The sequence below is a fragment of the Schaalia sp. HMT-172 genome (assembly GCF_030644365.1).
Taxonomy (GTDB): Bacteria; Actinomycetota; Actinomycetes; order Actinomycetales; family Actinomycetaceae; genus Pauljensenia.
On the sequence record NZ_CP130058.1, the window covers coordinates 519,043 to 749,728 of the forward strand.

The 230,686-nt window shown below is 66.1% G+C and carries 184 protein-coding genes, 1 tRNA gene, 3 rRNA genes, 2 pseudogenes and 1 riboswitch (2 of these 191 running past the window's edge); of the genes and pseudogenes, 110 read left to right on the forward strand and 80 right to left on the reverse strand.

Annotation, left to right across the window (positions count from 1 at the left end; all coding sequences use genetic code 11):
* From QU663_RS02135 to QU663_RS02165, 7 genes are all read left to right on the forward strand, one after another.
* Positions 1-883 carry the 3' portion of a dihydrolipoamide acetyltransferase family protein gene (locus QU663_RS02135; RefSeq protein ID WP_296491945.1) on the forward strand. It extends 455 nt beyond the left edge of the window, so 883 of the gene's 1,338 nt are visible here — the last part of the coding sequence; its start codon lies beyond the left edge, outside the window; the stop codon is at positions 881-883.
* Between the two features lie 16 nt (positions 884-899).
* Positions 900-2,267 (forward strand): dihydrolipoyl dehydrogenase, encoded by a 1,368-nt coding sequence (gene lpdA / locus QU663_RS02140; protein ID WP_021611631.1) that lies wholly within the window; start codon positions 900-902, stop codon positions 2,265-2,267.
* A 31-nt stretch (positions 2,268-2,298) separates the two neighbouring features.
* Positions 2,299-4,752 carry a thiamine pyrophosphate-dependent enzyme gene (locus QU663_RS02145; RefSeq protein ID WP_021611630.1) on the forward strand — a complete coding sequence of 818 codons (2,454 nt, stop codon included), beginning with the start codon at positions 2,299-2,301 and terminating at the stop codon, positions 4,750-4,752.
* Positions 4,753-4,920: 168 nt separating this feature from the next.
* Positions 4,921-6,228 carry a PHP domain-containing protein gene (locus tag QU663_RS02150; RefSeq protein WP_021611629.1) on the forward strand — a complete coding sequence of 436 codons (1,308 nt, stop codon included), beginning with the start codon at positions 4,921-4,923 and terminating at the stop codon, positions 6,226-6,228.
* A 27-nt stretch (positions 6,229-6,255) separates the two neighbouring features.
* Positions 6,256-7,278, forward strand: coding sequence for an SDR family NAD(P)-dependent oxidoreductase (locus tag QU663_RS02155; RefSeq protein ID WP_021611628.1), 1,023 nt, complete (start codon positions 6,256-6,258; stop codon positions 7,276-7,278).
* A 106-nt stretch (positions 7,279-7,384) separates the two neighbouring features.
* Complete coding sequence (locus QU663_RS02160; RefSeq protein WP_021611627.1) at positions 7,385-8,983, forward strand: alcohol dehydrogenase catalytic domain-containing protein; 1,599 nt, start codon at positions 7,385-7,387, stop codon at positions 8,981-8,983.
* Between the two features lie 305 nt (positions 8,984-9,288).
* The gene (locus QU663_RS02165; RefSeq protein ID WP_264469528.1) at positions 9,289-10,050 is read left to right on the forward strand and encodes a hypothetical protein; all 762 of its coding nucleotides are present in this window, start codon (positions 9,289-9,291) and stop codon (positions 10,048-10,050) included.
* An 85-nt stretch (positions 10,051-10,135) separates the two neighbouring features.
* Here QU663_RS02165 and QU663_RS02170 read toward each other — a convergent pair whose 3' ends face one another.
* Positions 10,136-11,617 carry a sodium:alanine symporter family protein gene (locus tag QU663_RS02170; RefSeq protein ID WP_021611625.1) on the reverse strand — a complete coding sequence of 494 codons (1,482 nt, stop codon included), beginning with the start codon at positions 11,615-11,617 and terminating at the stop codon, positions 10,136-10,138.
* A gap of 567 nt (positions 11,618-12,184) precedes the next feature.
* On the opposite strand from QU663_RS02170, the gene QU663_RS02175 reads away from it, so the two are divergent.
* The 4 genes from QU663_RS02175 (at position 12,185) to QU663_RS02190 (ending at position 18,616) form a co-directional block, all read left to right on the forward strand.
* A 16S ribosomal RNA gene (locus tag QU663_RS02175) occupies positions 12,185-13,727 on the forward strand.
* Between the two features lie 336 nt (positions 13,728-14,063).
* Positions 14,064-17,187 (forward strand): 23S ribosomal RNA (locus QU663_RS02180).
* A gap of 123 nt (positions 17,188-17,310) precedes the next feature.
* Positions 17,311-17,427: ribosomal RNA gene (gene rrf, locus QU663_RS02185) — 5S ribosomal RNA — on the forward strand.
* The 16S, 23S and 5S rRNA genes sit together here, the layout of an rRNA operon.
* A gap of 664 nt (positions 17,428-18,091) precedes the next feature.
* The gene (locus QU663_RS02190) at positions 18,092-18,616 is read left to right on the forward strand and encodes an NADPH-dependent FMN reductase (RefSeq protein WP_021611913.1); all 525 of its coding nucleotides are present in this window, start codon (positions 18,092-18,094) and stop codon (positions 18,614-18,616) included.
* A 183-nt stretch (positions 18,617-18,799) separates the two neighbouring features.
* On the opposite strand, the gene QU663_RS02195 is transcribed toward QU663_RS02190, so the two are convergent.
* Positions 18,800-20,605: a dolichyl-phosphate-mannose--protein mannosyltransferase gene (locus tag QU663_RS02195; RefSeq protein ID WP_021611912.1), complete on the reverse strand. Its 1,806-nt coding sequence runs from the start codon at positions 20,603-20,605 to the stop codon at positions 18,800-18,802.
* 154 nt (positions 20,606-20,759) lie between these two features.
* Between QU663_RS02195 and QU663_RS02200 the strand changes: the two genes are divergently transcribed.
* The 6 genes from QU663_RS02200 (at position 20,760) to QU663_RS02225 (ending at position 27,786) form a co-directional block, all read left to right on the forward strand.
* Positions 20,760-21,896: a metal ABC transporter substrate-binding protein gene (locus QU663_RS02200; RefSeq protein WP_021611911.1), complete on the forward strand. Its 1,137-nt coding sequence runs from the start codon at positions 20,760-20,762 to the stop codon at positions 21,894-21,896.
* Complete coding sequence (locus QU663_RS02205; RefSeq protein ID WP_021611910.1) at positions 21,896-22,612, forward strand: metal ABC transporter ATP-binding protein; 717 nt, start codon at positions 21,896-21,898, stop codon at positions 22,610-22,612. Before QU663_RS02200 ends, QU663_RS02205 begins: the two co-directional genes overlap by 1 nt.
* Positions 22,609-23,577 (forward strand): metal ABC transporter permease, encoded by a 969-nt coding sequence (locus tag QU663_RS02210; protein WP_296492235.1) that lies wholly within the window; start codon positions 22,609-22,611, stop codon positions 23,575-23,577. Before QU663_RS02205 ends, QU663_RS02210 begins: the two co-directional genes overlap by 4 nt.
* Positions 23,574-24,437, forward strand: a complete 864-nt coding sequence (locus QU663_RS02215) for a metal ABC transporter permease (protein WP_021611253.1) — start codon at positions 23,574-23,576, stop codon at positions 24,435-24,437. Before QU663_RS02210 ends, QU663_RS02215 begins: the two co-directional genes overlap by 4 nt.
* 329 nt (positions 24,438-24,766) lie before the next feature.
* Complete coding sequence (locus QU663_RS02220; RefSeq protein ID WP_021611252.1) at positions 24,767-25,402, forward strand: DNA-binding response regulator; 636 nt, start codon at positions 24,767-24,769, stop codon at positions 25,400-25,402.
* Positions 25,402-27,786, forward strand: coding sequence for a sensor histidine kinase (locus QU663_RS02225; RefSeq protein ID WP_021611251.1), 2,385 nt, complete (start codon positions 25,402-25,404; stop codon positions 27,784-27,786). The genes QU663_RS02220 and QU663_RS02225 overlap by 1 nt, the downstream gene beginning before the upstream one ends.
* A gap of 75 nt (positions 27,787-27,861) precedes the next feature.
* Here QU663_RS02225 and QU663_RS02230 read toward each other — a convergent pair whose 3' ends face one another.
* The 16 genes from QU663_RS02230 to QU663_RS02305 all read right to left on the reverse strand — a co-directional run bounded on the left by QU663_RS02230 (position 27,862) and on the right by QU663_RS02305 (position 54,687).
* Positions 27,862-28,719: a hypothetical protein gene (locus QU663_RS02230; RefSeq protein ID WP_021611250.1), complete on the reverse strand. Its 858-nt coding sequence runs from the start codon at positions 28,717-28,719 to the stop codon at positions 27,862-27,864.
* Positions 28,704-29,231: a hypothetical protein gene (locus tag QU663_RS02235; RefSeq protein ID WP_021611249.1), complete on the reverse strand. Its 528-nt coding sequence runs from the start codon at positions 29,229-29,231 to the stop codon at positions 28,704-28,706. The genes QU663_RS02230 and QU663_RS02235 overlap by 16 nt, the downstream gene beginning before the upstream one ends.
* Positions 29,232-29,386: 155 nt before the next feature.
* Entirely contained in the window at positions 29,387-30,127 is a 741-nt protein-coding gene (locus tag QU663_RS02240) for a hypothetical protein (RefSeq protein ID WP_021611248.1), read from the reverse strand.
* Between the two features lie 27 nt (positions 30,128-30,154).
* Positions 30,155-31,921, reverse strand: coding sequence for a hypothetical protein (locus tag QU663_RS02245; protein ID WP_021611247.1), 1,767 nt, complete (start codon positions 31,919-31,921; stop codon positions 30,155-30,157).
* Positions 31,921-32,208 carry a hypothetical protein gene (locus QU663_RS02250; RefSeq protein WP_051267742.1) on the reverse strand — a complete coding sequence of 96 codons (288 nt, stop codon included), beginning with the start codon at positions 32,206-32,208 and terminating at the stop codon, positions 31,921-31,923. Before QU663_RS02250 ends, QU663_RS02245 begins: the two co-directional genes overlap by 1 nt.
* Before the next feature lie 66 nt (positions 32,209-32,274).
* Positions 32,275-32,571 carry a WXG100 family type VII secretion target gene (locus QU663_RS02255; RefSeq protein ID WP_009055458.1) on the reverse strand — a complete coding sequence of 99 codons (297 nt, stop codon included), beginning with the start codon at positions 32,569-32,571 and terminating at the stop codon, positions 32,275-32,277.
* Between the two features lie 158 nt (positions 32,572-32,729).
* Positions 32,730-37,187, reverse strand: coding sequence for an FtsK/SpoIIIE domain-containing protein (locus tag QU663_RS02260; RefSeq protein ID WP_021611245.1), 4,458 nt, complete (start codon positions 37,185-37,187; stop codon positions 32,730-32,732).
* A complete protein-coding gene (locus QU663_RS02265; protein WP_021611244.1) occupies positions 37,184-37,954 on the reverse strand; it encodes an FHA domain-containing protein in 771 nt (256 codons plus the stop codon). Before QU663_RS02265 ends, QU663_RS02260 begins: the two co-directional genes overlap by 4 nt.
* The gene (locus tag QU663_RS02270) at positions 37,951-39,519 is read right to left on the reverse strand and encodes a serine/threonine-protein kinase (RefSeq protein WP_304990655.1); all 1,569 of its coding nucleotides are present in this window, start codon (positions 39,517-39,519) and stop codon (positions 37,951-37,953) included. The genes QU663_RS02265 and QU663_RS02270 overlap by 4 nt, the downstream gene beginning before the upstream one ends.
* Positions 39,519-41,651, reverse strand: a complete 2,133-nt coding sequence (locus tag QU663_RS02275) for an FHA domain-containing protein (RefSeq protein ID WP_021612116.1) — start codon at positions 41,649-41,651, stop codon at positions 39,519-39,521. The genes QU663_RS02270 and QU663_RS02275 overlap by 1 nt, the downstream gene beginning before the upstream one ends.
* A complete protein-coding gene (locus tag QU663_RS02280; RefSeq protein ID WP_021612117.1) occupies positions 41,644-42,552 on the reverse strand; it encodes a PP2C family serine/threonine-protein phosphatase in 909 nt (302 codons plus the stop codon). Before QU663_RS02280 ends, QU663_RS02275 begins: the two co-directional genes overlap by 8 nt.
* A complete protein-coding gene (locus QU663_RS02285; protein ID WP_021612118.1) occupies positions 42,545-43,849 on the reverse strand; it encodes an FHA domain-containing protein in 1,305 nt (434 codons plus the stop codon). Before QU663_RS02285 ends, QU663_RS02280 begins: the two co-directional genes overlap by 8 nt.
* The gene (locus tag QU663_RS02290; protein ID WP_021612119.1) at positions 43,842-46,280 is read right to left on the reverse strand and encodes a transglutaminase domain-containing protein; all 2,439 of its coding nucleotides are present in this window, start codon (positions 46,278-46,280) and stop codon (positions 43,842-43,844) included. The genes QU663_RS02285 and QU663_RS02290 overlap by 8 nt, the downstream gene beginning before the upstream one ends.
* Positions 46,277-47,590, reverse strand: coding sequence for a DUF58 domain-containing protein (locus QU663_RS02295; RefSeq protein WP_021612120.1), 1,314 nt, complete (start codon positions 47,588-47,590; stop codon positions 46,277-46,279). The genes QU663_RS02290 and QU663_RS02295 overlap by 4 nt, the downstream gene beginning before the upstream one ends.
* A 5-nt stretch (positions 47,591-47,595) precedes the next feature.
* Complete coding sequence (locus tag QU663_RS02300; protein WP_021612121.1) at positions 47,596-48,561, reverse strand: MoxR family ATPase; 966 nt, start codon at positions 48,559-48,561, stop codon at positions 47,596-47,598.
* A 57-nt stretch (positions 48,562-48,618) separates the two neighbouring features.
* Positions 48,619-54,687: an Ig-like domain-containing protein gene (locus QU663_RS02305; protein ID WP_021612122.1), complete on the reverse strand. Its 6,069-nt coding sequence runs from the start codon at positions 54,685-54,687 to the stop codon at positions 48,619-48,621.
* A 160-nt stretch (positions 54,688-54,847) separates the two neighbouring features.
* Here QU663_RS02305 and rsmI point away from each other — a divergent pair, with 160 nt between their 5' ends.
* Entirely contained in the window at positions 54,848-55,759 is a 912-nt protein-coding gene (gene rsmI / locus QU663_RS02310; protein WP_304990656.1) for a 16S rRNA (cytidine(1402)-2'-O)-methyltransferase, read from the forward strand.
* A gap of 15 nt (positions 55,760-55,774) precedes the next feature.
* Here the strand turns inward: rsmI and QU663_RS02315 are convergent, their stop codons facing one another.
* Positions 55,775-56,332 carry an isochorismatase family protein gene (locus QU663_RS02315; RefSeq protein ID WP_021612124.1) on the reverse strand — a complete coding sequence of 186 codons (558 nt, stop codon included), beginning with the start codon at positions 56,330-56,332 and terminating at the stop codon, positions 55,775-55,777.
* A gap of 131 nt (positions 56,333-56,463) precedes the next feature.
* Between QU663_RS02315 and metG the strand changes: the two genes are divergently transcribed.
* The 3 genes from metG (at position 56,464) to QU663_RS02330 (ending at position 62,127) form a co-directional block, all read left to right on the forward strand.
* Positions 56,464-58,305 carry a methionine--tRNA ligase gene (metG, locus tag QU663_RS02320; RefSeq protein WP_021612125.1) on the forward strand — a complete coding sequence of 614 codons (1,842 nt, stop codon included), beginning with the start codon at positions 56,464-56,466 and terminating at the stop codon, positions 58,303-58,305.
* Positions 58,306-58,427: 122 nt separating this feature from the next.
* Positions 58,428-59,894 carry a glycoside hydrolase family 32 protein gene (locus tag QU663_RS02325; protein ID WP_021612126.1) on the forward strand — a complete coding sequence of 489 codons (1,467 nt, stop codon included), beginning with the start codon at positions 58,428-58,430 and terminating at the stop codon, positions 59,892-59,894.
* 211 nt (positions 59,895-60,105) lie between these two features.
* Positions 60,106-62,127: a sucrose-specific PTS transporter subunit IIBC gene (locus QU663_RS02330; RefSeq protein ID WP_021612128.1), complete on the forward strand. Its 2,022-nt coding sequence runs from the start codon at positions 60,106-60,108 to the stop codon at positions 62,125-62,127.
* Positions 62,128-62,652: 525 nt separating this feature from the next.
* Here the strand turns inward: QU663_RS02330 and QU663_RS02335 are convergent.
* Positions 62,653-63,672: a LacI family DNA-binding transcriptional regulator gene (locus tag QU663_RS02335; RefSeq protein ID WP_021612132.1), complete on the reverse strand. Its 1,020-nt coding sequence runs from the start codon at positions 63,670-63,672 to the stop codon at positions 62,653-62,655.
* Between the two features lie 280 nt (positions 63,673-63,952).
* Between QU663_RS02335 and QU663_RS02340 the strand changes: the two genes are divergently transcribed.
* Both QU663_RS02340 and ptsP read left to right on the forward strand, forming a co-directional pair.
* Positions 63,953-64,219: an HPr family phosphocarrier protein gene (locus QU663_RS02340; RefSeq protein ID WP_003793915.1), complete on the forward strand. Its 267-nt coding sequence runs from the start codon at positions 63,953-63,955 to the stop codon at positions 64,217-64,219.
* 4 nt (positions 64,220-64,223) lie between these two features.
* Positions 64,224-65,906, forward strand: coding sequence for a phosphoenolpyruvate--protein phosphotransferase (gene ptsP / locus QU663_RS02345; protein WP_021612134.1), 1,683 nt, complete (start codon positions 64,224-64,226; stop codon positions 65,904-65,906).
* Between the two features lie 99 nt (positions 65,907-66,005).
* Here the strand turns inward: ptsP and QU663_RS02350 are convergent, their stop codons facing one another.
* Positions 66,006-66,641, reverse strand: coding sequence for a hypothetical protein (locus tag QU663_RS02350; protein ID WP_296492314.1), 636 nt, complete (start codon positions 66,639-66,641; stop codon positions 66,006-66,008).
* A 15-nt stretch (positions 66,642-66,656) separates the two neighbouring features.
* Positions 66,657-68,354, reverse strand: coding sequence for a PspC domain-containing protein (locus QU663_RS02355; protein ID WP_034481499.1), 1,698 nt, complete (start codon positions 68,352-68,354; stop codon positions 66,657-66,659).
* 258 nt (positions 68,355-68,612) lie between these two features.
* On the opposite strand from QU663_RS02355, the gene QU663_RS02360 reads away from it, so the two are divergent.
* The 11 genes from QU663_RS02360 (at position 68,613) to QU663_RS02410 (ending at position 84,767) form a co-directional block, all read left to right on the forward strand.
* A complete protein-coding gene (locus QU663_RS02360) occupies positions 68,613-69,803 on the forward strand; it encodes an ATP-binding protein (protein WP_021612046.1) in 1,191 nt (396 codons plus the stop codon).
* Positions 69,800-70,450 (forward strand): response regulator transcription factor, encoded by a 651-nt coding sequence (locus QU663_RS02365; RefSeq protein WP_009055913.1) that lies wholly within the window; start codon positions 69,800-69,802, stop codon positions 70,448-70,450. The genes QU663_RS02360 and QU663_RS02365 overlap by 4 nt, the downstream gene beginning before the upstream one ends.
* Before the next feature lie 131 nt (positions 70,451-70,581).
* Positions 70,582-72,072: a DUF1846 domain-containing protein gene (locus QU663_RS02370; protein ID WP_021612048.1), complete on the forward strand. Its 1,491-nt coding sequence runs from the start codon at positions 70,582-70,584 to the stop codon at positions 72,070-72,072.
* Positions 72,073-72,237: 165 nt separating this feature from the next.
* Positions 72,238-75,081: a UvrD-helicase domain-containing protein gene (locus QU663_RS02375; protein ID WP_304990657.1), complete on the forward strand. Its 2,844-nt coding sequence runs from the start codon at positions 72,238-72,240 to the stop codon at positions 75,079-75,081.
* Between the two features lie 465 nt (positions 75,082-75,546).
* On the forward strand, positions 75,547-76,734 hold the full coding sequence (gene sucC, locus QU663_RS02380) for an ADP-forming succinate--CoA ligase subunit beta (protein ID WP_021611368.1): 1,188 nt from the start codon (positions 75,547-75,549) through the stop codon (positions 76,732-76,734).
* Positions 76,735-76,761: 27 nt separating this feature from the next.
* A complete protein-coding gene (gene sucD, locus QU663_RS02385) occupies positions 76,762-77,682 on the forward strand; it encodes a succinate--CoA ligase subunit alpha (RefSeq protein ID WP_021611367.1) in 921 nt (306 codons plus the stop codon).
* A gap of 238 nt (positions 77,683-77,920) precedes the next feature.
* On the forward strand, positions 77,921-79,255 hold the full coding sequence (locus QU663_RS02390) for a DUF6350 family protein (RefSeq protein WP_232210916.1): 1,335 nt from the start codon (positions 77,921-77,923) through the stop codon (positions 79,253-79,255).
* A 75-nt stretch (positions 79,256-79,330) separates the two neighbouring features.
* Positions 79,331-79,415: riboswitch (ZMP/ZTP riboswitch) on the forward strand.
* A 24-nt stretch (positions 79,416-79,439) separates the two neighbouring features.
* Entirely contained in the window at positions 79,440-81,281 is a 1,842-nt protein-coding gene (purH, locus tag QU663_RS02395) for a bifunctional phosphoribosylaminoimidazolecarboxamide formyltransferase/IMP cyclohydrolase (RefSeq protein WP_021611365.1), read from the forward strand.
* Positions 81,282-81,429: 148 nt separating this feature from the next.
* Positions 81,430-82,014 carry a biotin transporter BioY gene (locus QU663_RS02400; protein ID WP_021611364.1) on the forward strand — a complete coding sequence of 195 codons (585 nt, stop codon included), beginning with the start codon at positions 81,430-81,432 and terminating at the stop codon, positions 82,012-82,014.
* A gap of 152 nt (positions 82,015-82,166) precedes the next feature.
* A complete protein-coding gene (guaA, locus tag QU663_RS02405) occupies positions 82,167-83,723 on the forward strand; it encodes a glutamine-hydrolyzing GMP synthase (RefSeq protein ID WP_156912129.1) in 1,557 nt (518 codons plus the stop codon).
* 264 nt (positions 83,724-83,987) lie between these two features.
* On the forward strand, positions 83,988-84,767 hold the full coding sequence (locus tag QU663_RS02410; protein WP_304990658.1) for an alpha/beta fold hydrolase: 780 nt from the start codon (positions 83,988-83,990) through the stop codon (positions 84,765-84,767).
* A gap of 348 nt (positions 84,768-85,115) precedes the next feature.
* On the opposite strand, the gene QU663_RS02415 is transcribed toward QU663_RS02410, so the two are convergent.
* Entirely contained in the window at positions 85,116-85,385 is a 270-nt protein-coding gene (locus tag QU663_RS02415) for a type II toxin-antitoxin system RelB/DinJ family antitoxin (RefSeq protein ID WP_034480740.1), read from the reverse strand.
* Between the two features lie 149 nt (positions 85,386-85,534).
* Here QU663_RS02415 and QU663_RS02420 point away from each other — a divergent pair, with 149 nt between their 5' ends.
* Positions 85,535-85,747, forward strand: a complete 213-nt coding sequence (locus QU663_RS02420) for a type II toxin-antitoxin system Phd/YefM family antitoxin (protein WP_003793591.1) — start codon at positions 85,535-85,537, stop codon at positions 85,745-85,747.
* A gap of 208 nt (positions 85,748-85,955) precedes the next feature.
* Here QU663_RS02420 and QU663_RS02425 read toward each other — a convergent pair.
* The 4 genes and pseudogenes from QU663_RS02425 to QU663_RS02440 all read right to left on the reverse strand — a co-directional run bounded on the left by QU663_RS02425 (position 85,956) and on the right by QU663_RS02440 (position 90,413).
* A pseudogene (locus tag QU663_RS02425) lies at positions 85,956-87,268 on the reverse strand (ISL3 family transposase).
* A 173-nt stretch (positions 87,269-87,441) separates the two neighbouring features.
* The gene (locus QU663_RS02430; RefSeq protein WP_021611355.1) at positions 87,442-89,163 is read right to left on the reverse strand and encodes a DUF262 domain-containing protein; all 1,722 of its coding nucleotides are present in this window, start codon (positions 89,161-89,163) and stop codon (positions 87,442-87,444) included.
* Positions 89,164-89,280: 117 nt separating this feature from the next.
* Positions 89,281-90,066 carry an IS3 family transposase gene (locus QU663_RS02435; RefSeq protein ID WP_304990659.1) on the reverse strand — a complete coding sequence of 262 codons (786 nt, stop codon included), beginning with the start codon at positions 90,064-90,066 and terminating at the stop codon, positions 89,281-89,283.
* Positions 89,961-90,413, reverse strand: coding sequence for a transposase (locus tag QU663_RS02440; protein WP_021611353.1), 453 nt, complete (start codon positions 90,411-90,413; stop codon positions 89,961-89,963). The genes QU663_RS02435 and QU663_RS02440 overlap by 106 nt, the downstream gene beginning before the upstream one ends.
* Before the next feature lie 321 nt (positions 90,414-90,734).
* Here QU663_RS02440 and QU663_RS02445 point away from each other — a divergent pair, with 321 nt between their 5' ends.
* Positions 90,735-91,604 carry a DUF2262 domain-containing protein gene (locus tag QU663_RS02445; protein WP_021611352.1) on the forward strand — a complete coding sequence of 290 codons (870 nt, stop codon included), beginning with the start codon at positions 90,735-90,737 and terminating at the stop codon, positions 91,602-91,604.
* 220 nt (positions 91,605-91,824) lie between these two features.
* Here the strand turns inward: QU663_RS02445 and QU663_RS02450 are convergent, their stop codons facing one another.
* The 3 genes from QU663_RS02450 to QU663_RS02460 are packed head-to-tail and all read right to left on the reverse strand — an operon-like array spanning position 91,825 to position 93,783.
* Positions 91,825-92,793, reverse strand: a complete 969-nt coding sequence (locus QU663_RS02450) for an IS3 family transposase (protein WP_304990699.1) — start codon at positions 92,791-92,793, stop codon at positions 91,825-91,827.
* A complete protein-coding gene (locus tag QU663_RS02455; protein ID WP_304990649.1) occupies positions 92,691-93,002 on the reverse strand; it encodes a transposase in 312 nt (103 codons plus the stop codon). The genes QU663_RS02450 and QU663_RS02455 overlap by 103 nt, the downstream gene beginning before the upstream one ends.
* 37 nt (positions 93,003-93,039) lie before the next feature.
* The gene (locus tag QU663_RS02460) at positions 93,040-93,783 is read right to left on the reverse strand and encodes a hypothetical protein (protein WP_304990660.1); all 744 of its coding nucleotides are present in this window, start codon (positions 93,781-93,783) and stop codon (positions 93,040-93,042) included.
* Between the two features lie 543 nt (positions 93,784-94,326).
* Between QU663_RS02460 and QU663_RS02465 the strand changes: the two genes are divergently transcribed.
* The 3 genes from QU663_RS02465 (at position 94,327) to QU663_RS02475 (ending at position 96,281) form a co-directional block, all read left to right on the forward strand.
* On the forward strand, positions 94,327-94,602 hold the full coding sequence (locus QU663_RS02465; RefSeq protein WP_021611473.1) for a DUF2262 domain-containing protein: 276 nt from the start codon (positions 94,327-94,329) through the stop codon (positions 94,600-94,602).
* A gap of 231 nt (positions 94,603-94,833) precedes the next feature.
* The gene (locus QU663_RS02470; RefSeq protein ID WP_034480867.1) at positions 94,834-95,433 is read left to right on the forward strand and encodes a type IV toxin-antitoxin system AbiEi family antitoxin domain-containing protein; all 600 of its coding nucleotides are present in this window, start codon (positions 94,834-94,836) and stop codon (positions 95,431-95,433) included.
* Positions 95,434-95,435: 2 nt separating this feature from the next.
* Positions 95,436-96,281, forward strand: coding sequence for a nucleotidyl transferase AbiEii/AbiGii toxin family protein (locus QU663_RS02475; RefSeq protein ID WP_051267756.1), 846 nt, complete (start codon positions 95,436-95,438; stop codon positions 96,279-96,281).
* A 472-nt stretch (positions 96,282-96,753) separates the two neighbouring features.
* On the opposite strand, the gene QU663_RS02480 is transcribed toward QU663_RS02475, so the two are convergent.
* Positions 96,754-97,602 carry an aldo/keto reductase gene (locus QU663_RS02480; RefSeq protein ID WP_021611469.1) on the reverse strand — a complete coding sequence of 283 codons (849 nt, stop codon included), beginning with the start codon at positions 97,600-97,602 and terminating at the stop codon, positions 96,754-96,756.
* A gap of 261 nt (positions 97,603-97,863) precedes the next feature.
* Here QU663_RS02480 and QU663_RS02485 point away from each other — a divergent pair, with 261 nt between their 5' ends.
* The 5 genes from QU663_RS02485 (at position 97,864) to QU663_RS02505 (ending at position 101,258) form a co-directional block, all read left to right on the forward strand.
* Positions 97,864-98,454, forward strand: coding sequence for a TetR/AcrR family transcriptional regulator (locus QU663_RS02485; RefSeq protein ID WP_034480865.1), 591 nt, complete (start codon positions 97,864-97,866; stop codon positions 98,452-98,454).
* On the forward strand, positions 98,451-98,906 hold the full coding sequence (locus tag QU663_RS02490; protein WP_021611467.1) for a hypothetical protein: 456 nt from the start codon (positions 98,451-98,453) through the stop codon (positions 98,904-98,906). Before QU663_RS02485 ends, QU663_RS02490 begins: the two co-directional genes overlap by 4 nt.
* Before the next feature lie 158 nt (positions 98,907-99,064).
* Complete coding sequence (locus QU663_RS02495; RefSeq protein ID WP_021611465.1) at positions 99,065-99,514, forward strand: DUF3290 domain-containing protein; 450 nt, start codon at positions 99,065-99,067, stop codon at positions 99,512-99,514.
* A 1-nt stretch (position 99,515) separates the two neighbouring features.
* A complete protein-coding gene (locus QU663_RS02500; protein ID WP_021611464.1) occupies positions 99,516-100,175 on the forward strand; it encodes a DUF421 domain-containing protein in 660 nt (219 codons plus the stop codon).
* A 117-nt stretch (positions 100,176-100,292) separates the two neighbouring features.
* Positions 100,293-101,258, forward strand: coding sequence for a Fic family protein (locus QU663_RS02505; RefSeq protein ID WP_021611463.1), 966 nt, complete (start codon positions 100,293-100,295; stop codon positions 101,256-101,258).
* Here QU663_RS02505 and QU663_RS02510 read toward each other — a convergent pair.
* The 4 genes from QU663_RS02510 to QU663_RS02525 form a co-directional block, all read right to left on the reverse strand.
* Positions 101,255-101,776, reverse strand: coding sequence for a pyridoxamine 5'-phosphate oxidase family protein (locus tag QU663_RS02510; protein WP_021611462.1), 522 nt, complete (start codon positions 101,774-101,776; stop codon positions 101,255-101,257). The genes QU663_RS02505 and QU663_RS02510 overlap by 4 nt on opposite strands.
* A 171-nt stretch (positions 101,777-101,947) precedes the next feature.
* On the reverse strand, positions 101,948-102,214 hold the full coding sequence (locus tag QU663_RS02515) for a type II toxin-antitoxin system RelE/ParE family toxin (protein ID WP_021611461.1): 267 nt from the start codon (positions 102,212-102,214) through the stop codon (positions 101,948-101,950).
* Positions 102,215-102,430: a type II toxin-antitoxin system RelB family antitoxin gene (gene relB / locus QU663_RS02520; protein WP_021611460.1), complete on the reverse strand. Its 216-nt coding sequence runs from the start codon at positions 102,428-102,430 to the stop codon at positions 102,215-102,217.
* 37 nt (positions 102,431-102,467) lie between these two features.
* Positions 102,468-102,695, reverse strand: coding sequence for a hypothetical protein (locus QU663_RS02525; protein ID WP_021611459.1), 228 nt, complete (start codon positions 102,693-102,695; stop codon positions 102,468-102,470).
* Positions 102,696-102,906: 211 nt separating this feature from the next.
* Here QU663_RS02525 and QU663_RS02530 point away from each other — a divergent pair, with 211 nt between their 5' ends.
* A complete protein-coding gene (locus tag QU663_RS02530) occupies positions 102,907-104,040 on the forward strand; it encodes a glycosyltransferase (protein ID WP_021611458.1) in 1,134 nt (377 codons plus the stop codon).
* A 2-nt stretch (positions 104,041-104,042) separates the two neighbouring features.
* Here QU663_RS02530 and QU663_RS02535 read toward each other — a convergent pair whose 3' ends face one another.
* Genes QU663_RS02535 through QU663_RS02545 form a run of 3 tightly spaced genes read right to left on the reverse strand, consistent with a single transcriptional unit; the run spans position 104,043 to position 106,453 of the window.
* Positions 104,043-104,759, reverse strand: a complete 717-nt coding sequence (locus QU663_RS02535; protein WP_021611457.1) for a TetR/AcrR family transcriptional regulator — start codon at positions 104,757-104,759, stop codon at positions 104,043-104,045.
* 22 nt (positions 104,760-104,781) lie between these two features.
* Positions 104,782-105,543 (reverse strand): ABC transporter permease, encoded by a 762-nt coding sequence (locus tag QU663_RS02540; protein ID WP_021611456.1) that lies wholly within the window; start codon positions 105,541-105,543, stop codon positions 104,782-104,784.
* Positions 105,530-106,453: an ABC transporter ATP-binding protein gene (locus QU663_RS02545; RefSeq protein ID WP_021611455.1), complete on the reverse strand. Its 924-nt coding sequence runs from the start codon at positions 106,451-106,453 to the stop codon at positions 105,530-105,532. The genes QU663_RS02540 and QU663_RS02545 overlap by 14 nt, the downstream gene beginning before the upstream one ends.
* A 194-nt stretch (positions 106,454-106,647) precedes the next feature.
* On the opposite strand from QU663_RS02545, the gene hemQ reads away from it, so the two are divergent.
* Positions 106,648-108,882, forward strand: a complete 2,235-nt coding sequence (hemQ, locus tag QU663_RS02550; protein ID WP_034480860.1) for a hydrogen peroxide-dependent heme synthase — start codon at positions 106,648-106,650, stop codon at positions 108,880-108,882.
* 97 nt (positions 108,883-108,979) lie between these two features.
* On the opposite strand, the gene QU663_RS02555 is transcribed toward hemQ, so the two are convergent.
* Entirely contained in the window at positions 108,980-109,960 is a 981-nt protein-coding gene (locus QU663_RS02555) for an esterase family protein (RefSeq protein WP_084437397.1), read from the reverse strand.
* A gap of 467 nt (positions 109,961-110,427) precedes the next feature.
* Between QU663_RS02555 and QU663_RS02560 the strand changes: the two genes are divergently transcribed.
* Together QU663_RS02560 and arfB are read left to right on the forward strand one after the other, a co-directional pair.
* Positions 110,428-111,027: a uracil-DNA glycosylase family protein gene (locus QU663_RS02560; RefSeq protein WP_009055324.1), complete on the forward strand. Its 600-nt coding sequence runs from the start codon at positions 110,428-110,430 to the stop codon at positions 111,025-111,027.
* A 126-nt stretch (positions 111,028-111,153) separates the two neighbouring features.
* The gene (gene arfB, locus QU663_RS02565) at positions 111,154-111,594 is read left to right on the forward strand and encodes an alternative ribosome rescue aminoacyl-tRNA hydrolase ArfB (RefSeq protein ID WP_021611452.1); all 441 of its coding nucleotides are present in this window, start codon (positions 111,154-111,156) and stop codon (positions 111,592-111,594) included.
* Between the two features lie 25 nt (positions 111,595-111,619).
* Here the strand turns inward: arfB and QU663_RS02570 are convergent, their stop codons facing one another.
* On the reverse strand, positions 111,620-112,441 hold the full coding sequence (locus tag QU663_RS02570; RefSeq protein ID WP_021611451.1) for a class I SAM-dependent methyltransferase: 822 nt from the start codon (positions 112,439-112,441) through the stop codon (positions 111,620-111,622).
* Between the two features lie 83 nt (positions 112,442-112,524).
* Here QU663_RS02570 and QU663_RS02575 point away from each other — a divergent pair, with 83 nt between their 5' ends.
* Together QU663_RS02575 and QU663_RS02580 are read left to right on the forward strand one after the other, a co-directional pair.
* Positions 112,525-113,274, forward strand: a complete 750-nt coding sequence (locus QU663_RS02575; RefSeq protein ID WP_051267754.1) for a Fic family protein — start codon at positions 112,525-112,527, stop codon at positions 113,272-113,274.
* 88 nt (positions 113,275-113,362) lie between these two features.
* The gene (locus tag QU663_RS02580) at positions 113,363-114,085 is read left to right on the forward strand and encodes a nitroreductase (protein ID WP_021611449.1); all 723 of its coding nucleotides are present in this window, start codon (positions 113,363-113,365) and stop codon (positions 114,083-114,085) included.
* Between the two features lie 19 nt (positions 114,086-114,104).
* On the opposite strand, the gene QU663_RS02585 is transcribed toward QU663_RS02580, so the two are convergent.
* Entirely contained in the window at positions 114,105-114,368 is a 264-nt protein-coding gene (locus QU663_RS02585; RefSeq protein ID WP_021611448.1) for a type II toxin-antitoxin system Phd/YefM family antitoxin, read from the reverse strand.
* A 152-nt stretch (positions 114,369-114,520) separates the two neighbouring features.
* Here QU663_RS02585 and QU663_RS02590 point away from each other — a divergent pair, with 152 nt between their 5' ends.
* Positions 114,521-114,751 carry a hypothetical protein gene (locus QU663_RS02590; protein WP_021611447.1) on the forward strand — a complete coding sequence of 77 codons (231 nt, stop codon included), beginning with the start codon at positions 114,521-114,523 and terminating at the stop codon, positions 114,749-114,751.
* Between the two features lie 200 nt (positions 114,752-114,951).
* Entirely contained in the window at positions 114,952-116,235 is a 1,284-nt protein-coding gene (locus tag QU663_RS02595) for a hypothetical protein (RefSeq protein WP_304990661.1), read from the forward strand.
* 81 nt (positions 116,236-116,316) lie between these two features.
* Here QU663_RS02595 and QU663_RS02600 read toward each other — a convergent pair whose 3' ends face one another.
* Together QU663_RS02600 and QU663_RS02605 are read right to left on the reverse strand one after the other, a co-directional pair.
* Positions 116,317-116,916, reverse strand: coding sequence for a methylated-DNA--[protein]-cysteine S-methyltransferase (locus tag QU663_RS02600; protein WP_021611445.1), 600 nt, complete (start codon positions 116,914-116,916; stop codon positions 116,317-116,319).
* A complete protein-coding gene (locus tag QU663_RS02605) occupies positions 116,885-117,478 on the reverse strand; it encodes a protoglobin domain-containing protein (protein ID WP_021611444.1) in 594 nt (197 codons plus the stop codon). The genes QU663_RS02600 and QU663_RS02605 overlap by 32 nt, the downstream gene beginning before the upstream one ends.
* 214 nt (positions 117,479-117,692) lie before the next feature.
* Between QU663_RS02605 and QU663_RS02610 the strand changes: the two genes are divergently transcribed.
* Positions 117,693-119,696, forward strand: a complete 2,004-nt coding sequence (locus tag QU663_RS02610; protein WP_021611442.1) for a sodium:proton antiporter — start codon at positions 117,693-117,695, stop codon at positions 119,694-119,696.
* A gap of 121 nt (positions 119,697-119,817) precedes the next feature.
* Here the strand turns inward: QU663_RS02610 and QU663_RS02615 are convergent, their stop codons facing one another.
* Entirely contained in the window at positions 119,818-120,390 is a 573-nt protein-coding gene (locus tag QU663_RS02615) for a GNAT family N-acetyltransferase (protein WP_021611441.1), read from the reverse strand.
* Positions 120,391-120,606: 216 nt separating this feature from the next.
* On the opposite strand from QU663_RS02615, the gene QU663_RS02620 reads away from it, so the two are divergent.
* The 12 genes from QU663_RS02620 (at position 120,607) to QU663_RS02675 (ending at position 137,601) form a co-directional block, all read left to right on the forward strand.
* Positions 120,607-124,008 (forward strand): ATP-binding cassette domain-containing protein, encoded by a 3,402-nt coding sequence (locus QU663_RS02620; protein WP_021611440.1) that lies wholly within the window; start codon positions 120,607-120,609, stop codon positions 124,006-124,008.
* Positions 124,009-124,122: 114 nt separating this feature from the next.
* Positions 124,123-124,707 (forward strand): DJ-1 family glyoxalase III, encoded by a 585-nt coding sequence (locus QU663_RS02625; protein ID WP_021611439.1) that lies wholly within the window; start codon positions 124,123-124,125, stop codon positions 124,705-124,707.
* Between the two features lie 37 nt (positions 124,708-124,744).
* Positions 124,745-125,659 (forward strand): TatD family hydrolase, encoded by a 915-nt coding sequence (locus QU663_RS02630; RefSeq protein WP_021611438.1) that lies wholly within the window; start codon positions 124,745-124,747, stop codon positions 125,657-125,659.
* 236 nt (positions 125,660-125,895) lie between these two features.
* Positions 125,896-127,065: a resuscitation-promoting factor gene (locus QU663_RS02635; RefSeq protein WP_021611436.1), complete on the forward strand. Its 1,170-nt coding sequence runs from the start codon at positions 125,896-125,898 to the stop codon at positions 127,063-127,065.
* 97 nt (positions 127,066-127,162) lie between these two features.
* Positions 127,163-128,602 (forward strand): ubiquitin-like domain-containing protein, encoded by a 1,440-nt coding sequence (locus QU663_RS02640; protein WP_021611435.1) that lies wholly within the window; start codon positions 127,163-127,165, stop codon positions 128,600-128,602.
* A gap of 976 nt (positions 128,603-129,578) precedes the next feature.
* Positions 129,579-130,565, forward strand: a complete 987-nt coding sequence (rsmA, locus tag QU663_RS02645) for a 16S rRNA (adenine(1518)-N(6)/adenine(1519)-N(6))-dimethyltransferase RsmA (RefSeq protein ID WP_021611434.1) — start codon at positions 129,579-129,581, stop codon at positions 130,563-130,565.
* Between the two features lie 35 nt (positions 130,566-130,600).
* Positions 130,601-131,578, forward strand: a complete 978-nt coding sequence (locus QU663_RS02650; protein WP_304990662.1) for a 4-(cytidine 5'-diphospho)-2-C-methyl-D-erythritol kinase — start codon at positions 130,601-130,603, stop codon at positions 131,576-131,578.
* Positions 131,578-133,512, forward strand: a complete 1,935-nt coding sequence (locus tag QU663_RS02655; protein ID WP_021611968.1) for an ABC-F family ATP-binding cassette domain-containing protein — start codon at positions 131,578-131,580, stop codon at positions 133,510-133,512. Before QU663_RS02650 ends, QU663_RS02655 begins: the two co-directional genes overlap by 1 nt.
* Positions 133,513-133,819: 307 nt before the next feature.
* Positions 133,820-135,817 carry a glycosyl hydrolase family 28-related protein gene (locus tag QU663_RS02660; protein WP_021611966.1) on the forward strand — a complete coding sequence of 666 codons (1,998 nt, stop codon included), beginning with the start codon at positions 133,820-133,822 and terminating at the stop codon, positions 135,815-135,817.
* 279 nt (positions 135,818-136,096) lie between these two features.
* A complete protein-coding gene (locus QU663_RS02665) occupies positions 136,097-136,489 on the forward strand; it encodes a hypothetical protein (protein WP_021611965.1) in 393 nt (130 codons plus the stop codon).
* A gap of 20 nt (positions 136,490-136,509) precedes the next feature.
* The gene (locus QU663_RS02670) at positions 136,510-137,004 is read left to right on the forward strand and encodes a hypothetical protein (protein ID WP_232210934.1); all 495 of its coding nucleotides are present in this window, start codon (positions 136,510-136,512) and stop codon (positions 137,002-137,004) included.
* A 321-nt stretch (positions 137,005-137,325) separates the two neighbouring features.
* Complete coding sequence (locus QU663_RS02675; RefSeq protein ID WP_021611963.1) at positions 137,326-137,601, forward strand: DUF1540 domain-containing protein; 276 nt, start codon at positions 137,326-137,328, stop codon at positions 137,599-137,601.
* A 71-nt stretch (positions 137,602-137,672) separates the two neighbouring features.
* Here the strand turns inward: QU663_RS02675 and QU663_RS02680 are convergent, their stop codons facing one another.
* Entirely contained in the window at positions 137,673-138,305 is a 633-nt protein-coding gene (locus QU663_RS02680; protein ID WP_021611962.1) for a TetR/AcrR family transcriptional regulator, read from the reverse strand.
* 114 nt (positions 138,306-138,419) lie between these two features.
* Here QU663_RS02680 and QU663_RS02685 point away from each other — a divergent pair.
* The 6 genes from QU663_RS02685 to QU663_RS02710 all read left to right on the forward strand — a co-directional run bounded on the left by QU663_RS02685 (position 138,420) and on the right by QU663_RS02710 (position 143,881).
* Positions 138,420-138,490, forward strand: a tRNA-Gln gene (locus QU663_RS02685).
* 42 nt (positions 138,491-138,532) lie between these two features.
* The gene (locus QU663_RS02690; protein WP_021611961.1) at positions 138,533-139,582 is read left to right on the forward strand and encodes a bifunctional N-acetylglucosamine-1-phosphate uridyltransferase/glucosamine-1-phosphate acetyltransferase; all 1,050 of its coding nucleotides are present in this window, start codon (positions 138,533-138,535) and stop codon (positions 139,580-139,582) included.
* 24 nt (positions 139,583-139,606) lie between these two features.
* Positions 139,607-140,578, forward strand: a complete 972-nt coding sequence (locus QU663_RS02695; protein WP_021611960.1) for a ribose-phosphate diphosphokinase — start codon at positions 139,607-139,609, stop codon at positions 140,576-140,578.
* A gap of 167 nt (positions 140,579-140,745) precedes the next feature.
* Complete coding sequence (locus QU663_RS02700; RefSeq protein ID WP_021611958.1) at positions 140,746-141,342, forward strand: 50S ribosomal protein L25/general stress protein Ctc; 597 nt, start codon at positions 140,746-140,748, stop codon at positions 141,340-141,342.
* A gap of 78 nt (positions 141,343-141,420) precedes the next feature.
* Complete coding sequence (locus tag QU663_RS02705) at positions 141,421-142,530, forward strand: mannose-1-phosphate guanylyltransferase (protein ID WP_021611957.1); 1,110 nt, start codon at positions 141,421-141,423, stop codon at positions 142,528-142,530.
* 160 nt (positions 142,531-142,690) lie between these two features.
* Positions 142,691-143,881, forward strand: a complete 1,191-nt coding sequence (locus QU663_RS02710) for a BMP family ABC transporter substrate-binding protein (protein WP_021611956.1) — start codon at positions 142,691-142,693, stop codon at positions 143,879-143,881.
* A gap of 81 nt (positions 143,882-143,962) precedes the next feature.
* On the opposite strand, the gene QU663_RS02715 is transcribed toward QU663_RS02710, so the two are convergent.
* Entirely contained in the window at positions 143,963-144,739 is a 777-nt protein-coding gene (locus QU663_RS02715; protein WP_021611955.1) for a hypothetical protein, read from the reverse strand.
* A gap of 138 nt (positions 144,740-144,877) precedes the next feature.
* Here QU663_RS02715 and dapE point away from each other — a divergent pair, with 138 nt between their 5' ends.
* From dapE to QU663_RS02730, 3 genes are all read left to right on the forward strand, one after another.
* Positions 144,878-146,026: a succinyl-diaminopimelate desuccinylase gene (gene dapE, locus QU663_RS02720; protein WP_021611954.1), complete on the forward strand. Its 1,149-nt coding sequence runs from the start codon at positions 144,878-144,880 to the stop codon at positions 146,024-146,026.
* Between the two features lie 57 nt (positions 146,027-146,083).
* Entirely contained in the window at positions 146,084-146,809 is a 726-nt protein-coding gene (locus tag QU663_RS02725; protein WP_021611953.1) for a TIGR00730 family Rossman fold protein, read from the forward strand.
* 193 nt (positions 146,810-147,002) lie between these two features.
* Positions 147,003-147,167 (forward strand): DUF3117 domain-containing protein, encoded by a 165-nt coding sequence (locus QU663_RS02730; protein WP_009057618.1) that lies wholly within the window; start codon positions 147,003-147,005, stop codon positions 147,165-147,167.
* 112 nt (positions 147,168-147,279) lie between these two features.
* Here the strand turns inward: QU663_RS02730 and QU663_RS02735 are convergent, their stop codons facing one another.
* The 4 genes from QU663_RS02735 to QU663_RS02750 all read right to left on the reverse strand — a co-directional run bounded on the left by QU663_RS02735 (position 147,280) and on the right by QU663_RS02750 (position 151,171).
* A complete protein-coding gene (locus tag QU663_RS02735; protein WP_034481402.1) occupies positions 147,280-147,909 on the reverse strand; it encodes an O-methyltransferase in 630 nt (209 codons plus the stop codon).
* Between the two features lie 248 nt (positions 147,910-148,157).
* Entirely contained in the window at positions 148,158-149,288 is a 1,131-nt protein-coding gene (locus QU663_RS02740; RefSeq protein ID WP_034481399.1) for an Mrp/NBP35 family ATP-binding protein, read from the reverse strand.
* 10 nt (positions 149,289-149,298) lie between these two features.
* Complete coding sequence (locus QU663_RS02745; protein ID WP_021611949.1) at positions 149,299-149,874, reverse strand: DUF1003 domain-containing protein; 576 nt, start codon at positions 149,872-149,874, stop codon at positions 149,299-149,301.
* Positions 149,867-151,171 (reverse strand): magnesium transporter MgtE N-terminal domain-containing protein, encoded by a 1,305-nt coding sequence (locus QU663_RS02750; RefSeq protein WP_034481396.1) that lies wholly within the window; start codon positions 151,169-151,171, stop codon positions 149,867-149,869. Before QU663_RS02750 ends, QU663_RS02745 begins: the two co-directional genes overlap by 8 nt.
* Positions 151,172-151,274: 103 nt before the next feature.
* Here QU663_RS02750 and QU663_RS02755 point away from each other — a divergent pair, with 103 nt between their 5' ends.
* Positions 151,275-151,976 (forward strand): general stress protein, encoded by a 702-nt coding sequence (locus QU663_RS02755; RefSeq protein ID WP_021611947.1) that lies wholly within the window; start codon positions 151,275-151,277, stop codon positions 151,974-151,976.
* A gap of 38 nt (positions 151,977-152,014) precedes the next feature.
* Here QU663_RS02755 and QU663_RS02760 read toward each other — a convergent pair whose 3' ends face one another.
* From QU663_RS02760 to QU663_RS02770, 3 genes are all read right to left on the reverse strand, one after another.
* A complete protein-coding gene (locus tag QU663_RS02760; RefSeq protein WP_021611946.1) occupies positions 152,015-153,523 on the reverse strand; it encodes an aminopeptidase P family protein in 1,509 nt (502 codons plus the stop codon).
* A gap of 125 nt (positions 153,524-153,648) precedes the next feature.
* Positions 153,649-154,647: an asparaginase gene (locus tag QU663_RS02765; RefSeq protein WP_034481394.1), complete on the reverse strand. Its 999-nt coding sequence runs from the start codon at positions 154,645-154,647 to the stop codon at positions 153,649-153,651.
* Positions 154,648-154,660: 13 nt separating this feature from the next.
* Entirely contained in the window at positions 154,661-156,121 is a 1,461-nt protein-coding gene (locus tag QU663_RS02770; protein ID WP_021611944.1) for an amino acid permease, read from the reverse strand.
* 240 nt (positions 156,122-156,361) lie between these two features.
* Here QU663_RS02770 and QU663_RS02775 point away from each other — a divergent pair, with 240 nt between their 5' ends.
* The 3 genes from QU663_RS02775 to QU663_RS02785 all read left to right on the forward strand — a co-directional run bounded on the left by QU663_RS02775 (position 156,362) and on the right by QU663_RS02785 (position 158,643).
* Entirely contained in the window at positions 156,362-157,210 is an 849-nt protein-coding gene (locus QU663_RS02775; protein ID WP_021611942.1) for a PHP domain-containing protein, read from the forward strand.
* Positions 157,207-157,836 carry a MarC family protein gene (locus tag QU663_RS02780; RefSeq protein ID WP_021611941.1) on the forward strand — a complete coding sequence of 210 codons (630 nt, stop codon included), beginning with the start codon at positions 157,207-157,209 and terminating at the stop codon, positions 157,834-157,836. The genes QU663_RS02775 and QU663_RS02780 overlap by 4 nt, the downstream gene beginning before the upstream one ends.
* 201 nt (positions 157,837-158,037) lie before the next feature.
* Complete coding sequence (locus tag QU663_RS02785) at positions 158,038-158,643, forward strand: LPXTG cell wall anchor domain-containing protein (protein WP_021611939.1); 606 nt, start codon at positions 158,038-158,040, stop codon at positions 158,641-158,643.
* A gap of 321 nt (positions 158,644-158,964) precedes the next feature.
* Here the strand turns inward: QU663_RS02785 and QU663_RS02790 are convergent, their stop codons facing one another.
* On the reverse strand, positions 158,965-160,461 hold the full coding sequence (locus QU663_RS02790) for a hypothetical protein (protein ID WP_021611938.1): 1,497 nt from the start codon (positions 160,459-160,461) through the stop codon (positions 158,965-158,967).
* A 388-nt stretch (positions 160,462-160,849) separates the two neighbouring features.
* On the opposite strand from QU663_RS02790, the gene QU663_RS02795 reads away from it, so the two are divergent.
* The 6 genes from QU663_RS02795 (at position 160,850) to QU663_RS02820 (ending at position 168,609) form a co-directional block, all read left to right on the forward strand.
* On the forward strand, positions 160,850-163,216 hold the full coding sequence (locus QU663_RS02795) for a glycogen/starch/alpha-glucan phosphorylase (RefSeq protein ID WP_021611936.1): 2,367 nt from the start codon (positions 160,850-160,852) through the stop codon (positions 163,214-163,216).
* A gap of 170 nt (positions 163,217-163,386) precedes the next feature.
* Complete coding sequence (locus QU663_RS02800; protein ID WP_009058020.1) at positions 163,387-163,749, forward strand: GntR family transcriptional regulator; 363 nt, start codon at positions 163,387-163,389, stop codon at positions 163,747-163,749.
* Positions 163,750-163,768: 19 nt separating this feature from the next.
* Positions 163,769-164,497 carry an ABC transporter ATP-binding protein gene (locus tag QU663_RS02805; RefSeq protein ID WP_021611935.1) on the forward strand — a complete coding sequence of 243 codons (729 nt, stop codon included), beginning with the start codon at positions 163,769-163,771 and terminating at the stop codon, positions 164,495-164,497.
* On the forward strand, positions 164,497-165,309 hold the full coding sequence (locus QU663_RS02810; protein WP_021611934.1) for a hypothetical protein: 813 nt from the start codon (positions 164,497-164,499) through the stop codon (positions 165,307-165,309). The genes QU663_RS02805 and QU663_RS02810 overlap by 1 nt, the downstream gene beginning before the upstream one ends.
* Positions 165,310-165,395: 86 nt before the next feature.
* Complete coding sequence (locus tag QU663_RS02815) at positions 165,396-166,400, forward strand: helix-turn-helix domain-containing protein (RefSeq protein ID WP_021611933.1); 1,005 nt, start codon at positions 165,396-165,398, stop codon at positions 166,398-166,400.
* 559 nt (positions 166,401-166,959) lie between these two features.
* Positions 166,960-168,609 carry an NAD-dependent malic enzyme gene (locus QU663_RS02820; RefSeq protein ID WP_021611932.1) on the forward strand — a complete coding sequence of 550 codons (1,650 nt, stop codon included), beginning with the start codon at positions 166,960-166,962 and terminating at the stop codon, positions 168,607-168,609.
* Between the two features lie 992 nt (positions 168,610-169,601).
* On the opposite strand, the gene QU663_RS02825 is transcribed toward QU663_RS02820, so the two are convergent.
* Positions 169,602-171,419, reverse strand: coding sequence for a DEAD/DEAH box helicase (locus QU663_RS02825; RefSeq protein WP_021611930.1), 1,818 nt, complete (start codon positions 171,417-171,419; stop codon positions 169,602-169,604).
* Positions 171,420-171,692: 273 nt separating this feature from the next.
* Here QU663_RS02825 and QU663_RS02830 point away from each other — a divergent pair, with 273 nt between their 5' ends.
* Positions 171,693-172,322, forward strand: coding sequence for a ferritin-like fold-containing protein (locus tag QU663_RS02830; protein WP_034481388.1), 630 nt, complete (start codon positions 171,693-171,695; stop codon positions 172,320-172,322).
* An 84-nt stretch (positions 172,323-172,406) separates the two neighbouring features.
* Here QU663_RS02830 and QU663_RS02835 read toward each other — a convergent pair whose 3' ends face one another.
* Positions 172,407-172,634, reverse strand: a complete 228-nt coding sequence (locus QU663_RS02835; RefSeq protein ID WP_009058027.1) for a DUF3107 domain-containing protein — start codon at positions 172,632-172,634, stop codon at positions 172,407-172,409.
* A 78-nt stretch (positions 172,635-172,712) separates the two neighbouring features.
* On the opposite strand from QU663_RS02835, the gene QU663_RS02840 reads away from it, so the two are divergent.
* A complete protein-coding gene (locus tag QU663_RS02840) occupies positions 172,713-175,895 on the forward strand; it encodes a UrvD/REP family ATP-dependent DNA helicase (RefSeq protein WP_034481385.1) in 3,183 nt (1,060 codons plus the stop codon).
* Positions 175,896-175,914: 19 nt separating this feature from the next.
* Positions 175,915-179,343: an ATP-dependent DNA helicase gene (locus QU663_RS02845; protein ID WP_034481415.1), complete on the forward strand. Its 3,429-nt coding sequence runs from the start codon at positions 175,915-175,917 to the stop codon at positions 179,341-179,343.
* A 127-nt stretch (positions 179,344-179,470) separates the two neighbouring features.
* On the opposite strand, the gene QU663_RS02850 is transcribed toward QU663_RS02845, so the two are convergent.
* The 4 genes from QU663_RS02850 to QU663_RS02865 all read right to left on the reverse strand — a co-directional run bounded on the left by QU663_RS02850 (position 179,471) and on the right by QU663_RS02865 (position 182,185).
* The gene (locus QU663_RS02850) at positions 179,471-179,767 is read right to left on the reverse strand and encodes a hypothetical protein (protein WP_304990663.1); all 297 of its coding nucleotides are present in this window, start codon (positions 179,765-179,767) and stop codon (positions 179,471-179,473) included.
* Positions 179,764-180,150: a hypothetical protein gene (locus QU663_RS02855; RefSeq protein WP_034481382.1), complete on the reverse strand. Its 387-nt coding sequence runs from the start codon at positions 180,148-180,150 to the stop codon at positions 179,764-179,766. The genes QU663_RS02850 and QU663_RS02855 overlap by 4 nt, the downstream gene beginning before the upstream one ends.
* 95 nt (positions 180,151-180,245) lie before the next feature.
* Positions 180,246-181,616 (reverse strand): hypothetical protein, encoded by a 1,371-nt coding sequence (locus tag QU663_RS02860; protein ID WP_021611923.1) that lies wholly within the window; start codon positions 181,614-181,616, stop codon positions 180,246-180,248.
* A 182-nt stretch (positions 181,617-181,798) separates the two neighbouring features.
* Positions 181,799-182,185: a hypothetical protein gene (locus QU663_RS02865; RefSeq protein ID WP_156912136.1), complete on the reverse strand. Its 387-nt coding sequence runs from the start codon at positions 182,183-182,185 to the stop codon at positions 181,799-181,801.
* Between the two features lie 525 nt (positions 182,186-182,710).
* Here QU663_RS02865 and QU663_RS02870 point away from each other — a divergent pair.
* From QU663_RS02870 to QU663_RS02885, 4 genes are all read left to right on the forward strand, one after another.
* Positions 182,711-183,961, forward strand: coding sequence for an ABC transporter substrate-binding protein (locus QU663_RS02870; RefSeq protein WP_021611921.1), 1,251 nt, complete (start codon positions 182,711-182,713; stop codon positions 183,959-183,961).
* Between the two features lie 148 nt (positions 183,962-184,109).
* Positions 184,110-185,090 (forward strand): carbohydrate ABC transporter permease, encoded by a 981-nt coding sequence (locus QU663_RS02875; protein ID WP_021611920.1) that lies wholly within the window; start codon positions 184,110-184,112, stop codon positions 185,088-185,090.
* Positions 185,083-185,907 carry a carbohydrate ABC transporter permease gene (locus QU663_RS02880; protein ID WP_021611919.1) on the forward strand — a complete coding sequence of 275 codons (825 nt, stop codon included), beginning with the start codon at positions 185,083-185,085 and terminating at the stop codon, positions 185,905-185,907. The genes QU663_RS02875 and QU663_RS02880 overlap by 8 nt, the downstream gene beginning before the upstream one ends.
* Positions 185,907-187,304 carry an alpha-L-fucosidase gene (locus QU663_RS02885; RefSeq protein WP_021611918.1) on the forward strand — a complete coding sequence of 466 codons (1,398 nt, stop codon included), beginning with the start codon at positions 185,907-185,909 and terminating at the stop codon, positions 187,302-187,304. The genes QU663_RS02880 and QU663_RS02885 overlap by 1 nt, the downstream gene beginning before the upstream one ends.
* A gap of 304 nt (positions 187,305-187,608) precedes the next feature.
* On the opposite strand, the gene QU663_RS02890 is transcribed toward QU663_RS02885, so the two are convergent.
* The 8 genes from QU663_RS02890 to QU663_RS02925 all read right to left on the reverse strand — a co-directional run bounded on the left by QU663_RS02890 (position 187,609) and on the right by QU663_RS02925 (position 194,016).
* Positions 187,609-188,556, reverse strand: coding sequence for a hypothetical protein (locus QU663_RS02890; protein ID WP_304990664.1), 948 nt, complete (start codon positions 188,554-188,556; stop codon positions 187,609-187,611).
* A 56-nt stretch (positions 188,557-188,612) separates the two neighbouring features.
* Positions 188,613-189,041, reverse strand: coding sequence for a hypothetical protein (locus QU663_RS02895; RefSeq protein ID WP_304990665.1), 429 nt, complete (start codon positions 189,039-189,041; stop codon positions 188,613-188,615).
* 248 nt (positions 189,042-189,289) lie between these two features.
* Positions 189,290-189,736, reverse strand: coding sequence for a hypothetical protein (locus QU663_RS02900; protein WP_021612209.1), 447 nt, complete (start codon positions 189,734-189,736; stop codon positions 189,290-189,292).
* Between the two features lie 82 nt (positions 189,737-189,818).
* Positions 189,819-190,745, reverse strand: coding sequence for a DUF4268 domain-containing protein (locus tag QU663_RS02905; protein ID WP_021612208.1), 927 nt, complete (start codon positions 190,743-190,745; stop codon positions 189,819-189,821).
* 95 nt (positions 190,746-190,840) lie between these two features.
* Positions 190,841-191,137 carry a hypothetical protein gene (locus tag QU663_RS02910; protein WP_021612207.1) on the reverse strand — a complete coding sequence of 99 codons (297 nt, stop codon included), beginning with the start codon at positions 191,135-191,137 and terminating at the stop codon, positions 190,841-190,843.
* Positions 191,134-191,523, reverse strand: coding sequence for a hypothetical protein (locus tag QU663_RS02915; RefSeq protein ID WP_021612206.1), 390 nt, complete (start codon positions 191,521-191,523; stop codon positions 191,134-191,136). The genes QU663_RS02910 and QU663_RS02915 overlap by 4 nt, the downstream gene beginning before the upstream one ends.
* A gap of 84 nt (positions 191,524-191,607) precedes the next feature.
* A complete protein-coding gene (locus tag QU663_RS02920) occupies positions 191,608-192,975 on the reverse strand; it encodes a calpain family cysteine protease (RefSeq protein WP_021612205.1) in 1,368 nt (455 codons plus the stop codon).
* 273 nt (positions 192,976-193,248) lie between these two features.
* Positions 193,249-194,016 carry a GntR family transcriptional regulator gene (locus QU663_RS02925; protein WP_296494980.1) on the reverse strand — a complete coding sequence of 256 codons (768 nt, stop codon included), beginning with the start codon at positions 194,014-194,016 and terminating at the stop codon, positions 193,249-193,251.
* 191 nt (positions 194,017-194,207) lie between these two features.
* Between QU663_RS02925 and QU663_RS02930 the strand changes: the two are divergent.
* Together QU663_RS02930 and QU663_RS02935 are read left to right on the forward strand one after the other, a co-directional pair.
* A pseudogene (locus tag QU663_RS02930) lies at positions 194,208-194,330 on the forward strand (5-dehydro-2-deoxygluconokinase); the annotation flags it as partial.
* Between the two features lie 67 nt (positions 194,331-194,397).
* Positions 194,398-194,568: a transposase gene (locus QU663_RS02935; protein WP_084437431.1), complete on the forward strand. Its 171-nt coding sequence runs from the start codon at positions 194,398-194,400 to the stop codon at positions 194,566-194,568.
* A gap of 237 nt (positions 194,569-194,805) precedes the next feature.
* On the opposite strand, the gene QU663_RS02940 is transcribed toward QU663_RS02935, so the two are convergent.
* The 8 genes from QU663_RS02940 to QU663_RS02975 form a co-directional block, all read right to left on the reverse strand.
* Positions 194,806-196,005 (reverse strand): glycosyltransferase family 4 protein, encoded by a 1,200-nt coding sequence (locus QU663_RS02940; protein ID WP_021612201.1) that lies wholly within the window; start codon positions 196,003-196,005, stop codon positions 194,806-194,808.
* Positions 195,998-197,350: a lipopolysaccharide biosynthesis protein gene (locus QU663_RS02945; protein WP_021612200.1), complete on the reverse strand. Its 1,353-nt coding sequence runs from the start codon at positions 197,348-197,350 to the stop codon at positions 195,998-196,000. Before QU663_RS02945 ends, QU663_RS02940 begins: the two co-directional genes overlap by 8 nt.
* Positions 197,347-198,246, reverse strand: a complete 900-nt coding sequence (locus tag QU663_RS02950; protein ID WP_021612199.1) for a phosphorylcholine transferase LicD — start codon at positions 198,244-198,246, stop codon at positions 197,347-197,349. The genes QU663_RS02945 and QU663_RS02950 overlap by 4 nt, the downstream gene beginning before the upstream one ends.
* Positions 198,247-198,277: 31 nt before the next feature.
* Positions 198,278-199,135, reverse strand: a complete 858-nt coding sequence (locus QU663_RS02955; protein WP_021612198.1) for a phosphorylcholine transferase LicD — start codon at positions 199,133-199,135, stop codon at positions 198,278-198,280.
* Positions 199,136-199,191: 56 nt separating this feature from the next.
* A complete protein-coding gene (locus tag QU663_RS02960) occupies positions 199,192-200,166 on the reverse strand; it encodes a DMT family transporter (RefSeq protein WP_021612197.1) in 975 nt (324 codons plus the stop codon).
* Complete coding sequence (locus QU663_RS02965; RefSeq protein WP_021612196.1) at positions 200,163-201,998, reverse strand: phosphotransferase; 1,836 nt, start codon at positions 201,996-201,998, stop codon at positions 200,163-200,165. Before QU663_RS02965 ends, QU663_RS02960 begins: the two co-directional genes overlap by 4 nt.
* A gap of 92 nt (positions 201,999-202,090) precedes the next feature.
* Positions 202,091-203,725 carry a DUF2142 domain-containing protein gene (locus QU663_RS02970; protein WP_232210940.1) on the reverse strand — a complete coding sequence of 545 codons (1,635 nt, stop codon included), beginning with the start codon at positions 203,723-203,725 and terminating at the stop codon, positions 202,091-202,093.
* A gap of 15 nt (positions 203,726-203,740) precedes the next feature.
* Positions 203,741-204,904 (reverse strand): glycosyltransferase family 1 protein, encoded by a 1,164-nt coding sequence (locus QU663_RS02975; protein WP_021612194.1) that lies wholly within the window; start codon positions 204,902-204,904, stop codon positions 203,741-203,743.
* A gap of 99 nt (positions 204,905-205,003) precedes the next feature.
* Here QU663_RS02975 and QU663_RS02980 point away from each other — a divergent pair, with 99 nt between their 5' ends.
* The 12 genes from QU663_RS02980 to QU663_RS03035 all read left to right on the forward strand — a co-directional run bounded on the left by QU663_RS02980 (position 205,004) and on the right by QU663_RS03035 (position 219,449).
* Positions 205,004-206,113, forward strand: coding sequence for a glycosyltransferase family 1 protein (locus QU663_RS02980; RefSeq protein WP_296494956.1), 1,110 nt, complete (start codon positions 205,004-205,006; stop codon positions 206,111-206,113).
* Positions 206,110-207,096 (forward strand): glycosyltransferase family 2 protein, encoded by a 987-nt coding sequence (locus QU663_RS02985; RefSeq protein WP_296494954.1) that lies wholly within the window; start codon positions 206,110-206,112, stop codon positions 207,094-207,096. The genes QU663_RS02980 and QU663_RS02985 overlap by 4 nt, the downstream gene beginning before the upstream one ends.
* A gap of 99 nt (positions 207,097-207,195) precedes the next feature.
* The gene (locus QU663_RS02990) at positions 207,196-208,047 is read left to right on the forward strand and encodes an NAD(P)-dependent oxidoreductase (protein WP_021610695.1); all 852 of its coding nucleotides are present in this window, start codon (positions 207,196-207,198) and stop codon (positions 208,045-208,047) included.
* 4 nt (positions 208,048-208,051) lie between these two features.
* Positions 208,052-209,914 carry a rhamnan synthesis F family protein gene (locus tag QU663_RS02995; RefSeq protein WP_034480075.1) on the forward strand — a complete coding sequence of 621 codons (1,863 nt, stop codon included), beginning with the start codon at positions 208,052-208,054 and terminating at the stop codon, positions 209,912-209,914.
* Entirely contained in the window at positions 209,911-211,182 is a 1,272-nt protein-coding gene (locus tag QU663_RS03000) for an acyltransferase (RefSeq protein WP_021610697.1), read from the forward strand. Before QU663_RS02995 ends, QU663_RS03000 begins: the two co-directional genes overlap by 4 nt.
* Entirely contained in the window at positions 211,179-212,483 is a 1,305-nt protein-coding gene (locus tag QU663_RS03005) for a hypothetical protein (RefSeq protein ID WP_304990666.1), read from the forward strand. The genes QU663_RS03000 and QU663_RS03005 overlap by 4 nt, the downstream gene beginning before the upstream one ends.
* A gap of 40 nt (positions 212,484-212,523) precedes the next feature.
* Entirely contained in the window at positions 212,524-213,366 is an 843-nt protein-coding gene (locus tag QU663_RS03010) for an ABC transporter permease (RefSeq protein ID WP_084437404.1), read from the forward strand.
* Complete coding sequence (locus QU663_RS03015) at positions 213,366-214,658, forward strand: ABC transporter ATP-binding protein (RefSeq protein ID WP_021611526.1); 1,293 nt, start codon at positions 213,366-213,368, stop codon at positions 214,656-214,658. Before QU663_RS03010 ends, QU663_RS03015 begins: the two co-directional genes overlap by 1 nt.
* A gap of 196 nt (positions 214,659-214,854) precedes the next feature.
* Positions 214,855-215,316, forward strand: a complete 462-nt coding sequence (locus QU663_RS03020) for a hypothetical protein (protein WP_304990667.1) — start codon at positions 214,855-214,857, stop codon at positions 215,314-215,316.
* A gap of 53 nt (positions 215,317-215,369) precedes the next feature.
* The gene (locus tag QU663_RS03025; protein WP_304990668.1) at positions 215,370-216,323 is read left to right on the forward strand and encodes a hypothetical protein; all 954 of its coding nucleotides are present in this window, start codon (positions 215,370-215,372) and stop codon (positions 216,321-216,323) included.
* Between the two features lie 89 nt (positions 216,324-216,412).
* The gene (locus QU663_RS03030; RefSeq protein WP_304990669.1) at positions 216,413-217,366 is read left to right on the forward strand and encodes a hypothetical protein; all 954 of its coding nucleotides are present in this window, start codon (positions 216,413-216,415) and stop codon (positions 217,364-217,366) included.
* Positions 217,367-217,718: 352 nt separating this feature from the next.
* Positions 217,719-219,449: an NlpC/P60 family protein gene (locus QU663_RS03035; protein WP_304990670.1), complete on the forward strand. Its 1,731-nt coding sequence runs from the start codon at positions 217,719-217,721 to the stop codon at positions 219,447-219,449.
* 85 nt (positions 219,450-219,534) lie between these two features.
* Here QU663_RS03035 and QU663_RS03040 read toward each other — a convergent pair whose 3' ends face one another.
* From QU663_RS03040 to QU663_RS03050, 3 genes are all read right to left on the reverse strand, one after another.
* Entirely contained in the window at positions 219,535-220,581 is a 1,047-nt protein-coding gene (locus QU663_RS03040) for a glycosyltransferase family A protein (RefSeq protein WP_021611345.1), read from the reverse strand.
* On the reverse strand, positions 220,578-222,191 hold the full coding sequence (locus tag QU663_RS03045; protein WP_021611344.1) for a DUF2142 domain-containing protein: 1,614 nt from the start codon (positions 222,189-222,191) through the stop codon (positions 220,578-220,580). Before QU663_RS03045 ends, QU663_RS03040 begins: the two co-directional genes overlap by 4 nt.
* A gap of 83 nt (positions 222,192-222,274) precedes the next feature.
* A complete protein-coding gene (locus tag QU663_RS03050; protein ID WP_034480727.1) occupies positions 222,275-222,868 on the reverse strand; it encodes a hypothetical protein in 594 nt (197 codons plus the stop codon).
* Positions 222,869-223,073: 205 nt separating this feature from the next.
* On the opposite strand from QU663_RS03050, the gene rfbB reads away from it, so the two are divergent.
* Both rfbB and QU663_RS03060 read left to right on the forward strand, forming a co-directional pair.
* The gene (rfbB, locus tag QU663_RS03055) at positions 223,074-224,081 is read left to right on the forward strand and encodes a dTDP-glucose 4,6-dehydratase (RefSeq protein WP_009057343.1); all 1,008 of its coding nucleotides are present in this window, start codon (positions 223,074-223,076) and stop codon (positions 224,079-224,081) included.
* A 58-nt stretch (positions 224,082-224,139) separates the two neighbouring features.
* On the forward strand, positions 224,140-225,060 hold the full coding sequence (locus QU663_RS03060; protein WP_021611341.1) for a glycosyltransferase: 921 nt from the start codon (positions 224,140-224,142) through the stop codon (positions 225,058-225,060).
* A 3-nt stretch (positions 225,061-225,063) separates the two neighbouring features.
* Here the strand turns inward: QU663_RS03060 and QU663_RS03065 are convergent, their stop codons facing one another.
* A complete protein-coding gene (locus QU663_RS03065) occupies positions 225,064-225,675 on the reverse strand; it encodes a hypothetical protein (RefSeq protein WP_034480730.1) in 612 nt (203 codons plus the stop codon).
* A gap of 311 nt (positions 225,676-225,986) precedes the next feature.
* On the opposite strand from QU663_RS03065, the gene QU663_RS03070 reads away from it, so the two are divergent.
* The 3 genes in view from QU663_RS03070 to QU663_RS03080 are tightly spaced (each overlapping or abutting the next) and all read left to right on the forward strand, a layout consistent with a single transcriptional unit that may run on beyond the window.
* Positions 225,987-226,283: a WhiB family transcriptional regulator gene (locus QU663_RS03070; protein WP_009057337.1), complete on the forward strand. Its 297-nt coding sequence runs from the start codon at positions 225,987-225,989 to the stop codon at positions 226,281-226,283.
* Positions 226,280-229,435, forward strand: a complete 3,156-nt coding sequence (locus QU663_RS03075) for a glycosyltransferase family 2 protein (RefSeq protein WP_304990671.1) — start codon at positions 226,280-226,282, stop codon at positions 229,433-229,435. The genes QU663_RS03070 and QU663_RS03075 overlap by 4 nt, the downstream gene beginning before the upstream one ends.
* Positions 229,432-230,686 carry the 5' portion of a DUF5719 family protein gene (locus tag QU663_RS03080; protein ID WP_021611588.1) on the forward strand. 281 nt of this gene lie beyond the right edge of the window, so only the first 1,255 of its 1,536 coding nucleotides appear in the window; the start codon lies at positions 229,432-229,434; the stop codon falls past the right edge of the window. The genes QU663_RS03075 and QU663_RS03080 overlap by 4 nt, the downstream gene beginning before the upstream one ends.

The following is a 230,686-nucleotide window of genomic DNA, read 5'->3' on the forward strand; positions in this document are numbered from 1 at the left end:
CGAGCGCGACGTCGCCGCCGCGATCGCCGCCGGCCCCGTCCTGACCTCCGCCGCGCGCGCCGCCGGCGTGAGCGCCACCGAGGGCACCGGCATCGGCGGACGCGTGAGCGTCGCCGACGCGGGCCGCGCCGCCGAGGCCGCTCCCGCCGCCGCCGTCGCAGCCCCCGCGGGTGCCGACTACCCGGGTGCCTCGACCTCCACCCCGCTCAAGGGCGTGCGCAAGGTCGTCGCCAAGCGCATGATGGAGTCCCTGACCTCCACCGCGCAGCTGACCCTCAACACGACCGCGAACGCCGCGGGCATCCTCGCGCTGCGCAAGAAGGTCAAGAACGCGGACGGCTCCCTGGGTCTGAACAAGATCACGCTCAACGACCTGGTCTGCTTCGCCGTCTCGCGCACCCTGCCCAAGTACCCCGTGTTCAACGCCCACCTTGAGGACGGCGTCTTGACCGAGTTCGAGCAGGTCCACCTCGGCTTCGCGTGCGACACCCCGCGCGGCCTCCTGGTCCCCGTCATCCGCTCCGCGCAGGCCCTGGGCCTCAAGGCCTTCTCCGACGAGGCCAAGCGCCTGGCCGGCGGCGCCATCGACGGCACCATCGCCCCCGACTTCCTGAGCGGCGGCACCTTCACGGTCTCCAACATCGGCTCCTTCGGCATCGAGACCTTCACCCCCGTCATCAACCTGCCCCAGACGGCCATCCTCGGCGTCGGCGCGATCACCCCGCGCCCGACCGTGGCAGCCGACGGCACGATCGGCGTGGAGCAGCGCCTCAACCTGTCGCTGACGATCGACCACCAGGTCATCGACGGCGCGGACGGCGCCCGCTTCCTGCGCGACCTGGTCGCCGCCATCGAGAACATCGACGTGACCGTCCTGGCCTGAGGAAAGAGGAACACTCATGAGTGACACGCATTTTGACGTCATCGTCCTCGGTGCGGGCCCCGGCGGCTACCTGGCCGCTGAGCGCCTCGGACACGCGGGCAAGAAGGTTGCCCTCGTCGAGGAGCAGTACCTGGGCGGCACCTGCCTGAACGTGGGCTGCATCCCCACCAAGACCCTGCTCAACGGCGCGAAGAACTACCTGCACGCCAAGGAAGCCAGCCAGTTCGGCGTGGACGCCAGCGGCGTCGCCGTCAACTGGACGCAGATGCAGGCCTGGAAGGACCAGGTTGTCAAGGGTCTGGTCGCCGGCGTCGCAGCCACCGAGCGCAAGGCGGGCGTCACCGTCATCAACGGCCGAGGCCACCTCGACGCCCCCGGTCGCGTGACCGTCGAGGGCACGACCTACACCTCGGACCACGTCATCATCGCCACGGGCTCCGTGCCGGCCATGCCCCCGCTGCCCGGTACCCAGGACAACCCGGCGCTGGTCGATTCCACGGGCATCCTGTCCCTGCCCGAGGTCCCCGCCCGCCTCGCCATCATCGGCGGCGGCGTCATCGGCGTCGAGTTTGCCTCCCTGTACTCCACCCTCGGCTCCCAGGTGACCGTCATCGAGATGGCCCCCGAGATCCTGCCGTTCATGGACGACGACCTGGCCGCCAAGGCCCGCGCCGCCATGAAGGATGTGACCTTCGAGCTGGGCTGCCGCGTCGAGTCCCTCGACGGGGGCACCGTCCATTACTCCAAGGGCGCGGAGAAGCTCAGCGTCGAGGCCGACGTGGTCCTCATGGCAGTGGGCCGCCGTCCCGCGACGGAGGGCTGGGGCGCCAAGGAAGCCGGCCTCGAGATCAACCGCGGCATCGTCGTCGACGACACGATGCGCACCAACCTGCCCAACGTGTGGGCCATCGGCGACGTCACCGGACGCTCGCTCCTGGCGCACGCCGCCTACCGCATGGCGGAGATCGCCTCGGCGAACATCCTCGACCCCACCGCCAAGAAACGCGGCGAGGTCATGCGCTGGCACACCGTCCCGTGGGCCGTCTTCTCGATCCCCGAGGCCGCCGGCGTGGGCCTGACCGAGTCCGCCGCCAAGCGCGAGGGTCGCGACGTCCTCGTCGCCAAGGTCCCCGCCCTCATGTCGGGCCGCTTCATCGCCGAGAACGGCTTCAAGGCCCCCGGCGAGGCGAAGATTCTCGTCGATCCCGCGACCCACCAGGTGCTCGGCATTCACGTCCTGGGCGCCTACGCGGCGGAAATGATCTGGGGCGCGCAGGCCGTCCTCGAGATGGAACTGACCGTCGAGGACCTGCGCCAGGTCGTCTTCCCTCACCCCACCGTGTCCGAGGTTATCCGCGAAGCCGCGTGGGCCGTCAAGCTCTAACGAACCCCCTACGTCAAGGAAGAGTAGAACAATGACTCAGTCTCTTATCATCGACCCCAACGAGGTGCGTCGCCCCGGGCACGTGAAGTTCCCCGACGTGCCCGTCAACCAGTACACCTTCGACCGTGAGACCGAACTCGCCCGCTACGGCGAAAAGGGCATGGTCCAGATGCTCCACGACATGATCGTCGTGCGCACCTTCGAGTCGATGCTCGACTCCATCAAGAAGACCGGCCAGTGGGAAGGCGTCGAGTACAACCACCGCGGCCCCGCCCACCTGGGCATCGGCCAGGAGAGCGCCTACGTCGGTCAGAGCTTTGTGCTCAAACCCGAGGACTTCATCTTCGGCTCCCACCGCTCCCACGGCGAGATCCTCGCCAAGTGCTACTCGGCCATGCACCAGATGGACGAGGGCCAGCTCGAGGGCATCATGAAGGGCTTCCTCGGCGGCGAGACCCTCTCCTACGCTGAAAAGATCGACTACAAGGACACGAAGGACCTCACCGAGAACTTCATCCTCTTCGGCGCCCTCGCCGAGATCTTTGCCCGCAAGTCCGGCTTCAACCGCGGCCTGGGCGGCTCGATGCACACCTTCTTCCTGCCCTTTGGCTCCTACCCGAACAACGCGATCGTCGGCGGCTCCGCCCCGATCGCCAACGGCGCGGCCCTGTTCAAGCGCATCAACCGCAAGCCCGGCATCGTCATCTCCAACGTCGGTGACGCCGCCCTGGCCTGTGGCCCCGTGTGGGAGGCCATGAACTTCGCGGCCATGGACCAGTTCCGCTCGCTGTGGCGCGAGGAGGACGGCGGCAACCCGCCGATCCTGTTCAACTTCTTCAACAACTTCTACGGCATGGGCGGCCAGACCTTCGGCGAGACCATGGGATATGAGATCCTCGCCCGTGTGGGCGCGGCCCTCAACCCCGAGGCCATGCACGCCGAGCGCGTCGACGGCCTCAACCCGCTGGCCGTCGCGGATGCGACCACCCGCAAGAAGAAGATCCTCGAGGAGGGCCGCGGCCCCGTCCTCATGGACACCATCACCTACCGCTTCTCCGGCCACTCCCCGTCGGACGCTTCCTCGTACCGCACGAAGGAAGAGGTCGAGCTGTGGGAGCAGGTCGACTGCATCAAGGAATACTCGAACCTGCTGATCTCCAACGGCCTGACCACGCAGGACGAGATCGACGGCTACGCGGCCTCGCTGACCGACAAGCTGGTCAAGGTCCTCAAGCTGGCCATCGACGACGAGGCCACCCCGCGCGTCGCGGACGGCTACATCGACACCGTCATGTTCTCCAACGAGAAGGTCGAGGCCTTCGACGACGCGACCCCCGAGATCGACCTCGAGGACAACCCGCGCGTCAAGGCCCTGGCCAAGAAGGTGCGCTCCTCCGTCGATGAGAACGGCAAGCCCGTCTCCAAGATGCGCATGTACCAGTTCCGTGACGGCCTCTTCGAGGCGATGCTGCACCGCTTCAAGACCGACCCGACGATGGCCGCATGGGGCGAGGAAAACCGCGACTGGGGCGGCGCCTTCGCCGTCTACCGCGGCCTGACCGAGGCCCTGCCCTACCGTCGCCTCTTCAACTCGCCCATCGCCGAGGCCTCGATCGTGGGCGCCGGCGTCGGCTACGCGATGGCCGGTGGCCGCGCGGTCGTCGAGCTCATGTACTGCGACTTCCTGGGCCGCTCCGGTGACGAGGTCTTCAACCAGATGGCCAAGTGGCAGTCGATGAGCGCCGGTCTGCTCAAGATGCCCCTCGTCCTGCGCGTGTCGGTGGGCGCCAAGTACGGCGCGCAGCACTCCCAGGACTGGAGCGCGCTCGTCGCCCACATCCCGGGTCTCAAGGTCTACTTCCCGACGACCCCGACCGACGCCAAGGGCATGCTCAACCTCGCCCTGGCCGGAACCGACCCCGTCGTCTTCCTCGAGAGCCAGAAGCTCTACGACAAGGGCGAGGACTTCGAGCCCGGCGGCGTGCCCGAGGGCTACTACGAGACCGAAGAGGGCGAGCCGGCGATCCGCCGCGAGGGCACCGACATCACGATCGCTGCCTACGGCGCGACCGTGTACAAGGCCCTGGAAGCCGCGGACGTCCTGGCCGAGAAGTACGGCCTGAGCGCCGAGGTCATCGACCTGCGCTTCGTCGCCCCGCTGAACTACGACAAGCTCATCGCGTCCGTGAAGAAGACCGGTCGCCTCGTCCTCACCTCGGACGCGGTCGAGCGCGGATCCTTCCTCAACACGGTTGCCGCCAACGTGCAGACCCTCGCCTTCGACGCCCTCGACGCGCCGATCGCGGTCGTCGGCTCGCGCAACGGCATCACGCCCGGACCCGAGCTTGAGTCGTACTTCTTCCCGCAGGTCTCCTGGATCCTCGACTCGATCCACGAGCGCATCCTGCCGCTGCCCGGCCACGTGCCCACCACGAAGCACGCGACCGAGGCCGAGATCGCTCGCCTGAACCGCGAGGGTCTGTAAAGCACTGGGGGCGGGCCGCTCCTCCCCCCCTTTCCGGCCCGCCCCCGTCCGAGGCTCGCATTCCCTGATGCGAGCCGCGCGAGGCCGGGGCAAACCTCCTCCTCACCTGTGCCCCGGCCTCGCGCCCCCTTCCCCCGTGCCCACCCCAACGAAGAGATGGCAAAACCCATGGACATCACCAACGACCCGGCTGCAACCCCGGCCCAGCGCATCGAGGCGCTGCGCGCGCTAGCCGCCGACGAGCACTTCCCGACCTGGGTGCCCGAGTCGAACAACCACATCCACACCTGCTTCTCCTTCAGCCCCTATACGCCCACGCACGCCGCCCTGCTGGCGCGCCGGGCCGGCCTGCGCGTCGTCGGCTCGGTCGACCACGACTCGATCGGCGCCGCCGCTGAGATGAGCGAGGCGACCCGCATCCTGGGCATGGGTTCCGTCACCGGCTTCGAGATCCGCGCCCGCTTCGGCGAGGGCACGCCTCTGGCGCAGCGCAAGCTCAACAACCCCGACTCCGTGGGCGTGGCCTACATGACCGTCCAGGGCGTGCCCGCCCCGGCACGCGAGACGGTCGCGAAGTGGCTTGCCCCGAGGCGCGCCGCCCGCCTGGAGCGCACCCTCGCGATGGCCGAGCGCGCCAACGCGATCCTCACCGACCTCGGCCTGGAGCCCTTCGATCCTCAGGCCGATATGGTCGACATCTCCCAGTACGCCAACGGCGGCGGGATCACCGAGCGGCACCTGCTGGCCGCCATGGCCTCGGCCCTGATCCGCGGTTTCGGCCGTGGTCCCGCCCTGGTCCAGGGCCTGGACTCGATGGGCGTCGAGATTCCCGCCTCCCTCGCGCACGTCCTGTCCGACGCCGACAACCCGCACCTCATGTACGACCTGCTGGGCGTCCTCAAAGCCAACTACCTGGATCGCATCTACATCCAGCCCACCGACGAGCTGCCGAGCGCCGCCGAGGTCGTCGCCTTCGCCGACTCGGTCGGCGCGATCGCCACCTACGCCTACCTGGGCGACGTGTCCGCCTCGCCGACCGGTGACAAGAAGGCCGAAAAGTTCGAGGACGACTTCCTCGACGAGCTCTTCGAGTACATGGAGTCCATCGGCCTGCGCGCCGTGACCTACATGCCCCCGCGCAACACCCCCGAGCAGCTGGCGCGCATCCACGCGCTCGCGGCCGCCCACGGCATGCTCGAGATCTCGGGTGTCGATATCAACCAGCCCCGCCAGCGCTTCACGTGCGAGGAGCTGCGCCGCCCCGAATTCGCGGACCTCAACGAGGCCACGTGGGCCCTCGTCGCGCACGAGGCCCTGTCTTCCCTGGACCCCGACCTGCACCTGCTGGGCCGCACCGGCCGCCTGAGCCCCGAGGCGCTCGCCCAGCGCATCGCGCAGTATGCGCCCCTGGGGCGCGCGATCGCGGACGGCGAGGACGCCGCCGACGTCGCCGCCCGAGCAACATCCATCAACTGACGAACGCGCAGAGAAAAGAGAACCATCATGAGTAACGCTCCCGAGGTACGCGGGCTTTTCCTCAAGGCCCTGGGTCGCCCGGTCATCGTGGCGCCCTCCACCGCCGAGCCCACCGTCACCTTCGACGGCCCCCTCACCGAGGTGTGCCCCTGCTCCCTGAAGGAGACGGAGCTTCCCGTCGTCGTGCGGGCGGGGGAGGAGACCTACGAGGTGCGCCCCACGCGCACCGGCGAGCGCACCATCAACGGCCGCGTCGCCCTGGTCACGGGCGGCGCGCAGGGATTCGGCGCGGAGATCGCCCGAGGCCTCGTCGAGGCCGGCTGCTTCGTGTACGTCGCCGACCTCAACGGTGAGGGCGCCGCAGCCAAGGCCGCCGAGCTCGGCGGCGAAGGCGTCGCCCACCCGATCACCGTCAACGTCGCCGACGAGGACTCCGTGGCCGCGATGGCCGCCGAGATCGAGCGCGTCACCGGCGGCCTCGACCTGGTCGTCTCCAACGCGGGCATCGTGCGCGCCGGCTCCGTCCTCGAGCAGGACGCCTCGGCATTCCGCCTGTCCACGGACATCAACTACGTGGCTTTCTTCCTGGTCACTAAGCACCTGGGACAGCTCCTGGCCCGCCAGCACTCCACCGCCCCCGAGTGGCTCACCGACATCATCCAGATCAACTCCAAGTCCGGCCTGGTTGGCTCGAACAAGAACGCCGCATACGCGGGCTCGAAGTTCGGCGGCATCGGCCTGGTCCAGTCCTTCGCCCTCGAGATGGTCGCCCACGGCGTCAAGGTCAACGCGATCTGCCCCGGCAACTTCTACGACGGCCCCCTCTGGTCCGACCCGGACCGCGGCCTCTTCGTCCAGTACCTGAACTCCGGGAAGGTTCCCGGCGCCAAGACCGTCGCCGACGTCAAGGAGTTCTACGAGGCCAAGGTGCCCATGCGGCGCGGCGCCCAGGGCATCGACGTCCTGCGCGCGATCTTCTACATCGTCGAGCAAGAGTACGAAACCGGTCAGGCCGTGCCCGTCACGGGTGGCCAGGTCATGCTCTCCTGACACCGTCTCGAGGCCGGGGCCCCAGGGTGGTCACGGTCCCCTCCGCGGGTGCCCCGGCCTCGTCCCTCCCGTTCCCATCGTCGTTTTCCCAGTGAAGGAGTCAGTCATGACCCAGGTTCCCTCCACCCAGTACGCCATCCAAATCGTCGGCAAGGAGGAGTTCGTCGTTAACCCGGCGAAGCCCGTTGACCCCGTTGGCCCCACGCAGATCCTGCTCGAGGTCGAAGCCTGCGGCATCTGCTTCTCCGATACGAAGCTGCTCCACCAGTTCGACAGCCACCCGCGCAAGTCCGACGTGGTGGCGGGCATCGACCTGGACGCCCTCAAGGACATTCCGTCCTACCACCCCAACCAGGAGGCGGTGACTCCCGGCCACGAGCCCGTCGTGCGCGTCGTGCAGGTCGGCGAGAAGGTTACGCACTTCAAGGTTGGTGACCGTCTGCTGGTCCAGGCGGACTGGAAGCACCTGCGCACCGCGAAGTCCAACGGTGCCTTCGGCTACAACTTCGACGGTGCGCTCGAGGAATACGTCGTCGTCGACGAGCGCTGCGTCGTGTCCCCGGATGGCGAAGAGTACCTGATCCACGTGTCTGAGGGCCCCTCGGCCGCAGCCGTCGGCCTCATCGAGCCGTGGGCGACCGTCGAAGGCTCCTACGCGTGGGCCGAGCGTAATCACGTCGCCGACGGCGGGCGCCTGCTGGTCGTCGGCGAGGGCGACATCGATGCGCTGACCGCCGAGCACAAGCCCGCCGAGGTCGTGCGCGTTGCCGCCGACCAGGTCGAGGGCGTCGACGGAGAGTTCGACGACGTCGTGTTCTTCGGCTCGGACGCCAACGCGATCGAGAAGGCCGCGCTCCTGATCGGCACCCGCGGCACTATGTGCGTCGTCCTGGGTGGCGGATCGATCGAGCGCAAGGTGTCCCTGGACATCGGCCGCGTCCACTACGACTTCATTCGCTTCTGCGGCACGACCGGATCGGATCCGCGGCAGGGATACGCCTGGATTCCCGCTAACGGCGATCTGCGCGAGAACGACCGTTGCGTCTTCGTCGGCGCCGCCGGCCCGATGGGCGTCATGCACACGATGCGCGCCGTCACCTCGGGTGTCCCCGGCATCTCCGTGGTCGGCACCGACCTGTCGGATGAACGCCTGGCGAACCTCGCGGCCGTCGTCGGCCCGACCGCGCAGAAGAACGGCGTGCCGCTGGACATCATCAACACCGCCTCGACGCCCCTCGAGCACGGCTACACCTACGCGACGTGCCTCGTGCCCGTCCCCGCGCTGGTCTCCCAGGCCGTCGACCTGCTGGCCCAGGGCGGCATCCTCAACGCGTTCGCGGGCATCCCGGCCGGCACGTTCGGTGACTTCGACCTGCAGGGCATCATCGAACGCCAGATCTTCATGCTGGGAACCTCCGGCTCTGACGTGTCCGACATGCGCACGGTTCTGCGCAAGATCGAGGACGGCGTCATCGACACCACGATCTCGCTGTGGGCGGTCACCGGCATGGCGGGCTTCGGCGACGCCATCAACTCGGTCATCAACCGCACGTCGGGCGGTAAGATCATGGTCTTCCCGTCGCTGCACGACCTGGGCCTCACGCCGCTGAGCGAACTGGCCGAGAAGTTCCCGCAGGTCGCGGCCGCCATGAAGGACGGCCTGTGGACCAAGGAGTCCGAGGAAGCGCTGCTCGCCACGGAGTAAGCGCACGCTCGTGCGATAGGGCCCCGGCCTCGTTCGTGTTCCTGGGACGAGGTCGGGGCCCCCTTGTGCCGCGTGTGCCCTGTGCGCCGCTTGGGAGGGGCCGTCGGCGGATGCGTTGTCTGTGTCGGCGTTGGTGGCGCCCGATGGAGGGGAAGACTCTTGCGAAAAGGGCCCGCGCCTGCCAGGTTTCTGTCATCATGGGTGTCATAAGCGTTGCGAGGCGGAACGAGGAGGTTACCGTGAGATTCGACGATAGTGTGACAAGCGAGCGCTACGTGGCGCTGCAGGCGTGGCTGTACGGGCAGATGTCCCCGCGCGCGCCTCACGCGACGCGGTGTTTCGCAGAGGATTCGCTGTGCCTCTACGACGCGTTTCTGTCAGTGCTTGTCGGCACGGGGTTGGGGTTCGCCCAGTTCGACGATAATCGCGCCCATCACGGGCTCTACGCCTTCGACTTTTTCGTGGGAGACATCAAGGTGCCGTCGCTCGGCAAGGGCGTTGATGGGCAGAGGGCGACCGGCATGGCGGGGGAGTATGCGACGGACGCCACCGGCCGTGCGATGTGCCATGCCCTCGTCGACACGTGGCTCGGGGAAACGGGCAGGCGCATCCCGTTCGTGGCCTCCGTGATCGCCTCCGTGGACACCCTCGAGCTCGTCGCCGATGTGAGCGTCGACGAGTGCGTCTTCGAGTGTGACCTGCCGCCCGGATACGCGCGCTCCACCGCGAACTGCCCGTGGGAGGACGGGAGCCTGCCGATCGGCGCGCTCGATTCGTCTCTGGTGATCCCCGGTCCACTCATCTACGTGGAGGCGGGCGTGCGATATGAGGGACAGGTTATGTCCTGCTTGGGCTTCGACGAGGTCGTGGCCTCGTGGGTGCAGATGGGGCTCTCTGTGGAGTCCTCCACGGCCTCCGGCACCGGAGCGACTGCCGTTCTGCGCGCCCCGCACGGGGGCCCTGAGATGCTCGGGTGGGCTGCCGACGCAGTGGCTCGCGCCCTGTCCGCGTGCGGGTACACCGGGGTAGTGCAGATCCGAGCGCGCTTCGCTCACGCGCCGGCGTAGTATCCGATCGCCACGCCGTCGCGCATAACGAAGCCCCGGCCTCGTCGATGCGAGGCCGGGGCAAGGCGTGTGGAGCAGTGCTCGCTTAGACGGCCGCCTTCTCGGCAGCGTCCTTGGTGGAGGCCGGAGCCTTATCCTGCCAGTAATCCAGTTCGGAGGGGTCCAAGCCAATCGAGGAGGCCCTGAACTTCGGGTCGAGGCCCGCCTTACGCTGCGCCGTGTAGTCGTCAGCGCAGTCGACGGCGATCTTGCCGAGGAACACGATGACGGGCAGGTTGATGAGCGCCATGAGGCCCATCAGGATGTCGCCCAGGTTCCACGCGACCTCAAACTTCAGGAGCGCGCCGCAGAACACCAGGGCAGCGGCCGCGAGGCGGAAAACGGTGAGCATCCAGTGCTTGATCTCGATCTTGCCCAGCAGGAAGCGGAAGTTGACCTCGGCGTAGTAGAAGTTGCCGACCAGCGTGGTGAACGCGAAGAGGAACAGTGCAACCGAGATGAAGACCTGCGCGACCGGCTGACCCAGAACGGTGGCCATCGCGTCCTTGACGAGGGGAGCACCCGTCACGCCGTTGTCAGAGCCGACGCCCGAGGACAGGACGACGAACGCGGTGAAGGTACAGATGATCATCGTGTCGATAAAGACGGAGAGCATCTGGACGAGGCCCTGCTTGGCGGGGTGCGACACGGAGGCGGAGGCCGCAGCGTTAGGAGCCGAACCGACACCGGCCTCGTTCGAGTAGAGGCCACGCTTGATGCCGTACATCATGGCCGATCCCGCGAAACCGCCGAAGATAGCGTCGAAGTCGAAGGCGCCGTGGAAAATCGCGGAGAACATCGCGGGAATGTTCTGGTAGTTGACGGCGATGACGACCGCGCCCACACCCAGGTAGATAATCGCCATGATCGGGACCATGTAGCCCGTCACGTCGGTGAGGCGGCGAGTGCCGCCCAGAATCGACGCGGCCATGAGGACCGCGAGGATCGCGCCGACAAACCACGGCGTCCAGGCATTCGCCCAGCTGTAGTGCATGAAGGTGTCAGCCACGTTGTAGGAGGCCAGCAAGTTGAAGCCACCCATGTAGGTCAGAATTAAGACGATTGCGAAGAGGTAGGCAAGCCAGCTCGCCTTCAAAGCAGTCTGGATGTAGTAGGCCGGGCCACCGTAGGAGTGGTGGGGGCCCCGCTTCTTGTAGATCTGCGCGAGCGTCGACTCGATGAAGGCCGAGGCGCCGCCGAGCGTGGCAATGACCCACATCCAGAAAACAGAGCCGGCACCGCCGAGAGTCACGGCGGTGGCGACGCCCGCAATGTTACCGACGCCGACGCGCGAGGCCGTGGAAACCATCAGCGCGCGGAAGGAGGACACGCCGCCTTCCTTCTTCGGGGGCTCCATGACGACGCGGAGCGCTTCGATAAACATGCGCAGCGGAAGCGCGCGAGTGAAGAGGAAGAAGAAGAGGCCAACCGCGATCAGAAGCGCGACGAGCAGGTACGTATACATGAAGCCTGAAATCGTATCCAGGGTCCCGGCGAGATCAAAGTCCGGGGGCAGGAGTCCATTCATCGTTGTTCCTAGTGTTGACGGAAGCGGCGAGACCGCTCGGATAACGGGAGTATAGCCGCAAGGTCAACGGTTGGTAAAGTTTTGGGCAAAAAATGTGATGGTTCGGGTACGGGTGTAGGTTGCGGGCTGATAGGGGCCAAAATCTTCGCGGCGTAGGGCACATTCTGTTTGATATTCTGTGTGCTGCAACATGAAATCGGGCGATTTTGGGCCGTTTGTAGCGCACGAACGTGAAGAAAGTGGCGGAATTCTGCGGAAAGGCTCGGAGAGGGACGTGTGGGTGTCATGATTTGACGGTCCGCTTGGAAGTGCGTATTGTTTTCCTTGTTGCGCCGAACGGCAGCGAACAAAGCGAAGAGCTGAGATCGCGGAAACATGGCGCAGAACGCCTTTCGAAAACATGCGAGTTTTCGTGTGTGCTTGATCGTGTGGGTGTTGTTTGTGAACTCGATAGTGTGTTTGTTTGTTTTGTTTATGCCTGTTTTTTGTTTTTGAGTGTTTTTGGTTGGGATTGCTGGCCGGGCTTTGTGTTTGGTTGGTTTTTCTGGGCTTTAACGTTTTTGTTTTTGTTCGGAGAGTTTGATCCTGGCTCAGGACGAACGCTGGCGGCGTGCTTAACACATGCAAGTCGAACGCTGAAGACCTGGCTTTTGTTGGGTTGGATGAGTGGCGAACGGGTGAGTAACACGTGAGTAACCTGCCCCCTTCTTTGGGATAACGCCCGGAAACGGGTGCTAATACTGGATATTCACTGGCCTTCGCATGGGGGTTGGTGGAAAGGTTTTTTCTGGTGGGGGATGGGCTCGCGGCCTATCAGCTTGTTGGTGGGGTGATGGCCTACCAAGGCTTTGACGGGTAGCCGGCCTGAGAGGGTGACCGGTCACATTGGGACTGAGATACGGCCCAGACTCCTACGGGAGGCAGCAGTGGGGAATATTGCACAATGGGCGAAAGCCTGATGCAGCGACGCCGCGTGAGGGATGGAGGCCTTCGGGTTGTAAACCTCTTTCGCTCATGGTCAAGCCGCAACTTGGGTTGTGGTGAGGGTAGTGGGTAAAGAAGCGCCGGCTAACTACGTGCCAGCAGCCGCGGTAATACGTAGGGCGCGAGCGTTGTCCGGAATTATTGGGCGTAAAGGGCTTGTAGGCGGTTGGTCGCGTCTGCCGTGAAATCCTCTGGCTTAACTGGGGGCGTGCGGTGGGTACGGGCTGACTTGAGTGCGGTAGGGGAGACTGGAACTCCTGGTGTAGCGGTGGAATGCGCAGATATCAGGAAGAACACCGGTGGCGAAGGCGGGTCTCTGGGCCGTTACTGACGCTGAGGAGCGAAAGCGTGGGGAGCGAACAGGATTAGATACCCTGGTAGTCCACGCTGTAAACGTTGGGCACTAGGTGTGGGGGCCACCCGTGGTTTCTGCGCCGTAGCTAACGCTTTAAGTGCCCCGCCTGGGGAGTACGGCCGCAAGGCTAAAACTCAAAGGAATTGACGGGGGCCCGCACAAGCGGCGGAGCATGCGGATTAATTCGATGCAACGCGAAGAACCTTACCAAGGCTTGACATGCACGGCGGCACTGCAGAGATGTGGTGGCATTTAGTTGGTCGTGTGCAGGTGGTGCATGGTTGTCGTCAGCTCGTGTCGTGAGATGTTGGGTTAAGTCCCGCAACGAGCGCAACCCTTGCCCTATGTTGCCAGCACGTGATGGTGGGGACTCGTGGGGGACTGCCGGGGTTAACTCGGAGGAAGGTGGGGATGACGTCAAATCATCATGCCCCTTATGTCTTGGGCTTCACGCATGCTACAATGGTTGGTACAGAGGGTTGCGAAATCGTGAGGTGGAGCGAATCCCTTAAAGCCAGTCTCAGTTCGGATTGGGGTCTGCAACTCGACCCCATGAAGGTGGAGTCGCTAGTAATCGCAGATCAGCAACGCTGCGGTGAATACGTTCTCGGGCCTTGTACACACCGCCCGTCACGTCACGAAAGTTGGTAACACCCGAAGCCCATGGCCTAACCACGTTGGTGGGGGGAGTGGTCGAAGGTGGGATTGGCGATTGGGACGAAGTCGTAACAAGGTAGCCGTACCGGAAGGTGCGGCTGGATCACCTCCTTTCTAGGGAGCCCAGTTTTGTGGGGAACAGTTAGTGTGTCTGCCCGTTGTGGTGGGTGTTCTGGTTGTTTTCTTGTGCCTGCATGTGTTTACTGCCCCGGTAGTGGGGTGGTGGGTGTGGGTGCGTTTTTGGGTTGGGCATAAGCGTTTGATAGCAGATGAGCACACTGTCGGGTTCACGTTCAACACCGTGTGAGCGTCTACTGCCCTGGTGGGTGGTGGTTGCCTGCGCAGCCGGCCGGTGGCCTGTGTGTTGTTGGTGTGGGTTGTGTGTGGTGGGTTGTTTGTGATTTGTATAGTGGTTGCGAGCATATTTGTTCTGTACTGTTTTTTGTGTTTTGTTTAGTTTTGTTGGGCATTCGGTGGATGCCTTGGCATCAAGAGCTGATGAAGGACGTTGCGGCCTGCGATATGCCTCGGGGAGCTGGCGAGCGAGCGTTATTATCCGAGGGTGTCCGAATGGGGGAACCTAACCTGGGTTGTGCTGGGTTACCATCATCTGAACGTGTATAGGGTGGTGGGGGGAACGCGGGGAAGTGAAACATCTCAGTACCCGTAGGAGAAGATATTCCGTGAGTAGTGGCGAGCGAAAGCGGAGGAGGCTAAACCAGATGCGTGTGATAGGCGGCGGCCGTTGCGTGTTTGGTGTTGTGGGGCCATGTTGGATCCTTCTGCCGGGGGGTCGCACCGCGTGTTGTTGGGAGTTGAACAGTCTGGGATGGCTGACCGTAGAGCGTGATAGTCGTGTAGGTGGACCGGTGGTGTGTGGTGTGGATGTGGTGCCCGAGTAGTGCGGGACTCGTGAAATCTCGTGTGAATCTGCCAAGACCACTTGGTAAGCCTAAATACTACTTGATGACCGATAGTGCATAGTACCGTGAGGGAATGGTGAAAAGTACCCCGGGAGGGGAGTGAAATAGTACCTGAAACCGTGTGCCTGTAAGCCGTCAGAGCCTTGTGGGGTGATGGCGTGCCTTTTGAAGAATGAGCCTGCGAGTTAGTGATACGTGGCGTGCTTAACCCGTGTGGGGTATGCGTAGCGAAAGCGAGTCTGAAAGATGGCGTTTGTCGCGTGTTCTAGACCCGAAGCGGGGTGATCTACCCATGGTCAGGTTGAAGCAGAGGTAAGACTGTGTGGAGGACCGAACCCACCAGGGTTGAAAACCTGGGGGATGAACTGTGGGTAGGGGTGAAAGGCCAATCAAACTCCGTGATAGCTGGTTCTCCCCGAAATGCATTTAGGTGCAGCGTTGCGTGGTCCCTGGTGGAGGTAGAGCTACTGGATGGCCGATGGGCCCTGTGGGTTACTGACGTCAGCCAAACTCCGAATGCCATTAGGTGTAGCGTGGCAGTGAGACTGCGGGGGATAAGCTTCGTAGTCGAGAGGGAAACAGCCCAGATCATCAGCTAAGGCCCCTAAGCGTGCGCTAAGTGGGAAAGGATGTGGAGTCGCGGTGACAACCAGGAGGTTGGCTTAGAAGCAGCCATCCTTGAAAGAGTGCGTAATAGCTCACTGGTCAAGTGGTTCTGCGCCGACAATGTAGCGGGGCTCAAGCGTACCGCCGAAGCTGTGGCAGCAACACGCGTGCTGGCGCCAGGAACTGGATTGTTGGTGTGTTGTTGGGTAGGGGAGCGTCCTGCATGAGGTGAAGCCTGGAGGTGACTTCTGGTGGATTGTGTGGGAGTGAGAATGCAGGCATGAGTAACGAATCTGCGGTGAGAATCCGCAGCGCCGATTGACTAAGGGTTCCAGGGCTAGGTTTATCCGCCCTGGGTTAGTCGGGTCCTAAGGCGAGGCCGACAGGCGTAGTCGATGGACAACCAGTTGATATTCTGGTACCGCGTTGTGACCGTCCATGCTGAAGTCATTGTGCTAACCAATTTGCTCACACCACCACGTAACCTTCGGGTTTGTTGGTGTGTGTGGGTCTTGGGGTCCCGGTGATTGTAGGCAAGCGTGTTAACAGGGGTGACGCAGACAGGTAGCTGCAGTGCGCCGATGGTTGTGCGTATTTAAGGTTGTGGCCCGTCCCTCAGGTAAATCCGGGGGGCATGAAGGGTGAGAACTGATGAGGGTGACACGATAGTGTTGTCTTGTGGTGATCCTATGCTGCCGAGAAAAGCCTCGACGTGAGGGCATGACGCGCCCGTACCCTAAACCGACTCAGGTGGTCAGGTAGAGTATACCGAGGCGTTCGAGTGAATCGTGGTTAAGGAACTCGGCAAAATTCCTCCGTAACTTCGGGATAAGGAGGACCCCGTGACTTCCCCGCGCCAAGCGCGTGGGTGGGGTTGTGGGGTCGCAGAGAATAGGGAGAAGCGACTGTTTATCAAAAACACAGGTGCGTGCGAAGCCGTAAGGCGATGTATACGCACTGACGCCTGCCCGGTGCTGGAAGGTTAAGAGGAACTGTTAACACCCCCCGGGGTGTGAAGCGGTGAATTTAAGCCCCAGTAAACGGCGGTGGTAACTATAACCATCCTAAGGTAGCGAAATTCCTTGTCGGGTAAGTTCCGACCTGCACGAATGGCGTAACGACTTCTCCGCTGTCTCGACCGCGAACTCGGTGAAATTGCAGTACGAGTAAAGATGCTCGTTTCGCGCAGAAGGACGGAAAGACCCCGGGACCTTTACTATAGCTTGGTATTGGTGTTCGCTTGGACTTGTGTAGGATAGGTGGGAGACTGTGAAGGCGCCGCGCCAGCGGTGGTGGAGTCGTCGTTGAAATACCATTCTGGTTCAAGCGGTCACCTCAACCTTGGCCCGTGATCCGGGTTGGGGACAGTGCCTGGTGGGTAGTTTAACTGGGGCGGTTGCCTCCTAAAATGTAACGGAGGCGCTCAAAGGTTCCCTCAGCCTGGTTGGTAATCAGGTGGCGAGTGCAAGTGTACAAGGGAGCTTGACTGTGAGACCGACGGGTCGAGCAGGTGCGAAAGCAGGAACTAGTGATCCGGCCATGGCACGTGGGTGCGTGGTCGCTCAACGGATAAAAGGTACCCCGGGGATAACAGGCTGATCTTGCCCAAGAGTCCATATCGACGGCATGGTTTGGCACCTCGATGTCGGCTCGTCGCATCCTGGGGCTGGAGTTGGTCCCAAGGGTTGGGCTGTTCGCCCATTAAAGCGGTACGCGAGCTGGGTTCAGAACGTCGTGAGACAGTTCGGTCCCTATCCTCTGTGCGCGTAGGAAATTTGAGAAGGGCCGTCCCTAGTACGAGAGGACCGGGATGGACGAACCTCTGGTGTGCCAGTTGTACCGCCAGGTGCATGGCTGGTTGGCTACGTTCGGAAGGGATAACCGCTGAAAGCATCTAAGCGGGAAGCCTGCTTCAAGATGAGGTTTCCGCGCCCCCCCTGTGGGGTGAGAGGCCCCCGCTAGACTAGCGGGTTGATAGGCCAGAGGTGGAAGCACCGCGAGGTGCTCGTGAGCCGACTGGTACTAATGGGCCAACACTAAACAACACCCACACAACGTGCGGGTAACAAGAACAACGGACAACAACACTGCCGCAACCACTATACAAATCACGATCAACCCACCCCCCCAAACACACAGCCGGGGGGACAGTGTTGAACAAATAATCTTGTGGTGGTCATAGCACCGGGGAAACGCCCAGCAACATTCCGAACCTGGAAGCTAAGCCCGGCAGCGCCAATGGTACTGCAACCGACAGGTTGTGGGAGAGTAGGACACCGCCACAACACACTTTAGGCAAGCGGCCAGGAACCCAACGGTTCCTGGCCGCTTTGCTTTGCCGCACTGGAAAGCTGCTGTTGTCAATCGACTTGCATGCGAAACTGCTCCGAGCGAGCGCACCCGCGCGCATGTGGGCCCGCTCAATTGCAGGGTTATAGGACACTACGTGTTGCTGGAGGGCGGAGGTCTGCCCCGCTCGCCTTTCGCCCCGCGAGCTTTGGTCGGCGCATCGGCTCGAAGCTCGGCCAGGCCCTGCCACCACACCTGGGACTAACCCCAGCAACACGAAATGTCCTATAACCCAAATGTCCTATAACCCTCATCCTCTAGCACCTATACTCAGTAATTTCGCATGCAATTCCTCTGCGACTCCTTCAAACATTGAATTTGCATCGTTGGAATTGCAACGTTTTCCCGCGGGCTCGAAAAATTACCGTCTTAAATTATATGCGAAATTTGTCTGGGCCAGGCCTGCCATCGCCCGCCGTCGTCGCGACCGGGCCCTGCCACCACACCTGGGACTAACCCCAGCAACGCGAAATGTCCCATAACCCGCCCTTTCAACAATTTGTGGGACCTGTGTCCTATTTGATAGCGGCCGGGGTTGTCCTGCAATGATGCAGGCTGTAAAGTACTTGATGTTTCAACAAACTTGCGAAAGGAAAATCCATGGCTTCCGTTGCCGTCGTTCTCGGTTCTATCCGCCCCGGTCGTGCGGGCGAGCAGGTCGTCCGTTGGATCGAGGAGCAGTCGCTCCAGGTCGAGGGCGTCACCCCCATCTTCATCGATCTTCGCGACTACGACCTTCCTCTCTTCGCCGAAGAGATGCCCCCGTCGATGCAGGCCCCGACCCTGCCCGAGGCCGTGCGCCTGCGCGCGAACATCGAGGCCCTCGATGCCGTCGTCTTCGTGACCCCCGAGTACAACCACTCGATCTCCGGTGTCCTGAAGAACGCCATCGACTACCTGCCCCCGGCTACGCTGAAGGACAAGGCGACGGCTCTGGTCGGCTACTCCTACTACGGCGGCGTCACCCCGCGCGCACACCTGCGCGAGATTCTCTCCACCTTCGGCGCCGACGTTTGCGATCAGGAGATCGGCATCAACCTCGGTTCTGACTTCGTCGACGGTGCCTTCACGCCGTCGGAGGAGCTGAGCGCCCAGCTCCGCGAGCTTCTCGCCTCCCTGGCCTGAGAACGGACATCCCGCGAAGCTGAGAGCCATCTGTGGAGTTTCTCGGGCTTCGTTGGGACTGTGAGGATAGGCGGGTGGCCCGGCAGTAACTGCCGTGTCACCCGCCCTTTGTGGTGGTTGTGTCGCTTGGTGGTGATTGTGTCGCTTGCTTGGTGGCCGTGCTGCTTGCTTGGTGATGCGCCGCTAGATCCACGTGGGGAGCCACATGTGGGCTCGCCAGAAGTCGTAGTCGACGACGTCCGCGCGCCACAGGGGGAGGAACCACAGGGCGCACGCGAGGATCGTGAGGGTCAGGCCGACCGCCATGACGCGCCCCGTGATCTCGGTTCTGCGCGGCATGGGGACGACGGTCGGTTGGCCGTCCGGGGCGACGGCGCCGGCGAGTAGGCCGATCATCCACGCGACGGCGAGGGCCACGAAGGGCGCGAAGGCCACCGTGTAGAAGGTGAAGATCGTCCGGTGCGCGTAGCCCAGCCATGGCACGTAGAGGGCGAGGTAGCCCGTCAGGATGACGCCCGCGCGCCAGTTGCGGTAGTAGAACGTCCCCCACACGACGAGCATGAGTGCGCCGATGCCGATCCACCACAGGATCGGGTTGCCCAGGGCGACGACGTTTGTCGCGCAGTTGCCGGAGGGGCATCCGGTGACGGCCTCCCCGTTGGCCCAGTGGAAGGAGGTCGGTCGGATCTGTGCGAGCCACGTGTAGGGGTTCGACTGGTAGGTGTGCGGCGTCTCGAGGCCGTTGTGGAACTTCCACATCTCTCGGTGGTAGAGCCACAGGTCGACCAGAGCACCCCCGAAGCCGGAGATGCCGGAGCGGCCGTGCCCGTATGCGCGTGGGTGTATGAACCATCCGAACCAGGAGGCGATGTACGTCAGGATCGCGGGGGGCACCATGAGGATGAAGGCCCACCACACGTCGGCCAGGAGGGCGCCGCGAACGGGGGAGGGGTGTCCCGCCGCCCAGCGGGCGGTGATCTCGCGGATGACGACGAACAGGCCGAGGAGGGCGAGGACGTAGATGCCGGACCATTTCACCGAGCCCGCGAGGCCGCACAGGACGCCGGCTGCGAGCAGCCAGGGGCGGTTGCCCGCGTTGGGTCCGACGGCGAAGCCGCGGCGGTCGCGCAGGAGGAGGAAGGTGCCCAGGTCTCGCCATCCCGAGCGCGGCGCGGTGACTCGGTCCCATTCGCGCAGTGTGCGCATCAGGCGCGGACGGGCGGACTGCTGGTCCTTGACGACGCAGAGGAAGGCGGCGAGCGCGAACATCGTGAGGAAGCCGTCGAGGATGGACGTGCGGCTCATGACGATGGCTTGGCCGTCGGTGGCCAGGAAGAGCCCCGCGATGAGCGTGAGCGCAGGGTTGCGGAAGAGGTTGTACGCGAGGCGGCACAGGAGTAGCACGGTGATGACGCCGCAGATCGCGGTGGTGATGCGCCAGCCGACGGGGTCGGCCTGTCCGAAGATCTTCATGCCCAGGGCGATGATCCACTTCCCGGTGGGCGGGTGGACGGCGTAGGAGGCCGTCGCTGAAAGCCTCGACGTGTCGCCGGCGGCGAAGGTGGGGTCGTAGTTCTGCGGCCACGTCCCCTCGTAGCCGAGGGTGAGGAGGGACCACGCGTCCTTGACGTAGTACGTCTCGTCGAAGATGAGCGTGCGGACGTTGTCCAGGCCGGTCAGGCGGATGACGGCGGCGATCAGAGTGGCGATCGCTGTTGCGACCCAGCCGGCGGCGGGGGTACTCAGGAGGGTGTCCCATTGGCGGGGTTTACTCGGGGACGAGGCCGGGGTGGCCGAGGCGGGTTCCGTGGCCGCGGGTGGCGGGTCCTGGGCATCTCGTGACGGGGGCGTTGTCGCGTCGCAGTCGGCGGGCGCCGAAGCGCTGGCGGGCGCCGAGGTGTCGACGTGTTCCTCGGAGGAGACCGTGTCGTCGTGCGTCTGCGTCTGGGCGCCTCGAGGGGTGTTGTGGTTCGTGTTCGTCGTGTCCATCACCTAGTGAGTGTAGCGGGCGGCGTCGCGTGGGCAAATAGCGGCTGCACATCTGGCGAGGTGCGATGGGAAGATGTGCGCGCCGATGGAGTTGAGAAGCGTTCTCGAATGACCCTATAATTTTCGGGTACCCGAAAAGTTTGTAGGAGCGAAGATGAACCCACCAACACGCCTCGCAAGCCTCGCCGTCCTCGGCCTCGCCCTCGCGCCGCTGGCGGCGTGCGCCCCCGCCTCCTCGGCCCACGGCCTGACGATCGTCGCCACGACCACGCAGATCTGCGACTACGTCACGCAGATCGCGGCGGCCTCCAGCGACATCTCCCTCGACAAGACCGACGCCTCCGGCACACAGACCCACGTCGGGGCCGCCCCCGAGGGCGCCGCGCTCACCATGAGCCTGACGTGCCTCCTCGCCCCCAACGCCTCGGCCCACGAGCATGAGATGACCCCCTCCCAGACCGCCGCCCTGGCCGACGCCGACGTCATGGCCGTCTCCGGCGTCGACCTCGAGCACTTCCTCGACGACGCGGTCGCCTCCTCCGGATTCCACGGGCGCATGGTCGTCACCTCCGGCGTCCTGACGGCATCGGACGTCGACAACCCCGGCGCGCCCGACCCGCAGACCCCCTACATGATCGACCGAGGAGACCAACGAATCGAGGTGGCGCCCTGGCCCTTCCCGCCCGAGACCGCCGGCGAGGAACCCGAGTTCCGTTTCGACCCGCACGTGTGGACCTCGCCGGCGCGCGCCCGCATCCAGGTCGCCAACCTGGGGGCCGGACTGGCCGCCGCTGCGCCCGATGCCGCCTCCTCGATCAACGAGGCCACGGCCTCGTACCTGGAGGACCTCGACGCCCTCGACGCCTGGGCGAGGGAGGCGATCACCACCGTCCCCGAGGCCCAGCGCGTCCTGTTCACCTCCCACGACGCGTTCGGCTACTTCTCGGCCGACTACGGGATCCGCTTCATCGGCGCCGCCCTGTCCGACTTCAACGACCAGCAGGACGCGACCGCGGACCACATCGCCTCGGCCGTGCAGGCCGTGAAGGACTCCGGAGCGGTCGCCATCTTCGCCGAAAACTCCAACAACTCCAAGTCCATCGAGGCGATCGCGCGAGGCGCGGGCGTCACCCCCATCGTCGGGGACGACGCCCTCTACGGCGACTCGCTCGGCCCGGACGGCTCAGAGGGGGCGACCTACGTCGGTTCGATTATCCACAACACGCGCGCGGTGACCCAGGCCTGGGGCGGCACCGTCCCGGCCCTGCCCGAGCGACTGGCGGCCCGCTGATGGCGACTCTCGTGTCCTTCCGGGACGCGACGCTGGGGTACGGGGGCACCCCGGCGCTGTCCGGCCTGACTCTCGACGTCGTCGGGGGAGGGGCCCTCGCCCTCGTCGGCCCCAACGGCGGCGGAAAGACCACGCTCATGCGTGCCGTCGTCGGCGGCTGCCAGGTCCTGTCGGGGCGCGTGTCCGTCACCGCGTCGCGCATCGGCCTGGTCCCGCAGAGCGCCGACCTCGACCTCACCTTCCCCGTCAGCGCCGCCGAGGTGGTCACCATGGGCCTGATCGGCGAGGCCGGCTGGGGCAAGCGCATCACCGCGGACATGCGGCGCCGGGTGAGCGCCGCCCTCGAGCGCGTCAACCTCGCCGACCGGGCGAGCCGTCGCTTCGGCACGCTCAGCGGCGGCCAGCGCCAGCGCGTCCTCGTCGCGCGCGCACTCGTCGCCCGCCCCGAGCTGGTCATGATGGACGAACCCTTCAACGGCCTGGACGCCCCCAGCCGCGACATCATCACGCGCCTCATCGCCTCTCTCACCGAGGACGGGGTGGGCGTCGTCGTCTCCACACACGACCTCTCCCTCGCGCGCGACGTGTGCTCGCGCGCGTGCGTGCTCGCCTCGCGCCTCGTCGCCCTCGGGCCCACGAACGAAGCCCTGGCCCCCGAAATCCTCGCGCGCGCCTACGGGTCGAGCGCGGATGAAGCGATCGCGTCCCTGTCATGATCGCCCCCTACCTGCTGCGCCCGATCATCGTCCTGGGCCTGCTCGCGCTCGCGTCGGGCCCGGCCTCGACGCTCGTTAACCTGCGCCGGGCCGAGTTCAGCGCGGAAACCATGGTGCACGGCGTCTTCCCCGGCATCGTCGTGGGCATGGCCGTCGGCGGGCGGGGTGCCATCATTCCCGGCGGTGCCGTGTGCGCGGCCCTCATTGCGGCCGCCCTGACGGCCGCGTCGCGGCGCCCGCGCTCCAGTGAGGCGACGACCGCGGTCCTGCTCACCGCCTTCTTTTCCCTCGGCATCGTCATCTCGCTGCGCATCGGCGACATGTCCGGACAGCTCGAATCCCTCATGTTCGGCCGACTCCTGGACATCACGCCCTCCCGAATGTGGACGAGCGGAGCGGTTCTCGTGGCGGCCTTCCTGCTCCTGCTGGCGACCTGGCGCGCCCAGGTCGCCGTCGCCTTCGACCGAGAGTCCGCCGCCGTGTCGGGGATTCCCCTCACCTGGATCGACGTCGCCTTCAACGCGGCCCTCGGCGCAATCGTCGTCGCCGCCTCGACGGCCGTGGGCGTGCTCCTCGTCGTCGGCTACCTCGTCGTGCCCGGGGCCTGCGGGCGCCTCCTCGCCGCCGGGACGCGCTCGATGGCGGTGTGGGCGGGTGCCTGCGCGCTCGCGGGCGGCTGGCTCGGATTCGGGGCCGCCTTGGCGCGCACCTCCCGTCCCCTGTCCCCGCAGGCGTGCGTCGCCCTCGGCGTGCTCGCGTGCTTCGCGCTCGCGTGCGCGGCGCGGGCCCTGCGCGAGCGGAGCGCGGGGCACGACGAGGCCTCGGGCGGCCCTCGGGGCGCCGTGGACCCGCGTGAAACAGGGCGTGAAACAGGTGCTGTCGTGGGACCAGATCTGAACTCCGCGCGTGAAACAGCGCGTGAAACGCGGGCGTCGGAGCTGCTGACGGCGGGGGAGGCATCGTGATCCTCAGCCTCCTCATGATTCCCGCCCTCCACGTCGCGCTCATCGGCGGGCTGTGCGGGCTCGTCGGCGCCTTCGCCTACCTGGACCGGCGCATCTTTTTCGCCGAATCCGTCACCCACGGGACCTTCCCCGGCGCGGTCCTCGGCGTCGTCGTCGCCTCCGGCCTCGGCCTCGGACACTCGGGCATGTCTGCGGCGCTCTACGTCGGTGCCTTCCTGGGGACTCTCCCTCTGGTCGCCCTCATGCGTCGCCTCGCCTCCATCCCCGGGATCTCCAGCCAGGGGGCCGCGGGCATCGTCCTCACCGCCGGCTTTGCCGCCGGCTACTTCCTGGCGACCTGGTTCAAACCCCTTCCCCTCGCGGTCAGCTCGTTCCTCACCGGATCCGTCATGACCGTCTCGCCCGCGGACGTCGCGTGGGCGGGCGCCGTCCTGCTCCTCGCCGTCGGTGTCGTCGCCGCGGGGCACCGACAGCTCCTGGCCCATTGCTTCGACCCCGCCGACCCCGCGGCGGCGCGCGGCGCCTCGCGCGACGAACGCATCATCCTTGGCCTCATCCTCGCCGCCGTCACCGTCGCGATCCCAGCCGTCGGCACGATTCTGTCGATCGCCCTCATCGCCGCCCCCGCCGCCGCGCTCGCGCCCCTCGTGCGAAGCTCGCGCGCCTTCCTCATCGGATGCCCGCTGCTCGGCGCGGCCCTAGGAATCGCCGGCCTTGCGATCGCGGTCCCCGCACGCCTGAGCGCCGGCGGCACCATCGCGCTGGTGAGCGCGGGCGCAGTCCTCGCCTCGCGCGTGCCCGGCTGGATCCGCTCGCGAGGCCTCGGCACCGCACGCGGGGCAGGGGCGGGGAACCGCTGAAGAAACCCGGGCCTTGGGCCGCCACGAAACGGACACCCGACGGCGCTGTCCGCGCGAAGGCAGCCCGGGCCTCGTCCCTGAGCGCGGAGTATGACAACAGTCAGTCATCGCCCCTCCAAAAACCCGAACAATCACTATTCTCGCGCGCACAGTGCGTGTCGATGTGTCCTCCACTCACCATGCCGCTCACAAGAAGATCCGCGCGGTTATCGCGACTTGAAAAGCCACCTGACCAGCGGTGTTGGAAAAAGCCTTCCTGGGCAATTAGACTGAGAAAAAATACGTCTAAGCCCGGTCAATGAGACCCAGAAGCGCGGGGAGGTACGAAGATGAAAAACAGTGCACAGATCGTCGTCATTGACGACCACCGCGTCGTCGGCCTCGGCGTGACAGCCGCGTTCGAGAACCGGGGCGTCGACGCCTCAATCAGCTGGGCCCCGACCGCTCGCGAAGCGCGGTGGAAGCGCGGGCAGGTCGCCGTCCTCGACCTGCGCCTCGCCGACGGCTCCGCCCCCGACACGAACATCGCCTACATCAACGGATACGGGGTCCCCGTCGTCGTCTACACCTCCGGCGACGACCCGTACCTGGTGCGCCGAGCGATCGCCGGGGGAGCACTGTCCATCATCCGCAAGTCCGCTCCCCCCGAAGACCTCGTCGAAGCCGTCCTCGCCGCCGCAGACGGCGCCACCTTCCCCACCCCCGACTGGGCCGCCGCGCTCGACGCCGACGAAGATTTCCTCGCCGATCACCTGTCTGACCTCGAGGCGCGAATCCTCACCCACTATGCCTCCGGCGAGAGTTCTGCTTGCGTCGCGCGCACCCTGAACGTCTCCAAAAACACCGTCAACACCTACATCGCCCGAATCCGCGACAAATACAGGGAAGCGGGACGCCACGCCGAATCCCGCGTCGACCTTTTCCGACGCGCAGCTGAAGACGGCCTCGTCAGTTACTTCGAGTGATGCACCCGCGCACGCTCGGCCCCTACGCGCTGCAGATGCAGCGCCTGATAGTCCTCATCGCGGTTCTGGCGGCTGTATCCATATCGATCGTCAGCGGTCCCCAGCTGATCCCGACGTGGAGCTCACCGACTGACGTCGCCCAATGGCTGGTCTATTCGCCGAACCTGATCGTGCCGACGTGCGCTGGGATGTGCGCGCTCGCGGCGACCATCACGACGGTGAGGAGACGCCGGCACACGCCGACCCCCGCCGATGCCGGGTGGTTCGTGCTGATACGCCTCTACCTGGTGTGTTACCTGGCCCTCATGATCGCGTGCGTGGCGATGCCCGCAGTCCAGCTCGCTTCGCCGATCCCGCCGGTCTACTACCAGGCGGTCGTCTCCGACACCAGCCCCATCCTGGCTCTGAACCTGCCGGCCGCGATCTGTTGCATCGCCGTCCTGCGTGGCCGTCACACGGCCGTCTACCTCAGTGGCATCGCGCTCCTGCAGGTCATGGCCCTCATACCGGCCAACCCCACCGACACGGTGTTCGAGACGGCGGTCGGCCCCCTCTACTTCCTACTTGTCGCTGTGACTCACGCGGGAATGCTTGAGTGGACGTTGACGACCGTTCGAGGCCTCGACCAGTCGCGTCGCAGCGCCCGTGACGCCGAGCGGGCCCTGTCCGTCGAGCGTGCCCGGGGCCGCGCGCGGGCACGCAGCAATGGACTCATCCACGACTACGTGCTCTCCGCGCTGATTCTCGCGTTCAAACCGGGGATCGCCCGCTCCGATGCGCGCGCGGGTGCCGATGCCGCTCTGCGCGCGCTGGTTCCCGATCCTCCTTCCAGCGCCACCATGGATGCCGAGCAGCTGTGCGGTGTGTTCGACGCGCTCGTCGCACCCGGGCAGCCGCATTGGAGCGTGACGTTGGACCTTCCCTCTGACCAGTGGCGGATTCCTTGCGACGTGGGACGGGCTCTGAGCGCGGCGACCCACGAAGCGCTCAACAACGTCCGCGTGCACGCCGGTTCCGATGCCTCGAATCCGAGCAAGCCCGCCCAGTGCCGTGTTGAGGTCGTCGGACGCCGGGACTGTGTGCGCGTCACGATTACCGATACGGGGTGTGGTTTCGACGTGTCGCGTGGTACCGAGGGACGCCACGGAGTGTCGCAGTCCATCGTCGAGCGGATGCGCGCGATCGGGGGGTCGGCCACCCTGGCCTCCCGTCCCGGCGATGGGACGCGGGTGACGCTCGAGTGGAGCGCCCCGCGCCGCCACGTGACGAGCCGTCAGGTGGTCCGCTCGGCTATCGCCTGGAGGCCGCGCGTGGGGCAGGGCGATAAGGACCCGTCGCGCACGCAGTGGGACACGAAGGTCCGTGGCGCGGCGGAATCGCACGGTGCTCGCCTGCTCGTTCTCGCCGGCGTTGTCTTTCACACGTACATGGTGGCGATCGAATTCAGTCACGGAGCCTACACGCACACGGTTCCCGTCGTCCTGGCGCTGGCCCTCATGGCGGTATCGGGTGGCGCGCTCGTGGCGCCGTGGCCGGGCCGCGTGGTGCCGACGCCGGTGGCGTGGGGGAGCGCCGCGACGGTTGGCGTCACGAACTTGGCGGTGCTCGTCATGATCAGGAACATGTCGGGATGGCCGGGTTGGTCGTCGTGGAGTGCGGGCGCCTCGATGCTCCTGCTTGCTCTCCTGCTCATCCGCCAGTGCACGCTCGAGGCGGTCGTCGGATTCGCCGGGCTCGAAGCTGCCATCGTCGCGTGGGTCGTGATCCAAGGGCGGCCACCCTTCCTGATCGTTTCCTTCTCGATCGGTCACGTCCTCACGTTCATCTTCTGGTTTGCCCTCGTGCGTTGGTCGGGTATCGCGACATCCGCGATCAAGCGGTCCCTGAAAGCCGAAAGCCGGGCGCGCTTGGACAAAGAGCTGCATGTCAGCGCGAATAGGGCCATGGCGGTCAAGCTCGCCGACGTGTCCGTGCGCGTGCGAGGAACGCTGGAGGCGATCAGGGATCAGGAGCTGACGCCGGAGCTCTCCATGAAGGCGCTCCTGTTGGAGGCTGAACTGCGCGATGAGATCCGCGCGCCTTACTTCACGGGGACCGAGGTCGTGGCGGCTGCGAGGCGCGCGCGGAGCCGTGGCGTCGAGGTTGTGCTGTTCGACGACCGCGGTGATGCTTCCCGCGGTGGGAGTACGGAATACGAGGAGCGTTTGCGCACGCGCATCGTCGAGCGTGCCGTCGCTGCCCTCGACGAGGCCGGGGCTGGGCGTGTGGTTGTGCGCGCCTGTCCTGCGGGCAGGCCGTGGGCGGCGACGATCCTCACCGATGCGGGGCTGGCTGTCGTGGAGGCCAAGGAGGGCGCCGTCGAGGTGGGCCAGGCGGGCGACTAGCGTCCGGTGCCTGGGGCGCTGTGGGGGCCGCCCATCTGGGCGGCCCCCACAGTCGTCGGGCCTCGCGCGTTGGCCCTACTCGTTGGTGATATGGCGATCGAGCCAGGCCCGAAGATCCGGGTACAGGGACGGGTTCTTCGACAGGGGCACCCACAGGTCCGGCCTCATGCGGGCGATCTCCGCCTGAACGTCCCACGGGGTTGCTGGGTCGATGGCGTCGGTAATCGTGAACCTGCTGGCGGGGGAGGGCGTCGCTCGCGTCATGTCCGGGTCGTTATCCGGCGCGGCGGCCCCGTCGGCTCCTGACGGGGGGTGCGACTCCTGTGAAGGAGGCTGCGGGGCCGGGGGTTCCGTTGCCTGTTGCGGGTCGGGTGCAGCATCGGGCTCGGGGGCGACGAGTGGGCCGATTGAGATCGGCTGGTTCACCGGTGCGGCGTCAGTGGACGGTGGCAGCGGGCCGATCGAGACAGGGCGGTTGGCCTCTTCTGCGGCGCCCTGCTGCGGCGCGGGCGGTTGCGTCCCAGCCGGCGCGGAAGGGGGCATGGACGCCTGGGGTGCCCCGGCCTCGTTCATGCGAGCCTGCGTCCCGCCCATCGGTGGGTTCTGCGCCATCATGGGCGCGGTCGGCATCCCCGGCGGCTGTTGCGTGGCGGCGAAGGCCTGCTCGACCCACGCCCGGTATGCCTGCGCCTCCTGTTCGTTGGTGGCCGGCACGGTCCTCCACGGCTCGGGGTCGACGGCGGCGAGCGGATCGGGCAGCAAAGCGGGACCGAAGTACGGGTACAGGTACGCTAGGCCGGCTCCCACGAGTATGAGGAGCAGGGGGAGTATTTTCGTCGCGTCGTTGTCTGTGGTGAAGAACCAGAGGGCGCCGATGGCAATCAGGCCGGCGCCGGCGAGAATCGGAATGTTGTGTTTTACTGACGCTTCCATTGTGTCTTACTTTCTTCGCTCGTTATGACGCAGTAGGGATCGCGCAACCGTAGCGCTCTGATGACTCGTCGCTCCAAATTGGCCAGGCTCTTTGCTTCGGGTACCAGACCGTTGAGTTGTCTCGCTTGGGGGACGCTCCACGACAGTGACCCGTCGTCTTCGAGAGACAGCATGGCGATCCAGTTGGGGGAGCCGTACTTCCATTTCAGGGTGAAGAAGATCGTGCTCTGGTCGTCGCTTCGCACCTTGAATATGGTGGCCCCCAACCAGTTGAGCGACTCTGTGCCTTCCGGAACGTCGATCGCCGCCCACGCGGCGTCGAGGAGTTCTGTCGCCGACGCCGACCGTGGCGTCACGCGGTGTGAGCGCGCCACGGCGCCTTCGCCCTCACGGTGGCTTTTCCGGAAGATGAGCTGACGGGCCTTCGCCTCGGCTTCCTGTCGCAGCCGGAGCCACCCGTAATAGAGGAAGCCGAGCGCGACGAGAATGAGGAGTGCTATCGCAAGTTCCATGAATTGTTCTCCTATGAATCAAACAATGGTACGAAAGAGTGGTGAGGAGTCAACAAAGACCGGACTCTGTTTCCTCACAACGTGCGGGGCTGCGCGTCGCTCTTGTCCGCGCCCGCCGACGACTAGCGTCACAGCGGTCCCCGGCCTCGCGGCTCTCAACTGGAGGGTTCCTCCACGGTCGCGTTCTCGGACTCGGTCACGGTCTCTGCGTCGTCCTGGTCGGTCGAATCCGTGACGAAACGAGACGCCGCGATGAACAGGTCGAAGAGTTCGAGCATGAGGTGCTTGATCATGGCCATCTGCGTCACGAAAGAGACGATTACGATCTGCTTCGTGTCGGGCACGTGCGCCCAATAATCGACGCGCATCCGCTCGAATTGAAGCTTCTCCGCCTCGGCGCGCAAGGCCGCCTCCTCCGGCGTCTCGTCCTCGGGGGCCTCGACGTGGAACGAATCATCCTTCTCGATGAGCACGCGGCGCAGTGCCCGGAAGTTCGCGCCCTCAACTTCCACGAACTCGTCGTCGGCGTCCTCGAAGCCCATTCGGAGGATGCCAAACACCTCCTCGCTCTCGGTGCCAATCGCGGGGCTCATGCGCAGCCCCGGCGGCTGATAGACCGTGATGTTCACAGGGAAAGGTGCATCCTTTTCCAGCTCCTTGCCGAAATACATAGCGACGGCGCCGCCTTCCATGGCCTCGGCGCACGCATCGACCACCTGATCGTGCATCTGGCGACGCAGCACGGCCGCGTCGTCCGCCGGGCCGACAATGCCCTGGACCATGCGCTCGACGTCCTGTTCCGAGGCCCCCTCATCCGTGATCGCCACGGGGTACCAGGTGCCCGGAAGCGTGAAGATCAGGCGAGGTTCATCGCGGGTGTTGTTATCGCTTGTCATCGTTGATTCTGCTTTCTCGCATGGAGGTCAGATGCCGGTTGGGACGGTGCGTGGGTTCACGAGCGGAGGGCCACCGAGGTAGATGGGCACTTCCTGATCCTGGTTTTGAGCCTTCTGAGCACCATACAAGTGCCCATATCTTTCGTCATACCTCTCTTTCATGATGTCGAGTCCGTGTCCCATGGAAGAAAATGGGTGTCTTAACCAGTCAATGGGTTTACCCTGTACCTCTCTCTGTTTTCCATAAGCAGACGGAAGGGGGAGACTCCTTTGTGTGTTCGTGAGAATATCGGTGGTGAAGTGATAGTTTTCAACGCGCGCTCGAGCATCGACCTCAGATGTGAAATATCCGTTTTGTTTTGCTACTTTCATGGCTTCGTTTATGCTTGAGTGGCTTAATCCTGCTGCGTCGAAAGTCGTTGCCTTCGTCCCCGTTGCGATCGAACCCGCTGCTGCCAGTTCGCCGCCCAAGGAGTGCCCTGTAAGGGAGAAGTTCCCGTCGGCAATTCCCTGGCTCATCAGACGTTCCTTGACACTTGTCGCTGCGGTGATAGCTTGACGAACTTGTGGTGAGATACCTGCTGCTCCTTCAATGTCATTTGCTACGTCGCCTGTTAGATCGCCGAAATTGGTTCCCTCGTAGGACAGGACGTAGCGCCCGTTGTCGTCACGGAAGAGCGTCGCGTGGAAGCCGGTTCTCTTGTCTTCGAGGATCGCCGGATCGATGCCCAGCTTCCGCAGCTCCGCGGGTCCCACCTCGTGCCAGCCGGGAGGCTCCTTCCAGTCTCCGCGGGGGTGGGGCCTGCCTGCGAGGTCCATCTTGTCCCGGATGAGGCCCTCCTTGCCCGGGCGCGTGTTGATGGTGTCCGTCGTCTCGCCGTTATCGCCATATCGGACTTTCGATTGGCCGTGTTTGCGTTCTTCTTCGTCAAGTTGCTTGTTGTACTGATCCAGCGCCTCTCGTTGTCGTGAAGCTGAAATGAGCTTTACGCATATGTGGAACACGGCAGCAGCAGCGGCGATCTTGAGAAATAGGATGAATAGAGGCCAGAAAAAAATGATCGCGAGGACTGCGCTTAGGAGTACTGCGGTAACTGCGAGAACTAGGGTGACAAAATTGACAACTGCCTGAATGATTGTCTTGAGTTTCTCTATCAGTTTCTTGAGGGCATTGTTTACCCAGTTGCTAATGTCCGCAAGGGCCTTGCCGACGTTTTTGATGAACTGAGAAATCTTGTCGATCAGGTTGTCATTGGTGCTGGATATCGCCGTGTCGATCTTGGAGATGGTTGCGTTTGCAACAGCATCCACGATCATTTGTTCTTTTTTGATATCCGACGCAGCCCCGGTCATAGCACCGGCAGCACGCTTTTCGTTGGCGCACGCCTGTTTATAGGCGTTTTGCGCGTTTGTGACGTTGGTAGAGGGGGCGTGCGAATCTTTCAGTGCCTCAAGCTGACGCTTGGTCTTTTTCACGGATTCCTGGGCGGCGCTGTGCTGTCGCTTGGCGGTCTCTCCTCGGGCCGCCGCTGCGTCGGCTCGCTTGTGGCAGTCGGCGAGCACCGTCTGGTACTCGCGCAGCGCCAGGCCCGTATTCAGGTAGCGACCGTGCGCTGCCTCCAAGTTTTTCTTGGCGTTCTTCACCTGCCCGTACGTTGCTGCGACAGCGAGCGAATTTGAGGTCGTCACAAACTTGCTGAGGCCATCGATCGCGGACTGGATGCTGTTCGCGGAGGTGATCAGCCCCTCGACCTTCGTTTTCAGGGCGGTGGGTTCTCCCGGCAGAGTACTCATTACTTCTTTCTCCTCAGCGCGTTCTCGAGGTCTCTGTCCAGATCCTCGAAGGTTTCGGCGATGGCGTCGAAGGTCTTCGCCAGTGCCTCCAGGTGCTCGCGGAAACGCCCCCGGGTGGTGTCCCAGTTATTGCCGAACTCCCTGACCTTTCCCGCGAGTTTGTCGTGGCCGACAACAGAGGCAACGTCCAAGGCGTCGATCCTCGCATCGTCCAACAGCGATGCCGTCGCGCGCAGGGACTTCGACCGGTTACGCAACTCGGTCGTGTCGAGTGACAGGTTCACCATGGCGTTTCCTTTCTGCATCATCTCCTGGGGCGCGGGCGCTCGCCCGCGCCCCAGGAGATGATGACCTTACTTGCCGATGGACTGCGCCAGCTGTTCGTCGGTCTGCTGAAGTGCCTGAGCGGCCTTGTTCAGGTAGTCGGCCATGCCGTCGATTCCCTGGATCGTGCGGGTCGCGCCCTGGGTGAACTCCTGGTAGGCGGTGTCGAAGGCGCCCGAGGCGCGCGACGTCGTAAAGCCGTTCTGAACCAGCTGCTGGACCAGCGAGCGCAGCTCGTTGAGCTTGGTCTGCAGATCGTTCTGACCGTTGCGCAGACGAGTCGCCGCGGACTGCATCTGGTCGTAGGTGACATTCAGGTTTGCCATTGTGTTCCTCCGTTGAGAATGGGATACCCGGGGTGGGTATCGAGGTCTGGTGTGTTCGGGCCGACGGTTCCCACGTCGGATAGGGTGATTAGCCCGTAACCTCAAACTATCATTCGGTCTTGTCATGGGCGATGGGGACTAGTCCCCATCGGGTCTTGTCATACTCGGGGCACCTGCACTTTCCACTGCTTACCGGACTGGACAAAGTACCCGCGGCCCGGCACGGCCTCGCGCCCAGAGACGCCAGGCACGGCGACGCCGACAGCGTTCTCGCCCTCACCGGGCGAGGGACACAGGACGATCCCGGTTCGCCCGCTGCGCACGCCCGATGCCAGGGAGCCGCCGAACGACCAACCCGACACGTCGGCCTCGGCAACGACCAGATGACCGTTGGCCTTCGACGAGGCGATGGCGTCCTGTAGCTGCTGATCGCACGCGGAGAAGGAGAACTCTCCGATGCCCTCGACGAAGAGGACGACTCCCGGCGTGTTGTCCGGCGCCTCCTCCTCGAACAGGTGGGCGTGCTTGATCAGCATGGACGCGATCTTGTCCGCCCCCTGCGCCGTCTCCGCCCACAGCGGTTCCCTCGCCACCAGGGAGCGGCGTGCGCTCGCGTGCAGCATGACCGCGTTCGGGAATGCGCGGTGGACGCTGCGGGCCAGCCACCGGACCATGTTGGTCCTGCCCGACTGGGCGGGGCCGGTGATGGCGACAGTGCCCGCAGGGCGCAGCGGCATCGGAGCGAGCGAACCAGCCTCGACACCGATGACCGGGCGTCCATCGACAGTGAGGTCGACCTCGCGCGCCGGTATATCGAGCGGCAGGGAACGGATCGGTGCCGGCCGCGTGCGTTGACGCATGTACCTGGTCCCGGCGAGCGACTCGATTTCCCTGGCCTGAGCGAAGTCTGTGACGTTCGTGCCCAGGATCGGCAGCTGCAAGAGGTTCGGGTTACCCACCTGCATCGCGCGACCGGGCGCGCTCGACGCGCTCAGGACATCGCGTGGAAGATTGAAATAGAGGTAGGCGTCCTCGTCGGTCAGTCGCAGGACCACTTTTCGTTGGAAAGACGCGGTGATCGAGTTCGGAATGGCCTGCGGTCGATCGGCCGACACCGCGAAGTGAACGCCGACTTCGCGCCCATCCGACAGGACCTGCTGGAAGCGGCTCCAGATCGCCGCGTAGCGTCCAGTGAGCTGGTACGTCTCGGCGAACGCTGCGATCCCGTCGATGAGCACCAGGTATCGGGGTTCGTCCTTGTGCCCCGACAGCTCGCGGTAGGAGGTCAAGTGGTTGGCGTTGATCGCCTTGTAGGAGACTGAGCGCTCCTCGACGATGTCGCCGAGCATGGTGATGAGCTTCGCGATTCGCTCGTCGTCGTCGCCGACGATGACGTCGCCGACGTTGGGGAGCTTCTTGAGCATGTCGAGGCCGCCGCCAGCGAAGTCGAGGGCGTAGACGTTGACGGGACCGGAGCGAGGCGTGATGCTTGCTGCGATCGCGAGTGAGCGCAGCGCTGTCGTCTTTCCGGAACCCGACGCCCCGTAGTAGGCGATATGTCCGTCCTGATCGGGGCGGAAATACTCGACTTCCTGCGTCTGTTCCTCGGGATCGTCCAAGACTCCGAGGACGATCTTATCGTCGGAGCGTTGGGGCAAATGCGCGAGGTTGTAGGTCTGCGCGAGTTCGGGCAGCCACGGTTTGCGAGGCGGGCGAATCTGCGCTTTCTCGGCGGCCGCACGAATCGTGCCAACGACGCGGGAAATGTCAGTGGGGACATCGTCGCGAGGCTTGGGGGGTTCGGGCGTCTTCCACGGTTGAGGCATGCCGAAGCCCAGTGCTTCGATGTCAACCTGCGTGGTCTTGAGACCCTCGGTCGTGCGGGCGCCGGGGTAGGCCGACTGGAACACCGAAATCCTGCCGGGTCCCGTTTTCGCAGCGGCACGGCCGGGCGTGTTCTGCGGGAAGTGGGCGGCCATGTGGTCGCCGAGCACGTCCTGGGAATCATCGATGTCAGCCATACGCAGGGCGACGCGCAGGTTCGTGTTCGCACGGAGGTTGTCCTTGATGACACCAGCGGGGCGCTGCGTCGCAAGGATAAGGTGGAGGCCGAGGGACCGTCCCCGCTGCGCAACGTCCACGACGCCGTCGATGAACTCCGGGACCTCGTTCACGAGCGCCGCGAACTCGTCGACAACGATGACGAGCGAGGGGGGACAGTCGGGATCCCCGGACTTCTCCAGGGTGACGAGGTCCTTCGCCCGTTTCTCGCTCAGCAGTCGCTCGCGGTAGCGCAGCTCTGCGCGCAGTGAGGTCAGGGCGCGGCGCACCAGGTAGGGCGACAGGTCGGTGACCAAGCCGACGGTGTGCGGCAACTCCGTGCACTGCTCGAAGGCGGAACCACCCTTGTAATCGACGAACAGGAAAGTCAGCCTGTCAGGCGAGACCGATTGAGCCATGCCGAGGACCCACGCCTGCAAAAACTCGGATTTGCCGGCGCCAGTGGTGCCGCCGACCAGCGCGTGCGGGCCGTGCACGCGCAGGTCCAGCTGCATGGGTTCGCTCGCGCCCTGGCCAACGAGGGCGGCCAGAGGAACGGCGGGGATCTTCTTGTGTGGGCGCCCGGAAGCGCGGTCGATGATCGAGTGCGAGGCCCTCCAACGCTCGATGAGCGCATTGGGATCGTCCGCCAGTTCCTGGCCCGTCAGGTCCACGTAGGAGATCGAGCCGGGCAGGTCCGAGTCGTCGTCGACGGGGACGCCCGCGTCAAAGAGAGGCGAGAGCGACCTGCCTAGGCAAGCCAACTCCTCGTCGGACACGCGGTCCACGGACACGTCCTGGAGCGCGCGCGAGGCCCGGACATCGCCGATGGACGCCTGAGCGCCATTGAAGGCGATGAACGAGCGGCACGCCGCTGGCAGCTCGGCGAACGTCGGGGCCATCCACACGACATAGATTCCCCTGTCGGGGCCGAGCTCAGCAATGCGGTTCAGACGCGCTCGGTCCACCAGCACGTCGTCGACGAAGACGACCACTGCGGGAATGGGATTCGGATACTCCTTGGTTGAATCCTCGCCCGATGCCTCCTCCTTCGGTGCGGAAGAAACGTCGGGGCCTCGGTCGCAGACCTCGCTGGGATCCCCTTGGCTGCGTGCTTCGAGGAGTCCCTCAAGCTGCGAGAGCACAACCTTGCCCGAGGTGGAGTCGGAGGCCAGGTGGATGCCGGAGCCGAAGGGGGAGTGCGGGGAGGAGGAATGGGGAAGCCACTTCATCCACTCCCAGCCATCCACCCGTTCAGCGGAGGTCAGGCACGTGACGATGACTTCTGCGGGGGAGTACTGCGCCGCCAACTGCGCCGCAATCGCGCCGCGCGCCTGCCTGAGAATGTCAGCCGGGCCGCACAGGCCCAAGCCGCCGGAGGCCCGAAGATCCGCAACGAGAGGAACGTGTGCGACCCGGGAATACTCGTCAGCGAGCGCACGCACCCTGGCGATGGCCTCCGGAAGCCCAGAGCGCTGATCCGCCCCTTCGATGGTGACCCTCGCGACGTCCGTGCCCTGACCGAGCCGAAACCTGAGGAACTCCGGGTGTTCCGGCCGCCGCATCCACAATGAACCGTCGCGACGCAGGGCCCCCGCAATGACCTGGTCGATCGGAGGATACTGCGCGTGGCGTGATTCCATGTCCTCGCGTCGGCTCTCCTCCAGGTCCTGGTGCGTGATGCGCAGGGCATCCTCGAAGTGTTCCATGGCCTCGGCGAACTCGGTTTTCGCCTGCCTGCGCTGATCCCACCACGAGCCGAGCATGATGACCGGGCTGAGGACGACGAACAACAGGCTCGTCAGCTGTCGGGTCATGAGGAACATGCTCACGCCCATAATCAGCGGCGCGATGAGGCCGATGATCGGGAAACGCGAGGGCTTGGGACGCGTGGGCGCCTCGGGGAGCTTGACGGTCCGAGCGCTCGTGTGAGGGATGACCTGGGGCGACCTGATGAAACCAATGTCAGTCGATTCCCCCGTCGACTCGGGCATCTTCGTCTGAACCAGCTGGATTTGCGTGTCCCCGAGGAGAATCACGTCTCCGGGGGTCACCGTGGCATGCTGGACGCGATGGTTGCCGACGAGAACGCCGTTGGCGGAATTAAGGTCATGAATCTCGATACAGGAGCCAACGGTAATACGCGCGTGAGTCTTTGACACTCGCCGATCGTTGAGCATCACCGTACAGGAGGGCGCGCGGCCCACGGTGGTGCCGCCGAAGTACAAGGGCACGCACATGCCCCTGTCATTTCCATCCAAGACGCGCAGCTCGCCGGCGACGCCGCCCGCTGTGATCGCGTCCTTCGTCGACACGATGTCGACGAGAGACCCCGATTGAAGTCCCGTCTCGGTGACGAAAGCAGACGAGGGGAGAACCGAAGCGATGCGCCCGTCCGTAGGATCCAGAACACGAAGGGTCAGAGAATCCGGAGAAGCGAGTGTTCCCGCGCTCTTAGACGGACCCGAGGATGCGAGGGCAGCCGCGACATCGCCGACAGTCGCAGTTGAGTCGGTGGTGACCAGCAGGTCGTTGTCACTGTGTCCGCGCCCGCGCAGCGTCAGTTTGATTTTCATCTCCGGTCCTTCCCGGTGGGCGCTTGGCAGGCGCGGTTACGTTGTTTCTCTTCGTCGAGAAGCTGCAGGTCGGCGCTGGAGACCAGCCGCGCGGCGACCGCGTATTCGACCAGTCGGACGCGCCGGTGCGTCGCCAAGGACCCGGGCCGGCCGCGCATGCCGGGAACACCCATCCGATCGAGCTTGTCGGCGACGTTGTCGAGTTTTCGGTTGAAACGGGTGATCGACCACCCCAGCCGGGCCGCCGCCTCGACGTTACGAGGAATGTCGGTGGGACCCGACCCAGCCTGCGTCAGCCAGGGTTCGCACAGCGCCAGAATCAGCAGATATTGTGACGGCGTGAAACGTGCTTCCCCGACGGTGACTTCGCCGGAGTCAACGGCCGGGGCGCTGTAGCTGCGGAACGTCGTCCCCTTCACGGTGACGGAGAACTCATAGGTTGTGGGACCGGCCGCGAACACGACGACGACCGAGTCGAACACAAGCGGGATACGAGCCCCGGGACCGACCCGCGCCTGCATAGACCCGGACTCGTCGGCGACGGTGACCGCGATGCGCGACCCGACGTTATCCAGCCACCACATGCCGTCGTGACAGCTGATGCGCACGAGGCGCCGATGCAGGAACGGATTGTCGTCGATACACAGGTCGGCTTCGCGTCCGATCAGGAATTCCTGATCCGCGCGGATCGGGTAGATCTCGCCGCAGTAGTCGACAACCGCCGACTCCTCCACGATCGCCTCGTGCTCGTTGCCCGCGGTGCTCATGGCGTCTCCACGCATTCGATGGCCTCGTTCGAGGAGCGCCCGTCCGAGTTGCGCACAGCGACGGACAGACACGTGCGCCCAGGCACGGCGGGCACGGTGACCGAGGTTTCTTTCGTCTGGCGTACCGCGTGCTCTTCCTTGGGGTCCTCGACGTGGTACAGGTACGTGGTTCCCGCCCCCGCCGAGTCCCACGTGAAGGTCACGCCATCGGGGGTGAGCGTCCCCGACAGGCCGGTGACCGACGCGTTCGCGTTGGCCGACGGAAGCCCGTCAAGCGGAGGAGCGTCGGCCGCGGACTGGGTGGGAGCCTTCGTGGTTCCCTCACCGCGCAGCACCGTCCACACGCCGAAGGCGATGCCTCCGAGGAGCAGAACCACGAGCAAGAACCCCGCCACGACCGCGCCGAAGCCCTTGGATGAGCGTTCCTCGTCCTCGGCCCCTGACGCGTCCCCCGACGCGGGCGCGGAAGCACTCGCGGGCGCGTGCACAGAGGCGTGCGCAGCGGCGGGTGCGTGCGCAGCGACGGGCGCGGGTGCGCTCGCGGGCGCCGGGGCGGGGTCCACCTTCGTCAAGACGGTGACGGTTCGGTCGTCCTCGTCCGCGATGGACGAGGCCGGGGTCGGGACATGCGAGGAGAAAACGGCGATCGGCGCGGCGCTGGTTTCATCCCCCTCGTCGTCCTCGTAGGCGGTGGTGGGGGCCTCCACGCCCATGGCCTCGAAGGGAGTGGGGGTCAGGCGCAGCGAGGACTGGACGTGCTGCAGGGCGAGGGCAAATTCGCGTGCCGACTGGTAGCGCCGCTTGTGGTCTTTCGACATGGCGATCGCGAGGATACGCTCAAGTTCCGCGGGCACATCGCTTCGACCGATGGCGGGAACAGGGGAGCGCAGCACCCGGTTGAGCACGGAGAGTTCGCGGTTGTCTCCTCCGGGAACCTCGAAGGGCGAGTGGCCCGTCAGGATGCCGTGCACGGTGGCAGCCAGGGAGTAGACGTCGATCGTGGGCCCGAAGGGGCCTGTCCCGTCCTGCTGTTCGGGAGGCGCCCACGCGACGGAGAACCCGCCGGCTGTTTCCTCGTCCGTTCCTGTCTGCGCGGCGATGCCGAAGTCAGTGAGGACGGGGTGCCCGAACTGTGTGAACAGGATATTCATGGGCTTCACGTCGCGGTGAATGATCCCGCGCTGGTGAAGTGTCTCGACCGCTCCGGCGATGCGCACGCCGATGTCGAGCGCTTGCGACACGGGGATCCGGTGCTCTTTGGAGCGCTGGCCCAAGTGTGGGGGAGGACAGTATTCCATGACCAGGTAGTGGCGGCCGTCGTCCGTGATTCCCGCCGTGTAAAAGGACACGATGGACGGGTGGTTGGAGACGCGGGCCATCAGGTTGACTTCCGCGTCGAAGGCGGCCGAGGCCTGGGCATTGGAGTCCGGTCGCAGGACCTTGACCGCCACGTCACGCTGGGGCATCAGCTGGCGGAACAGGTAGACGTCGGCGAAGCCGCCCGAACCGAGGTGCCGGACGAACGTCGCGTTGGGAATCGCTGGGGGGTCAAGTGGCCGTCGCATTACTCCTCCATCCGGAACGAGATCTCTTCACCCAGTTCGACGACGTCTCCCGGTTTGAGCACCGTGGGAACGTTCTCGTCCAGGCGCACGGGGGCCTGCCCGGGGCGCGTCAGGTACGTTCCGTTATTGGAACCCAGGTCGTGCAGGCGTACGTCCCAGTCGTCGATCCGTAGCTCGCAGTGGCTGCGTGAGATCTGCTTGCGGGGGCTTGGGACGATGACCAGGCGCGCGGGTTGCCGACCGGCCCCTGCGCTCGATCGCGGGCGACGCCCGATGATGATGTCCTGCTCCAGTGCCACTTCTTCCCCCGTTGACAAGACGATCCTGCCCAGGCTGGGGCGCGGGACGGTGACGGAGCTGCTACTCAGCGGAGACGAGCAGATCCGACACGACGAGGCATGGGTCGCGTTCGGGTGCCCCTTCTCGCACAAGACGGCCAGGACCTGCGGACCGACCGCGGCGGGGGAGGCCTGTGCGGATGACGAGACCTGCACGGACGCGGACTGCGATGACTCGTCGGGTTCAGAGTTGACGTGGCGGGCATAGTCGCGTAGCTCGCGGGCGCGCTGAGGGAGCGTCGTCATCCCATCGTGGTCGCCGTCGGCTGTGGCCTCCATGAAGCGGCGGTAGGTCGCGCTCGGCTTCGCAGTGGGGGTCGAGTGCGCGTCCGAGGAGACCCCGGGGACGGAGTCGATGAAGAAGCCGCCGGGTGGCACGTCGAGCGGGGGTTCAGGTTGCGCGGGCGTGGCCGGGAGCGGAACGCTCGAGATGGGCAGGGACGGGGAGAGGGCGGGGGTGGGTTCCTGGTGAGCCTCCTGCGCGTTACCGGTGAACGGGCCGTGGGGTGGGGGAACGGGAACGGGGTCGTCGTCGATGACATCGGAGTTTCGAACGTGGCGAACGGCCGCGTCTTCGACGGTTCCCGCACGGGTCACGTCGTCGTAGAGGTACTCGTAGGGGGAGACGCGATCCTCGCTGCCCTGCTCCCCGGGCGCGTACCCCGGCTCCGCGTCGATGGCGGGGGATAATGCCTGTTCCTCTTCGGGTTCGGGGTCCGGTTGCGCGTCACCGGAGGAGACGCGGTCGTCACCCGGCGAGGATTCCTCCGCTTCCTCCTCGCGATCGTACCAGGGGATTTGCGTTTCCTCCCCCGTGCTCTCGGCCTGGGCCAACGCTTCGGCTGCGGGAGCCTCGCAGTCGTGGAGGGGCGCCGACGGGTGCGCGTCGGGTTCGTCAGATTCGTCGTCCGCGAGGGGGGCGGGCACCTCAGAGTCAAGGGGCTCCTCCTCGAAGAAGGGGGCCGCAGCCGCCGCGAAGAAGGCCGCGGCGGGGGAATCGTCATCCTCGGCAAAGAAGGAAGCATCGTCGGCGTCACCCGTCGGTTCGTCAGACCCGGACGAGGCCTCCGCGAGCCAGGAGAGATCGGCGGAGGAACCCTCGCCGTCGGCAGGCGCGTCGCCCGAATCGGCGGGGGCGGGATCAGGAGTCAACGACACCTCGGGGGTCGCTTGCGCGCCCGCAGAGGGAACGGGTGCACCGAGAGCGGGGGAGACCTCGTCCGGAGTGACGACGGCGCTCGCGGAGGACACAGGCTCGGAGGACAGAGTCTCGGAAGAAGCGGGGGTGGCCTCGTCCCAGCCCACGGACTTGACGGGAGAATCGGCGGGCGTGCCGCACGCTACCTCGCCGACCGTGCCCGACGCGAGCGTGGACACGGGCAGAACCGCGCTGAGCGCCTGCCACGGCGTTTCTTCTGGCCCGAGGTCGTCCACCGGCGTGGCAACCCGCCACCCCGAGTGCGTCCGGAAACGATACTCGGACCACGTGATGACGTTGCCTCCGGCCACGGACGTCGGCCCCTCGGGTCCATCGACGACGACCTCGAACGCGCCGCGCACCGCGATGTGCGCGCCACCGGCCTCGTCGATGATTGCGACAAAACTGGGCAGCGACGCCAGGTTGGCGGCGAACGCGGACGTCAGTTCCTGTAACAGGACAGGCAGGTCTGCGCCGTCCACCATGAGTTCCCAGAATCGCTGGGCGAGCGCCTCATGACCCGGCTCCAGAACGAAAATCCCGCGCTCGGTCACAGCGGCAGGGTAGCCGCCGGGCGTCCACGTGCGTCTACGCATGGCATTCCTCCACTCCGTGTGCGTGCGGTCCCTCCTGCGCCGACACCGACGGCAGGCCAGCGTGAGTCGGGCCACTGAGGGTCGCATCGTTATCGACCGTCTCATCGCCGCTGCTCGGCTGCCCCCACTCGGGCGAGGCCTCCACAACATCCACGATGATGACGGTGACGTTGTCTTTTCCTCCGGCGCCCAGCGCCTGAGCGATGAGCTCGTCGGTCGCCTGCTCGCGATCCGTCACGTGTCGCACGATCATCTCGATGAGCGCGTCCGTCACCTCCCCCGACAGCCCGTCGGAGCAGATGACCCACCGGTCGCCGCAGTGGACGGGAACCATGAAAATGTCCGCGGCGACATCGCCGGACATTCCTGCCCCCAACGCGCGTGTGATGACGTTGCGCCGGGGAAGCGCCCGGGCCTCGACGTCGGTGACGCACCCCGCGTCAAGGAGTTCTTGCACCTCGGAGTGGTCCACGGAGATCTGCTCGAAGCTGCCCTCGGAGAGCAAATAGGTACGGGAATCACCGATGTTGAACACGGCCGCGCAGGGCTTGCCGCGATACTCCTGGAAGGCAACACCCGTCAGCGTCGACCCCGGGGCCCGGTGTCCGGCGCCCAGCGCACAAACCGAGGCCGCGGCGCGAGAAACCGCCTCCGACAGCAGGGCTGGCGTCGCGAACGCGCCGAGTTCCAACGAGCCGCACACCGCATCGACCACGGCCCTCGACGCGATGTCGCCCGCGTCGTTGCCGCCCATCCCATCCGCAACGAAGTAGGCGGGGAAGGCCGCACCCCACGAGTCTTCGTTGCGGACGCGCCGACGCCCCACGTCCGTGCGGGCCGCGTGCGCAATGACGAGCCGTGCGCCCGCCGGGCCGACCGCCTCGGCGATTGCGCTATCCATCGATGACCACGCTCCGCTGCCCGTAGCGGACGGTGTCTCCGGCGCGCGCGTGGACGGGAACGCCGGGCAGGACCGGCGTTTCCTCACCGTCGGCACGAACGACGACCGTTCCCCCGGTCGAGTGCAGGTCCTCGACGAGAACACCCTCACGCGTCGCCGTCAGCACGACGTGAGTCTTCGATACCGTCCGATCCGGGTCATCGACGGGAATGGGAGAGGCGGTGGGGTGCGAGGCCGGGGCGACCGGGTTGCGCCCGAGCACGATTGAGCCTCCGAATGGATAGTTCACGCCCGTATCAAAGGTGACCCGAGCCGTGTCGTAGCGCACCCCGAGCTGCGTGCGGTCGTCAGCGTCGTCCTGGGGTAGGGAAGAATCAGGCGCCTGCGCGCTCGTCGAATAGGTGGACGAGGACGGCGAGAAGGACAGCGGCTGCTCGGTCGCCGCGGGTTCGCTGGCAGCCGCATCGGAGTCCGATTTCGACCACGGGGTCGAGCCAATGTAGTCCGAGGATGGCGCCGTGGCCGCCGACGCGGATGCCTGCGCGGAGACCTGCGTGGGTGGCGTCGGCACCGGGTCAGAGGCGGCGCTTGCCCACGGCACGTGCGTCGCTTCTGGCTCCGGGGTGGGAGGCGCGGGCGGCGCGGACAGCAGCGTGGACATCGGCGCGGACGGCGGTGCGGAAGGCACGGACGGTACAGGAGGGAGGGAGGCAGCGGCCGAGGCCGTCGCGTTCCACGGCTGGACCACCGGCTGCGCCGGCGCCTGCGGCTGCGGGGTGACGGGCGTCTTGTATGGGTCGCGTCCGGCCTTCGTGTTAATCGAGACGATACCCAGCGTGCGGTCGAACCACGTCCGGTTTATCTCGTCCATGCTGGCGAAGCAGATGATGATGGAACCGACACCGAAGGTCAGCGTACCGATGACGCTTTGCAGGAGGAGCTTTCCCACGCCCGCCCACCCTGCGGGGGCACCCGTGTCAACGCGCACCCAGCGCACGCCGGTCAGGCTCATGAGAGGAGTCGCCCCTGTTCGCACGAGCCTGATGACCACAAAGCCAAGCCATGCGAAAGCCATCACGCCAGTAACAATGTTCAGTGTGTTGAACGCATCCCGTGACATCCTGTAGATGACCAGCAAGTAGAAGGGGGCGAAGGTCAGCAATACATCGAGCGTGCCGTAGATGATGATGGCGAGAATACGCCACGCCAGTCGGCGCCCGAGGCTGACCGCGACGGTTCCCGCCAGGTGCGGAGGAACCTGAACGGGATACTTGCCCGGAACGATCATTTCATACATTGTCCGTACCTTTCAGGGGTGTGGCCTCGTCGGTGGCCGCCGGTGTCGTCTTCTTCTGGCGCCGCTGGGCGATCAGCTCCGTGAGGCGTTCGAGGCGCACGCGCAGGGGAACCCTGCGCATCCACAGCGACCTCACCGACAGATGCGCCCAGTAGCGCCGATACCAGGGCGTCTTCCCCGAAATCGCGGCCACGACCTCGTCCCTGATCTCCCAGGAACGCTCCGCCGCGCGCCCCCGGGCGCCCGCGTCGGAAAACACGACCGCGTCCATCGAACGGGCCATGAACACCAGGGCGGTGCACTGCTCGTCCCACCGGTGAAAGCCGGTATCCGCTGGGATGTCGGCGCGGCGGTCGATCAGCCTCGCGTCGATCGCGCGCGCCTGCGTGAGCCGGGTCGCCCGAATCGGGACGCGCAGGCCCGTGTCCGTCGCGTAGTCGACCACGTCGTCCCACGCGCCCGCGCTGCGTTCCTCGTCAGTGCCGACCGTGCGCCTGCGTCGCCGACGCAGCGCCTTAAACAGGAGCAGACCCCAGATCGGGGAGAGCACCAGGACGCCCACGGCGCCCCAGCCCAGGATCGCGAGGAGAACGCGGATCCACGCGGGCCAGCCGTCTTCGTCATCGTCCGAATCGTCGAAGGTGTCCGGAGGCAGTTCCGCGGGGTCCTGCGGCGGGTCTGGCGGCTGGAGTACCTGCGGCTTCGGGTCGGGCTTCGGCTTGGGGACCTCCGTCTGGGGGACGTGGTCGCGCGGGGGCGTCGGGTCGAAGGGCACCCAGCCCACGCCCTCGAAGGGGACCTCGACCCACAGGTGCGTGTCCTTACCCGTCAGCGTCAACTGTCCCGAGGCCGGGGTCTCCGGGTGGAAACCCATGACGATCCGGGCGGGGATCTGTCGCGAGCGCAACATGAGGAGCATCGCGACCGCATACTGGTCGTCATCGCCGATGAGCTGATCGGCGCTCAGGAAATCCTCGATGCGCGACGTGCGGTGGCCCGGCAAAGACAGCTGATCGGAGCCGTCGGAGTAGAAGCCCTGATCGTGGAGCGTGCGCTGGATGGCGCGGACCTGGGCGATGCCGGGCGCGGCGTCCCCGATCATCTCGTTGGCCGCGTCGGACACGTCGGAGGGAACACCTTCATCGGAGGGAGGCGCCATTGATGAAAAGGCGCGGCCTTCAAGTTCCTCGTCGCTCCACTGATGGGTCACGATGCCGCTGACACGGTAGGTGTCCCCCTGCGCGAGGCGCACCGTGGACAGCGCCGTCTCTAAGTGGTCGTGGAAGTAGAGCGCGTCCGCGAGCTGCCCCGCGCGATCGGAGGTGTACTCCAGCGACCGGACGCCGTCGACCGTGGGCACCCAGTTCCCCGAATAGCCTTCGACGCGCACGGTCACGTTCGAGGCCTCGGCGCCGGCGGGCAGCGGCGTCTCGTAGAACGAGGGGCCAACGTGGCGGAAACCCGACCCGTTAGCGTTCGCGGCGATCTGGATGACGGTCCCGTCGTAGTAGTCCAGGGTCGCCAGACGGAGCCTGCCGCCCTCGGGCAGCCCGTCCACCGTCAGCAGATCGGTGTCCTTATCGGTCGTGTTGAGGAAGCGGAACTGGGTGGCAGGGGAGTGATACTCCTGGAGGTTGAGCGGCGGCTCGACGTAGTCACGTGCGACCACTCGGTGCGAATCCGTGACGACGATGCGCGTGAGGGGAACGGCGATCGCGAGGGCCAGGATGATCAGCGTGACCGCGCCGATGCCTCGGCGGGCCGTGGGCGTGACCGTAGAATCGTTGAACTCGACGATCCCGCGGCTGCCTTCGCGGCGGGCGCGACTGGTGACGTACGCGGACCAGGCGATGCCCACGACCACGCTGAACAGGCCGATCGGCAGGGCGAGGGGAGCTAGCTGAGAACTCCAGATGATGCCCAGGAGCGCCAGGATCCCGACGGGAGCCAGCGCCCACAGCGGTCGCTTGGTGCGCAACACGATGGTGAGCGCGACGAATGCGGTGACCAGGGCGCTCAGGAACGGCATGATCGCGGGGCCCACGAAGATGCCTGCGGGCGGCTGGACCGTCAGCAGATCCTTCCACGAGGTGATCAGGCCGACGACGAGCATCTGGATGGTTCGCCGCGTGGGCACCACGTGGAAGATCGTCGTCGTCGGGAGGGCCAGCGCCCCGCCGGTCAGCAGATAGGCGGCGGCGAGCGCCAGCGTCGACCCGATGGCGCGCACGCGCGCCGCGGCCGTGAGTGCGGCGACCAGGAGGCCCACGACCAGGCCCCCCAGGGCCGCGACGTAGCCTGCGTGTCCGCCGAAGACCGGCCCGTGAATGAGGGCCGCCGCGACGAGCATCGACACGACTGCGAGGGCGTCGACGCAGCGGCGCAGGGCCGGCGAGGTCGCGCGGGACGTGGGGGAGGGGTGGGACGTCATCCGAGGGCCTTCCACATTCCGATGGCGAAGTCATCCAGGGTCGGGGCGACGACGACCGGCGTGTTGCCGAGGGTGCGCAGCTCGAAGTCCGAGTCGGTGTCGATGCGCACGCCGGTGATCACCATGTCGAGGGGAAGCCGCGTGAGCGCCGCATGCAGGTCGGCCAGGTGCGTGCGCGATCCCGAGATGACGACGGCGGTCGAGGCCTGGGAGGCCTCGGTCCCGGCGCGCTGAGTGAGCGCGCTGATGCGTTCAGCGCCTAGGACGCGCTCCACGCCGGACAGGGAATCCATCGCGTGCATCGGGGTGGGGGTTTTCAGGTGGCCCGCCTGGGTGTGGACCGACACTTCTTTCGCGTCGACCAGGGCCGCGCGCGCCATGGAGGCAGCGGCGGAGACACCGATCTCGAATTCGTCGTCGCTGGCCCACGCGTCGGTGTCGAGGTCGAGGACGATCAGCAGGTGGGAGCGGCGCGTTTCCTCAAATTGGCGGACCATGAGCTTGCCGATGCGTGCCGTGGAGCGCCAGTGGATGGCGCGCCGGTCGTCGCCGGGCACGTACTCGCGCAGGGCGTGGAAGGACACGTCCGCGGAGGACAGGTCCTGCGTGGTCGCGCCCTCGATATCGCGGATGAAACCGACCGTTGAGGCGTTCATGGCGACCGTGCGCGGGTGAATGTAGAGCTCGGTGGCATCCGACCACGTCTGGACGCGGCGGACCAGGCCCAGGCTGTCGCCGCGGATCGTGGAGGCTGGGCCGACGGCCACAATGCCGCGCCTTGTCGTCGCGATCGCGAAGACCTCCTCGTGGCTCTCACCGCGGCCCAGGGGAGGGCACAGGAACGAGTTGGCGCCCGCGCCGACGCACAGCTCGACCTTGGTGGCGCGCAGGCGACGGGACGTGGGGTTGGTGACCGTCAGGGCGCCGAGCGCTCTTTCCCCGACCGTCACACGCGTGTTGGCCAGTCGCAGCGCGACGGTGTGTCCGGCCCGTCCCAGCGACCACAGGAGGGACAGGGCCACCAGGGACAGGCACGTGAAACCGAAGACGGCCGCCTCCACCCACGAGGCCAGGGAGCCCGCCAGGGCGGCGCCCGCGCCCACGAGCGTTGTCCCCCAGCCGAGCGGGGTCACGGAGGACCCGAGCCGCATGAGCGCGCCCACGCCTCGGACGCGGCGCAGCGCGTCGATGACGTGCCGCCAGGAGGATGCGACCGCCGCCGAGGCACGCGCGAGTCCGACGCGTGCGCGAGTGACGGCGTCGAGGCGCTCGCGCAGGTGGCGCTTGTCGGCGACGGAACGCGGTGCCACAGTCCTCAGCCCTTCATGACCGGGGCGGCGATCGCTCCCAGTGCCCGCTCGATGACGCCCTCGCGCGTGGCCCCGCCGAACTCGGCGTCGGGGTCCAGGACCAGCCTGTGCGCCCACACGCGCGAGGCCAGGGCCTGCACGTCGTCGGGGATCACGAAGTTACGGCCCTGGGCGATCGCCCACACGCGGGCCGCGCGCATCATCGCGATCGCGCCTCGCGTGGACACGCCGATGCGGACCTCGGAGTCGGCGCGGCTCGCCTCGCACAGGTCTTGGACGTAAGCGGCGATCGAGCGGTCGACGTAGTTGTTGGCCGCCAGGTCCGCCATGTCGGCGACAGCCTTCGTGGAGATCACGGGGTCCAGGGCGCGCGTGCGGTCGGGGGCGGCCGAGCCGAGGATGACGTCGATGCCGGCTTCACGGCCTGGGTAGCCGATCGACGTCTTCATGAGGAAGCGGTCCAGCTGAGCCTCGGGCAGGCGGTAGGTGCCGGCCTGCTCGACAGGGTTCTGCGTGGCGATGACCATGAAGGGGCGTCCCGTCTCGCGGCGCACGCCGTCGACCGTGACCTGGGCTTCCTCCATGACCTCCAGCAGAGCCGACTGGGTCTTGGGCGAGGCGCGGTTGATCTCGTCGGCCAGGACGATCGAGGCGAAGATGGGGCCCTTGTGGAAGTCCCACGAGCCCGTCCGCTGATCGTAAATGGTCACGCCCGTGATGTCGGAGGGCAGCAGGTCGGGCGTGAACTGGATGCGCGAATGCGTCCCGTGCACGGTGGCGGCGATGGCGCGCGCCAGCGCCGTCTTGCCGGTTCCCGGGGCGTCCTCCAAGAGCAGGTGACCCTCGGCGAACATGCAGGTCAGCGCCAGTCGGATGACGTCTTCCTTGCCCAGGAGGGCCTTGCCGACGTTGTTCGTGATCCTCGTGAAAGAGTCCGCGAACCAGTGAGCATTGTCTTCGGTGACTTCCATTGTTGTCCTTAGTTGTGCTGTGTGAAAGGGTCTTGTTTGTTGTGGTTGCGCGTGCTACTACTGAGTGCAGGTGAACCAGCCGTTGAAATCTTTGTCATTGTTTCCGACCAGGTAGTAAACATATTGTCCGTTCAGGGTCCACCCGCGGATACCATCCGTCCCGGGGACCCCCCTCCAGTTTCCGTTGCCGTCAACCTGCAGGGTCACCGAGGCATTTTTGTTGTCGTAGGTTCCGGAGCACCTGACAGTGGCGTTTGGAGGCCACCCGGACAGGTCCACCCCCACCTTGTCGAAAGGACCGCTTCCACATGAGCCGGACACGCATTTGCCCGAGCCGCCCCTGAATCCGCTGGCGCTGCGGGCGTAGCTGGGGGCCGTGGCGCTGGCGCACTGTGGACTGGACTCGCGTGTTCCCTTTTCGCTCGAGGTCTGGACGGCCTTGATGCACAGCTGCGCGCTGCCGCCTTCGCCGGGGTTGAACTCGCGGTGTCCGTCGCGTGTCAGCTCAATGGTCGTATTCTCAGCTCCCGTGAGGACCAGGCTTGCGCTCCTGCCGCCGTTGTCTGCATTGCTCCAGGAACAATTGACCCACCCGGGTCCGCCGGGCTGACACGATACGGATGGTGTCGCGGGGGGACCGAAGGAACTCACGGTGCCGCCGGTGGCCACCGCTTCGGATGTTTTATCGGTGCCGGCCTTGCGGACGGTCACCTTGACTTGGAGCGTTGCGTCGACACCATCCGTGAGCGCCGGGCTGGTGACGGTGTGAACGCCATCCCTGGACAGGGAGTCCCAGTGGCCCCCGTTGTCGGTCGTCCACTGGTAGTCGACGACGTCGTTCTTGCTCCATCCGTTGCCCGGCTGGAACTGGACGTTGAACGCGATCTCCTTCGAGTTACCCGTGGCCTTCAGTGACGTGATCGTGGGGGCGTTGACTTGGTCGACGGCCCACACGGTGGTCGTCGCCGCGGGCGAGGTGTGTGCGTCGGGATCCTTTGTGTCGTTGACGGCGGTGACGCTGATGGAGACCTGCTGTTCGTGGTAACCGACCTTGACGGACGCGGAGGTGGACGGAGCATCGACCTCAACCGGGTCGGCGCCGGTCGCGCTCACCGTGTAGCGCTCGATGTTACGACCGTTCGTATTGGACGGTTCGTTCCACCTGACCTGCGCGGTGCCATTCGAGAAGGTGGCGCTGACTCCCGACGGGGCTCCCGGCGCGCCGTAGGGCGTCACGCCCTGGGAGAAGGACGACCACTCGGACGTGTAGTTCCTATTGCGAGCCCTGATCCGAACCCTGTACTCGTGGCCATTCGACAGGCCGGAGATCGTCAGGGACGTCTTGTTTGCGCCGGCCGGTGGTACTACTACATCGGCCGGCGAGAGCTCCACGTCGTAGCCCTCCAGGTCGGAACCGGTGTTGACCGGAGCTGCCCACGACACGGTGATGGACCCGTCGCCGGGCTTCACGGTGGGCGCGCCGGGGGTTTCGGGCTTGGCGTCGATGAGGACGCTCGTCTTGTTGGAGGGATCGGATTCCCCGACCTCGTTCGTCGCGGTGACCGAGAAGGTGTGCTCGGTGCCGTTCGTGCGTCCGTCAAAGAGGCACTGGGTGACCGCGCCGCAGGACTTGGAGTCGCCCTGCGTGTGGTCGGTGACGGTGAAGGAGGTGATGGGGGATCCGCCCGTCGCCCCCGCGCTCCACGACACCAGGGCCGTGCCCGCGCTGTTAGATACCGCGCTCGCCCCCGTGGGCGCGCCGGGCTTGTCCAGGACGGTCGCCTGAATCGTTCCCTGGACCTCGCGCTCGACGTCCTTGGTCGCGTCCTGCACGCGGTAGGTCACGGTGAAGGAGCCGTTGAAGCCGGCGTCGGCCTGGATGGTCATGGTCGACCCCGAGGCCGTGGCGCTGCCGCCTGCGGAGGTGGCAGGATCGCCCATGATGGTGAGGGGCCCCTGGTCGGCCAGCGGGTTGGTCGCGTACTCGGAGATGTCGACGGTCTTGGATTCCCCGGCGTTGAGGGTGATCTGGCCTGGGCTGGTCTGCACGAGCGGCTTGGAGGACGCGATGACGTTGACGGGCACGCTCGCGCTCGCCGAGGCGCCCTGCTGGTCGGTGACCTCGATGGTCAGCTGCCCGGCCTGGCCCTTGGGTGCCTCGGCGTCGGCGGACACCGACAGGGTGGAGCCGGAGGCGGAGGCGCTGACTCCCTCCACCTGCTTGTCCGTGATCGTGTAGGTCATGCCCGCCGGGTCGTCGCCGTCGGGGTCGCTGACCCACTGGTCCATCGCGATCTGGGAGGCGTCCTCGCCGGCGGCGACGTCGACGCGGGTCGGCACGATGCGCGGCGGGCGATTGTGGGCGGATTCGACCAGGACGGGCAGGGCCAGCGTGGACACGATGCCCGTCGCGTCGGAGGCGTCAGAGCCGTCCGTGACCTCCACGATGATGGAGGTCGGGCCCGAGAAGTCCTCCAGCGCAGTGTAGGTGAGCGTGCGTGTGTCCTTGACCAGTGTGGAGCCGTCCCAGCCGAGGCCGGCGCTGGCCTTGGTGTCGCCGGTCAGCTGAACGGAGCGCCCGGACCTGGTCAGAATGTAGTCGTTGAGCGCGATCTCCTTGGTGACGCCGGCCGTGACCTTGATCGGCAGGGCGCGGGTGTCCAGCGTTGGGCGGGTGATCTCGGTTCCGGGCGCGCGCACAATAGCCGACGCGGACAGTCCGTCGTGGTCGGTCACCGTATAAATGACGGTCTGCGGCTTCGGGGACAGGGGAATCGTGAGGGTCTCACCGGAGGTGCCGATGCCCGAATCCGGGCTGGAGAGCGTATCGTCCTGGATATCGCCGTCGGGGTCCTCATCGTTTCTCAGCACGTCGACCGAGACGGACCCGGAGGCCGCCTGCACGTCGGCCAGGGACACCTCGTCGTCGCGGGCGATGGGAGCAAGGAGCGGTGCGGTGGGGGTGACCACGACGGAGCACACGCCCTCGGCGCGGCCGCCAGCCCCGTCCTCGATGGCGTAGGAGATCACGTGCGTGCCCTCCTGCTGGGGCGCCGTAAAGACGATACGTCCGGCGCGTTCCGTCACGTCGATGCCCGCGGGCGCGGACACGGACCCCTGCGCGAGGGTCAGGGGATCGCCGTCGGGGTCAATGTCGTTGGCCAGAACGGCGACCGACACCTTGGTGCCCGGACGCACCCTCACGGAGTCCGGCATCGCGACGGGCGCCTGGTTGAGGGAGGGGCGAGGCGCGACGCCGACGCGGATCCCGCCGATGGCCTGCTTCCCCAGCGCGTCCTCGACGACGTAGGTGAAGGAATCCGTTCCCTGGACGTCGTTGCCGGGCGTGTACTCGAAGTTCGACCCCACCTGGGTGACGGTCCCGAGGCGCGCCGACGAGGCCATGCCGACGAGCGTCACGGAGTCGCCCTCGGCGTCGATGCCCTCCAACGGAATGGGGATCGTGACCTTGTGCCCGGCGACGGTGCGGGCGACAACGTCCTTCGGGCGAGGCGCGGTGTTCGTGTCCTCGTCCATGGCGACGACGGTCAGGTTGACGACGGCCGAGGCGACGTTACCGGCCGTGTCGGAGACCGTGTAGACGATGCGCCCCGAACCGGGCCGGGAGCCGCCGCGCACGCGCACGACGTTATTCGAGACGAAGACGCTGCCCAGGTCGGCGGGGATCTCGTGCTGGAGTTCGCTGGAGACCGTGAGCTTGAGCCCCGCGGGGGAGCGGTCGTTATCCAGGACCGACACGGAGGCCACGTCCCCGACGCGCACGACCAGGGAATCGTCGTTCAGTTCGGGCGGCGCGGATTCGGTGTTGGCGGGGGCGGGCAGGATCGTCACCGTCGCCGAGGCCGTGGCAACCCCGTTGGACACCGTGTAGGTGAACGATGCGGGGTTTGAGAGGCCGGAGGGTGCGGTCACGCGCACCATCTGGCGGTTGACGAGTGCGACCGCCAGGGGAGAACCCGTGGGCACGTCTAGTTGCTGGACGGTGAGGACGCCGCCGGTGGGGTCCGAGTCGTTGGCCAGCAGGTCCACGAGCACTTGACCGCCGTCTGGCAGGACCCCGAGGTCGTCCTCGGTGCTGGGCGGCAGGTCGGAACCGGTGGGGGCGACGTCCACGCGGATGATGCCGGTCGCTGTCGTGGGCCCATCCGTGATCGTGTACGACAGGTAGTAGGTGCCGGCGGTGTTGCCGTCCACCGTGATTGTTCCCGCCGTCGAATCCATCACGGCGGTGATGCCGGCGGGCACGTCGTCCACGGAGACGAGCCTGAGCGTGTCAGAGTTGGGGTCGGTGTCGTTAGCCATCGGCGAGATCGACGCGGATGCGCCTTCACGCACGACGAGGTGGTCGGCGTTTGCAACCGGCGGCTCATTGGCGCTTTCCTTGACGGTGACGTTAATCGAGCCGTCGCCCGCGTCGCGCCCGTCGGACACGCTGATCGCGACCGCGTCCTTGCCGGGCGCGTGCCCGGCATCGATGATTTCAACGTTGCCGTTTTCGTGGGAGTTCACCGTCATCCCCGTGGGGGCGGTCGCGCCAGCCAGGAAGAAGGGGTCTCCGTCGGGGTCCACCCAGTTCGTCAGCCCGTTGACGGTGCTCCGACCGCCCTGACCCAGGGAGACGGAGGGCACGATCTTCTGCACGGGCGCCTCGTTGACGTCGTCGCCGTGGACGGTCAGCGTCACGTGGGCCTGCGCGGTTCCACCCCGCCCATCCGAGACCTCGTAATCGAAGGTCGACGTGCCCGACGCGTCCTTGTTGACGGCGATCTGCAGGGCCGCACCCTCTCGGGCGACACTGACCTGGCCGAGGGAGGGCTGCGTGAGCGCTGAGGCCGTCATGAAGTCGCCGTCGGCGTCGGAATCGTTCATGAGGACAGGAAGGATCACGGTCTTTCCTGCGCGCACCCCGAAGTCGTCGTCCACGGCCTCGGGCGGCGTGTTGTCCTGGTTACGGTCGGGTGCGACCGTGTTGTCGATGTCGTCGACGGACTGGTCATCGGTTTCTTTCTCAGACTCGAGTTTCGATTCCAGCTGATCCCAGTTGTCGACCAGGATCATGTCGGAGTCGGGCAACCACAGGCCGTCCTTCTCGATGTCGTTGAGGACGATGACGTCACGATTGGTGCGGAAAATAGCCTTTTCGGCACTCGCGAGGGAGTCGACGACCATCTCCCGGTCATCCGCGTCGGAGGGGCAATCCCTCACGAACGCGCCGGTTGCCGACCAGGCCGCGTACGCGCACTTGTTGTGCGCGACCGGGCGGGTGGGGTTGCCACCGGGGGCGGGCGCCGGCACGGTCGTAGGGCTCCCGCCGCCGATGGGAACCCTGATGAGGGCGTCGGGGGAGGAGAGTAGGACCTCGTTCGTCTTCGGCCCGGTGTCCTGGAGGACGACGCGCTCACCGTCAATGCGCTGCGTCTTGCCGCCCGGCAGGTAGAGCGTGGACGTGTCCTGGTCCCAGACGACCACCTCGGTTCCGACGGCCGCGATCTGCAGGTAGTCGGTGGCGCCGATGCCCGTCAGGGGTGTGGTCTTGGTGTCCGTCAGCGCGCGGCGCTTCAGCAACGACGTCACGCGCCCAGCCTCGGCGGACACCGCGTGGACGTTGCCCTCCGAGTCCACGGTCGTGATCGCGCCGGGTACGTCAGAAATACTGGCGTCCGCATCGTCCGCGTTGATGGGCGCGGGGTGGTCTGCCTGCTGCACCCACACCTTGCCGTTGGGCGCGTCCGTGACCGCGATTGTGCCGCCGCGCACGTCCGTGGTCATTCCCCGGTAGTCCACTGCCGACGTCAAGGTGGCCGTTGTGACGTCAATGGGAGACAGCGTGTTGGCCGCCTGATCGGAGAGCTGGACCTGCTCGCCGTTCTGGAAGACGTCGAAGGCTGAGGATGCCGCGTGCAGCCCCGCGTCCATGAGGCGTGCCGGGACGTTCACGTGTGCGACGATGCCTCGCTTCGCGTTGGTGACCCACACGCCGCCGTCGTTGAGGTCGACCTTGGTTTCTTCGACGCCGGGTGCGATGAACGCCAGGACGAGTGAAAAGACGCCGAGGGCTGCGACCGCGCCGGTGAGGACCGATCGCCGGGGGTTCCGAATACGCATGCTGGGTCTCCAAGAGCAACACGTTAATGGGTATCCATTTCATGCTACGTCAGCCAGACAAAGCCCCTCGCCATCCTCGTGTACAACTTCTAGTACAGTCCTGCGCCCCCCATCGAACCCGCGTCGTGCGCTCCTCTCGCGGGGGTGAGACGATACCGGCATGGACGCCGCAACCGACCTGAACCGACCCGCTGAGAGTGCCCAGGCCTCGTCCCCGAATCCGCAGCGCGGAAGCGAACCCTACCGTCAGCCGGGAGGGTCGATCCTGCTGGCCGCCACCCCCATCGGGGACGTGCGCGACGCCTCCCCGCGCGTCGTCGAAGCCTTGCAAGGGGCAGACATCGTTGCCGCCGAGGACACGCGACGCGCCCTCGCTCTGGCCTCGCGCCTGGGCATCACGCTGGGTGGGCGCCTGGTTGCCCTGCACGACCACAACGAGGCCGCCAAAGCCGCCGGCATCGTCGAGGCCGCCCAGGGCGGGGCGCGCGTCGTCTTCGTCTCCGACGCGGGCATGCCCACCGTCTCCGACCCGGGCTTCCGTCTGGCGCGCGCCGCCATCGACGCCGACGTCCCCCTATCCGTCCTGCCCGGGCCCTCCGCCCCCCTCGTCGCGCTCGCCCTGTCCGGCCTGCCCTCCGACCGCTTCGCTTTCGAGGGGTTCCTGCCGCGCAAGGACGGGGAGGCCACGCGCTACCTGCAGGACCTGGCCACCGACCCGCACACGCTCATCTTCTTCGAGTCGCCCAGGCGCGCCGCCGCCACACTCGCGCGCATGACCGAGGTCTTCGGGGCGCAGCGCCCCGCCGCGCTGTGCCGCGAGCTCACCAAGGACTACGAAGAGGTGCGCCGCGGCACGCTGGGAGAGCTCGCGGAGGACGCGGGCGACGTGCTCGGCGAGGTGACGATCGTCGTCGCCGGGTACGAGCACAGCGCGCGCGCCGAAGACCACGTCGGCGCGGTCCTGGCGCTCGCGGCGGAAGGAATGCGCCTCAAAGACGCCGCAGCCGAGGTGGCCGCGGCGACGGGCGCGCGCAAGAACGACCTCTACAAGGCCGCGCTTGCCGCGAAGTAACGAGGCCGGGGAGCCTCAGACGATCTCGACGTGCTCCGACGTCATCCACTCGCGGGCCTGCGCGCCCAGCTCCTCGGTGACGGGGGCGGTCAGCTCACGCAGGACGCGCGTCGGGAACCCGGCGTGAACGGCATCCACGGCCGTGCACGCGACGCAGTGCGACTCGGCCAACCCCACGACGTCCACCTCGGTGATGCCAGCGTCGCGCAGCGCCTCCTCCAGCGTCTTGCCATCCTCGGTCGTTCCCTCGAAGCCCGAGTAGGCGGCCTTGTACTGGCCCTTCTTGACCGTCACGTCCGCGTTGACGTTCGCGAGCGCCGGGTGCAGCTCGGCCTCTGCCGTGCCCGCCACGCCGTGCGGCGGCCACGTGTCCACGAAATCCGGCGTCTCGGAGAAGTGAGCGCCCGGATCGATATGCCAATCCTGCGTGGTGACGATCAGCTGGTACTCGTCGCGGTGCGCGTCCACGTAGGCGGCCACGGCCTCGGCGACGGCGTTACCGCCCGTCACCGGGAGGGCACCCCCTTCGCAGAACGTGGGCTGAACGTCGACGATAATGAGTGCGCGGGGCATGGGACCTCCCTGATACATCAGTAATTTCCCTAAGGGTATCACCCGGCTCACAGTCGGCGATCGCCTGTTTCGATTCCTCGACATGCGGCCGGTTCCCCGTTCGGGACAGCTACGCAGTATTGTTAGGGGCTATGAGTCGCATTCTGTCCGCCGTCGCATGGCCCTACGCCAACGGCCCCCGTCATATTGGCCACGTTGCGGGATTCGGTGTCCCCTCCGACGTCTTCTCCCGGTACATGCGAATGGCCGGCCACGACGTCCTCATGGTCTCCGGCACCGACGAGCATGGAACCCCGATCCTGGTGGCCGCCGACGGCGCGGGCATGAGCGCCCGCGAACTCGCAGACCGCAACAACCGACTGATCGTCGAGGACCTCGTGGCGCTCGGCCTGTCCTACGACCTCTTCACCCGCACGACCGCCGGCAACCACTACCGCGTCGTCCAGGACATGTTCGCCACCGTGCGCGACAACGGCTACATGATCGAGCAGGTCACGCGCGCCGCCATCTCTCCGTCCACCGGCCGCACCCTGCCCGACCGCTACATCGAAGGCACCTGTCCGATCTGTGGCGCCGAGGGCGCGCGCGGCGACCAGTGCGACAACTGCGGCAACCAGATGGACCCGACCGAGCTCATCAACCCGCACTCGCGCATCAACGGCGAGACCCCCAACTTCGTGGAGTCCGTCCACTACTTCCTGGACCTGCCCGCCCTGGCCGACGCCCTGTCAGCCTGGCTCGACGAGCGCGAACAGTCGGGCACGTGGCGCCCCAACGTCATCAAGTTCTCCAAGAACTTCCTGGAGGACATCCGCCCCCGCGCGATGACGCGTGACATCGACTGGGGTATCCCGGTGCCCGGCTGGGAGGACCAGCCCACCAAGCGCCTGTACGTGTGGTTCGACGCCGTCATCGGCTACCTGAGCGCCTCCATCGAGTGGGCGCGCCGCACCGGCGACCCCGAGGCGTGGCGCCAGTGGTGGAACGACCCCGAGGCCCTGTCTTACTACTTCATGGGCAAGGACAACATCGTCTTCCACTCCCAGATCTGGCCCGCCGAAATGCTTGGCTACAACGGCCAGGGCTCCAAGGGCGGCACCCCCGGTGACCTCGGCGTCCTCAACCTGCCCACCGAGGTCGTCTCCTCCGAGTTCCTCACGATGGAGGGCAAGAAGTTCTCCTCCTCGCACGGCATCGTCATCTACGTGCGCGACTTCCTCTCGCGCTACCAGGCCGACGCCCTGCGCTACTTCATCAGCGCGGCCGGCCCCGAGACCTCGGACTCCGACTTCACGTGGGCCGAGTTCGTGCGTCGCACCAACGGCGAGCTCGTCGCCGGCTGGGGCAACCTGGTCAACCGCACGGCCTCCATGATCGCCAAGAAGTTCGGCGAGATCCCCACCCCCGGTGAGCTGCAGGACATCGACCGCGCCCTCCTGGACGCCGTCGAGGCCGGTTTTGCCACCGTCGGCAACCTCATCCGCCACCACCGCCAGAAGGCGGCGCTGTCCGAGGCCATGCGCCTGGTGGGCGAGGCCAACAAGTACGTGACCGACACCGAGCCCTTCAAGCTCAAGGCCCCCGAGCAGCGTGAGCGCCTCGCCACTGTCCTGTGGTCCCTCGCCCAGGCCGTCGCGGACCTCAACCTCATGCTCTCCCCGTTCCTGCCCCACGCGGCCAACGACATCGACCGCGTCATGGGCGGCGAGGGCGCGATCGCGCCCATGCCCCATATCGAGGAGGTCGAAGAGCTCGACCCGCAGGTCCTGCCCGCCGACTTCGAGGGGCGCGCCGGTTACCCGATCATCACCGGCGACTACACGCACGTTCCCACCTGGGAGCGCCACCCGATCACGCCCGGCACCCCGATCGCCAAGCCCACGCCGGTCTTCGTCAAGCTTGACGAAGCGATCGTCGAGGAGGAGCTTGCCCGCTACGCGGACGTTCACCCCGACGACGTCACGGGGGCCTAAGCAGGGTTTTTCCTTGCAACGCCGCCCCTTGTGGCCGAGGGTGAGCGAGCGTGAATGCGCGCGGGCGGGACGCAAGCGTCCCGCCCGCGCGTTTGTCTCCTCCGGGGTGTTACCGTGAGGTCATGGCCGAAGATTTTCTCGCGTCCGCCCTCGCTGCCGAGGCCTCGTCGCGCGCCCCTCACGATCCCGACTACCCGCTCTTCCACGTCGCGCCCCCGGTGGGCCGGCTGAACGACCCGAACGGCCTCATTGAGGTCGACGGGACGTACCACGCCTTCTTCCAGTACACGCCCGAGCATCCGCGCAAGCTCGTCTACTGGGGCCACGCCACCTCGCGTGACCTGACCCGCTGGGACTATCACGCCCCCGCGATCCTGCCCGATGCCCGCCAGGACCGTAACGGCGCCTACTCGGGCACCGCCATCGAGGTCGGCGATCACGTCGAGCTGTGGTACACCGGTAACTACAAGGACGCCGAGACGGGGGAGCGCGAGGCCACCCAGTGCGTCGTCACGACGACCGACATGGTCACCTTCGACAAGCAGGTGCCCCCGGTCATCGGCCGCCAGCCGGACGGCTACACCGCGCACTTCCGCGACCCTCAGGTGTGGCGCGACGCGGACGGCTCCTACCGGATGCTGCTGGGCGTCCAGCGCGAGAACCTCACGGGCGCGGCCCTGCTCTACCGCTCGTCCGACCTGCGCGCGTGGGAGTGCGAGGGTGAGATGACCTTCCCCGACGCCGGCGGCGCCTTCGACGCCTTCGGCTACATGTGGGAGTGCCCCAACCTGGTGCGCCTGACGGACGAGCAGACCGGCCGAGCTCACGACGTGTTGATTTTCTGCCCGCAGGGTATCTCGCCGAAGCGCGAAGGCTTCGAAAACGTCTTCCCGTGCGTCGCCGTCGTCGGTGAGCTCGTCGGAACCGAGCTGCGGGGCGCCGACGGCTCCTTCGAGGAGCTCGACCGCGGCACCGAGTTCTACGCGCCCCAGATCATGGCGCGCTCCGCCTCCACGCCGCCGGCGTTGCCGACCCTCCTCTTCGGGTGGGCAGGCAACGCGAGCGAGGACGACCAGCCCTCCATCGAGACCGGCGGCTGGGTACACTGCTTCACCGCCCCGCGCGCCCTGAGCCTGCGCGGCGGCCGCGTCATCGCCCGCCCCTACCTGCCGGGCCTGCCACTGGCACCCGCCACGCTCGAGGGCGCTCCCGGGGACGAGGCCGGGGCCCGCGTGGTCGAGCTCGTCGGCTCGCGCTCGTGGCGGCTGTCCTTCGACGCCTCCTACGAGGGGGCCCTGTCCGTGCGCATCGGCGAGGAGTCGGGCCTGTCGGTCACTCTTGAAGATGGACGCCTCACCGTCGACCTGAGCGGCACTCGCTACCCCCACGGCGGCCGCCGCGTCGTCACCCTGGACGCGGGGGAGGCGCGCCGCGTGGAGATCCTGCACGACCGCTCGATCACCGAGATCTACCTGGGCGACGGCTCGCGCGTCTTCACGACCCGCACCTTCCTGCGCGGCGAGGGCGCCGGAGTGGCGCTCTCGGGTGCCGCCTCCGTGACGAACGTGAGCGCCGCGCGCGCCGACTGAGCGACCCGAGGACGAGGCCGTGGCTGCTTGAGTGGCCACGGCCTCGTCCCATGTGGGCGGTTTCTCATGTCGCTGGCGTGAGATTTTCCCTCATCACCTTGCCATAGTGAGGTCTGTCATCCTAATATGTCAATCGATTGCTACACACCGCCCAGCGCGCTGCGGACAATGACGTACTGCGTGGGTTTTTTAGAAAGGAATGTGGTCAGCGATGGATCACGCCAAGGTGGCAGGGGAGGTCGTCGAAGCAGTCGGCGGAGCCTCCAACATCAGCGCAGCGGCTCACTGCGCAACCCGTCTCCGTCTGGTGATCGCGGACGAGTCCAAGATCAACCAGCAAGCCCTCGACGACAACGAAGACCTGAAGGGGACGTTCGCCGCCGGCGGCATGTTCCAGATCATCGTCGGCCCCGGCGACGTCGACCAGGTCTACGACTACATGGTTGCAAACCACGGCGTGCGCGAGGTCTCCAAGGACGAGGCCAAGGAAGAGGCCGAGGCCGGCGGCAATATCTTCTCCCGCTTCGTGAAGATGATCGCGGACATCTTCGTCCCGGTCCTCCCGGCCCTGATCGCCGGCGGTCTTCTCATGGCCCTCCACTCGGTGCTCACGGCCAAGGGCCTCTTCGGCGCGGAGTCCGTTATTAAGATGTTCCCGGTGATGACCGACTACGACGCGCTCATCAACCTGGTGTCCTCCGCGGCCTTCGCCTCCTTGCCCGTGCTCGTCGGCTTCTCCGCCGCCAAGCGCTTCGGCGGCAACACCTATCTGGGCGCCGCGATGGGCGCCGCCATGGTGTCGCCCTCGCTGCTGTCCGCCTACTCCATGACGGACGCGGCGGCCGCCGCCAAGTTCTGGGCGTACACCGACCAGTCCTCCGTGTGGAATCTCTTTGGCCTCGAGGTCACCAAGGTCGGCTACCAGGCGATGGTCATCCCCACCCTGGTCGTCACCTGGATCATGTGCCTCATCGAGAAGAGCCTCCACAAGGTTCTCAAGGGCACCGCGGACTTCCTGCTCACCCCGCTCATCACGCTGCTGATCACCGGCTTCCTGGCCTTCGTCGTCGTCGGCCCCGTGACCCGCGAGCTCTCCAACTACCTGACCTACGGCATCAACTGGGCGTACACGACCCTCGGCGTCTTCGGCGGCCTCATCTTCGGCTTCTTCTACAGCGCCATCGTGGTGACCGGCCTGCACCAGTCGTTCCCGGCCATCGAGATCCCGCTGCTGCCCTCCAACGGCGGCGTCGGCGACTTCATCTTCCCGATCGCCTCCATGGCGAACGTCGCGCAGGGCGCGGCCGCCCTGGCCGTCTTCTTCAAGACCCGCGACGCCAAGCTCAAGGGCCTGGCCGGTGCCGGTGGCGTGTCCGCCGTCTTCGGCATCACGGAGCCCGCGATCTTCGGCGTCAACCTGCGCCTGCGCTGGCCCTTCTACTGCGCCATGGTGGCGGCGGCCATCGGCTCTGGGGGTGTCGCCCTGCTGGACGTGCGCGGTCAGGCCCTGGGTGCCGCGGGCTTCGTCGGCTTCGTGTCGATCGTCCCCAAGTCGATCCCCGCCTACCTGGCCCTCGAGGTCCTCGTCTTCGTCCTGTCCTTCGGCTTCACCTTCGCCTACGCCATGACGCGCGGCAAGGCCGACATGCAGGGCCGCGCGCCCGCGAAGAAGGAGGCCGTCGTGGCCGCCGCTGTCGCGGCTCCCGCTGGTGGTGCGGCTCCTGCCGCCGCGCCCGCCGCGGTTCCGTCCTTCTCTGACGAGGCCAAGGCTGATCTCTCCATCACCTCGCCCCTCGCGGGCACCGTGGTTCCGCTGGAGCAGGTCAAGGACGAGTCCTTCGCCAAGGGCATGCTCGGCCCCGGCATCGGTATCGAGCCCGCCGACGGCCTGGTCGTCGCTCCCTTCGATGGCACCGTGACCGTCGCCTTCCCGACAGGCCACGCCTACGGCCTGAAGTCCGCTTCCGGCGTCCAGGTCCTCATCCACGTCGGCATGGACACCGTCAAGCTGGACGGCAAGGGCTTCACGCCCCGCGTCGCCAAGGGTGACGTCGTGCGCCGCGGCGACGTGCTCGCCGAAGTCGACCTCGACGTGATCCGCGCCGCCGGCTACGAGACCATCACGCCCGTCGTCGTGACGAACAAGAAGAAGTTCGGCGCTGTCACGCCGCTCGCGAGCGGGCAGATTCAGCGCGGCGACCAGCTGCTCGAGGTGGCTCCTAAGGAGGCCTGAGCCGGGAGTCAGTCCCGACGTACCGGGTGGGTGGCACCAGCAGCGGTGCCACCCACCGTTTTTCTGCTCTCGTCTGGGTGTGGCCACAGCGAGTGGTTTCCCAACAATGTCGCATGCAATTTCCCTGTAAACCTTTCATGCATTGAAATATGGGTGTTGCAATTCCAACGTTTGCGGGCCTGTCGAAAAGTTCGGGTAGCCGAATTGCATGCGAAATGTGGGGGAAGCGGCCGACGGTGACGATCGGAGGGGACAGGTGACCTGCTCACACATCAGGCCGAACGCGCAGACAGGTGACCTGCTCACACATCAGGGCCGAACATGTCGAGAGGTGGCGAACATGCGGATAGGTTCTGCATACGCGGATAGGTTATGGCGATGCGGATAGCTAATTTGCCTATCCGTATGCGAATAACCTATCCATATGTCGATAACCTATCCGCGTGCGCGGCCGCGGGCCTCGAGGGGCACGACGATCACCGGGGACAGAAGTGAGTGCCGAAAGCCTCACAGCACGTGAGGCGCTCAGGCGCTGATCGACCGCCCCCGGATCAGCGTTCCCGGGAACTCGATCGTGGGGGCGGGTGCCCCGGCCTCGTCGATGGGGCGACTGGCCGCGCCCTCCATCTGTTCTAGGAGGATGTCGACGGCGGCGCGGGCGATGTGCTCGATCGGCTGGCGGATCGTCGCCAGGTGCGGCAGGGCGCGGCGCATGGCCTCGGTGCCGTCGAAACCGATGACGGACAGGTCGCCGGGCACCGACAGATCCCGGTTGCGCGCCCACTCCAGGACCTCCGCGGCGGCCAGGTCGTCCGTGGCGAAGATGCCGTCGATGGGGGCGTCGGTGCGCGCCTGGTCGAGGCTGCCCTGCACCATCGCGAAGCGCTGCGGGGTCGGCGTGTCGAAGGGGACGGTGATGACGCGCGCCTCCAGGCCGGCCCGCTCGACCTCGGCGCGAAAGCCGGCCTCGCGCAGGTTGCGTGGACCCAAGCGGGACGTCAGGAGCAGCGGGTGGCGGCACCCCGCCTCGAGGAGCGCGCGCGTAGCCATCGCGCCCGCTTCCCGGTTCGCGCAGCGCACGTTCGGGATCGACGGGCTCAGCTCGCGGTCGATGGTGACCAGGGGCATGCGGATCGTGTCGTATTCGTTCAGGCCCTCGTTGTGCGCGCCGGAGATGATGCCGTCCACGCGGTTGCCGACGAGCAGGGACAGGTATTCGCGCTCGCGGGCGGCCCGTCCCATCGAGTTGCAGATCAGGATGCGGTAGCCGGCGTCGGCCAGGGCGTTTTCGACCTCGACGGCGAGTTCTCCGAAGAAGGGGAGGGACACGGCGGGAACGATCAATCCAACGGTCTGGGTGCTCTTGCCGTGGAGGGCGCGCGCCAGCGAGTTGGGGCGGTATCCCAGGGCTTCGATGGCGTCTGCCACGGAGCGCTTGGTTTTTTCTGACAGGTAGCCGCGGTTGTTGAGGACGCGCGAGACGGTCGTCGGACTGACGCCAGCGAGCTGAGCGACGTCGGCCAGCGTAGGTTCGCGGGAGCTCATGCTCGCTTTCCTTTCGTTGGTACTTCTCCAGTCTAGTCGGTGAGGGCGCGCGTGGCCGCCCATCGGTGCGACGAGGCCGGGGCGGGCTCGATCGGGCAGGGCCGGTCAGCGTCGTGGTGGGGGCGCCTCTCGCATAGTTTTTCGCCATTTATGAGGGTGATGCATCCCATCTAGCCGCGTTGTGGGATGGAGTTTTCAAATGAGTGCACTACGTCATAGTATGAGCGGTACGGGTCCACGTGTCTAACGATGGACATACCCGCATTCGAAAGGAACGACTATGATTTCCCGCACCGTTGCAATTGGTTCCTCCGTTGGCCTCCATGCGCGTCCCGCTTCCGTCCTCGCCGAGGCCGTTGATGACTCCGGCGTCGAGGTGACCATCGCGTTTGATGGCGAGGAGGCCGACGCCGCGTCGCTCCTCGAGATCATGACCCTGGGCGCCAAGCACGGCGACGTCGTCACGCTGTCCACCGAGGATGATTCCGCGGGTGCGGTGCTCGACTCGCTCGTCGAGCTGCTCTCGCGCGACCTCGACCAGGAGTGAGCTAATGGCGACGCATGACGTCCTGCACGGGATTGGCGTCTCCGCTGGCACCGCTGCTGCGCCCGCCGCTATCGTTCAGCCTGCACCCGGCGTTGACACGTCGGAGCCGGGCAGCGTCGATGCTGCCGCCGACGGCGCGCGTGTCCGCGAGGCGCTCGCAGCTGTCGCCTCGCGCCTGAGCGAGCGCGCGGCGAAGGCGCCGGAAGAGACGAAGGCAATCCTGAAGGCCACCGCTCAGCTCGCGGGCGACCGTGGCCTGGCTAAGGCCGTCGACAAGAAGCTGAAGAAGGGCCTCGGTATCACCCAGGCTGTCCACGACGCGGTCGAGGACTACGCGCAGATGTTGCGCAGCCTGGGCGGCTACATGGCGGAGCGTGCGACCGACCTGTACGACGTGCGCGACCGCGCGATCTGTGAGCTGCGCGGACTGCCCGAGCCGGGCGTCCCCGCGTTCGACGGCACGGTCATCCTGGTGGCGCGCGACCTGGCTCCCGCCGAGACCGCGACCCTGAACCCGGAGACCGTCCTCGGTATCATCACCGAGGTCGGCGGCCCCACCTCGCACACGGCGATCCTGGCCGCCCAGCTGGGCATTCCCGCGATCGTCAAGGCCGGGGGAATCATGGACGTCGAGGAGGGCACCGTCCTGGCCCTCGACGGCGGCGTCGGCGAGGTCATCGTCGCTCCCACCGAGGACGAGATCGCCTTGCTGAAGGAGCGCTCGCTGCGCCGGGCGCAGGCGCTGGCCGGCTCGACCGGCAAGGGCGCGACCTTCGACGGCTACCCCGTCAAGCTCCTGGCCAACATCGGTACGGTCGACGACGCGCTTAAGGCTTCCAAGGTGGACCTGGAGGGGTCGGGCCTGTTCCGCACCGAGTTCCTGTTCCTGGAACGCGCGGACGCTCCCTCGCTGGAGGAGCAGACGGACACCTACACGAAGGTCCTGCAGGCCTTCGGTGACCGTCGCGTTGTCGTGCGCACCTTGGATGCTGGCGCGGACAAGCCGCTGAGCTTCGCGGATCTGGGTGCCGAGGAGAACCCCGCCCTGGGCGTGCGCGGTCTGCGCCTGTGCCAGAGGCGTGAGGATCTCATCGACACGCAGCTGCAGGCCCTCGCGGCCGCCTACAAGGCGACCGGCGCGGAACTGTGGGTGATGGCCCCCATGGTCGCCACCCCCAGCGAAGCCACGTGGTTCGCGGATAAGGCGCGAGGGTACGGCCTGCCCAAGGTCGGCATCATGATCGAGGTGCCCGCGGCCGCCCTGCGCGCCGAGCAGCTCCTGTCGATCGTGGACTTCGCGTCCATCGGCACGAACGACCTGACGCAGTACACGATGGCGGCGGACCGCCTGGACGGCAACCTGGCGCCGCTGCTCAACCCGTGGCAGCCGGCCGTCCTGGAGATGATTCGTCACGCCTGCAACGGCGGTCGCGCGACCGGCAAGCCGATCGGCGTGTGTGGCGAGGCCGGCGGCGACCCGCTGCTGGCCCTGGTCCTCACCGGCCTGGGTGTCGCCTCCCTGTCGATGGCGCCCTCGAAGGTCAACGCGGTTCGTGCGGCCCTGCGCATGCACGACCTGGCGACCTGCCAGCAGATGGCCGCCTTCGCGGTGGATGCTCCCAACGCCAAGGAAGGCCGCGAGAACGTGCTGAAGCTGGTGGCTCCGGCCATGCTGGATCTGCTCTGATCTGAGGCTTCTCGCTGCCAGACACGGGGTGGGCCCGGGAACCGATGGTTCCCGGGCCCACCCCGTTCGCGACGCCGCGTCGCGGCGGGTTCGACGCGCCTAGTCCGTGCGGATCGCATCCGCGGCGCTCGACGCCTGCGCCGCAGTGTCCGTCCGCTTCTTCGACCGTCCCGAGAAGAGCGCCGTGATGATCAGGATGACGCCGATCGCGGCAACGGCGCTGATGCCGAGCACCGGCAGGTTGAAGGTCGAGATGTAGGCCTCGGCAATCAGGAATGCCCCGACCATGCACACCAGGACCGCCCAGACAAACGCGCCGACGCGCACGCCCCTGCTGGGCGCCTCGGGCAGGTCGCGGATGTTGACGGGCCACGCGGGAGCGCTCCACGTCTGGGCTCCTGAAGCCTGAGCCCCGGGCGCGTGAGCGCCCGACGTGCCCGCGGCCCCAGCCGCGCCACCCGAGGCGGCCTGAGCGCCCAGGCCAGCCCCGGCCTCGTCGGAGGCGGGAACGGACTCGCCCGTGGAAGCCGGATCGAAGGCCGTGCGCGCGCCCGCCCCGGTGGAACCGCCCGCCGGGGCCGGCTCGGAGGGCATCTGCGTGGTCGGGGCGTCGCGGAAGACCGCGAGGGGATCCGACGTGGGCATCTCAACCGTCGCGTCGGGGATCGTGGGCAGCGGCGTCGTTGCGTCGAATTCGGGCAGCTGCGTGGTCTGGTCGTCGTTCGAGGTGGTCATTGTCGTGATCCTTCCTCAGTTACCCGACTGGGAGCCGGTGGGGGTGGGGGACGGGGTGGGGCTGGGCGTCGTGCTCGGCGTCACGCTGGGCGTCGGCGCCGGCGTGGAACCCCACGTGCCGGACGAATCCGGGGTCTGCAGGATCGTCAGGTTCTCCAACTCCGCGTCTTGCGTGATGAGCACCGTGATGCCGCCGAGAGAGGACTTGCCCCACGAGGGGGAGGTCGCCGTCTTGTCGGAGCAGTCCCTCAGCGGAGCGGCCCAGCCGTCGTTGTCCATGTTCGTGGCCAGGGAATCGATGCTTGACTGGCACACGATCTGGACGGGCTGCCCCTCGGCGACCTTGATCGTCAGGTTCTGCCAGGCCTGCCAGCTCACGGTGATCGACTTGGTGGTGCCCGCGGGGGCGCCGCTCAGGTCGAGCGTGACGGTGCCCAGGGGGCTCGAGCCCTGCACGGAGCTGACGGTCCAATCCACCGTCTTGTCGCTGGCCGGATTCTGGATCGTGGAGCCGATCGTGGTGATCGCGCCCTGCGTGGCCTCCGTGCCGATGGCGGCGGTGGGCAGCGCGACGATGATTCCGAGAATGGACAGAGTCGTGAGCCAGCCGGCGCTGCGGTCGCGCAGGGCCGCGATCGCGAGGGAGAGGCCGACGATGATCAGGCACACGCCGCCTCCGATGACGATGATGCGCGCGATCGTCTGGGACTGTGTTGCGGCCGTGATGAAGGGGATGGCGGGTCCCTTGTCAACCATGTAGATGCCGGCGAAGACGGCGGCAGCGACGAGGACCAGGAGGCCCGTGATAGCCAGGTTCGCGCGCGCGGACACCGTGCGGGGCCGGTGGGTCGGCGCGGGACGCGGGGTCCACTGAAGAGGCTTGGGCGGGCCCGAGGGGGGCCTCCAGCCCGGGTGGGGCTGGGAGGGATGAGCGGCGGCCGGGCGCGGCCCGGCCTGCGCGCCGGGGGCCCTGGAGGCGCTGGGGGAGTCTGCCGGGACTCCGTAGAAGGGGTATCCGGCGGGGTGCTCGGGGTTCGTTTGCCCCGGTGACGCGGGACCCGCGTCGCTAGCGGACGGGGTGGTTCCCCCAAAAGGGGCGGTGTCCCCCGCCGGCGAGGCGCCCTGCTGGCCGCCATACTGCGGGGTCCCGTACTGCTGGCCGCCGTACTGCGGGGTCCCGTACTGCGGGGTCCCGTACTGCTGGCCGGAGGCCCCCGGGCCGCGCCGCTTGTTCGACGAGCTGGCGGTGGCCACGACGAGATACACGAGGCCGATGAGGCCGCCGATGATGGCGAGCGCGAAGAAGGAGCCAAATCCGATGCCTGCGCCCCCGAAGATGAGGCCCGCGGAGGGGATGAGGGACGACAGGGAGAACAGGCCGAGGACAATGCCGCCGACAACGGCGATATCGAAGCGTCCCTCGAGGGCCTCCTCCAGGTGAATGCGGCCGTCCTGGGCCTCGGGCAGCAGGAGCCAACCGAGCGCGTAGGCGAGGGGCACGAAGGGGATGAAGAACGCGGCGAGGACGGTCAGTACTCGCACGAGGGACATGTCCCACCCGGTGCGGGCGGCCACGCCCGAGCAGACGCCGCCGATGACGCGAGGCTGCGCGCGGTACCATCCCGAGCCGCGCATGGACTCAAAGAACCTGTTGCGGGGCGGGCGCTGCTGGTAGTCGCCGCTGGGGTCCGACGGACCGTGAGACCAACTCATGGTGCACTTCCTCTCGATGGGATCCACGATGCGTGGATCGATACCACTACTCAACCAAACAACAGGGGTGCTCCGACAGTAGGGGACTCCCTGAACGGCCCCTGATTGTCTCGGGGGTACCCCTGGCCTCCTGCCCGGGCGTGCCACAATGGGAGGGTGAGCAGACCCGAGAGTTACCCCCGACCGGGGTGGACGCCGCCCATTCCGGCGCCCCCCGCCAGGCCTCCGCTCGTGCGCGCGACCTCCTCCAGCCCCGACATGCCCACCCCCTGGATGGGGGGCGTCTGCTCGGGCCTGGCCGTGCACCTGGGGATCCCGGTGCTCCTCGTGCGCGTCACGCTCATCGGCTTCACCGTGCTCGGCGTGGGCGCCCTCGCCTACCTGTGGCTGTGGGTGACGGTCCCCGAGGACACGCCCGAGGCCTCGGCGTCGGGCACGCTCAGCCCCGGCCTCGTGCGCCTGCGAGAGGAACGGGCGGCCCAGGTCGCGCGTAACCGCATGATCGCGACGGGCGTGGGGCTCCTGGTTGCCGCCGTGGCCGGCACGATCCTGAACGCGACGAGCACCCTCGACTGGCGCGACATGGGATCCATCATCTCGATCGTCTCCGGCATTACCCTGGTGTGGAGCCAGAGCCGCGAGGTGCGCAACTGGCGCTCTATGCGCTTCATCGGGGCGGTCCTGGGCGGCATCGCGCTGCTCAGCCTCGGCGTCGTCATGGTCGCCTCACGCGACAACCCGCCCGTCATCCTGCTGCGCGGCGGCCTCATCGGCGCGGCCCTGGTCGCCGGCGTCCTCTTCGCCCTCGTGCCCATGTGGCTGCGCACCACCAAGGACCTGTCCCAGGCCCAAGCCCAGCGCGTGCGCGACGCCGAGCGCGCCGACATCGCCGCCCACCTGCACGACTCCGTCCTCCAGGCCCTGACCCTCATCCGCGCCTCCGCCGAAGACCCCGCCCGCGTGCGCGCCATCGCCCTGACGGAGGAGCGCGAGCTGCGCGCCTGGCTTTACACGGGCCACGCCGGGGCCGCCGACTCCCTCGAGGCCGCCGTCACCGAGGCCGTCGTCGGGGTCGAGAGCCGCTACGGCGTGCCCATCAGCGTCGTCGTCGTCGGCGACATGCGGCCGGGTCCCGGTGAGCTCGCCCTCGTCGCGGCCCTGGCCGAGGCCTGCCAAAACGCCGTGCGCCACGGCGCCCCGCCCGTCTCCGTCTACGTCGAGGTGCGCCCCCAGGCCGTGGAGGCCTTCATCAAGGACAGCGGCGCGGGCTTCGACCTCGCCACCATCGCCCCCGACCGCCACGGCGTGCGCGACTCCATCGTGGGGCGCATGCGCCGCGCCGGGGGAGAGGCCACGATCAGGCGTCTCGCGCGCGGAACCGAAATCGCCCTGAGCGTTCCCCGCTCCGATATCCTGGAACAAACAGCCCCGACCGGGAGGACACAGTGACCATCCGCATCCTCGTCATCGACGATCACCCCATGGTTCGCGCCGGGGTGCGATCCGAACTCGAAAACTCCGGGGCCGACCTCGAGATCGTCGGGGACGCCTCCGACGTCGAAGGCGCCATCGCCGCCTGCCGCGCCCTGACCCCCGACGTCGCCCTCCTCGACGTGCACCTGCCCGGCGGCAACGGCGGAGGCGGCGCCGAAGTCGCCAGCGCCTGCCGCGACATCGAGGGCCTGCACTTCCTGGCCCTGTCCGTCTCCGACTCCGCCGAAGACGTCGTCCAGGTCATCCGGGCGGGCGCTCGCGGATACGTCACCAAGTCGATCTCCACGCCCGACCTCGTCGAGGCCATCGGGCGAGTGGCGGCCGGGGACGCCGCCTTCAGCCCGCGCCTGGCCGGCTTCGTGCTGGACGCTTTCGGCACCGGCGAGGTCTCCACGACCGACAGCGAGCTGGACCTGCTCTCCGCCCGCGAGCAGGAGGTCATGCGCCTCATCGCCCGCGGCTACACCTACAAGGAAGTCGCCCACGACCTGTTCATCTCCATCAAGACCGTGGAAACGCACGTCAGCTCCGTCCTCCGCAAACTCCAGCTCTCTAACCGCAACGAGCTGACGCGATGGGCCATGCAGCGCCACATCGTGTGAGGTCAGCCCCCTTTCGCGCGCGCCTTCTTTAGCGGGGGCCGTGCGTGCCTACAATGGAATCCCGAGGGCGCGACAGCGCCTGCCCGCCCCGCACGGACGGCCTCTCCTATTTCCGCGACCTCGGAGGATGCATGCATCGCATCGGTTTTGACAGTGATCAGTACGTCGAGATGCAGTCTCGACACATCGCCCAACGACGCGGCGAGTTCGGCGGCAAGCTGTATTTGGAGTTCGGCGGCAAGCTGATCGACGACATGCACGCCTCGCGCGTCCTGCCCGGCTTCACGCCCGACAACAAGGTGCGGATGCTGCGCGAGCTGGCCGACGAGGTCGAGATTATCGTCGCCGTCAACGCGAAGGACTTCGCGCGCCGCAAGGTCCGCGCCGATATGGGAACCACCTACGACGACGAGGTCCTGCGCCAGATCGACGAGTTCCGCGAGCGCGGCCTGTTCGTCGGTTCCGTCGTCATCACCCAGTGGACGGACGACAATAAGGCGGCCGCCGAGGTCAAGGAGCGTTTCGAGAAGCTCGGCATCCGCGTCTACCGTCATTTCCCGATCCCCGGATACCCGTCGGACGTGGAGCGCATCGTCTCGGACGAGGGCTACGGCGCGAACGAGTACGTTGAGACCAGCCGTGACCTGGTCGTCGTGACCGCCCCCGGGCCGGGTTCCGGCAAGATGGCGACCTGCCTGTCGCAGCTCTACCACGACCACAAGCGCGGGATCGAGTCCGGCTACGCGAAGTGGGAGACCTTCCCGATCTGGAACATTGCGCTGGATCACCCGGTGAACATCGCCTACGAGGCGGCCACCGCCGACCTCGACGACGTCAACATGATTGATCCCTTCCACCTGGAGGCCTACGGGATCAAGACGGTCAACTACAACCGTGACGTCGAAATCTTCCCGGTCCTCAACCGCCTCTTCGAGAAGATCCTCGGATCCTCCCCCTACAAGAGCCCCACGGACATGGGCGTCAACATGGCGGGCCACTGCATCGTCGACGACGATGCCTGCAGGGAGGCCTCGCGCCAAGAGATCATTCGCCGCTACTACAAGGCCCTGGTGACGGAGAAGAAGGAGATGAGCGAACCCGTGCAGTCGGCGCGCATCTCCCTGCTCATGAGCCGCGTGGGCGTGGGCCGCATGGACCGCCTGGTCGTGCGTCCCGCCCTGGACCTGGCCGAGGCCACCGGCGAGCCGGCCGCCGCGATCGAGCTGCCCGACGGCCGCATCGTCACGGGCAAGACGTCGGCGCTGCTGGGCTGCTCCTCGGCGATGCTCCTCAACGCCCTCAAGAAGCTCGCGGGCCTGCCCGACGAGGTCCAGCTCCTGGCTCCCCAGTCGATTGAGCCTATCCAGCGCCTGAAGACCCACGACCTGGGCTCGCGCAATCCGCGCCTGCACACCGACGAGGTCCTCATCGCCCTGGCCGTTTCCGCCAACGGTGACGACAACGCGCGCCGCGCCCTCGACCAGCTGTGCGCCCTTCGCGACTGCGACGTGCACGAGTCCGTCATCCTGGGTCCCGTCGACGAGGGCATCTTCCGCTCCCTCGGCATCCAGGTGACCACCGAGCCCGTGTACGCGACCAAGTCGCTGTACCGCAAGAAGTAATCGCTTCGACGAGGCCGGGGTTTCCTTCGCGTATCAGCGCGGGGAGGCCCCGGCCTCGTCGCGAACCGCCTGTCGCGGCCCGCCCACCCCATCTGGCCGTTCGTGGCTGGCGCCACCCGGGGTGGGTGCCGCAGCTGAGGGTGGGGCGGTTTAGGCTTGGAGACGATGAGTGACGCGACTTCTTTGCCTGACCTTGGTTTCCTGATCGGCCCCGATGGGGGCCGCCAGGACGACTACGTGCCGCCGGAGGTGCCCGCCTTCGACGTGGAGGATGCGCTGGGCGCCGACTACGACGGCGGCTGGCCCGACATTGCCGTCCCCGGTGGGGGCTCGGGGGAGGCCTCCGCGTGGGAGGCTGCCCCGGCCTCGTCCGCGCCCGCGTGGGGCGAACCCCGCCGCCCCGGCGTGGACCCCGAGTCGCTCACGCGCGGCCTCAACGACCGCCAGCGCGAGGCCGTCACCCACGCGGGCTCGCCGCTGCTGATCCTCGCCGGCGCGGGCTCCGGCAAGACGCGCGTGCTCACGCACCGCATCGCCTACCTGCTGGCCACTGGACGCGCGCGGGCTGGGGAGATTCTGGCGATCACCTTCACGAACAAGGCAGCCGCCGAGATGCGCGAGCGCGCGGGCGCCCTCGTGGGCGACGACGCACGCCGCATGTGGGTGTCGACCTTCCACTCGGCGTGCGTGCGCCTGCTGCGCTACGAGCACGAGGCTGCGGGGCTGTCCTCGTCGTTCACGATCTACGACGCGCAGGATTCCCAGCGTCTCATCCAGATGGTCCTCAAAGCCCAGGACGTGGACATTAAGCGCTTCACCCTAAAGATGGTGGCGGCGCGCATTTCGGACGCGAAGAACGAGCTGATCGGCCCGAAGCGTTACGCCGAGACGGCTGGCAAAGACCCGGTCTCGCGCATCGTCGCGGACGCCTACGTCGAGTACGACAAGCGCATGCGCGCCTCGAACGCGCTGGATTTCGACGACCTCATCATGCGCACGGTCGACCTGCTGCGCGACAACCCGCTGATCGCCGAGCACTACCACCGGCGATTCCGGCACATCCTGGTCGACGAGTACCAGGACACGAACCATGCGCAGTACGTCCTCGTGCGCGCCCTCGTGGGGGATGGGTCCGATGGGGTCACGCCCGCCGAGCTGACAGTCGTGGGCGACTCCGACCAGTCGATTTACGCCTTCCGCGGCGCGACGATCCGCAATATCGAGGAGTTCGAGCGCGACTTCACGGGCGCTCGCACCATCTTGCTGGAGCAGAACTATCGCTCGACGCAGAACATCCTGTCTGCCGCGAACGCTGTGATCGCCCGCAACACGGGGCGCCGCGCGAAGAACCTGTGGACGGCCTCGGGCGACGGCGCGCTCATCACGCTGGACGCCGCCGATTCCGAGCACGACGAGGCGCGCTTCGTCGTCGGCGAGATCGACCGCCTCGCGGACTCGGGCGTCGACTGGGGCGACATCGCGGTCTTCTACCGCACGAACGCGCAGTCCCGCGCACTGGAGGAACTCCTCGTGCGCCAGGGCATCCCGTACCGCGTCGTCGGCGGCACGCGCTTCTACGAGCGCCGCGAAATCAAGGATGCACTGGCCTACCTGCAGGTCATCTCCAACCCCGACGACACGGTCGCGGCCCGCCGTGTCCTCAACGTCCCCAAGCGCGGCATCGGCGCGAAGGCCGAAGAGGCCATCGCTGCGCACGCCGCCCGCCACGGCATCTCGTTTGGCGCTGCCCTGCGCCACCTGTGGCTGCGCGCCGGGCGCCCCGCCGGTGAGGGCGAGGGGATCGACGTCGACGCGCTGGCCCGTTCCGCTTCCACGGACGAGGCCTTGGCTGATTCTTCCGTTTCCGTTTCCTCGGGCGGTGCGGCGGGGGAGAACCCGGGTGCTCGCGACGGTGCAGATGCGAGCGTGGCTGCGGATTCGAGCGCGGCTGCGGCCCCGGCCTCGTCCCCCGTCCCCTCCGAGAGCGCGCCCGAGACGGCGCCCGAGGTCCTGGGCATCACCGCCCGCGCCGCGAAGTCCGCGGCCGCCTTCTGGGGGCTCATCGAGACGCTTCGAGCCGCCGAGGCGCGCGGCGCATCCCAGGCCGACATCCTCGAGGAGGTCCTGGACCGCACCGGCTACCTGGCGGAGCTGCGCCGCAGCGAGGATCCGCAGGATGCCTCGCGCGTGGAAAACCTGGCGGAACTGCACTCGGTCGCCGGGGCCTTCGCGGCCGACGCGCCCGGCGGGACCCTCGCGGACTTCCTCGAGCGCGTCGCCCTCGTCGCCGACTCGGACCAGGTGCCCGCCGAAGGCGAGCGCGGCGGACAGGTCACCCTCATGACCGTCCACACCGCGAAGGGCCTCGAATTCCCGGCGGTTTTCGTGACCGGCATGGAGGACGGCACCTTCCCGCATCAGCGCAGCCTCGGGGATGAGAGCGAGCTGGAGGAGGAACGCCGCCTGGCGTATGTGGCGATCACGCGTGCGCGCGAACGCCTCTACCTGACGCGCGCGGCGGTGCGCAGCGCCTGGGGGACGCCGCAAGAGATGCCGCCCTCGCGCTTCCTCGACGACATCCCCGCCGAGCTCCTCGACGTGCGCCGCGCGGCCACATCCGGGGAGCGTATGCGCGCCTCCTACGGGGGTTCGTATGGTTCCGGGGCCTATGGTTCCGGGGCCTATGGGCGCTCCCGTCGCTCCGAGGGGCGCGACCCGTGGGGTGAGCGCGACGCCGGTGCCTTCGGGTCGGGGCGCGGTGGCGTGCCCGCGCAGACGGCCGGCGCGCGCACAGTGACCCGGATGGGCGTGGCTCCCGCAGCCAAGCCCGCCGAGGAGAAGCCGGTGCTCTCGCTCAAGGTCGGGGACCGTGTCAAGCACGCGACCCTGGGTGCGGGCACCGTCACCGGCGTCGAGGGGGAGGGGCCGCGCACCGTGGCTCGCATCCGCTTCGGCATGGCCGAGAAGCGCCTGCTCGTGCGCATGGCCCCGATGGAGAAGATTTCGTAGCTCGGGCTTCCCGGCGCTGCTCGGGCTTGGGGCCCCGCTGTGTGCCGGGCGGCGGCCTGGCTCTGTGGTCCTGACGGGTTTGCTGCAGGTAGCCCAGTTGTGGCTGTCAATCAGCAATTTCGCACGTAATTCCCCTGCGATTAGTTCAAATTTTGAATTCATGTCGTTGGAATTGCAACGTTTTCGGGTGGTCTCGAAAAATGACCGAGGGAAATTACGTGCGAAATTTGTCTGGGCCCGTCATGCCGCATTGAGAGGCGTCAGATTGTCGATGTGACGACGCCTGACCCGTGCGGGACATGCGACCCCAGCAATCCGCCCCGCAACGCAAAGCGTTGATAAAGCGAAATTGCGTTCCGGTCAAGGCCGTGACAAGCCTTGATAATGGGAGGAAATGGCGCGTTCGTGCCGGTCGCACGTTAGAATTATTGCGCTGACCACACCACGTTCAACGGAGGGAATAAGGTGGATCTCTACGAGTACCAGGCCCGGCAGATGTTCAAGGAGCGCGGCGTGCCCGTGCTCGACTACCGCCTGGCGTCAACCCCCGACGAGGCGCGCGAGGGCGCGCGTGAACTCCTGGCTGAGGGGGCCTCGCTGCTGGTCGTCAAGGCTCAGGTGAAGACGGGCGGCCGCGGCAAGGCCGGCGGCGTCAAGCTCGCCCACACCGCCGACGAGGCCTACGAGAAGGCTCAGGCGATCCTCGGTCTTAACATCAAGGGCCACATCGTCAAGAAGGTCATGATCGCGTCCGGCGCGGACATCGCCGCCGAATACTACTTCTCGATCCTGCTGGACCGCTCGAACCGCCGCCACCTGGCGATGTGCTCGCGTGAGGGCGGTATGGACATTGAGACCCTCGCGAAGGAACGCCCCGAGGCCCTGGCCCGCGTCCCCCTGGACCCGGTCGTCGGCATCGACGCCGAGGTGGCCCGCCACATCGCCAAGGAAGCGGGCTTCGACGAGGAGACCGCCGAGGCGATCGCCCCCGTCCTCGAGACCCTGTGGACTGTCTATCGCGACGAGGATGCGACGCTGGTCGAGGTTAACCCGCTGGTCTCCAGCCCCGACGGTTCCGTGTGGGCGGTCGACGGCAAGGTGACCCTTGACGACAACGCGCGCTTCCGTCACTCCGGCCACGCCGAGCTGGTGGACGTGGCCGCGCAGGATCCGCGCGAGGCCGCCGCGAAGGAGGCCGGGCTCAACTACGTGCGCCTGGAGGGCCAGGTTGGCATCATCGGTAACGGCGCGGGCCTGGTCATGTCGACTCTCGACGTGGTCGCGATGGCCGGCGAGGAGTTCGGCGGCATGAAGCCCGCGAACTTCCTGGACATCGGCGGCGGCGCCTCGGCCGAGGTCATGGCGAAGGGCCTGGACATCATCCTCGGCGATGAGCAGGTTCGCTCCGTGTTCGTCAACGTCTTCGGCGGCATTACCGCCTGCGACCAGGTTGCCCGCGGTATTGTCGGCGCGCTCGAGACGCTGGGCGACGCGGCTTCGAAGCCTCTGGTCGTGCGCCTCGATGGCAACAAGGTCGAGGAGGGCCGCGCGATCCTCGAGCAGGCCGCGCACCCGCTCGTCCACATGGAAGAAACGATGGACGGGGCAGCCAGGCGCGCAGCAGAGCTCGCAGCCCAGGCGCCGTCGAAGTAACGACCCGAGAACCGCAGGAGAACACCCATGACTATCTTCGTCAACTCTGAGACCCGGGTCATCGTCCAGGGCATGACCGGCGCTGAGGGCCGCAAGCACACCCAGCGCATGCTGAGCGCCGGCACGGCTATCGTGGGCGGCACGAACCCGCGCAAGGCCGGGACGACCGTCACCTTCGACGTGCAGGGCTACGGCCCGGGCGCCGACAAGGTGACCGACGGCCAGGTTGAGGTCCCCGTCTTCGGCACGGTCGCCGAGGCCCGCGAGGCCACCGGCGCGAATGCTTCCGTCATCTTCGTGCCTCCGGCTTTCGCGAAGGGCGCCGCCCTGGAGGCCATCGAGGCGGGCATCGAGACGATCGTCCTCATCACCGAGGGCATCCCCGTCCAGGACTCGACCATCGTCGTCGAGCGCGCGCTCGCGGCGGGCGTGCGCCTGATCGGCCCGAACTGCCCGGGCATCATCTCGCCCGCGCAGGCGAACCTGGGGATCACCCCGGCGGACATTACGGGCCCGGGCTGCCTCGGCCTCGTCTCGAAGTCGGGCACGCTGACCTATCAGCTCATGTACGAGCTGCGTGACTTCGGTTTCACGACGTGCCTGGGGATCGGCGGCGACCCGGTCGTGGGTACCACCCACATTGACGCGCTGGCGGCCTTCGAGGCGGACCCCGACACTGACCTCGTCATCATGATCGGCGAGATCGGCGGCGACGCCGAGGAGCGCGCTGCCGCGTGGATCCAGGAGAACATGACGAAGCCGGTCGTCGCCTACATCGCGGGCTTCACCGCCCCCGAGGGCAAGACGATGGGCCACGCGGGCGCGATTGTGTCCGGTTCGTCGGGCACGGCCGCCGCGAAGGCGGAGGCGCTCGAGGCCGTGGGCGTGCGCGTGGGACGCACTCCTTCGCAGACGGCGCAGATCGCGCGCGAGATCCTCTCGCGCTAACGTCACAGCACGAATCGGCCCGGGGTCGGCGCGCAGCGTCGCGGCCCCGGGCTGATTCTGTCACCATTGGCGTGTGAGCGAGCGCATCAGAGAAGTACCCAGTGCCCGGCGGACCACGACGACTTACGTTGCTGACCGCGCGACTATCCGCGTTGCTGTCCCCAAGGGGTGGGCGCGCGGCGTCTTGGCCGGTATCGAGGCGGCCTTCGCGGGCTGGGCGATCACGACGGTCCTGACGATGGTTGCCTTCCTGTCGCTGCGTTCGAACACGTGGATGAATGACACGACGCCGCGTGACGCGCTGGGCCTGGGTGGCGACCTGTGGGTCGCGGTGATGGGTGGAACGTCGGCGGCGGGGGGAGTGTCCTACCGGGCTATTCCGACGCTGGTTGGGGCCCTGCTGATTGTTCTCGTGCGGATTCTGCTGCGCACGACGGCCGGTTTTCCCCGGTCGTCGGCGTTGTTCGCGGTTCCGGGTTTCGTGTTGACGTCGTGGTTCTTGTCGGGCACGTCGGGCGCGAGTTCGCAGTGGTGGACGGGCACGATTGGGGCGGTCCTCATTCCGCTGATCGCTTCGGTGTGGTTCGTGGTGTCGAGTTTTTCGCGCGATCATGATGCGCCGACGATGCAGCATTGGATTTCCGGTGGTTTCAAGATGGGTGGCCTGCTTGTGGTGGCGACCGTCGCGGCGTCGTCGGTGGCGGCTGTGGTTGCGCTTGTGGCCGGGTGGGGTCGGGCGAGTGGCATCCAGGAGTTGCTCGGTGCGTCCTCGGGTGTGGACACGGCGTTCATTGTGGGCGTGCAGGTGGCGTTCGCGCCGACGGTTATGGCGTGGGCGGCGGCCTGGTGGTCGGGTGTTGGTTTCATGACGGCGACGGATTCGCTGCATTCGCCGACGGTGGTGGATCCGGGTCCGATTCCGCCGATTCCGCTGTTGGGTATGGTTCCGCAGACGGCGCCGGGTCATTGGGTGGTGCTGGTTCCGATTGCGCTGGGTGTGGGGCTCGGCGTGGTGTCGTCGCGTCTTTTCCGCCGTTCGCACGTGTTGCATCAGAGCGCGCAGGGGGTGTTGGCCTCGTGTGTGTTCGCGTCGGTGGTTGCGCTGTGGATGTGGAGTTCGACGATGAGCTTGGGCTCGGTGCGCCTGGTGTCGATGGGTCCGCGCGTGGGGTGGGCGACGCTCGCCCTCGTGCTCGAGATCGCGCTGCCGGCGCTGATCATCACGCTGGCGACTCATCCGACGACGCTTGCGTTGGTTGGTCGGGGCGCGGGGCGTGTGCGTTCGGAGGGGGAGGCGCTGCGTCGTCGCCATGCTGAGCGTTTGTCCCGTGAGGCTGCCACGGCCTCGTTGATCGATCGGGAGGAGGGCGACTGTGCGTCCGGCGCGGACGAGGCCTGGGCTGAGGCTTCCGCGCCCGCGGCGACGGGGGACACAACTGCGGGCGCCGAGGCCGGGGCGGAGCCGGAGGAGCAGGGTGCCGAGCCCGCGCAGGAGGGCGCGGACGAGGGTGCGGGCGTTGTCGCCGAGGAGGGCGAGGAGCCGGTGAGCGGCCGGGACCAGGGCGGCGCGTGAGTGGTGGCGCGCTGGGTGATCGTGACGCGGTCGACGCCCGCGGGTGGCTGACGCGGGCTGTGGCCTGAACTAGACTGGAGGTGCCGCGACTGGCGAGGGTGGATGACCACCGGGGAGCGGCTGCATGTCCCGCGAGGCGTCGCCCGCCTGGGCGCCTGGGTTTGGCTCTCAACCTGGAGGAACTATGTCCGTTTCGCTGGACAACCTGGAACCCATTGACGTGCGCCCGATTAAGCGGGCCCTGATTTCTGTGTATGACAAGACGGGCTTGGAGGACCTGGCGCGCGCGCTGGGCGAGGCCGGCGTGGAGATTGTGTCCACGGGCTCGACGGCTGCCCGCATCGCGGCCGCCGGCGTGGCCGTCACCCCGGTCGACGACGTGACGGGTTTCCCCGAGGTGCTCGAGGGGCGCGTGAAGACCCTGCATCCCTTCATTCATTCCGGCATCCTGGCCGATCAGCGTAAGGCCGCGCATCGCGAGCAGATTGCGCAGCTGGGGATCCAGGCGTTTGACCTGGTCGTGTGCAACCTGTACCCCTTCCAGGACACGGTCGCGTCGGGCGCTTCTTTCGACGAGTGCGTCGAGCAGATCGACATCGGTGGCCCGTCCATGGTGCGAGCCGCCGCGAAGAATCACCCGTCGGTCGCGGTCGTGACGTCCCCGGAGCGTTACGCGGATGTGGCCGAGGCCGTGGCGGGGGAGGGCTTCACCCTTGAGCAGCGCCGCGCGCTGGCCGCCGAGGCTTTCGCGCACACGGCGACCTACGACTTGGCGATCGCCGGATGGTTCGCCGACGAGCTGGATCTCGAGGACGTGCGCGAGACCCTCGACGAGGCCGCCGAGTCTCACCTGGATGCCTCGGACGCGGCGTTCCTGGAGTCGCTGGGATACCAGGCCGAGGAAGACTACGTGGTGGAGGCTACCGAGGAGGAGGGGCAGGCCTCGGGCATGCCCGTGTTCGTGGCCGACGCGTTCGAGCGCGTGGAGTCGCTGCGCTACGGCGAGAATCCGCATCAGGGCGCGGCCGTGTACCGAGAGATCGACGAGTCCTTCGAGGACGAGGGGGCCGACGACGAGGCCCTGGCCCCGGGCATCGCGAACGCGCGCCAGCTGCACGGTAAGGCCATGAGTTACAACAACTACACGGACGGCGATGCGGCCCTGCGCGCCGCCTACGATCATGAGCGTCCCTGCGTCGCGATCATCAAGCACGCGAATCCCTGCGGTATCGCCGTGGCGGACGATGTGGCCGAGGCCCACCGCCTGGCGCACGCCTGCGACCCCGTGTCGGCCTTCGGCGGCGTCATCGCTGTGAATCGCCCGGTGAGCGTGGAGCTGGCCCGCCAGATTGTCCCGATCTTCACCGAGGTCGTGCTTGCCCCCGATTACGAGGAGGGCGCGCTCGAGGTGCTGAGCGCGAAGAAGAACCTGCGTGTCCTGCAGGTCGAGCCCCCGGTTCGCGGCTCGTACGAGTTCAAGCAGATCAGCGGCGGCCTGCTGGTCCAGGAGCGCGACGATATCGACGCGCCCGGAGACTCGCCGGAGAACTGGACGCTTGCGGCTGGTGCTCCCGCCGACGAGGCGACGCTGGCGGACCTGGAGTTTGCGTGGCGCACGGTGCGTGCGGTGCGTTCGAACGCGATTCTGCTGGTCAAGGATGGCGCCTCGGTGGGCGTGGGCATGGGCCAGGTGAACCGCGTGGACTCGTGCAAGCTGGCGGTTGAGCGTGCGAACACGCTGGGCTCGCGTTCGACGGGTGACGCGGCGGCCTCCACCGTGGACAGCGCGGGTGGCGCTCGCGCGTCCGAGGTGGTGGGAGAGGCTCCTGAGCAGCGTTCCGTCGGCGCGGTTGCCGCGTCGGATGCGTTCTTCCCCTTCGCGGACGGCCTGCAGGTGCTCATCGACGCGGGTGTGAAGGCGGTCGTCCAGCCGGGTGGTTCCGTGCGTGACCAGGAGTCGATTGATGCGGCGAACGCTGCGGGCATCACGATGTACCTGACGGGAACGCGTCACTTCGCGCACTGATCTGTCCCGCTCATGGGCCCCAGGGGGCGGGCGCCGGTGCGGCGCTCGCCCCCTGTGATGTGCTCGGGTGTGCTTGACAGGGGCAGTGATACCGGTGTCTAATTCAATTATTGAATAAAAGGCCGTTGGCCCCGTCGAAAGGCACCGCATGTCCACGCTGACCGTCGCCCCCGCCGCCGCGCGCGAAAACCGCGTCCTCGCCGACCGCCTCGGTGGCACTATCGCCCGCGAATTCGCCCTGGTGGCAGCCGGAACAATCGCCATGATCGTGCTGGCCCGCATCTCGATCCCGCTGCCCTTCACGCCCGTGCCGGTCTCGCTCGGCACGCTCGGTGCCCTCTCGGTCGGCACGACCCTCGGCGCGCGCCGAGGCCTCGTCTCCGTCGCCGCCTACGCTCTCCTCGGCATCGCGGGCGCACCGGTCTTCACCGGCACGAACGTCGGCTGGGCCTTCGCCTCGTTCGGCTACATCCTCGGCTATTTCCTGGTCGCCGCGATCGCCGGCCTGGCCGCCCAGCGCGGCGCCGACCGCCGCGTGCTCACCATGGCACCGACCGCCCTCGCATCCATCTTCTCCGTGTACGTCCTGGGCCTGGCGTGGATGATTCCCTTCGCGCACATGACCATCGAGCAGGGCATCATGAAGGGTTTCGTGCCCTTCATTGTCGGCGACCTGGTCAAGGCCGCCGTCGCCGCCGGGCTTTTCCCCGTGCTGCGCTCCATCCTCCGCTGAGCCGCGCGCTCCAGCGCAACGCGAGTCGGCCTCGTCCCCTCCCGGGGGCGGGGCCGCCCCGTATCCGCGGACAAAAGCGCGGTGACATGCGCTATGGCGCGCGACGGCGCGGGGTGAGCGCGGGTAGCATGGGGAGGGTGAACGCTACTGACATGCATCCCGTCCTCGTCGTCGACTTCGGCGCGCAGTATGCCCAGCTGATCGCACGCCGCGTGCGTGAGGCCAACGTCTACTCCGAGATCGTCCCCCACACCATGAGCGTGGCGGACATGCTCGCCAAGGAGCCCGCCGCCATCATCCTGTCCGGCGGCCCGTCCTCCGTCTACGAGGAGGGTGCCCCCTCCGTCGATCCCGCGATCTTTGAGGCCGGCGTGCCCGTCCTGGGCATCTGCTACGGCTTCCAGACCATGGCGCACGCCCTGGGTGGCACGGTGGGTCGCACGGGCACCCGCGAGTACGGGCACACCGAGGCCACGGTTTCTGCGGGTTCCTGCCTGTTCGACGGCACCCCCGATGAGCAGATCGTGTGGATGAGCCACGGCGATGCCGTCCAGGGCGCGCCCGAGGGCTTCACCGTCACTGCCTCCACCTCCGAGACTCCCGTCGCGGCCTTCGAGTCGCGCGAGCGTCGCCTCTACGGCCTGCAGTGGCACCCCGAGGTGGGCCACTCCCAGTTCGGCCAGGATGCCCTGAAGAACTTCCTGTACAAGGGTGCTGGCCTGGAGCCCACGTGGACAGCCGGGTCCATCGTGGACGAGCAGGTTGCGAAGATCCGTGAGCAGGTCGGCGACGCGCAGGTCATCTGCGCCCTGTCTGGTGGCGTGGACTCCTCCGTGGCCGCGGCCCTCGTGCACAAGGCTGTTGGCGACCAGCTGACCTGTTTCTTCATCGATCATGGCCTGCTGCGTGCGGGCGAGTGCGAGCAGGTGGAGAACGACTACGCGCGCGGCATGGGCATCCGCGTCATCACGTGCGACGAGTCTGAGCGTTTCCTGTCCGCCCTGGCTGGCGTCACCGAGCCCGAGGCGAAGCGTAAGATCATCGGCCGCGAGTTCATCCGCTCCTTCGAGGCTGCCCAGAAGCAGGTCATCGAAGAGGTTGGCGCTGCCGGCGGCGAGGTGAAGTTCCTCGTCCAGGGCACCCTGTACCCCGACGTCGTCGAGTCCGGCGGCGGCGAGGGCGCGGCCAACATTAAGAGCCACCATAATGTGGGTGGCCTGCCCGAGGACATGACCTTCGAGCTGGTCGAGCCCCTGCGCACCCTCTTCAAGGACGAGGTGCGCGCGGTCGGCCGTGAGCTGGGCCTGCCCGACTACCTGGTGAACCGTCAGCCTTTCCCGGGCCCCGGCCTGGGCATTCGCATCATTGGTGAGGTCACGCGCGAGCGCCTGGACATTCTGCGCGCCGCCGACCTGATTGCCCGCGAGGAGCTTACGGCTGCCGGCCTGGATCAGGAGATCTGGCAGTGCCCGGTCGTCCTGCTCGCCGACGTTCGTTCCGTGGGCGTCCAGGGGGATGGCCGCACCTACGGACACCCGATCGTGCTGCGCCCCGTGTCCTCCGAGGACGCGATGACGGCCGACTGGACGCGCCTGCCCTACGACGTCCTGGCCCGCATCTCCACGCGCATCACGAACTCGGTGCCCGAGGTCAACCGCGTCGTCCTCGACGTGACCTCCAAGCCCCCGGCAACCATCGAGTGGGAGTAGAGTAAGTTTCTATTATAAAACTGTTGAAAATACAGCGTTTCGGCATTATGTGGGAGCAAAACACTTTTGAGTGATAGTATTTTGATACTAAAAGTAAGAAAAGTAGGTCTGAAAGGGAGTTGTTGAATTGAGCGAGTTTTGCGAACGATACTTATTGAAATGGCAATAAGGTAGACAAATTGCTTAGAAAGCCTCCCATTATTTAGGTGGGAGGCTTTTGTCGAAATAGTGGGTAAGAAATTTGAAGTTGTGTAGGTGGTGAATATGATATTTCATGAATTTGGTGATAAAAATTTTCCACATATGTTATTGATACATGGCGGAGGTAGTTCCTGGTGGAATTATCTTCGGCAGGCTCAAATGTTATCCGATAAATACCATGTAATTTTGCCAACACTTAATGGTCATGGAGAAGAATATCAAAAAGATTACATTTCAACTGAAGATTCTGCACTGCAAATTATGGATTATGTAAAGAATAATTGTGATGGGAAATTGTTTGCTGTGGGTGGTGTTTCGCTGGGTGGTCAAATTGCAATTGAGTTATTGTCGTTAGATAGTGATGTAGCTCAAAAAGCAATAATAGATGGGAGTATTTGTATTCCTCAACGCAAACTAGCGAGAATTAGCATAGTTATTGTAAAGTTATTTGGAAAACTTATGTTTAGCAAAGTGGCATGCAAAATCCAGTTGAGTTTAATGAAAAAAATGTATCCCAATATGGCTTATCCAGAAGAAATAGAAAATTACTATATGGAGGATATGCCAAGGATTCCCATTAAAACATTAGTTACTATGTACCAAACATATATGGGAAGATATGCACTTAAAAACGCTATTACAGAAAGTAAAGCGCAGGTTTTATATATTTATGGCGAAAAAGAAATGAGTTGCGTTAAGGACTCAGCTAAGCTATTTAAGGAAATGCATCCCAATTGTACACTATATGAAGCTAAAGGTTATAATCATGGGTATCTATCAGCTTATCTACCTTTTGAGTGGATGGCTCTGGTTAATCCATTTTTGGAAAACAATATTTATTAATAAAACCTAAAGCTGGTAGTGTCATAGGGTGTAAGCAATTTTCGTGTAGCGGTGATGCTGTTTGGAGGCTGATCATGGGGTGTCGCCGGGTGCTTGGAGTCGACGATCGTGCGGCGATTATGGCGGGGGTAAATGCGGGTTTGTCCCAGGTGCGTATCGCCCACCTGATTGGGCGTAGCCCCTCGGTGGTGTGCGGTGAGATCGCCCGCCATGCGGGCCCTGATGGGGCGTATCGGGCCGAGAAGCCCGTCCTGTGTGCGGGCGAGAACGAGGACCGGGTGAAACTTGCAGCCATGGTCATCGAAGTTAAAGCGTGCGTGTCAGATCTCCCATGGAGTGGGAGCTGCCTCACTCGCCGTCATCCCAATCTCCTGGGAGCCGCGCGACTCCATTCGTATCCAAGCTGGGGCGATAGGCGCAGCGCTCGAGTCCGTCAAATGTGGGAGTCTCGGGGCGCATGTCGAAGGGGAGGCCGCCGACTTCAATTGACTTGGCGAGGAAGATATTGATCGCGTCCGAGAGGCTAATTCCCCAGCGTGCGTAGACAGCTGCTGCGTCGGCCTTGATCTGCGCGGTCGTGCGAGTCTTCACCTCGGCAGTGCGGGTCATCGTTGGCATAGTCGCTCCTTTCATTGCCTGCATCATAGTCCCTGACTGGTGCTGGGATGGGGCCATTGTGGGGCAGTATGGACTAGTAGTAGCCAGTTTCCCTTTTGATCTGAGGCCAGACTCTGGCCATAATTATGGCTAAGGGTGATAGGAGTAGCATGTCGACACTAACTATGGGACTTGCCGAGGCGAAGAATAACTTTTCGCGGGTGACAGCAGAGGTGAACAGGACGGGGAAGCCTGTCACGATCCTCAAGAACAACAGGCCGTGGGTGGTCATTCAACCGGCGCAGCAGTCTGAGAGCGCTGTCGATGTCGCTGTTGACTTCATGGATGCCTACGCGGACGTGTTTGAAGAGCTCGCGAAGTGAATGCTGTCGCGTTTTCTCAGGATGTGTGGTGTCGGTTTTACGCCTGACCATGCGGAGTTCCTTTCAGCCATGCTCGGGGTAGCTGATGGGTCTATGAGTTATGAGGAACTCGTGGACTGGGTGAGGATCAACGTGGGGTAATCGCCTTCGGGTTTTGTGTTGGTGATTCAGTGGCGAAGTATTCCGTGGAGTAGGGTTTGTCGGCTCTTCATAATTGGGGGTGTAGTTGGGGTTTGAATCCTCCGGTTTCGAGGAGTGCTCGGGTGATGTAGTGGGTGAGGTTTCGGAATCCGAGGGCGGAGCCGCGTAGGTGTTCGAGGCGGCCGTTGATGGCTTCGGTGGGGCCGTTGCTGGTGTGGGGGTGGTCGAAGTAGGCCAGGATGTCTGTGGCTCGGCGTTTGAGTGTCCTGCCCAGCGTGGTGAGCTCGGTCAGGCTCCTCGGTACGCGCGTGGAGGTCAGGGTGTTGATTTCGGCTTCCATCAGGGCCTTACCCACGTCCGTGTCGGGCGCGCGGTAGGCATCAATGATGTTCTGGTAGGCGCTCCAGGTGACCTCGAGGGCGACGTGCTCGTCGCTGGAAAACAGGTCGAGTATCTGGTACTGCTGGCCAAGGGTGAGTAGACAGGATCTGGTGTGCAAGCATCCTGCGGGCCTTGTAGAGGGGGTCCGTGGAGCGCCCGTGCCGGTGGTGGAGTTCTTGCCCGGTGCGCCTTCGGCACTCATCCAAGGCATTGCCGGCCAGGTGCACGACGTGGAAGGGGTCCATGACCGCCCTTGCGCCGGGGAGCTCTTCGGCGGCAGCGCTCTTGAACCCGGTGAATCCATCCATTGCGACGATCTCGATGCGCTCGCGCCACGTATCGGGCTGGGAGGCCAGCCAGGTTTTGAAGACCTTTTTGGAGCGGCCCGGGATCATGTCCAAGAGTCGGGAGGGGCCACTGCGATCTCGGATGGGCGTCAAGTCCAAGATGACGGTGACGTATTTGTTGCCGTATGGGGTGTGGCGCCACACGTGTTCATCCACGCCAATGACGCGCACGCCTTCGAACCGGGTCGGGTCGTTGATCAGTGAGCGCTCTCCTTCGGCCAGGACAGCAGTGTTAGCGGCTCTTCCAGGACACAGCCAGAGCCTGGGAGATGCGCGCCACCGTCAGATGGTGGACGACCAGCCCCGTGAGCGCCCAGCGCACCGCCGCCCGTGAGAGCTTGGCGCGCGGATCGGCCGCTTGACTCATATCCTGACGCCACACGTGAGCACACTTCTTGCACCGGTAGCGGCGCACGCTCACGTGCACAATCGTGGGACGCCACCCGTAAGGCTCGTGCGCCAAGCGCCTGACCACCGTGTCACGAGCCACGCCCTGGCACCCGCAGCGTCGACACCACCGATCCTCACCAACAATGCGGCACGCCAACACTGCACGGTCTGGCCAAATGCGCTGTCCCGTCACTTCCAGGCCCAGGTCATCCAGGCGCGTGAACGCGCTCAGATCAGGGCGATCAAAGATAGTATTGGACATGTCGAGGTCTTTCAGATGGACGGTGTAGGAATCTCCATCATCGAAAGACCTCGACCCCTACCCGGCCACGACACGCCCAACCCCACCCAACACCCCTACACCCTCAAATACGAAGAGCCTAAAAAGTTTCACGAATCCGCCCATTTCGATTTTCGTGAGCATGGGACTCCTTATTAGTCCACCGTTGCGTATTGCCAGACGGAGATGGCCTTGCCTGCCAGCCATATCCCACGCTCAGTGATAGCAGATTCGTCCCAGAGGTCCTTGTCGGTTGCGCCGCCCATCGTCGCGATTCCTTCCGAACAGGCTTTGAGGCCGTCCTTGCTCCCCTTACCCCACTTTTTGGTATTCCAATCGGCATCTCGAATTGAGGAGTTTAGTGAGCTTGTAATAATAGCTAGGTTGCCCAACGTGAGAAGTGCCCTGTCGCGGTTACGAGCCGCTTCACCATCGAGCAATTCCCAGTGGTTGCGCCATTTCTTCGGCATCATATGCTCAAGGCTGTATTGGTTAAAGCCAAGATGGTGCGTGCTGCTAGCACTCGGACGAATAGCGCTCTCGATAAAGTAGAGGATTCCCTTGGTCTGTAGATTTGTCAGCTTTGATTCAGTGAAACCTCTCTTGACCTCCTCGTTATCTGGTATGTAGGTCGTCGCCTCGGAGTTCGCCACCAGAGAATCGACAAGCTCTTTTTCAGTCAGAACTTCGTTCAATATCAGCGAGTTGAAGAGTCTATTGTAGTTCTTCGTCGTTGCGCGGACGACCATCCTTCGCATAATGTAGCTCTCAAGGGTCCGTAGTATCTCTGTCTTCTCGATGGATGAGCGGACGTTCTTCCGCAAGTAGAGGACATAGGGGATCAGGGTGGAGTTCTTCAAGCCGAAGATGAGGACGTTGATGCGCTCCATTCCTGGCATTGCAGGCATAGTCTCACCGCAAGCTTCCGGCCTGAACGTTTCCTCAAATAGCTCTGCATATGGCTTCATTCGTTGAAGAATCAGCTTCTTATTGCCATTACAGTACCTGGTGATGAAATCCTTGTACGATTGGAACAGGTTGCCGGTGCGCGAGTAGGCGATCTTGTCTTCGCTTGATACTGCGAATTCCTTGTCCTGAACGGTGATCTGCAGGAAGGCGTCAAAGAACAGATCGATGAGCGACCTCTTTATACGGCCCGTTACTATCTCCTGGTCCCAATAGTCGCGCTGCTCGTTAGAGGATTCGAACACCTGCTCCCAGTGTGTCTTGTACTCGTCAATGTTCTCCCTGTTGAAGAAGTGGTTCTTGAGGAGCTCTGCAGTTGTAAGGCGCACGCCCAGCGAGTTGATCGTATCGAATATCTGCTGTTCGTCCTCATCTTCGGTCAAGTCGATACAGACGAACTGTACGTTCTGCTTGATTACATTTCTGTTCACTTTTGCGATATCGATGTTCTTTAGGAAGTAGTTGTATCCCTTGATTATGCGCGACTCCTCGTTGTCGATGGGCTCAGCATCTGTTTGTGCTGCGACTTTTTCGAATGCGGCATGGTCGTGCTTGCCGTGCAAAAGTGCGACGTCTCCCGTTTCGAGTACGAAGTCCCTTTGGAAGAGGTCGTTCTTTCCTGTCTTCATACACATAGCCTTGAAGAAAAGGATGGTCGTAGTGAGGCGTTGCTGTCCGTCGATAATTGTGCGGGTGTCGGATATCTCGTCCCAGGTGTTGCCCGATGCGCTTTGCTTGAGGATGATCGAGCCGAGGAAGTACGGGCGGTTGGTGGCCGAAACATACTCCATATCGTTCAAGAAACGCTCCCACTGCTCTTCTCCCCAGACGTATGCACGTTGATAGAACGGGATCTCGAGGAGTCTCGAGCTATTGAAAACTGCGTTTATCAGGGCTTTGCCGGCTTCCATCTGCTGATTCCTTTCCGAAACGTATAAGACTTCGCTACACGCTTGCCGTGTGGGACGTAGTGCGGACGTTGGCTTGGTCTGGTTTTGTGGACCGGGTGTTTTGAGGGTTGTTGGTTGTTATTGGTGGTGTTGTGCCCATTGGCGTGCGTATTGGTTGGGTGAGAGCCAGCCTAGCGCGCTGTGGGGGTGTTCTTCATTGTAGCGCTGGGACCAGGCGCCAATCAGGGCGCGCGCGTGGTTGAGATCCTCGAACATGTTGTCCTCGAGGAGTTCGTCGCGCATGCGGTTGTGTAAGGACTCCACGAATCCGTTATGCCAGGGTTGGCCCGGTGGGATGAACGCTTGGAGCGTGTCATGCTCGCTGGCCCAGCGCCCCAAGGCTCCGGCGATGAATTCAGGCCCGTTATCGGCCCTTAGCACCTGGGGTGCCCCATGTGCCAGGACAGCCAGGTCAAGCATTTCGATCACGTCGGCGGCTCCCATGCGCCGCTCGACGCGGAAAGCCAGGTGCTGGCGCGTGAACTCATCAATGACGTTACAGACCTTGAAGACACGCCCCTTCCAATCCGAATCAAACTGGAAATCAATGGCCCACACCTGCCCAGGAGCGCTAGCCTCAACCAGGCGCTGTAGGCGCGGCGCAGTGCGGGGCTTGTGGGCTTTGCGCGCTCGCACGCGAAGCCCCTCGGTGCGCCACAAGCGCCGGAACGTATCACGCCCTATGACAATGCCCTCGCTCTTGGCCCGCGCCCAGGCGCGTTTATAGCCCCAGCGTCGATGCGTGGCGGCAAAATCGTTCATCCACTGGCGCACAGGCCCATGATCACGCAGCGTTTTCGCCCCGCCCGCCGCGCGGGTGCGGCAATACGCTGACCGGGACAGCCCGGCAACGCGCCCGTGCAAGGCGCTGAGAAAACCCCTGACCAACCAGGTAGCTGACAGCCTCGTGCCGGCGCGCCGGGCCTAGAAGTGTCCCTCGCCAACTCTCGCAACGCTGCCTTCTCCAGCTCGGCTTGGCCCAACAACTGTTTGAGGCGCGCGTTTTGCTCGCGCAACTCACGCAGTTCCTTGGCCTCACTACGACTCATCGACCCATAACGCTGACGCCACCGACACAACGTCGCCTCGCCGATACCCAGCACGCGGCAGGCCTGGGCCGCACTCATGCCCTCACCTCCCAGCGCCTCGACCTTCTCCAGCTTCACGACAATCTGCTCAGGCGCATGCTTCGAGAACTTCCTCATGATCATCTGTTCTGCCCGCCCTAAGGCGGCCAGGACTACTTAGGATAGCCCTCTCAAAACAAATGGTCCGAAAAACTCAGCCCCTCCAGTGATACCAGGCGGACGTAGTGACACGAGGTGTAATGAGACGGACGAATTCTCGGGTTCTTAACTATCGAGTGGGAGTGACGCTAATACTGAGCTGAGCGCGCAGACTGATGCCCCGGCCTCGTCCCCGATTCGTGGGAGGAGGACGGGGTTCGTTCGTCCCCGCGTCGGAAGTGAAGCCTCGTGTGGAGTAGGGTTTGTCGTAGCGAAGCGGCAGCCCTGGATCAAGGAGGATGACACGTGGATCTGCTCGAATACATGCGCTCGCAGGACACTATCACGCAGGAGGAATGGGAATGTACCTTCGAGAAGGATGCTCGGGAAATTCTTGTTCTGCTCGCTGGTGGTGCAGGTGCCGGCAAGAGGAACGGATTCTGGGACGTCTCGCACTACTTCATTGCGTATGTGGACTGCCAGACCGGCGCACTGCACACAGGTGACGGCCGGATTGTCTATCCCGTCAGCGACGAGGAACATGATGCCGGAGGAATCCTCGAGCACTTCCGTCGGGAAGCGGTATACCGCCTCAAGGCGCGCAAGAAGATTCCGCACGAGGTCCCCGAGGGCGTGACCGCCTCCTGGCGCAACCAGTTCCTGATCGTCGAGGTCCTGGAAGAAAATGCCTCGTGCCCCGCCTTGGAAGAGGTGCTGGCCGACTATCGCAGGCCGGTCGTGGTGACCGACGAGGTACTCGGAGAACTCACCCTCGACAAGGACCTCGACATGTTCGAAGGGGAGGTCCTGTGGCGCGGCGAGCAGATCTGCGTGTCGCTCGAGGTTGATGCGGCGGACGAGGACACCTGGGCCGATGCCAGGCGGGCGATGACGGTGATGCTGGCGGAGCAGGATCGCTGGGATCGCGACATGCGCGCGAGCGCCGCACGTGAGCTCACCGAACTCGCGTGCGAATGGCGTGAGTCCGCTGACGAGGAGGTCCCCGAGATTACGGAAGAGAGCTTTGCTCGGCGGATCGAGCTGCGCAGCATCGCGATGGACGCCGACGGTTCATTTTCAGCCTATTTCGACGATGATGACATGTTCTTCGGGCACTGTGTCACCGCGTACGGAACTCTGACGGACGGGGTGACCGCGGCGAACATGGAGGGATAGGCGTCCTACGCGTTGGTCGGAACGGTGCTGTCCACTCGACGCAGGAGCATGTAGAGCCTGATCGAGGAAACCAGGTCCGCGATCAGAATGGCATGCCCTTGCTTGTACTTCTTCGCCGTTTCAGGGGAGATCAGTTGCTCGTCGCGCGCGCGGACGATCGCCGCGAACCCGTGGGACGAGGTGACGATCTGGGGTTGTGCGCAAGTTGTTGACGGTTTGTTTATGCGGCTTTTGTCCAGGCCGCTTGGTGTAGTTCGTATTCGATGGGGGATTTGCCGCCCAGGCTGGTGTGGATGCGGCGGCGGTTGTAGAAGTCTTCGATCCAGGTGGCGACCCCGGTGTAGACCTGGTCGCGGGTGGTGAAGGTACGCCGGTAGTAGTACTCGGTTTTGAGGGTGGCCCAAAAGGATTCGGCCATGGCGTTATCCCAGCACACTCCGGCCCGCCCCATCGACACTCTTCCTTTCACGGCGCGCATGTAGGCGGCCAGCTTCTCGGAGGTGAACTGTGTTCCCCGATCAGCGTGGAGCACGACCCCAGTGGGGAAGCCGCCACGGGTGGTGGCGGCCATGTCGAGCGCGGTGATGACCAGGTCGGTGCTTTGCTGCTCACCCATGGCGTATCCGAGCACTCTACGCGAGTGCGCATCGCGCACGGCGCACAGGTAGACCCAGCCTTGGGCGCAGCGCAGGTAGGTAAAGTCCGTGATCCATACGCGATCAAGAGCGCCTTGGTCCCACTGGCGGGCGCAGTGATCCTCATGGGCCACAGGTCCGCGCCCGCCGCGCTTGGCCGGGCGTGGGTGCGTGTTCAGGCCTGTCAGGCCCTGGCGGCGCATCGACGCGGCGACCGCACGCACACCCACATCCACGCCCGCGCGCGTCAGAGCATGGCGGATGCGAGGAGCCCCATACGTGCCGCCCGACACCTCGTGTTCCCAGGCCACCGCCTCATCCAAACGCCGACGCGCCGATGCGCGCTTGCCCCGCTGGGGTGCACGGTTTTTCCACGCGTAATAGCCCGCGCGCGTGACCCCTAGAACGCTGGCCATCAAGGTAATCGAGTAGGAAGCCTTCTGCGCGTCCATCAGTTCAAAGCGCTGGTGTTTTGGTGCCGAGACGCGAAGAAGGCGCTGGCTTTTCCCAAGAACTCGTTCTCCTTCTCCAGCTCGCGCACCCTCCGGCGCAATGCCGTGATCTCAGCTTCCAGCTCGCGTGGATCTGGACGACCCTCACGCACGGCTTGACGCCGCTCGCGCTCGAGTTTGACCCACCGGCCCACCACCGATTCACCCAGCCCTAAATCCCGGGCCACAGACGCGATCGAAGACCCCGTATCCAACACCAGAGACGCGACATCACGACGATACTCCGGCGTAAAACGACGACGAGTTCCCATAACAGGCACCTCACTCTCCGCAGGCACACACACCCGCTTAACGAAGTGTCAACAACACAAGCCTAACCCCATCGATTCGGAGCATCGGGAAGGGGGAGGGGAACGCCATGGTAAAAGGCCCGCCCGCATAGGCCGTCGCGACAAAACAGAATGAGGCCGCGAGGGACACAACTGTGGGCCAGGGGATTCGTGAGGCTCTGGGGGCCCTCGTGGTGACGGTGTTGTTAATGAGGGGAACTGGTTGAGCAACGTTGAGTGTGCGTGAGGGTTGGTTGGTGTCCTGCGCGTTGGTCGGAACGGCACCATCGAGTCGACGCAGGAGCATGTAGAGCCTGATCGAGGCGACCAAGTCGGCGATGGGAATGGTGTGCCAACGCTTGTAATTCTTTGCCGTTTCAGGGGAGATCACCTGCTCGTCGCGCGCGCGGATAATCGCCGCGAACCCGTAGCACGAAGTGACGATCATGAGCGCGTATGACAGGACGGCATAGGGGGTGAGCAGGGCAAACTCCAGCGGTAATGCCTCAGGGCGGAGGGAGAACTGGCTACCAATAAGCGCAAAGACAACGAGGCTCACCAGGAATACTGGCAGAAAGCATACCTTGAGGACGAGGCCCCACAAGGCGAGGTCGCGCGTGCGCTCCGTGCGTACAAGCCCGAACGCGATGGCCGCATTCGCGGCGCCGAGGGTGACCAGCAGGAGGAGCCACATCAGCGGAGGAATCACGTTGAAGGCCCGACAGCCGAACAGGGTCCCCGCGGGTTCGCCCGCGTAGAACACGACGATGAACGCGATGGGCAGAGCGACCCTGAGTATTTTGGACACGTGGAGCCCCCTCGTCGATCGTCGTTGACTGGAAACGAATATAGCAGTGCTTCTCCTGCGAATGTCCTCGTTTCCGTTGGGGAGTGAATGCTCTTAGTGTCTCGTTTGCGCTTGGGCGTGGCGACAGCGGTTGTCGGGTGGTCATGTCGATATGGGCGAAGCGGATGGTTAGGCGTGTGAGAGTCCTGGCCGCGAACGCATTTATATGTGGGCAGTGTCATAGGGTGTAAGCAATTTTCGTGTAGTGGTGATGCTGTTTGGAGGCTGATCATGGGGTGTCGTCGGATGCTTGGAGTCGAGGATCGTGCGGCGATTATGGCGGGGGTAAATGCGGGTTTGTCCCAGACATGTATCGCCCACTTGATTGGGCGTAGTCCCTCGGTGGTGTGCCGTGAGATCGCCCGCCACCGGGGTCCTGGCGGCGTGTACCAGGCCAGGACGCCGGGAGAGCGGCGCAGGCGGCCACGCGCCGCCCCAAGAAGCGGCTCCTGGACCGCGATGAGGTTCATCGCCGCCGCGCGATTGCTGATTTGTCCCAGGGGCGCGCGGGAGCTCACCGACCTCGCGTGCGAATGGCGTGAGTCCGCCGATGAGGAGGTCCCCGAGATTACGGAAAAGAGCTTCGCTCGCCGGATCGAGCTGCGCACCATCGCGATGGACGCCGACGGTTCATTCTCCGCCTACTTCGACGACGACGACATGTTCTTCGGGCACTGCGTCACTGCGTACGGAACTCTGACGGACGGGGTGACCGCGGCGAACATGGAGGGGTGAGTACTGGCTGCTGGAGGTGAGGTGATGATTCGTGGGTGCGTATGCGCCGAACCTTCTCTGGTCGGTGCCGACGCATCAGTTCCCGTGTTTGTAAGTCTCGGCCTTGTTCTCGTTTCGTTGGACCGGGCAGAGGCTGTTCTCTGATGAGGAGAGTGGGCTCGAGTCAAAGTAGACGTATATACATCAATCGTGATAATGTGATGTGTAAACGTCTGCGAAGGGGTGGTCTCCGTGAGGGTGGATGAGCTCGTCGACTTCGTCGCGCTCGTGGGTGGTGTTGCTTCTTCTTCTCAGCTGAAATCTGCAGGATTCTCGGCTGGACTCATTGCGCATGCTAGTGAGGGCGGTCGCATTGAGCGGCTCACACGAGGAGTTTACTGCACTCCAGATGTCTTTGACGATGACTTTCTTGTGATTAGTGCCCGGTGGAAAAAGAGTATTTTCTCCCATGCCAGCGCCCTGTATCTTAATGGACTGTCGGATCGTCTGCCTGTCGCACAGTCCGTGACAGTGCCGCGGGGATATAACTCTATGAAGATGGCTCAGGAATTTCCGGGTATTCAGGTTCATTGGGTGCGGCCTGACCTATACGAACTTGGCGTAACATGCCTTGTAACGCCTTCCGGTAACACAGTGAGGAGTTATGGTGCTGAGCGCGCAATCGCCGACCTGATTCGAGAAAGGAAGGCTGGGACTGTCGATGCTCAGCTTATGCAAGATGCTATCGGAGGGTACTTTCGGAGGGGTGAGAAGGACCTGCAAGGGTTGACTGATATGTGCTCAGCTCTTGGAGTACGTCGTGAGTTGCAGGTGTATCTGGAGGTGTTGTAATCGTGGCGATTCGTAACGATGCGAGTCTGCGTGGAAAGATTCGAGCAATTGCGAAGAGAGAGGGGCTGCGCCCTCAAGAAGTCCTGCAGATGTTTCTATTTGAACATTTGCTGCTTCGTCTCGAGAAAACGTCGTATGTTGATAAGTTCATTCTCAAAGGTGGCCTGCTAATTTCTTCGATGATTGGTGTCTCTCTGCGCACGACGATGGATATGGATACAACTGTTGTTGGTATGCCTCTTGATCGCGATTCTATTGAGCAAACGATGGAGCAGATCTGCTCTGTTGATGTCAGTGACGGAATGGAATACATCTTCGAGCGGGTCGAGTCAATCAGAACGGATGACGAATATCCAAATTGGCGTGCTCATATTATGGTCAGGTATGGAAGAATGAATGCGCCAATTAAAGTTGATATCACAACAGGTGATTCTATCGTTCCTGCGGAGGTTGAGTATCCGTATCCGATGTTGTTCGAAGATCGCGCTATAAGGCTTATGTCTTATCCTGTGGCGACGATTCTCGCTGAGAAGTTTGAAACGGTCGTCAGCAGAGGTGTTGCCAATACACGTGGGAGGGACTTCTATGACATTTACGTATTCTTGAATACTCGTGGTGATCAGATTGAATATGGCCAGGTCAAGCGTGCCCTCGAGGCAACAGCGCGCAAAAGGGGAACGTCTGCTTTTGTTGCCGATTATAGGAGTCGACTAGAGAAGGTGCGGCTTTCCGATGATATGCTGGCAGTATGGGAGTCTTATGTGAGATCGGCGCCTTACGCATCTGACATTTCCTTCGATGATGTGGTGAGTGCCGCAGTGCGGCTTGGCAACTTGGTGTCTGCGTGATTCGCCATTCCTGGTAACCGGATGAAGGATTCATCATAGTTGAGTGTGAGGAGGAGGCCAGTCTCGTGAGAGGCCTCGGCCGCGGGTGGTTACACCCGGCGTGCGTCCCGCGCAGGTAGAGGGTCAGACTGATCACGTCGACCCCGATGAGGGCTACGCTGAAAGCTGCGTTGGCGGACAGGTTGATCATGGGGATGCCCATGAGCGTGCGGCACATGTAGGGGATCAGACAGGTTGTCCACACGGCGATGCTAGTCATAGCCGAAGCATTCCATCGAGTCTGCGCGAACCTCCCGATGAGATTCGCTCTCACTTCAGATGGTAGAAACAGGCTCATGAGCAACACGACCCCCTTGTTTGCGCCGCGAGGCCTACCCCGCCAAGCAGGGTAGGCCTCGTTATGCGCGTCTAGTCCGCTAGGGAATCAGGCGGTGAAATCCTGCGGCGCGCTGTGGGGGCCTAGGGAACGGACCTACTTCTGGCCCTCCACGTCGGGCACGTATGCGAGGAAGCCTGCCAAGACCTCGTCGTTGTGCTCGAAGAACGGCTTCCCCTTGTCGAGGGAATCGATCTGGGCCATGTCCTCGTCGGTCAGCGCAAAGTCGAACAGGTCGATGTTCTGAGCGATGTGTGACGGCGTCTTCGAGCCCGGGATCACGACGTGTCCCTGCTGGATGTGCCAACGCAGCAGTACCTGGGCGGGGGACTTGCCGTGCTTCTCGGCGAGTTCCTGGACGAGGGACTCGGTCATGATCGAGTCGTTGCCGCGTCCGCCCAGTGGGTACCACGCCTGCAGCGCGATGTTGTGCTCCTTGAGGAGCGCCTTGAGTTCGGTCTGCGGGAAGTAGGGGTGGCACTCGACCTGGTTGATTGTGGGGACGACCTCGCACTCGTCGAGGATGCGCTGCGTCTGGGCCACGTCGAAGTTCGACAGGCCGATCGCGCGAATCTTGCCTTCCTTGTGTGCCTTCTCGAGGATGCGGTATCCCGCGACCGTGTCGCCGGCGGGCTGGTGCAGGATCATCAGGTCGATGTAGTCCGTGCCCAGGCGCTCGAGCGTCTCGTCGACGGCGGTGGGGCGTTCGAAGAACGACGGCCAGAGTTTCGTCTCGAGGACAATCTCCTCGCGCGCCTTCGAGGATGCGCGCATGCCGCGACCGACGGCGCGCTCGTTCACGTAGACGTTCGCCGTGTCGATGAGCGTGTAGCCGTTGTCGAGCGCGTAGGTGACAGCCGACTGCGCGTCGTCCGGCTCCAACAGGTAGGTGCCGAGGCCGACCTGGGGGATGGTGACGCCGTTGTTCAGGGTGATGTGGTCCATGTGAGCTCCTTCGTTCTCGTCAGAGGCGTGCGCTGGAACGGCAGTGCGGTAGTCGAACTGCGCGGACGCTGCTGATTGTCAGCCTATAGTCATCCCGGGAAGGCATGCCTGACGGCGGTCGCGTGTAGGCGTGTGACATGTGACGAGTTGGCGTCAGGAGCGCTGTGATCCCTCGGTTCTGCGATTGACGAGGGCTTGCTCAGGCCTATACTGAACACTGTTCATTATGGATTGTTGCAGGTAGTAAGACGATAGGAAATCGTGCCCAAACAAGTGATCGACCCGGGGAAGCTGGTCAGCCAGGCCTTCGCCATTGCCTCGCGCGACGGCATCTCCGCGCTCTCGGTGCGCAAGGTTGCCGCCGCGTGCGGCATCGCGGTCGGCTCCGTCTACGGCTACTTCCCGACCAAGGCGGACTTGACGGCCGCCGTGCTCACCCGCTTCTTCGACGAGAACCTCTCCGACGAGCTGTGCGCGGTGCGCCCCGGCGAGCGCTTCACCTCCTACGTGAGGCGATTCCGCGAGGCTCTGTGCGCCGCGCGCGTCGGCATGAGCGTCGACTGGTTCGCCGAAATGCGCCGCCTCCCCAGCGGCGAACAGAAAGCCCTCGAGGCCGTGCGCGCCCCCATGCTCGCCCACATTGAACGTGGGCTCAGGAGTGTCCTCGATGCGGACGAGGCCGTGGATCGCTCCCAGCTCGTCGGCCCCATGAGCGCCGATGCCCTGTGTCGCTACGTGCTGCGCAGTATTTTCGCTTCGCTCATGGAGGGCGGCGAGTGTGAGACGCTGTTCGCCCTCCTCGATGCCGCCCTGTATGAGACCACCGCAGAAGAAAAGGAAACAAAACAATGAGTCGATTCCGCATCAAGAAGCAGCCCCTGATCGCCGTCGCCGGTGTCGTCTGGCTGCTCGCCGGCCTGAACGTCGCGATCCTCGGCGTGCGCGCGGCCATCGACATGCGCGGAGTCGCGGCGATTATTTTCCTGGCGCTTGCGGGTGGCGCGGTCGCCATCTTCTGCGCGTTCCACCCCATGTTCAGCAAGCTCGTCAAGAAGAACGCCCAGCGCATCGCCGACCTGGAGGGGGAGCGCCACCACGTCGTGCGCTTCTTTGACCGCAAGAGCTACCTCATGATGGCAATCATGATGTCCTTCGGCATTGGCATGCGCGCCGCAGGACTCTTCCCTGACTGGTTCATCGCTTTCTTCTACACTGGCCTCGGTCTCGCCCTGACCCTCGCGGGCGCCAGCTACATCGCGCGCGGCGTGCGCGGCCGCGCCTGGGCGTTTCACGGGACCGACTGAGCGTTTCACGCTCTCCCGGCCACGGCCTCGTCAATCGACGAGGCCGTCGTGCCCCCAGTACTGCTGCTTCGTGTGTCCGCTGTGAGTGCTGCGCTGTCCGTGTTGACTGCAGTGCTAGTGTGACCCTGTTTGAGTGACCTGCACACCATGGATAGCACATGAACTTCTATACCCTCGACTACATCGTCTCGCATCAGAGTCTGGACGCGACACGGCGTCTAGCTGCGATCATCGTCTTGCTCGTTGTGGCTCTCGCTTTTAGTGCCCTGTATCTGCGTAACCGGGTGAAAACCCGCTGGCGTGACGCGGGTATTGGGCTCTTGGTGTTCTCGCTCGTGCTCCTGGGGATCCAGACCGAGCAGTACCTGAGGCTCAGTGACCAGCAGTCCCAGGCCCAGCTCCTCGTGGGTTTCATCGAGGGGGTTGCCGTCGATCACGGTGTCCAGGCGAGCGATGTCATGGTGAATAAGACGTCCCTGGAAGATGGCATGATTGTGCGCTTCAACGAGGAGGACTACACCGTCCATCTCAATAATGACAACAATTCCTTCACTCTTGAGCGCACGCACATTATCGACCATGGCATCTATGTGAACGGGGAGCACTGACATGGACTTCTACACGTTGACGGCTATCAAGTTCGCGCTCGGTATCCTCACGATGCTGCTCCAGATCAACATCTTGGGAAAGCGCGACTTCTCGCTGAATACGCCTCTCAATCAGGTGCAGAACTATGTGTTGGGCGGCATCATCGGCGGCGTCATCTACAACTCGTCGATTTCCGTCTTGCAGTTTCTCGTCATCATCTTGATCTGGTCGCTCGTTGTTATCGCGACGAAGATCCTCATCGATACCAGCAAAACCTTTAAGAAGCTTGCGGCCTGTCAGCCCGAGCTGATCGTTCGTGATGGTGAAGTGGATATTGCGCGCTGCGCGAAGGTGGGAATGACCGCGGAGGGACTGAGTAGGAGCCTGCGTGAGCAGAAGATTGCCAGCGTGGGTGACGTTGCCGCAGCGATCATGGAAACCAACGGGTCTTTGACGATTCGCGTGCGAGGTGACGGTTCGAAGCGCTCGCTTCTGCCGCTCGTGACCGACGGTCAGCTCGTCCCTGATGGCCTCCTTCTTGCAGGCAAGGATAAAGCCTGGATCAAGGAGGAACTCAAGAAGTTGGGGTACTCGTCGGTCAAGCAGGTGTTCCTGGGTGAGCTCGTCTCTGGACACCTCGAGGTCATCCCCTACCCAAAGACAACGAGTGTGAAGAGCTAACTTCGAGGAGGCCTCGTCAATGGACGAGGCCTCCTGCCGTTTGCTGGTCAGGTGCCCTTTGTGGCCACGCGATTACCGCCAGTGGCGGTATAATTGTGGCGGTAATAGGAGGTGGTCATGGCATACGAACCGTCGTTCGAACGCACCGACGTGATTGATGCGCTCTGCATGGAGATCGCTGAGCTCGTCGGTATGCTGTCGCCTCAAGCACCACTGTCGACCAGCCCGACGCTGCGTCGGGAGCTGCGGATCCAGACGATCTACTCCTCGCTCGTCATCGAAGGTAACAAACTCGATGAGCGCGCGGTGAGCGCGATTATCGACGGCAAGCGGGTTCTCGGAGACCGGCGTGACATCCTCGAAGTTGAAAACGCACGCGCCGCCTACGACCTTATTTCTGAACTCGATCCTCATTCGTTGGCGGATCTGCTGCGGGTTCACCGCGTCATGATGGGTGGCCTCGTCCCCGATGCTGGGCGCTTTCGGTCGGGCAATGTCGGTGTGTTCAACGGGGATACCCTCATCCATGCCGGGACTCCGGCTGCCTACGTCCCCGAGGTGATGGGTGGCCTCTTCGAGTGGGTGCATGCGACGTGCATGCACCCACTCCTCGTCTCGTGCATTTTCCACTTCGAGTTCGAGTTCTGCCACCCCTTTTCAGATGGGAATGGCCGGATGGGACGTCTCTGGCACACACTACTGTTGTCGCGGTGGCGTCCGGTGCTGGCCTGGGTGCCCATCGAGTCCGCAATCAGGAGGCGGCAGGCGGATTATTACGAGGCCTTGACCCGCTCGGGTGCGACCGGTTCGTGTGAGAGTTTCGTGGAGTTCATGCTCGAAGCAATCAGGGAAGCCATACTTCCGTATGCGCGGCCAGAGAGTGCAGCGGACGCAGAGCGCGCCCGGGTGCTCGCTTTCTTCCGCGACAACACGCGGTCAACCGTTGCTCAGCTCGCGCAGGACCTCGGATGTTCGAAGAGGAGCGCCGAGCGCATAGTCGCACAACTGAAAGAAGAAGGCTCCCTTGAGCGCCAGGGGAGTCCCCGAGCAGGCATGTGGATTGTTCACGCCGCCGGACGCTAGGCGTTCCGCCAGAACTCGACGTGCTGGCGCGGGGAAAAGCCTCGCTCTTTCAGCGTGCCGTCGACGTAGTCGAAGCGCGTGGGGGTCACCTTGATGATGTTCATGACGAAGGGCATGGCGCGCAGGCGCTCCATGGGGAGACCCCGCAGCTCGCAGGCGTGAGCGTAGTCTTCGCCGAAAGGCTCAACGACCTCGGCGGTGCCCGTGACCTGCAAGCCCGCCAGCGTCGCGAAAGAAATGTCGTCGTCATGGATCGCCAGGCACACGTTCTTGTTGGCCTGCAGGGCGCGGAACTTTTGGCCGCCCTCGCTGATGATCCAGAATGCCCCTTCGGCGTAGAGATATTCGACCGTCGTGTTGCGCACGATACCGTTCCCGGCGGTCGCCAGTGTGCAGATCTTGTGCCTGGCCAGGAAGGCCTCGATCTCCGTGAACAAGTCAGCCGCGGGCATGCGCGTCTCTGCGCTCTCCTGTGCGATCCAGTGGTTTGCCGCAGCCTCCCAGTCGATGCCATTCATTGCGAATCTCCCTCTTTATCGATAGGGCACACGTCGTTGAGGCCCTCCACCCAGGATATGGCGGCGACGCGATTTAGTCGACGTTCTCGTGCCTGGGACTATGAACGAGGCCGGGGCGAGCTCGCGTGAAGCGCACAGAGTCGATCGCGTGCCGGGGCCTTGCCGGTGATATCACTGGTAGATGTGTTGGCGGTGTCCGACGGAAAACACTTCGATGATGAGGCGGTCGTCCTCGATGATGCACAGGGCGCGGTAGTTGCCGATGCGGTAGCGCCACTCGCCTGATTGGTTGGCTGTGAGGCCTTTGCCGTGGATGCGGGGGTCCGAGCAGCCCTCGAGGTTTTTGCCGATCCATGACGTAATGAGTCGCGCGTCGAATCGGTCCATTTTCTTCAGTTGCTTGAGGGCTGTGTCGCTGTACTCGACGTGGTAGGACATTTACAGGCCCAGCTGCGCGAGTATCTGCTCGTGGGTGTAGCGAACGCCGTTGTCTGCAGCGATTGCCTCGCGCAGGGTGGCGAGGTCCTGCTGGTCCTCGATCTTCTCGAAGACGGCATCTCGAACGAAGTCGGAAATTGTTTTTCCCTCAAATTCGGCGTACTTGCGCACGACTTCGGCGTCCGTTTCGTCAAGGCGCATGGTCATGGTGGGCATGGTGACCTCCTAGAGCTGAATACAACGTATTCTATGCTCAGTCGACGTCCTCGTGCCAGATCTGGCGCATGGGAACGCCCTTGTCAAAGGTGCGGGTCGAGCCGTCCTGGAAGGTGACCTCGACCTTCTCCTTGTCCTCATCCTCCGGATCTTCGATCCAGTCCACCCAGTCGATGGCGGGGGAGAGGGTGCCGTCCTCCCAGACGATTCGGTAGCCTTCGCCCAGGAGCTCGGACATGACGTCCTCGATCTTGTCGGTGTGCACGGTGGGCCTTCCTTGCGTCGATGCGTGGGCGCGCTGCGGGTGCGCGTGGTTGAGATTCAGCTTAGCCGCGATGCCTCGGTGAGTTGGTCCCGACACTCGGCCCCGGCCTCGTCCGTTCTGGTCAGAGACGAGGACTGGGCAGGGGAAAACCGTAGTGTGTGCACGGTTGTGAGCGGCGTACCCTTGACGCGTGAGGGTTCTCGTCGTTCCCATGGTTGCCCGCTCGCGGATGGGCGGGCCGTGGTCGCGCGCGCAGCGCGTCGCCCGCGCCTTCCAGGACGGTGGCCACGAGGTGACGCTGGCCTGGGGAGACGACGGCAACTGCGCCGGTCCCATTGCCCCGATGCTCGAGATTCCGGTGCCCTCACCTCTCGGCCTTCCCGAGGCCATCGCCCGCCACACCTTCCCCCTGGCCTCGCGCCTCGGCCTCATGGGCCGCAAGCCCGTGCATAGCTTCGAGGAGGTCCTCTGGCTGACCGGCGCCCTCGACGAGCGCTACACGCGCGCTGCCGTCGACGCGCTCCGCGCCCACATGCGTGCCATCCGCCCCGACGTCGTCTACTCCGAATTCAACCTCGCCGCCATTATCGCCGCCCGCGCCGAGTGCATCCCGTGCGTGGGCAGCGCCTCGCAGCCGACGACCGCCTCCTACGCTTCCAACCCGCGCAAATCCGCAGGAATTCGACGCCTGCTGCGCGAGATGGGAATGCCCGCCCCGGCCTCGTCCCTGACCGTTCTCGAGGGGATGCGGCGCCGCTTCATCCCAAGCTGCCCGACCCTGGAACCGCGGGCGGGGGAGCGGGCCGTCTACTGCGGGTTCCTCGACGAGCCGCCCACACTGACGCCGACGCGTCGCGATTGCGTGCTCGTCTACCTCGGCGCGGGCAGCGTCCCCGCGGGCGTGGCCGTGCGCGCCGGGCGAGAGCTCGCCGAGGCCCTCGGCTGCGACGTGTCCGTCGCGGGAGTGCCAGAGGCCGTCCATACCGCACGCGGCCACACGGTGCGCTGCGCGCCCCGCTTCGACTTCTCTGAGCTCCTGCCGCGAGCCCGCGTCTTCGTGCATCACGGAGGACAAAACTCGATGATGGACGCCCTGTCTTATGAAGTCCCCCAGGTGATCGTCCCGGGTCGCGTCTTCGAGCGGCAATTCAACGCCGAGGCCGTGGAAAGCGCGCGCTGCGGCCTGACCGTGCGCGAGCCCAAGCCGGCGCTCATTGCACGCGCCGCCCGCCGCCTCGTCGACGAACCCGCCCTGACCTCGGGAATCCGAGGGCTGCGCGAGGAGCTGTCCTCGCTCGGCGGAGCCGCGCGCATCGTGCGCGAGGTCGAGGAACTGGTCGGTTAGCCTCAGTGCCAGCCGCGTAGGATCGCCTCCAGGCCCCGCTCAAACTGGGCGTTGAAATCGTAGCGGCCGTCCAGGAGGTCCTCGATGAGCGGGCGCAGCGCCTGCGCATCCTCGGGATCGAGCGCGGCGCTCGCGGACGACAGGTCGGCGGGCTGCTCGGGGGAACCGCCCACGGGCGGAACGACCTCGGCGGCGACGAAGGCCGTCGTGTAGATCGACACCGCGTTGACGAGACCCAGCATGTCGGCGTTCGGCGTGAAACCGCGCCGCGCCAGCGTCACGAACACGCGCGCCAGGAGCGACAGCTGCTCGGGCGTCGACATGGGGTGCGTGAGCAGCAGCATGACTGCGCCCGGGTGGGAGCGCAGCGTGGAGGCCAGGCAATGCGCGTAGGTGCGCATGTAGGCCAACAGGGGCGAGGCCTGGGTATCCCCGGTCGGCTCGCTCACCGCGGGCGTGGGTGTCGATTCGGGGTCGAACGCACCGGTATCTACTTGGTCGAGGAACGAGTCGAACGTGAGTCGCCAGACCTGCTCGGCGATGCCCTCCAGGAGCGCCGCTTTGTCGGGGAAATGACGATAAAAAGCGGCCTGGGAGACGCCGAGGCGCTTTCCCAGGGACCGCAGAGACAAAGCGGAGAGCCCCTCCTCGTCGACCAGGTCGAGCGCGCTCGACAAGATGATGTCTCGCGATAGCGCGCGCTGACGTGACGACGGCATGGACTCTCCGCTTCGGTGGACGTTACTCCCTGTGATACCGGAACTGTATCAGTGCCAGCCCCGCGATCACCGCGAAGAAACCCCACAGGACGCCGATCCGCGCCCCGACGTCGGCAAGTCCCGCCCCGTCCAGGCTCACCTCGTGAATCGCGGTGATCGCCCAGTAGGCGGGGGACAGGCGCGCGGCATGCTGCGCCCAATCCGGGAACGAGGAGACCGTGGAGAAAGACCCACCGATGCCCGCCGCCAGCATGCCAATGATGTTCGACAACGACAGGGCCGCGTCGCGGCTGCGCGACCACAGCGCGAGCGCGACGCCGAGCGCCGATAGGACCGCGGAGAAACTGAGGAGAATCGCGGCGAGCGCGACGAGGGACCCGGTCGGCCGGTATCCGAAAATGAGGGCGCCGAGCGCGAGGACAACCGCGATCTGGACGGTCTGCATGAGGAAGGAGACCAGGGCCTTGCCCGTCAGAATGGACGCGCGCGAGGTCGGGGAGGCCTCGAGGCGCTCCCACGTGCCCCACGAACGCTCGTTGAAGAACGAGCCGATGATGTTCTGCACGGCCAGGAATGAAAAGAGGATCGCGATCGACGGGACCGCCTGCTCGGCGCCCGTCACGCCCGCGTAGCCGTCGGCCAGGAGCATCGACTTGAACGCCGGCATCATGAAGGGAATCAGGACGAGGGGGATGACCGTCAGGATGAGCGTGGGCGCTGGGTCGGTGAGCTGTAGGCGGATGTTGAGGCGGGTCATGGCTCCGATTTGCTTAAGCTGCGACATGGTCACTCTCCTTGATGATCTGCAGGTACGCGTTGTGCAGGCTCGCCTGGGTGATGCGGACGTCCGTCAGGCGCGCCCCTTGAAGGGCGGGCGAGGCCAGGGCTTCGCCGATCCGCGAACCCGGGTCGGCCTCGTCCCCGATGTGCCGGAGGATCCTCCCGTCGGAGCTCCACCCATCGATTGAGGGAACCGGACGGTCGAACTCGAGGGTGACCTCGGCGCGCCCGTGGGCGGAAATGATGTCTTCGAGGGGACCGCGCGCGACGATGCGTCCCTCGTTCAGGATCGCGATGTTGGAGCCGAGCTCCTCGAACTCGGCGAGGTAGTGCGAGGTATAGACGATGGCCGCGCCATCCTGCGCGAGCTGGCGCACCGCTCCCAGGATCTGGCTGCGCGCCTCCACGTCCGCGCCGACGGTCGGCTCGTCCATGAACACCAGGCGCGGGCGGTGCATGATCGCCATGCCCGCGTGAAGCCTGCGCTGCTGCCCGCCCGACAGGTGCGAGGCGCGCTGACCGCGTTTCTCTGTGAGGCCGAGGAGGTCCATCACCTCGCCTGCTCGCGAGGCCGACTCGCGTCGAGTGAGCCCGTTCAGTTCGCCGAAGGCCGCCAGGTTCTGGGCGACGCTCAGGTCGGGGTAGATGCCCAGCTCCTGTGGCGCGTAGCCGATCAAACGCGCGGCCTCGACGGAGGAGGGGCGGTGCCCGCAGATGCTGGCGCTTCCAGAGTCGGCTTGGCGCAGCCCGCACAGAATCGTGATGAGCGTGGACTTGCCGGCCCCGTTTCGTCCGAGTAGCCCGAGGATCTGACCGGGTTCGACGCGCAGGTCGACCCCGCGCAGGACCTCGTGGGCGGCGTAGCTCTTGCGGATCCCCCGAGCCTCCAGGGCCGGGGCGTGTGGATGTGACACGGTTTCTCTCCCATCGGTTAACGCTGTTAACTTTGTGTCGCAGCTAAGGTTAACAGTGTTAACTTTCGTGTGCAAGCCGGTGCTACTCGCCGAGGAAAACTGCTGAATTGCTGCGTTTTTCTGACAATCTGTCGCTGCATGGGGGAGGGAAGCAGCCCTACACTGTCCACGCTAGGCGTGAAGGAGGAGCGAAAGTGCCAGGTCTGGAAACCTACGACGCGATCATGCTGCTGTCCTACGGTGGCCCGAACGGCGAGGAGGACGTCCTGCCGTTCATGCGCAACGCAACGCGTGGTCGCGGAATCCCCGACGAGCGCCTGCTCCAGGTCGCCGCCCACTACAAGCGCTTCGGCGGAGTCTCGCCCATCAACGCCTGCAACCAGCGCCTGATCACCGACCTCTCCGCGGAGCTTGCCAGGCGCGGGCACGACATCCCCGTCGGGTGGGGAAACCGCAACTGGCACCCCTTCGTCGCCGAAGGCCTCGACGAGCTCGCGGGGGCTGGTGCCCGGCGCATCCTCGTCCTGCCCACCTCCGCCTACGCCTCGTACTCGGGGTGCCGCCAGTACCGCGAAGACCTCGCCGAGGCCGCGGCGGCCCTGCGCGAGAAGTGGGGTGCCATCGTCCTGGGCGCCGAGGACAGCGCCGACAATCCTGACGCCGACATCGTCGTGGACAAGGTCCGCCCCTACTACTCGACCCCCGGTATGGCGAGCGCGCAGATTACATCCGTTCGGCGCGCGTGGGAGGCGCTAACGGCGCACGGCGTCGACCCGGCAGGGATTCGCCTGATCTTCGTCACCCACTCCATCCCTGTGAGCATGGAGGCGGGATCCTCGCCCTTCCCGTTCCGTCCCTCGATCGACGAGGCAGTGGTTGCCTCGGACGATCGTGGTGAGCAGCAGGGGAGCCAGGCCTCGTCGCCGGCGGGAACCCCCGCAACCGAAATCAGCTACGTCGCCCAGCACCACGCCCTCATCGCCGCGATTATGCCGGAGCTGCGCCGCGTCCTCGGGCGCGCGGACCTGGGCTACGACCTCGTGTATTGCTCGCGTTCCGGCCCCCCGCAGGCCCGATGGCTCGAGCCCGATGTCAACGACTTCCTTGAGGAAGTCGCGGGCGGTGCCGCGGCCTGGGATACCGTGAATGGAAAGGCGCTGAGTGGCGCCGTCGTCGTCCCCATCGGGTTCATCTGCGACCACATGGAGGTCGTTTACGACCTCGACACCGAGGCGAAGGAGACCGCCGCGCGCCTGGGTATTCCCTACGAGCGCGCCGACACGGTCTCCACCGACCCGGGCTTCGTGTCCTCTCTGGTCGACGTGCTCGAAGAGCGCGCCGCCCAGGCGCGAGGCGAGAATCCCGCGCGCGTCACCGTGACGGGCACCGGACCCTTCCACACCGTCTGCCCGAGCGACTGCTGCCTCTCCCCGGCGCGCCCCGGGCACCCCTCACCCGCCGCCGCGAGCGCCCACCCCGGCACCGCACACGCCCCTCATTCTTCCGGCGCGCCCGCCCGAGCCGCCGGTCACCCAGCCCCAACCCAGGAGGACTCCATGTCTACCCCGCATCCCCACGCCGTCGTGCCGCCCCAGCAGAACCCGGAGAACCCGGGACATCCCGCGGGAGTGCCGGACCGTGTCGGTGAGCACGCCGCGCGCCACCAGGCCCGCCACGCGGGCACCGAGGCGACGCCCCACTCGCACGCCCGCGTCACTGACCCGCGCGACGCCACCGACATCGACTTCGACGAGGTCAACAACAAGCAGCACTACGCCCTCTACTCCGTGTTCGCGCTGGGGGAGTCCCTGCCCGCCGACGACGGTGAGCGCGGCCGCATCGTCGCCGAATCCCTGGACTACGTGAAGGGCGCGGGCGCGGAAATCCGCGGCTTCTACGACGTGTCCGGCTTCCGCGCCGAGGCGGACCTGATGGTCTGGTGGCTCGACGATGACCCGGAGGTCCTCCAGGACGCCTACCACCGCCTGCGCGCGAGCGCGCTCGGCAAGTTCCTGGATCCGGTGTGGTCCTGCATGGGCCTGCATACCCCCGCCGAGTTCAACAAGCGCCACATTCCCGCTTGCTTCGGCGGCGTCGCGCCCCGCGACTGGGCGATGGTCTATCCCTTCGTGCGCTCCTACGACTGGTACCTCAAGGCCCCTGAAGAGCGCGCCCGCATCATGGCCGAACATGGCCGCAATGGCTTCGCTCAGTACCCGGATGTTAAGGGCTCGACCCTGTCTGCGTTCGGTTTCTCCGACTACGAGTGGGTGCTCGCGTTCGAGGCCGACAGCTTGGACCGCCTGGAGGGCGTCATGCACGCTCAGCGCTACACCGAGGCGCGCCTCTACGTGCGCGAGGACACCCCGTTCTTCACGGGTCCGCGCGTGAACCTCGGCGAGTGGGCGGAGCGCCAGCCCCGCGCATAAAGCCCCTTATCTGCGCGTCGGCCCCGGCCTCGTCCCTGCGATAAGGAACGAGGCCGGGGCTCAGTGCGTCGCTCTCACGCCGCGTGTCAGGCGCCTCCTACGTGGAGGGGAACAGGAGCGGCAGGTTGTGTTCAACCTGGTTGGCGACGGACGTGCTCGAGTGTGACTCCCCGTCGTCGATCCATAGCTGCAGGCTGGATTCGGTCATCAGGTTGGGGTAGTCCTGGTGGAGCTCGTCAAGCTGCGGGGTCATGTCCCACAGCGCGGGGTCTTCGGAGCCGACCGAGGCCAGGATGCGGAAATCTCCCGGCCCGTAGCCCTCGCGCACTGCCCCCGCGGTGACGAGCTCGGCGAGCCGCTCCTCGTCGGCGTCTTCCTCGCGCCCAATCCAGGATTCGCCCGCCATCGGCATGTACCCGTAGAAGTACTGGGGGCGCAGCGCGAACGCGTCCCAGGTGGTCGTCGCGCCCATCGAGAAGCCGCCGAACGCGCGGTGCCTGCGCGAGGCTCGAAGGGAAGCGTCGGAGGTGTCGCCGTGCGCGAAGGTTGTGTAGCGTGTTTCAACCGCGTTCATGAGCGTGTCGATCTCGTTCGTCGCGAAGAAACGATTGAGGGCGTAATCGTCCTCGTAGTCGTCGGTCGCGAACGACCTGTCCGGGTAGTAGGTCGCAAACACGACGATCGTGGGTGCCACCTCGCCCGACGTCTCCAGCTCGTCGACGACCGGAGCGACCCCGTCGGCCAGGCCCGCCGCGTTGCCCCACCATCCGTGCGTCAGGTAGAGGACGTTCGCGGGCGTGCCCGGCGAGTAGGAGGCGGGCACGTAGATGAAGGCTTGCTTGCTGTAGGTCTGTCCCTCGTAGCGCTGCTCGTAGGTGAGGGTGTCGATCGACCCATGCAGGGACGAGGCCGTGTCGAGTAGGGCAGCGACGGCCTCGGACATGGGGTCCTCGTCCTCGTCGTAGGCGATGGGAGAGGGATCCCGCTGTTCGTGTGCCGAGGGAAGGGTGAGTGCCGCGAGGCCTGCGAGGCTGAGCATGGAGGCCGCGACCGCGAGCGAGGTGACGATGGTTGTCATCCGCTTGGATGTTCGCCTGACGAACCTCGTGTTCATTGGCCGCCCCTCGCCTGCATTCCAGATACCCTCATGAGTCCCACTCTATGCCCGACCGGGCAGCTGCGACTAATCAGTGTGGGGCTGTGCGCAAGTTGCTGACGGTTTGCTTATGCGGCTGTTGTCCTTCCCGCGCGGCGTCTCCCCACCAATGTCGCACGCAATTCCCCCGCCAGTCTTTCAGGATTTGAATTTTGATCGTTGAAATTCCGGGGTTTGTGGGGGAGCGATGATAGGGGTGGTCGGGGAATTGCATGCGACATTTGTGGGGAACTATGGCGTGCGTTCGGCGTGTATTCGGAGTGCGTTCGGAGCGTGAGCGAGAGTGTGCCCGGTATGTCGGGGACGATCTGCCGCCTTGCGTGTGCCCGAGCGTGTGACCTGTCAGTCGCCGGGGGTCGTGCGCTCGCGGAGTGGCATACCCTGGAGGCATGACCCCTGAGATCACGGATCCGCGCTTCCAGAAAATCGCCGAGGAGATTGCCGCAGACCCGGCCAACGCCTCGTACACGAAGCGAGGCGTGGGGCCGCTGTTCTACGCGGGGCCTCAGTGTCGCATCATGATCGTCGGCCAGGCACCCGGGCGCGTCGCCGAGGAAACCGGCATCGTGTGGAACGACCGCAGCGGCGACCGTCTGCGCGACTGGATGGGCGTCGACCGCGATACGTTCTATCACTCGGGCAAACTCGCAATCGTCCCCATGGACTTCTACTTCCCGGGCACCGGAAAGAGTGGGGACCTGGCGCCGCGCAAGGACTTCGCCGACACGTGGCACCCGCGCCTGCTTGAGCTCATGCCGAAGCTCGAGATGACGATCCTCGTCGGCGCCTACGCGACCAGGCGCTACCTGGACCTGAAGTCCTCGGCCTCCCTCACGGACGTCGTGCGCGACTACAAACGCTATCTGCCCACGTACTTCCCGCTGGTCCACCCCTCGCCGCGCAACCAGATGTGGATGAAAAAGAACCCCTGGTTCGCCTCCGACGTGCTGCCCGACCTGAAGAAGCAGGTCGCCGCGCTCATGGCCTGAGCGTTGTGCGTGAGAGGCGACGTATAAATGTACGGCGGCTCCTACGTACGTTCGGCGCCCTCGGGTTCACGAGGACGGGGCAGGGTATAGTGCTCCACCGCGGCTCGCGGGTGGCACACTGGTCCCATGGACGATCTGCGCATTCCCGCTGGGCCCGGCTGCCCGCACGGCCTCGTCGTGCCCGCGGGGGAGCTGGTCGAGCGCTTTTCGCACGCGTCGGGTCCCGGCGGTCAGGGCGTCAACACGGCGGATTCGCGGGTTCAGCTGAGCCTGGATCTGGGCGCGACGAGCGCGTTGAACGATCGTCAGCGCGAGCGCGCCCTGCGAGAGTTGGGCGATCGTCTGACCGGTAGCGTCCTGACCGTCACCGCCTCGGAGAATCGCTCCCAGCGCCGCAACCGCGCCGCCGCGCGTGAACGCCTCGCGCACGTCCTGCGTTCAGCGCTCACCCCGCCCACGCCTCGTCGAGCCACGAAGCCGACGCGCGCGTCCAAGCTGCGCCGCCTCGCCGACAAGAAGAGGCGCGCCGAGGTCAAGGCGCGCAGGCGCCGCCCCGACGCGGAGTGAGCCCTTCGGACGAGGTCGTGGCCCGCTACGCCCATGCGCTCCCGTCGGTGCGCCAGCCGATGAACACCCAGGTGACAGGCAGGCGATAGTCGAGGACCCAGTGCTCCTCTGTCACCTCTGTGGGATCAGTGGGAGCCTCACGCACGACATGCTGTGCCACGTATGCGTCAAACAGTCGCTGCTCGCGTGCAGTGAACGGCTCGGGGCCAGCCAGGCGACGAAGGTCCGAGCGGGCCTCGTCGACGGAAGAAAAACGCATCGGCCGGAAGGTCTGGGTCCTCGCGCCTACCGGGGTCCGGCCCATGGCAGCCAGTGCGCGGGTCACGTCGCGGACGATGCGCGGTGGACGCGCAGTGCGCCCGAGGTAGGTAAGCAGGCGCGGGTCACGGGAGGGGAGCAGGCTGTCGGGCACGACGACCGCCGCACGCGAGCGCGCAGCCGCGTCGAGCTTGCGCACGCAAGCGGACACGTCCCCGCTCATGAGGGAACGTGACGCGAAGGCGACATCCACACTGTTCTCACCCAGGCCCGCATTCTCCCAGTCGTCCTCCCAGGCGAGCAGGTGGGAGGTGATCGGCAGATTCTCCGCGGCCGCGCGCTCCTCGAGGATCGCCAGCATGGCCTCGGCGAAGTCGCAGCCGTGGACGCGGTGCCCGGCGCGGGCCAGGGGGACGGCGAGCGTGCCCGTCGCGCACCCCATGTCGAGGACCTCCTCGCCCGCTTCGAGCGCGAGCAGATCGAGGAGCCATCGCTCGTAGTCGCTGGTCGCGTCTCTCGTGAACGTCGTCGCCCGCTTGTTCCAATAGGCCTGCGAGTCCCGGTTGATTGTGCTGTTCTGTGTCGACATGGGCTGGCCCTTCACTGCGCCTACTGTTATGAGCCTCACGAGAGGTCTTGCACGTATAATGTCATGCAAAAGGAGGCCCTGTCGTGAGCGAAACTGAGATCGGCGCGCGTCGTTCGGCGCTGCTGATGCGGCTTCGCGACGAGAGAGATGCAGGTGTGCGTGGGGGCGTCTACCACCGCCTACAGGTGGAGATGACCTACAACTCCAATCACATCGAGGGTTCTCAGCTGTCCGAGGAACAGACCCGTCTTATTTTCGAGACGGCGACTGTTGGCGGCGAGGGCCTGAGAGTCGATGACATTATCGAGGCGCGGAACCACTTCCGCGCTATCGATCGTGTCATCGAATGCGCCGGAACTCCTATCGGCGAGGAATATGTGAAGGATCTGCATCGCATACTGAAGCAGGGGAGCACCCAGGCTGATCTTGATTGGTTTGCGGTCGGCGATTACAAGTGTCTGCCGAACGAGGTCGCAATGCGTGAGACGAGCGCGCCCGCTGATGTTGCTGAGCATATGCGGCCTCTGTTCGAGTGCGTCAACGATGTTGATTCTCTCGCGCAGATCCTGGACTGGCATGTGCGCTTCGAACGCATCCATCCTTTCCAGGATGGTAACGGGCGGGTTGGTAGGCTCCTCATGCTTCAGCAGTGCCTCGCCGCGGGAGTCGTCCCGTTCATCATCACCGACGATCTGAAGGCCTTCTACTACCGAGGTCTGGAGAGGTGGGGTGACGAGAATGGTTTCCTCATGGATACGTGCCTGAGTGCGCAGGACTGTTTCGCGGTGATGCTCGATTACTTCCGGGTCCCCTACGAGCGTTCGGATAACTAGTCATCAGTTGTCGGCGAGGAAGGGATTGTTGCCGTCCGGTGGGTGGATTGGTTGGAGCGGGAGAGTGCGGCCGGGCTAGGCTGGATGCATGACACTCAACGGAGAGATGAACGAATTTTCTGCCCTGGCCGCCTCCCGTCGTTCGACCCGCGCCTTCACGGATCGCGAGATCCCTGCTGGCGTCATCGACGCGATCCTCGCTGACGCGACGACGGCGCCGTCCTGGTCGAACACCCGCGCCTTCCGCGTCGCGATCGCATCCGGTGCGCGTGCCCAGCGCCTGCGCGAGCGCTTCGGGAAACTGTTTGACGAGGAGATCGAGGCTCACACCCGCAAGGCCACTGACCCCGACGTAGAGATTCCCGTCCCGGATGGCGACTTCCCGGTGCGCAAGCGCTATCCAGACGAGCTGCGTCCCGCCCAGATCGAGGTCGCGAAGCTCCTGTATGGCACCTACGGCGTGGAGCGCGCCGACATCGAGGGGCGTAATCGCGTCAACCGTCGCAACGTGATGGCATTCGACGCGCCCGTCATGGGTTTTGTCTTCGTTCACGAGGACATGCTGCCATGGAGCGCCATGGACGCTGGCCTCATGCTTCAGACCCTGTTCCTGTCCGCCAAGTCGCGCGGCATCGACTCGTGCCCGGTCGGCATCCTGGCCACCTGGCGCACCCCCGTCGATGAGGAGTTCGAGATCCCCGAAGGCTACAAATTCATCACCGGCTTCGCCCTCGGCTACGCCGATCCGGACGCGCCGATCAATTCGATGCAGGCGCCGCGCCCGCCGATCCAGCTCCTCGAAGGCAAGTAACGCTACGAGCGATACATCGCTAGTCGTTGAGCTCAGCGCGCAGGTCGGCCAGGCTCACGCGCTGCCCGTCGTCGTTGCGCACCGCCTCCCGGAAGGCCGCGAGATCGCGCGCATCCTCGAGTTCTTCCAGGGCCAACAAGTCGTCGACGCCAATCACGATCGCAGTGAGGCGTCCGTTCTTCGTCACGCCAATGCGTTCGCCGCCGTAGGAAGCTCGCCCGAGGACCTCGGACAGGTTCGCGCGCAGCTCGCGAGTCGATAGGGTTGTGGCAAGTGTGTTCATAGTGCCATTTTAGTACGTTGTGTACACATCTGTGTCTGGATGAGCCTTCCTGAGCGTGAACAATTTCCCGTGGACATACGTGGCACCCAGGTGAGCGTCTACCGTGGAACGGAGCTTCGGCCTCGTGAAACGTTCGCAATCGGAAGGACCCCATGTCCAAGAAGTACCTCTCTGTTGCCTTTGCTTATGTGGGCGTCATCGTCGGCGCGGGCCTGGCGAGTGGCCAGGATCTGCTCCAGTACTTCCTCTCCTTCGGTGCCACCGGATTGATCGGCATCGCGGCCCTCGGTGCGGGTGCTCTGGCCCTGTACCTCAATGTGGATCGAATTTGGGACTTCGACGCCCGTGGATCGGGGCAGGTAGCCTCCTGTAACCTCGGCTGAGACGAAGATCCCAAAGCTTCGTTTTCGGGGGGATTGGGTTGGGTATTAGGTATTTAGTCCCTTCTGTACAAGCTTAAGTAAGGCTATCATTAGTTGTTTATGGCTAATGCTGTATAGAATGGCGGCAGGCGCTGTCAAACCAGCGCTTGCCGAGGAACTAGGTCGTCCCTCGGTGCATGTTTGCGATCGGAAGGACCGCCATGTCAAAAAAGTACCTCTCTGTCGCCTTCGCCTACGTGGGGGTCATCGTCGGCGCGGGCCTGGCGAGTGGCCAGGATCTGCTCCAGTACTTCCTCTCCTTCGGCGCGAAGGGCCTGATCGGCATCGCGGCCCTGGGCGTCCTCAACATCATCTTCGGCGTCGTCGCCCTCCAGCTGGGTTCCTACTTCCGCTCCGGCCACCACGACGAGGTCTTCGAACGCATCACTCACCCTGCCGTGCGTCGCGTCATTGACGTGGTGCTTGTTTTTTCTGGTTTCGCGATGGGCTTCGTGATGCTCGCGGGCGCGGGCGCGAACCTTGAGCAGCAATTCGGTTTGCCCGCGTGGGCTGGCAGTGCCGTGTGCGCCGGCCTCGTGATTCTCACGGCCTTCCTGGATTTCGACCGAATCATGAAGGTCATCGGCGTGTTTACGCCCATGATCGTCATCGCGATCGTCGTCCTCGTCGTCTACTCGCTGGTAACCCCGCACCCGAGCGTGGCCGAACTGAATGCGACCGCCACTCAGGTCTCCCCGGCTCTGCCGAACCTCTGGTTCTCGGCGATTAACTACTTCGCGCTGTGCGTCGTCAACGGTATCGGCATGGCCTTCGTGCTGGGCGGCTCGGTGCTGCGCATCCGCGAGGCTCGCCTCGCGGGCCGTATCGGCGGCGCGATCATCGCCCTGGTGATCGGCGGCGATGCCCTCGCCCTCTACCTGAACATGGACCGCATCTGGGACGTCAACGTGCCGGCCCTCGAGATTGCGCGCATGATTCACCCGGCCTTCGCCTTCGTCTACACGCTCATCATTTTCGCGCTCATCTATAACACGGTGTTCTCGCTGTTTTTCGCGACAGCCCGCCGATTCTCGGGTGGGTCGACAAAGCGTATGCGCATCGTCCTCATGGGCGTTGTCGCGCTGGGGTATGCGGCCTCCCTCATGGGCTTTAAGAAGCTGATCGGCGGCATGTATCCGATCATCGGCTGGCTGGGCGTCGCCCTCCTGGTGGTCTTGGCTGCAGGCTGGTTGCGCGAGCGCGCGGGCGTCTCGCACGAGGAGAAGCTGCGCCGCATGCTCATTCGCCTCCTGGTCCACAAGCACGCCGATCACCTGGAGTACACGGACGAGCATCGCGAAAAGGCCCGGGAGCTCTCCCGAGCGTCGGTTGCGGACTCCAAGCAGCTGCGCCGCGACGCCAGCGCGCTCGCCAAGGATATTGCCGATCGCAAGCCCAACGCCTCGCCCTCCGACCTGGTTACGCAGGGAGCGGGTGAGGGCTAACGCGCGGATCGCGCGCCGGGCGGCCCGTCGACGAGGCCTCGGCGACCGAGGCGATCAGGGCAGGTCAGGTGCGGGTCTGACTCACGAAAGGGACGAGGCCGTGGCTGTCTCGCGCTCGAGGAGCCAACGTTTCAGGGTGGCGCCTCCCGCATAGCCGCCCGGGCCGGTAGACGCGACCACGCGGTGGCAGGGACGAATGAGGATCAACGGGTTGCGCGCCACCGCCCCGCCGACCGCGCGCGCCGACGCGGCGACCCCGGCCTCGCGCAGGCGACCCGCCAGCTGGCCGTAGGTCATTGTGTGCCCGTAGGGAATGGCGCTCATAGCCTCCCAGACGCGGAGCTGAAACTCGCTGCCCATGGGCGAGAGCGGAACGCGGGCGGGGGAGGGGACCCGCCAGGCGAAATAGTCGTCCAACCAGGACGCGGCCGCAGCCAATGCGGCCGCGTCCTCGTCTCTTCCAACGTTCGCGTCACGTCCACAACCATCTCGGGAGGACGCCGACTCCGCGTAAGCGGCCACGGCCTCGTCGACGCCATAGGGGACACCAAAGAAACGCTGCCCCGCCGCCCACAGGCCGACGAGCGCACCACCCCGCGCGGCCAGCGTGAGGCGACCGATGGGGCAGCGATAGGTGGCGAGCGTCGGGTCAGAACTGCTCGGGGTGATCGCGGTAGGCATACGCCCACACTGTCACGGCGACGGTGACCGCGCGAGTCCACGCGTCACGCACGGCGCTCAGCTCTTCGCCCTCGAACCCCTCCGCCAGCAGACGATGCCCCACCTCCACAGTCGGAGCGATAAAAGCGAGCACGTAGCGCAGGGGCACGAACGGCGTCGAGTCCGCCCCATCCGCCGCGTTCTTCGCTGCGGACATGTGCCGGGCGCCGATCAGGTACTGGTAGTCCAACCACGCCTGGTCCCGCTCGCGCGTGCACATGTCGATGATCCACTGGGCGAATCGCGGCTTTGACGCCTGCGCGTACTCGGGGTTCGGCTGCCCGTCCGGGTGCGCGGAATGGGCTGCCAGGTACGTCTTTTGAGCCAGAATCCCGCGCCACGTGTCGACCATGTCCATGGCATGCGGCGCCAGGATGGGTTCTGCTCGTGCGAGCAGCTCTGCGTCACCGGGCTGAACGTGCGCTGCGGCCTCAATCTGGCGCAGATCCTCGAGTGTGAGCGGAGACGTGGGGACGGCATCGGTACCGTAGGTGTACCCCGACGAGTGGTTGTAAGCGGTCATGAGAACCTCCTCGATCCTATGCGTTAATGATAGAACGCGCTCTGCTCGTATGGGTCTGTTTGACATCTGGGACTGGTATGGAGCGCAGTTGGGTGGGCGTGGTTCGTGCGAGTTCGCCGTGCGCGTAGCCGCTGTGGTGAGGTGGCAACGGCGCCGCGGGGGTTGCGCACAATACAATTAACCTGTGGATCCCCTTCTTATTGCCCTGGCCGGAATGCTCATCATCGTGGCATGCCAATTCATCGCGCCCAAGGTGCGCGTGGCATCCCCCCTGATCCTGCTGGTCGTCGGCCTGGCGATCGGGTTCCTGCCCCAGGTGGGGGCCATCGAGATCGAACCACACATCGTCCTCGAGATGGTGCTGCCGCCCCTGCTCTTCTCGGCGGCCGTGCGAATGCCGACCATGGACTTCCGGCGCGAGATGCAGGCCGTCGCGATGCTCGCGATCCCCCTTGTCTTCGTCTCCGCCTTCGCGGTCGGCTTCGTCATCAACTGGCTGGTCCCCGCGATCTCCCTGCCCTGGGGCGTCGCGCTCGGCGCGGTCCTGTCCCCGACGGACGCGGTCGCCGTCTCGATTGCGAAACGCTCCGGCGTCTCCCACCGCATCATCACAGTCCTCGAAGGCGAGGGGCTCTTCAACGACGCAACCTCGCTCGTCCTGCTGTCCGCCGCGATGAGCGCGGGCCTGGCCGCAGACGAACACGCGCTCAACCCGGGCCTGCTCATCGGCAAGGTCGCCATCGCCCTCGGTATCGCTGCGGGTATTGGCTGGGTCGTCGGCGAAGTCGGCGTGCGCCTGCGCGCCCTCATCAAGGACCCTTCCGCCAACACCGTTTTCTCTTTCGCGATGCCTTTCATCGCCTCGATCCCCGCCGAGCACCTGGGAGGCTCCGGCCTCGTTGCGGCCGTCGTCGCCGGCCTGGTCGTCTCAAGCCGACGCGCGGCCTTTATCTCCGCGACCAATAGGCGTTTCACCCAGCAGAACTGGGAGACCATAACGCTCGTCTTGGAGAGCGGGATTTTCCTGACGATGGGCCTGCAGGCCTTCGGCATTGTCGAGGAGGCCGCCGTGTTCTCCGGCGGCCTGGCCTTCGCGGCCTTCCTCGCCGTCACCCTCGGCGCGCTCATCATGGTCATGCGAGCAATCTTCATCGCCATCATGCTCGCCTGGCTGGACCACCGCCGTACCCACCGTCAACGCCGCTACGAAGTTGAGAACTCGCGAATCGCACGCTTCGAGAAACGCATGAACGAGGCCTGCGAGGTCGACGCCGACATGCTTCAGGCCCGCAACCTGAGCCCCGAGCACTGGGAGAACGCGCTCAACCACTATCGCCGACGCCTCAAGCGCCGCGAACGCCGCAACGCGATGCGCGGATCGGACCTGGACTACTTCGCGAACGAGCCGCTGGGGCCGCGCGAGGGCAGCGTCATCGTGTGGGCGGGCATGCGAGGCGCGATCACGCTGGCCGCCGCGCAGACAATCTCGACGCACGCGCCGGCGCGCGCGCTCCTGCTCACGATCGCCCTGTTCATCGCGGCGGGGGCCCTCATCATCCAAGGACTGACCCTGCCCGGCCTCATCCGCATCGTCAAGCCCCAGATGGCCTCGGGTGATATCTCCGAAGAAGAACGCGCAAAGCTTCTGACAGTGATGGGTTCCGCGCTCGTGGACACCGCCCTGGCCCAAGCGATCCACGAAGTTGACGGCCAGACCCTGCTCTCCGCCGGCGTCTCTCGCACCCTGTCGCGCATCGGGAACGCGGTCTCCGCAACCGATGAGGCCGAGGGGACCCGCATCGCGCGCACGGCCGACCGCGTCCTCACCGACATCCTCCGGGACGCCTCCACGCAGTCGGGAGCAACCAGCGGCGGACTGTGTCCCGAGTGCGTGGATGACTCGCTTGAGGCGACCGCCAGCGTTGCCACGACCTCGGAATCGGCTTCCCTGCCCGCGAAGGATGCGTCCTCAGCGCTCACGTCACCCAGCGATGACGAGGGACACGGCACGGTCGCCATGAGCGAGGAAGAAGTCGAACGCTCCTTCACGCGCGACCAGATCCGCGAGCTCGCCCTCGAAGCCATTCACGCCCAGCGCGACGCGCTCCTCCAGGCCCGCGACGAGGGCATCTTCTCCTCGGCCGCCCTAGAAGGCGCGCTCGCCCGCCTCGACAACGAGGAAATCCTCCTGGTCTCCAGCCGCGAAACCGACCACTGATCGTCGACCACTGACGGCGGGCAGCAGGAGTCGGACGGCCACCCCCCGTCCTCGCTGATCGCACAGAATCGGGCCGCACCCCGTGAGGGGATGGCCCGATCAGTGCATGAGTGGCGAGGCCTCAGTCCGTCGTCACCCGCGAGGCGTAGGCCGGGTCATCCGTCACCGAGTTGAGGGCCTTCTCCAGGCGCTGCGGGGTCACGATGCCGTCGCGAGCCAGGACCCGGTAGGTTTGGTCGGCCTCGTGCGTGAGCATGTTCGTCACCGTAAAGCCGTTGCGCTCGTAGAACGCCAGGCGGCGCACGCGCTGCTGGTAGTTCCCGGCTTCGCGCACGACCGGCTCGATTTCGAGCAGCTGCGGCACATCCCCGTGGCGCTCGCGGAAGTGGGTGAGGATGCGCGAACCGTAGCCGGCGCTGCGCGTGCGTCCATCGACGGCGAGGAAACCAAGGTAGAACAGGTCATGAAAGGCGAAGGAGAAGGTCAGGGCGACCACGTTGTCCGCCCCGGTCTCGCCGGCGGGCAGCGAGTCGTCAACCCACGCGACGAAGGAGACCTCGTCCAGCTCGGCGCTCTCCAGCAGCTCGGGAAGGGGGATCTGCTCCTCGGGCGGGAAGGAACGCTCGTAGATTTCCTGGACTTTGTCGGTGATTGGCCCTTCGCTCGGCACCGGAATCTGGGTGAGGTCGGTCATGGGAACAGTCTACCCGCTCGGCCGTGTGCCTCCGGGAAGCCTCCCGAGGAACGAGGCCGGGGCTGGGTTTTGGGGACCGTGATGTGATGCGGGAGATATGAGTTCAGGGGTTCATCAGGGGCCGATCAGGGGTCGCTCAGTGACCATCGGCGCTCAGGTGCGCCGTTCGCTCGCCTAAACTTGTAGGAGTTTCAACAGCAAATGTGAGGACGACGCGTGCTAGAGCTCAAGGAGATCATCAAGGCCTACCAGACCGCCAACCTGGTGCAGGTGGCGCTCAACAAGGTCTCCGTCGCGTTCCGCGACAACGAGTTCGTCGCCGTTTTGGGCCAGTCGGGCTCCGGCAAGACGACGATGCTCAACGTCATCGGAGGCCTCGACCGCTTCCAGAGCGGCGACCTCGTCATCGACGGCATCTCCACGAAGGACTACAAGGCCCGCGACTGGGACGCCTACCGCAACAACCGCATCGGCTTCGTCTTCCAGGCCTACAACCTGATCCCGCACCAGAGTGTCCTGGCCAACGTCGAGCTGGCCCTGACCCTGTCGGGCGTCTCGCGCTCCGAGCGTCGCAAGCGCGCCCTCGACGCCCTGACTCGCGTGGGCCTCGCCGAACACGTCCACAAGAAGCCCTCGCAGATGTCGGGCGGCCAGATGCAGCGCGTCGCCATCGCGCGCGCCCTCATCAACGACCCCGAAATCCTGCTGGCCGACGAGCCCACCGGCGCCCTCGACTCCAAGACGAGCGTGCAGGTCATGGACCTGCTGCGCGACGTGGCCCGCGACCGCCTCGTCATCATGGTCACGCACAACCCCGATCTGGCCCACCAGTACGCCACCCGCATCGTTGAGCTGGCCGACGGCTCCATCGTCGCCGACTCCGACCCCTTCGTGCCCGCCGCGCAGGACCGCCGCGAGGCCAAGCCGGCGCGCCGCACCTCCATGGGCTTCCTCACCGCCCTGTCCCTGTCCTTCAACAACCTGATGACGAAGAAGGGCCGCACCCTCATGACCTCTTTCGCGGGGTCCATCGGCATCATCGGCATCGCTGCCATCCTGGCCCTGGCCAACGGCACGAACGCTTACATCGCGCGCACCGAGGAAGAGACACTCGGCTCCTACCCGCTGACCATTCAAAAAACAGGCGTCGACATGACCGCCGCCCTGTCCGTCTCCGCGTCGGACTCGGCAAAGGCGAAAACCGCGCCTGACGGGAAAGTGGGCGTGTCCGACATGCGCACCTTCGCGGACACCATCCGCGACGCGAAGACCAACGACCTGGCCTCCCTCAAGGTCTTCCTGGACAACAACGGCGGCGGCATCGAGACGATGACCAACGCCATCGAATACGACTACGACGTGATCCCCCAGATCTACCAGTCCGACACCTCCAAGACGACCGTGCAGGTCAGCCCCGACCAGTCCATGAAGCAGATGGAGGCGGGCTTCGGATCGGGGGCATTCTCCTCGATGATGGTCACCAACCCCTTCTACCAGATGCCCGCCACGACCTCGCTGTACACCTCCGCGTACACCGTGGTCGCGGGAAACTGGCCCACGGGCGCGAACCAAGTGGTCCTGGTGCTCGACGAGGACGGCAACATCCCCAACCTCTTCGAATACACGCTGGGTCTCAAAGACCACAAGGAATTCGACGACCTCATGCGCAAGTACTACCAGGGCGCCCTCGGTGGTAATTCCCAGTCGGGCGCGCAGTCCGGGACAACCAACGACGCTACCTACGATTACTCGACGATCCTGGGCACGACCTTCCGCCGCGTCAACGCCTTCGACAAGTACACGTGGGACGACACATACAAGGTGTGGACCGACCGCTCCTCCGACGCGGACTACATGAAGAAGCTCGTCGACGGCGGCCAGGAACTGACCATCGCCGGTATCGTCAAACCCAACTCCGACAAGGGCGGCGCCCTGCGTCAGGGCATCGCTTACACGCCCGCCCTGACCTACCAGATGATCGAGGAAGCCGCGGCCAGTCCCATCGTCAAGGCCCAGCGCGCCAAGCCCGACGTCGACGTCTTCACCGGGAAGACCTTCAAGGAACTGGCCGATAACCAGAAGAGCCAGTCCGGTGGCTTCGACATGTCCTCCCTGTTCACCGTCGATGAGTCCAAGCTCTCCGCCGCCTTCCAGATCGACCCGAGCAAGCTCCAAATGGACCTGTCCGGCATGGACTTTAGCGGTCTCGACCTGTCCGGCATGGACTTTAGTGGCCTCGACATGTCGGGCCTGGACCTGTCCAACATCGACCTGTCTGCCCTGAGCGCGCAGTCGGGCATGCAGTCGGGCATGTCCTTCGACCTGTCCACCCTCGACCTCGGGGAACTCAGTAAGGACCTGCCCCAGCTCGCTAACGTCGACTTCCAGACGATCATCCGCTCGGCCCTGGCCGACGGGGCCGTCAAGGAAGGGGCCGCCGACTACCTGAGCACCCAGGCCAGCCAGATCGCCCAGGGCTTCCAGGAATACGCCCAGAAGCAGATCGAGGAAGGCGGGACGACCGACTTCGCGACCCTGGCCTCGTCCTACTTCTCCCAGCCAGAGGTGATGGAACAGCTACGAGCGGCGGTCTCCTCCGACCAGGTCGTGGACGCCGACAAGCTCGCCGCCAACCTCACCAAGGCCCTCGGCAACGACCCGGCGCTCGCCCAGATCGGCACCGACGTGTCCACCCAGGTCATGAACGCCATCTCCGCGCAGATCGCCGCCCAGCTGGGCACCACCCTCACGCAGGGGGTGAGCGCCGTCATCGGCCAGGTCATGCAGGAAGCCATGACGAACGCGATGACCTCGATGATGACGCAGCTCTCCGACGCCATCGGCCAGCAGATGAACACGGTCATGACCCAGTTCGCGACCAACATGTCCAGCGCCTTCTCGATTGACCCCAACGCCTTCGCCGAGGCGTTTCAATCCAACGTGGACGAGAAGTCTCTCGCCGCCCTCATGGCGACCATGTTCTCCACGAACGTCCCCACGCTCGAGACGAACCTGCGCACCCTGGGATGGGCGGACATTGCCTCGCCCTCCAACATCTCGATCTACCCGCGTTCCTTCGCCGACAAGGACAAGGTGAAGGACGTCCTGGACACCTACAACAAGGACAACGAGGCGGCGGGAGCCACCGATAAGGTCATCACCTACTCCGACGTCATGGGCACCCTCATGAGCTCGGTGACCAAGATCGTCGACATCATCTCCTGGCTCCTCATCGCCTTCGTGTCGATCTCGCTCGTGGTCTCCTCGATCATGATTGCGATCATCACCTACATCTCCGTGCTCGAACGCCGCAAGGAGATCGGCATCCTGCGCTCGATCGGCGCCTCCAAGGGCGACGTGTCCCGCGTCTTCAACGCCGAAACCGTTATCGAGGGCTTCCTCGCGGGCGCGATTGGCGTGGGCGTGACCTACGGCTTGTGCGCGATAGCAAACGGCATCGCCTACTCCTCCTTCAACGTGGAGAACATCGCGCAGCTCTCGCCGCTCACCGCGCTGACCCTGGTCGCGGTGTCCGTCGGCCTGACGGTCATCGCCGGCATCATCCCGGCCGCCCGTGCCTCGAGGCAGGACCCCGTCGAGGCGCTGCGATCGGAGTGAGCGGAGACGGCCTCGACCCTTCGGGGACGAGGCCGTAGCCTCGCCACGGGGCGCGCGCAGCTGCGCTAACCTGGGGGTACGCCCACTCTTATACGCCACGAGGAAAGAGGAACCATGCCCACTCCCGACAAGCTCACCACCGACGCCGCCGTCGCCATCATGCTGGCCGACGGCTTCGAAGAGGTCGAAGCCCTGGCCGTCGCCGACGTCCTGTACCGCGCCGGCGTGCGCTCCGACCTGATCTCCGTCACCGACGCGCGCCACGTCACCAGCTCTCACGGCATCCGCGTCGTCGCCGACCTCATGCTCGAGGACGTGGACCTGTCGACCTACGCGCTGCTGTTCCTGCCCGGCGGTCTGCCCGGCACGACGAACCTGAAGGCCACGCCCGCCATTCAGGCCGAGGTCCTGCGCCGCGCGGACGCGCGCGAGCCGATCGCCGCCATCTGTGCCGCGCCCTCGATCCTGGCCGAGCTGGGCGTCCTCGACGGCCGCCACGCGACCGCGAACCCCGCCTTCATTCAGGCCATCGCCGCCGGCGGCGCGATCGCACACGAGAACCCCGTCGTCGTCGACGAATTCATCACGACGAGCCGCGGCGCCGGGACCGCCCTGGAGCTCGGCCTCGAGATCGTGCGCCAGCTGCTGGGCGACGACGAAGTCGAGGAGATCTCCCGCGGCGTCGTCCTCACCCGCTGACCCCCCATCCGTCTTTCCGAGAGGACACCCGTCCCGCATGAGCCCGCGCAAGCCTCGTCCCTGGCCCGACACCCCCGTGCCTCTGGCCGCGCCCGTCGTCGACAATCACACGCACCTGCCCACCCACGCCGGAGAGATCCCCCGGCGTGAAGGCGTGGCGCTGAGCCTGGACGAGCAGCTGGACCGCGCCCGCGAGGTCGGCGTCACCGCCCTCGTGTCGAGCGCCTGCGAACTGCCGGACTTCGACCCGATGATCGAGATCGCGAGGGCCCGCGAGGGCGTGCGTGTCGCGCTGGCCATCCACCCCAACGAGGCGGCGCTGCACGCAGGCTGCGCCGAGCCCTCGCCCGACGGCCTCACCCCGCGCGTGCTCGAGCACCACGTGCCCCTCGACGAGGCGCTCGCCGCAGTCGAGGGGCGCCTGGGCGACCCGATGGTCGTCGCGGTGGGGGAGAGCGGCCTGGACTACTTCCGCACCGCCGAACCGGGGCGCCAGGCTCAGAAGGAGTCCTTCCGCGCGCACATCGAGATGGCCGACCGCGCGGACCTGCCCCTCCAAATTCACGACCGCGAGGCCCACGAAGACACCCTCACGATCCTGGGCGAGTGCGCCAGCGCGGATCAGCGGATCGTGTTCCACTGCTACTCTGGGGACGCCGCCATGGCCGAGCGCCTGGCCGAGCGCGGGTGGTACGCCTCCTTCGCTGGGCCCATCACCTACCCGGCGAACGAGGAGCTGCGCGCCGCCCTGGCTGTGCTTCCCCGCGAGCTGGTGCTCGTCGAGACGGATGCCCCCTACCTGACGCCCGTCCCGTGGCGCGGCTGCCCCAACGCCTCCTACGTCATGGCCCACACCGTGCGTTTCATCGCGCAGCTGTGGGACGTCAGCGAGGCGGCGGCGTGCGACCAGCTACGAGCGAACACGCAGGCGGTCTACGGCTCCTGGTGGTGAAACCCCCGCGGTGTCATGACCAGCGGAAACATGTCTATTGACGAGGCTGGGGAGGGTCGTCGGGGCTCGCGCGGCCTCGCGTGAATTGCATCAAAGTGCTCGCGAAACGGTAACAAATTGGTTACGGTTGGAGTGTCAGTCCGGCTCCGGACGCCCGAGCGAGACAATGCGCCGCCGCGAGAGGCAGTGCGCGCAACGAGGGCGACGAAGGCGGAAACTACAAGGTTTGGAGCCCCGTGAGCGTTAAACCCTCCCGCACAACCGTCATCTCTGTCGCCGCTGCGACGGCCGTCCTCGTGGCAGGCACCGCCGCCGCCGGCATCGCAACCTCCTACCGCCACGTCACCGTCGAGGTTGACGGCGTGACCCACGACGTGTCCGGCTTCTTCACGACCGCCGGTGACGCCCTGAGCACCGCGGGCGTGAGCGTGGGCGCCCACGACCTCGTCGCCCCCGCCTCCGACCAGTCCGTCGCCAACGGCGACACCGTCGTCGTGCGCACCGCCACCGAATACGACGTGACCGTCGATGGAAACCAGACCACCGCGTGGTCCACGGCCTCGTCGATCTCGGGCGTCCTGTCCGCCCTGCCCGCCTCCTCCGCGACCATGGCGGCCGACCGCTCCTACACCCGCGCCGAAATGCCCCTGGCCGAACACGGCGAAACCATCCACGTCGTCGCCGACGGGACCACCACCGACGTGGTCGCATCCGCCTCCGAGGGTGCGAGCGCCATCCTCGACAAGGCCGGGGTCAGCGCAGGACCCATCGACCGCGTGACCCTGGAAAGCAACGGCGGCGAGACGACGCTGCGCGTGGCGCGCGTCGTGCGCGGCACAGTCACCACGACGACCGAAATCCCCTACGAGACCGAAGAACGCGAGGACGCCGAGGCCGAGCAGGGCACCGAGAAGACCGTGCAGGAAGGCGTGGCCGGCTCCGAAGTGACCGAGGCCTACCAGGAGACCATCGACGGTAACGTGACCGTCTCCGCCGTCCTGTCCACGACCCGCACGGAGCCCACGACTCGCATCGTGTCCAAGGGCACCAAGGAGAAGAAGGCTGAAGAGGCGAAGACCTCCACCGACTCCTCCTCGTCCTCGTCTTCCTCCTCTGCCGGTTCCTCCTCCTCGTCCGGTTCCGCAGGCTCGGCAGCCATCTCCGGCGACGACGCGGCCATTTGGGCGGCCATCGCCCAGTGCGAGTCCGGCGGCAACCCGTCGATCAATACCGGCAACGGCTACTACGGCATGTACCAGTTCTCCCTGCCGACCTGGCGCTCCGTGGGAGGCTCGGGCCTGCCCTCCGACGCCTCGGCCGAGGAGCAGACCATGCGTGCGCGCATGCTCCAGCAGCGCGCGGGCTGGGGCCAGTGGGGCTGCGCCTACCAGCTCGGCCTCGTCTAACGTGACATTACCCCCGGAGGCGCTGCTGTCGTAGCGTCCGCCGGGGCCGTCACGCTAAGCTGACCAGCAGTACCCATATCGAGTATCTGGGAGTATCGTGAGCCACCACCTGAGCACTTCGCTGAGCGCCTCCGCGGCCAGCGCCCTGCACGTCCTGGGCGGACATGTGCGTGCTTTCGCGCCCTCTCCGCGCGTCGTTCTGGGCGTGGCGGCCCTCGCCTCGGCCGGCGTCCTCGGCATCGCCGGAGTCGGCGTCGCCTCCTCGCACACGACCGTCATGCTCGAAGTGAACGGCGTGTCTCGCCCCGTCACCGCGTGGGGCAACACCGTCGGCGACGCGCTCGCCGTGGCGGGCGTGAGTGTCGGCAGCTCCGACCTGATTCAGCCGGGCATCGGCGACGTTGTGCGCGAGGGCGACACCATCGTCGTGCGCACCTCGAAGGCCTACACGGTGACCGTCGACGGCCAGACGCGCACCCTGTGGACCACCGCCGCCTCCGCCGACTCCATCCTCGCCGACGCCGCGCCGCTCGGTTCCACGGTCACCCTGGCCGCCGACCGCTCCTCGTCGCGCGACGAGCTGACCCCGCTCGTGTCTCGCGCCCGCAACGTCATCGTCAACGTCGATGGCACCACGCGCGAAGTCGCGGTCCGGCCGGGCCAGGACGCGCGCGCCATCCTCGAGGCCGCCGGCGTCTCGGTCCATCCGCTCGACCGCGTGACCATCGCGAACGACGAGACCGGAGAACTTTCGATCAACGTCAGCCGCGTGACCCGAGGCCAGGCCACAGAAACCGTGGAGATTCCCTTCAGCGAAACGACGACCACCAGCTCCGACCTGTTCGTCGGTGAATCCCAGGTGACGACGACCGGCGTCAACGGCGTCACCACCTGGACGGTGTGGCAGGAAAAGAACGGCGACGAGGTCCTCACCTCCGTGCCGATCACCGAACACTCCACCTCTCAGCCCGTGACCCAGGTCCGCGCCGAGGGGACGAAGGAGGCCACCCCGGCCGCGCTCGTCGCTGCGGGCATCGACCCGAAGGCCACCCTCGAGGAGAAGACCGAGGCCGACGGAACGACGTCCGTGCGTTACCGCGCCAAGCTCGGCACGCTCTCCACGAAGGAAGAGATCGCCGTGATCGCCGCCGACACCAAGAACGCCGATGCGGCGACCCAGGCCGCGGCCGCGCAGGCTGCCGCCGATGCTGGCGCCGTTCCCACGAACTACTCGGGTGAGGACCCGCGCTCCCTGGCCAAGCCCCTCGTCGCGGCTCAGGGCTGGAGCGACAGCGAGTACCAGTGCCTGGTTCTCCTGTGGAACCGCGAGTCCCAGTGGAACCCCTACGCCGAAAACGCTTCCTCGGGCGCCTATGGCATCCCGCAGGCGTTGCCGGGTTCGAAGATGGCGTCCGCTGGCGCCGACTGGCGCACCAACCCCGTCACCCAGATCAACTGGGGTATCGGCTACATCAAGGGCCGTTACGGCACGCCCTGCTCCGCGTGGGCGCACTCCAACGCGGCGGGCTGGTACTAAGCCTGAGAGCTTGCGAGGGCCGGGTCTGACAACGCGTGTTGTCGGGCCCGGCCTTTTTTGCGTCTGCGGGTGGGCTGGCGCGCGCGTACAGGTGTGCTGGTGTGGAGGCGGTGCTCAGTGCGCACTGGTGTGGAGGCGGCTCTCAGTGCGCGCTGGTGTGCTGGCTCTCAGTGCGCGCTCATCCGGATAGGTAACGAACATCTGGATAGGTTATGAGCATCCGGATAGCTTATTAACCTATCCGGATGTGGCTAACCTATCCGGAAGCGTGCAATCTATCCGGATGCGCAGCCTGGCCTGGCTTGGCGCGGTGCTGGGGCCTCATGCGTCGCCCTGGCTTGGCGTGGTGCCCGGTCCTGGTCGGATTCGATGCCTGGGCTGAGCTTGGCGCGGCGCCCGGTCCTGGCTGTGTGGGTTGGGTGGGCCGTGGGGTGCGCATCTCGGCGCGTGCGTAGGTGGATGGGTGTGAGTATCCGGATAGGTAACGAACATCTGGATAGGTTATGAGCATCCGGATAGCTTATTAACCTATCCGGATGTGGCTAACCTATCCGGAAGCGTGCAACCTATCCGGATGCGTTGTTCCTATCCGCGCGGGGCGGCCAGCGTCATCTGTCGAGCGGGATGAGGAGGCATTCCTGTCCTGTTCCTTACCGTTCTCAATTTCGCACGTAATTCCCTCGCGACTGTTTCAAGATTTGAAATCGTATCTTTGAAATCATGCGGTTTTGTGGCATTGCTAGAATCTGACCAGATTAAATTACGTGCGACATTGTTGAGGAACGTCAGATGTTGGCGGAGTCGGCGATGGGTCGGGCCTGGCGTGCTGTTCTTGGCGAGCAGGCCAGCAAGTATGAGGTGCGCGTCGTTCTGCCGCCTCCTCCCGCTCAGTGACGCTTCGAGCCTCACAGATGGCCGGGCCTCACAGCGCCGCCCAGCCCCGGCCTCGTCGGCCCCGTGCACTAGACTTGCCAGCGTGAGCCGATCCTCCCAACGAAACCAACGCGACACGCGCCGTCGCCTCGACCCGACCCTGCCCGAGGGCGCCGTCCCCTCCGAGACGGGCCTGCTCGGCCCCCTCGAAGTGAAGGCCATCTCCGAGGCGCTCGGCATCCGCCCCACGAAGGTGCTGGGCCAGAACTTCGTGCACGACGCGGGCACGGTGCGCAAGATCGTCGCCGCCGGCGGCGTCGTGGAAGGTGACGAGGTCGTCGAGGTCGGCCCCGGCCTCGGTTCCCTGACCCTGGCACTCTTGGAAGTTGGCGCGCGCGTGAGGGCTGTCGAGATCGACCCGCCCCTGGCCGCCGCCCTGCCCGAGACTGTGCGCGCCCGCATGAGCGAGGCCGCCGACCGCTTCCACGTCGTGACCATGGACGCCACCGAAATCAGCGGCGTCGATGACTTCGGCGTGGACTGGCCCGCCCCCACGAAGCTTGTCGCAAACCTGCCGTACAACGTGGCCGTGCCGGTTCTGCTCAACATGCTCGAGGCCTTCCCCTCCATCCAGGGTGTCGTCGTCATGGTCCAAGCCGAGGTCGCGGACCGCCTCGCCGCAGGCCCCGGATCGCGCACATACGGCGTGCCCTCCGTCAAGGCCTCCTGGTACGGCTCGGTTGAGCGCGCTGGGACGATCGGCCGCTCCGTGTTCTGGCCCGTGCCCGGCGTCGATAGTGCCCTCGTGCGCCTCACGCGCTTGGAGAGCCCGCGCGGCGACGACGAGCTACGCCGCGCCACCTTCGAGGTCACCGACATGGCCTTCGGCCAGCGCCGCAAGACCCTGCGCGCGGCACTCAAGAACTGGGCGGGCGGCCCCGAGGCCTCCGAGGCCCTCCTGACCGCTGCCGGCATCGACCCGACGCGCCGCGGCGAAACCCTCTCGATCGACGAGTTCGTTGAGCTGGGACGCGCCGTCATCGACGCCCGAGGCCGTGGCACCCTCGCGCCCTCGACCGCGGCCCGCTGACGGCCGGTAGGAACCCGCTAGGAAGAAGGAATCGCATGCGTGAAGTGCGCGCCAGTGCGCCCGGCAAAGTGAACCTCACCCTGCGCGTGGGTGCGCCCACGCCCGACGGCTACCACCCGCTGGTCACGGTCTTCGAGGCCCTGGACCTGCGCGAGACCGTTACCGTGCGCACCTCCAAGACGCCGGGCGTGCGCGTCGAGACGGTCGCCTACCTGCCCGATGGTAGCGTCGACGAGGCCACGACCCGCGCGATGGCGGACCTGGACCCGCAGGCCCACCTGGCGGTGCGCGCCGCACGCGTCCTCCAGCGCCTCGCCGCCGCGGGCCCCTGGGCGTCCACCGCCGCGGGACTGAGCATCCGCGTCGACAAGCGCGTCCCCGTCGCCGGCGGCATGGCCGGTGGGTCCGCCGACGCGGCCGCCGCCCTGGTGGCCTGCAACGAGCTGTGGCAGCTGGGCCTGGGCGCCGAGCAGCTTGAGGCGATCGGCCGTTCGCTGGGCGCCGACGTGCCCGCCTGCCTGGCGGGCGGCATCGCCCTGGGAACCGGGCGCGGCGACCACATGAGTGTCTTGTGCGAGGGGGACGAGGCCGGGGCGCAGCACCACTGGGTGATGCTCCTCGCCCACGAGGGTTTGTCCACTCCGTCGGTGTTCCGAGAGTTCGACCGTCTCGACGCAGAGCATGCGCCCGCCCTGGCCGAGCCGACGCCTGAGGAAGTCGCCGCCCTGTGCGCGGGACCCGAAGAACTGCGCCACTGCCTCGTGAATGACTTGCAGGCGCCCGCACTGCGCCTGCGCCCCGAGCTGGCCGAGACTATCGCCGCCGCGCGCCACGCGGGAGCCCTGGCGGTCACGCTGTCTGGGTCCGGCCCGACCGTCGCAGCCCTCGCGCGCGACGCCGAGCATGCCCGCTCCCTCGCGGATGCCCTGAGCGCCGCGCCCACGGTCGCGCGCGCGATCCCCACCCACGGGCCCGCGCGCGGCGCCCGCATCGAATCGACGGAGGCCATCTGATGGCGCACCTGCTCGGAACACAGAACGTCGGTGCCCTCGCCGGGTCGCGTAAGCTCCTCGAAGGGGTCACGGTCGGCCTCGACGACGGCAGCCGCGTCGGCATCCTCGGCCCCAACGGCGCGGGAAAGTCTACGCTCCTGCGCATCGTCGCCGGAACCCAGGAGCCCGACGGGGGAGTGGTGACTCGCCGCGACGGCGTGCGCGTCGCTGTCCTGACCCAGGCGGACACTCTCAACCCCGAGGACACGGTCGTCGAGGCCGTGCACCCCGGCTTGGAGGAGTACGAGTGGGCCTCCGACCCGGCCGTGCGCGATATCCACGCCGGCCTCCTCGCCGACATCGACCCCGCGGCCCTCGTCGGCACCCTGTCGGGTGGACAGCGCCGCCGCGTTGCGCTCGCCCGCGTGCTCGCGGCCGCCGCCGACATCGTGTGCCTGGACGAGCCCACCAACCATCTTGACGTCGAGGGCGTGGCCTGGCTGGCTGCGCACCTGAACGCCCGCTTTGCCCGCCCCGGGGCGTCCGGCGCGCTCCTGGCGGTCACCCACGACCGCTGGTTCCTCGACGCCGTGTGCGAGCACATCTGGGAGGTTGTCCCCGGCGTCGACCCGGGCGGCGACCGGCCGCAGATCGCCGGGCACGTCGAAATCTACGACGGCTCTTACGCCGCCTACACGCTGGCGCGCGCCGAGCGCGTGCGCCAGGCGGACGTGGCTGCCGCCAAGCGCGCGAACCTGCTGACCAAGGAGCTCGCGTGGCTGCGCCGAGGTGCCCCGGCCCGCACCTCGAAGCCGAAGTTCCACATCGCCGCCGCCGAGGCCCTCATCGCCGACGTGCCGCCCCCGCGCGACACCGTCGAGCTGGTCAAGATGGCGACCGCGCGCCTGGGCAAGGACGTCATCGACCTCGAGGACGTGTCCGTGTCCTTCACGCGCCCCGACGGCTCGCGCCTGGATATCCTGCAGGGCGTCACCTGGCGCCTGGCCCCAGCCGAGCGCGTCGGCATCGTGGGCGTCAATGGTGCCGGCAAGACGACGATCCTGAACCTGCTGCGCGGCGACCTCGAGCCCACGTCGGGGCGCGTCAAGCGCGGCAAGACCGTCCAGGTCGCCACCCTCTCACAGGACACGCACGAGCTCGACGCCCTGGCCGACATGCGCGTCGTTGAGGCCGTCGCCGACGTCGCTCAGAGTGTCGTCGTGGACGGCAAGGAGGTGAGCGCCTCGCAGATGACGGAGCGCATGGGGTTCACGCGCGCCCGAGCCTACACGCGCATCGGCGAGATCTCGGGTGGCGAGCGCCGACGCCTCCAACTCATGCGCCTGCTCATGAGCCAGCCGAACGTGCTGCTCCTCGACGAGCCCACGAACGACCTGGACACCGACACGCTGGCGTCCATGGAGGATCTGCTCGACACGTTCCCGGGTACCCTCGTCGTCGTCTCCCACGACCGCTACCTCCTTGAGCGCGTCACCGACCACCAGGTGGCCCTCCTCGGTGACGGACAGGTCCGGGCGCTGCCCGGGGGCGTCGAGCAGTACCTGCAGATGCGCGCCTCCGGCGACGTCGTGGCTTTTGCGTCATCTTCTCGCACCGACGAGGCCGGCTCAGCCTCCCGCTCTGCCGTGTCCTCCGCGCGCGCTTCCTCGGGTGAGGAAGGCGCGGGGCAGGGGAGCACTCGCGGCGGCGTGAGCGATGCGGCGGCGCGGCGCGCGGCCAAAAAGGAAGTGGCCCGCATTGAACGTAAGCTGGAGCGCCTGCGCGCCGAGGCCTCGTCCCTGGAGTCTCGGTTGGAGTCGTTGTCTATCAAGGTGGCGACGGACCCCTCGGCGGTGTCCGAGCTGACGAAGGCTTCGGCGGCCCACCAGGAAGTCCTGGCCGAAATGGACGAGTTGGAGGAGGCCTGGCTCGAGGCAGCCGATTTGCTTGAGTGAGCGAGGCTGTGAGTGGTGGCTGACGGCAGCAATCACCCCAAGCGCAGCAATCGCCGACGCGCCGTCGCCTCATGCGCAATCCCTGCCAGCGCATCGGAATCTCACAATCATATTTACAGTGCAAATATTGGGCTGCGGCTTATTCCCTACAATTGCACGGTTCTTGACTGAGAAAATTTCTGAGCAACTCTTTGACAGTGGTCAGATTCCGCTACAATATGCCCGGGTTCCTTCCAACAAGCGGAACCTAGGAGCGAAGCAGCGCAGTGAGCGTGCTTCAGGGCATGAAAAGAGGCTGGAGAGTTACATGAAACGCGGACCATTTATCGCCGGAGCAGGCCTGCTCGGCGTCATCGCGCTGGTGCCCGCACTGGTCCCCAGTGCGGTCGCGGCCGACGAGCAGTACGGCGCGACCGTCCCCTACACGCGATACGAGGCCGAGGAGGCGAGCCGTTCCGACGGGACGACGCTCGAGCGCTCCGACGACCTCGAATCGACGGCCATCGAGGCCTCGGGCCAGTCCTACGTGGCCCTGAATGACCAGAACTCCTCCGTGGACTTCACGGCGAGCACCGCGGCCAACGCCCTCGACCTGCGCTTCACCCTGCCGGATCACACCTCCGGTCGTGTCGACGTGCGCGTCAACAACGAGACGGTCGCGACCCTCGACCTCTCCTCCGAGGCTGCCTGGCAGTACGTCGGCGGCGACCACGTGTACGACGAGCCGGGAGAGGGCACGAAGGCGCGCTTCCGTTTCGACGAGGTCCACACCCTCCTTGACCGCCAGGTCCAGAAGGATGATCATATTCAGATCGTCAAGGTCGGTGACGATCAGAACGCCTACGGCATCGACTTCATCGAGCTCGAGCAGGCCTCGCCCGCCATCGCGCGCCCTGAAGGCGCTGTGAGCGTGGCCGACTATCAGGGAGCCAAGCCCGATGACGGCGTCGACGACTCCGACGCGCTCATCTGGGCGATGAACCAGGCGGCGGCCACCTCCAAGACCGTCTACATTCCCGCAGGCACGTGGGAGTTCGGCCGCAAGATCGGCCTGGACCACTCCGACCTGACGATCCAGGGCGCGGGCATGTGGCACACCAACGTGCGCTTCACCTCCGATCAGGCTGGCGGCGGCGGCTTCGTCTTCAACCGCGGCGTGGGCGGCGTGACCATGACCGACTTCTACATGTCCTCGAACCTGAAGTCTCGCCTTGATGAGAAGGCGCAGTACAAGGGCTTTGCCGGTTCCGCAGGTGCGAACACCCGCGTCGCCAACGTGTGGGTCGAGCACTTCGAGTGCGGCTTCTGGATGGGCGACTACGTGGACGCCAGCCAGATGACCTACACCGACGGCATGGTCATTGAGAACTCGCGTATCCGCAACAACTTCGCGGACGGCGTCAACTTCGCGCAGGGCACGGCGAACTCCACGGTCCGTAACTCTTCGGTGCGCGGTAACGGCGACGACGGCCTGGCCTCGTGGTCGAGTATCGACAAGTCCACCAACAGCCAGGCGCGCGTCGCCGAGCACAACTCTTTTGTGGGTAACACTGTTGAGCTGGGTTGGCGTGCCTCCGCCATCGGTCTCTTCGGCGGCAAGTCCCACGTCATCAAGGACAACCTCATCGTCAACAACTTCTCCGGCGCGGGCATTCGCCTGAACACTGTGTTCGACGGTCACAACTTCGATCTCAATACGGATGGCGGCATTTCGATCACGCACAACAAGCTCGTGCGCTCCGGCACCACGAACGACTTCTACGGAAACACGCGCGGCGCCATCGACTTCCAGGAAGTGAAGGGCGAGATTCGTAACGTCACCGTCTCGGACAACCTCATCGTGCGTCCCTATGCCGAGGAGATCCGCGCGGACTTCGGCCTGGGTCAGGATGCCCTGTCCGCTCGCGGCATCACGCTGCGCGACAACAAGCGTGACGACGAGGCCATGGACACCGCGCAGGCGAAGGTTGTTAACTACGTGCTCGTGGGCGACCAGGTGGTGCGCACTGTCCCCGAGACGGAGAACTACAGCCTGTACTGGTACCAGCGCGACGAGCGTGGCGCTGATGGCACGATCAACCGCTACTGGGTTTCCAAGGCGGACGGCGTGGCCATCACGCCCGACATGGAGTATTCCGTCGAGGGCGGCAAGCGCGTCTACAACGTGACGCTCGGTGACCTGCCACAGTACCTGCCGACGTCGACCGACTTCTCCGGCTCCTACGACTACGTTGCCGATCTGGAGCGCTCGCAGCCTGCTGATGACGGCACGACGATCGTGATCCGTTTCTGGTCGGCGAAGTGATCGCTTCCTGACTGTCGGCTCTGGTCCACAATCGCCCGCGCCGCCTCGGTGGCGCGGGCGAGGCGCGTCTGGACCTGTGACGAGGCTGTGGGGGCTGGGGGCGTAGGGCAGTCGCGGCCTCCCCACGGTTCGTTCTGCGGCCTCGTCCTCCGGTTCGTCGTGCTGGCCGGAGCGTCCTACAATGGGGCCGATTCATTGACCAAGGAGGGCCCCGTGTCAGTCCCGGATGTTCCAAACGTTCACGCCCCTGGTTTCCGTGATACCGGTACCATCCGCTTCATGCCGGACAGCGAGACGGTGCTTGCGCGCATGGAGCGCTCGACGGTCGAGGTCTTCACGTCTCTCGCCGACTATGTCGAGGCATATGGCCCCTACGTCGATCGTCTGGGCTACCCGACGGGTAAGTACTTCTGGCGGATTCCGCTCGAGCGTGAACCCCAGCTGTACTACTTCGAGGAGCGCGCGCAGGATATTTTTGCGTTGAGGGACCCGATCTACGAGTATGAGATCACGAACCTGCCGCCGGGCTTTTGTATCCGAACGGGCATCAATGTTCCCCAGTTTGACTTGCGTGGCGGTGCCCGTCAGGTGCAGTTCCTGGCCGGGCAGACGCCCCTGACGGCGCTGGAGTGCCTGGAGTTGGGGATCCTTGCGGGAAAGGTGGTGCGCTGATGTGGGCCCAGCCTGAACTTATGGACTTCGCGATGCGCTCGGGAGCACAGGTGCGTCTGCGTGACGGCGATGGCCTGGCGCTCACGTGGGACTGCGGCCGCAGCTGGCGGCACGTGTGGCAGACGCACGGGAGCCACCCGCAGTCCTTTTACGGCGAGAGCGAATACGCCGAGGAGCGGTGGCCTCACTTGGTCAGCGACGACCGCGACCTCATGCTCCGGTGGGCGATCGTGCGCATCGGCGGCGAGGCGCGGCGCCGTATGGAATGGGACCCCATCGTCATTCCCTCCAAGGTGGAGGGAGTCGATGAGCGCTGGGGTGTGGAGCAGGTAGGAGCGATCATGGGACGCCTGACGATGGACGGCGTCCCCCTGCCCATGAGCATGCGCACGATTTTCCCCAATTGCTATCAGCTCAACCAGCTGTCTCATGTCGCCCACATGGACGTCGACGACCTGGTCGCGGCCTATCGCGATCCCTCGGGCGGCGAGCTCCTGGGGCACTGGGTGGGCTGAGCGTCGAGGCTGGAGCGGGTGCGTCGCTGCCGCCCGTGGGTGGATGAGCCTCGATCAGGATAGGCCTGCCATACCGGTACAGTGCAGGCTCACCTACCCGAATTACGCAACATAATCGCCTCATTTATTTACGTAATTAGTGATGGTAAAAGCGCGAAAATATCTCCCCGAATGCTCGTGCTAAGCATTGGAATCTCAACGAAAACGCGCTTCGTTTGCGCATGTTGCGAAAAGGCGTATCACTGGAGTCAACAGCGCGGCCAACCCGGTCGCGACCGGCTATCAAGAGGCCCCACGGGGCCACGTTGAAAGGACACTCCAATGGCAGATATGCCCCGCATCCTCGACTGCTCCGTCACCGACTGCTCCTACAACAAGGAGAAGAGCTGCGGAGCCGCCGCTATCACCGTCGGCTACTCCTCCTCCTGCACGACCTTCATCCCGCTGACCGTCAAGGGCGGCCTCGCCAAGGCCGAAACCTTCGTCGGCGCCTGCCAGAAGGCCGATTGCGCCCACAACAACGCGCTTGAGTGCACCGCCGCCTCCATCTCGGTTGGCGCGGGCACCGCGGACTGCCTCTCCTACGAGGCGCGCTGAGTCTTACTCGCTGACGAGGCCGTGGCTGGGATTACCCGCCACGGCCTCGTCGTATGGAGCGTGCGGAAAACTCAGCGTCCTTCGCCTGAGCGCACCCGCAGCGTGGGGTGGGGGCGCAGGCCGCGCTGGCCATTCCAAATGAGGTTGACGACGTGGGCGGCGACCTCGTCCTTCTTCATGCGTCGATCATCCAGCCACCACTGCCCGACCTGAGCGATGAGACCGACGAGCATCTGCGCGTACAGGGGAGACCAGGTGGTGTCGAAATCGGAGCGCTTGAATTGCTCGGCGATGATGTGCTCGACGCTGGTCGCCACGTCGCCCATGACGGAGGAGAAGGAACCCGCCGTGCGATCCGAGGGGGCGTCGCGCACCAGCACACGGAAGCCGTCCGTGTTGCGCTCAATGTAATCCAGCAGGCCCAGGGTCGCATTCTCCAGGATGAGGCGCGGGCGCTCCGACGACTCCAGGGAGGACTGCAGCGACGTGATGAGCGCCTGCACCTCGCGGTCGACGATCACCGCGTACAGGCCCTCCTTGCCGCCGAAATGCTCGTAGATGACGGGCTTGGAAACCTTCGCGCGGGTGGCGATCTCCTCGACGCTGGTCGCCCCGAAACCCTTCTCGGCGAACAGGGAACGCCCCACGCTCACCAACTGCTCGCGGCGCGCGAAGCCGCTCATGCGTGTCCTCTTCTCAGCCATGCTCCCAGTATCACACGGGACGAGGCCCGGGCGGGGTGGGCGTTCACCTTCGCGATCGCGTGCGGCGCGTTTGAAAGCGTGCGCGGGGTCCGGGTATCATCACTGTGGACGCATTCCGCCTTGGTGTAACGGCAGCACAGAGGTTTTTGGTGCCTTTAGTCTAGGTTCGAATCCTAGGGGCGGAGCGATCGGAGCCATCTCGGGCCCGTTAACCCCTGAGGAGGAACATGTCTCGTCCCGCCGCCGTCATCGTCCTGGCCGCCGGTCAGGGAACGCGCATGAAATCAGCCCTCCCGAAAGTCGTGCACCCCCTCGCCGGCCTGTCCATGATCGGGCACGCGCTGCGGGCCGCCCAGGGCCTCGACCCTGAGAACCTGGTCGCCGTCGTGCGTCACCAGCGCGAGGTCGTCGCCGCCGAGATCGCGCGCGTCAGCCCGAACGCGATCATCGCCGACCAGGATGAGATCCCCGGCACGGGCCGTGCCGTCCAGTGTGGCCTCGCGGCCCTCGACCAGGCCGTCGCCCCCGCTCCCGGCACCATCGTCGTCACCTACGGGGACGTCCCCCTCCTCTCCACGGACACCCTGGCCGACCTGGTCGCCACCCACGAGGGCGCGGGCCACGCCGTCACCGTCCTGACCTCGCGCGTCGAAGACCCCACCGGCTACGGACGCATCATCCGCGACGCCTCCGGCACGGTCACCGCCATCGTCGAGCAGCGCGACGCGACCCCCGAGCAGGCGGCCATCAACGAGATCAACGCGGGCATCTACGCCTTCGATGCGGATTTCCTGCGCGCCTCCCTGGCGTCGCTCGGTACCGACAATGATCAGGGCGAGGTCTACCTGACCGACGTCCTCGCGGCCGCGGCACCCGCCGGACGCACCGCCGGAGCCCTCGAGCTCACCGACCACTGGCAGAGCGCCGGTGCGAACGACCGTGTCCAACTCGCCGAGCTGGGCGCCGAACTCAACCGACGCATCTGCGTCGAGCTCATGCGCTCGGGCGTGACCATCGTCGATCCGGCCTCCACCTGGGTCGATGTCGACGTTTCGGTCGGCGCGGACACCACCATCTACCCCGGCACCTGTCTGCGGGGTACCACCACCGTTGGGGCCGACTGTGAAATCGGTCCTAACGCCACGCTGATTGATGCGGAAATCGGGGACCGCAGTGTGGTCCCCGCCGCGTGGGTCGGTCAGGGCTGCGTTGCAGCCGATACGATGGTTACGCCATACGCCACCATCGGCACACTGATCGCGGCGCCTCGCGCCTGATCCAACACAAGGAGAGACAACCGCATGAGCGGACTGGTGACCACCGGAGAGAAGAATCTCGTCCTCGTTTCTGGACGAGCTCACATGGACCTGGCTCACGCCGTGGGCGAGGAAATCGGATGTGGGGTCTCGCCGGTGACGGCCTACGACTTCGCCTCCGGCGAGATTTACGTGCGCTTCAACGAGTCTGTTCGCGGCGCCGACGTGTTCGTCCTGCAGTCCATCGCGGGCGACATCAACAAGTGGCTCATGGAGCAGCTCATCATGATTGACGCTGCCAAGCGCGCTTCCGCGAAGCGCATCACCGTGGTCGCCCCCTTCTACCCCTACTCGCGCCAGGATAAGAAGCACCAGGGCCGCGAGCCCATCTCCGCCCGCCTCATGGCTGACCTGTACCGCACCGCCGGCGCCGACCGCATCATGAGCGTCGACCTGCACGCCTCGCAGGAGCAGGGCTTCTTCGATGGCCCCGTCGATCACCTCTTCGCCATGCCGGTCCTCGTGGACTACGTGCGCGGCCGCGTCGACCTGTCCAACACGGCGGTCGTCTCTCCGGACGCCGGCCGTATCCGCGTCGCCGAGAAGTGGTCGAAGAAGCTGGGTGGCGCGCCCCTGGCCTTCGTCCACAAGACCCGCGACACGACCCGCCCGAACGTGGCCGTCGCCAACCGCGTCGTCGGCGAGGTTGCCGGTAAGGAATGCGTCCTGGTGGACGACATGATCGACACCGCCGGAACGATCACCGAGGCGATCAACGTCCTCAACAATGCCGGCGCCAAGAAGGTCATCGTCGTCGCCACGCACGGCATCCTCTCCGACCCCGCCGCGAAGCGCCTCTCCGAATCCGGCGCGGCCGAGGTCGTCGTCACCGACACGCTGCCGATTCCCGCCGAGAAGCGCTTCGAGCAGCTCACCGTCCTCTCGATCGCGCCGCTCCTGGCTCGCGCGATCCACGAGGTCTTCGAAGACGGTTCGGTCACATCCCTGTTCAACTGACCTTCTCCCGCTTCACATCCGCCCTCGCCGTAAGGTACCCTGTTGGGGTTGCTCCGGCGAGGGCGGATCCGTATCCGCCGTTATCGACAGGGCCTGAATCGAGATGCCTCGCGTTTCCTTCACTCTGCCGACACCGACGCCGGACCTGAGAAACGAAGGATAGACACATGAGCGACAACCCCGTCCTGCTTGCTGAAGAGCGCACCGAGTTCGGCAAGGGCTCCGCGCGCCGCGCCCGTCGCGCCGGCAAGGTCCCCACGGTCCTCTACGGTCACGGCGCCGAGCCCCGTCACCTGGACGTTCCCGGCCACGACCTCTTCCTCATCGTCCGCGGCAACAAGAACGCGCTCGTTGAGCTGAAGATCGGGGGCAAGACCCAGCTCGCCCTCGTCAAGGACGTTCAGGTTCACCCCGTGCGCCGCGACATCCTGCACGCCGACTTCCTGGCCGTCAAGGCCGGCGAGAAGGTTGACGTTGAGGTCCCCGTCGTCGTCGTCGGCGAGCCCGTGCCCGGCACCGTCCACTCCGTCGAGGAGTTCACCATCCTGGTGAAGGCCCCCGCCACCTCCATCCCCGAGCACGTTGAGGTCTCTATCGAGGGTGTCGAGGCCGGTACCGCCCTGCACGTCTCCGACCTGTCGCTGCCCGCCGGCGTTGAGGTCGAGCTCGACCCCGAGACGGTCGTCGTCTCCGTCCAGGAGGCCGCCGCTGAAGAGGCCGAGGAAGCCGCCGAAGAGGCTCCCGCCGAGGCCGACGCCGAGTGACACTCGCGTAGCATACGCTTCCCACGAGGGGGCGAGGCTGATGCCTCGCCCCCTCGTCGTATCTGAGATACTGGGGGCATGAGTGACCTCCACGTGATCATCCCCGCCGGCGGAGCCGGCACCCGCCTGTGGCCGCTCTCGCGCCGCCACCGTCCCAAGTTCCTCCTCGACCTGGCTGGCACGGGCCGCACCCTCCTGCAGGGGACGGTGGACCGTCTGGAGGAGACTGCCTCGTCGGTGACGATCGTGACGGGGCGCGCCCACCGCGACGGCGTCCTCGACCAGCTGCCCGAGTTCGCCTCCTCCGACGAGCGCACGCTCCTCATCGAGCCCTCCGGGCGCGACTCCATGGCCGCGATCGGCCTGGCGGCCTACGTGGTGCGAGAGCGCTTCGGCGACGACGCCATCGTCGGTTCCTTCGCCGCCGACCACCTGATCGCCCGCCCCGAGCTGCTGCGCGAGGCTGTCGCCACCGCGATCGACGCCGCCCGCGACGGCTACGTCGTCACGATCGGGCTGACGCCCACCGAGGCCTCGACCGCCTACGGGTACATCGCGCCCGGTCCCGCGCTGGGCGGGGACCATGCCGAGGGTTCGGCCGCCCGCCGCGTCGCCCGCCGCGTCGCCGAGTTCGTCGAGAAGCCGGACGCTCAGACCGCGGCGCGTTACGTGTCTCAGGGCTACCTGTGGAACGCCGGAATGTTCATCATGTCCGCGGGGGTCCTGGCCTCGCACCTGGCCCGCCTCATGCCCGACCTGCACGCCCGCCTGGAGACGATCGCGCGCGCGTGGGGCACCGATTCCTTCGAGCGAACCCTCGAGGAGAACTGGCCGCACCTGACCAAGATCGCCATCGACCACGCCATCGCTGAGCCCGTGGCCGCTGACGGGGGAGTGGCCGTCATCCCCGCCGATGCGCAGATCGGGTGGACGGATCTGGGCGACTTCGAGGCGCTCACGAGCATTGCGGCGGCAGCGGGTCGACTCGGCGAGGCGATCCGCGTGGAATCCGACGGCGCTGCCGTCTACGACGCCGAAGACGGCCCCCTCGTCGCTCTCGTCGGCGTGCCCGACGTCGCGGTCGCCCTCACCGCCGACGCCGTCCTCGTCACGCGACTCGACCGCGCCCAATCCGTGAAGGCCGTCGTCGATACGCTGGCTGAGCGCGGACGCTCCGACCTGCTCTGATGCGACGGCGCCAGCGGCGCGGGGCTGCCCCCACTGCGGGTGTCCCGCGCCGCTTCCGCGTTGCCGCTATCAGGTGAGGTGCGCCGCCCCGCCCGTCCTGACCGGGTGTGCGGCTGGTACCGTGATGGGCAGAACGACGACCCGACGAAAGGCATCAGACGTGAACAAGCGGACCATTGCCGCCGTTGTCGCCACGGCCACCGCGGCCGCCCTGGTGACGAGCGCATGCTCTCAGACGCCCTCCGCCACCCCCGCCGCGACCGCGAAGGTCTGCGCCGCCACATCGGACGCCCACCCGGACCCCGCCACCGACCCCGTCGCCACCGCCCTCGCCGGCGCCGCCGACAGGGCCTCCATCGCCTACGAGTCCGCGTCCGGTGAGGGGGCTCCTGCCTCGCTCGTGGCCTCCGGCTGCACGCTGATCGTGGGCACGGACTCGACCATGGCCTCGTCCATCTCCGAGACGGCGCGCGCCAACTCGGCGGTGCGATTCGCGCTCGTGGGCGCCTCCTTCACGGACGCGAAGGGCGCGCGCGTCTCCCTCAAGAACGGGTCCATCGTCGACGTTGACGCCTCCCAGGCCGCCTACCTGGCCGGGTACGCCTCCGCTGGCATGACGACGACGGGCACGCTCGCCGTCATCGGCGGCACCGCCGACAACGTGACGAGCTCGCAGATGGACGCCTTCGCGCAGGGCGTCGACTCCTACAACCTCGCTAACGGGACGTCGATCAGCGTGCTCGGGTGGAATAACGTCACCAACCAGGGCACCTTCGCGGACAGCGCCGAGCAGGTGCAGTCCCTCGCCGCCGACTTCATCTCCCAGGGCGCGGACATCATCGTGCCCCTCGCGGGCGAGAACAACGTCGGGGCCGCTCGAGCTGTCACCGCGGCCGCCAACCCGTTGGTGCGCCTCGTTTGGTCGGGCCTGACGAAGGCCGACCTCAAGGGGCTCACCCGCGACGAGGCTGAGTCCACTGACGAGGTCATGTCCGGCCAGTCCGGCGCCCAGTCGGGTGCTCCGGCCGCCCAGCAGGTCGACACCCAGTCCTTCGCGGACGCGTTCAGCTACATTCAGATCGCCGACGACGTGCGCGCCGGAATCGGGGCGCCCGTCCTGACCGGCATCGTCGTCGACTACTCTGCGGCGATGGACACCCTCATCGCCGAGGCCACCGCGGGCTCCCCGGCCTCGACCGTGCCCGTGTCGCTCGCGTCCGGCGGCGTGATCCTCACCGGCTTCGGGGCCTACACGCCGATGCTGTCCTCCGAGCTCAAGCTGGGCCTGTCCGACATGGCCGGGCAGATCGAGACCGGCGGCTTGGTGATCTCCACGCCCTTCGACGTGTGACCAGACGCAACAGCGTTCGTCGTGCCCCGGGATGCCTCGATTGAACTGCGCCCCGGGGCACGCTCGTCGCCGCCTGGTCTCCTAACGGGCTGCTAGCGCCGCCAGGGCCGCGCCAGCGCATAGGGCGTCCGCGTCGAGCACGAAAGCTGGGTCCACGCAGTACAGACCCGAGCCCGTAGGGACGGCCGAGGACGTCGTGAGTGCGTCGGTCAGTGCGGCGCGCACCTGTTCATCGGAGAGAGAGGCACGGAGCGTGCGTCCATCCGTGGAGACCGCCAGAGACAGGTCGGCCCCCTCGTCGCCGACTCTCACGCCGACGCGTTCTAGGAGCGTCGCCAGCAGGCCCGAGGTCTCGGCGACCGATACGGAGGCAGAGCGTGGGCCGGAAGACTCCAGCGATGCGATGCGTGAGGCGCAGCGGTCCACGTACGCGCCGATCATGCCCTCTCCGACGGACTCCCAGCCTCCCTGCGAACGGGGGAGGGATGAGCCGTCCCCGCACGCGGCCACGGCCTCGTCGATGAGGGCCAGCTCAGCGTCGGGGGCCAGCGCCCCCTCGCATGAGCGATCAACCGCGCGTCCCCCCAGGTAGACGAGCGCCTCGCCGTCGGCTTTCACGTATACGGCGCCGTCGGCCATCACCATGCGCACGGAGAAGGCCGTCAGGGGAGCGGGGAGCGCGCGCGGCATGAGCAGAGCATGCCCGCCGGATGCTTCGATGATCGCCGCGCCGTCGCGTGCCGTGTCCTGATTCTCAGGGGTTTCGTAGCCGATGATCAGGCGGAAACGGCCGCCGGTGCGCGCGGACAGGAAGGAAGCGATACCCGCAAACAGCAACGGGTCAGCACAGCGTGTCATGTGCTGAGGGTAACACCTTGGGTGGCCCGCGCAAAAACGGGTATCAGGAACGAGGCTGGGGCTCGCCTCCAGGAAACGGAGGAGGACGCAGGTGGGGGAGCCCACCGCTATCCTGGAGGCATCCACAAAGGAGGAATCATGCAGCTGACGAACCTGACGGACCCGGTCGAGCTCACGCGCCAGATGATCGATATTCCATCGGTGTCGGGGGATGAAGGACCCCTGGCGGACGCGGTCGAGGCGGCCCTGCGCGACGCCGGATTCGGATCCGTGCCAGCCCTGGAGATCCTGCGCGACGGGGACGCCGTGTGCGCGCGGACTCGGCTCGGACTCGGCCAGCGCGTGGTTCTCGCCGGGCACCTCGACACGGTTCCCATCGCCGACAACGTGCCTGGTCGCTTCGAAGAGCGCGACGGGGCCACGGTCCTGTGGGGGCGTGGCTCGGTCGACATGCTCGGAGGGTGCGCGGCGGCGCTCGCGCTCGCGTGCGAGGTCGGTGCCGTCCTCCGTTCCGGCGACGAGGCCGCGCTGAGCGTCGACGTCACCTGGATCTTCTACGACCACGAGGAAGTCGCCTCCCACCTCAACGGCCTGGGCCGCGTCCAGCGCAACCACCCGCAGTGGCTCGCCGGCGACCTGGCGCTGCTGGGCGAGCCCACCGCCGCCCACGTGGAAGGCGGCTGCAACGGAACCCTGCGCGTCATCGCGCACTTCCCGGGGCGGGCCTCGCACTCGGCGCGCGCGTGGATGGGCGTCAACGCGATTCACGCGATGGCCCCCGTCATCGAGCGCATCGCCGCCTACGGAAACCCCGTCGAGCTGGTCGATGGCCTCGAATTCCGAGAATCTCTGTCGGTCGTGCGCGTCGAGGGCGGCATCGCGAACAACGTGATCCCCGAGGCCGCGTCGATGACCGTCAACTATCGCTTCGCGCCCTCCAAGCGCGCAGATGACGCCCTGGCCTGGGTGCGCTCCCTCTTCGAGGGCACGGGCGCGACCATCGACGTTGACGACCTGTGTGAGGGGGCCAGGCCCGGCGCGGACTCGCCGGTCGCCCAGCGCTTCCTGACGGTCGCCAGGCGCATCGCCGCCGAGCAAGGGACCGAGCTGCGCCTGTCCGCGAAGGTCGGCTGGACGGACGTCGCGCGATTCACGCAGGTGGGAGTACCCGCCATGAACTTCGGCCCGGGCGACCCGCTCCTGGCGCACACGCGCGACGAACACGCCCCAGTATCGGATATCGTCAGGGTGCACGACACGCTCCGCGCCTTCGTGCTCGCACACTAGCCCCGCGCGCTCGCGGACTGAGCCAGCCCCACCCTCGTCGATCGGAAGGACCCGACCATGAGCACCCCCGAAAACACCTACCGCCGCGGTTCCCTCGTCCTGCGCGGGGACCAGATCCCGCGCTTGACGGCCGACGCGTCCCTCCTCCAGACGGAGCAGAGTGCCGACTGGAAGCACACCGACCCCTGGCGTGTCCTGCGCATCCAGTCGGAGTTCGTCGAAGGCTTCGAGGCCCTCGCTAAAGTTGGCCCCGCGATCTCCGTCTTCGGGTCGGCCCGCACCCGCCCCGACGACCCCCTCTACGAGTGCGCTCGGCGCATCGGAGAGCTGCTGGTCCAGCGCGGCTACGCGGTCATCACGGGCGGCGGCCCGGGCATGATGGAGGCGGCGAACCGCGGCGCGTGGGAGGCCGGCGGCACGTCCGTGGGCCTGGGCATCGAATTGCCGCACGAGCAGGGCATGAACCAGTGGATCAACCGCGGCGTCAATTTCCGCTACTTCTTCGCCCGCAAGACCATGTTCGTGAAGTACTCGCAGGGTTTCATCGTCATGCCGGGTGGTTTTGGCACCATGGACGAGCTCTTCGAATCCGCGACCCTGGTCCAGACCGGGAAGATTCGTTCCTTCCCGCTCGTGCTCGTGGGCACTGCCTATTGGTCGGGTCTGGTCGACTGGATCCGATCCTCCATGGTCGACGCCGGCATGATTGCCCCCGGAGATGTTGGCCTGCTGCACGTCGTTGACGACCCGGAGGAGGCGGTGCGCCTGGCGACGGGTGACTAGTCCTTCGACGCCCATTGTGAGGGGCCCTGGAGTGCAGAAACTACCGGACTGTCACACATAATTGATCGTATGACTTATTTTTTCTGCCAAAGCGTTGATCAGCTGTCAAGGAAAAAATGCAGTTATCCGGTAAGATTGACGGGGTGCCCCGCCGTTGGAGGTGCGGGCAGTACTCTCAGAAGGAGTCCTCACTATGGCAGCAATGAAACCTCGCACGGGGGATGGCCCCCTCGACGTGTCCGCGGAAGGGCGCAATATTGTCGTGCGGATCCCCACTGAAGGGGGCGGCCGCCTCGTTATCGAGATGAGCGCGCAGGAGGCGGGCGAACTCGCCGAAGCGCTGACTCAGGCAATCTGAATCGACACACCATAACGGCGGTGGGACGGGTCCTTCCTGTCCCACCGCTTTTGTGTCTGCGCGTGCCGCCGACGTGCATCCCGCAGCCGAAGGCGGCGGGATGCACGCCCGTTCACCGCTTGACGGCGACCGCCAGGCCGTCACCGACGGGCAGTAGCGCGGGAACGAACTCGTCGGATTCGCGCAGGTAGTTGATGACCTCGCGGGCGACGACGGTGCGGGCGTCCCGGCGGGCGGGGTCCGCGACCTGGTCGTGCCAGAGGGCGTGCACGAAGGCGATGGTGCCGCCGGGGCGCAGGATGCGCACGGCGTGGTCCAGGTACTGGGGCGTCTCGTCCAGGTCGCCGTCCAGGACGACCATGTCGTAGCCGCGTGCGGCCATGCGAGGCAACACGTCGAGGGCACGCCCGGCGATCAGGCGCGTGCGGTGGGAGGACAGACCTGCGGCGGCGAAGTTGCGGCGGGCGTGCCCCAGCAGCTCGGACTCGACGTCGATGGTCGTCAGCACGCCGTCGCGCGCCATGCCGTCCAGGAGCCACAGGCCAGACACTCCGGCGCCCGTCCCCACCTCGAGGACGGCGCGCGCCCCGGCCACGGCGGCCAGCATGCGAAGAGCGGCGCCCGTTCCCGGGGACACGGGGGCGGCTCCCAATTCGGATGCGACGGCGCGCGCGGCGGTCAGAGCGTCGCTCTCCGCCACGTAGTCTTCGGTGTACACCCAGGTCTGGGCTTTGTCCGCCATCGCCGTATCCTCACTTGTATTGATCGCCTCGGGCAGGTGCGCGCACGCGTTCGCGCCCCTTCCACGCATCAGGGTACAGGCGAGGCACGCCCTGGGCGTGATGGCGCTCCGGATCCGCGCGAAAACAGCGCCGACGTCCCTTGATAGGCGCTCGTCGGTCAGCCGCGGCGTGCGCTTCCTCGCCGTGCCCCGACGCGCGGACCCCGGCCTCGTCGGTGGGGACGAGGCCGGGGCGAAGTCGCGTGGGCTCAGTGTTGGATGGGGGAGACCCCGAGCGGGCGGCCCGCCAGGCCGCGGTTCGTCGACGCCAGGGTGGCGCCGAGGGAGGAGAGCACGTCGGCGGCGGGGCCGGAGGCGACGGCGACGGGCTCGCCGCGGTCACCTCCCTCACGCAGCGCGATGTCGAGGGGCACCTGGGCCAGCAACGGCACGGAGTATCCCAGCTGTGCGGTGAGGCGCTGCGAGACGGACTCGCCGCCGCCCGCGCCGAAGATCTCCAGGCGAGAGCCGTCGGGCTGAGGCAGGAAGGACATGTTTTCGACGACGCCGATGACCTTCTGGTTCGTCTGCGAGGCGATGGAGCCGGCGCGCTCGGCGACCTCGGCGGCCGCGACCTGCGGGGTGGTCACGACGAGGATCTCCGAGGTGGGCAGCAGCTGCGCGATCGAGATGGCGACGTCACCCGTGCCGGGAGGCATGTCGATGAGGAGGACGTCCAGGTCGCCCCAGAACACGTCCGCGAGGAACTGCTGGAGGGCGCGGTGGAGCATGGGGCCGCGCCAGATGACGGCCTGGCCGTCGGGCACGAACATGCCGATCGAGATGACCTTGACGCCACCCGCGCCCACGGGCGGGATCATCATGCCGTCGATGACCTGCGGGTCGTGGTCCACGCCGAGCATGCGCGGGATGGAGAAGCCGTAGATGTCCGCGTCCATGACGCCGACCTTGAGGCCCTGCGCGGCGAGCGCGGCGGCCAGGTTCGCAGTCATGGAGGACTTGCCGACGCCGCCCTTGCCGGAGGTGACGGCGATGACGCGCGTGAGGGAACCGGGGCGAGAGAAGGGGATTTCGCGCTCGGGGCGACCACCGTTGAGCTTCTCGCGCAGCGCCTTCTTCTGGGCCTCGTCCATGACGCCCATCTCGACGGTGACGTTCTCGACGCCGTCGATGGCGCTCACGCGCTCGGTGACGTCCTTGGTGATCTGGGTGCGCAGGGGGCATCCGGCGGTGGTGAGCAGGACCTTGACGGCGACGGAGGAGCCGTCGATCGTGACCAGGTCGGGGGTCACCATGTTGAGGTCGGTGATGGGGCGGCGGATCTCGGGGTCGATGACCTGGCCGAGAGCCGCCATGACGGAATCAAGCGTGACTGGCATGGACTCCACTCTACTGGCCGCTGTGCCCATCTTCTAGGGGACGAAAGGCGTCATCGGCCTCGGCCTCAGCCTCGGCCTCGTTCGACGAGGCGTTGGCCGCGTCCGCGGCGATCTCCGCGCGCAGGTCTTCGAGCATGTCGCGCAGCTCGGAGCGCACGAAGTCGCGCGTGGCGACGTCCTGAAGCGCCAGGCGCAGGCCGGCGATCTCGCGGGCGAGGTACTCGGTGTCGGCGAGGTTACGCTCCGCGCGAATGCGGTCCTGCTCGGCCACGACGCGGTCGCGGGCGTCCTGGCGGTTCTGCGCGAGCATAATCAGCGGGGCCGAGTACGAGGCCTGGGTTGAGAACGCGAGGTTCAGGAGGATGAAGGGGTAGGGGTCCCAGGCGGCGTCCTCGCTGATGCCGGCGAGCATCAGGTTTGCGCCGATCCACGCGATGACGAAGATCGTCATGTAGAGGACGAACTTGGGCGAACCCATGAAGCGGGCGGTGGCCTCGGCGAAGCGGCCGAAGCCGTCGCCGCTGCCCGACGAGCGGCGGAAGAACCACCGACGCTTGTCGATCGGGTTATCCAGGCGATCAGCCATCGATGCTCCTTGCCATCATGCGGTCGGTCACGTCGTCGTCGAAGTCTCGCCAGTCCTCGGGCAGCAGCTCATCGAGGACGTCATCGACCGAGACGGCACCGTGCAGGTGACCGTCCTCGTCGACGACGGGCAGGACCGTCAGGTTGTAGGTCGCGAGCAGACGCGTCACGGTCGCGATGTGCGCGTTGGGGTCCACGGACTCGATGTCGCGGTCCAGGATCGTGCCGAGGAGCGTCTGCGGGGGCTCGCGCAGCGCGCGCTGGATGTGGACCATGCCCAGGTACTGGCCGGTCGGGGTCTCCTGGGGCGGGCGGGCGATGAAGGCGACGGTCGCGATCGAGGCGGGGATGTCCTCGCGGCGCACGGCAGCGAGCATCTGCGCGACGGTCGCGTTCGGGCCGAAGATGACGGGTTCCGTTGTCATGAGCGAGCCCGCGGTGGACTCCTCATAGGTCATGAGTCGGCGCACGTCCTCGGCCTCGTCGGGCTCCATGAGGGCCAGCAGGGACTGCGCTTTGGCGGCGGGCAGCTCGGCGACGAGGTCAGCCGCGTCGTCGGGCTGCATGACGTCGAGAACGTCGGCGGCTCGGGCGGCCTCCATCGCCGAGACGATGGCGATTCGGTCGTCGTTACCCAGCTCCTCGAGCACGTCGGCGAGGCGCGCGTCGGTGAGCTGCTGGGCGACCGCCATCTTGCGGTCCTGAGGCAGGCTGTGGATGAAGTCCGCCAGGTCGGCGGGGCGCATGTCCTCCGTGTACTGCAACAGGGCGGTGGCCGCCTGGTTGGAGTCGGTCTTCAGCAGGCCGGAGACCTCGGACACGTCCACCGTGAGGGTTTCGCCGCTGCGCGTGAAGCCCAACGAGGAGGTGCGCACGCGCTGGACGTGCAGGGTGGAGATGACCCAGTCCTTGGGGCGGCGCTGGCGCATCGCCACGTCGAGGATGCGCACCTGCCCGGAGCCGTCGTTCATGGTAACGACGCGGTCGAAGAGCTCGGAGAGCACCAGGGTTTCGATGGGGCGCTGCGTGAAAGAGCGGATGTTGAGCAGGCCCGTGGTGATGACGGAGCCGGATTCGATCGAGGTCACGCGGGTGAGCGGCAGGAAGACGCGCTTACGCGGGCCGACCTCGACGACGAATCCGATGACGTTGGCCTCGGATTTCAGCCGAAAGATGACAACGACGTCGTGAATCTTGCCGACCTGGTCGCCCAAAGGGTCGAAAACACCGGTGCCCGCGAGCTTTCCGATGTACACGCGCCGACCCTTGGTGCCTAGCTCAATAGATGCAATGCTCACCTAATCATTTTAGGCTGATGACGTTCGATGAGTCGTGACGGCGAGCCGGTGCCTGCGGGACAATGAGTCCCATGCCACCTGCCCCCGGAGGATTGGAGAGAGAATGCCTGTCGTGATGGAACCGCAGATGCCCACGGGTACTGAGGTCGCCTCCTACCAGACCTACGCGCAGGCGCGCGCGGCGGTTGACTTCCTGTCCGATAGTGGCTTCGACGTATCGTCGATCACCATCGTTGGGACGGACCTGCACATGGTGGAGCGCGTGACGGGCCGTCTGACGATTGCCCGCGCCTCGTTGTCGGGGGCCTCCAGCGGTGCGCTGTGGGGAGCGCTCATGGGCATGTTCATGTCGGCGGGCCAGAATGCCGGCGGGACGGGTCTGTGGGTCGGCGGCGGCATCGTCATCGGCGCGCTGGCAGGAATGGCGCTGTCCGCGCTGATGTTCATCGTGCGCGGGCGCAACCGCGACCTGGTGTCTTCTCAGCAGGTTGTGGCCCTGCGCTACGCGATCCTGGCGTCGGCGGATATTGACCGCGCCTTCACGCTCTTGCAGCGCACCCCCGGCAACACGGCCCGCCCCAAGCGTGCGCGCGCGGAGGCCGAGCGCCCCCGCAAGGATTCCGTGGGTTTCTTCCCCGACGGCCGCCCGCGTTTTGGCGCGGCGACCAAGGATGGGACGGTCCCCGGCGGGGATGCACAGCCCCAGCAGCCCCAGCCCGCTCAGCCCGCGCCCGAAGGACGCGACGACGCCCCGGCCTCGTCCCCTGAGGGAGACCAGACCGAGGCGTCGGATCAGCGTTCCTGAGCGGCGCGCTTCCAGCGAAAAAACCGCGCGGGGCGCTCTTAGCGTCCCTGAATGCGCGCGATCCACTCCTCGACGTCCGCGATCGTGCGCGGGATGTCCTCGGAGATGCGGGTGACGGTGCCGTCGGCGTTCACCACGACGTCGTCCTCGATGCGCACGCCGATCCCGCGGTATTCCTCAGGGATCAGCAGGTCGTCGGCGCGGAAGTACAGGCCCGGTTCGATCGTGAAGACCATGCCGGGTTCGAGTAGCGCGCCCTGGTAGAGCTCGGCGCGGGCCTTGGCGCAGTCGTGCACGTCCAGGCCGAGGTGGTGGCTGGTGCCGTGCGGCATCCAGCGGCGGTGCTGCTGGCCCTCGGGGGACAGCGACTCCTCGGGGGTGACGGGCAGGATGCCCCACTCGTGCAGGCGGGCGGCGATGACCTCCATGGCGGCGTCGTGCACGTCCTTGAAGCGGCAGCCCGGCTGGTTGGCGCGCGCCAGGGCGGCCTCGCAGGCGTCGAGGACGGCCTGGTAGACGCGGGCCTGAACCTCGGTGAAGCGGCCGTTGACGGGCAGCGTGCGCGTAATGTCGGCCGTGTACAGGGAGTCGACTTCGACGCCGGCGTCGACGAGTACCAGGTCACCTTCGCGCACCTCGCCGTCGTTGTCGATCCAGTGCAGCGTGTTCGCGTGGTTGCCGGAGGCCGCGATGGTCTCATATCCCAGGCCGTTGCCTTCCTCGCGGGCGTTGGCCGCGAAGGCGCCTTCGATGACGCGCTCGCCGCGGCGGTGGCCCACGGCGCGCGGCAGGACGCGGATGATGTCTTCGAAGCCGGCCTTGGTGACCTCGACGGCGCGGATCATCTCCTCGAGCTCGAAGGCGTCCTTGATGAGGCGGATCTCGGAGAGGTGTTCCTCGAGGGCCTCGTCTTCCGCGCGCGCGTCGTCGCCAAACGGCAGGCCCGCCTGGATGCGGATCTCGTTGACCATGTCTTCGATCTGGGCGTCCACGCCGCGCACGATGCGCAGGCTCACCTGGCCCGCGTCCTTGGACAGGGCGTCGCGCAGCGTGTCGATGTGGCGGGTCTCCAGGCCGGTCTGCGCGCTCAGCTCCTCGAGCGAGGGGCGCGCGCCCACCCAGAATTCGCCGTAGCGCGGGTTGGCGTAGAACTCCTTGGAGGAGCGCGAGGCGCGGGGCTTGAAGAAGAGCAGGGCCGTGTGCGTGCCGTCTTCGCCCGGTTCGAGGACCAGGACAGTGTCGGGTTCCTTTTCGGCGCCCAGGCCCGATAGGTGCGCGAATGCGGAGTGCGCGCGGAAGCGGTAGTCGCAGTCGTTCGAGCGGACCTTGTAGGGGCCGGCGGGAATGACGAGGCGCTCGCCGGGGAAGGGCGCGCCGGCCTTGAGGGCGCGGTTGCGAAGGAAGTCGGCGACGCGTTCGCGTTCGGGCAGCTGGGTTGGACGCGGTGCCCATCCGGTGCCGATGAACTCGCGGAACGCGGAGGATTGGGGTTGACGGGATCGGCTTTCGCCTCGGTCGGCCATTGACTGGGATTCTTCTTCGCTCATGGGTCCCATTCTACGGCCGCCCGCCCGCTCGGGCGGTCCCGATGGTCATGAGGAACCCCGGCCTCGTTCCTGTGCGTCGCGTGGGCGCGTGGGACGAGGCCGGGGCCGGGTCGGGAGGGAGCGGCTCAGTCCTGGGGGGTGAGTTCTCCCGCGATGGAGCGGTCCATCCAGCGTGTGAAGTCCGCGCCGCGCATGCCCTGGGAGAGGAGGAACACGGTTTTCGCGTAGAGGGCTTCGAGCGTCATGTCGTGCGCGCCGATCGCGCCCAGCTGGGCGAGGGCGTTGCCGGCCTCGTAGTGGCCGAGCATGACTTCTGCCTGGTAGCACTGGGAGGCGACGATGATCGGCACGTCGGCCCGGGCGAGCTCCTCCAGGACCGCGACGAGCCCGGGCTCGGAGGCGGGGATGTTGCCCACGCCGAAGGTGCGCAGGATGAGGGCGTCCGGGTGGGGCGTCGTCATGGCGCGCAGTCGCGCGGCGCTCATGCCGGGGACCACGTCGATGACGGCGACGTCCTGGCGCGTGTAGGGGCTGGGATCCTGCCAGCCGGTGCCCGCGCTCGGCGTGCCGTACCAGCGCCACGGCGCGCCCGTGCGTGCCATGGGGGACACGGAGGGGGACTCGAAGCCGCGGAAGGCCCACGACGAGGTCTTGGTGGCGCGGTTGCCAGCCAGGAGCTTGTGCCCGAAGAAGAGCATGACGCCTTGAGCGTGCGGTGAAATCGCCGCGCGCAGCGCTCCGGTGACGTTCGCCGACGCGTCCGAACCGACGACGCCGAGCGGGTACTGGGAGCCGGTCAGGACGACCGGCTTGCCCAGGTCCGCCAGCGCGTAGGACAGGGCGGCGGCCGAGTAGGCCATCGTGTCCGTGCCATGCAGGACTAAGAAGGCGTCGGCCTGGCCCGCGTGCGCGTTGATGTCGTCGATGATGGCCTGCCAGTCCTGCGGGGTGGCCTCCGAGGAGTCGATGAGCGGGTCCAGCGTCGACATTGTGATGTTCGAGGCCAGCTCGATACCCTCGAGCTGGGAGCCGAACCACCCCTGCAGGTCAGCGCCGGGACGCAGCCCCTCGGGGGAGTCGACCATGCCGATGGTTCCACCGGCATACGTGACGTGAAGACGCACGGTGAGTCCTTTCTTAGTCGCCCGACACCAGGGTCTCGTCGCCCTGGAGCGAGGCGGCGGCCTCGTCGGTCAGGCTGCCGACGCGCCCACGCACGTAGTACCAGCCGGCGACCATGAGGACGACGACCACGCCGAAGAGCGCGAGGGTCCAGCGGCCCGACTCGGAGGTGACGTTGGAGCCGACGACCACCGCGAAGAACACCAGCGCCAGGTAGTTGGTGTAGGGGGCGCCGGGCATGCGGAACTCGGGGCGCGCTTCCTCGCCTCGCTTGACCTTGCGCAGGAACGCCAGGTGCGAGATGAGGATCATCGCCCAGGTGCCGGCGATGCCGATGCCCGCCAGGTCCATGACGATGTTGAAGGCATTCTTCGGGACGAAGGCGTTGAGCAGGACGCCGAGCAGACCCAGCGACGCGGTGATGATGATGCCGCCGTAGGGCACGTGGTGCTTGTTGAGGCGGGACGCGAAGCGCGGGCCTTCGCCCACGAGCGCCATCGAGCGCAGTGTGCGGCCGGTCGCGTACAGGCCCGCATTGAGGGAGGACAGCGCCGCAGTCAGGACGACGACCTGCATGATGTCGCCGGCGTGAGGCACGCCGATGCCGGAGAAGAACGTCGTGAAGGGGGACTCGTTCGAGGAGTAGGCGTTGTAGGGCAGCGCCAGGGCGAAGAGAACGACCGAGCCGACGTAGAAGAAGAAGATACGGATGACCATCGAGTTGATGGCCTTGGGCAGGATCGTGGCGGCGTCCTTGGCCTCACCTGCCGCGACGCCCACCATCTCGGTGCCGCCGAAGGCGAAGACGACGCCCAAGGTCAGGGCGAAGACGGGGGCCAGGCCCTCGGGGAACCAGCCGCCGGACTCGGAGATGTTGTGGACACCCGCGGAGTAATCACCGACGTGCGCCTGCGTGATGATCGCCCAGATGGCGACAGCCATGAAGATGAGGATCGTCGCGACCTTGATCATCGCGAACCAGAATTCGGCCTCGCCGAAGGCCTTGACGCTCAGCATGTTCAGGACGAACACGAGGGCCAGCGCGATGAGGGCGATCACCCACTGCGGGATGGCCTCGAACATTTTCCAGTAGTGCATGTAGAGGGCCACGGCGGTGATGTCAGCCATGACGGTGACGGCCCAGTCCAGGAAGAAGAACCAGCCGGTGATGAACGCGCCTTTCTCGCCCAGGAACTCGCGGGCGTAGGACACGAACGCGCCCGAGGAGGGGCGACGCACCGCGAGCTCTCCGAGGGCGCGGACCATCAGGAACGCGAAGACGCCACACACCGCGTAGGCGAAAGCCAGCGCGGGGCCGCCCTGTGCCAGACGGCCGCCGGCGCCCAGGAACAGGCCGGTGCCGATCGAACCGCCGATCGCGATCATCTGGATGTGTCGGTTTTTCAGAGCCTTGTTGTACCCGGCGTCTCCCGCGTCGGTCGCGGTGGACACCTGGGTCTGATCCTTGTCAGACACGCGTGTACTCCAATCGGTGTTGAGGGAGGCCAAACGGCCACTCTCAGTCAGTTTCCTACAGTGATTGGCGCCTCGCCGGAGGGGGACGGATTCTCCAAAACTGCCTGTGGTCAGCGAAATGACGTGCGCGTGGTCGTGGGTGCGCGCTGCAAAATCAAGGGATTGCGCCAAGGGTGGGCGCGCTCGCGGATCAAGCCTGCACGAAGCGGTGGTGTGATCTGATTAATGCGGTAATCTCAGATGGTGAAGCGAATAGACCCCCATACTCATAGCGCGTACTCGGATGGAACCGACACTCCCGCGCAGCTCCTCGCTATCGCCGCGCAGGCCGGGCTCGACGCTATCGCGCTGACCGACCACGACACGACGGCCGGGTGGGACGAGGCCGCGGCCGCCGTTGCGAATACCGGCGTCAGCCTCATCTGTGGCGCCGAAATGTCGTGCTCCGCCTCGGGTATAACCGTGCACCTGCTGGCCTACCTCTTCGACCCGACCAGCCCCGGCCTCGTCGAGAATTTCCGCCGGATCCGCGAGGACCGTGAAACCCGGGCCCAGCGCATGGTCGCGAACCTCGCGGCCGACTATCCGATTACCTGGGAGGACGTGGTCGCCTTCGCGCCCGAGGGTGGACCCGTGGGGCGCCCGCACATCGCCGACGCGCTTGTGGCCGCCGGGGCTTTCCCCGACCGCAGCGCAGCCTTCGTTGAGGCCCTGCACCCCTCCGGCCCCTACTACGTGCACCACTGGGCACCCGACCCGGTCGAGGCCGTGCGCTGCGTGCGCGAGGCCGGGGGAGTGCCCGTCCTCGCCCACCCCCGGGCCCGCAAGCGCCAGCGCCTGCTGCCCGAGGCCGTCATCGCCGACATGGCGGCGGCGGGCCTCTTCGGCATCGAGCGCGACCACCGTGACCATGGGCCCGAGGATCGTGCCGACGTCGAGCGGATGGCCCGTGAGATGGGCCTGGCGATGTTTGGTTCCTCCGACTACCACGGCACCGGTAAACCCAACCGCATCGGTGAGAACACGACCGACCCCGACGTGATCGCCGAGGTCGTCGCTCAGGGGTGCATCGAGGTGGTGCGTCCGTGAGCCTCTTCGACGTCGCGCTCTTCGCCACGGCCTTCACGACGCTGACGGTCATCATGGACCCGATCGGGACCGTACCGATCTTCCTGGGGCTCACCTCCCGCTACTCTCAGCCCAAGCAGCGACGGGCCGCGGTCCAGGCGACCTCCGTCTCCTTCGGAGTGATCCTGACCTTCGCGATCCTCGGCGGACAGATCCTGCGCCTGCTGCACATTTCGATGGAGGCCCTCCAGCTCTCCGGTGGCGTGCTGCTTTTCCTCGTCGCCATGGAGCTCCTCATGGGCACCGACTCCTCGACTCCCGACACGGGCGACGAGGGCGTGAACGTCGCACTCGTCCCGCTGGGGACGCCGCTTCTCGCCGGCCCTGGATCGATCGTCGCCGTCATGGTGGCCGTCGGCCAGGCCGGATCGAACCTCGGTTCGTGGATCGCCGTCGTGGTGGCCGTCGTGCTGGCGCACGTCGTCATGTGGCTGACCATGCGTTTCTCGCTGATGCTCTCCCGGCTGCTCGGTCCCGGCGGCATCATGCTGTTGACCAAGATCTCAGGTCTGCTGCTGGCGGCGATTGCGACGCAGCTCATTATGGAAGGCATCTTCAAGTTTATCGCGTCAGCGCAGGGGTCCTGACCTGCTGTTATACTCGAAGCTTACCGGGTATTTGATCTCAAATGGCGCTGAATGCCTGGCGACACGGAGTGTGATTTTGAAAAAAGTCTTCTCGATGGTCAGGAAGTGTTGTAGGGTAAGGCTGAACGCCGTGACATGCCGCGACCCGTCTTGGTCAGGGTCACGCATTCATCCCGCATCACATCCGCTCCAGGAGAAACAATGAAGAAGACGACCTCGTCTCTGTTCGCCGCCACCGCGGCCCTCGGCATCATCGCTGCCTCCGCTGGCGTGGCCTTCGCTGCCGAGACGCCCAACGGCGACCCCGTGAAGAACAACCCGAGCATCGGCCAGCCCACGGAGGAGCCCTCCGCTCCCACTCCCGAGGTCCCCGGTGACGTGACCCCCAGCCCTGAGGTCCCCGGCGACGAGACCCCCAGCCCCGAGGTTCCCGGCGACGAGACCCCCGGTGGCGAGACCCCCAGCCCTGAGAACCCCGGTGCCGAGGTTCCCGGCACCGATCAGCCCGGTACCGAGGCGCCCGTTGTTAACCCGGGCGCCGGCGCTGGCGCCGCTTCCGGCACCGTCGGTGGCTCCGGCGTGACCTCGCGCAGCCAGATCTCTACCGGCAATGGCCCTGCCCCCGTGAGTGCGCGCGGCGGCATCCGCGGCGCGAACGCGCCCGCCGAGGCAAACTCCGACGCTCCGGCCTCCGCCTCCAACCCGACCCTGGCGAACACTGGCTCCACCGCGACCATCGCCGCGGGCGCGGGCGTCATCGCCCTGGCCGGTGGCGTGACCCTCGTGATCGCTCGCAAGCGTCACTGAGTCGCTGTCTGCTGACAAACTCCGCGGGCCCGCTCGATGAGAGCGGGCCCGCGTTGTGTCTAGTTTTCGCACGTCGTCGCGCATTTGTGAACGGATGTGCAGTATTGATCCGCAGATTTGCAACGAAAGATACCGCTCTCGCCTTGAAATGAAGTGTGGGTCACATGCACAATAGGGGTACCGAAAGTCACCATGAATTGAGCCCTCATGATGAACCGGTGATGGAAAGTGGCACCGCTCCATCGAGGGGTGCCACTTTCCTGTATATGCGTCCCTGCGGGCAGTGCCCCCGCAGGGACGCACCCTGCGGGGGACAATCTGTCAGCGCTGGCGACGGCGCAGAGCCACAGCTCCGAGGCCTGCCAGGCCCGCCATGATGGCCGCACCGGCCAGCATCGGGGTGTCAGCGCCCGTGCGAGCAAGGTTGTCGCTCGGGGTTGCGGACGGGGCGGGAGCGGGGGTGGTCGGCTCGGGCGTCGGGGAATCCGACGGCGCCGGCGTGGTGGGCTCCTCGGTGGGAACCGTGCACTCGCTGTCCGTGCCGGTCAGCCAGTTGTGCAGGACGATCGGAGCCAGGACCGGGGAGTTCTCGAGGGTCTCGCCGGTCAGGGTGCCGTTGATGTTGAAGGAGAAGGCGGAGTTGGCCGGCATGTGCGCGATCGTGACGGTGATGGTCTTGCCGTCCTCGCTGACCTTGATCTCGCCCAGGCCTTCGACGGAGTTCGTGAAGCCATTCCCCTTGAGCGCGCCGGCGCCGGGGGTCGAAATCGTGTTGATCGTGGAGGCGTCGAACTTCAGGCCCTGGACGGCCTTGATCGTCAGCGTCGCGTTGGTGATGTCCTTGTGGGTCGCGCCGTACAGGCGCAGGGTGCGCGAGTCGCCGGCCTTCGCCTCGCCGCGGGAGGTGAACCAGCCGTCAGCGTTGGCCTCGCCCCACTTGGGCTCCTCCGAACCCCAGGAGCCCGCGTACTTGGAGCGCTCGTTGATGTCGCGCGAGTAGGGGCTCCACACGGTGCGGTCCACGGTCGTGATCTGGCACTGGGTGAGCTCGGGGGTCTTGGGTGTGGGCAGGTCGCCGCACACCTGGCCGTCGGCCGGGAACTGGGCGCCGACCAGGTTAGCGGACGCGGTCGAGGACTCGGCGCCGGTGGGGAAGGTGCCCGTGAACTGGAAGATCGTGCCGGTGTTGGCGTCGAGGCCCTTGTTTAGCGTGATCGTCCAGATGTTCTTCGCTTCATCCGTCAGGGTGGCCGTGAAGTCGCCGTCGTTCCACGTGTACTCGGCTTCGCGCGGGCCCCAGGCCTGCATGAAGGCGTTCAGACCCGCGCGGGTCTCAAGCTTGCCGATGAAGGCAGTGTTGGTCATGTCGTCCGGCAGGTCGACGGTGATCGTCGTGCCGGCGGCCAGCTTGTTCTTCGTGGCAACGGGGAAACGCCAGTTCTGCATGGAGCCGGCGATCCAGTGGTTGGCCTCGAACATGCCCGGGGCCTTGTAGGTCTCGGTGTTGAAGTTGGTCGAGATCTTCGAGGTGTAGCCGTTGTTCGAACCGGTGGCGATCTTGTTGACGGAGCCGTCGGCGTTACGAGTGATGTCGGCAGGGTTCACCAGCTCGGGGTGGTGGGCCAGGATGTCCGTGTCGAGGATAGCGGAGGCGGTCCAGTCAGCGCGGCACGCGGTGGACTTGTCTCCGTTAGCGGTGCCGGGACCCGTGGGTACGTTCTCGTCGGAGGGTGAGGCCATGGCGGGGCCTGCGATCAGGGCGGTGGCGAGCGTGGCGCTCAGAGCTGTCGCGATGGTCAACCTATGCGTCAGTTTCATCGTTCTCCTCGTGTCGATACGGATGTTTTGTCACGAATGCTGTCCTTGTGGCGTGACGAGAGGCCGGACAGCATTGGTTACATGAGAACCTTAGTCGATGAATGCTGACCGTGTCTCAGGGTTGTGAAACATCACCGGGCGATTGTTACCTGCCTTGGTGCAGGTGGGGAAACGGTTGTTGTCCGCAAATGCGTGCCAATCTGGGTCTTTAGTCATGGGGTCGTTCCTGGGGGTGTAGTCGGTCACGTGGGCGGGGGTGGTGAATCTCCCAGAGGGTGGTCACAACAGGGAATTAGCTGCTCAGATCGGTAATCTCTAAGGTGAGGCCCGATCCCTATCCAGGACTCGCCGCTTGGCGGGAGGGCATAGACACAAAAAAGGAAGTCATATGACGCTGGATCTGACGCAGTCGCTGCCCTCGCACGTGCGTGCGACCTCCGGGCGCCCCGTTGAAGACTCGACTCTGATGGAGGTGTGGCAGGGTCTGTCCGCTGCCATCGTTGATCAGATCGCTGACAACTGGGCCGCCACCAACGAGCGTTACGCCAAGGGCCGTCAGGAACACTACTTCTCCGCTGAGTTCCTCATGGGCCGCGCCCTGCTCAACAACCTCTCGAACCTCGGCCTCGTCGAGAAGGCTCGCGAAGCCCTGGCCGCCTACGGCCTCGACCTCGGCCAGGTCCTCGAAGAGGAACCGGACGCCTCCCTCGGTAACGGTGGCCTCGGCCGCCTCGCCGCCTGCTTCCTCGACTCCTGCGCCACCCTGGACCTGCCCGTGCGTGGCTACGGCATCCTCTACCGCTACGGCCTGTTCAAGCAGCTCTTCGACAATGGCTTCCAGACCGAGCATCCGGACCCGTGGATGGAGGAGGGGTACCCCTTCGTCACCCGCCGCGAGGAGCTCGCTCGCATCGTCTCCTACGCCGACCTGACCGTGCGCGCCGTCCCCTACGACATCGCGATCACCGGCTACGGCACCAAGAACGTGGGCACCCTGCGCCTGTGGAAGGCCGAGCCCATCGAAGAGTTCGACTACGACGCCTTCAACTCCCAGCGCTTCACCGACGCAATCATCGACCGTGAGCGCACCATGGACATCTCCCGCGTCCTGTACCCCAACGACACCACGTTCGAGGGCAAGGTCCTGCGCGTGCGCCAGCAGTACTTCTTCTGCTCCGCCTCCCTACAGGAGATCGTCGAGAACTACGTGCGTCACCACGGCGAGGACCTCACCGGCTTCGCCGAGTTCAACGCCGTCCAGCTCAACGACACCCACCCGGTCCTCGCCATTCCCGAGCTCATGCGCATCCTCATGGATGAGCACGGCCTCGGCTGGGAAGAGGCCTGGAAGGTTGTCTCCAAGACCTTCGCCTACACGAACCACACGGTTCTGGCCGAGGCCCTCGAGACCTGGGACATCCACATCTTCGACCGCCTGTTCCCGCGCATCGCCGAGATTGTCCGCGAGATCGACCGCCGCTTCCGCATCGACATGGCCGAGCGCGGCCTCGACCAGGACACCATCGACTACATGGCCCCCGTCTCCGGCAACACCGTGCGCATGGCCTGGATCGCCTGCTACGCGTCCTACTCCATCAACGGCGTCGCCGCCCTCCACACGGAGATCATCAAGCGCGACACCCTCAAGGAGTGGTACGCGATTTGGCCCGAGCGCTTCAACAACAAGACCAACGGCGTGACCCCGCGCCGCTGGCTCAAGCAGTGCAACCCCCGCCTGGCCGCCCTCCTCGACGAGGTCACCGGCTCCGACGCGTGGGTCCGCGACCTCACCGTGCTCTCTGACTTCACCGAGGCCGGCACCGACGACGTGCTCACGCGCCTGGGCGAGATCAAGCATGCCAACAAGGTCGACTTCGCCGCGTGGATCAAGGAGCGCGAGGGCGTCGAGATCGACCCCGACTCGATCTTCGACGTGCAGATCAAGCGTCTGCACGAGTACAAGCGTCAGCTGCTCAACGCCTTCTACGTCCTGGACCTGTACTTCCGCATGAAGGATGACCCGACGCTGGACACCCCCAACCGCGTGTTCATCTTCGGCGCGAAGGCCGCCCCCGGCTACATTCGCGCGAAGGCCATCATCAAGCTCATCAATGCCATTGGCGAGCTGGTGAACAACGACGAGGACATCAACGGCCGCATCAAGGTCGTCTTCGTCCATAACTACAACGTCTCGCCCGCCGAGCACATCATCCCCGCCGCCGACGTCTCTGAGCAGATCTCGATGGCCGGTAAGGAGGCCTCGGGCACGTCCAACATGAAGTTCATGATGAACGGCGCCCTCACCCTGGGTACCCTCGACGGCGCGAACGTCGAGATTCTCGAGGCCGTGGGTGATGAGAACGCCTACATCTTCGGCGCGACCGACGATGAGCTGCCCGAGCTGCGTCGTCACTACGACCCCCGTTGGCACTACGAGAATGTCCCCGGCCTCAAGCGCGTCATCGACGCCCTGACCGACGGCACGCTCGATGACTCCAACTCCGGCTGGTTCCACGACATCCGCCACTCGATCCTCGAGGGTGGCTACGATCCGGCCGACGTGTACTACGTCCTGGGCGACTTCGCCGCGTACCGTGAGACCAAGGATCGCATGGCCGCCGATTACCGCGACCAGAAGGCCTGGAATGCTCGCGTGTGGGCGAACATCTCCCGCTCCGGCCGCTTCTCCTCGGACCGCACGATCTCCGACTACGCTCGCGAGGTCTGGAAGATTGAGGGTGAGCCGATCACCTGACGCGCTCGCGTAGGGGAGGCCCGGAACCGCATGGTTCCGGGCCTCTCTTGTTGTTTGAGGGCTAGTGCTTGTATCGGTCTGTGAGTCAACTGTATTAGTGGGTTGACACAGTTGCGAGACTGTGTCATTGTATTAGTGTATTAATACAGCAAGACAGGAGGGACACATCGATGCGCATCGATGACACCCGCCCCATCTGGATCCAGCTGGCCGACAGCTTCCGCGCCCGCATCACCGACGGCACGTGGAAGCCCGGCCAAAAGATCCCCTCCGTCCGCGACCTCGCCATCGAGGCCGGCACCAACCCCAACACCGTCCAGCGAGCCCTCGCCGCACTCGACGACGAAGGACTCACCGTCCCCAAGCGGACGGCCGGACGATTCGTCGCCACCGACGACAGCGCACTACGCGCCCTCCGCCAGGAGGACGCCCGCGCCGCGGCCGACGCCTTCATCCGCGCCTGCCGAGCCCTCGGCGTCGATGTTGAAGGTGCCCACGGCCTCGTCGATGAGCGCTGGAACGCGGACCTGTAACCCAGGAGGACACACTCTCATGACCACCCAACCCACAGGAGTGAGCGCGGCTGGCCCCGGCCTCGTCGAGGTCGTCGGCCTGACGAAGAGCTACCGAGCGACCCCCGCCCTGCGCGACTACAGCCTGAGCCTGGAGGCCGGGCACATCGTCGGCCTCATGGGCCCCAACGGCTGCGGTAAAACGACGCTGCTCAAGATTCTCGCCGGCGTCCTCTCCGACTACGAGGGCACCGTCACTATCGACGGGCACGCGCCCGGCGTCGCCACCAAGGAGATCGTCTCCTACCTGCCCGACGCCGACTACCTCAACCCTGAGTGGACGGCTGCGGACGCGATCCGCATCTACTCCACCTTCTTTAGCGACTTCGACGCCGACAAAGCCGCCTCGATGGTCGACTTCTTCGGACTGCCCACCGACCGCCGCCTCGGCGAGATGAGCAAGGGCATGGGGGAGAAGCTCCAGATCAGCCTCGTCATGTCCAGGCGCGCCCGCGTGTTCCTCCTCGACGAGCCCATCAGCGGCGTCGACCCTGCCACGCGCGACGTGATCCTCGAGGGCATCCTGCGCGAGTTCGACCCCGCGTCGCTGCTCATCATGTCCACCCACCTCATCTCCGACATCGAACACTTCGTCGACTACGCGCTCTTCATGAAGGACGGGCAGGTCTTCCTGCGCGGCGATGCCGACGACCTGCGCGCCTCCCACGGCGATTCCCTCGACGCCATCTTCCGGAAGGAGTACCGCTGATGTTCACCAAGCTGCTTGCCTACGAGATCCGCTCGCGTTTCCGCACGGACGCTCGCTCCTTCGGGGCGTTCATCGTTGTGATCGCGGTTGCCGCGGGAATCGTCGCCGCGGGGCTGCCGGGGATCAGCGGCTCCACCGCTGTCCTCGCCTACGCCCTGTGTGCGCTCACGCCGGTCGCCTGCGCGATCGCGGCAATGGCCGACTACTGGAAGACCCTCTACGGGCAGCGCGGTTACTTCACGATGAGCCTGCCGATCTCCGGAAAGGTCATCTTCTGGGCGAAGAACACTCGCGTCATGATTGAGTGCCTTCTGGCCCTCGCCCTGGCCGTCGGCGGAATCCTTGCCGTCGCGTCGGCGGCCGCGTGGAGCGACGGCATCAGCCTCGCCGAGTACACGGCCGGACCGCGTTCCGTCGTGGCCGGAATGCCCACCTTCACCGTGGCCCTCATGATCGCCGCGCAGCTCATCCTTGCGATGTCCTGGATCGTACAGGGCTGCGCTGTCATGTCGATTGGCGCCCAGGGGCGTTTCAATCACCTCGGCTTCGGAGCCCCCATTATCGGTTTCGTGCTGGTGTACGTCGTCAACCAGGTGCTTTCCACGGTTGGCACGTTCTTCCTTCCGCTGTCCGTCACGACCGACGGCCACTTCTCCACCGAGATCATGTGGACCTCGTACCTGGCGACGATGGGAACCGACGGCCACCCGAACGTCATCGGCATCGGCTCCTATGTCCTCGTGCCCCTCTTCGCCCTGATCCTGGGCCTGTGGGCCTCCCGCTCGATCGAGAAGCACACGTCCCTGCGCTGACGGCGTGATGCGCTGAGTGGCAGTCGGCGGTGGGATAGGGTTGTTGCATCCGATCCCGCCGCCGACTCGTTGTGTGAGGAGCGCAGATGACAGCCGAGGGACCCCGCTTCGGGGCCACACCCCAGAACCCCGACCTGCTGCGGTGGATCGGCATTCAGGTCCTCCTTCTCGTCATCGCCTGGGTGATCGGCATGGTCGTGCGGCGCCTCCTGGCCTCGCGCATGACGATGTCCACGGCCTCGGCGACCCTCACCGGCCTGGGTGGCCTGTGGGGCGGCCTCCTGGTCGCAGGCTGGATCTTCTCCTCCTCCGACATGTGGCGCCCCGCGATGATCGGCGTGGCCGCGCTCGTGGCCCTCGTCGTGGTCGTCATCGTCTCCCTGATTGTCGCGTACCTGCATCCGCGCCCCGGCCTCGACCCCATCGCCGAGGTCGCCACACGCGGCGAATCCGACTCCCTCGAATTCAAGTCGAGCGCCCGCTGGAACATGCGCGCCGGCAAGCGTGACGACGCCATGGAAACCGTCATCGCCAAGACGGTCGCCGCGTTCATGAACTCCGGCGGCGGCACCCTCCTCATCGGCGTGGACGACGACGGGCTCCTCATCGGGCTGGGCCCCGACTACGCGACCCTCAAGACCCCGGACGCCGACCGCTTCGAGCTGTGGATCCGCGACCTGTGGGGCCAGCGCCTGGGGACCAACGCGGCTGCGCTGCCCCTCCTCGACTTCGCCGAGGCCACGGATCCCCAGGAGGGGTACGAGCGCCAGGAGGTGTGCCGGGTGACGATCCCGCCGTCCACGCGCCCCGTGTACCTGAAGGGCCCCAAGGGCAAGGGCGAGGCCGAGCTGTGGGTGCGCGTCGGCAACTCGACGCGGCGCCTCGACGTGACCGATGCCGTGCAGTACGTGGCGATGCGCTGGCCCGAATCCGTGCGCGTCTCGCCGCTGACCCGCATCCGCCTGTTCCTCACCATGAGCCGCCACCGCGACACCCCCACCCGCCTGCCGCGCGTCGTCGAACGGACGCTCACCGAACGCCTCTTCAGTGAGCGGGCGCGGCACGGTGGTGGGGCGTCTGGCGGGGTGTGAGCCGGAGCGGTTCTGCGCTGCAGGACGGAGCACCAGGCATTTGAGGTTGCCGATGGAACAATGCAGTCGCGCGGGGGCTTGTTGCTCAGTGGCGTAGCGCTGTCGGCTGCGGCTCGGTTGGGGCTCGTTGGAGCAGCAAGAACTAGTGTTTCCTCAATTGGGCTTGTTGTGGGAGGTGGTGCGCCCGATCCGTAGGCATTACACCTCGTGGAGCCTGTCAATTTTTCTGTGTATGGGGGTTAGAGGTAGGGGGTGATTCGGTCGGGGTAGGCGGTGGTGAGTTGGGCGCCACATCCCCAACGGAACCAGTATCGCCAGACACGGTGACTGTGCAGCGTGCTGGTCGTCCAACCGCAGGTGTGATCGCCGGGGGTGAGCAAACCCGGCCATGTAGCACGTGAATTTCTGCGTGGAACCAACGCAATCGAACCGTGCGACCCTCGCCAACTTCATGAGGCCGCGTATTCCTGGGAGCCCGCTGAGAGAATGCCAAACGATAGACAGGGACAGCGGCGTGCAACTGGTTTACGCTGAAAGCAGCCCCAGAAAGGAGCCGCTGATGCCAGCAAAACCCCAGATCATTGCCGATCCTCAGACCAACCGTGGAACCGCCTTCACCATCGACGAGCGCAAGCGCTTCGGGCTGATGGGTCGTCTTCCCGCAGCTGTCGAAACGCTCGAACAACAGGCCGCACGCGCCTACAAGCAGGTGTGTCGACTCGACGACGACCTCGACAAGTACATCTACCTCGAACAGCTGCACGACCGCAACGAGACGCTCTACTACAAGGTCATCATCGACCACATCGCCGAACTCCTACCCGTCATCTACGATCCGACGATCGGCGAGGCCATCAAGAAATGGTCCGCAGACTACCGCCGCTCGCGCGCCATCTACCTGTCCGTCGATCGAGTCGAGGATGTGCGGCCCACGTTTGAAGGCCTCGGCCTCGGCCCCGATGACGTTGATCTTCTGGTCGTCTCCGATGCCGAACAGATTCTCGGCATCGGCGACTGGGGTGTGAACGGCACCGACATCTCCGTCGGCAAGCTCGCCGTCTACACGGCCGCAGCCGGTATTGACCCCTCGCGCGTCATCGCGGTCAACCTCGACGTCGGCACCGACAACGAGGAGCTGCTCAACGACCCCGATTACCTCGGCAACCGCCATGGTCGTGTGCGCGGAGAACGTTACGACGCCCTCGTCAATGAGTACTTGAGTGTTGCATCCGAGCTCTACCCGCACGCGCTCCTGCATTTCGAGGACTTCGGCGCTTCGAACGCGCGCCGCATCCTCGTCAACAACCGGGATAAGTACCGCATCTTCAACGACGACATGCAGGGCACCGGAGCGATCGTCATCTCCGCTGTCATCGCGGGCATGAAGACCAACGGCACGACCTTCGCGGACCAGCGCCTCCTTGTTTACGGCGCGGGGACTGCGGGAACCGGCATGGCCGATCAGATCCATGCGGGCATGGTGCGCGCGGGACTGACCCCCGAGCAGGCGAAGGACCGCATCTGGCTGATCGACCGCGCCGGACTGGTGACCGATGACATGGAGGGGCTGCCCGATTACCAGGCGGCCTACGCGCGCAGCGCCTCCGAGGTCGCCGACTGGGAGCGCAAGGACGGTGCGATCGGGCTACTGGAGACCGTTCGCCGCATCCACCCGACGATCCTGATCGGAACGTCGACGGACCACGGTGCCTTCACGCAGGATGTCATCGAGGCGCTGAGCGACGGGTGTGAGCGGCCCATCGTCCTACCCCTGTCGAATCCGACGGAGAAAATCGAGGCCATGCCACAGGACATCATCGCCTGGTCCAAGGGACGCGCGCTGGTGGCCACGGGCATTCCGATCCTGCCCTTCGACTACGAGGGGACGACCTTCCACATCGGGCAGGGAAACAACTCGTTGCTGTACCCGGGCCTGGGGCTGGGAACGATCGTGTCCGGTGCCCCTCGCGTGACTGATGCGATGATTCTGGCCGCCGCCGAGGCCGTGGCCAGTCAGGTGACATCGCACGAGCTGGGTGCGTCCCTCCTGCCGCCGGTGGACCACTTGCGTGCGTCGTCGGCGACTGTCGCGGTTGCCGTCGTCCGTCAGGCTATCGCAGATGGCCAGTGCGACATGGATCCGGGTGATGTCGTCGAGGCCGTTCGCCGCGCCATGTGGCAGCCGGTCTACCAGGACCTGGAGAGCTGAATTGTGAGAGCAAGGCCGCGCCGGTTCCCGTGGGGCAGCCGGCGCGGCTTCTTGTGAGACGGAACGTATTCGCGGTTGTGCTTGTTGTGGGAGGCGGTGCACCCGATCTGTAGGCATTGCACCCCTTCTGATCGGGTGCATCGCGACGTAACGGGTGTAGCGCCTGTCGTTCGGAGCCGGGCGAGCATGTCGAATCTGTGTCGCAGCGTCCGAGGCGGACGCTTGGGGTCTGCGGGGACGAATTGCCCGCGGTTGGGCTTGTTGCTAAGTGGTGTTACACCACTTAGCGGGGTATTACACCAGCTCGGAGGTGGTGTAATGCTCCCTAACTGGTGTAATGCTCCCTAAATGGTGCAGTGCCTCTCGTGCGGAGCCGGGGCGAGCGTTTCGAGGCTGTGTCCTAGCGTCCTAGGTAGCCGGTTGGGGTCTGTCGGAAGGAAAAGCCCGCAGTTGTGCTTGTTGTGGGAGGCGGTGCACCCGATCCGTAGGCATTACACCCCTTCTGATCGGGTGCATCGCAACGTAACGGGTGCAGCGCGACGTAACGGGTGCAGCGCGACGTAACGGGTGCAACGCTGCGTGAGCTGGGCTTGTAGAACGCGGGCAGGGGATGTGATTGACCGCCAGATCCGCGTTAAAGCTCGTTACCGATGGGGTGTTGCACCCGATCGGGAAGATTCAACCCCTTCTGATTGGGTTGAATCTTCCCTAACGGGTTGAACGTTCCCGATCAGGTTGAATCCTGCGGCCCAAACATGCGAAAAGAGTAGCTGGCCTACAACGAGGCTGACGACACCCGCGTACCTGCGGCCCCGATGTGCCACCAGAGCAGTGCGGTCAGTTGGTGGGCTGCATGTGCGCGGCCAGCAGTGACATTGGTGCTAGTAAAACGCTGCAATCATGCTTCTTCGCTTCGCCCTAAACAGGGGAGGGGCCCAAGCCTCGCGGCGCGGACCCCTCCTCGTGTCGTATCAACGCGGCGCGCTAGCGCCTCACTCGCCGCCCTTGCGGCGGCGGATGCGCTTGCGGGCGCGGGGCGCGCGCTCAGAACCAGCAGCAGAACCGGAGCCAGCCGAACCACCATCACCGGAACCCGAACGCGGCGAGTGCTCGCCGCGGCCACGGCCACGGGTGCCGCGGTCGGAGCGGCCTCCCTTGCCGGCGTTCAGCGTGCGATCGCCGTCCTGGGAGCCGCGACGTGACCCGCGCGAACGCGACCCCTCGGAAGAAGCACCACGCGCGGAGCGCCCACGGCCGCCACGCGACCCCGAACGCGAACCGCCGCGCGACCCGGAACGGCCGCCCCGGCCTCGTCCCTCGGAGCGGGGAGCGGAGCCGCCCAGATCCTCGAGGACCTCGGCGTCCAGGCCAGCGCGCGTGCGCTTCGCGCGCGGCAGACGACCGGTCGTGCCCTCCGGGATGTCCAGGTCGGTGAACAGGTGGGGGGAGGTGTGGTAGGTCTCGAGCGGATCCGGCACGCCCAGGCCCAGCGCCTTGGAGATGAGCGACCAGCGCGGCGTATCGTCCCAGTCGACGAAGGTGACGGCCGTTCCCGAGTTGCCCGCGCGGCCCGTGCGCCCGATGCGGTGAATGTAGATCTTCTCGTCTTCGGGGCACTGGTAGTTGATGACGTGCGTGACGTCGTCGACGTCGATGCCTCGCGCGGCGACGTCGGTGGCGACCAGGACGTCGACCTTGCCGTTACGGAAGGCGCGCAGAGCCTGCTCGCGCGCGCCCTGGCCCAGGTCGCCGTGCAGTGCGCCGACCGCGAAGCCGCGGTCCGTTAGGTCCTCGCCGAGGCGGGCGGCGGTGCGCTTGGTGCGGCAGAAGATGATGGTGCGGCCGCGACCCTCCGCCTGGAGGATGCGGGCGACGACCTCGACCTTGTTCATGGCGTGAACGCGGTAGATGACCTGCTTGACCGTGTTGACGGTCTGGTTCTGGTCGTCGGGGTCCTGCGCGCGGATGTGGGTCGGCTGGACCATGAAGCGGCGGGCGAGGGCCACGACGGGGCCGGGCATGGTCGCGGAGAACAGCATGGTGTGGCGGTTCTCGGGGACGCGGGCCAGCAGCGTCTCAACATCGGGCAGGAAGCCCAGGTCGAGCATCTCGTCGGCCTCGTCGAGGACGACGGTCTCGACGCCCGACAGGTGCAGGTGGCCCTTGCGCAGCAGGTCGATGAGGCGGCCGGGCGTGCCCACGACGATGTCGGCGCCACGCTCGAGAGCCTCGATCTGGGGTTCGAAGGCGACGCCGCCGTAGATTTCGACGATGCGGGTGGACAGGTACTTGGCGGCGTCGCGCAGGTCCTGGGCGACCTGCTTGGTGAGCTCGCGGGTCGGCAGGATGATGAGGGCCTGCGGCTGGTTCGGGTTGAGCAGATCCTCGTAGCCCTCTTCGTCGGGCGCAATGACGTCTTCGAGGACGGGGATGCCGAAGCCGAGGGTCTTGCCGGTGCCGGTCTTGGCCTGGCCGATGATGTCGTGGCGGTCCAGCGCGGGGCCGAGCGTCAGGGCCTGGATCGGGAAGGGGTGCGTGATGCCCTTGTCGTCGAGGGCGTCGACGATGGGGTCGGTGACGCCGAAGTCCGCGAAGGACTTCTGCTCGAGGTTCTCGCCGCCCTTGTCAGTAATGTCAGGGGTGGCTTCTTCGACCTCGGGGGCCGCGGGCTTGATGTTGCCCAGGCGGACGACGCCTGCGGAGTATTCAACGGACGAGGCCTGGGCGGGGGCCTGCGTGGTGGCCTCGCTCTGGGTGGTGGCGTCGTTGTCGTGGGTGGGCTCGATGGCCTCGGTGCTCGTGTTAGTCACGATCTGCCTTGTCTCCCGGGCTATTCCGGGGTTGGGGTCGGTGCCGATCGCGCATTGTCTGGCGCGGGGATTGTCGTCCGCGCGAACGTGTGATGATCCTCAAGAATGCGACCGGGCGTCCGGTGGTCACCTTTCAGTGTAATGGCGTGGGAGCCGACAGCGGTGGAGGCGCTGGTCACAGCGCAGCGGGCGCGGGTGGGGGCAGCGGGTGCGGGTGGTGTTGCACGCGTCGAATGGGGAGCCGTGGAGCTTGTCAGGCACTATGCTGTAGTCATGGCACACGAATTTGATTCCGTCCCCGCCGACGACGCCGAAGTCCTTGGTATTCTCGCCTATTCGTCGCTCGCGTTTATGACGCGATTGGCGAAGGACGGCGAGCAGGCCCCCACGTTCGAGGCGCATGTGGAGCATGCGCGCATGGCGGCGCGCTGTTTCAAGCTCTACCAGCAGCTGGAGGTGTGGAGCGGCCATCGCGGCTTTGATCTGCTGGCGGCAGGGGACGCGTTCTCGGGCGCGTACGACGATTTGGATGCGCGCACGCGTCCCACGACGTTCGCGGAGCGCGCTGTCAAGACGTTCATTACGCGCGGCATGCTGGGTGACATGTTGATTCGCGTCGCGCAGGTGCACGGCCTGTTCGAGGGGATCGAGGACGTGTGGCCTTTCGAGCAGGGGCATTGGGTGCGTGCGCACCTGGGCCCGCAGATTGAGGCGGATCCGCAGCTGGCGGATCGTCTGTCCCTGTGGGGTCGCCGCGTGGCGGGCGAGGCCCTGGGCCTCGTGCGTGCGACGCTGTTCACCTACCCGTCGCTGGCGGTCTCCCCGGAGAACGTCGATGAGATCACGGAGTACGTGATCAAGCGCCACGGGGAGCGCATGAGGGACATTCACCTGAAGGCCTGAGGCCGCAGGGTATAGACGAGGCCGGGGAGCGCGAGCGGTTCAGTTCCGCAGTGCGCTCCCCGGCCTCGTTTGTTTGGGCGCGAATTAGTGGATCGCGAATCCGACGCGGCGCTCGGTCTTGGCGGCGATCTGCACGTAGCCGAGGGCGTGGGCGGGCACGAGGGTGCGCTGGCCCTTGGTGTCGGTGAGGTCGAGGACGCCGTGGGCGGAGGCAAGGGCCTCGTTGACCTTGGCCATGAGCTCGTTTTCGCTCATGTCGACGTCGAGGCCGAGCTGGCGCGTGTTGTCGCGGATGCCGATGAAGATCTCCATGCTGACTCCTTGCTGGTAAATGTCGTCATGGCCATCATATGTGCCGCAGATGTGGGTGGGGTCTGCGAGTATTGCGTTATGAGCGAAATCAAGGTCAGGTTGCGGCGCCGCCCGGAGGGTTGGTGGCGCCTGCCAGAGCTGAATGCTGAGCAGCGCGCGGTTGTGGTGGCGGCGCGCTCGGGCGACGTGATTGTGCGCGGCGCGCCGTCCTCTGGCCGTTCGACGTGCGCCCTGGCGGTGTTCGAGCAGGCGGTGAGTGCGGGCTCTTCGGCGTTGATTCTGGCCCCCGACCGCACGCGCGCGGACGTGTTGACGCCGCGCGCGCAGGCGCTCGGCCCCGCGGTGGTGCGCCCGGTGCGCACGCCCGCGTCTTTCGCCTATCAGGTGGTGGCGACGTGGCGCACTCAGCGGGAGGTGCCGCTGGAGGGCGTCGAGCTGGTGACGGGCGCGGCCCAGGATCAGGCGTTGGCCGAGCTGCTGGCGGGCATGGATGCTCCCTGGCCGGAGGAAATCGGCGAGCAGATGCGCGCGATGCCGGCGTTTCGCGCGGAGCTGCGTAACCTGGTGGCCCGCGCGGGCGAGGCGGGGATGGGCGCGGCTTCCCTGTCCGAGGCCGGGGCGCGTTTCGGGCATCCCGAATGGGTGGGGGCGGGCGCGATTGTCGCGGCCCTGGAGGAGGGGCCCGAGCATTCCCCGGAGTACCCTCAGACGCTGCGGGTGGACCTGTCGCGCATCCAGTCCCTGGCCGCGGAGCTGATCGGGACGTGGCAGGGGCGCGCGGAGGAGCGCGGCGTGCAGGCGCCGTGCCCGGTTCCCGACGTCGTCATCGTGGATGACCTGCAGGATTGCACGCCGTCGACGCTGACCCTCCTGAATGCGTGCCGGGACGCGGGGGCCCGGATCATCGCGTTCTCGGATTCCGACGTGGCGGTGGCAGGGTATCGCGGGGGTGAGCCGCACCTGGACCGTCGTCTGGCCTCGGCGCTGGGCGTTGAGATCGCGGAGCTCGGCCAGGTCTACGACACGTCCCGCGCGGTGCGTGAGCTGGCGCGTCAGGCGTGCGCGCGCATCGCCCAGTCCGGCTCTCCCGCCCGTCGCGGCGCGCAGGTCGCCGATGACGCGCCCGAGGGGGCGCTCGTCACCCATCTGGGGGCCACGCCCTCGCAGATGGGCGCGCTCATCGCCCGCGCTCTGCGTTCCCGGCACCTGCATGACGGCGTCGATTTTTCGGATCAGGTTGTCATCGTGCGCAGTGCCTCCATGGTCGCGGAAACCAGGCGTTACCTGGCTCGCGGCGGTGTCCCCCTGGCCGGGGGCGGCAGGGCTTTCGACTTTGCCTCGCAGCCCACGACCCGCCTTCTCTTGGATCTCGTGACTCTTCCGACGGGGGACAGCGACACCGACGCGGCCCAGCGCCGCGAGCTCGCCGAGCGCCTCTTGCCGTCGGCGCTCGTCGGGGCGGATGCCCTGGCCGTGCACCGGCTGCTGCGTCGCTTGAACGCCGCGCGCGCCCAGGCCGCCGAGGAGGCGGGGGAGGAGGCCGCGCTGATCCCGCTGACGGTGGCAGACCTCGTGGACGAGCCCGACACGTGGCGGTCCACCCTCGAGGCGGGGGCGCAGGCCTCGGGCCGACGCGGGTGGAACGACCGCACCCTCGCGCGCGCGCTTGAGACGGCGGTGCGCATGTGGGAGCTGGGCAGGCAGGGGAACGCCCGCCCGCAGCAACGCTTGTGGGAGCTGTGGGAGGCCGCCGGCGTCGCCGATGACTGGCGCTCGCGTGCCATCGCCTCGGACGAATCCTCCAGCTGGTACGACGATCAGCTGGACGCGGTCGTCGCGCTCATGCGCGTCGCCGACGTGTGGGAGCAACGCAACCCGGCCGGATCCGCGCGTGATTTCGCCTCGGAGCTGTTGGCGGGGTCGGTTCCCATCGACACGATCTCGCGCGTGGGCGTGCGACCCGGCGGCGTCGAGGTCCTCACCCCCGCGCAGGCGATGGGCCGCCGCTGGCAGGTCGTGGTCCTCGCCGGCCTCCAGGACGGGGCGTGGCCGAATCTGCGCCTGCGCGACCGGATCCTGCGCGCCGACCTGCTGGCGGACGTGGGGGCTGGCAGGTTCGCCGTGGGCGAGGACGGGCGTGAGGAGCTCATCGATTCGACGCGGGCCGCGCGCCGGGCCGTCCTGGACGACGAATACCGGCTCTTCGTCGCGGCCATCACGCGCTCGCGGTGTTACGTGCACGCGGGGGCTGTGCGCTCGGAGGATGCCGCGCCCTCCGTGTTTTTCGACATGGTGGCGCGCCTGGCGGGCACGCCCCGCGAGGACGACGTGGTGCCTTTGGACCAGGTGGACGCGCCCCTGTCCCTGCCCGGTCACATCGCGGATCTGCGCGCGCGTGCCGCCTCGGATGATCGGGTGGACGCCGAGCTTGCTGCCACGCTCCTGGCTCTCATGGCCCGCGAGGGCATCGCCTCGGCGCAACCGGAGCGCTGGCTGGGCGCGGGCGGCACGCCCACGACGGCGGAACCCTACGGTGGTGACGTCACGCTCTCGCCGTCGCAGTTCGAGCGGGCGCTTGCCTGCCCGCTGCGGTGGTTCCTCACGACCATCGGCGCGGACGGACCCTCGACTGCGGCGGCCAGCCTGGGCACGCTCGTTCACGCGCTGGCCGAGGAGAACCCGCACGGCAGCGCGCAGGAGCTGACCGAGGCGCTTGAGGCGCGTATCGAGGAGCTGGGTTACAACCTGGACACGTGGGCTGGGCGGCACGCGGATCGGCGCGCGCACGCCATCGTTGACAACTTGGCCTCCTACATGGCGGGTGTTCCCGGCCAGGTGGAGGTCGAGCGATCGGTCGAAGCCCAGGTGGAGGGGGTGACGATCCGCGGGCGCATGGATCGCCTCGAACATGTCGACGAGGGCGTGCGCGTCACGGACCTGAAGACGGGCAAGAGCGGGTACAGCGCGAAGACCGTCCCCGATAATCCGCAGCTGGCGGCCTATCAGATGGCCCTCCTCGCTGCGGGGGAGCGGGTCGCGGGCGCGCGCATCGCCCTGCTCGGGGACAAGAAGCCCCAGTCCTTCGATCAGCGGCCCCTGGAAGGGGAGACGCTGGAGGGGTGGCGCGAGAAGGTGCGCGAGGTCGCTGCCATCGCGCGCGGCCCCTACTTCCCGGCGACGCCCTCGGATAAGGCCTGCATGTATTGTTCTTTTGATCGGCTGTGCCCGGCTCGGGAGCGCGGCCGTAAGGTGGTGGAGTGACGTGGCGGGAGACAGTGCGATGACCCTGAGCGCAACCCAGATTCAGGCGATCGTCGATGCGACGAAGACACCGACCCCGGAGCAGGAGCGCGTCGTGGAGGCTCCGCGCAGGCCGCTCCTCGTCGTCGCGGGCGCGGGCTCGGGTAAGACGGAGACCATGTCGATGCGGGTGCTGTGGCTCCTGGCCAACCACCCGGACTTGACGCCGGCCTCGATCCTGGGACTGACCTTCACGCGCAAGGCGGCGGGCGAGCTCGGCGACCGACTGCGCGAGCGTATCCGCCTGCTGTCGCGCGAATTGCCGCAGCTGAGTGAGCGCTTGGATGAGGACCCGGTGACGCTCACGTACAACTCGTTCGCGGAGCGCATCGTGTCCGAGCATGGGATGCGCATCGGGATCGACCCGGACTTTTCGATGCTCTCCGAGGCCGGCGCCCTCGACATGATGACCCAGATTGTCGAGGCGTGGCCCACGGACTTGGACGATGACCTGAGTCCCGCGGGCGTCGTGGGCAGGGTCCTGCATCTCGCGGGTGAGATCGCCGAGCACGGCTACACGGTGGAGAGTGCGCGCCAGGCATTGGAGGGGTTCGGGCGGGAGCTGGAGATCGTGGGGGACTCGAACAAGGCGGCCCAGAAGCTGCATCAGGCGAACCAGCGCCGCATCGCATTCCTCGGTCCGATCGAGGCCTACCAGAAGCGCAAGCGGGAGATGGGCCTCCTGGATTTCTCGGATCAGCTGGTGCTGGCCACTCGCATCGTGCGCGAGGTTCCCTCCGTGCGCGCCGCGCTGCGCGAGGAGTTCCGCGCGGTGCTCCTCGACGAGTTCCAGGACACCTCCGTCATCCAGATGGAGCTGCTGTCCACTTTGTTTGGCGACCACGCGGTGACTGCGGTGGGCGACCCGAATCAGGCGATTTACGGGTGGAGGGGGGCATCGGCCTCGTCCCTGGAGACGTTCCTGGAGCGCTTCCAGACGGGGGCACCCGAGGAGGGGCAGACTCTCACGCTGTCGACCGCGTGGCGTAACGACGTGTCGATCCTGGACGCGGCGAATCGCGTGGCCGAGCCCCTGCGCGAGGTCGCATCCTACCAGGCGGGCAAGGAGCAGCTGAACGCGCAGTCTCCCGTCCTGGTCCCGCGTCCGGGGGCGGGCCGCGGCGTCGTCGAGATCGCCTACCCGGCCGCCTACGAGGACGCGCTGGCGGCGACGGTCGACTTCGTGCGGCGGGTTCGCGCGCAGCCGGTCACGGACGGCAAGCGGCGCACGGTCGCCGTCCTGAGCAGGCGCCGCAAGGACTTCCCGTTGATCGACGCCGCTCTTCGTGAGGCGGGGATCCCCACGGAGATCGTGGGGCTGGGCGGGTTACTCGACCAGCCGGCCGTGCAGGATGTGCGCGCGGCCCTGGAGTTGGCCTACGATGTGGCGGCGTCCCCGTGGCTGGCGCGCCTCTTGGCGGGCATCGACCTGGGGGCCACCGACCTGATGGCGCTTGGCGACTGGGCGCGTGCCTTGGCGCGTCGGGAGGGGGCCAGTTCCCACCAGGCGGTTCTCCTGGATGCCGTGGATGACCCGCCGGCCCCCGGCTGGGCGGACAAGGGGCGTCCCGCGATCAGCGAGGAGGCGGTGCGCCGCGTGCGCCTGCTGGGCGAGCGCCTGCGCCAGGTCCGCGAGGGCGTGGGCCGCTCGATCACCGAGCAGGTCGAGCGCGCGATCCTCATCATGGGGACACTGGACGACGTGATCGCGGACCCGCTGTCGATGGGCGGGCGCGCGGCGCTGGACGAGTTCATTGCCGTGGCCGCCGCCTATGAGAAGGAGACGCCGGGGGCCTCGCTCGGCTCGTTCCTGGCGTACCTGAGGTTGGCGGATGAGCGTGAGGATGGGCTTGACGCGCCGCTGGGGGAGCCGGATCCGAAGGCCGTTCAGATCCTGACGGTGCACGGCTCGAAGGGCCTGGAGTGGGATGGCGTCGTCGTCTTTGGCCTGTGCGATGGCGTGTTTCCCTCGCATAACAAGAGGACCAGCGTGGAATGGACGGAGGATGTTCCCCCTGCCAACGCGTGGTTGACGGACAGCGGGGCGCTGCCGCATCCGCTGCGAGGGGATTGTGGGGACCTGCCCCCGTTCGTGCCCGTCGTCGAGGGTTCCCGGACTGCTTCCGCGGCATACGACAAGTGGGCGACGCAGGTCTACAAGCCTTCCGTCGGCGTGTATGCGGAGCGTGAGGAGCGGCGCCTGGCCTACGTGGCGATGACCCGTGCGCGCAGCGCGCAGCTGTTGGTGGGGTCGTGGACGTCGGACTTCAACATGAAGGTTGCTCACCCGTCTCGCTACCTCATGGAGGCCAGCGCCCAGCTGTTCGGTCATACTCCGCAGCCCAAGCAGGGAACGGCGGGGGCCGTGGAGGATCGCGGCGTGTGGGGATCAGGTGCCTGGCGCGACCTCGGCGTCGAGCCCGCCGCGGGGGAGGAGGCCTGCCTGATTGCCCCGATTCCGGGTGAGGAGGAGCGCGAGGCGCTGAGCGCGCGGGCGCCCTCGGGGACGTTCCCGACGGCGCCGGGGCCGTCGCGTCAGCGGGTCGCGGCAGCGGCGGCGTCCGTGCGCGTGCAGCTACGTGAGTTCGCGCAGGATAGGGACGTGTTCGAGGCCTTGGCGGAGTTGGGCGATGACCCGGCGGTGAGCGACACGATCGCCCTGATCGAGGAGGATCGGCTGGGCCGGGAGGCGCCTGTCGTGGACCTGTGGGCCGAGCGCGTGCCGGCCACGTCTGTCTCTTCGCTGGTGCAGGATGCGGGTGAGTTCGCGCGCGATATGCGTCGGCCGATGCCGGTCAAGCCCAGTTCTTTCTCCGCGCTGGGCACGGTCTTCCACGCGTGGGCCGAGCGCGAGCTGCACATCGCGGGGGCCGATCCTGCTGCCGAGGCCCAGGATCCATCGGCGGTCGCGCCCGGTGAGGACTCTGCGCTGTCGGGTGGTGGCGACGGGGCGGACGAGGCCTTGCTGACCGCGAAGGAGCGCGAGCTGCTCGAGAGGCTGCGCGCCAACTTCCGCGCCTTTGTTGCGGGCGAGCTGGCGGATTACCGGGCCGTCGCTATCGAGGAGGCCTTCGCCGTGGAGGTGGGCGGCGTGTCTGTACAGGGCCGCATCGACGCTGTTTTTGAGCGCGTGAGCGGGCAGGGGCCGCGATTCCTGGTTGTGGATTGGAAGAGCGGTCAGCCGGTCACGCGCACGACCAAGCCGGAGAAGCTGGCGTATTTCGTGACGCAGCTGCGCCTGTATCGGCGGGCCTGGGCAGAGCGCGTGGGCGTGGATGCCGCCGAGGTTGGCGCGATGGTCGCGTTCCTGGCGGGCCCGTCGCACTACACGCTTGAGGCTCTCGAGCGGATGCTTGGCGGTGGTGCGCAGCCGCTGGACCAGGCCGTGAAGGGGGCGCTGGGGCAGTGAGCGGACAGGGCGGCGGCGCCCTGTCCGCGCGGTAGCGGTACCCCTGTCAACGTCTGATGCGACGACCGGGAGTGTGCGGGCCTGTTGTCTGTGCCCGCACACTCCCGGTGGTTGCTGAGGCGGTGTGCTACAGGGGCGTGCGGCGATCCTTCTTGATGACGGATGCCCAGTGGGAATCTGCTGCCTGCGCGTCACGTGACGTCTGCTCGATCAACTCGGACATATGCTCGCACCAATCGTGCATGGTGCCGCGGCGCCGATTGCCATCTGATTCGAGCTTGCTATAGCCGGAGGTGACGACCAGGAACCCCCAGTTGATGGCGCCCGACGGGAGAGTGATCTCGTCGACGGTTCCACGCAGGGTGTCGTGCCTGCCCTTGAGCCGCGTCATCTCGGCGGGGTCGCAGGCGAAGGATGCTGTCATGACTGGCGTGCCTCCTCGTCATCGGGGCGGAAGTAGAGGTTATTGTCGGCGGCGTACTGGCGTGCGGTGTCCATGAGCTGAGGATCTTGTTCGAAGCACACCACGGGGGTGGGCCAGCGCTTGCCGTGGGCGGGAGGCTCCATGCCGATGAGCGTGAAGGTCCCGACCTTCTCGAGGGTCGCGCTCTCACCCAGCTTCAGTGTCTCATTCAGGTTGGGTGGCGCATTATCCCCCTTGAGCCAATAGACACGAATATCTGCTTGGGGAGTACCGGCAATGACAGTTGCTTTAGCTCCGTTGACGACGAGAAACGGAACGCCGTCAATGACTGGTGTCCAAATCGCGGAGGGAAGATCAATTATTGTTCCGCTGCATTGTTCCATGTTCTGTCCTTCTTCTCTAAGTGTGCACGCGCCGCTGAGGCTCGCGGCTAAGATCGTTGTAATGATGAATGCTATGGTGCGTTTGAGGTTGTCTTTCACCACAGGGACCCAATCGCGACGTCTCCGTAGTACTTCTGGAAATCCTCCCAGGAGATTGTGAACTCTCCGTCGGGCGTTGGGTCTTTGCAATTAGGAATCGAATTGAAGCCGTGTGGATTGACGAGGGTGACACCGGACTGGTCCGCTTTCTTAACCATGTACGAGTGTGAAGCATAAATTTGGATCGTCTGCTTCGTGCCGTCCGCGAGCGTTACATTCACGGGAGCTAAATCGTCCTTATAATTGCCGCTCGACGTAGTACTTGCCACGGTAGGCTGGCCACTGTTGACTGAGTTGATGATGTCCTGTCTTTCGGACTGATCGTAGCCGGCACCCCAACCGAAAATCCAGCCTTGTCCGTCAACGGTGTGCGTGCCCTTGCCGGTAATGTGGGGAAGGGCGTTTTGGGGGAAACCTCCATCGATTCCATCCAATCCGAAGATCCCGCTATCGTTGACGCCGTCGGGGAAGGTCTGGGCGTAGGCTTTCTCATAGAGGGAGATCACGCCGGTATGGCCGGACGAGGAGACGCCGTTTTTGTAGGTGTCCCGTACCAGAACTTCTTGCGAGGGGCCGGAGAACATACCCGGTTTCCGATAGACCGTCACGTAGTAGCCGTCGATGTTTCCCGACGAGTCGTAGTGTGGGCGAATGCCATCCGCGAGCCTCTTCTGTCCATCGCTGGAATTCATGATGGCCATGAGGGAGGCTAGGTAGTAGCAATCGCCGATCCGTCCTTGTCCAACTTGGCGTGGATCGTATTTTCCTGCCCTGAGGTCTTCAAGCTCTTGGTTGATGCATGTGCGATCGCTCGACGTGAGTCGCTGAGTCCTCGAAGGGTCGTCATTAGTTCCGACATGTTTGGAATTCCTCGCTACCGGCTCGATGGCGAGCGCCCCCTTGAGGCTCTGCGCCAGTTCCTCCGCCGACTGCTTGAGTTCCTTGTACTTCGAGTTGTAATCGTCCTGAATGCTCAACGCTTGCTTGCGCAGTTCCCAGAATTTCGACCAGCGGTCCGCCATGGGGGTGGCATCGAATTGTTTGTCGAGGTCTTGCAGGGCCGGGCGCAGGGTTCCGTCCACGTAGGACTTGATGGACCGGAGTTTCCAGTAGTACTTGTCGACGTCGCTGGAGGCGGACGTCAGGCCTGCGCCGAAGTTGTAGAGGCGCCTCGCTGCGCGCTGACTCGACTCACTGTAGTTATCGCGGGCCTGACCGGCCCACCTCGAGATCGAGGACTTAATGGAGATCAGGTCCGTCTCGGCAGAGTTTGCCTTCTCGGCGGCGGCACTGAGTCCGTCTTTGATGCCCGCGATCTGGTCGGCGTTTCCTGGTGGATCTGAGACGTAGGTTGAAAACCATCCCATGTCGTTTTCCTTATCAACTCTGAAACAGTGACCAAATGCTAACCGTCTTGAAAGGTTTTGTCAATGTCCTCGTGCCCCTCACGTCCGATGGGTGAGAGTGATCTCGTCGACGGCTCCACGCAGGGTGTCGTGCCTGCCCTTCAGTCGCGTCATCTCGGCGGGGTCGCAGGCGAAGGATGCTGTCATGACTGGCGTGCCTCCTCGTCATTGGGGCGGAAGTAGAGGTTGTTGTCGGCGGCGTACTGGCGTGCGGTGTCCATGAGCTGAGGATCTTGTTCGAAGCACACGATGGGCGTTGGCCAGCGCTTGCCGTGGGCGGGGGGCTCCATGCCGATGAGCGTGAAGGTCCCGACCTTCTCGAGAGTCGCGCTCTCACCCAGTTTGAGCTGCTGATACAAGCCTTCTGGCACATTGATGCCCGCTGACCAACTTACCGTGATCATGGCTTGCGGCATCCCATCGATGGTGTCGGCGTTCGTTCCCGTGATTCTCAGTGGGCTGAAGCCCTCAATGAGTTGATACCGGATAGCTGGCTCGAGAGCGATAATATCTCCGTCACAGTGTGTCATCTCCTGTCCTTCTTCTCTAAGGGTGCATGCGCCGATCAGGCCCACGGAAAGGGCCGCTGTGCATATGAATGCGATGGCTCGGTGGGTTAGCTTGTGCATCAGAGATCTCTTCGTCGCGTCTTCGTCGTACTTACGCGCACCATACCAGGCGATTGTGAACGCTTGGTCGACCATAGGATCGGAGGCGGGCTGGCCTTGGTACTGTGCCTGCCTGGCTGATCATCGTCTGATGGTCCGTTGTAATGCAGCCGCGGTGCGGGGTGTCCACGCCCTGTCGTGGGCGGCTTCGTTGCGAGTGGCGCGATTGGCGGCGCGAAGCTGCTCGTCGTAGCGTTGAGACTATTAACTAAGCGTTGCTGACCAACTAAAATTCTCCCTAGCCGAGCCGAAGGGGCGCTGGTAGTATTGTGCTGTCAATTTCAATGATGAGTGACGGCACGTCACGCACCGTTTCCCGGTCAGCGCTACAGAGAGGCAGCGCGCCGGTTCAATGGAGCCGCGTGCCCTAACAGGAAGGAGCGCACCATGCGCCCCACTAACTCCAAGTTCCTCGCACTCGGTGCCACGGCCTCGGCGTTCGCGCTCCTCGCTGGTGCCTGCGCCTCGGGAGGCGGATCGGCCAGCGGATCCGGTGGCGACCAGGTCCACCAGATGTACACCTGGGTCTCGACGGAAAACGACCGTGCTCAGTGGCAGTCCTTCGTGGATGCGGCCAAGGAGGCGAATCCGGACTTCACGCTGACCTTCGACGGTCCCTCCTTCAACGACTACTGGACCAAGGTCAAGACTCGGATGGTCGCTGGTGACGCGCCCTGCATCCTGACCACGCAGGCTGCACGCGCGCAGGAGCTGTCCGGCCTCCTCGAGCCCCTCGACTCCTATATGGAGAAAGCCGGCATCAAGGCCTCCGACTACAACGCCGCGATGATGCAGGGCATGACGGTCGACGGTCACGTCCTGGCGCTGCCCTACGACGCCGAGCCCGACGTCTTGTACTACAACCGCGAGCTCTTCGAGAAGGCCGGCCTCGCCGCGCCGACGACCTCGTACACGACCGCGCAGTTCCTCTCCGACGCGAAGGCCCTCACCGGTGACGGACAGTACGGCGTGGCCGTCAAGCCGCTGCTCCTGGGCAACGCGCCCGGCGACTTTGGTATCTCCTTCGGCGGCCAGGTCTCCCAGGATGGTAAGAACACGCTGACGGATCCCAAGTTCGTGGAGGGTGTGCAGTTCGCATTCGACCTGGTGCACAAGGAGCAGGTCGCGGTCGCCCCGAACGCCGCCGATAACGATGGCCCCGCCCAGACCGCCTTCACCTCGGGAACCGCCGCGATGATCATCGACGGCCCGTGGATGTACGGCGCCTTCGACAAAGAGCTCGGCGACAAGCTCGGCGTTGCCGTCATTCCGACGCCGTCGGGCCAGCCCCGCGCGGTCATCCAGGGCTCCGGCTTCGGCATCTCGAAGTCCTGCCCCGACAAGCAGGCCGCCTTCGACGTTCTCAAGCAGCTGGTCACCCCCGAGGTCATTGGCTCGGTGGCAGACAAGCAGGGGACCGTCCCCTCGGTCGAGTCCGCGATGGACAAGTGGGCCGCGAACAAGCCCGCTGACAGCGCCGAGGTGGTGAAGATTCTCCTCGAGAACGGCACCCCGCTCGTGACGACCACGACGTGGAACCAGATCAACACGTCCTTCCAGCAGTACTCGCCCGAGGGCTTCCGCGGCACCAAGACCGCGCAGGATATCCTCTCCGATCTGCAGAACTCCGCCGGCTGAGTCCGGCTCCCCATTGACGAGGCCGGGGTGACCTGCTCGGGTTCCCCGGCCTCGTTGGGTGGGTCCCTTGGCGTTAGCGCGGACGATGATGGTCGGCGCTGCGCGGTGAGCCCACCACGGTCTCTGTGATGGAAAGGTGACACTGCTGATGAGCACTGACACTGTGACACCCGGCCGCGAGGCGCCAGCGGGCGCGGCGGATACGGGTGAGGCGAAGGCCTCGAAGCGCGCGAAGAAGGCGCGCGACGCGGGTAAGCGCGGCGACGGCGTGCGCGCCCTCGTCTACCTGGCTCCGGGCATGACCGGCTTCCTGCTGTTCATCGTCCTGCCGCTGATCGCGTCCCTCGTGATCTCTTTCTTCGACTGGTCGCTCTTCGGGGGTGGCCGTTTCGTCGGAATCGACAACTACAAGCGCATGCTCAGCGGAGCGGACCCCGCGTTCTGGACGGTCATGCGTAACACCGTCGTGTTTGCGGCCTGCTACACGGCGCTCAACCTGGTGATCTCGATCGGCCTGAGCTACTGGCTCCAGCGGGTGCCGGAGTGGCTCAGCCGGATCCTGCGCGTCATTTTCTTCATCCCAGTGGTCACCCCGATGGTCGGTAACGCGCTGATCTGGCGCCTCCTGCTCTCCGACCACGGCGTTGTGAACTCCGCGCTGGGTGTCTTCGGGATCGAGCACATCCCGTTCCTGAATAAGCCCGTTCTGGCGATGGGGTCGCTGCTGGTGATGAGCCTGTGGCAGGGCCTCGGCTACAACATCGTGGTCCTGACGGCGGGGCTCAACGGCCTGAACACCTCAGTGCTCGAGGCCGCCACGATCGACGGCTGCAACGGCGTGCAGCGATTCTTCAAGGTCGTCTTCCCGATGATTTCCCCGACCGTGTTCTTCTGCACGGTCATGACGATCATCGGCGCCTTCAAGGTCTTCGCGCAGCCCTACTTCCTGACGCTGGGCGGCCCGGGAGAGTCGACCAACACGATCGTGTTGTCCCTGTACCGCAACGGCTTTTCTTTCGACAAGCTCGGGTACGCCTCGTCGATGGCGTGGGTTCTCTTCGTGATTGTCATGACGGTGACGGCCCTGCAGTTCGCGGGCCAGAAGAAGTGGGTGAACTACGATGCGTAGCAAAAAACGACTGTCGACCGCCATTTCGGTCGTCCTACTGGGGATTGTTGGGGTCGCGTTCCTGTTCCCCTTCGCGTGGATGGTCGCGACCTCCCTGAAGCCCACGACCGAGGTCTTTACCTTCAGCCCGACGGGCAGCGAGGTGGCGTGGGAGAACTATCCTTCCGCGCTGCGCTCGATTCCCTTCGGTCGGGTCGTGCTCAACTCGTTCATCGTGTCGTTGTCCGGCGCGGCCCTCGTGGTCGTCGTGTCGGTTCTGTCGGCATACGCGTTCGCGCGGCTGCGCTTTAAGGGGCGCGATCACCTGTTCATGCTGTTCCTGGGCACGCTCGTCCTGCCCCAGGAGGTCCTCGTGATCCCGCTGTACATCGGCATGCAGCGCATGGGCCTCGTGAACTCGTATTTCGCGCTCATCGTGCCCTTCGCGTTCGGGGCGTTCGGGGCGTTCCTGATCCGGCAGTTCCTGCTGTCCTTGCCCCTCGAGTTCGAGGAGGCGGCGCGCATCGACGGCTGCAGCGACTGGCAGATCCTCACGAAGATCCTCCTGCCCCTCCTGAAGGCTCCGATCACGGTGGTCGGCGTGTTCGCTTTCATCGACTACTGGTCCTCGTTCCTGTGGCCCCTCATCGTGGTCAACGATTCGACGCTGGCGACGATCCCGCTGGGCCTGCAGATGTTCTCGGGTGAGCGCGGCACCGACTGGGGTCCGCTCATGGCGGCGGTCACGATGACGACCATCCCGTCGATTCTGCTGGTCGTGTTCCTGCAAAAGCAGCTGGAAAAGGGCGTCACCCTGGGTGCCTTCGGGGGACGGTGATGAGCGTGGAACATCGTGAAACACTCGGCGAGTCCGCCCGCTGGGGGGCGTTGGCTCGCCCGACGCCGCAGTGGTTCCAAGACGCGCCGCTGGGAATCTTCGTCCACTGGGGGCCGTACTCGGTGCCCGCGTGGGCGGAGGATCACGGGGAGCTCGGCGTCGAGGACGACTGGGAGGCATGGTTTACCCATAATTCATACGCGGAGTGGTACTTCAACACGATCCGTATCCCGGGTTCTCCGGCGGCGCGACGCCACAAGGACCTGTATGGGGCTGCCCCCTACGACGCGTTCTTGGACGCGTGGGACCCGGATGCGTGGGACCCATCCGAGTGGATGCGTCTCTTCCGCCGTGCGGGCGCCTGCTACGCGGTGCTGACGACGAAGCACCACGACGGCGTGACGCTGTGGGACGCCCCGGAGACGGGCACGCGCAACACGGTTCGCCGGGGTCCGCGCATCGACCTCGTGGCGGGCTTCGCGGATGCCGCGCGGGCGCAGGGACTGCGCGTTGGCCTGTACTACTCCGGTGGCCTGGACTGGCACTATCGGCCCGCGCGGCCCATCCTGTCCGAGGATGACTGCAAGGACCTGTGCCGGCCGAAGGACGCGGATTACGCGCGTTACTGCTTCGTGCACGTGCGCGACCTGATCGACCGCTACGCCCCCGACGTCGTGTGGAACGACATCGATTGGCCCGACGAGGGGAAGAATTTCGGCCCCTTCGGTCTGGGCACGCTCTTCGAGTACTTCTACGCGGCTCGCCCCGAGGGGGTCACGAATGACCGTTACGGCGGCGTTCACGCGGACTACCTGACCAGCGAGTATCAGCACATGGGGGATTTGGAGACCAGCGGGAAGCCCTGGGAGAATTGCCGAGGCGTGGGCCTGTCTTTCGGGTACAACCGCGCCGAGGGGGACCATCAGTACCTGAGCGGGGCGGGTGCCGTCCGTCACCTGGTGGACGTCGTTTCGCGCGGCGGGCGCCTCCTGCTTAACGTGGGCCCGAAGGCTGACGGGACGATTCCTCGCGAGCAGCGCGAGTGCCTGGAGGGCCTGGGGGAGTGGAACGACCTGTATGGGCCGGAGCTTCTGGGTGTGCGTCCGGTGTCGGCAGAGTCGGCGCGGGCTGTGCGCGCGGTGTCGGCTTCGGGCTCGGACGAGGCCTGGGTGCGTCTCCTGGGGCACAGTGACCATGTGGCCGTGGTGGCGGATGCGTCCGTCTCGCAGGTGTCGGGTCTGCCCAGCGGATTCGCATACTCGCGTTCCGCGGTTCTCACGCCGGGCGCGGCGTGCTCGTGGGATGGGCAGAGTCTAACCCTGCAGGCGGGGGAGCAGCCTCCGAGCGATGCTCGCGGGGAGGCACTTCCGCTGGTTATCACAGCTCCTCGAGTGTGAGATGAGGTCGTCGGCGCGGGCGAGGGCCCGCGCCGACACCCTTTACACGAGCACGGGAAGCGCCGTGATCATCGCCGCCCCGATGACCAGGGCTCATGTGTGACGTAGCGTGGGCATCGAACGTTGATGGGGTGACGGTGATCGATCTCCCCGGGTCGAGCACTCACGGATCAGGTGGCACAATACGCCTCCACCCACACCCAACTATGAAGAGGCACCATTCCTCCCCTCATCGAGGACGCAGAGGCCCGCTCACGGAGCCACCAAGCTAGTGGCGGCGTTCCGGTCCGTGGTGGCCGCGCCGTTACTTCCTGCGGCGCAGCGCCACCACCAGAGCACCGGTGCCCACCAGGAGAAGGACGGCGGTGGTGGCGCCGATGCCGATGAGCAGGCCCGTGGAAGAGGACCCGCTGGTCTCGGATCGGTCTCCGGACGCGGTGGCCGATGGGCCGGTGGCAGGGTCGGTCGTGGGCGCGGGGGTGATGGTGAAGGGGTTGACGGGCGGGCTCAGCTCAGTGAAGGGCCCGACCGTGCCCGCGAGTTTGCCGGTGAAGTAGTCCTCGACGTCACCTTCCATGAGCGGCTCATCGGTCGCAGGTATCGTGGCCCCGTCGTCAACATCCCACATACAGATGGACATGTGGGTGATGTTCAACAGCGTGTTGAGATCTTCTTTTGAAGGGCTCGCGTTGCAGTGAGCGTTGTTCATGCCCGTGACGTAAAAGTCAAGGCGCTCGAAATAAACGTTGTCGAACGAGCTGGCGATCAGGTTGAGGTAGGCCATGGGCGGGCGCACCTGCATGTGCCCCGACTCATCCAGGGAATAGAACGCATGGCGCGCCTCACCCATGTAGTACGCTTCGATCTGGCAATCGTTCGACCCTGCTGTTGCCTCCACCACGTAGTCGGGGCCGGTGCCAGACCAGAACGTGGACACCAACTCCTGGCACTCCTGCTCGGTCAGGTTCCACCCGTTATCCCACTCTGAGAACACCAGCGTCAGGTAGGCGGCGGGCTTTGCGCCCTGCCCTAGAACGTTATATTCCCCAAATTGGAAGTTGGCGGTCATGCGGATGGTGCGCCCCGGGAACAGCGGAGTGGAGGGCGGCGCCGTGGGCGGGGTGGAGGGCACCGGGACAGGACCATCCGCGCGAGCGGGCAAGGCCGCCCCCGCCACACAGCACGCGGCTGCAACCGCGCACGCCACCCACCGGGCCACGCGCCGACCCACACCCGTCACTGTCGCCATCATCCTTAGTCCCCTCCCCTTCGTCGTCGATTGGATGCTCTACTCACCGAGCCACCGGGCTAGTACCGGTACCTTTTCAACCTAGCGAGGTTCGCCCCGGAAGGGTGCTTGTCGAACTCGTCAAGGGCGGCCTGTTTGGCCTTCGAGATGTACACCGCTTGAATCTTCGCGGCCTCCGCATCCAACCAGCTCTTAGCAGCGTCCTCATCCTTCTCCAGCATATCCAGCGCTGTTTGAATCTTCTCAGCGAAATCGGTGGCGTGCTTGGCCATCGCATCCAGCGCGTCAGCCTCTTCGGTGAGGTACTGCTTGTGCTTGGTGGCGAAGGCCTGGGGACCTGATTCCGCGCTCCACTTCCCCTCGGTCTGCAGCTCACTATTCGTCCTCAGCAAACCTGCTGCTTGCCGTAGTTTCGGGGCCACCTCTTCGCGGAGGGCCTTCTCCCAGTCCTGCCACTTCTCCTTAGTGACCTGCATCTGAGCGCTCACAACGACTACTCCTCTCTGAGTTGACGCGCCACTGTAACACTGCCAGCCTACCAGATGGCAGGCGGCGCTGGAAAGCCTCACCAACATGCGCACAGGCCCAGCCCGAGGCTCTCGACGACCGCGGATGGAGAAGTCCGCTCACCACCAAGGACCTCAACCCCTACCCGCAACCTCAACCAGCACTCGACCACCCACACTCAACTCGGAAGAGCCTGGTATCCAGACCCGATCGAGGTCGATGAGGACCCTCAGGACTGGCTGTCTTGCTCGTCGCCGGGGAAGGGGAGGCCGTTGTCGGCGGCGTAGGTACGTGCAGTGTCGATGAGCTGGGGGTCCTGCTGGAAGCAGACCACCGGTGTCGACCAGCGCCTCTCCCCGGAGGGTGGGAGCACGTCGACGAGAGTGAAGGTACCGACGTTGTCGAGGGTCGTGCTCTCCCCGACAGTGAGGGCCTGAAACGTGCCCTCCGGCACGTTGACTCCATCGGACCAGCTCACGGTGAGCGTGGCGTGTGGCGCGTCGCCGGCAGCATCGGCCTCGATGCCCGTGAGCCGCAGGGGACTGAACCCTTCGATGAGCTGATACCTGATCGCTGATTCAAGAACGTAGGTCGTGCCATCGCACGCAGGCAGGTCGCGTTCCTCGTTGGGCGACGAACACGCTCCAACGAGCGACGCGGCGAGTCCGAAGGCCACGACTGATACGTGCGGACATGACATGACCCCCTGAGTGATGTTGACGGTTGGGGCGCTCGGGCGAGCGCAGCGGTGAAGCCGGTTACAGGTACTTCTTGAAGGTTGTCTTGATCGCGAGCATGGTGTCGATCATCCAGTTAAAGTGCTCGGTCCACTGGGCCCTGTCGTCGAATGATACGTTCTTATGGACGACGATGCGGCTCGCTTTGCGGTTCGGGAGCTCCCGCCAATCAAAGCTCAGGCCGGCCTCGGCTTCAATCGTCTCCCTCATGGCGTAGAGCGAGCGGAATAGGTCCTTGTCCTGGTTGATATACAGCTCGACACTCAGCTCGCTTCGCTTGTGGACCTGTGATGCTTCGATATGGCACTGAGACGAGTCGATGCCGAAACTCATCCAATACTCCTTCGAGGGCTTGCCACGGTGGAAGCTGCGCGAAAAGCGTGTGTCCTGAAAGGCGTAGTCCTGGAATGCGGCCCAGTAGTCGTAGCGTAGCTGCTGGCCCTCATCCGGTGACGTCGCCTTCTTGACTTCCTTGGTCCAATCGTTGGGTCGTTCGACAACCTCGAATTTCACGGCCGGATCGGAGGAACCGATGCGAAACAGCTTGATTTCGCACAGGAAGAAACCGATGTTCTCATCGGTGTGGTTGTTGAGCCATTCGACCGCGGCGCGATGCTCCTCTCGCGCGCGTTTAACGAGCCACACGATCACATCCGCCGATTTACCAGACGCGTAGGTGATCAGCTTTCCGAGGTGGTCGTGATCGGTGTCTTCCAGCTGGTTCTCGATGATGATTGTTCTGTCCGTGCCGGTCTCCGACGCGAAGATATCGACGTTGAAATCGCCGACGCAGGACTCTATCTCGTCAACCGTCATGTCAATCTCGATGGCGTCAGAGAGGAGGGCCATGTTCTCGTCCTGCGCGAGCCACGGGGTGAAATCGAGTGCCTCGTGGGGCCATACCGTTCGCAAGTCGCGTATCTCTTCGAGCCTGCTCAGAGTGACCATCGTGTGATTCCTTGTCGTGTTATACCTGCGAACCCGTTGCGCGGCCGCTGTTGTTGTTCACGGGAATGGCGCGGCGTATCGGCGCTCCGGAGAGATCAGAGGGAGGTGAGGCGGTCGTCTTTGATGACGTCCGCCCAGGTGGCGTCCGCTTGCTCGGACTCGCGGGAGGTCGCCTCAATGGCCTCGGACATGCGGGTGCACCACTCCTGCATGATCTCGCGGCGATCAGCGCAATCCTCCGCCAGCTCCTTGTACGCGCCGCGCACGACGGAAAAACCCCACGCGGCTCCTTTCGGCGGCACGATGACCCTTTCCAAGTCGGAACGCAGCTCCTCATGCCTGGCGATCAACGCCCTCATTTCGTCCGTGTCGCACGCGAAACCCTTGCTCATGAGTGACTCCCATCGTCGATCGTGTCGGGAAAGAACAGGCCGTTGGCTCCAGCGTATCGGCGCGCCGTGTCCATGAGGCGCGGATCGGGTTCGAAGAGAATGACCGGCCGTGGGAACATATCGCCGTCGAGGGGTGCTTCCATGTCGACCAGGGTAAAGCTCCCGACGTTGCTGAGCGACGCGGACTCCCCCTGGGCCAGTTCTGCGCGCATCCCCGGAGGGGGAGTCCCCGCGCCGGGCTTCCATGTGACCGCGAGCGTGACGCGGGGAATCCCGTCTGTGATCTCCGAGCGAAGAACGCTCATGGCCGGCTCGCCGAATCCGTCGATCAGGCCGCAACGAACGGCGTTACCGGGGATGATCCACCGGCGGTCTTGGTGAGTCATGTTCTGCCTATCGTGTCGGGGTGGAAGTGCTGGGGGAGCAGCGACACCCTCAGGTGAGAAGAGCGCCCTGCGCGCGGTGCCGCGTTATTTGACGGCACCGAGGGTGACGTTTCCGTAGTACTCTCCGAAATCCTCCCAGGAGATGGTGAATTCCCCGTTGGGGGTGGCGGTGCCCGTCTCCGAGACCGTGTTGGTACCGTGCGGATTGACGAGCGTGAGGCCCGACGAATCGGCGTGTGTGACCACGTAGGAGTGTCCTCGGTAGATGTCGATGCGCGTCTCCTGCCCGTTGGGCAGCGTCACATCCACGGGGGCGGTTCGGTTCTCGAACGCGTCGCTGTTCTCCGTGTTGGCGATGGTGGGCTGCCCGCTGTTGGCGGCCTCGATGATCGTCTGTTGTTCGCTGGCGTCGTAGCCGCTTCCAAAGCCGAAGAGGCCGTCCCCGTCAACCGTGGATGTTCCTTGGCCAGTGACGCGTGGAAGAGCCTCACGGGGGTAACCGGCCGCTATCCCGCTTTCAAAGAAGGTTGACCTGTTGACTCCGCCCGGGTGGAGCTGGGAAAACGCCTTTTCGTACAGGGAGATGACGCCCGCAGACCCGCTGGAACGCGCTCCGTTGGCGTAGGTGTCTCGCACCAGGACTTCCGTGGAGGAACCGGAGGAGAAGAAGCCGGGCTTGTCATAGACCGTGACGATGTAGCCGTCGATCGTTCCGTCTTGGCTGTAGTGCGGACGAATACCATCAGCGAGGAGGGCCTGCCCCTCGGGGGAGTTCATGACGGCCATCAGCGATGCCAGGTAGTAGCAGTCACCGATGCTTCCCTGAGCGATTGCGCGCAGGTCGAAGCCGCCCTCGCGCAGGGCCTTGAGTTCGGCGTTGATCCTGTCAATGTCGCGCTCGCTGAGGCGCTCTGTGCGGGAGGGGTCAAAGAATCCACCCGCGAACTTCGACTTTTTCGCGACGGGTTCGATCGACAGAGCCTGTTGCAGGCTGAGGGCGAGGTCCTCGGCCTCTTGCTTGAGCCTGTTGTAGCGCTCCCTGTATTCGCCTTGGAGGGTGCGTGCTTCGGCAAGGAGGGAAAAGTACGCGTCGAGGCGCTGTGCGGCGGGAGTGCGCGTGAATGCGTCGTCGAGCTCTTGCGCGGCGGGACGCAGGGTGTTCTCCACGTAGTTATGCATGGCGCGCACGCTCCACGAGTAGGACTCGACGTCGTTGGCCGCACAGGCCATGCCCTCGTTGAAATGGATCATGCGGCTGCGCGCTCGCTGCTGTGATTCCAGGTAATCGAGGTGAGCGTGGCCCCTCCACGTCGCGATGGACGAGGGAATACGTGACACCGCCTGTTCTATGTTCTCCGCTTGCGCGGCGCTCTCGTGCAGGGTCTGAGCGAGCGATGCGATGGAATCTGCGTTACCGGGGGCCCCAGGGATCATGGATGAAAACCAAGTCATGGCGCGTCCTTTCTCGCCAACCGTGGTGTCCTCGTGACCGACAATAGCTGAAGCAGTGATGTGCGTCAAACATTCCGGGGTGCGGGATGCGTGCGGGAGTCGCGTCCGTGCCGCGTGCGGGACGCGTGCAGGAGGGGGGCCGGGGGTGTCCTCGATGGAGATGGCGGGAAGCACTCCTTTGTGATTGCTTGAGGCTATTCTCCGTCGTCCACAAGTCTACGGCGTGCGCGCCATCCCGTCAACAATTTGTTAGGACAAACTAGCAATTCTTTATCACTGTGCGAAAAGATTGGCCTCGAAGGAGTAGCGCGACGCGCGGTAGATGTGGTCGCCGTACTCGACGACGCGCCCGGAGGGGTCGTATGTCGTGCGCTGCGTCGTCAGCAGGGCGGCTCCCCGGTGCTCGGACAGGAGCTTGGCCTCCTTGGCGGTGGCGGTGCGCGCCCCGATGACCTGGCGCGCCGAGGCCAGGGCGACTCCGCGCTCTCGCATCATGTCGTAGAGGGAGTTGGATTCGAGCTCCTGCATGGTCGGCGCGATGTCCGCGGGAATGAGATTCGTAAGGACGGCGATCGGCTCGCTGTTTGCAAAACGCGTCCGTTCGATGTGGACGACGAGCGTGTCCTCGGCGACCTTGAGGATGTCGGCCTCGGTCTCGGTGGCGGGGCGTGCCTCGTAGCGCTGGATCGTCGTGTGGACCTGGTGTCCGGCCTCGACGAGGTCCTTCATGAGGGAGGTGAGCTCCATGGGGCGGTGCACCTGGCGCGGGGAGACGATGGTGCCGACGCCGCGGCGTCGCGTGAGGAGGCCGCGATCGACGAGGCGCTGCAAAGCCTGGCGGGCGGTGGGGCGTGAGACGTGTAGGCGGGCGGCCATTGACAGCTCATCCTCAAGGCGCGTGTCTGCGGGCAGTGCGCCCGAGTTGATCAGCTCGGCGATTGGCTCGCAGATCTGGAAGTATAAGGGGATGGGGGAGGAGCGATCCAGGGTGATGTCCGGGACGTAGGGCTCGCTGGGGGAAGCCTTGGGGGAGTGGGACATGGTCGACCTTCGTAGGGTGGGACTTTGGCCTTGTGAAAATATACGGTTACATGGTAGCAGTCTTTGTGGGCGGGTGGTGACAACGATGCGCACGCCCTATTGTAAGGACAAATTGCGACGATTGTGTGTCGATGGTTCATCCTAGGCTGGTCAGGTGCGAGAGCCGCCCCAACGGAGAGGAAGGACCTAGCATGTCCCTGGATCGACGCTATGTCGACATTCTGACAATGGGGCGCTCCGGCGTCGACATCTTCCCGCTCCAAGCCGGGGAGCATCTCGAAGATGTCGAAACCGTCGGAAAGTTCCTCGGCGGGCTTAGGCTGGTGTTGTTGACACTTCGTTAAGCGGGTGTGTGTGCCTGCGGCCAGTGAGGTGCCTGTTATGGGAACTCGTCGTCGTTTTACGCCGGAGTATCGTCGTGATGTCGCGTGTCTGGTGTTGGATACGGGGTCTACGATCGCGTCTGTGGCTCGGGATTTAGGGCTGGGTGAATCGGTGGTGGGCCGGTGGGTCACACTCGAGCGCGAGCGACGGCGCGGGGTCGGGTGGTGATGGGCTGTCCGATGGTGGCGCGGCACAGGGCCTGCTGTTTGGGTGCGACGCCCCTTCATGCCCGGACAAGACACGGGGGGAATTGCACCATTAGAGGCGCGACACGCCGGCGACACGCCGATCGCGGGCTTCTAATGGTGCAAAACCCCCCATTGCGCCTGGGGGTGAAGGTGGCTGCGGTGCCCGCGGGCGGCGGGAGGCCGCACGGAAGTCCGGCGGTGGAGTGCTGAGGGGAGGCTAGCGGGCCACGGCCTCGTCGATGATGGAGGAGACATCGCGGGCCACCGACGCCCACGTGAAATGCTCGCGCACGCGCGCCCCCACGGCGGCGGCGCAGGAGGCTCGACGCACCGGATCGGTCACGGCCTCGCGCAGGGCGGGGACGAGCGCGTCCGTGAGCTCGGCGGACGTGCGGCCGTCCACGATCCAGCCGAGGGCGGGGGACGTGATGACCTCCTCCGTGCCGCCGCGAGGCGTCGCGATGATCGCGCAGTCGCCCAGGGCCGCCTCGAGGATCGAGGTGGGCAGCCCCTCCGGGTACATCGACGGGTAGACGAACACGTCGGAGCGGCGGTACAGGCTCATGACGGCCGGGAAATCCAGCTTCCCCAGGAAAGACACGGCGGGGTCGGAGCCGTAGCGCTCGTGCAGTTCGTCCTCGATCGGGCCCGAGCCGGCCACCGCCAGGCGCAGGGGGACACCCGGGAGCTCGGCGCGCAGGCGCGCGAAAGCGTCCAGCAGGGCGACGATGCCCTTCTCGGCGATGAGGCGGCCCGCGTAAGAGATGACGATCTCGCAGTCCTCACGCCCGCGCGGCCACTGACGTTCGTAGCGGTCGTCGGCCACCGCGGTATCTTCGGGGGTCACCGCGTTATACCACACGCCCGCGGCCTCGATCCCGAAGTGACGCAGCCACTTGTTGCAGTTGCGTGACACCCCGTAGTAGGACGTCACGTGCTTCTTGACGAAGTGGGTGAGGCCATGCTCGTAGATGCCGCCGAAGAAATCCAGGACCGGGTTTCCGACGCTCATGTGCGCGGTACCATGCTCGATGAGGGCGACTGGGCGGCCCAGGCGATGCGCCAGGCGCGCGCCGAGCAGGCTGGTCAGGTGGAAGCGCGTGTTGACGATGTAGAAGTCCGCATTTTCAGCCTCGACGGCGGCCATCGTCTCCTTGAAGCGGGCATCGCGCTTGAAAAAGGGGTAACGCTGCTTGAACAGGCCCTTGGTCGGCAGGCGATAGATGCGCAGCCCGTCCTTGTCCTCGAAACGAGGCAGGGACTCGTCGTGCAGGGACGTGACGATGAAGACGTCGTAGCCGAGAAGCCTCAGCTGCTCGCTCAGGCGGTCCTGGTAGCGTTCGATGCCGCCCAGGTAGGGCAGGAAGAACTCCATGAAGATCGCGATCTTGACGGGATGGTGAGCGCGGTCAGTCATTGACGGACTCCGTTTCGGTGGGCGCGTTGCGCACGGGGATGAGCATGAATGCGACGAAGAGCGCCGCGAGGAGGGCCATGGTGGCCGCGTAGGCCAGGGATGCGCCCATCATAGCGAAGGAGCGCACCAGCGGCGCCGCCGCCAGGTAGGCGGTCCCTCCCGCGATCAGGAACGCGACGAGGACCGCGCGCAGGCGGCGCATGGTCGCCAGCGCGTAGTAGAGGATGACGCCGGCCGCGTTGAGGGCGCCACCGAGGACGAGCACCATCAGCTCAGGCACATAGTCGGACACGTCCGTGCCGAACACGAGGGTCAGGAGCGGAGCGCCGATGAAGTAGGTGACGAGCGCGACGAGGACGAAGGCGAGCGCGGTCGTCAGGAGGCCGCGGCGAACGATCGCGAAAAACTCCCCGCGTTTGCCCTCGGCCCAGCGCAGCGCCATGCGGGTGAGGAGTGGACGGAAGACGAACAGGGACAGCATGTTGATGGCGACCGCAGGCATGTAGATGATCGCGAAGACACCCAGCTCCTCGTCCCCGAGGCTCGCGTGGATCGCGAAGCGCGGAGCGTTGGCCAGGTACTGGTTGAGGAACGCGGCGATGAACAGGGGCAGGCATTCCCACAGGATCCCGCCGATGCCTCGTAGATTGAACGAGGGCAGCAGTGAGAACAGGCCACGCGCGGGAATCCCGTAGGCGACGACGAGCACGACGCAGGTGACCGCGAAGGTGACGAGTGTGGCGAGGAGCAGATCCTGGGTGACCCAGTACAGGCCCGACCACAGGAACGTCGTCGTGAAAATGCGGGCGAAACAGGCCTTGCCGGCGATGTCGAGGCGCCCGGAGCGCTGAAACTCCGAGTAGTACACGTCCTCGAAGGCGTCGAAAATGCGCAGCAGCGCCATCGCCGCGATGACCGTGAACGCGGGGTAGGGGTCCTTCGTCGAGGAGTTCCACGAGTGGATCAGGATCAGGCACACCATGACCAGGCAGGTCAACAGCCTCGTGGACAGGTAGGTGCCGAAGTCGAAGCGTCGCCGCACGTCGGTCACGTGGAAGGTGCGCACCTCGTACAGGCCCACCGTCTGGTACTGCTGGCCGATCGCCAGGGCCAGGGTGAACAGGCCGTACTGGGCGCGCGCGAAGGAATCCGTCGCGCCCGAACGCATGATCGCCACGCCCATGATGACCACGGCGAGGCTCGACATGAGGGAGGCGGCCGTGTTCCACAGGTAGTCGCGCCCGAGCTGGCCGCGCGACTCGAGGGCCTCCTCGGTGGTCTCGACGGCCCCTCCCGTGTCCGAGGTCTCGGGCAGGGACGAGGCCGTGGTGTCCTTCTCGCTCACGCGTCGGCTCCGTCCTGCGAGGCGGGGCCCGGGTCATGGGGACCAAACACGATGTGGAATGGCTCGTGGGTCACCCGATCCTGCGGATCTGGGATGCGCATGTAGTCGCCGTAGCCGCGCGTCAGCACGACGTCGTAGGCGGCCGGGATGCGCACGGTGATGTCGTCGAAAGGCACGGAGCGGGCGGGGAAGAGCTCGCCCTCCGAGGCGCTCCAGCGGCGCGGGTCGCGCGTGGAGAAGTCGCCGTAGAGCGTCGTCCCGTCGGGCGCCACCTGCGGGTTGTCGCGCCCCTTGAGCGCGGCGCGCAGCCAGCGGCGGTACAGGGTGGCCTCGTTCACGCGCAGCGCCCGCATCCCCCAGTGAGCGCAGGCCATCGCGGCGGAGGCCAGCTGGCGAGCCGGTGTGGGCAGTCCCGTCGGCGGGTTGGGGATCGAGCGCAGGAACATGAGGCGCGCCCACAGCCACGTGCCGCGCGACTGGGCGCGGAAGCGCGCCGGATCGTCCGCGATCTGGTCCAGGACGAACAGGTCCACGCCGATCGGCATGCGGAAGGCGCGGTCCTTCGCGACCTTCGAGACGAACTCGGAGCCCTTCAGGCCGAGCACGCCGAAGCTGATCGGATAGTTCGGGTGCGTGGCGGGGGAGGCGATAAAGAACTCCTCTCCGAGGAGGGCTGGGGCCTCGGCGATGAAACGCTCGTAGTCCGCGCGCGGCATGCACACGTCCCCGTCGTCGTCCCACGGGATGAAGCCATGGTGGCGCACCGCGCCGATCGCCGTGCCGCCGTAGGCGACGTAGCGCACGCCCAGGAGCGAGCACACGCGGTCGATCTCAGCCAGGCACCGCTTGGTGACGCGCTGAATAGCTGCCAGGGTTGCGGGATCTGCCGCGCTCATGTCTCTCCGATCGCTCGATGGGGCCCGGGGCCTACAGGGAGTCGGCGTAGGGGCCGAAGTCGATGACCGCGGCCTCGTGGTTGTAACGCTGCTCCGGGGGCGGCAGCTGCATATAGTCGCCGTATCCGCGCCGCAGCAGCGCGTCGTACTGGTTCTGAATCATGACCGTGATGTCCTCGAAGGGGACGTCGCGCGTGGGGAAAAATTCCTCCTCGCGCACGATCCAGTTCTGCGGGTCGCGCATCGTGAAGTCCGCGTAGACGCCCGTGCCGGCCCCCTCGTATCGGCGAACCGCCTTCTCCCAGCGCTCCTGCAGGCTGCGAGGCGTCGCACGCGCGGCCTTCAGGCCCAGGTGCGCCACGGTCGTCGCGGAGAAGATCAGCGCCTTCTTCCACGCGGGGGTGTTGATCAGGTGGGGACGAGGCGTCCCCTGCAGGAAGAGGAGGCGACCCCACCACCACGACTGGCGGGACATCTGGCGGAAGGCCTTCTCGTCGGCCGGGATCTCGTCCAGGGGCAGGATGTCCAGGAAAAACGGCATGCGGTACTTCGAGTCCTTGTCGGCCTCGGGAATCAGGAGCGTGCCCGGCATGACCATCTTCGTGAACATGAAGGGGAAGTCCTCGCGCGTGCGCGTGTTATCCAGGCGGAAACGCTCATCCAGCAGCGCGGGCGCCTCGGACAGGAAACGCTCGTAGTCGGCGCGCGTCATCATCACGTCGATGTCGTCATCCCAGGGGATGAAGCCGCCGTGGCGGATCGCGCCAATCGCGGTGCCGCCGTAGATCGCGTAGGACACACCGATCTGCCGACAGACCCGGTCGAGCTCGGCCAGGATCAGCGTCAGGAGCTTCTGGACCTTACGCAGGTCGGTGTCGGGCGTCGTCATAAGTCCTCCGAATACGACTAAGCGGGTGGGCGCGCCTGCGCCCACCCGCCATTGTCTCACGCCTGAGAGGTGCTGACCTTCTCCGAGCGTTTGGGAAGCAGGTCACCCCAGTTCGAGGTGGCCGCCAGGACCGTGCCCACCAGGATGATGACGCAGCACAGGACCTGCATGGGCGTCGGGATCGTTCCCTGCAACACCAGGGCAAAGATGATCGCCCACGCCGAGTAGGAGATGTTCAGGGCCATGCCGCGCGAGGCGCCGATGGCCGACAGGGCCTTGTAGTAGAAGAGGTACGAGGCCGTGCCCGCCAGGCCGGCCAGGGCAACCACGCCCGCGGACAGGTGAGCCAGCGAGTGGAGCGTGAAGCCGAAGATGCCCGCGATGGGAGCAACGATGAAGAGGTAGACCATGGCCGATGTGGTCTCGCGGATCTGGAGGGCCACCTCGTTATCCACGGCCTCGTCGCGCATACCCCACGTGAGGATCACGGCCTCGGAACCCCAGCCGACCACGCAGGCCAGGGCACCGGCGACGCCCAGGATCGCGTTGCCGCCCTCAATCGGCTCCGCCGTCGCCGACCAGCCCGTCGCGACGATCGCGCCAAGCGCGACCAGGAGGGCAATGATCTGACGCGGAGCCATGCGCTCCTTCAAGAGAATGAAGGCCAGCAGGGTGCCCAGCGCCGGGTAGAACGTCGAGATGATCGCGGTCAGGCCGGGGCCGATGTTGTCGATGGCGATGAGGTAACCGCTCATGCCGATCGGGCCGCCCAGGAGCGCCGCAGCGATGACCGACTTGCCGGGGCGCGTGCGCAGCGCCGCCCAGGTGTCCTTCAGGCGGCCTCGGAGAGCCATATACACGACCAGGATGACGGCACACGCGACGTCGTGCAGGACCGCGCCGGCGAGCGCCGACTGGCCGAAGTCGGCGAACGGAATCATGGCTAGCGCGATCGCTAGGACGACCGTGTCCAGGCCCCATAGCGCGCCCGAGAAGAAGCCGTAGCGCTTGCCTCCGTGCTGTGTTTTCATGCCAGTTCACCCTCCTGGGAAACCTGCGCGCCCGAGGTCGAGGTGGCCTCGTACGAAGCGAGCAGGGAATCGATTGTGCGTGTCGCGTGCGAGTAGTAGATGTAGAGCCATTCGCCGACGTCGTCGCCTTCGGCCTCCTTGACCAGCGCCCACAGGTACCAGCACCAGCCGGCAAAGACCTCGTAGGCGAAGAAGTGGCGCGCCTCGCGCTCGGTGGGGGTGTGGCCCAGGTAGTACTCCAGGGCGGCGGCCGCGCGCTCGCGGGTCATCTCCGCCGTGCACACGGTCATCGTGCCGAAGTCGGCAGCCATGTCCGACATGCCCGCGTACTCCCAGTCGATGAGACTGATGTTGCCATCGTTATCCACCAGGAAATTCGGGGGGAAGAAGTCGTTGTGCGAGGGGACCTTATCGAAGCCGTCCGTGTCCGCGAATGCTTTCAGTCGCAGGACCTTGTCGCGCAGCTCGAAGTATCCGGGAACGTCAATCGGGCCGAAAGTCTTCAGGATGCCCTCGTAGCGCAAGCCTTCGGTGACGAAGTCGAAGGAGCGGTCCAGCACGCGACCGGAGGTGTGCAGGGCGCGGTCCATCTCCATGGCCGCTTTCAGTTCTTCGGGGCGGGTCACGTCCAGGTTGCGCACGTCGCGCACGAAACGCGAGAGCTTCCATCCCGCCGCCGGGTCACCCGTGATGAAGGTATCGTCGATGCCGAGTTCGGCGGCCAGGCGCAAGCCGGCGAACTCTGCGCTGCGGTCCACGATCTTTTCCGTGCCGATGCCGGGGTGGCGGTAGACGTACTCGTCGTCTCCGACCGCGAAGTGGCACGACAGGTTCGTGATGCCCTGCTTGAGGGGGTAGAAGTCGCGGATCTCCGACTTTGCGCAGCCCAGAGTCTCGACGATGTGGTCGAATACCTCGGAGTCGACGTTTTCGATGAACAGCGGATCGAAGTCGCGCAGCTCGTCGACTGAATCGAACTCGTGGATGACGCCGTCGGGGTAGCGGCGGATCACCATGTCGAACGACTTGATGTGATCCAGGTAGATGGACTCCCACAGCTTCGAGACTGTCTCGGGCTTGTCGTAGACCTGTTCGAGGATCTCGCGGAACGTTGCGGAGAAGTTGCGGTCGAAGTAGACGTGGCCGAGCATGACCCACGCATCCTCGCCGCCCACGGTCGCGCCCGTGATGCGGTCGCCCGCGCCCACCTTGATGCACCACTCGTCGGTGGGGCCCTCGACGTAGTTGGCCGAGTAGTAGGACTTGTAAACGTAGGATTCGAAGGGGTTGGTCGTGAAGTAGTCGTCCGAGGAGCACACGTAGGTGTTGTCCAGGCGTTCCCGCACGCGCCACAGGGAGCCGTTGTTGTTGCGCGTGGCGTACTCGCGGTTGACGACGATGTCGACGCCGTACTTGTCTGCCAGGTAGAAGAAGTATTCCTTCTTGTAGCCGACGACCAGCGCGATGTTCGTGATGCCAACCTCGTGGAGCTGGCGGATCTGGCGCTCGACCAGGATCTCGCCGCGCACCTTGAGCGTGCCCTTGGGGCGTTCGTAGCTGATCGGGGCGAATCGGGAGGACAGGCCGGCCGCCATGATGACGGCGCCCGTGACGCGATAGGGTTCCAGCGCTGCGCGTCCCGCGTCGGTGATGGCGCGGTCCTCGATGTAGCCGGCGGCCTCACACTCGCGCGTCGCGGTGTTGACGCGGCCCAGGCTCATGTTGGTGGCCACGGACAGCGCGCGCTGCGTGAGTGCGGATCCGGCCCGTGCCAGGGCGGTCAGGACGTTGAATTGGGGTTCGCTCAGGGTGCCAACGTTCGTCGACGACATGCGACCACCTTTCGTTCACTGGTTCAGCTGGGTGAAACATGTTCGAGCGTAGCATCCGTAGCTCAAAAAGTGAACATGAGGGGTGGTCGAATTTAGTGATCTTGTAGTCTCTCGCGGGTCACTCCGCCCCACAGGTATGCGGCCAGCGCGATGGCGACGAATCCGGCGAGCGCGCCGACCACCCACACGGTCATCGGGCCGACGGGAGCGTTCGGCCACCACCACTCGTTGCCGTCGCTCAGGTTGCGCGTCGACAGGTCGATCGGCATCCCATGCGCCGTGTGCCCGAAGGCATAGCGCTCGATCACCAGGTACAGCGCCCGCGCGTTCGTCAGCGCCCACACGGCGGCGACGAGGCCCGTGCCGACGCGCCCCGCGACGCCCTGCGGCACGCGGAAGGGACGGCTACCGAGCGAGCGGCCACCCTCGTCACGGGCGGGGGAGGGGGCCAGGAGCATGAGCATGAAGACCGCGAAGAGCGGCAGCATGTAGCGCGGCTGGTAGGTGAGGACGTTGTTGAAGTGTCCGCGCAGGCCAATCACCACGGGAACGCCCGTGATCGCGCCGGCCACCGTGATCGCAGACAGGACCTTACGCCAGGACAGCGAGCGCAGCGACCACGCGAGGAGAGCGACCACCACGAGGGAGGCGCCAGAAGACACCGTTCCCTGATAGGACACGTCGTTCCAGCCCGGACCGAACAGGTAGCCGACAAAGCCGCGCAGATAGTTGGGCAGCGCAGACACGTTCAGGTACACAATGCGCCACCACGACTCCCCCGAGACGTCACTCCCTGACGCCAGGTGCGAGGCCGCCACGTTCGTGCGCGACATGACCCAGATACCCACGGCGGAGGCGACGCACGACAGGCAAGCCTCGGGCACGATGCGCCTGCTCAGCGGCACAGCAAAGGCCAGGGCGACCGTGATGACGAAGAGGAAGAAGGCGCTGTCGCCGCGCGACGTGCACGCCAGGACCGCCCCCGCCAGCGCGCAGGCAATCAGCCCGGCGCGCCTGCGCCCCTCGGAGCGCGTGGACGCCAGGAGAGCGGAGGCGAACGCAAACGTGCCGGTCATCGCCCACGAGGAGGGGTTCATCCCGGTGATGAAATAGAAGCCCATCGGAAGCCACGCGACCGTCAGGGCGACGCTGATGGCGCGTCGCAGACCCGAGTCGGCCAACGCGATGATCGCGCCAAGCAGGCCGATCGCTAGCAGCGCGTTAAACGCCCGCAGCGCCAGCACCGCGCGATTCGTCGAATGCTGCACGAACAGATGGGCAAACTGGTAGTAGCCCCACGGGTAGTTGCCGTCGTCCCAGCGCAGGGTCGGCGCCAGCTCCTCGTCCGAGGCGTTGAGGGCGCACTGCGCGGAATTATCGTGGTCGAAGGCGTAGCAGGTGACGTACTCTTTGGCCAGCGACTGCGGCACCATGACAGCCTTCTCGCCGTCCTTGGTGGAGATCTGGCAGCCGGTCTCGTCCACGGGCGGTGGACACCACATGGACCCCACGTGAAAATCCTCGTCCGGCGAGGAACCAACGGGGGATGAGACCACCCACGCCAGCGACGCCGCAATGACCGCGACCACGAGGAGGACCGCGAGAAGGTAGCGAGAGCGAGCGGGCGTGCCACGGCCTCGTCCAGGGGCACCGGGGGTGGAGGAGGCCGACTGTGCCTCCTGCGGTCCTCCCTCACCCACGCGCAGTTCCTGCGGTTTCTCGCTCACGCGCCCACCGTCGTCTTAGGCGCGGGCGGCGGCGCGGAACGCCTCGATGTGCACGGAGGCCGCGCGGGCCCACGTGAACTCGTCGGCGCGCGGAATCGCCGCCGCGCCCAGCGCCGCGCGGCGAGCAGGGTCATCCAGCAGCTCGGTGAGAGCGGAAGCAATCGAATCGGGGTCGATATCGCAGTAGGCGACGGCGTCGCCGCCCACCTCCGGCAAAGAAGTCAGGCGCGTCGTCAGCGTTGCGGCGCCGCAGCTCATCGCCTCCAGGACCGGCAGGCCGAAGCCCTCCGCGATCGAGGGGTAGGCCAAGATAACGCAGCCCGAGAGGAAACCGGGCAGGTCCTCCAGCGGCAGGTAGCCGGGGCGCAGGACCGTCAGATGCTTCGGAACCGAGGCCAGGGCCGGGTCGATGTCCTCGTCCCACCCCTTGCCGCCGGCCAGCACGAGGGCCGGCGGATTCGGGCGATCGGCCACGGCCTTCACCCAGCCACGCACCAGATTCGGTACGTTCTTGCGGGGCTCCAGCGTGCCCAGGAAGCCGATGTAGTCGCGGCCCTCCAGGCCCAGAGACGCCTTGACGCGCTCGCGCTCGGCGTCCGAGACCGGGTGGAAGATCGAGCGATCCACGCCGTGGTAGGCCACGTAGAACTGCGAGGGATCCCCGCCCGCGTACTTGATCGTCTCGTCGCGCGTGGCCAGGGAGGGCACCACCAGCGCGTCCGCGCGGCGGATAGCGCGGCGGATAGCGGCCGTGAAGAAACGCTGCTTGAGGGGCGAGTGCGCCTGCGGGTGAGAGAAGAACGTCGCGTCGTGCAGCGTGATCACCACCGGGACGCCCGGGAACTGCGGGCACGTGTAGTGGGGGGAATGCAAGACGTCGGGACGCACCTTGCGGATCAGCTTGGGCAGTCCCGTCTGCTCCCACGCCATGCGCGCCGGACGCGACTCGAAACGCCGCGAAATCGGAATGATGCGAGCCGAGGGAAGGCGGGTCGCGAAGTGCTCGGCGTCGCGCTCCTGGACTGCCATCGTCAGGTCCACGCCCTGGTCCACCAGCTCCGGGACGAGGTCGTCCACGTAACGGCCGACGCCGCCCAGATCCGCGGGGATGGCGGTTCCGTCCAGCAGGACGCGGATCGGATGCGAGTGTGAAACGGTGTAGGCCACGATCAATCCCATCGGTTGGGCAGGAGCAACTGGTCCCCTTATCGTATGCCATTTTGTTCTCCCTCACGTTTTACCGGCATCCATCCGCGGCCCGTGAACTACCCTGGAGTCATGAGCGTCAACGTTGGAATGGTCGTCGAGCAAATGTGGCAGCCCGTGCCCGGCGGGTCCGGCCGGTACATCGTCGAGGTCGCCTCCCGCCTCGCGCACTGCGGGGTCCGTGCCGTCGGCATCAGCGCCCGCCACGGCTCCGGCGCCCCCACGCCCGGCGAGGTCGGCCTGACCATCCCCGTGCGTGCCAGCGCGCTGCCGCGCCGCGCCCTCTACGCCGCCTGGGACCGGCTCGGCGCCCCGGGCGTGGACCGCCTGCTCACCACGGCCTCGTCCGCCCCCGACATCATCCATGCCACCACCTGGGCCATCCCGCCGACCTCGCGCCCCCTGGTCGTCACCGTCCACGACGTCGCTTTCCTGCGCGACCCCGACCACTTCACGGCCCACGGAACCGCCTACTTCCACCGCGCCCTCGAGATCACGCGCAAGCGCGCCGACGCGATCATCGTCCCCTCCCAGGCCACCGCCGACGACTGCGTCGAGGCGGGCCTGGATGCCTCCCTCATCACTGTCATCCCGCACGGCTTGAGCCACACGCCCGTCACCGCCGACCAGATCGAGGACTTCCGCGCCCGTTGGGACCTGACCCGCCCCTACATCCTGTGGGTCGGAACCCGCGAGCCCCGCAAGAACCTGCCGACCCTCCTGGCCGCCTACCGGCAGATGGAGGACGCCGACCTTGATCTGGTCCTCGTCGGTCCCGCCGGATGGGGCTCTGACCCCACCGACGCGCCCCTGGCACCCGACCGCGTCCACGTCCTGGGCCGCCTCGACGACGCCGACCTGGCCTGCGCCTACGCGGGCGCCCGCGTCTTCACGTTCCCGTCCCTGTGGGAGGGCTTCGGCCTGCCCGTCCTTGAGGCGATGGCCCACGGGACCCCCGTCGTCACGAGCGCGGGCACCTGCATGGAAGAGGTCACCGGCGACGCCGGGCTGCTCGTCGAGCCGACCGTCGCGGACGCGCTCGCCGCCGCCCTGCGAACCGCCGCCGGGGACGCCCACGACGACCTGGCTGCGGCCGGCATCGAGCGCGCGCGCCGCTTCACGTGGGAGGCCTCCGCCGCCGCGCACGCCGAGGTCTACCGCCACCTGGCGGGTGCGCGATGAGGACCAGGACCGCCCGCGTTATCCTCGTCAACTGGAAGAACGCGCCGCTGACCCTGCGCGCCGCGCACTCGATCGCGCCGCAGATGGGGGAGGGGGACCACCTCGTCATCGTCGACAACGGATCCGACGACGACTCGCTGAGCGTCCTACGAGATGGCCTCGAGGAGCTTCGAGGGGCCGCCGACCCCGCGCGTGTCTCCCTCGTGAACGCCGGGACCAACGACGGCTTCGGCGCCGGCGTCATGGCCGGAGCGGCCGGCCTGTCGGAGGGGGCCGTCGTCCTGCTCAACAACGACGCGACCGCACGCGACGGCTTCCTCGAGGCCCTCCTGGCGCCCCTGGGGGAGACCGTGGGGGCCACGACCGCCCTCATCCTCCTGACCGGCACGTGGCGGCCCGCCACCGCCTCGGATACGCATGTCCTGGTCGCCCGAGACGGCAGCCGGTGGGCGCGCGTGGGGGAGGAGGAGCCCGCGGGGCGCGTCCTCATCAACTCCACCGGCAACGAGGTCGACCCCGCCGGCAACGGATACGACCGCTCCTGGCTCGACCCCGCCGACTCCCCGCTGCCCGCCCCCGAGGTCTTCGGCCTGTGCGGAGGCGCCTGCGCGATCGCCGCCGAGGCATGGAGGCGCGTCGGGGGAGTGCGCACCGACCTGTTCATGTACTACGAGGACACGGACCTGTCCTACAAGCTGCGCGAGGCCGGCTTCCAGGTGCGCTTCGTCGCGGGCGCCGTCGTCGACCACGAGCACGCGGCCTCCTCGGGCACGTCCTCGCCCATGTTCCTGCGCGTCAACGCCCGCAACCGCATCATCGTGGCCGCCCAGCATGCCCCGTGGGGCGTCGTCGCGCGTGCCGTCGCCCGCTCCCTGGCCCGCGCCCTGCGCTCGGGCGGCCGCGGGCCCGTCGCCCGCGGCGTCTTCCAGGGACTCCTTGCCCTGCCTCGCGCCCTGCGCCACCGCACCGCCTCCCGCTCCTAGGCGTCGGCCTCGTCGACGAGGCCGGGGCGGGTGGGTGCGTCGCGGCACACAACGCGAGGCGGGGCTGCGTAGCGGCCATGCCTTGATAGACTGAGTCACATGGTGAAGACTGTCCTCGTTACCGGAGCCGGCGGCTACATTGGTCGCCACATCGTTCACGCCCTGCTGGAGCGCGGCCTTGACGTCAGCGTCGTCGATTTCCGTCTCGACGGGGTCGACGAGCGGGCCCGCCGCATCGACACCCAGATTTTCAGCGGAGACGCCGATATCTACGACCAGCTCGGACGCCCCGACGTGGTCCTGCACCTGGCGTGGCGCGACGGCTTTGTGCACAACTCGCCGGCGCACATTGAGGATCTGCCTGCCCACTACCGTTTCATCGAGAACCTCCTCGCGGGCGGGTGCACCCACCTGGCCGTCATGGGCTCGATGCACGAGGTCGGCTACTGGGAAGGCCCCATCGACGAGAACTCTCCGTGCAACCCCGCCTCCCTGTACGGCATTTCCAAGAACGCCCTGCGGCAGATCACGCAGCTGCTCACCGCCCAGCACGGCGCGACCATGCAGTGGCTGCGCGGCTACTACATCGTCGGCGACGACGCACACGGCTCCTCGATCTTCTCCAAGCTCCTGGCCGCCGCCCAGGAAGGTAAGAAGACCTTCCCCTTCACCACGGGCAAGAACCTCTACGACTTCATCTCCATTCAGGAACTGGCCTACCAGATCGCGGCCGCCGTCTCCCAGGATGAGGTCGACGGCATCATCAACATTTGCAGCGGCGAGCCCATGAGCCTGGCCGACCGCGTCGAGGCCTACATCCGCGAGAACGACCTGGACATCACCCTCGAGTACGGCGCCTTCCCGGACCGCCCCTACGACTCCCCGGGCGTGTGGGGCGACGCGACGAAGATCCGCCAGATCCTCGCCGCCGTCGACGGTGCGGGGGAGTGACATCGTGAAGCGCGCCGGTATCTTCCTGTTCTTTGATCCCCAGGGCATCGTCGACGACTATGTCGTTGCGTGCCTGACGTCGCTGCGCGAGTACCTGGACGAGATCCTCGTCGTGTCCAACTCCCCTCTGGACGACACCGCGCGCGAGCGCCTCCTGACGGGCGCGACCGAGGTGTTCGAACGGGAAAACACCGGCTTCGACGTGGGCGGCTACCGCGACGGCATCGCCCGCTTCGGATGGGAACGCCTCGGCCAGTTCGACGAGCTGATACTCTTCAACTACACCTTCTTCGCCCCCATCCACCCGTGGAAGAATCTCTTCGACCGTATCGATGCGGCGGGGGCCATCGACTTCTGGGGCATCACCGAACATGACGAGATTCGCCCCCACCCCTTCCTGGCCTCCTCCCGCATGCCCCGCCACATCCAGTCCCACTGGATCGCGGTGCGCAACCCGCTGCTCAGCTCCCCGGACTTCCGCACGTACTGGGACGAGATGCCCCCGATCCGCTCCTACAACGACTCGATTCAATGGCACGAGTCGCGCTTCACGGAGTACTTCAACAAACTTGGCTACACCCACGCCGTGGCGTACCCGCGCGAGGACTACCCCTCGCCCAACCCCGTCTTCGATAACGCGGCCCTACTGCTCGCGGACGGGTGCCCGATCCTCAAGCGCCGCAACCTGTTCCACGACCCGCTGTACCTGGACCGCCACGCGATCATCGGCGCGGACATGCTGGAGCTGGCAGAAAAGGCCGGCTACGACACCGACCTGATCCTCACGAACCTGGCGCGCACCTCGCGTCCTCGTGATCTCGTGACGAACGCGGGCCTGACCACCGTCATCCCGCCGCGCGCCGACCAGGCCACCCTGGACGCGGCAGCCTCCCTCAAGGTCGTCGCCGTCGCCCACATCTTCTACGCCGACATGGCCGACGAGATCCTCGACCGCCTGAGCGTCCTGCCCGCCGGCTACCACCTGGTGGCCACAACCTCGAACGAGGAGAACAAGGCCCTCATCGAAGCGCGCGCCCAGGAACGAGGCGTGGACGCCGACGTGCGCGTCGTCTCCTCCAACCGCGGCCGCGACATCGGCGCCTTCCTGGTGGATTGCAACGACGTCCTGACCTCGGGCGAGTACGACATCGTCGTGAAGATCCACTCGAAGAAGTCCGTCCAGGACGACTACAACGCCGCCCAGCTCTTCAAGGAGCACCTCTACGACAACCTGCTGGCCTCCTCCGACCATGTGGCCGGAATCCTCGCCGAGTTCGCCGCCCACCCGGGCCTGGGCATGGCGATCGCCCCCATGCCGCACATGGGATACCCGACGATGGGCCACGCATGGTTCGCGAACCGCGGCCCCGCCCGCGACTTCGCCAAGAAGGTCGGCATAACCGTCCCCTTCGACGACCACCAGCCGCTGGCCCCCTACGGCTCCATGTTCATCGCGCGCCCGCAGGCCCTGTCCCCGCTGACCGGCGCCGGCCTCGTCCCCGAGGACTTCCCCGAAGAGGGAGGCTACAAGGACGGCTCCCTGGCCCACGTCATCGAGCGCCTCCTGGCTTACGCGGTCCTGTCGCGCGGCTACTACGTGCGTCCCGTCATGACCCCGAAGTGGGCGGGCGTGTACTACGGCTACCTCGAATACAAGCTGGCCGCCGTCTCCTCCATGCTCCCTCCCTTCTCGATTGACCAGGTTCCCTACCTTAAGGCGCGTTCGGGAGGCGTCCCCAACCTGCTTGGCGCCGTCAAGACGAACATCATGGTGCGCAACCCCGGCTTGGGTAACGCGCTCAAACCCGCCTACCGCGTCGTGCGCGGCGCCGTCCATACGATTCGATCGATGAAAGGTAAGCGATGAGTCTGGCCTCCACGATTCGGGCTGCGGCCCCCCACACGCCCCAGTCCGTCGCGCAGGCATTCAACTCGCGGTCTAACTCGATCGGGTTTTTGCGTTGGCTGATGGCTTTCATGGTCATCTTCTCGCACGCCGGACCGATCGCCGGTTTCTACGGCGGCGAGGACCTGGGCGTGCAGATCTCGAAAGAACAGTCCATCGGTGGTGTCGCCGTCGCAGGTTTCTTCTTTTTCTCGGGATTCCTGATCACGCGCTCGCGCATGGGGCGCGCGACGATCTGGCGCTACATGTGGCGCCGCGTCCTGCGCATTTTCCCGGCTTTCTGGGCCGCCCTGCTCTTCACGGTCGGCGTCCTGGCGCCGATCGCCTACTGGCATACCTTCCACAACATCTCCGGCTACCTGCACCCCGCCACCGAGTCCCCGCTCACCTATTTCGTGAACAACATGTTCCTCAACCTGGGGCAGCGCAACATCGCGGGCATGGGCGAGAACCTTCCCTACTTCATCCTGCACGGTGCGCGCGACTGGAACGGCTCGGCGTGGACCCTCATCTATGAGTTCAAGGCATACATCCTGGTCGCGGTCCTCGGCCTCTTCGGTGCGCTCGCAAACCGTAAGGTGGGCGGCGCCTTCGCCCTCGTCCTCATCGCCCTCAACGCCCTGCAGTGGATGGGCGCGGGCCAGGTCGCCAACGTCAACTACCTGCTGCGTGATCCCTTCATGCTCATGTTCATGGGCCCCTTCGCGTTCGGCATGCTCTTCACCCTCTACGGTGACAAGATCCCCATGGATTCGCGCCTGGCGTGGGGCGGTCTGGTTTTCGGCGTCCTGTCCTACGCGTCGGGCGGCTGGAACATCGTCGGTCAGTACGGGTTCCTCTACTTCCTCATGTACCTGGCGATCCGCCTGCCCCTGCAGAACTGGGAGAAGCACGGCGACCTGTCCTACGGCATCTACATCTACGCGTGGCCGATCATGGCCTTCGCCGCATACTTCCACCTGCAGGACCGCGGCTGGCTCGCCTACCACCTGACGGTCGTCATCACCGTGCACATCCTGGCCTACCTGTCGTGGCACCTCATCGAGAAACCCGCCATGAGCCAGAAGAACTACCTGCCCGGCTGGATGGGTGCACTCATCGAGCACTTCCGTCCCACGTACGAGGCCGTGGCCCGCCGCATCGTCACGCCGGCCCTGTCCTCGACCAGGATCGCGACGGTCATGGAGGCCGAGGAAGCCTCCGCCAACGCCGAGGAGGAGACCAAGTGAGCGAGAAGAAGTCGTCCGGTCAGTTCAAGGAATCCGAGTCCGGCCTGCGCGACGTCTCCTACGACGAGGGCGTGCCCACCGGCTCGTGGAAGCACCGCCTCCACTACGTGCCCCTCGCGATTCTCCTTGCGGGCGCATGCGCGGCAACCAGCGTGGGCGTGTGGTACCAGAGCACCCACCCGGCCCCGGCCTCGGCCCCCGCCCCGGCCTCGGCGCCCGTCGGCTTCAACCGGACGACGGCCCAAGCCGTGCCCGAGGCGTGCGCGCCGACCCCGCGCGCCGACGTGGGCCCCTGGACGCCGGGCGTCGCCGGCACCGCCGGATACCTGCCCACCGACGCCGCCGACGCCTCGTTCCAGGCGGGCATGACCGGCGTGAGCACCTACGTCGAGGGGCGCGACGGGTACTTCTTCCTCTCCGACGTCTTCAACGCGAACTTCTCACAGGCGCTGGGTCGCGTGCGCCCCAACGCCGACCAGATCGGCGCGTGGGACCGCTACATGACGGCCATCGAGCAGGCGGGCGACGCCAACGGCGCGACCACCATGTTCCTGCCCGCCCCGGCCACCTGGGACGTCTACTCCGACAAGCTGCCGCAGTGGACCGACCCGCTGCGCGGCACCACCTCCATGGACCTCATGCGTACCGCGCTACCCGCCCACCCGTGGGTGGACGTGCGCCAGGGCCTCGTCGACGCGCGCGCCACGACGGACGCACCCCTGTACTCGGCCGTCAACCCGCACTGGTCACCTTACGCGGCGCACGTGGCCTGGAACCAGACCCTGACGTGCCTGGGGGCACTCAACCCGTCCCTGGCGGGCCTGCCTTCCCTCGCGCCCTCCGGCGTGTCGACATCTGACGCCCCCAACGAGTACGAGGGCCTGGGCGCGCCGAACGCCACCGGCCCGTGGGCGATTCCCACCTACGCACAGGACCCCGGCTCGGTGCGCATGCTTCGGTTGGACTCGCGCGACGAGCTCGCGGACGCCTCCGCGCGCATGGCCGAGGTGGCGGGCGCCCCCGAGGTGTCCCTGGCCACCCCCATCGATTTCGAGAACAAGCCGGCGCTGACGTACAACCCCAACGGACGCGGCACCGCGCTCATCGTGCGCGACTCGCAGGGCAACAACCTCGGTCCCGACGTGGCCGCGACCTTCGAATACACCATTCAGGTTGGCCACGCCCTCGACGCGGAGCATCCCACGGATGTCGCCTCTCTCATCGAGGCATACCGCCCCAGCGTCGTGATCGTAGAGTTCACGCAGCGATACCTCGCGCTCACTCCGGGCTCGCCCGAGTAAGATAGAATTCCTGACCACGACAGAAACGATGGGAGAAGCGGTGTCTGAGACGAAACGGGTCATCGACCTGACGGTGCGCATGGCGCAGCGTTCGATCTCCTCTGAGTTCAAGGGCACCGCGCTGGGGCGCCTGTGGTCCTTCATCAACCCCCTGGCGACCATCGCCGTCTACGCGCTGATCTTCGGCGTCGTCTTTCGCGGCGAGGCCGACAAGGGCGTGAACTCGGGGCTGTCCTCCTTCGCGCTGTGGATCGGCGTGGGCGTCATCGCCTGGAATTTCATGTCGAGCGGCATCCAGCGAGGCATGGACTCCCTTGTCGGCAACTCCGGCCTGCTGACGAAGGTCTACTTCCCGCGCCAGGTCCTCATCTACTCCTCCGTTCTCGCTCTGGCCTACGATTTCGCTTTCGAGCTGGGCGTCATCATCGTCATCATGTGCATCGCGGGTGGTCCCGGCGTGCTGTTGATGATCCCAGCGGTCATCGCCATCACGGCCCTTGCCATGCTCTTCGTGATCGGCATGGGCCTCATCTTGTCCATCGCCTCCGTCTACTTCCGCGATATCTCGCACCTGTGGCAGATTTTCAACCAGATCTGGATGTACGCCTCCGGCGTCGTCTTCTCTCTGTCGATGCTCAACAAGGTGCAGACCGACCTGGCGGCCAAGGGGTGGACGTGGGGCGGTGAACCCCTGCCGATCGTCACGATCTTCCGCCTCAACCCCGCCGAGCTCTTCCTCGAGGCGTACCGCTCCACGCTCTACGGATTCGCGATCCCGTCCTGGCAGGTCTGGCTGGGCTGCACCGCCTGGGCCTTCGGTATCTTCGGCCTCGGCTCGCTCATCTTCCGTCGCTTCTCGGCACGAATCGTGGAGGAACTCTGATGACGAACGCGATCTCCGTTGCGGGCGTGTCCAAGCGTTTCCGCATCTACAAGAACCGTAACCAGTCCCTCAAGGGTGCGTTCCTGCAGCGCTCGCGCGCCCAGTTCGAGGAGTTCTGGGCCCTCGACGACGTCTCCTTCGACATCCCGCAGGGCAAGACCTTCGGGCTGCTCGGACACAACGGTTCCGGCAAGTCGACGCTGCTCAAGTGCATCGCGAAGATCCTTACCCCCGACAAGGGCACGATTTCCTCGACGGGCCGCATGGCCGCCATGCTCGAGGTCGGCTCCGGCTTCCACCCCGAGCTCTCGGGCCGCGAGAACATCTACCTCAACGGCGCGATCCTGGGCATGAGCAAGAAGGAGATCGACTCCAAGCTGGACGCGATCATCGACTTCTCCGGCGTGGAGCGCTTCATCGACCAGCCGGTGAAGAACTACTCCTCCGGCATGTACGTGCGCTTGGGCTTCTCCGTGTCCATCCACGTCGAGCCGGACATCCTCCTCGTCGACGAGGTCCTGGCCGTGGGCGACATGGAATTCCAGAACAAATGCATGGACAAGTTCGCCCAGCTCAAGGACCAGGGCCGCACGGTCGTCGTCGTCTCTCACGGCCTCGAGCAGATGCGCACCTTCTGCGATCAGGCGGCCTGGCTGGACCACGGCACGCTCGTCGATGTGGGTAACGCCGCCGAGGTCATCGACACCTACTCCGACGTCGCTCACCACGCCGTCGAGGTCGAGGGCGGGGGGACGCGCTTCGGCAGCGGCGAGGCCATGATCGAGAAGATTGAGCTCCTGGGCCCCTCCGGTGAGCCCACCTCGCTGGTCAACACGGGGGACGCCGTGCGCCTGCGCCTGCACTACCGGGCGAAAGAGCGCATCACGGCCCCCGTCTTCGGCGTCTCTATCGACACCCGCGAAGGGATCTTCGTGTGGGGCCTGCACGGCGTCGACGCCTGCTACGTGCCCACCTCCATCGAGCCCGGTACCGGCCACCTGGACGTCAATATCCCGCGCCTGGCCCTCAACCCAGGCTCCTACACGATTTCCGCGGCCATCCAAAACCACGACATGACCAGCGTTATCGACGCCCTTCAAAAGGCGCGCCGCTTCGATGTCCTGCCCGGCCCCGGCATGGAATCCGGCGGCATCATCACCCTCGGGGCGTCCTTCTCGGGACTGTCCCCCGAGCGGCCGATGCGTGACATCGCTCGGCGCGGCGCCGCCGACTTCCAGCGTCTGGCCCGCATGCAGGCGCAACAGGCGGACGCGCTCGGCGCCGAGGACTGAGGAACCCAGGCTGATACGGTGGGGCCGGGGCTCATCGAGCCCCGGCCCCCAAACATTTCCGCGGGGAGGGTCACCGTCGGATACTGCCTGTTCCGTTGGGCTGAGCCTGTGCGCATGTTGTTCACGCTTTCCTGCCCCGCCTGCCATCTGGTAGGCTGACCCTGTTACAGTGGCGCATCAACTCAGAGGAGCAGTCATGGTCATGATCAACACCGATGACGGGCAAGCTGTCGCCCCCGACATGCAGGTGCACTACGCGAAGTGGAGGAGCTGGGAACAGGCCCTCCGCGAAGATATTGCCCCGAAACTCGAGGAAGCCGCCCGGCTACTGGATACAAATAGTAAGCTGCAGACCGAGGGGAAGTGGAGCGCCGAATCCGGTCCCAAGGCCTTTGCAGCTAAGTACGAACAGTACCTCACCGAAGAGGTCGCGGCCCTTAAGGCGATGGCCAAAAATGCCAGAGCGTTCGCTGACAAGATCAGCACAGCGATGGATATGCTGGTGAAGAATGAGGGCGATGCTGCGGGCTGGTTGGATAAGGAGGCCGCGAAGATTCCCTCGGTGTATATCTCGGATGACAAACAGGCCGCCCTTGACGAGTTCGCCAAGCACCCTTCCGGGTCGAACCTCGCTAGGTTGAAAAGGTACCGGTACTAGCCCGGTGGTTCCGGGGCGTAGCATCCAATCGACGACGAAGGGGAGGACTCAGGATGATGGCGACAGTGACGGGTGTGTGTCGGCGTGTGGCCCGATGGATGGCAGGCCTGGCTGCGGTGGCGTGCTGTGTGGTGGGGGCGGCCTTGCCCGCTCAGGCCGATGATGGGCCTGTTCCGGTGCCCTCCACTCCGCCCACGGCGCCGCCCACTACCCCGCTGTTCCCGGGTCGCCCCATCCATATGAGGGTCGAATTCCATTTCGGCGAGGATCCCGTTCCGGGGCAGCAGGGCAGCCAGCCCACCGCCTACCTGTTGGTGGTGTTCTCAGATTGGGGTAAGGGGCGGAGTCTGAGCGAGCAGGAGTGCCAGGACCTGGTGTCCACGTTCTGGTCCGGGACTGGCCCTGATTACCAGGTGGAGGCCGCGGTAAAATACGACGATTGTCAGATCGAAGCGTACTACATGGGTGAGGCGCGTCATGCGTTCTATTCCCTGGATGAGGCTGGGCACATGCAGGTGCGCCCGCCCATGGCCTACCTCAACCAGATCGCCACTTCTTTTGACGACCTTCTCTTCGATCGCCTTGACTTTGACGTCACGGGCATGAATAACGCTCACTGCAACGCGAACCCCTCAAATGATAGACTCAACGTTCTCTTGAACATCACCCACATGTCCACCTGTGTGTGGGATGTCGGTGACGGGGTCACGATGCCGACGACCGATGAGCCGCTCATGGAAGGCGACGTCGAAGACTACTTCACCACCTACCTTAATGGCACGGTCGGGCCCTTCACCGAGCTTGTCGTACCCGTCAACCCCTTCACTGTGACCCCGGTACCCACGACCGATCCGGCCGCCGGTGCCTCGTCCGCCGCGTCGGGCGACCAGTCCCAGAGGGGGGAGTCTTCTTCCACGGGCCTGCTCATCGGCATCGGTGCCGCCATCGCCGCCCTCCTCCTGGTGGGCGCCGGGGCCCTGGTGGTGGCCCTGCGCCGCAAGAAGTAACAGCGCGGCCACCACGGACCGGCACGCCGCCACGAGCCCGGCGGTTCCGGGGCGTAGCATCCAATCGACGACGAAGGGGAGGACTCAGGATGATGGCGACAGTGACGGGTGTGTGTCGGCGTGTGGCCCGATGGATGGCAGGCCTGGCTGCGGTGGCGTGCTGTGTGGCGGGGGCGGCCTTGCCCGCTCACGCCGATGATGGGCCTGTTCCGGTGCCCTCCACCCCGCCCACGGCCGCGCCCACTACCCCGATGTTCCCCGGTCGCACCATCCGCATGAGAGCCCGCTTCGAATTCGGTGAGGACATCGTTCCGGGGCAGCAGGGCATCACGCCTACCGCCTACCTGACGCTGGTGTTCTCAGAGTGGGGTAACGGGCGGAACCTGACCGAGCAGGAGTGCCAGGACCTGGTGTCCACGTTCTGGTCTGGCACCGGCCCTGACTACCAGGTGGAGGCCGCTGTAAAATACGACGATTGTCAGATCAAAGCATACTACCTGGGTGAGGCGCGCCATGCGTTCTATTCCCTGGACGAGTCGGGGCACATGCAGGTGCGCCCGCCCATGGCCTACCTCAACCAGATCGCCACCTCTTTTGACAATGTATATTTCAAGCGCCTTGACTTTGACGTCGTGGGCATGAATAACGCTTACTGCAACGCGAACCCCTCAAAAGAAGACCTCAACAACCTTGTTGTTCTTAGCCACGCCTCTTCCTGCGTGTGGGACGTAGACGACGGGGCCACGATCCCCACGACCGATGAGCCGCTCATGGAAGGCGACGTCGAAGACTACTTCACCGGCAAACTCGCTGGCACGGTCGGGCCTTTCACCGACCTTGTCGCACCCGTCAACCCCTTCACCATCACCCCCACGCCCACCACCGACCCGGCCACCGGTGCCTCGTCCGCCGCGTCGGGCGACCAGTCCCAGAGGGGGGAGTCTTCTTCCACGGGCCTGCTCATCGGCATCGGCGCCGCCATCGCCGCCCTCCTCCTGGTCGGCACAGGCGCCCTGGTCATAGCCCTGCGCCGCAAGAAGTAACAGCGCGACCACCACTTGCCCGTGCGCAAACGTCCCACATTCGAGGTAGTCAGTCGGGCGATCGCAGGGCTCTCTATCACGCATCAATCCCGAGATACGCCGAGCAACCACGATGGATCCCCTCCAGGTCGACGAGCAGATACATCGATCTCAACGCTGCCGCGAAGCAGAGCAGCAGGTAGTGGCGAGACACCGCCCCAGGTCCTTTGACGATCGCGGGGGTAGCAGTCCGCTCGTCGTCAAGGTTCTTAACTTCTACCCGCAACCCCCGACCAGCACCAGCTCACCCACACTCAACTCGGAAGATCCCATACACTTGTAGGAGAACTATCCTCCACCGGTAAGGCATCCCATGGCAACGACGCCCACCCGCACGCGCCGCGCATCCCTGCGCGCCCTCACGATGACCCTCGGCCTGTCCCTCGCCCTCATCGCGCTGCCCGCACAGGCGCGCGCCGATGACGGGGGAGAGGCCGCGCCGCAATCCACGCCAGAGGCATCGACCGCAGCCCAGTCCGCCCCGCAGGCCGCGCCGTCCGACCCACCCAGCCCCGCGACCACGGGCGCGCCCGAGGCCACCGCCCCCAGCGCGAGCGACCAGGACCGGGGCGCCCAGGCCTCGTCGGTGGCGAACGAACCCCCGACCGTTGGCGCCGCCGACGAGACGGGACAAGGAGCGTGGCTGCGCGACTCAATCGGCTGGTGGTGGCGCCGCCACGACGGCACCTACCCGGCGGGCAGCTGGGCGCGCATCGCCGGCTCGCGCTACTTCTTCGATCAACGCGGCTACATGGCCACCGGATGGCTGCGCGACGGCGGCCACTGGTACTACCTGGCGCCCACCGGGACCCTCATCGGCGGGTGGTTGAAGGACGGGGGAGCGTGGTATTACCTCGATCCGAACACGGGCGTCATGGCGACCGGCATGGTGGGCGTGGACGGTACCTGGTACTGCATGGACTCCTCGGGTGCGATGCGCACCGGGTGGGCGCGTCTGGCCGACGGCTGGCACTACTTCGCCCCCAGCGGCGCCCAGATCGGCGGGTGGCTGAAGGACGGGGGAGCGTGGTACTACCTCGATCCGAACACGGGCGTCATGGCGACCGGCATGGTGGGCGTGGACGGTACCTGGTACTGCATGGACTCCTCGGGTGCGATGCGTACCGGGTGGGCGCGTCTGGCCGACGGCTGGCACTACTTCGCCCCCAGCGGCGCCCAGATCGGCGGATGGCTGAAGGACGGGGGAGAGTGGTACTACCTTGACCCCGATAGCGGCATCATGCGCACCACCCCGCTCGAACTGGGCGGGCGCCGCTACGAGTTCAACGCCTCGGGCGCGTGGCTCGGGTACGAGGCGCCGGCCGGCTACCTCCAGCCCACCGACCACATCACCGGGCTCGGAGACCAGACCAACACCCTGACATGGGGCATGAACGGCGTCAAGGTCCGCATCGTGCAGCAGCGCCTCGGCCTGTGGCACGCCACCAAGCTCGCCAGCGTCGACGCCGCCTTCGTCTCCGCCGTCACAAACTTCCAGCGACGCGCGGGCCTGAGCCCGACCGGAGTCGTCGACCGCGCCACCTGGGACGCCATGGACACCGGATACCCCTGGACCGTCGACCAGTACCAGGCCAGCCCGCTGCCCCTGACCGCCACACGCTCAGAGCGCATCGAAGCGCTCATCGGATACGCGTGGAACCAGACCGGCTCGTCCTACACGTGGGGAGGCGCCGGCCCCTACGACCTCGGATTCGACTGCTCCGGCCTCGTCCTCCAATCCCTGTACGCCGCGGGTCTCGACCCCCAGCCCATCACCGTCATCAAGCACGGGTGGCCCGACTACCGCACGTCCCAGGAACTCTACGCCTACCCATACTTCCAGCACGTGCCGCTCGCCCAGCGCCAGCGCGGAGACCTCATCTTCTACAGGAGCGGCGGCGTCGTCACGCACGTGTCCATCTACCTGGGCGACGACATGATCGTCCACACCGACTGGATGGGCCGCCCCGCGCGCATGGACCACATCACCGCCAGCTACGGGTGGGCCAACATGACCCCCGACGTCGTGCGTCCCCTCCCGTAGGGACACCACGCAAACGGGTCGGCCCCGAAGCGGGGCCGACCCGGGGACGAGGGAGGCAGGCTCGCGCTCGCGCCCGACGAATACCCTATCCGCGCTTGAAGAGGCGCCGCGCCGCGCGCGTGGGGGCCGTCGCCGCGCTGCGCAGCGACTCCCCGAGCGTCGGCTTATCCTCCAGCTCCTGACGCAGGGCAGCCACCTCCTCACGCAGCTCGTGCACCTCTTGATGCAGGGCCTTCATCGTGTTCAGCAGGTTAACGTGGACCAGGTTCAGCGAGGAATGCATCCCGGAATCCACCCGCAAGAGCTCCTCGCGCGTGCGCCGGTAATACTCCGCGGTGAGCAACGCCTGGCCCAGGTGCGGAGACGACGGATCCTCCGTCGCCAGCATGGCACGCAGGTAACGATCACGGATATGCAGGTTGTCCCACGTGTGCAGATACGCGTCCGTCACGATCGAATTGCCCAGCGACGGATCCAGCGTGTCACGGTGATGCCAGAAGGCCAAAGGCCCCTCATCAATGAAACCGACGGGGGAATCCGCGAGCAGACGCAGGTTGAAATCCCAATCCGCCTGCGTCTGCAGGGAACCATCCCAGTGACCCACGCGATCGGCGACCTCGCGGCGGATCAGCTGAGAGATCGGCGGCGTGTAGTTCTCCACCATCATGTCCACGAGGGAGAGGCCGTACATGTCCGTCGACAGGACCTCGCGCTCGATCTCAGTGCAGGTCCCGTCCGCACGCACGCGCTCGCGGATGATCTCGCAGCGCGTCGCGACGCCCCCGGCGTCGGGATGCTCGTCCAGGTAGGCGACCGTGCGAGCCAGGAATTCCGGGTGCCAGGAATCGTCGTCGTCGTGGACCGCGTAGTAGCGGTTATGCGAAGCCTGCAGGCCGCAGTCGAGGGCAGCCTCGCGGCCCTTCGACACCGCGTTGGTGACCACCTGAATCTTGGCGCGCAGCTCCGCGTCCTGGGCGTCGACCACCGAGGCGACCTCGGCCTCGTCGCCGGCGTCGTTGACGATGACGACCTCGTAGTCCGTGAAGGTCTGCGATCCGATCGAGCCCAGGGCTCGGGTGAGCATCGCCGGGCGATTGCGCGTGCGGACGACGACGGTGACTGTGGCGCTCATTCTGTTTCTTCCTTCTCGCGGACGGCGGTGGTGGCGGGCTCAGGCAGAGGCTCCGCAGGCGGCGCGATGGCCGCGTGGACGGTGGGGGCGTCCGCTTCCTCGGCGTCACGCACCCGCGGGCCGATCAGGTAGGAGCCCGCGATCAGCGCCAGGGTGTATCCGGCCGTCGCGATGATCCACAAGGTCATCGGGGTGATCGGCGCGCCCGCCCACCACCATTGGATGTTGCCGTTCAGGTTGCCCGGCGCAATCCAACCCAGGTGTGGGATGTACAGGAGTCCGCTGACGTAGCGAGCGATCGTCGTGTGCATCGCGACGGCATCGACGACGCTCATGAAGAAGACGAAGATCGTCAGCTGCCCCTTCGTGATCGAGGAGTTCTTACGGCTCGAGGCGAGCCAGATGACCAGCCAGATGCCGAGCAGGGGCAGTGCGTAGCGCGAGTGGTAGCCGCCGAGGTTGGGGAACGTGGGCGGGGTCGCGATCAGGAGGGGGATGCCGGCCATCGCGCCGAAGACCATGAAGGCGGCCAGGGCCTTGCGCCAGCTCATCGCGCGCGCGCCGAAGAAGATCACCGCACCCAGAACGAGGAGCCCGATGATCGTCGTGTAGCCGGGCAGGTGGGTATCGCGCCAGCCGGGTCCCGAGTCCAGGCCAACGAATCCGGCGAAGTACTCGGGCAGGTAGCGGATGTTCATGATCGCGATATCGATGCGCTCGCGCAGGGTCACGGACGCATCAGACTGGGCGATATGTTCGGACTGGCCCGACCCGAGCATGCACCACACGCCGATGATGCTCAGGACGGTCGCGATTCCGATCTCGGGCAGGTGACGGCGCGTGGCCGCCAGAATCAGGATTCCCAGGGAGGCAACGAAGACGTAGAAGGCAGCGTCGCCTCGGGACCCGTAGCACAGCAGCGCCGCGAAGGCGGCCGCGCCGAGGAGAGCCCAGCGTCGCCACCCCTGCGCGTTGAGGGCCGAGTAGAGGGCCGCGCCGTAGCAGAACACGCCGGTGATCGCCCACGACGAGGGGTTGTTGGAGGCAATAAAGTACAGGCCGATCGGCGTCCACGACACCAGGGCTGCTAAGAGCACGCTGAAACGCACGGACCGGCGCGACAGGGCAGCGATCGCCCCCATGAGGATGATGGCGATCCCGGCGTTGATGGCACGCATGACCCACACCGAGTGCTCGACGTTGTGTCCGGTGAAGAGATGGTGGAACTGGTAGAAGCCGTAGGGGTATTGACCGTCGTTGTAGCGGTCTGTCGGAAACATGGTGTCGTCCGAATACTCGTAGATGCAGGCGTGCGACTTGTCAGCCTTGAATGCTTCGCACGGCGCATGCGACGTGGTCACGGGTGCCATGACGTACAGATTGCCGTCGATCGTGGTCGTCGCGCACGAGGAGGTGGCGGGGCGCGGACACCACGAGGAGACCAGGTGGTAGTCGTCGTCGGGGGAAGCACCCGGGGGCGAGGCGAAGACCCATCCCGCGCTGACGGCGAGGACGCCGAGCACGACGATGATGAGGGCGAGCGGTCGGGCCGCCGAGGCGACGAAACGATCCCGCAGGGGAGCAAGGTGGTCGGCGAGCGCGCGTGCCATGGAGTGAACCAATCTGTTTCGGACGGATACCCATAATTTACACGAGTCGCCGCCACTTCGGCCGCCGTGAGGCCGTGGTCGGGTTAGAAGACGACCGGCCAGTGGGGCATGCAGGTCGTCAGGGTTGCGTGGGCGCTCGTGGCCTCGGCGAGGGCCTGCTCGTAGGCGGGGTTCGTCTCCGGCTTCTCGCCGCGCTTGAGGGCCTCCTGGGCGGCGGCCTGGTCGGCGTATTCGGGGATGGCGCCCGAGTCAAGGGCGGCGTTGCGGTCCACGTAGACGTTGAGGGCGGCCAGGGCTTCGCGCGCGGTGTCGTCGGTCGCCGCGGCGCTGAGCTGCGTGGCGTAGTCGTTGCGCAGGGTCGCCGCGAAGGCCTCCCACGCGTGGTGGCGCTCGTCGGCGGTGGTTTCTCCGGCGCGCCGCGACGCGACCGTGGAGTACGCCTGCCCGGTTTCGGAGGAGGCCAGGGCCTCAGTGAAAACGGCGTCCATGGCGGCGCAGCCGGGGGAGGCCGCGCGCAGGGTCGGCATGGAGGAGTTCGCCGGCTGTCCGGGGTCTCCCGGGGATACGGACGTCACGGGCACCGACTGGTCGGACTGGGCGGAGTCGGTGACCTGGCACGAGGCCGTGGCCAGTGCGCACATCGCGAGGAGGAGAGCCGCGGGGGCGAAACGAGTCACGAAGAGTCCTTATTCGTTGGGGATGCGTCCAATGTAGCAGCGCGGTGCGGCAGTAGTGGGACCTCGTGCGTGGCGAATAGTGACGTATCCGACGAGGCTGCGGGGGTCGCGGGTCGGGTTTGCCGTGAATGTGCGGCATAATGGTGGGCAGGAAACCGGTGAAAACCACCCTCGGACGCCCACGGGCGCGCAAAGGAGAATACCCATGAAGATCGTTGTGACCGGCGGCGCCGGCTTCATCGGAGCGAATTTCGTTCACACGCTGCTGGAGGACCATCCGGACGTTGACGTCGTCGTCCTGGACAAGTTCACCTACGCGGGCAACCGCGCCTCCCTGACTGACATCCCCGCCGATCAGGCCGCGCGCCTGAGCGTCGTCGAGGGCGACATCGCGGACGCCGACCTCGTCGACGGCGTCGTCGCCGGCGCGGACGCTGTTGTTCACTTCGCAGCCGAGTCGCATAACGACAACTCGCTGCTGGACCCCTCGCCCTTCATTCAGACGAACCTGGTGGGCACCTTCACCTTGCTGGAGGCCGTGCGCCGCCACAAGGTGCGCTTCCACCACATCTCCACGGACGAGGTCTACGGCGATCTCGAGCTGGACGATCCCGCGAAGTTCACGCCCACCACGCCCTACAACCCTTCCTCGCCCTACTCCTCGTCCAAGGCGGGTTCGGACCTGCTGGTGCGCGCGTGGGTGCGTTCTTTCGGCGTGGAGGCCACGATTTCGAACTGCTCGAACAACTACGGTCCCTACCAGCACATCGAGAAGTTCATCCCCCGCATGATCACGAACCGCCTGCGCGGCGTGCGCCCCCGCCTGTACGGCGACGGCCTGAACGTGCGCGACTGGATCCACGTGCGCGACCACAACACGGCCGTGTGGGATATCCTCATGAAGGGCCGCATCGGCGAGACCTACCTGATCGGCGCGAACGGCGAGACGAACAACCGCGACGTCGTCGCCATCCTCAACGAGCTCATGGGCTACGCCCCCGACGACTTCGATCACGTGACCGACCGCCCGGGCCACGACCTGCGCTACGCGATCGACAACTCGAAGCTGGTCACCGAGCTCGGCTGGGAGCCGCGCTTCACGAACTTCCGTGACGGCCTGGCCGACACCATCGCCTGGTACACCGAGAACGAGGCCTGGTGGGCTCCCCTCAAGGAGGCCGTCGAGGCGAAGTACGCCGCCGAAGGGCACTGAGTCCTTGGGTAGCGTGACCCGAGACGACGGTCAGCCTCGCCCCCGCGTCACCGTCCTCATGGCCACCTACAACGGGATGGCCGAGGGCGGGGCGTGGCTCGACGAACAGGTGGACTCCGTGCTCGCCCAGGTGGGCGTGGACGTGTCCCTCGTCGTCTCCGATGACGCGTCGACGGACGCGACGCGCTCCCACCTGGAAGAGCGCGCCGCGGCCGACCCGCGCATCACCGTGTTGCCTCAGCGCGACGGTGCCCCCGGCGTGACGGGTAACTTCCTGCACCTCTTCACGACGCATCCCTTCGACGGGTCCTTCGTCGCCTTCACCGACCAGGACGACGTCTGGCACGAGGACAAGCTGGCCACCCAGCTCGCCCTCATGGCTGCCACGGGGGCGGATGTCGTCTCCTCCAACGTGACTTCTTTCGAGTCGCTGCCCGGCGGTGGAGTGGGGGAGCGCCGCCTGATCCGCAAGTCGCAGCCGCAGCGCGACTGGGACTTCCTCTTCGAGGCGGCCGGGCCCGGCTCCACATACGTGTTTTCTCCGCAGGCGCACCGCTCGCTCGTCGGCGTGCTCGCGCGGCTCGACTACAGCCAGATCGGCGTGCACGACTGGTACGTGTACGCCCTTGCGCGCGCGATCGGCCTGACCTGGGTGATCGGCGAGGAGCCAACCCTGGAGTACCGCCAGCACGGCGGCAACGTGCAGGGCGCCAATTCGGGTGCGGGCGCTCGCGACGCGCGCATGGAGAAGCTGCGCAACGGCTTCTATCGCGACCAGTTCATCCGCACGGGCCGCGCCGCCCTGGCCGTGGGGACCTTCGACGCGCCGCGCCGCATCGAGCTCGCGGCGATCCTGCGCGAGCTTGAGGCCGACGGGCAGTGGGCCCGCCTGCGCTTTGCCCGTCGCTGGTCGCAGATCAGGCGCGACCGCCTCGAGGGACTCAAGCTCGCGGCCGCGCGCGTCCTGCGCGTCTGGTAGCCGCTAGCGGGCGTAAGTGACCAGCCCCGCGTCCGCGGCCTCCGTCGCCAGGATCTGGGGGAGGCGCTCCGGCGAAACAACGTGGGGGTCGATGAGGACCACGCTGCGCCCTCGCATCCACTGGTCGAGCACTTGCCCTGCCCCGGTGCGTCCCTCCCACAGGAGCGCGACTCGCGACCCGCTGACTCCCTCTGGGGCGCGTAGCCCCGCCAGGGCCTCGTCCCGCGCGCTGGCCAGGAGGTCGGGGGTGTCCACGATGAGGGCGTCGGGTGCCGTGGCGATCTCGGCCAGCGCGTCCACGGCCCCGTCGAGCTGCGCGTCCCAGGCGAAGGACAGGTAGGCGCGGGGCTGGGCGAGCACGTGGGCGCCGGCCGCCAGCGCGTCGCGTGCCTGGGACCCCAGAGAATTTGTCACAAATAGATCGCCGGGCAGGGGCCGTCGCGTGTCGAGGGGCTCCCATCCCATCGCGCGCGCGGCGATCTGCCAGAGCGCGTCCTGCCAGGGTTGAAGGGACGTGTAGATGCGAGTTGGTGCCGGTTCGTCGGAGCCGAAGAGGTCAGCGGCGAGCTCGTTTGTCAGGTAATTGGCGATCTTGGAGAGCCATCTGCTGACCACGGGTCCTCCCAGCTCGACTCGTTCCTGTCCGTACTGGGTGAGGGCGGGTCCTGACCATCCGTTAATCATGCTGACAAGGGTAGTGAGCCTCGTCATATTATTTGTTGCAAAGTCGCTCATAGTCGTGAGTATATCGAAGGTCCCAGGCTTTCCAAGTACCGGGTAACTGTGAAGTCATTACAAAACTGTAAGGATCTACCGGTGGGTCAGGTGCTACTCTAAAGGTCTCAATAACGCGAAACCGCTTGACTTCCTGCAATGACACGCGTGTAATTCTCGTATTGATCGATTCGTTATAAGGAGTCTTCCGCATGTGGAACATCTTCGGTGACGGACCCCTCGAGTGGTCCGAGGACGCCGATGCGGCGCTGTACGCCCGCGTTGACGGCCCCCTTGCGTGGCAGCAGCACGCACTGTGCGCGCAGACGGATCCCGAAGCATTTTTCCCCGAAAAGGGCGGCTCCACTCGCGAGGCCAAGGCTGTTTGTCAGGCATGCCAGGTGCGCGAGGATTGCCTCGAGTACGCGCTCGCCAACGATGAGCGTTTCGGTATCTGGGGTGGCATGTCCGAGCGTGAGAGGCGGCGCCTGCGCCGTATGGCCGGTTGATTCCCACGTCGCGCTCCGTCGGCGCCATCCTCGTCACCCGGGGTGACGCGCCGCTCACCCAGTCCGTTCTTCGGGCCATCGATGCTCAATCGATGGCCCCGGACTCCCTTACCATCATTGACGTCGCCGGGCGCCACGTCACCCCCTTCCCCGCCGACCGCGTCCCCGCCGGAGCCGAGCTCGTGCGCGTGGGCCGCGCGCGCACCCTTGGAGACGCCATTCGCCGCGCGCAGGCCCAGGGTGCTCCCTTCGCCTCCGCCCAGTGGTGGTGGATTCTCCACGACGACTGTGCGCCCGAGCCCGAGTGCCTGAGCGAACTCGTCCAGGCCGCCGCCGTCGGCAAAACAGTCGGCGCGGTCGGAGTTAAACAGCTGAGCTGGGACGGGCAGCGTCTCCTCGAACTCGGCATCTTCGCGACCTCCAGCGCCCGTCGCCTCGAGCGCATCGGCGAGGAGGAAATCGACCAGGGCCAGTACGACGGCACGACCGACGTACTCGGCGTCGGAACCGTCGGCATGCTCCTGCGCGCCGAGGCCTACCGGGACGTCGACGGCTTCGACCCCGCCCTCGGACCCTTCGGCGACGGCCTCGACATGGGACGGCGCCTCCACCTCGCCGGCTACCGCGTCATCGTCGCCCCGCGCGCCCGCGTGCGTCACGCCCGCGCCTCCCTCACCCCCGCGCTCGAGGCCGGCGCCGCCCCGGATACTACCGCGTCGGCCGACCCCGCCGAGGCGGACGCCCTCCGTGAGGCCGAACAGGCCAAGTCCTTCCGTCGGCGCCGCTTCGCGCAGCTATACAACTGGTGCAAGGCCACTCCGGCGCTCGTCCTGCCCTTCCTGGCGGCCTGGCTCCTCGTGTGGACCCCCGCCCGTGCCCTCGGACGCATCGTCACCGGCCGGTCCTCCCTGGCCGTGCCGGAGATCGCCGCGCTGCTCTCGCTGATGGGCGCGACCCCGCGCCTGCTCGCCGGGCGCGCACGGGCCGCCAAGAGCCGCACCGTTCCGCGCTCCGCGCTGCGTTCTCTCGAGGTGACGCCCGCGTCGCTGCGCAAAGAACCAGCCCACGTCGACGAGGATGAACACGGCGAACGCATCGACCCGCTCATCGTCGCCTCGATGCGGCGCTACCGTCTTCGGTCGGCGTCCGCCGCCGTCGGTCTCCTCGTCCTGACCTCTCTTCTCGCGGCCCTCCAGTGGTGGGGGTCGAGCTCCGGACTCGTCGGCGGCGCGTGGGTCTCTGCGCCCGCCTCGTGGACCGAGCTGTGGAACGCCGCGTGGTCCGGATGGATCCCGGGCGGCGACGGCTACGCCGGGGGCGCCGACCCCCTGACGATCCTCCTGGCCCTGCTCAGCGCCCCCGCGGCGCCCCTGGGCATCACGCCCGGCGCGGTCGCGACCTTCCTCCTCGTCGCTTCCTCGCCCTTGGCCGCGATGGTCGCGTGGGTGCCCACCCGCTCCCTGACCTCCTCGCTGCGGGTCCGATTTCTGCTCTCGCTGGCCTGGGCGCTCGCACCCGCCCTCCTCGTGAGCGCGATGCACGGCGTCCTGGCCGGCGTACTCGCACATGTGGCCCTGCCGGTCCTGGCCGCCTACTGCGCGCCCGAGGCCCGCCCCCTGCTCGTGGACGGCGCCTCCGGCGTCACCAGCGCCCCCGTGTGCCCGCGCGGCGTGAACGCCGGCTGCGCGGCCCTGGCGGTTCTCGTTCTCGGATGCTGCGCGCCCATCGCCGTGGCGGCGAGCCTCATCGCGCTCGTGTGGCGTTCGCGTCGGCGCGCCCTCGTCGCGCTTCCCGCCGCGCTCGTGTGCGCCCCCACCTACGTCTCCATCCTCGCCCGCCCCTCGGCGTGGCCTGCCCTCGCCTCCACGACCGGTGGCGTGCACGCCTACACGCGCGCCTCCTCGTGGATGGCCCTTCTCGGCATGCCGGCCGCCCCCCGCAGCGTCCTTGAGGGGACCGTGCTGGGAGCCCTTGGCGCCGGGAGCGTCCTCCTCGCCGTCCTGGCGCTCGCGCGCCACCGGTCGCGCTCCCTCGGCGCCCTCGCGTGCGGCGCGCTCGTGGCCGCGGCAGCCGGGTGGGCGGCCTCGCACGTCGGCGTGGGCCTCGACGGCGCCTGGGTGGCCTCGGCCTGGACGTCCCCGGCCCTGTCCCTGTCCTACGGCCTCCTGCTCCTGTGCGCGGCTCGCGTCGGCGCGCCGGTCACGACCGACGAGGCCGTGGCCGCGTGGGACGGCCCCCGATCCCTCGCGCTGCGCGCCGCCGGGGTCCTCGGCGCGCTCGCCCTCCTCGCGGTGGGCGCCACGCAGTCCGCGGCAGCCTTCGCGGCACGCGGGGACGCCTCCCAGACCCCGACCTACGTGCTCGCCCAGCGCGAGACGGTCTCGCCCGTGGGGACGCCCATCGTCTCCGCCGTCGCCTCCCAGGCCCAGCGTTCGCCTCGCGCCGGACGCATCCTCGTCCTGGACGGAGACCCCGCCAACGGCACCGTCGACGCCTCCCTGTGGCGCGGCGCCGGTCAGTCCCTGACGGATGCCTCGCCCTCCGTGCGCGCCCTCGCCCTCGCCCGGGCCCGCCGCAGTGCGGCCACGGGCACGGTGAGCGACCCGGCCACGGCCTCGCTCGCGCAGGCGGCCTACACGCTCGTCGTCTACCCCGATGACGCCACCGTGGACGCCCTCGCCGCCCACGGCGTCGACACGATCCTGGTTCCCCTTGGCGCCAGCGGCGCCCAGGCCCTCGCCTTCGGCCTCGACCGTGCGGCCGGCCTGGAGAAGGTCGGCGACACCAACTCCGGGACGGTGTGGCGCGTGCGCCCGGACGCGACCACGCCCTCGCGCGTGCGCGTCGAATCCCCCGCGGGCGTCACCAGCCCCGTGGGCGCCTCCCAGCTGCGCGTCGACGGCGACGTCAACGCCATCGGTACCCTCGTCCTGGCCGAACGCGCCGACTCGGGCTGGCGAGCCTTCGTCGACGGAGTCCCCCTCGCGGCCGCCGACCCGGTCGACGGGTGGGCGCAGGCCTTCGACATGCCCGCCGCCGGTCACCTCACCGTCAGCTACGACGCCTGGTGGATCATCCCCTGGCGCATCGCCTCAGGCATCAGCCTGGTCATCGCAGCGGCCAGCGCACTATCCGCGTGGAGGAAGAGATGAACGTGCACCGGATTGCCTCCCTGGGTGCCATCGCGCTCGCCGGGCTCGGGGCCACGGTGCTCGCCTCTGGGTCCCTGTTGATCGACTCCGCTCCCGCGAGTGTCGAGGGCAGTGATCAGAGCGCCCACCCCTCGCAGGTCCAGCTCGCCTGCCCCACCGGCCTCGTCGACCCCTTCAACACGACGAACGTCGCGGCCGCGACCACATGGTCCTCCCTGTCACGCACCCCGATCAGCCCGGCTCCGGCCTCGGTGACCGGCGTCGGCGGCGTCATCCCGACCGCGCTGACCCTCGCGGGGCAGGGCGGCGGTGAACTCGCCGGGCTCAGCGCCGTCGGCTGCGCAGCCCCGCGTACCTCCCAGTGGATCGCCGTGGGCGCCACCACCTCCGGCGCCGACATGGTCCTGATCCTGTCCAACCCCGGCCCCACAGCCTCGGTCGTCAGCGTCGATGGGTACGGAGCGACCGGCCCCATCAACGCCTCCCCGCGTCAGGTGACCGTCGCCGCCGGGACGACCGTGTCCGTGCTGCTGGCCGGATGGTTCCCCGACGAAGGTTCCCTCGCGGTCCACGTGCAGGCCGACGGGGGAGGCGTCGCCGCCTGGGCCCAAGCCTCGCTCATGAACGGCGAGATCCCCCAGGGCACGACGCTCGCCTCGGCGGTCGTCCCGGCGACCACCCAGACGATCCTCGGTGTCGACCCCTCGGGTACCTCCCTGCTGCGCCTTCTCGCCCCCTCGGGCGAGGCGCACGTCGCCGTGTCCGTCGCGGACTCCGACGGCGTTCACCCCCTCGGCGGCGGGCAGGCGACGGTGGCCCAGGGCAGCACCCTCGAGATGCCCCTGGACGGCGCCTCCAAGGACTCCACGCCGATCGCCCTCATCGTTTCCTCCGACCGGGAGATCGTCGCGCAGACGACCACGATCACGCTGGGCGCCCCGTGGGCCGAGCGCGCGAACGCATGGGTCATGCGCTCCAATGCTGCGCCCGCCACCTCGCTCACGCAGGCCGACATCCCCGGTCGGCGCACCCTGGAGTCCATGGCGACGCAGGTGCTGTCCACCTCGCCGATCCGCGACACCTCGGTGGCGACGGACTCCGGGGTGAGCGCGACGCGCGCCAGCCTGCTGCTCTACGCGCCAGCCACCGGTGCCGAGGCCTCCCGGCAGGACGGCGACGAGCAGTCCGGCACACCCGCGCCCACGGCGACCCCGAACATCTGGGCCTCCCCCTCACCCGCGGCCACGAGCG

What these genes read in the sequence shown, in the direction of transcription:
- guaA (WP_156912129.1), top strand. Translation starts at nt 82,167, where the DNA reads ATGCATCCCGTCCTCGTCGTCGACTTCGGCGCGCAGTATGCCCAGCTG.
- lpdA (WP_021611631.1), top strand. Translation starts at nt 900, where the DNA reads ATGAGTGACACGCATTTTGACGTCATCGTCCTCGGTGCGGGCCCCGGC.
- QU663_RS02265 (WP_021611244.1), bottom strand. Translation starts at nt 37,954, where the DNA reads ATGAGCACCGCGGGCAACGAGCACGAGGCGATCGTGGAGGAGTCGGCG.
- arfB (WP_021611452.1), top strand. Translation starts at nt 111,154, where the DNA reads ATGGACGATCTGCGCATTCCCGCTGGGCCCGGCTGCCCGCACGGCCTC.
- QU663_RS02840 (WP_034481385.1), top strand. Translation starts at nt 172,713, where the DNA reads ATGAGCGAAATCAAGGTCAGGTTGCGGCGCCGCCCGGAGGGTTGGTGG.
- QU663_RS02875 (WP_021611920.1), top strand. Translation starts at nt 184,110, where the DNA reads ATGAGCACTGACACTGTGACACCCGGCCGCGAGGCGCCAGCGGGCGCG.
- QU663_RS02210 (WP_296492235.1), top strand. Translation starts at nt 22,609, where the DNA reads ATGATCGCCCCCTACCTGCTGCGCCCGATCATCGTCCTGGGCCTGCTC.
- QU663_RS02850 (WP_304990663.1), bottom strand. Translation starts at nt 179,767, where the DNA reads ATGACAGCATCCTTCGCCTGCGACCCCGCCGAGATGACGCGGCTCAAG.
- QU663_RS02830 (WP_034481388.1), top strand. Translation starts at nt 171,693, where the DNA reads ATGGCACACGAATTTGATTCCGTCCCCGCCGACGACGCCGAAGTCCTT.
- QU663_RS02315 (WP_021612124.1), bottom strand. Translation starts at nt 56,332, where the DNA reads ATGCCCCGCGCACTCATTATCGTCGACGTTCAGCCCACGTTCTGCGAA.
- QU663_RS02195 (WP_021611912.1), bottom strand. Translation starts at nt 20,605, where the DNA reads ATGGACACGACGAACACGAACCACAACACCCCTCGAGGCGCCCAGACG.
- QU663_RS02665 (WP_021611965.1), top strand. Translation starts at nt 136,097, where the DNA reads ATGCCGGACAGCGAGACGGTGCTTGCGCGCATGGAGCGCTCGACGGTC.
- QU663_RS02300 (WP_021612121.1), bottom strand. Translation starts at nt 48,561, where the DNA reads ATGGAAGTCACCGAAGACAATGCTCACTGGTTCGCGGACTCTTTCACG.
- QU663_RS02260 (WP_021611245.1), bottom strand. Translation starts at nt 37,187, where the DNA reads ATGAAAATCAAACTGACGCTGCGCGGGCGCGGACACAGTGACAACGAC.
- QU663_RS02630 (WP_021611438.1), top strand. Translation starts at nt 124,745, where the DNA reads ATGAGCCCGCGCAAGCCTCGTCCCTGGCCCGACACCCCCGTGCCTCTG.
- QU663_RS03035 (WP_304990670.1), top strand. Translation starts at nt 217,719, where the DNA reads ATGGCAACGACGCCCACCCGCACGCGCCGCGCATCCCTGCGCGCCCTC.
- QU663_RS02890 (WP_304990664.1), bottom strand. Translation starts at nt 188,556, where the DNA reads ATGATGGCGACAGTGACGGGTGTGGGTCGGCGCGTGGCCCGGTGGGTG.
- QU663_RS02870 (WP_021611921.1), top strand. Translation starts at nt 182,711, where the DNA reads ATGCGCCCCACTAACTCCAAGTTCCTCGCACTCGGTGCCACGGCCTCG.
- QU663_RS03020 (WP_304990667.1), top strand. Translation starts at nt 214,855, where the DNA reads ATGGTCATGATCAACACCGATGACGGGCAAGCTGTCGCCCCCGACATG.
- QU663_RS02490 (WP_021611467.1), top strand. Translation starts at nt 98,451, where the DNA reads ATGAGTCGATTCCGCATCAAGAAGCAGCCCCTGATCGCCGTCGCCGGT.
- QU663_RS02170 (WP_021611625.1), bottom strand. Translation starts at nt 11,617, where the DNA reads ATGAATGGACTCCTGCCCCCGGACTTTGATCTCGCCGGGACCCTGGAT.
- QU663_RS02270 (WP_304990655.1), bottom strand. Translation starts at nt 39,519, where the DNA reads ATGCGACGGCCACTTGACCCCCCAGCGATTCCCAACGCGACGTTCGTC.
- QU663_RS02205 (WP_021611910.1), top strand. Translation starts at nt 21,896, where the DNA reads ATGGCGACTCTCGTGTCCTTCCGGGACGCGACGCTGGGGTACGGGGGC.
- rsmI (WP_304990656.1), top strand. Translation starts at nt 54,848, where the DNA reads ATGGACGCCGCAACCGACCTGAACCGACCCGCTGAGAGTGCCCAGGCC.
- dapE (WP_021611954.1), top strand. Translation starts at nt 144,878, where the DNA reads ATGCAGCTGACGAACCTGACGGACCCGGTCGAGCTCACGCGCCAGATG.
- QU663_RS02455 (WP_304990649.1), bottom strand. Translation starts at nt 93,002, where the DNA reads ATGGGAACTCGTCGTCGTTTTACGCCGGAGTATCGTCGTGATGTCGCG.
- QU663_RS02600 (WP_021611445.1), bottom strand. Translation starts at nt 116,916, where the DNA reads ATGCCTACCGCGATCACCCCGAGCAGTTCTGACCCGACGCTCGCCACC.
- sucD (WP_021611367.1), top strand. Translation starts at nt 76,762, where the DNA reads ATGACTATCTTCGTCAACTCTGAGACCCGGGTCATCGTCCAGGGCATG.
- QU663_RS02240 (WP_021611248.1), bottom strand. Translation starts at nt 30,127, where the DNA reads ATGACAAGCGATAACAACACCCGCGATGAACCTCGCCTGATCTTCACG.
- QU663_RS02865 (WP_156912136.1), bottom strand. Translation starts at nt 182,185, where the DNA reads ATGACACACTGTGACGGAGATATTATCGCTCTCGAGCCAGCTATCCGG.
- QU663_RS02735 (WP_034481402.1), bottom strand. Translation starts at nt 147,909, where the DNA reads ATGGCGGACAAAGCCCAGACCTGGGTGTACACCGAAGACTACGTGGCG.
- QU663_RS02510 (WP_021611462.1), bottom strand. Translation starts at nt 101,776, where the DNA reads ATGAATGGCATCGACTGGGAGGCTGCGGCAAACCACTGGATCGCACAG.
- QU663_RS02160 (WP_021611627.1), top strand. Translation starts at nt 7,385, where the DNA reads ATGACCCAGGTTCCCTCCACCCAGTACGCCATCCAAATCGTCGGCAAG.
- QU663_RS02910 (WP_021612207.1), bottom strand. Translation starts at nt 191,137, where the DNA reads ATGAGCAAGGGTTTCGCGTGCGACACGGACGAAATGAGGGCGTTGATC.
- QU663_RS02660 (WP_021611966.1), top strand. Translation starts at nt 133,820, where the DNA reads ATGAAACGCGGACCATTTATCGCCGGAGCAGGCCTGCTCGGCGTCATC.
- QU663_RS02845 (WP_034481415.1), top strand. Translation starts at nt 175,915, where the DNA reads ATGACCCTGAGCGCAACCCAGATTCAGGCGATCGTCGATGCGACGAAG.
- QU663_RS02250 (WP_051267742.1), bottom strand. Translation starts at nt 32,208, where the DNA reads ATGGTGAACCTGTCACTCGACACGACCGAGTTGCGTAACCGGTCGAAG.
- QU663_RS02325 (WP_021612126.1), top strand. Translation starts at nt 58,428, where the DNA reads ATGGCCGAAGATTTTCTCGCGTCCGCCCTCGCTGCCGAGGCCTCGTCG.
- QU663_RS02880 (WP_021611919.1), top strand. Translation starts at nt 185,083, where the DNA reads ATGCGTAGCAAAAAACGACTGTCGACCGCCATTTCGGTCGTCCTACTG.
- QU663_RS02920 (WP_021612205.1), bottom strand. Translation starts at nt 192,975, where the DNA reads ATGACTTGGTTTTCATCCATGATCCCTGGGGCCCCCGGTAACGCAGAT.
- QU663_RS02305 (WP_021612122.1), bottom strand. Translation starts at nt 54,687, where the DNA reads ATGCGTATTCGGAACCCCCGGCGATCGGTCCTCACCGGCGCGGTCGCA.
- QU663_RS02145 (WP_021611630.1), top strand. Translation starts at nt 2,299, where the DNA reads ATGACTCAGTCTCTTATCATCGACCCCAACGAGGTGCGTCGCCCCGGG.
- QU663_RS02410 (WP_304990658.1), top strand. Translation starts at nt 83,988, where the DNA reads ATGATATTTCATGAATTTGGTGATAAAAATTTTCCACATATGTTATTG.
- rfbB (WP_009057343.1), top strand. Translation starts at nt 223,074, where the DNA reads ATGAAGATCGTTGTGACCGGCGGCGCCGGCTTCATCGGAGCGAATTTC.
- QU663_RS02650 (WP_304990662.1), top strand. Translation starts at nt 130,601, where the DNA reads ATGCGTGAAGTGCGCGCCAGTGCGCCCGGCAAAGTGAACCTCACCCTG.
- QU663_RS02440 (WP_021611353.1), bottom strand. Translation starts at nt 90,413, where the DNA reads ATGATCATGAGGAAGTTCTCGAAGCATGCGCCTGAGCAGATTGTCGTG.
- QU663_RS02695 (WP_021611960.1), top strand. Translation starts at nt 139,607, where the DNA reads ATGAGCGGACTGGTGACCACCGGAGAGAAGAATCTCGTCCTCGTTTCT.
- QU663_RS02370 (WP_021612048.1), top strand. Translation starts at nt 70,582, where the DNA reads ATGCATCGCATCGGTTTTGACAGTGATCAGTACGTCGAGATGCAGTCT.
- QU663_RS02790 (WP_021611938.1), bottom strand. Translation starts at nt 160,461, where the DNA reads ATGAAACTGACGCATAGGTTGACCATCGCGACAGCTCTGAGCGCCACG.
- QU663_RS02225 (WP_021611251.1), top strand. Translation starts at nt 25,402, where the DNA reads ATGCACCCGCGCACGCTCGGCCCCTACGCGCTGCAGATGCAGCGCCTG.
- QU663_RS02230 (WP_021611250.1), bottom strand. Translation starts at nt 28,719, where the DNA reads ATGGAAGCGTCAGTAAAACACAACATTCCGATTCTCGCCGGCGCCGGC.
- QU663_RS02590 (WP_021611447.1), top strand. Translation starts at nt 114,521, where the DNA reads ATGTCCAAGAAGTACCTCTCTGTTGCCTTTGCTTATGTGGGCGTCATC.
- QU663_RS02955 (WP_021612198.1), bottom strand. Translation starts at nt 199,135, where the DNA reads ATGACGACGCCCGACACCGACCTGCGTAAGGTCCAGAAGCTCCTGACG.
- purH (WP_021611365.1), top strand. Translation starts at nt 79,440, where the DNA reads ATGTCCGTTTCGCTGGACAACCTGGAACCCATTGACGTGCGCCCGATT.
- QU663_RS03015 (WP_021611526.1), top strand. Translation starts at nt 213,366, where the DNA reads ATGACGAACGCGATCTCCGTTGCGGGCGTGTCCAAGCGTTTCCGCATC.
- QU663_RS02340 (WP_003793915.1), top strand. Translation starts at nt 63,953, where the DNA reads ATGATTTCCCGCACCGTTGCAATTGGTTCCTCCGTTGGCCTCCATGCG.
- QU663_RS02255 (WP_009055458.1), bottom strand. Translation starts at nt 32,571, where the DNA reads ATGGCAAACCTGAATGTCACCTACGACCAGATGCAGTCCGCGGCGACT.
- QU663_RS02280 (WP_021612117.1), bottom strand. Translation starts at nt 42,552, where the DNA reads ATGGATAGCGCAATCGCCGAGGCGGTCGGCCCGGCGGGCGCACGGCTC.
- QU663_RS02745 (WP_021611949.1), bottom strand. Translation starts at nt 149,874, where the DNA reads ATGGCTGATCGCCTGGATAACCCGATCGACAAGCGTCGGTGGTTCTTC.
- QU663_RS02740 (WP_034481399.1), bottom strand. Translation starts at nt 149,288, where the DNA reads ATGCCAGTCACGCTTGATTCCGTCATGGCGGCTCTCGGCCAGGTCATC.
- QU663_RS02835 (WP_009058027.1), bottom strand. Translation starts at nt 172,634, where the DNA reads ATGGAGATCTTCATCGGCATCCGCGACAACACGCGCCAGCTCGGCCTC.
- QU663_RS02530 (WP_021611458.1), top strand. Translation starts at nt 102,907, where the DNA reads ATGGTTGCCCGCTCGCGGATGGGCGGGCCGTGGTCGCGCGCGCAGCGC.
- QU663_RS02700 (WP_021611958.1), top strand. Translation starts at nt 140,746, where the DNA reads ATGAGCGACAACCCCGTCCTGCTTGCTGAAGAGCGCACCGAGTTCGGC.
- QU663_RS02495 (WP_021611465.1), top strand. Translation starts at nt 99,065, where the DNA reads ATGAACTTCTATACCCTCGACTACATCGTCTCGCATCAGAGTCTGGAC.
- QU663_RS02985 (WP_296494954.1), top strand. Translation starts at nt 206,110, where the DNA reads ATGAGGACCAGGACCGCCCGCGTTATCCTCGTCAACTGGAAGAACGCG.
- QU663_RS02505 (WP_021611463.1), top strand. Translation starts at nt 100,293, where the DNA reads ATGGCATACGAACCGTCGTTCGAACGCACCGACGTGATTGATGCGCTC.
- QU663_RS02275 (WP_021612116.1), bottom strand. Translation starts at nt 41,651, where the DNA reads ATGCGTAGACGCACGTGGACGCCCGGCGGCTACCCTGCCGCTGTGACC.
- ptsP (WP_021612134.1), top strand. Translation starts at nt 64,224, where the DNA reads ATGGCGACGCATGACGTCCTGCACGGGATTGGCGTCTCCGCTGGCACC.
- QU663_RS02760 (WP_021611946.1), bottom strand. Translation starts at nt 153,523, where the DNA reads ATGAGCGAAGAAGAATCCCAGTCAATGGCCGACCGAGGCGAAAGCCGA.
- QU663_RS02805 (WP_021611935.1), top strand. Translation starts at nt 163,769, where the DNA reads ATGACCACCCAACCCACAGGAGTGAGCGCGGCTGGCCCCGGCCTCGTC.
- QU663_RS02925 (WP_296494980.1), bottom strand. Translation starts at nt 194,016, where the DNA reads ATGTCCCACTCCCCCAAGGCTTCCCCCAGCGAGCCCTACGTCCCGGAC.
- QU663_RS02810 (WP_021611934.1), top strand. Translation starts at nt 164,497, where the DNA reads ATGTTCACCAAGCTGCTTGCCTACGAGATCCGCTCGCGTTTCCGCACG.
- QU663_RS02235 (WP_021611249.1), bottom strand. Translation starts at nt 29,231, where the DNA reads ATGGAACTTGCGATAGCACTCCTCATTCTCGTCGCGCTCGGCTTCCTC.
- QU663_RS02415 (WP_034480740.1), bottom strand. Translation starts at nt 85,385, where the DNA reads ATGCCAACGATGACCCGCACTGCCGAGGTGAAGACTCGCACGACCGCG.
- QU663_RS02705 (WP_021611957.1), top strand. Translation starts at nt 141,421, where the DNA reads ATGAGTGACCTCCACGTGATCATCCCCGCCGGCGGAGCCGGCACCCGC.
- QU663_RS02860 (WP_021611923.1), bottom strand. Translation starts at nt 181,616, where the DNA reads ATGGGATGGTTTTCAACCTACGTCTCAGATCCACCAGGAAACGCCGAC.
- QU663_RS02165 (WP_264469528.1), top strand. Translation starts at nt 9,289, where the DNA reads ATGTCCCCGCGCGCGCCTCACGCGACGCGGTGTTTCGCAGAGGATTCG.
- QU663_RS02950 (WP_021612199.1), bottom strand. Translation starts at nt 198,246, where the DNA reads ATGAGCGCGGCAGATCCCGCAACCCTGGCAGCTATTCAGCGCGTCACC.
- relB (WP_021611460.1), bottom strand. Translation starts at nt 102,430, where the DNA reads ATGCCCACCATGACCATGCGCCTTGACGAAACGGACGCCGAAGTCGTG.
- QU663_RS02855 (WP_034481382.1), bottom strand. Translation starts at nt 180,150, where the DNA reads ATGGAACAATGCAGCGGAACAATAATTGATCTTCCCTCCGCGATTTGG.
- QU663_RS02335 (WP_021612132.1), bottom strand. Translation starts at nt 63,672, where the DNA reads ATGAGCTCCCGCGAACCTACGCTGGCCGACGTCGCTCAGCTCGCTGGC.
- QU663_RS02610 (WP_021611442.1), top strand. Translation starts at nt 117,693, where the DNA reads ATGCTCATCATCGTGGCATGCCAATTCATCGCGCCCAAGGTGCGCGTG.
- QU663_RS02155 (WP_021611628.1), top strand. Translation starts at nt 6,256, where the DNA reads ATGAGTAACGCTCCCGAGGTACGCGGGCTTTTCCTCAAGGCCCTGGGT.
- QU663_RS02375 (WP_304990657.1), top strand. Translation starts at nt 72,238, where the DNA reads ATGAGTGACGCGACTTCTTTGCCTGACCTTGGTTTCCTGATCGGCCCC.
- QU663_RS02430 (WP_021611355.1), bottom strand. Translation starts at nt 89,163, where the DNA reads ATGGAAGCCGGCAAAGCCCTGATAAACGCAGTTTTCAATAGCTCGAGA.
- QU663_RS02975 (WP_021612194.1), bottom strand. Translation starts at nt 204,904, where the DNA reads ATGGGATTGATCGTGGCCTACACCGTTTCACACTCGCATCCGATCCGC.
- QU663_RS02885 (WP_021611918.1), top strand. Translation starts at nt 185,907, where the DNA reads ATGAGCGTGGAACATCGTGAAACACTCGGCGAGTCCGCCCGCTGGGGG.
- QU663_RS02960 (WP_021612197.1), bottom strand. Translation starts at nt 200,166, where the DNA reads ATGAAAACACAGCACGGAGGCAAGCGCTACGGCTTCTTCTCGGGCGCG.
- QU663_RS02605 (WP_021611444.1), bottom strand. Translation starts at nt 117,478, where the DNA reads ATGACCGCTTACAACCACTCGTCGGGGTACACCTACGGTACCGATGCC.
- QU663_RS02800 (WP_009058020.1), top strand. Translation starts at nt 163,387, where the DNA reads ATGCGCATCGATGACACCCGCCCCATCTGGATCCAGCTGGCCGACAGC.
- QU663_RS02580 (WP_021611449.1), top strand. Translation starts at nt 113,363, where the DNA reads ATGACACTCAACGGAGAGATGAACGAATTTTCTGCCCTGGCCGCCTCC.
- QU663_RS02795 (WP_021611936.1), top strand. Translation starts at nt 160,850, where the DNA reads ATGACGCTGGATCTGACGCAGTCGCTGCCCTCGCACGTGCGTGCGACC.
- QU663_RS02555 (WP_084437397.1), bottom strand. Translation starts at nt 109,960, where the DNA reads ATGACAACCATCGTCACCTCGCTCGCGGTCGCGGCCTCCATGCTCAGC.
- QU663_RS02290 (WP_021612119.1), bottom strand. Translation starts at nt 46,280, where the DNA reads ATGACGTCCCACCCCTCCCCCACGTCCCGCGCGACCTCGCCGGCCCTG.
- QU663_RS02915 (WP_021612206.1), bottom strand. Translation starts at nt 191,523, where the DNA reads ATGACTCACCAAGACCGCCGGTGGATCATCCCCGGTAACGCCGTTCGT.
- QU663_RS02535 (WP_021611457.1), bottom strand. Translation starts at nt 104,759, where the DNA reads ATGCCGTCGTCACGTCAGCGCGCGCTATCGCGAGACATCATCTTGTCG.
- QU663_RS02785 (WP_021611939.1), top strand. Translation starts at nt 158,038, where the DNA reads ATGAAGAAGACGACCTCGTCTCTGTTCGCCGCCACCGCGGCCCTCGGC.
- QU663_RS02245 (WP_021611247.1), bottom strand. Translation starts at nt 31,921, where the DNA reads ATGAGTACTCTGCCGGGAGAACCCACCGCCCTGAAAACGAAGGTCGAG.
- QU663_RS02990 (WP_021610695.1), top strand. Translation starts at nt 207,196, where the DNA reads ATGGTGAAGACTGTCCTCGTTACCGGAGCCGGCGGCTACATTGGTCGC.
- QU663_RS02285 (WP_021612118.1), bottom strand. Translation starts at nt 43,849, where the DNA reads ATGTATGAAATGATCGTTCCGGGCAAGTATCCCGTTCAGGTTCCTCCG.
- QU663_RS03070 (WP_009057337.1), top strand. Translation starts at nt 225,987, where the DNA reads ATGTGGAACATCTTCGGTGACGGACCCCTCGAGTGGTCCGAGGACGCC.
- QU663_RS02480 (WP_021611469.1), bottom strand. Translation starts at nt 97,602, where the DNA reads ATGGACCACATCACCCTGAACAACGGCGTCACCATCCCCCAGGTCGGC.
- QU663_RS03030 (WP_304990669.1), top strand. Translation starts at nt 216,413, where the DNA reads ATGATGGCGACAGTGACGGGTGTGTGTCGGCGTGTGGCCCGATGGATG.
- QU663_RS02655 (WP_021611968.1), top strand. Translation starts at nt 131,578, where the DNA reads ATGGCGCACCTGCTCGGAACACAGAACGTCGGTGCCCTCGCCGGGTCG.
- QU663_RS02400 (WP_021611364.1), top strand. Translation starts at nt 81,430, where the DNA reads ATGTCCACGCTGACCGTCGCCCCCGCCGCCGCGCGCGAAAACCGCGTC.
- QU663_RS02190 (WP_021611913.1), top strand. Translation starts at nt 18,092, where the DNA reads ATGGCTTCCGTTGCCGTCGTTCTCGGTTCTATCCGCCCCGGTCGTGCG.
- QU663_RS02220 (WP_021611252.1), top strand. Translation starts at nt 24,767, where the DNA reads ATGAAAAACAGTGCACAGATCGTCGTCATTGACGACCACCGCGTCGTC.
- QU663_RS02820 (WP_021611932.1), top strand. Translation starts at nt 166,960, where the DNA reads ATGCCAGCAAAACCCCAGATCATTGCCGATCCTCAGACCAACCGTGGA.
- QU663_RS02775 (WP_021611942.1), top strand. Translation starts at nt 156,362, where the DNA reads ATGGTGAAGCGAATAGACCCCCATACTCATAGCGCGTACTCGGATGGA.
- QU663_RS02350 (WP_296492314.1), bottom strand. Translation starts at nt 66,641, where the DNA reads ATGACCACCTCGAACGACGACCAGACCACGCAGCTGCCCGAATTCGAC.
- QU663_RS02905 (WP_021612208.1), bottom strand. Translation starts at nt 190,745, where the DNA reads ATGGTCACTCTGAGCAGGCTCGAAGAGATACGCGACTTGCGAACGGTA.
- QU663_RS03040 (WP_021611345.1), bottom strand. Translation starts at nt 220,581, where the DNA reads ATGAGCGCCACAGTCACCGTCGTCGTCCGCACGCGCAATCGCCCGGCG.
- QU663_RS02465 (WP_021611473.1), top strand. Translation starts at nt 94,327, where the DNA reads ATGAGGTTCATCGCCGCCGCGCGATTGCTGATTTGTCCCAGGGGCGCG.
- QU663_RS02670 (WP_232210934.1), top strand. Translation starts at nt 136,510, where the DNA reads ATGGACTTCGCGATGCGCTCGGGAGCACAGGTGCGTCTGCGTGACGGC.
- QU663_RS02390 (WP_232210916.1), top strand. Translation starts at nt 77,921, where the DNA reads ATGGTTGCCTTCCTGTCGCTGCGTTCGAACACGTGGATGAATGACACG.
- QU663_RS02515 (WP_021611461.1), bottom strand. Translation starts at nt 102,214, where the DNA reads ATGTCCTACCACGTCGAGTACAGCGACACAGCCCTCAAGCAACTGAAG.
- QU663_RS02420 (WP_003793591.1), top strand. Translation starts at nt 85,535, where the DNA reads ATGTCGACACTAACTATGGGACTTGCCGAGGCGAAGAATAACTTTTCG.
- QU663_RS02360 (WP_021612046.1), top strand. Translation starts at nt 68,613, where the DNA reads ATGCCCACCCCCTGGATGGGGGGCGTCTGCTCGGGCCTGGCCGTGCAC.
- QU663_RS02935 (WP_084437431.1), top strand. Translation starts at nt 194,398, where the DNA reads ATGGGAACTCGTCGTCGTTTTACGCCGGAGTATCGTCGTGATGTCGCG.
- QU663_RS02675 (WP_021611963.1), top strand. Translation starts at nt 137,326, where the DNA reads ATGGCAGATATGCCCCGCATCCTCGACTGCTCCGTCACCGACTGCTCC.
- QU663_RS02730 (WP_009057618.1), top strand. Translation starts at nt 147,003, where the DNA reads ATGGCAGCAATGAAACCTCGCACGGGGGATGGCCCCCTCGACGTGTCC.
- QU663_RS02680 (WP_021611962.1), bottom strand. Translation starts at nt 138,305, where the DNA reads ATGGCTGAGAAGAGGACACGCATGAGCGGCTTCGCGCGCCGCGAGCAG.
- QU663_RS02330 (WP_021612128.1), top strand. Translation starts at nt 60,106, where the DNA reads ATGGATCACGCCAAGGTGGCAGGGGAGGTCGTCGAAGCAGTCGGCGGA.
- QU663_RS02690 (WP_021611961.1), top strand. Translation starts at nt 138,533, where the DNA reads ATGTCTCGTCCCGCCGCCGTCATCGTCCTGGCCGCCGGTCAGGGAACG.
- QU663_RS02625 (WP_021611439.1), top strand. Translation starts at nt 124,123, where the DNA reads ATGCCCACTCCCGACAAGCTCACCACCGACGCCGCCGTCGCCATCATG.
- QU663_RS02755 (WP_021611947.1), top strand. Translation starts at nt 151,275, where the DNA reads ATGCCTGTCGTGATGGAACCGCAGATGCCCACGGGTACTGAGGTCGCC.
- QU663_RS02540 (WP_021611456.1), bottom strand. Translation starts at nt 105,543, where the DNA reads ATGTCGCAGCTTAAGCAAATCGGAGCCATGACCCGCCTCAACATCCGC.
- QU663_RS02355 (WP_034481499.1), bottom strand. Translation starts at nt 68,354, where the DNA reads ATGAGTTGGTCTCACGGTCCGTCGGACCCCAGCGGCGACTACCAGCAG.
- QU663_RS02585 (WP_021611448.1), bottom strand. Translation starts at nt 114,368, where the DNA reads ATGAACACACTTGCCACAACCCTATCGACTCGCGAGCTGCGCGCGAAC.
- QU663_RS02200 (WP_021611911.1), top strand. Translation starts at nt 20,760, where the DNA reads ATGAACCCACCAACACGCCTCGCAAGCCTCGCCGTCCTCGGCCTCGCC.
- QU663_RS02715 (WP_021611955.1), bottom strand. Translation starts at nt 144,739, where the DNA reads ATGACACGCTGTGCTGACCCGTTGCTGTTTGCGGGTATCGCTTCCTTC.
- QU663_RS02940 (WP_021612201.1), bottom strand. Translation starts at nt 196,005, where the DNA reads ATGACTGACCGCGCTCACCATCCCGTCAAGATCGCGATCTTCATGGAG.
- QU663_RS03045 (WP_021611344.1), bottom strand. Translation starts at nt 222,191, where the DNA reads ATGGCACGCGCGCTCGCCGACCACCTTGCTCCCCTGCGGGATCGTTTC.
- QU663_RS02725 (WP_021611953.1), top strand. Translation starts at nt 146,084, where the DNA reads ATGAGCACCCCCGAAAACACCTACCGCCGCGGTTCCCTCGTCCTGCGC.
- QU663_RS02560 (WP_009055324.1), top strand. Translation starts at nt 110,428, where the DNA reads ATGACCCCTGAGATCACGGATCCGCGCTTCCAGAAAATCGCCGAGGAG.
- metG (WP_021612125.1), top strand. Translation starts at nt 56,464, where the DNA reads ATGAGTCGCATTCTGTCCGCCGTCGCATGGCCCTACGCCAACGGCCCC.
- QU663_RS03060 (WP_021611341.1), top strand. Translation starts at nt 224,140, where the DNA reads ATGGCCACCTACAACGGGATGGCCGAGGGCGGGGCGTGGCTCGACGAA.
- QU663_RS02150 (WP_021611629.1), top strand. Translation starts at nt 4,921, where the DNA reads ATGGACATCACCAACGACCCGGCTGCAACCCCGGCCCAGCGCATCGAG.
- QU663_RS02965 (WP_021612196.1), bottom strand. Translation starts at nt 201,998, where the DNA reads ATGTCGTCGACGAACGTTGGCACCCTGAGCGAACCCCAATTCAACGTC.
- QU663_RS02595 (WP_304990661.1), top strand. Translation starts at nt 114,952, where the DNA reads ATGTCAAAAAAGTACCTCTCTGTCGCCTTCGCCTACGTGGGGGTCATC.
- QU663_RS02980 (WP_296494956.1), top strand. Translation starts at nt 205,004, where the DNA reads ATGAGCGTCAACGTTGGAATGGTCGTCGAGCAAATGTGGCAGCCCGTG.
- QU663_RS02570 (WP_021611451.1), bottom strand. Translation starts at nt 112,441, where the DNA reads ATGTCGACACAGAACAGCACAATCAACCGGGACTCGCAGGCCTATTGG.
- QU663_RS03025 (WP_304990668.1), top strand. Translation starts at nt 215,370, where the DNA reads ATGATGGCGACAGTGACGGGTGTGTGTCGGCGTGTGGCCCGATGGATG.
- QU663_RS02500 (WP_021611464.1), top strand. Translation starts at nt 99,516, where the DNA reads ATGGACTTCTACACGTTGACGGCTATCAAGTTCGCGCTCGGTATCCTC.
- QU663_RS02815 (WP_021611933.1), top strand. Translation starts at nt 165,396, where the DNA reads ATGACAGCCGAGGGACCCCGCTTCGGGGCCACACCCCAGAACCCCGAC.
- QU663_RS03000 (WP_021610697.1), top strand. Translation starts at nt 209,911, where the DNA reads ATGAGTCTGGCCTCCACGATTCGGGCTGCGGCCCCCCACACGCCCCAG.
- QU663_RS02615 (WP_021611441.1), bottom strand. Translation starts at nt 120,390, where the DNA reads ATGACCGACCTCACCCAGATTCCGGTGCCGAGCGAAGGGCCAATCACC.